The 230,686-nt window shown below is 44.7% G+C and carries 190 protein-coding genes, 12 tRNA genes, 3 pseudogenes and 1 riboswitch (1 of these 206 cut by a window edge); of the genes and pseudogenes, 166 read left to right on the forward strand and 39 right to left on the reverse strand.

Features of this window, described 5'->3' with window-relative positions; genetic code table 11:
* A protein-coding gene (locus tag K9E37_RS04290; protein ID WP_116440338.1) for a helicase crosses the window boundary here: on the forward strand, nt 1-793 show its 3' end. It extends 2,966 nt beyond the left edge of the window; 793 of the gene's 3,759 nt are visible here — the last part of the coding sequence; the start codon falls outside the window, past its left edge; it ends in the stop codon at nt 791-793.
* Entirely contained in the window at nt 790-993 is a 204-nt protein-coding gene (locus K9E37_RS04295) for a hypothetical protein (protein WP_004109746.1), read from the forward strand. The genes K9E37_RS04290 and K9E37_RS04295 overlap by 4 nt, the downstream gene beginning before the upstream one ends.
* 131 nt (nt 994-1,124) lie before the next feature.
* On the opposite strand, the gene K9E37_RS04300 is transcribed toward K9E37_RS04295, so the two are convergent.
* Nucleotides 1,125-1,904 carry a CpaB family protein gene (locus K9E37_RS04300; protein ID WP_033888631.1) on the reverse strand — a complete coding sequence of 260 codons (780 nt, stop codon included), beginning with the start codon at nt 1,902-1,904 and terminating at the stop codon, nt 1,125-1,127.
* A 112-nt stretch (nt 1,905-2,016) separates the two neighbouring features.
* The gene (locus K9E37_RS04305) at nt 2,017-2,193 is read right to left on the reverse strand and encodes an FmdB family zinc ribbon protein (RefSeq protein WP_004574103.1); all 177 of its coding nucleotides are present in this window, start codon (nt 2,191-2,193) and stop codon (nt 2,017-2,019) included.
* Between the two features lie 309 nt (nt 2,194-2,502).
* On the opposite strand from K9E37_RS04305, the gene K9E37_RS04310 reads away from it, so the two are divergent.
* From K9E37_RS04310 to fdxA, 10 genes are all read left to right on the forward strand, one after another.
* Complete coding sequence (locus K9E37_RS04310; RefSeq protein WP_004109744.1) at nt 2,503-3,585, forward strand: hypothetical protein; 1,083 nt, start codon at nt 2,503-2,505, stop codon at nt 3,583-3,585.
* 172 nt (nt 3,586-3,757) lie between these two features.
* The gene (gene groES / locus K9E37_RS04315; RefSeq protein ID WP_004114319.1) at nt 3,758-4,051 is read left to right on the forward strand and encodes a co-chaperone GroES; all 294 of its coding nucleotides are present in this window, start codon (nt 3,758-3,760) and stop codon (nt 4,049-4,051) included.
* 194 nt (nt 4,052-4,245) lie between these two features.
* Nucleotides 4,246-5,343, forward strand: a complete 1,098-nt coding sequence (gene hisC / locus K9E37_RS04320) for a histidinol-phosphate transaminase (protein WP_004109741.1) — start codon at nt 4,246-4,248, stop codon at nt 5,341-5,343.
* Between the two features lie 110 nt (nt 5,344-5,453).
* Nucleotides 5,454-5,535, forward strand: a tRNA-Tyr gene (locus K9E37_RS04325).
* A 1-nt stretch (nt 5,536) separates the two neighbouring features.
* Nucleotides 5,537-5,608, forward strand: a tRNA-Thr gene (locus tag K9E37_RS04330).
* A gap of 4 nt (nt 5,609-5,612) precedes the next feature.
* Nucleotides 5,613-5,686: transfer RNA gene (locus tag K9E37_RS04335), tRNA-Met, on the forward strand.
* Nucleotides 5,687-5,739: 53 nt separating this feature from the next.
* Nucleotides 5,740-5,910: a 50S ribosomal protein L33 gene (gene rpmG / locus K9E37_RS04340; RefSeq protein ID WP_004105548.1), complete on the forward strand. Its 171-nt coding sequence runs from the start codon at nt 5,740-5,742 to the stop codon at nt 5,908-5,910.
* Nucleotides 5,911-6,034: 124 nt separating this feature from the next.
* Entirely contained in the window at nt 6,035-7,306 is a 1,272-nt protein-coding gene (locus K9E37_RS04345; RefSeq protein ID WP_012913815.1) for an FAD-binding protein, read from the forward strand.
* A gap of 291 nt (nt 7,307-7,597) precedes the next feature.
* Nucleotides 7,598-9,229: an APC family permease gene (locus tag K9E37_RS04350; protein ID WP_064621619.1), complete on the forward strand. Its 1,632-nt coding sequence runs from the start codon at nt 7,598-7,600 to the stop codon at nt 9,227-9,229.
* 122 nt (nt 9,230-9,351) lie between these two features.
* The gene (gene fdxA / locus K9E37_RS04355) at nt 9,352-9,684 is read left to right on the forward strand and encodes a ferredoxin (protein ID WP_004109733.1); all 333 of its coding nucleotides are present in this window, start codon (nt 9,352-9,354) and stop codon (nt 9,682-9,684) included.
* A gap of 34 nt (nt 9,685-9,718) precedes the next feature.
* Here fdxA and dinB read toward each other — a convergent pair whose 3' ends face one another.
* On the reverse strand, nt 9,719-11,029 hold the full coding sequence (gene dinB, locus K9E37_RS04360; RefSeq protein ID WP_064621618.1) for a DNA polymerase IV: 1,311 nt from the start codon (nt 11,027-11,029) through the stop codon (nt 9,719-9,721).
* 109 nt (nt 11,030-11,138) lie between these two features.
* Here dinB and K9E37_RS04365 point away from each other — a divergent pair, with 109 nt between their 5' ends.
* The 42 genes from K9E37_RS04365 (at nt 11,139) to K9E37_RS04570 (ending at nt 41,405) form a co-directional block, all read left to right on the forward strand.
* Nucleotides 11,139-12,071: an EamA family transporter gene (locus tag K9E37_RS04365; RefSeq protein ID WP_004105538.1), complete on the forward strand. Its 933-nt coding sequence runs from the start codon at nt 11,139-11,141 to the stop codon at nt 12,069-12,071.
* A 112-nt stretch (nt 12,072-12,183) separates the two neighbouring features.
* A tRNA-Ser gene (locus K9E37_RS04370) sits at nt 12,184-12,270 on the forward strand.
* Between the two features lie 307 nt (nt 12,271-12,577).
* Entirely contained in the window at nt 12,578-15,430 is a 2,853-nt protein-coding gene (locus K9E37_RS04375; protein WP_248893110.1) for a peptidase, read from the forward strand.
* Nucleotides 15,431-15,613: 183 nt separating this feature from the next.
* A complete protein-coding gene (locus K9E37_RS04380; protein WP_004109707.1) occupies nt 15,614-15,907 on the forward strand; it encodes a metal-sensitive transcriptional regulator in 294 nt (97 codons plus the stop codon).
* A 16-nt stretch (nt 15,908-15,923) separates the two neighbouring features.
* The gene (locus K9E37_RS04385) at nt 15,924-16,592 is read left to right on the forward strand and encodes a YigZ family protein (RefSeq protein ID WP_102155447.1); all 669 of its coding nucleotides are present in this window, start codon (nt 15,924-15,926) and stop codon (nt 16,590-16,592) included.
* A 10-nt stretch (nt 16,593-16,602) separates the two neighbouring features.
* Nucleotides 16,603-17,229, forward strand: a complete 627-nt coding sequence (locus K9E37_RS04390) for a hypothetical protein (protein WP_004109701.1) — start codon at nt 16,603-16,605, stop codon at nt 17,227-17,229.
* Nucleotides 17,230-17,237: 8 nt separating this feature from the next.
* A complete protein-coding gene (gene malQ, locus K9E37_RS04395) occupies nt 17,238-19,412 on the forward strand; it encodes a 4-alpha-glucanotransferase (RefSeq protein WP_420842986.1) in 2,175 nt (724 codons plus the stop codon).
* Between the two features lie 260 nt (nt 19,413-19,672).
* Entirely contained in the window at nt 19,673-20,122 is a 450-nt protein-coding gene (gene rplM / locus K9E37_RS04400) for a 50S ribosomal protein L13 (protein WP_012913824.1), read from the forward strand.
* 17 nt (nt 20,123-20,139) lie between these two features.
* Nucleotides 20,140-20,628, forward strand: a complete 489-nt coding sequence (gene rpsI, locus K9E37_RS04405) for a 30S ribosomal protein S9 (RefSeq protein ID WP_116773822.1) — start codon at nt 20,140-20,142, stop codon at nt 20,626-20,628.
* 356 nt (nt 20,629-20,984) lie between these two features.
* Nucleotides 20,985-23,690 carry a bifunctional acetaldehyde-CoA/alcohol dehydrogenase gene (adhE, locus tag K9E37_RS04410; RefSeq protein ID WP_174182675.1) on the forward strand — a complete coding sequence of 902 codons (2,706 nt, stop codon included), beginning with the start codon at nt 20,985-20,987 and terminating at the stop codon, nt 23,688-23,690.
* Between the two features lie 322 nt (nt 23,691-24,012).
* The gene (rpsJ, locus tag K9E37_RS04415) at nt 24,013-24,321 is read left to right on the forward strand and encodes a 30S ribosomal protein S10 (protein WP_003808013.1); all 309 of its coding nucleotides are present in this window, start codon (nt 24,013-24,015) and stop codon (nt 24,319-24,321) included.
* Between the two features lie 16 nt (nt 24,322-24,337).
* A complete protein-coding gene (gene rplC, locus K9E37_RS04420; RefSeq protein WP_076002619.1) occupies nt 24,338-24,988 on the forward strand; it encodes a 50S ribosomal protein L3 in 651 nt (216 codons plus the stop codon).
* Between the two features lie 5 nt (nt 24,989-24,993).
* Entirely contained in the window at nt 24,994-25,659 is a 666-nt protein-coding gene (rplD, locus tag K9E37_RS04425) for a 50S ribosomal protein L4 (RefSeq protein WP_012913826.1), read from the forward strand.
* A gap of 5 nt (nt 25,660-25,664) precedes the next feature.
* The gene (gene rplW, locus K9E37_RS04430; RefSeq protein WP_004105515.1) at nt 25,665-25,961 is read left to right on the forward strand and encodes a 50S ribosomal protein L23; all 297 of its coding nucleotides are present in this window, start codon (nt 25,665-25,667) and stop codon (nt 25,959-25,961) included.
* A 34-nt stretch (nt 25,962-25,995) separates the two neighbouring features.
* On the forward strand, nt 25,996-26,826 hold the full coding sequence (rplB, locus tag K9E37_RS04435) for a 50S ribosomal protein L2 (protein WP_004574091.1): 831 nt from the start codon (nt 25,996-25,998) through the stop codon (nt 26,824-26,826).
* Nucleotides 26,827-26,841: 15 nt separating this feature from the next.
* Nucleotides 26,842-27,120, forward strand: a complete 279-nt coding sequence (gene rpsS, locus K9E37_RS04440; protein WP_004114357.1) for a 30S ribosomal protein S19 — start codon at nt 26,842-26,844, stop codon at nt 27,118-27,120.
* 16 nt (nt 27,121-27,136) lie between these two features.
* Nucleotides 27,137-27,496, forward strand: coding sequence for a 50S ribosomal protein L22 (rplV, locus tag K9E37_RS04445; protein WP_004105510.1), 360 nt, complete (start codon nt 27,137-27,139; stop codon nt 27,494-27,496).
* A gap of 2 nt (nt 27,497-27,498) precedes the next feature.
* Nucleotides 27,499-28,317 (forward strand): 30S ribosomal protein S3, encoded by an 819-nt coding sequence (rpsC, locus tag K9E37_RS04450; RefSeq protein WP_004574090.1) that lies wholly within the window; start codon nt 27,499-27,501, stop codon nt 28,315-28,317.
* A gap of 4 nt (nt 28,318-28,321) precedes the next feature.
* Nucleotides 28,322-28,741, forward strand: coding sequence for a 50S ribosomal protein L16 (gene rplP / locus K9E37_RS04455; RefSeq protein ID WP_004109684.1), 420 nt, complete (start codon nt 28,322-28,324; stop codon nt 28,739-28,741).
* Entirely contained in the window at nt 28,741-28,992 is a 252-nt protein-coding gene (gene rpmC / locus K9E37_RS04460; RefSeq protein WP_004105502.1) for a 50S ribosomal protein L29, read from the forward strand. The genes rplP and rpmC overlap by 1 nt, the downstream gene beginning before the upstream one ends.
* 2 nt (nt 28,993-28,994) lie before the next feature.
* Complete coding sequence (gene rpsQ, locus K9E37_RS04465) at nt 28,995-29,261, forward strand: 30S ribosomal protein S17 (RefSeq protein ID WP_004114365.1); 267 nt, start codon at nt 28,995-28,997, stop codon at nt 29,259-29,261.
* 90 nt (nt 29,262-29,351) lie between these two features.
* Complete coding sequence (gene rplN / locus K9E37_RS04470; RefSeq protein WP_004574089.1) at nt 29,352-29,720, forward strand: 50S ribosomal protein L14; 369 nt, start codon at nt 29,352-29,354, stop codon at nt 29,718-29,720.
* 1 nt (nt 29,721) lies between these two features.
* Nucleotides 29,722-30,057 carry a 50S ribosomal protein L24 gene (gene rplX, locus K9E37_RS04475; protein ID WP_012913827.1) on the forward strand — a complete coding sequence of 112 codons (336 nt, stop codon included), beginning with the start codon at nt 29,722-29,724 and terminating at the stop codon, nt 30,055-30,057.
* Nucleotides 30,054-30,626, forward strand: a complete 573-nt coding sequence (rplE, locus tag K9E37_RS04480) for a 50S ribosomal protein L5 (RefSeq protein ID WP_004109679.1) — start codon at nt 30,054-30,056, stop codon at nt 30,624-30,626. Before rplX ends, rplE begins: the two co-directional genes overlap by 4 nt.
* Nucleotide 30,627: 1 nt before the next feature.
* Nucleotides 30,628-30,813: a type Z 30S ribosomal protein S14 gene (locus K9E37_RS04485; protein ID WP_003808046.1), complete on the forward strand. Its 186-nt coding sequence runs from the start codon at nt 30,628-30,630 to the stop codon at nt 30,811-30,813.
* A gap of 86 nt (nt 30,814-30,899) precedes the next feature.
* The gene (gene rpsH / locus K9E37_RS04490; protein ID WP_004105495.1) at nt 30,900-31,298 is read left to right on the forward strand and encodes a 30S ribosomal protein S8; all 399 of its coding nucleotides are present in this window, start codon (nt 30,900-30,902) and stop codon (nt 31,296-31,298) included.
* Nucleotides 31,299-31,314: 16 nt separating this feature from the next.
* Nucleotides 31,315-31,854: a 50S ribosomal protein L6 gene (gene rplF, locus K9E37_RS04495; RefSeq protein ID WP_004109673.1), complete on the forward strand. Its 540-nt coding sequence runs from the start codon at nt 31,315-31,317 to the stop codon at nt 31,852-31,854.
* 1 nt (nt 31,855) lies between these two features.
* A complete protein-coding gene (rplR, locus tag K9E37_RS04500; protein WP_004109670.1) occupies nt 31,856-32,227 on the forward strand; it encodes a 50S ribosomal protein L18 in 372 nt (123 codons plus the stop codon).
* Complete coding sequence (gene rpsE / locus K9E37_RS04505) at nt 32,224-32,952, forward strand: 30S ribosomal protein S5 (RefSeq protein ID WP_004574087.1); 729 nt, start codon at nt 32,224-32,226, stop codon at nt 32,950-32,952. Before rplR ends, rpsE begins: the two co-directional genes overlap by 4 nt.
* Nucleotides 32,952-33,134, forward strand: a complete 183-nt coding sequence (gene rpmD / locus K9E37_RS04510) for a 50S ribosomal protein L30 (RefSeq protein ID WP_004105491.1) — start codon at nt 32,952-32,954, stop codon at nt 33,132-33,134. The genes rpsE and rpmD overlap by 1 nt, the downstream gene beginning before the upstream one ends.
* A 2-nt stretch (nt 33,135-33,136) precedes the next feature.
* Nucleotides 33,137-33,592 (forward strand): 50S ribosomal protein L15, encoded by a 456-nt coding sequence (gene rplO / locus K9E37_RS04515; RefSeq protein ID WP_004109667.1) that lies wholly within the window; start codon nt 33,137-33,139, stop codon nt 33,590-33,592.
* 195 nt (nt 33,593-33,787) lie between these two features.
* On the forward strand, nt 33,788-35,131 hold the full coding sequence (secY, locus tag K9E37_RS04520) for a preprotein translocase subunit SecY (RefSeq protein WP_004574086.1): 1,344 nt from the start codon (nt 33,788-33,790) through the stop codon (nt 35,129-35,131).
* Nucleotides 35,132-35,159: 28 nt separating this feature from the next.
* Nucleotides 35,160-35,720 carry an adenylate kinase gene (locus K9E37_RS04525; protein ID WP_012913828.1) on the forward strand — a complete coding sequence of 187 codons (561 nt, stop codon included), beginning with the start codon at nt 35,160-35,162 and terminating at the stop codon, nt 35,718-35,720.
* 142 nt (nt 35,721-35,862) lie between these two features.
* Entirely contained in the window at nt 35,863-36,081 is a 219-nt protein-coding gene (infA, locus tag K9E37_RS04530; RefSeq protein WP_004105485.1) for a translation initiation factor IF-1, read from the forward strand.
* 20 nt (nt 36,082-36,101) lie between these two features.
* Nucleotides 36,102-36,215, forward strand: coding sequence for a 50S ribosomal protein L36 (gene rpmJ / locus K9E37_RS04535; protein ID WP_003842636.1), 114 nt, complete (start codon nt 36,102-36,104; stop codon nt 36,213-36,215).
* A 144-nt stretch (nt 36,216-36,359) separates the two neighbouring features.
* The gene (rpsM, locus tag K9E37_RS04540; RefSeq protein WP_004105472.1) at nt 36,360-36,737 is read left to right on the forward strand and encodes a 30S ribosomal protein S13; all 378 of its coding nucleotides are present in this window, start codon (nt 36,360-36,362) and stop codon (nt 36,735-36,737) included.
* Nucleotides 36,738-36,820: 83 nt separating this feature from the next.
* Nucleotides 36,821-37,219 carry a 30S ribosomal protein S11 gene (gene rpsK, locus K9E37_RS04545; protein ID WP_004105468.1) on the forward strand — a complete coding sequence of 133 codons (399 nt, stop codon included), beginning with the start codon at nt 36,821-36,823 and terminating at the stop codon, nt 37,217-37,219.
* A gap of 79 nt (nt 37,220-37,298) precedes the next feature.
* Nucleotides 37,299-38,294 (forward strand): DNA-directed RNA polymerase subunit alpha, encoded by a 996-nt coding sequence (locus K9E37_RS04550; protein WP_004574084.1) that lies wholly within the window; start codon nt 37,299-37,301, stop codon nt 38,292-38,294.
* 77 nt (nt 38,295-38,371) lie between these two features.
* Nucleotides 38,372-38,806 carry a 50S ribosomal protein L17 gene (gene rplQ / locus K9E37_RS04555; protein ID WP_004129014.1) on the forward strand — a complete coding sequence of 145 codons (435 nt, stop codon included), beginning with the start codon at nt 38,372-38,374 and terminating at the stop codon, nt 38,804-38,806.
* 127 nt (nt 38,807-38,933) lie between these two features.
* Nucleotides 38,934-40,193: an Mbeg1-like protein gene (locus K9E37_RS04560; protein WP_004109646.1), complete on the forward strand. Its 1,260-nt coding sequence runs from the start codon at nt 38,934-38,936 to the stop codon at nt 40,191-40,193.
* Between the two features lie 118 nt (nt 40,194-40,311).
* A complete protein-coding gene (locus K9E37_RS04565; protein ID WP_103013792.1) occupies nt 40,312-41,229 on the forward strand; it encodes a tRNA pseudouridine synthase A in 918 nt (305 codons plus the stop codon).
* Nucleotides 41,230-41,319: 90 nt separating this feature from the next.
* Nucleotides 41,320-41,405, forward strand: a tRNA-Ser gene (locus K9E37_RS04570).
* 833 nt (nt 41,406-42,238) lie between these two features.
* Here the strand turns inward: K9E37_RS04570 and K9E37_RS04575 are convergent.
* The gene (locus K9E37_RS04575; protein WP_102703347.1) at nt 42,239-43,240 is read right to left on the reverse strand and encodes a hypothetical protein; all 1,002 of its coding nucleotides are present in this window, start codon (nt 43,238-43,240) and stop codon (nt 42,239-42,241) included.
* A gap of 170 nt (nt 43,241-43,410) precedes the next feature.
* Between K9E37_RS04575 and nusA the strand changes: the two genes are divergently transcribed.
* The 10 genes and pseudogenes from nusA to K9E37_RS04620 all read left to right on the forward strand — a co-directional run bounded on the left by nusA (nt 43,411) and on the right by K9E37_RS04620 (nt 55,224).
* Nucleotides 43,411-44,493: a transcription termination factor NusA gene (gene nusA / locus K9E37_RS04580; RefSeq protein ID WP_004109632.1), complete on the forward strand. Its 1,083-nt coding sequence runs from the start codon at nt 43,411-43,413 to the stop codon at nt 44,491-44,493.
* 318 nt (nt 44,494-44,811) lie between these two features.
* Nucleotides 44,812-44,959, forward strand: a pseudogene (locus K9E37_RS06475) (translation initiation factor IF-2 N-terminal domain-containing protein); the annotation flags it as partial.
* A 383-nt stretch (nt 44,960-45,342) separates the two neighbouring features.
* Nucleotides 45,343-47,676, forward strand: a pseudogene (gene infB / locus K9E37_RS04585) (translation initiation factor IF-2); the annotation flags it as partial.
* A 2-nt stretch (nt 47,677-47,678) separates the two neighbouring features.
* Nucleotides 47,679-48,233 carry a 30S ribosome-binding factor RbfA gene (gene rbfA, locus K9E37_RS04590; protein ID WP_248893114.1) on the forward strand — a complete coding sequence of 185 codons (555 nt, stop codon included), beginning with the start codon at nt 47,679-47,681 and terminating at the stop codon, nt 48,231-48,233.
* A 48-nt stretch (nt 48,234-48,281) separates the two neighbouring features.
* The gene (truB, locus tag K9E37_RS04595) at nt 48,282-49,385 is read left to right on the forward strand and encodes a tRNA pseudouridine(55) synthase TruB (RefSeq protein WP_102703349.1); all 1,104 of its coding nucleotides are present in this window, start codon (nt 48,282-48,284) and stop codon (nt 49,383-49,385) included.
* 61 nt (nt 49,386-49,446) lie between these two features.
* Nucleotides 49,447-50,691 (forward strand): bifunctional riboflavin kinase/FMN adenylyltransferase, encoded by a 1,245-nt coding sequence (ribF, locus tag K9E37_RS04600; protein ID WP_162861115.1) that lies wholly within the window; start codon nt 49,447-49,449, stop codon nt 50,689-50,691.
* 111 nt (nt 50,692-50,802) lie between these two features.
* Nucleotides 50,803-51,846 carry an ADP-ribosylglycohydrolase family protein gene (locus K9E37_RS04605; RefSeq protein ID WP_103013797.1) on the forward strand — a complete coding sequence of 348 codons (1,044 nt, stop codon included), beginning with the start codon at nt 50,803-50,805 and terminating at the stop codon, nt 51,844-51,846.
* Nucleotides 51,847-51,900: 54 nt separating this feature from the next.
* A complete protein-coding gene (locus K9E37_RS04610; RefSeq protein ID WP_103013798.1) occupies nt 51,901-53,022 on the forward strand; it encodes a PfkB family carbohydrate kinase in 1,122 nt (373 codons plus the stop codon).
* Between the two features lie 79 nt (nt 53,023-53,101).
* The gene (locus tag K9E37_RS04615) at nt 53,102-54,625 is read left to right on the forward strand and encodes a purine-cytosine permease family protein (protein WP_248893116.1); all 1,524 of its coding nucleotides are present in this window, start codon (nt 53,102-53,104) and stop codon (nt 54,623-54,625) included.
* A 41-nt stretch (nt 54,626-54,666) separates the two neighbouring features.
* Nucleotides 54,667-55,224, forward strand: a complete 558-nt coding sequence (locus K9E37_RS04620) for a cysteine hydrolase family protein (protein WP_004109612.1) — start codon at nt 54,667-54,669, stop codon at nt 55,222-55,224.
* 28 nt (nt 55,225-55,252) lie between these two features.
* Here the strand turns inward: K9E37_RS04620 and radA are convergent, their stop codons facing one another.
* The gene (radA, locus tag K9E37_RS04625) at nt 55,253-56,740 is read right to left on the reverse strand and encodes a DNA repair protein RadA (protein WP_116440351.1); all 1,488 of its coding nucleotides are present in this window, start codon (nt 56,738-56,740) and stop codon (nt 55,253-55,255) included.
* A gap of 107 nt (nt 56,741-56,847) precedes the next feature.
* On the opposite strand from radA, the gene K9E37_RS04630 reads away from it, so the two are divergent.
* Both K9E37_RS04630 and K9E37_RS04635 read left to right on the forward strand, forming a co-directional pair.
* A complete protein-coding gene (locus K9E37_RS04630; RefSeq protein ID WP_004109607.1) occupies nt 56,848-57,504 on the forward strand; it encodes a hypothetical protein in 657 nt (218 codons plus the stop codon).
* Nucleotides 57,505-57,609: 105 nt separating this feature from the next.
* Nucleotides 57,610-57,699 (forward strand): 30S ribosomal protein bS22, encoded by a 90-nt coding sequence (locus tag K9E37_RS04635; RefSeq protein WP_004268639.1) that lies wholly within the window; start codon nt 57,610-57,612, stop codon nt 57,697-57,699.
* Between the two features lie 138 nt (nt 57,700-57,837).
* Here the strand turns inward: K9E37_RS04635 and rpiA are convergent, their stop codons facing one another.
* From rpiA to K9E37_RS04655, 4 genes are all read right to left on the reverse strand, one after another.
* Entirely contained in the window at nt 57,838-58,536 is a 699-nt protein-coding gene (rpiA, locus tag K9E37_RS04640) for a ribose-5-phosphate isomerase RpiA (protein WP_004105437.1), read from the reverse strand.
* A gap of 346 nt (nt 58,537-58,882) precedes the next feature.
* Nucleotides 58,883-59,968, reverse strand: a complete 1,086-nt coding sequence (locus tag K9E37_RS04645) for a ribonuclease H family protein (protein WP_248893118.1) — start codon at nt 59,966-59,968, stop codon at nt 58,883-58,885.
* A 35-nt stretch (nt 59,969-60,003) separates the two neighbouring features.
* The gene (pgm, locus tag K9E37_RS04650) at nt 60,004-61,677 is read right to left on the reverse strand and encodes a phosphoglucomutase (alpha-D-glucose-1,6-bisphosphate-dependent) (protein WP_004134346.1); all 1,674 of its coding nucleotides are present in this window, start codon (nt 61,675-61,677) and stop codon (nt 60,004-60,006) included.
* 30 nt (nt 61,678-61,707) lie between these two features.
* Nucleotides 61,708-62,835, reverse strand: a complete 1,128-nt coding sequence (locus K9E37_RS04655) for a diacylglycerol/lipid kinase family protein (RefSeq protein ID WP_102703356.1) — start codon at nt 62,833-62,835, stop codon at nt 61,708-61,710.
* Between the two features lie 381 nt (nt 62,836-63,216).
* Here K9E37_RS04655 and K9E37_RS04660 point away from each other — a divergent pair, with 381 nt between their 5' ends.
* From K9E37_RS04660 to K9E37_RS04680, 5 genes are all read left to right on the forward strand, one after another.
* Nucleotides 63,217-65,034 (forward strand): L,D-transpeptidase, encoded by a 1,818-nt coding sequence (locus tag K9E37_RS04660; RefSeq protein WP_116773817.1) that lies wholly within the window; start codon nt 63,217-63,219, stop codon nt 65,032-65,034.
* Complete coding sequence (locus tag K9E37_RS04665; protein ID WP_102703358.1) at nt 65,031-66,515, forward strand: App1 family protein; 1,485 nt, start codon at nt 65,031-65,033, stop codon at nt 66,513-66,515. Before K9E37_RS04660 ends, K9E37_RS04665 begins: the two co-directional genes overlap by 4 nt.
* Nucleotides 66,516-66,605: 90 nt before the next feature.
* Nucleotides 66,606-69,086 (forward strand): S9 family peptidase, encoded by a 2,481-nt coding sequence (locus tag K9E37_RS04670; RefSeq protein ID WP_420842987.1) that lies wholly within the window; start codon nt 66,606-66,608, stop codon nt 69,084-69,086.
* Nucleotides 69,087-69,255: 169 nt separating this feature from the next.
* Nucleotides 69,256-69,966, forward strand: a complete 711-nt coding sequence (locus K9E37_RS04675) for a Crp/Fnr family transcriptional regulator (protein WP_004110206.1) — start codon at nt 69,256-69,258, stop codon at nt 69,964-69,966.
* 58 nt (nt 69,967-70,024) lie between these two features.
* Nucleotides 70,025-72,346, forward strand: a complete 2,322-nt coding sequence (locus K9E37_RS04680; protein WP_064621440.1) for a transglycosylase domain-containing protein — start codon at nt 70,025-70,027, stop codon at nt 72,344-72,346.
* A gap of 143 nt (nt 72,347-72,489) precedes the next feature.
* On the opposite strand, the gene K9E37_RS04685 is transcribed toward K9E37_RS04680, so the two are convergent.
* Nucleotides 72,490-73,644, reverse strand: a complete 1,155-nt coding sequence (locus tag K9E37_RS04685; protein ID WP_248893607.1) for a quinone-dependent dihydroorotate dehydrogenase — start codon at nt 73,642-73,644, stop codon at nt 72,490-72,492.
* Between the two features lie 203 nt (nt 73,645-73,847).
* Between K9E37_RS04685 and K9E37_RS04690 the strand changes: the two genes are divergently transcribed.
* The 15 genes from K9E37_RS04690 to rsmD all read left to right on the forward strand — a co-directional run bounded on the left by K9E37_RS04690 (nt 73,848) and on the right by rsmD (nt 91,056).
* Entirely contained in the window at nt 73,848-74,705 is an 858-nt protein-coding gene (locus tag K9E37_RS04690) for a DeoR/GlpR family DNA-binding transcription regulator (RefSeq protein ID WP_064621441.1), read from the forward strand.
* 530 nt (nt 74,706-75,235) lie between these two features.
* Nucleotides 75,236-75,790 carry a peptidase gene (locus K9E37_RS04695; RefSeq protein WP_248893122.1) on the forward strand — a complete coding sequence of 185 codons (555 nt, stop codon included), beginning with the start codon at nt 75,236-75,238 and terminating at the stop codon, nt 75,788-75,790.
* 412 nt (nt 75,791-76,202) lie between these two features.
* Entirely contained in the window at nt 76,203-76,499 is a 297-nt protein-coding gene (gene rpsF, locus K9E37_RS04700) for a 30S ribosomal protein S6 (RefSeq protein ID WP_004574062.1), read from the forward strand.
* Nucleotides 76,500-76,649: 150 nt separating this feature from the next.
* Nucleotides 76,650-77,231, forward strand: coding sequence for a single-stranded DNA-binding protein (locus tag K9E37_RS04705; RefSeq protein ID WP_004110230.1), 582 nt, complete (start codon nt 76,650-76,652; stop codon nt 77,229-77,231).
* A gap of 135 nt (nt 77,232-77,366) precedes the next feature.
* Complete coding sequence (gene rpsR / locus K9E37_RS04710) at nt 77,367-77,615, forward strand: 30S ribosomal protein S18 (RefSeq protein WP_004105399.1); 249 nt, start codon at nt 77,367-77,369, stop codon at nt 77,613-77,615.
* Between the two features lie 16 nt (nt 77,616-77,631).
* Nucleotides 77,632-78,078 carry a 50S ribosomal protein L9 gene (gene rplI, locus K9E37_RS04715; protein ID WP_102703364.1) on the forward strand — a complete coding sequence of 149 codons (447 nt, stop codon included), beginning with the start codon at nt 77,632-77,634 and terminating at the stop codon, nt 78,076-78,078.
* A 279-nt stretch (nt 78,079-78,357) separates the two neighbouring features.
* On the forward strand, nt 78,358-79,560 hold the full coding sequence (gene mvk / locus K9E37_RS04720; RefSeq protein ID WP_012913850.1) for a mevalonate kinase: 1,203 nt from the start codon (nt 78,358-78,360) through the stop codon (nt 79,558-79,560).
* Between the two features lie 135 nt (nt 79,561-79,695).
* Nucleotides 79,696-80,793: a diphosphomevalonate decarboxylase gene (gene mvaD / locus K9E37_RS04725; protein ID WP_103013808.1), complete on the forward strand. Its 1,098-nt coding sequence runs from the start codon at nt 79,696-79,698 to the stop codon at nt 80,791-80,793.
* Nucleotides 80,794-80,802: 9 nt separating this feature from the next.
* Nucleotides 80,803-83,142, forward strand: a complete 2,340-nt coding sequence (fni, locus tag K9E37_RS04730) for a type 2 isopentenyl-diphosphate Delta-isomerase (RefSeq protein WP_248893124.1) — start codon at nt 80,803-80,805, stop codon at nt 83,140-83,142.
* Nucleotides 83,143-83,270: 128 nt separating this feature from the next.
* Nucleotides 83,271-83,465 carry a 50S ribosomal protein L28 gene (rpmB, locus tag K9E37_RS04735; protein WP_012913853.1) on the forward strand — a complete coding sequence of 65 codons (195 nt, stop codon included), beginning with the start codon at nt 83,271-83,273 and terminating at the stop codon, nt 83,463-83,465.
* A gap of 103 nt (nt 83,466-83,568) precedes the next feature.
* Nucleotides 83,569-85,977 carry an ATP-dependent DNA helicase RecG gene (locus K9E37_RS04740; RefSeq protein ID WP_248893126.1) on the forward strand — a complete coding sequence of 803 codons (2,409 nt, stop codon included), beginning with the start codon at nt 83,569-83,571 and terminating at the stop codon, nt 85,975-85,977.
* Between the two features lie 289 nt (nt 85,978-86,266).
* The gene (locus tag K9E37_RS04745; RefSeq protein ID WP_033888575.1) at nt 86,267-87,415 is read left to right on the forward strand and encodes a PfkB family carbohydrate kinase; all 1,149 of its coding nucleotides are present in this window, start codon (nt 86,267-86,269) and stop codon (nt 87,413-87,415) included.
* A gap of 320 nt (nt 87,416-87,735) precedes the next feature.
* On the forward strand, nt 87,736-88,674 hold the full coding sequence (uriH, locus tag K9E37_RS04750; RefSeq protein ID WP_033888576.1) for a uridine-preferring nucleoside hydrolase UriH: 939 nt from the start codon (nt 87,736-87,738) through the stop codon (nt 88,672-88,674).
* A 118-nt stretch (nt 88,675-88,792) separates the two neighbouring features.
* Nucleotides 88,793-90,217 carry a uridine transporter UriT gene (gene uriT / locus K9E37_RS04755; protein WP_004110247.1) on the forward strand — a complete coding sequence of 475 codons (1,425 nt, stop codon included), beginning with the start codon at nt 88,793-88,795 and terminating at the stop codon, nt 90,215-90,217.
* A gap of 254 nt (nt 90,218-90,471) precedes the next feature.
* Nucleotides 90,472-91,056, forward strand: coding sequence for a 16S rRNA (guanine(966)-N(2))-methyltransferase RsmD (gene rsmD / locus K9E37_RS04760; RefSeq protein ID WP_103013810.1), 585 nt, complete (start codon nt 90,472-90,474; stop codon nt 91,054-91,056).
* Between the two features lie 37 nt (nt 91,057-91,093).
* Here the strand turns inward: rsmD and trmD are convergent, their stop codons facing one another.
* The 7 genes from trmD to cysS form a co-directional block, all read right to left on the reverse strand.
* Nucleotides 91,094-91,960, reverse strand: coding sequence for a tRNA (guanosine(37)-N1)-methyltransferase TrmD (gene trmD, locus K9E37_RS04765; RefSeq protein ID WP_004110250.1), 867 nt, complete (start codon nt 91,958-91,960; stop codon nt 91,094-91,096).
* 41 nt (nt 91,961-92,001) lie between these two features.
* The gene (gene rimM, locus K9E37_RS04770; RefSeq protein ID WP_033888578.1) at nt 92,002-92,601 is read right to left on the reverse strand and encodes a ribosome maturation factor RimM; all 600 of its coding nucleotides are present in this window, start codon (nt 92,599-92,601) and stop codon (nt 92,002-92,004) included.
* A gap of 1 nt (nt 92,602) precedes the next feature.
* Nucleotides 92,603-92,836, reverse strand: coding sequence for an RNA-binding protein (locus K9E37_RS04775; protein WP_004105376.1), 234 nt, complete (start codon nt 92,834-92,836; stop codon nt 92,603-92,605).
* Between the two features lie 2 nt (nt 92,837-92,838).
* Entirely contained in the window at nt 92,839-93,309 is a 471-nt protein-coding gene (gene rpsP / locus K9E37_RS04780) for a 30S ribosomal protein S16 (RefSeq protein WP_033888579.1), read from the reverse strand.
* Nucleotides 93,310-93,425: 116 nt separating this feature from the next.
* Complete coding sequence (locus tag K9E37_RS04785) at nt 93,426-94,601, reverse strand: endonuclease/exonuclease/phosphatase family protein (RefSeq protein WP_004110263.1); 1,176 nt, start codon at nt 94,599-94,601, stop codon at nt 93,426-93,428.
* On the reverse strand, nt 94,598-96,268 hold the full coding sequence (gene ffh / locus K9E37_RS04790) for a signal recognition particle protein (protein ID WP_004110266.1): 1,671 nt from the start codon (nt 96,266-96,268) through the stop codon (nt 94,598-94,600). Before ffh ends, K9E37_RS04785 begins: the two co-directional genes overlap by 4 nt.
* Nucleotides 96,269-96,374: 106 nt before the next feature.
* Nucleotides 96,375-98,012, reverse strand: a complete 1,638-nt coding sequence (gene cysS / locus K9E37_RS04795; protein WP_033888634.1) for a cysteine--tRNA ligase — start codon at nt 98,010-98,012, stop codon at nt 96,375-96,377.
* 471 nt (nt 98,013-98,483) lie between these two features.
* Between cysS and K9E37_RS04800 the strand changes: the two genes are divergently transcribed.
* The 6 genes from K9E37_RS04800 to rpmF all read left to right on the forward strand — a co-directional run bounded on the left by K9E37_RS04800 (nt 98,484) and on the right by rpmF (nt 103,064).
* A complete protein-coding gene (locus tag K9E37_RS04800; RefSeq protein ID WP_004110271.1) occupies nt 98,484-99,821 on the forward strand; it encodes a nicotinate phosphoribosyltransferase in 1,338 nt (445 codons plus the stop codon).
* A 234-nt stretch (nt 99,822-100,055) separates the two neighbouring features.
* The gene (locus K9E37_RS04805; RefSeq protein WP_004110275.1) at nt 100,056-100,385 is read left to right on the forward strand and encodes a DUF3039 domain-containing protein; all 330 of its coding nucleotides are present in this window, start codon (nt 100,056-100,058) and stop codon (nt 100,383-100,385) included.
* Between the two features lie 126 nt (nt 100,386-100,511).
* Nucleotides 100,512-101,060: a pantetheine-phosphate adenylyltransferase gene (coaD, locus tag K9E37_RS04810; RefSeq protein ID WP_012913867.1), complete on the forward strand. Its 549-nt coding sequence runs from the start codon at nt 100,512-100,514 to the stop codon at nt 101,058-101,060.
* Between the two features lie 15 nt (nt 101,061-101,075).
* Nucleotides 101,076-102,113, forward strand: a complete 1,038-nt coding sequence (locus tag K9E37_RS04815) for an SPFH domain-containing protein (protein WP_248893128.1) — start codon at nt 101,076-101,078, stop codon at nt 102,111-102,113.
* Nucleotides 102,114-102,115: 2 nt separating this feature from the next.
* Complete coding sequence (locus K9E37_RS04820) at nt 102,116-102,745, forward strand: YceD family protein (protein WP_102703371.1); 630 nt, start codon at nt 102,116-102,118, stop codon at nt 102,743-102,745.
* Between the two features lie 124 nt (nt 102,746-102,869).
* Nucleotides 102,870-103,064, forward strand: a complete 195-nt coding sequence (rpmF, locus tag K9E37_RS04825) for a 50S ribosomal protein L32 (protein WP_004574042.1) — start codon at nt 102,870-102,872, stop codon at nt 103,062-103,064.
* Nucleotides 103,065-103,768: 704 nt separating this feature from the next.
* Here rpmF and rnc read toward each other — a convergent pair.
* The gene (rnc, locus tag K9E37_RS04830; protein ID WP_004110284.1) at nt 103,769-104,599 is read right to left on the reverse strand and encodes a ribonuclease III; all 831 of its coding nucleotides are present in this window, start codon (nt 104,597-104,599) and stop codon (nt 103,769-103,771) included.
* Between the two features lie 127 nt (nt 104,600-104,726).
* Between rnc and K9E37_RS04835 the strand changes: the two genes are divergently transcribed.
* The 3 genes from K9E37_RS04835 to K9E37_RS04845 all read left to right on the forward strand — a co-directional run bounded on the left by K9E37_RS04835 (nt 104,727) and on the right by K9E37_RS04845 (nt 108,378).
* The gene (locus tag K9E37_RS04835) at nt 104,727-106,841 is read left to right on the forward strand and encodes an ABC-F family ATP-binding cassette domain-containing protein (protein WP_248893129.1); all 2,115 of its coding nucleotides are present in this window, start codon (nt 104,727-104,729) and stop codon (nt 106,839-106,841) included.
* Between the two features lie 66 nt (nt 106,842-106,907).
* Nucleotides 106,908-107,669: a ribonuclease PH gene (gene rph / locus K9E37_RS04840; RefSeq protein ID WP_012913873.1), complete on the forward strand. Its 762-nt coding sequence runs from the start codon at nt 106,908-106,910 to the stop codon at nt 107,667-107,669.
* 22 nt (nt 107,670-107,691) lie between these two features.
* The gene (locus tag K9E37_RS04845) at nt 107,692-108,378 is read left to right on the forward strand and encodes a non-canonical purine NTP pyrophosphatase (protein ID WP_012913874.1); all 687 of its coding nucleotides are present in this window, start codon (nt 107,692-107,694) and stop codon (nt 108,376-108,378) included.
* A 13-nt stretch (nt 108,379-108,391) separates the two neighbouring features.
* Here K9E37_RS04845 and K9E37_RS04850 read toward each other — a convergent pair.
* Both K9E37_RS04850 and K9E37_RS04855 read right to left on the reverse strand, forming a co-directional pair.
* Nucleotides 108,392-108,472 (reverse strand) — tRNA-Leu (locus K9E37_RS04850).
* Nucleotides 108,473-108,542: 70 nt separating this feature from the next.
* Nucleotides 108,543-108,615: transfer RNA gene (locus tag K9E37_RS04855), tRNA-Thr, on the reverse strand.
* A gap of 353 nt (nt 108,616-108,968) precedes the next feature.
* Between K9E37_RS04855 and pgi the strand changes: the two genes are divergently transcribed.
* The 10 genes from pgi (at nt 108,969) to K9E37_RS04905 (ending at nt 121,835) form a co-directional block, all read left to right on the forward strand.
* On the forward strand, nt 108,969-110,663 hold the full coding sequence (gene pgi, locus K9E37_RS04860; protein WP_248893131.1) for a glucose-6-phosphate isomerase: 1,695 nt from the start codon (nt 108,969-108,971) through the stop codon (nt 110,661-110,663).
* Nucleotides 110,664-110,834: 171 nt separating this feature from the next.
* Nucleotides 110,835-110,995, forward strand: a riboswitch (M-box (ykoK) riboswitch).
* Nucleotides 110,996-111,099: 104 nt separating this feature from the next.
* Nucleotides 111,100-111,246: a hypothetical protein gene (locus K9E37_RS04865; RefSeq protein WP_004110294.1), complete on the forward strand. Its 147-nt coding sequence runs from the start codon at nt 111,100-111,102 to the stop codon at nt 111,244-111,246.
* Between the two features lie 259 nt (nt 111,247-111,505).
* Nucleotides 111,506-113,254 carry an ABC transporter permease gene (locus K9E37_RS04870; protein ID WP_004110296.1) on the forward strand — a complete coding sequence of 583 codons (1,749 nt, stop codon included), beginning with the start codon at nt 111,506-111,508 and terminating at the stop codon, nt 113,252-113,254.
* A gap of 80 nt (nt 113,255-113,334) precedes the next feature.
* A complete protein-coding gene (locus K9E37_RS04875) occupies nt 113,335-114,849 on the forward strand; it encodes an ABC transporter ATP-binding protein (RefSeq protein ID WP_041160550.1) in 1,515 nt (504 codons plus the stop codon).
* 247 nt (nt 114,850-115,096) lie between these two features.
* Nucleotides 115,097-115,462 carry a 50S ribosomal protein L19 gene (gene rplS / locus K9E37_RS04880; protein WP_004105329.1) on the forward strand — a complete coding sequence of 122 codons (366 nt, stop codon included), beginning with the start codon at nt 115,097-115,099 and terminating at the stop codon, nt 115,460-115,462.
* A gap of 29 nt (nt 115,463-115,491) precedes the next feature.
* Complete coding sequence (gene lepB / locus K9E37_RS04885) at nt 115,492-116,280, forward strand: signal peptidase I (protein WP_004110299.1); 789 nt, start codon at nt 115,492-115,494, stop codon at nt 116,278-116,280.
* Nucleotides 116,281-116,386: 106 nt separating this feature from the next.
* Nucleotides 116,387-117,130, forward strand: a complete 744-nt coding sequence (locus K9E37_RS04890; RefSeq protein ID WP_004110301.1) for a ribonuclease HII — start codon at nt 116,387-116,389, stop codon at nt 117,128-117,130.
* A gap of 13 nt (nt 117,131-117,143) precedes the next feature.
* Nucleotides 117,144-118,247 (forward strand): LacI family DNA-binding transcriptional regulator, encoded by a 1,104-nt coding sequence (locus K9E37_RS04895; RefSeq protein WP_012913876.1) that lies wholly within the window; start codon nt 117,144-117,146, stop codon nt 118,245-118,247.
* Between the two features lie 270 nt (nt 118,248-118,517).
* The gene (locus K9E37_RS04900; protein ID WP_102155414.1) at nt 118,518-121,073 is read left to right on the forward strand and encodes an ABC transporter transmembrane domain-containing protein; all 2,556 of its coding nucleotides are present in this window, start codon (nt 118,518-118,520) and stop codon (nt 121,071-121,073) included.
* 51 nt (nt 121,074-121,124) lie between these two features.
* Nucleotides 121,125-121,835 (forward strand): HNH endonuclease family protein, encoded by a 711-nt coding sequence (locus tag K9E37_RS04905; RefSeq protein WP_033888582.1) that lies wholly within the window; start codon nt 121,125-121,127, stop codon nt 121,833-121,835.
* Between the two features lie 53 nt (nt 121,836-121,888).
* On the opposite strand, the gene K9E37_RS04910 is transcribed toward K9E37_RS04905, so the two are convergent.
* From K9E37_RS04910 to trxA, 3 genes are all read right to left on the reverse strand, one after another.
* On the reverse strand, nt 121,889-123,517 hold the full coding sequence (locus K9E37_RS04910) for an MDR family MFS transporter (RefSeq protein ID WP_248893132.1): 1,629 nt from the start codon (nt 123,515-123,517) through the stop codon (nt 121,889-121,891).
* 163 nt (nt 123,518-123,680) lie between these two features.
* On the reverse strand, nt 123,681-124,667 hold the full coding sequence (locus K9E37_RS04915) for an aggregation-promoting factor C-terminal-like domain-containing protein (RefSeq protein WP_102155412.1): 987 nt from the start codon (nt 124,665-124,667) through the stop codon (nt 123,681-123,683).
* A gap of 148 nt (nt 124,668-124,815) precedes the next feature.
* A complete protein-coding gene (gene trxA / locus K9E37_RS04920; RefSeq protein ID WP_012913881.1) occupies nt 124,816-125,157 on the reverse strand; it encodes a thioredoxin in 342 nt (113 codons plus the stop codon).
* Between the two features lie 106 nt (nt 125,158-125,263).
* Between trxA and serS the strand changes: the two genes are divergently transcribed.
* The gene (gene serS / locus K9E37_RS04925; protein ID WP_119522418.1) at nt 125,264-126,550 is read left to right on the forward strand and encodes a serine--tRNA ligase; all 1,287 of its coding nucleotides are present in this window, start codon (nt 125,264-125,266) and stop codon (nt 126,548-126,550) included.
* A gap of 196 nt (nt 126,551-126,746) precedes the next feature.
* Nucleotides 126,747-126,831 (forward strand) — tRNA-Ser (locus K9E37_RS04930).
* Nucleotides 126,832-127,201: 370 nt separating this feature from the next.
* Here the strand turns inward: K9E37_RS04930 and K9E37_RS04935 are convergent.
* The 4 genes from K9E37_RS04935 to K9E37_RS04950 all read right to left on the reverse strand — a co-directional run bounded on the left by K9E37_RS04935 (nt 127,202) and on the right by K9E37_RS04950 (nt 132,335).
* Nucleotides 127,202-128,515 carry a hydroxymethylglutaryl-CoA synthase gene (locus K9E37_RS04935; RefSeq protein ID WP_004110316.1) on the reverse strand — a complete coding sequence of 438 codons (1,314 nt, stop codon included), beginning with the start codon at nt 128,513-128,515 and terminating at the stop codon, nt 127,202-127,204.
* A gap of 23 nt (nt 128,516-128,538) precedes the next feature.
* A complete protein-coding gene (locus K9E37_RS04940; RefSeq protein WP_102703378.1) occupies nt 128,539-129,873 on the reverse strand; it encodes a hydroxymethylglutaryl-CoA reductase, degradative in 1,335 nt (444 codons plus the stop codon).
* 66 nt (nt 129,874-129,939) lie between these two features.
* Entirely contained in the window at nt 129,940-131,187 is a 1,248-nt protein-coding gene (locus K9E37_RS04945) for an acetyl-CoA C-acyltransferase (protein WP_248893134.1), read from the reverse strand.
* Nucleotides 131,188-131,753: 566 nt separating this feature from the next.
* Nucleotides 131,754-132,335, reverse strand: coding sequence for a xanthine phosphoribosyltransferase (locus K9E37_RS04950; RefSeq protein WP_004110321.1), 582 nt, complete (start codon nt 132,333-132,335; stop codon nt 131,754-131,756).
* Between the two features lie 189 nt (nt 132,336-132,524).
* Here K9E37_RS04950 and K9E37_RS04955 point away from each other — a divergent pair, with 189 nt between their 5' ends.
* From K9E37_RS04955 to K9E37_RS05065, 23 genes are all read left to right on the forward strand, one after another.
* Nucleotides 132,525-135,497 (forward strand): ATP-dependent helicase, encoded by a 2,973-nt coding sequence (locus K9E37_RS04955; protein WP_248893136.1) that lies wholly within the window; start codon nt 132,525-132,527, stop codon nt 135,495-135,497.
* Nucleotides 135,498-135,639: 142 nt separating this feature from the next.
* Nucleotides 135,640-136,053 (forward strand): DUF4418 family protein, encoded by a 414-nt coding sequence (locus K9E37_RS04960; RefSeq protein ID WP_076002647.1) that lies wholly within the window; start codon nt 135,640-135,642, stop codon nt 136,051-136,053.
* A gap of 38 nt (nt 136,054-136,091) precedes the next feature.
* On the forward strand, nt 136,092-137,303 hold the full coding sequence (locus K9E37_RS04965; protein WP_248893138.1) for an FtsX-like permease family protein: 1,212 nt from the start codon (nt 136,092-136,094) through the stop codon (nt 137,301-137,303).
* 2 nt (nt 137,304-137,305) lie between these two features.
* Nucleotides 137,306-138,088: an ABC transporter ATP-binding protein gene (locus tag K9E37_RS04970; protein WP_004110329.1), complete on the forward strand. Its 783-nt coding sequence runs from the start codon at nt 137,306-137,308 to the stop codon at nt 138,086-138,088.
* 436 nt (nt 138,089-138,524) lie between these two features.
* Nucleotides 138,525-139,151 (forward strand): 30S ribosomal protein S4, encoded by a 627-nt coding sequence (rpsD, locus tag K9E37_RS04975; RefSeq protein WP_004105277.1) that lies wholly within the window; start codon nt 138,525-138,527, stop codon nt 139,149-139,151.
* A 141-nt stretch (nt 139,152-139,292) separates the two neighbouring features.
* Nucleotides 139,293-139,967: a histidine phosphatase family protein gene (locus tag K9E37_RS04980; protein ID WP_076002649.1), complete on the forward strand. Its 675-nt coding sequence runs from the start codon at nt 139,293-139,295 to the stop codon at nt 139,965-139,967.
* A gap of 150 nt (nt 139,968-140,117) precedes the next feature.
* Nucleotides 140,118-140,564, forward strand: a complete 447-nt coding sequence (locus K9E37_RS04985; protein ID WP_248893609.1) for a DUF948 domain-containing protein — start codon at nt 140,118-140,120, stop codon at nt 140,562-140,564.
* On the forward strand, nt 140,564-140,809 hold the full coding sequence (locus tag K9E37_RS04990) for a hypothetical protein (RefSeq protein ID WP_116431894.1): 246 nt from the start codon (nt 140,564-140,566) through the stop codon (nt 140,807-140,809). The genes K9E37_RS04985 and K9E37_RS04990 overlap by 1 nt, the downstream gene beginning before the upstream one ends.
* 206 nt (nt 140,810-141,015) lie before the next feature.
* The gene (gene alaS / locus K9E37_RS04995; protein WP_102155408.1) at nt 141,016-143,700 is read left to right on the forward strand and encodes an alanine--tRNA ligase; all 2,685 of its coding nucleotides are present in this window, start codon (nt 141,016-141,018) and stop codon (nt 143,698-143,700) included.
* 54 nt (nt 143,701-143,754) lie between these two features.
* Nucleotides 143,755-144,213, forward strand: a complete 459-nt coding sequence (ruvX, locus tag K9E37_RS05000) for a Holliday junction resolvase RuvX (RefSeq protein WP_004110340.1) — start codon at nt 143,755-143,757, stop codon at nt 144,211-144,213.
* Between the two features lie 45 nt (nt 144,214-144,258).
* Complete coding sequence (gene mltG / locus K9E37_RS05005) at nt 144,259-145,449, forward strand: endolytic transglycosylase MltG (protein WP_012913894.1); 1,191 nt, start codon at nt 144,259-144,261, stop codon at nt 145,447-145,449.
* A gap of 172 nt (nt 145,450-145,621) precedes the next feature.
* Nucleotides 145,622-146,038, forward strand: coding sequence for a peptidase A24 (locus tag K9E37_RS05010; protein WP_248893140.1), 417 nt, complete (start codon nt 145,622-145,624; stop codon nt 146,036-146,038).
* Between the two features lie 49 nt (nt 146,039-146,087).
* The gene (gene aroC / locus K9E37_RS05015) at nt 146,088-147,275 is read left to right on the forward strand and encodes a chorismate synthase (RefSeq protein WP_248893142.1); all 1,188 of its coding nucleotides are present in this window, start codon (nt 146,088-146,090) and stop codon (nt 147,273-147,275) included.
* On the forward strand, nt 147,272-148,954 hold the full coding sequence (locus K9E37_RS05020; RefSeq protein ID WP_004110702.1) for a bifunctional shikimate kinase/3-dehydroquinate synthase: 1,683 nt from the start codon (nt 147,272-147,274) through the stop codon (nt 148,952-148,954). The genes aroC and K9E37_RS05020 overlap by 4 nt, the downstream gene beginning before the upstream one ends.
* 19 nt (nt 148,955-148,973) lie before the next feature.
* A complete protein-coding gene (locus K9E37_RS05025) occupies nt 148,974-149,429 on the forward strand; it encodes a type II 3-dehydroquinate dehydratase (protein ID WP_004110700.1) in 456 nt (151 codons plus the stop codon).
* A 62-nt stretch (nt 149,430-149,491) separates the two neighbouring features.
* Nucleotides 149,492-151,174 carry a CTP synthase gene (locus K9E37_RS05030; protein ID WP_012913898.1) on the forward strand — a complete coding sequence of 561 codons (1,683 nt, stop codon included), beginning with the start codon at nt 149,492-149,494 and terminating at the stop codon, nt 151,172-151,174.
* Nucleotides 151,175-151,590: 416 nt separating this feature from the next.
* A complete protein-coding gene (sufB, locus tag K9E37_RS05035) occupies nt 151,591-153,045 on the forward strand; it encodes a Fe-S cluster assembly protein SufB (protein ID WP_180955176.1) in 1,455 nt (484 codons plus the stop codon).
* Nucleotides 153,045-154,292 (forward strand): Fe-S cluster assembly protein SufD, encoded by a 1,248-nt coding sequence (gene sufD, locus K9E37_RS05040; protein WP_248893144.1) that lies wholly within the window; start codon nt 153,045-153,047, stop codon nt 154,290-154,292. Before sufB ends, sufD begins: the two co-directional genes overlap by 1 nt.
* Nucleotides 154,293-154,301: 9 nt before the next feature.
* On the forward strand, nt 154,302-155,078 hold the full coding sequence (gene sufC, locus K9E37_RS05045) for a Fe-S cluster assembly ATPase SufC (protein WP_004110671.1): 777 nt from the start codon (nt 154,302-154,304) through the stop codon (nt 155,076-155,078).
* 68 nt (nt 155,079-155,146) lie between these two features.
* Complete coding sequence (locus K9E37_RS05050; RefSeq protein WP_248893611.1) at nt 155,147-156,499, forward strand: SufS family cysteine desulfurase; 1,353 nt, start codon at nt 155,147-155,149, stop codon at nt 156,497-156,499.
* 57 nt (nt 156,500-156,556) lie between these two features.
* Nucleotides 156,557-157,246 (forward strand): Fe-S cluster assembly sulfur transfer protein SufU, encoded by a 690-nt coding sequence (gene sufU / locus K9E37_RS05055; RefSeq protein WP_102155401.1) that lies wholly within the window; start codon nt 156,557-156,559, stop codon nt 157,244-157,246.
* A 35-nt stretch (nt 157,247-157,281) separates the two neighbouring features.
* Nucleotides 157,282-157,755, forward strand: a complete 474-nt coding sequence (locus tag K9E37_RS05060; RefSeq protein ID WP_004105224.1) for a metal-sulfur cluster assembly factor — start codon at nt 157,282-157,284, stop codon at nt 157,753-157,755.
* An 84-nt stretch (nt 157,756-157,839) separates the two neighbouring features.
* Entirely contained in the window at nt 157,840-158,484 is a 645-nt protein-coding gene (locus tag K9E37_RS05065) for an HAD family hydrolase (protein WP_248893146.1), read from the forward strand.
* Here K9E37_RS05065 and K9E37_RS05070 read toward each other — a convergent pair.
* The 3 genes from K9E37_RS05070 to K9E37_RS05080 all read right to left on the reverse strand — a co-directional run bounded on the left by K9E37_RS05070 (nt 158,481) and on the right by K9E37_RS05080 (nt 161,499).
* Nucleotides 158,481-159,158 carry a DUF4125 family protein gene (locus tag K9E37_RS05070; RefSeq protein ID WP_248893613.1) on the reverse strand — a complete coding sequence of 226 codons (678 nt, stop codon included), beginning with the start codon at nt 159,156-159,158 and terminating at the stop codon, nt 158,481-158,483. The genes K9E37_RS05065 and K9E37_RS05070 overlap by 4 nt on opposite strands.
* On the reverse strand, nt 159,158-161,218 hold the full coding sequence (locus K9E37_RS05075; RefSeq protein WP_248893148.1) for a DUF4037 domain-containing protein: 2,061 nt from the start codon (nt 161,216-161,218) through the stop codon (nt 159,158-159,160). The genes K9E37_RS05070 and K9E37_RS05075 overlap by 1 nt, the downstream gene beginning before the upstream one ends.
* Nucleotides 161,219-161,425: 207 nt before the next feature.
* Nucleotides 161,426-161,499, reverse strand: a tRNA-Pro gene (locus K9E37_RS05080).
* Between the two features lie 273 nt (nt 161,500-161,772).
* Between K9E37_RS05080 and lysS the strand changes: the two genes are divergently transcribed.
* Nucleotides 161,773-163,470 carry a lysine--tRNA ligase gene (lysS, locus tag K9E37_RS05085; protein WP_248893150.1) on the forward strand — a complete coding sequence of 566 codons (1,698 nt, stop codon included), beginning with the start codon at nt 161,773-161,775 and terminating at the stop codon, nt 163,468-163,470.
* 155 nt (nt 163,471-163,625) lie between these two features.
* Complete coding sequence (locus tag K9E37_RS05090; RefSeq protein ID WP_004112459.1) at nt 163,626-164,366, forward strand: phosphoglyceromutase; 741 nt, start codon at nt 163,626-163,628, stop codon at nt 164,364-164,366.
* 155 nt (nt 164,367-164,521) lie between these two features.
* Here K9E37_RS05090 and phoU read toward each other — a convergent pair whose 3' ends face one another.
* On the reverse strand, nt 164,522-165,202 hold the full coding sequence (gene phoU, locus K9E37_RS05095) for a phosphate signaling complex protein PhoU (protein WP_248893152.1): 681 nt from the start codon (nt 165,200-165,202) through the stop codon (nt 164,522-164,524).
* A 189-nt stretch (nt 165,203-165,391) separates the two neighbouring features.
* Here phoU and K9E37_RS05100 point away from each other — a divergent pair, with 189 nt between their 5' ends.
* Nucleotides 165,392-166,660 (forward strand): sensor histidine kinase, encoded by a 1,269-nt coding sequence (locus K9E37_RS05100; protein ID WP_116440380.1) that lies wholly within the window; start codon nt 165,392-165,394, stop codon nt 166,658-166,660.
* Between the two features lie 51 nt (nt 166,661-166,711).
* Here the strand turns inward: K9E37_RS05100 and K9E37_RS05105 are convergent, their stop codons facing one another.
* Nucleotides 166,712-166,978 carry a DUF2530 domain-containing protein gene (locus K9E37_RS05105; protein WP_004110629.1) on the reverse strand — a complete coding sequence of 89 codons (267 nt, stop codon included), beginning with the start codon at nt 166,976-166,978 and terminating at the stop codon, nt 166,712-166,714.
* Between the two features lie 185 nt (nt 166,979-167,163).
* Between K9E37_RS05105 and K9E37_RS05110 the strand changes: the two genes are divergently transcribed.
* From K9E37_RS05110 to K9E37_RS05120, 3 genes are all read left to right on the forward strand, one after another.
* Entirely contained in the window at nt 167,164-168,309 is a 1,146-nt protein-coding gene (locus K9E37_RS05110) for a CHAP domain-containing protein (RefSeq protein ID WP_248893154.1), read from the forward strand.
* A 120-nt stretch (nt 168,310-168,429) separates the two neighbouring features.
* Nucleotides 168,430-169,152, forward strand: coding sequence for a C40 family peptidase (locus K9E37_RS05115; protein WP_076002665.1), 723 nt, complete (start codon nt 168,430-168,432; stop codon nt 169,150-169,152).
* A gap of 141 nt (nt 169,153-169,293) precedes the next feature.
* Nucleotides 169,294-170,319 carry a universal stress protein gene (locus tag K9E37_RS05120; protein ID WP_004105206.1) on the forward strand — a complete coding sequence of 342 codons (1,026 nt, stop codon included), beginning with the start codon at nt 169,294-169,296 and terminating at the stop codon, nt 170,317-170,319.
* 668 nt (nt 170,320-170,987) lie between these two features.
* On the opposite strand, the gene K9E37_RS05125 is transcribed toward K9E37_RS05120, so the two are convergent.
* Both K9E37_RS05125 and K9E37_RS05130 read right to left on the reverse strand, forming a co-directional pair.
* Nucleotides 170,988-172,271 carry a glycosyltransferase gene (locus K9E37_RS05125; protein WP_049762346.1) on the reverse strand — a complete coding sequence of 428 codons (1,284 nt, stop codon included), beginning with the start codon at nt 172,269-172,271 and terminating at the stop codon, nt 170,988-170,990.
* A gap of 140 nt (nt 172,272-172,411) precedes the next feature.
* The gene (locus K9E37_RS05130) at nt 172,412-172,831 is read right to left on the reverse strand and encodes an OsmC family protein (RefSeq protein ID WP_248893156.1); all 420 of its coding nucleotides are present in this window, start codon (nt 172,829-172,831) and stop codon (nt 172,412-172,414) included.
* A gap of 151 nt (nt 172,832-172,982) precedes the next feature.
* Between K9E37_RS05130 and K9E37_RS05135 the strand changes: the two genes are divergently transcribed.
* The 23 genes and pseudogenes from K9E37_RS05135 (at nt 172,983) to ileS (ending at nt 217,133) form a co-directional block, all read left to right on the forward strand.
* A complete protein-coding gene (locus tag K9E37_RS05135) occupies nt 172,983-173,855 on the forward strand; it encodes a thymidylate synthase (protein ID WP_102155384.1) in 873 nt (290 codons plus the stop codon).
* A 44-nt stretch (nt 173,856-173,899) separates the two neighbouring features.
* Entirely contained in the window at nt 173,900-174,535 is a 636-nt protein-coding gene (locus tag K9E37_RS05140; RefSeq protein WP_102703392.1) for a dihydrofolate reductase, read from the forward strand.
* A gap of 80 nt (nt 174,536-174,615) precedes the next feature.
* Nucleotides 174,616-175,170 carry a low molecular weight protein-tyrosine-phosphatase gene (locus K9E37_RS05145; protein ID WP_076002669.1) on the forward strand — a complete coding sequence of 185 codons (555 nt, stop codon included), beginning with the start codon at nt 174,616-174,618 and terminating at the stop codon, nt 175,168-175,170.
* Between the two features lie 151 nt (nt 175,171-175,321).
* Nucleotides 175,322-176,689 (forward strand): dipeptidase, encoded by a 1,368-nt coding sequence (locus K9E37_RS05150; protein ID WP_076002670.1) that lies wholly within the window; start codon nt 175,322-175,324, stop codon nt 176,687-176,689.
* Nucleotides 176,690-176,804: 115 nt separating this feature from the next.
* On the forward strand, nt 176,805-177,443 hold the full coding sequence (locus tag K9E37_RS05155; protein ID WP_076002671.1) for a DUF3043 domain-containing protein: 639 nt from the start codon (nt 176,805-176,807) through the stop codon (nt 177,441-177,443).
* A 189-nt stretch (nt 177,444-177,632) separates the two neighbouring features.
* On the forward strand, nt 177,633-178,406 hold the full coding sequence (locus K9E37_RS05160) for a DUF4191 domain-containing protein (protein ID WP_102155780.1): 774 nt from the start codon (nt 177,633-177,635) through the stop codon (nt 178,404-178,406).
* Nucleotides 178,407-178,848: 442 nt separating this feature from the next.
* A complete protein-coding gene (locus K9E37_RS05165) occupies nt 178,849-179,457 on the forward strand; it encodes an ECF transporter S component (RefSeq protein WP_076002672.1) in 609 nt (202 codons plus the stop codon).
* Nucleotides 179,458-179,511: 54 nt separating this feature from the next.
* Nucleotides 179,512-182,253, forward strand: a complete 2,742-nt coding sequence (locus tag K9E37_RS05170; RefSeq protein ID WP_248893157.1) for an ATP-binding cassette domain-containing protein — start codon at nt 179,512-179,514, stop codon at nt 182,251-182,253.
* 311 nt (nt 182,254-182,564) lie between these two features.
* Nucleotides 182,565-182,637, forward strand: a tRNA-Arg gene (locus K9E37_RS05175).
* A 173-nt stretch (nt 182,638-182,810) separates the two neighbouring features.
* Nucleotides 182,811-183,824: an Abi family protein gene (locus K9E37_RS05180; RefSeq protein ID WP_004110605.1), complete on the forward strand. Its 1,014-nt coding sequence runs from the start codon at nt 182,811-182,813 to the stop codon at nt 183,822-183,824.
* Between the two features lie 734 nt (nt 183,825-184,558).
* Nucleotides 184,559-190,606 carry a Rib/alpha-like domain-containing protein gene (locus K9E37_RS05185; RefSeq protein ID WP_248893159.1) on the forward strand — a complete coding sequence of 2,016 codons (6,048 nt, stop codon included), beginning with the start codon at nt 184,559-184,561 and terminating at the stop codon, nt 190,604-190,606.
* A gap of 259 nt (nt 190,607-190,865) precedes the next feature.
* On the forward strand, nt 190,866-192,497 hold the full coding sequence (locus tag K9E37_RS05190) for a SpaH/EbpB family LPXTG-anchored major pilin (protein ID WP_248893160.1): 1,632 nt from the start codon (nt 190,866-190,868) through the stop codon (nt 192,495-192,497).
* 668 nt (nt 192,498-193,165) lie between these two features.
* A complete protein-coding gene (locus tag K9E37_RS05195) occupies nt 193,166-194,299 on the forward strand; it encodes a class C sortase (RefSeq protein WP_248893162.1) in 1,134 nt (377 codons plus the stop codon).
* Between the two features lie 732 nt (nt 194,300-195,031).
* Nucleotides 195,032-201,067, forward strand: coding sequence for a S8 family serine peptidase (locus K9E37_RS05200; protein ID WP_248893164.1), 6,036 nt, complete (start codon nt 195,032-195,034; stop codon nt 201,065-201,067).
* Between the two features lie 449 nt (nt 201,068-201,516).
* Entirely contained in the window at nt 201,517-202,275 is a 759-nt protein-coding gene (locus tag K9E37_RS05205; RefSeq protein ID WP_102155368.1) for an Abi family protein, read from the forward strand.
* A gap of 721 nt (nt 202,276-202,996) precedes the next feature.
* Complete coding sequence (locus K9E37_RS05210; protein WP_248893166.1) at nt 202,997-208,657, forward strand: S8 family serine peptidase; 5,661 nt, start codon at nt 202,997-202,999, stop codon at nt 208,655-208,657.
* Between the two features lie 108 nt (nt 208,658-208,765).
* A pseudogene (locus K9E37_RS05220) lies at nt 208,766-209,878 on the forward strand (class C sortase).
* A gap of 88 nt (nt 209,879-209,966) precedes the next feature.
* Nucleotides 209,967-210,040, forward strand: a tRNA-Lys gene (locus K9E37_RS05225).
* A gap of 120 nt (nt 210,041-210,160) precedes the next feature.
* Nucleotides 210,161-211,576, forward strand: a complete 1,416-nt coding sequence (xseA, locus tag K9E37_RS05230) for an exodeoxyribonuclease VII large subunit (protein WP_081378954.1) — start codon at nt 210,161-210,163, stop codon at nt 211,574-211,576.
* 48 nt (nt 211,577-211,624) lie between these two features.
* Nucleotides 211,625-211,975, forward strand: a complete 351-nt coding sequence (locus K9E37_RS05235) for an exodeoxyribonuclease VII small subunit (protein ID WP_076002682.1) — start codon at nt 211,625-211,627, stop codon at nt 211,973-211,975.
* 43 nt (nt 211,976-212,018) lie between these two features.
* Nucleotides 212,019-212,091, forward strand: a tRNA-Arg gene (locus tag K9E37_RS05240).
* Nucleotides 212,092-212,251: 160 nt separating this feature from the next.
* Entirely contained in the window at nt 212,252-213,376 is a 1,125-nt protein-coding gene (locus K9E37_RS05245) for an Abi family protein (protein WP_219705410.1), read from the forward strand.
* Between the two features lie 346 nt (nt 213,377-213,722).
* Entirely contained in the window at nt 213,723-217,133 is a 3,411-nt protein-coding gene (gene ileS, locus K9E37_RS05250) for a mupirocin-resistant isoleucine--tRNA ligase (RefSeq protein WP_248893170.1), read from the forward strand.
* Between the two features lie 89 nt (nt 217,134-217,222).
* Here ileS and K9E37_RS05255 read toward each other — a convergent pair whose 3' ends face one another.
* Entirely contained in the window at nt 217,223-217,426 is a 204-nt protein-coding gene (locus K9E37_RS05255; protein ID WP_033888599.1) for a hypothetical protein, read from the reverse strand.
* A complete protein-coding gene (locus tag K9E37_RS05260) occupies nt 217,404-217,679 on the reverse strand; it encodes a BrnT family toxin (protein ID WP_004110572.1) in 276 nt (91 codons plus the stop codon). The genes K9E37_RS05255 and K9E37_RS05260 overlap by 23 nt, the downstream gene beginning before the upstream one ends.
* A 512-nt stretch (nt 217,680-218,191) precedes the next feature.
* On the opposite strand from K9E37_RS05260, the gene K9E37_RS05265 reads away from it, so the two are divergent.
* The 5 genes from K9E37_RS05265 to murI all read left to right on the forward strand — a co-directional run bounded on the left by K9E37_RS05265 (nt 218,192) and on the right by murI (nt 224,698).
* Nucleotides 218,192-219,121: an ABC transporter permease gene (locus tag K9E37_RS05265; RefSeq protein WP_004110570.1), complete on the forward strand. Its 930-nt coding sequence runs from the start codon at nt 218,192-218,194 to the stop codon at nt 219,119-219,121.
* A complete protein-coding gene (locus K9E37_RS05270) occupies nt 219,118-220,314 on the forward strand; it encodes an ABC transporter permease (RefSeq protein ID WP_012913938.1) in 1,197 nt (398 codons plus the stop codon). Before K9E37_RS05265 ends, K9E37_RS05270 begins: the two co-directional genes overlap by 4 nt.
* 173 nt (nt 220,315-220,487) lie before the next feature.
* A complete protein-coding gene (locus K9E37_RS05275) occupies nt 220,488-222,197 on the forward strand; it encodes an ABC transporter substrate-binding protein (RefSeq protein ID WP_116773794.1) in 1,710 nt (569 codons plus the stop codon).
* Between the two features lie 6 nt (nt 222,198-222,203).
* Nucleotides 222,204-223,865 (forward strand): nickel ABC transporter ATP-binding protein NikE, encoded by a 1,662-nt coding sequence (gene nikE, locus K9E37_RS05280; protein WP_004110562.1) that lies wholly within the window; start codon nt 222,204-222,206, stop codon nt 223,863-223,865.
* Between the two features lie 62 nt (nt 223,866-223,927).
* Nucleotides 223,928-224,698, forward strand: coding sequence for a glutamate racemase (gene murI, locus K9E37_RS05285; protein ID WP_004110560.1), 771 nt, complete (start codon nt 223,928-223,930; stop codon nt 224,696-224,698).
* Nucleotides 224,699-224,738: 40 nt separating this feature from the next.
* Here the strand turns inward: murI and K9E37_RS05290 are convergent, their stop codons facing one another.
* Nucleotides 224,739-225,389 (reverse strand): vitamin K epoxide reductase family protein, encoded by a 651-nt coding sequence (locus K9E37_RS05290; protein ID WP_004110557.1) that lies wholly within the window; start codon nt 225,387-225,389, stop codon nt 224,739-224,741.
* A gap of 175 nt (nt 225,390-225,564) precedes the next feature.
* Here K9E37_RS05290 and K9E37_RS05295 point away from each other — a divergent pair, with 175 nt between their 5' ends.
* Nucleotides 225,565-226,422, forward strand: coding sequence for a PHP domain-containing protein (locus K9E37_RS05295; RefSeq protein WP_102703408.1), 858 nt, complete (start codon nt 225,565-225,567; stop codon nt 226,420-226,422).
* Nucleotides 226,423-226,900: 478 nt separating this feature from the next.
* Here K9E37_RS05295 and K9E37_RS05300 read toward each other — a convergent pair whose 3' ends face one another.
* Both K9E37_RS05300 and K9E37_RS05305 read right to left on the reverse strand, forming a co-directional pair.
* Nucleotides 226,901-227,119 carry a DUF3107 domain-containing protein gene (locus K9E37_RS05300; RefSeq protein WP_004105154.1) on the reverse strand — a complete coding sequence of 73 codons (219 nt, stop codon included), beginning with the start codon at nt 227,117-227,119 and terminating at the stop codon, nt 226,901-226,903.
* Between the two features lie 63 nt (nt 227,120-227,182).
* Nucleotides 227,183-228,913 carry a phosphotransferase gene (locus tag K9E37_RS05305; protein WP_415685101.1) on the reverse strand — a complete coding sequence of 577 codons (1,731 nt, stop codon included), beginning with the start codon at nt 228,911-228,913 and terminating at the stop codon, nt 227,183-227,185.
* 155 nt (nt 228,914-229,068) lie between these two features.
* On the opposite strand from K9E37_RS05305, the gene K9E37_RS05310 reads away from it, so the two are divergent.
* Nucleotides 229,069-230,616, forward strand: coding sequence for an ATP-dependent helicase (locus K9E37_RS05310; RefSeq protein ID WP_248893174.1), 1,548 nt, complete (start codon nt 229,069-229,071; stop codon nt 230,614-230,616).
* Nucleotides 230,617-230,686: the final 70 nt, after the last annotated feature.

A 230,686-nucleotide genomic window follows, 5' to 3' on the forward strand; every position in this document is an offset into this window, starting at 1 on the left:
TGTTCCTTCAAGCTATGTGCTTGTCGTAGTTACGTTGACAAACGTGTTCCGCAGTCGTTTAGGAGCAGAGTTGAAGTCTTTGTCTATTAAAGACGAAAACATGGCTAGATTCTTGCGACATGTGAGACTTTTGGGTGTTAATGAAGCTTCTGGAGCAATAGCAACAGATGTAATTATGTCGCTTTGCTATGCAAAAACATCTCATGGCAGACTTCTTCAGCAGTTTGGATTGCTTGAAGAAGAAGGTGGAAGCAGTATGCTTCTTGACGCTTTGGCTCTAGCTCGTCGTCATCTAGATATTGTTAGTGCATTTACATCTAAAGATATGGAAGATGAGCGTTTGCACCAAGATGGTCCAAAGCTTTTGAAGAACCTTTTGCAATGGGCTGAGAAGTTAAGTGATAAGCCGCTTCGTCCAGAAGATGCCAACGATGTTGAAGCGCAAATTGCTGCAGAAGCTGCACAAAGAAATGTGCTATTTACTGATTTAGCTGAGCGTATTCGCTCGCGTGGATTAAAAGTTGCAGTCAACTATGGCTTCGATAATGGCGTTAGAATTCCTCTAGTAGTTGGACTTGCGGACAAGTCATTTGCTGTTGCTGTGCTTACGGATGATGCGCAATTTATGAGCGTGCAATCAACTCGTGAACGTCATCGCATGATTATTCAGGATTTGGAATCCTTGGGCTGGTCAGTTATGACAGTGTGGAGCGTTGGAGCTTTTGTCAATCCTGAAAAAGAGGTTGACCGTGTTGTTTCTCGTCTCGGGGAATTGTATGGTGACAACGAATGAGTAAATACGATCCCAATAGAAGATCTCCCCGCAGGTCAGTTAGGGTTGTTCGTGAAGGCTCGGAGCTTTTTGATGCAGATGGCGTTAAACTCGAGCCTTCTGACGAGCTTACTTTGCAACAGCGTAATCAAGACGACGATAATCGTATTTTAAGCGAATTGCCGCCTCACTGGGCGGTGTTTTCCGAGCGTATTAGTTGAGCTTGAAATACGCGAGAAGTAGCAGAATGATTTATTCTTGTTGCTGCTTGTTGCTGACTGGTCATTATCGCTAATTGCTAATAATTACCGCTGATTTCTACTAATCGTGTACGTATTCCATGACGGCAATCTCATTGTGACAATTTCATGGCAACAATTGCCAAAGAGGGGTTTGCAGACTGAGCTTGTAATAATCGCAACGCATCTGCAGCAGGCATAGCAAGAGTGGTAGTATTTTGCTGATTTTGTGAAACTTGGGTGCTTTGAGTTATTTGCATTACCGTAACATTATGAACTACGCTAACATAGCGTTCGTCAATTTCTGCAATATTGTTTTCTTCAATATCCTGGTTTTTGTTTTTATCGTTATTTTCTATAGTGCTGCTTTTAGATTTTTCGTTGTTGTGACTTTCTGCATTTTTAGAGTTAGAAATTTCTTCATCTTGTACCGGCTTGCTAAAAGCTAGATCAATTTTTTCGCCAGGAAGCAGTGTGTGATCTGCACTAGCTAAATGAATGGTAATAGAAGTGAATCCTTCTGGAATGCGCGGAATTTTACTCAATAGTGTTTGCAAAATTGGCATGCCTTTACGTATTTCGCATGTTGCAATAATAGAAGCATTCGCGCTTATATTATTAGATAGCGCTTGATTAAATACTTTATGTTTAGGCACTCGAACGTATGCAATATCGTTTACGCTAACGCGTGAACCTTGCTGAATATTGTGTTTAGCTACTGCTATAACTTGAGTTTCTTGTGAGTCAATAATAGTTGATACAACGAGTAAAGCCATCATTCCAGCACATAGCACAATAATGATTTTCCGCACGAAAGCGCGTTGCCTTCGCTGCAATAACGCACTATTTTTTGCGTTATTTTGAGATTTAAATAAAGAAAAATTTATGCTCATACCTGCATTTTGAAATATAAAAAATGCAAGAGCAAGAAAAATTGCGCGCTGTGGATAAAACCTATTAGCGCGCAATATTTAAACAATAATTAATATTTATAATTTTACAAAATCATTTATCGGTTCGATAAAAGCCTTTGCCTTTAAAGTTGATTGGAGGAGCAGAGTACACTTTGTGCACTGCATCTTTTCCGCACTGAGGGCAAATGGTAATAGGGTCATCTGAAAATGATTGATGTTCTGAAAAATCGTATCCGCATTGCTTGCAACGATAATGATAAGTAGGCAAAAGTCCCTCCGAAGTTACACGAGCACATAAGTAGCAGCTTACTGTTCCTTCACATATCCTAGTACATACTATGACAGTTATTATAGGTGTTAAATTTGCTTAGTGAATGATTGCGGCACAGCATATTGTGTGATGTCGCGCGCAATAATCCCACATTTTGGCGACACGCCGAAATGTTTATGTTGCTACACATCCTATGACTTCTTTATATTAATACTTATGGGTTATGAATCGGTGAGTGCGGTACTCGTATTAGTCATCCTCGTAGCCTTATGGTTCGGGTGGTTGCCTAAACGCACGGTTAACGGCATGAAGTCTATGCTTGAACATCGCGAGGATAGGTTTTCACCAACACTTCATCTTGTAGGTGAGTGGAGTACTGCGCGCATTTGCGACGGTACTAGTATGTTGGCAAAAGGGGCTTGTATGCAACCGACACAACAAAAACGAACATTAACTCCTGAATATATTGCGCGCATTCGCGCTGCTAGGCGTGCTGCAATACGCCGTCGTTGTGTGTTGGTAGTTGCGCTTGCTGCCTTGACTTTTGTCGTATTCTTAGCAGGATGCTCTGGTATATTTTCTCCAGTTTTTGCTCTTATTCCTGGAGCTATATTGGCAGTAGTGCTTTATTTTGGAGCTCGTGCTTCTAAGCATGCTCGTGCTTGGGAGGCGCGTATTGCAACAATGCGCGCTGCTTCGAAATGCAAAGCTGAGGATGAGCTGTGCGAACGCCACAATAGTGCTGTTATACGCCAGTTGAAAGATTATTCTTCTGCATCTGATTCTGATTTTAATGGAGAAATCAACAGTAGTGATGCGATTTCTCAAAACGACAGTGCTGAATATTCTGTATCTCAGACTGTAGTGCCTGTTCGAAATGATGCGTCTCGTGACAATACTGAAACTTCGGTTATGGAGCAGAGCGAAATTCGTGTTGCGTTACATCGTGCGGAGCAAGAGCGCAATGCAGCGTTGCGTGAGCGTTTGTATAAAGAAGAATCTGAATCTAAAGAGTCTAATATCGTTGAGGCGGAAAAGAAAGACGCATACGATTCTTCTAACGCTTTTGTGGCTTCGGAGCAAAACTATCAGTCTAATCAAGATTTAATTTCGTTCTCGCTTGATTCACAAACTAAGTCTGATTCAGGTAATGCTAATTTAGCATCTCGTACTCCAGAAAGTTTGGAAATTAAGTCAACTAAGCAAGTAGTTAAAGCTGTACCAGTTGCTAATGTTGATAATGCCGATGACGCTGCTAATTTTGCTGCTACAAACTCTTCTCAGTTCCACGAAAAAGAAAAAGTAAGCGAAGTGGATGCTCCAGAGAGTTCTGAAGACTCACTCGGCGTGGCAAATTTGCATGATGTTCTTGCTCGTCGAAATGCATGATTTAAGAGTTTTCTAAAAATTTTCTTAAAAGATTAGCACTCGAGTTGTTAGAGTGCTAAATTCGCGGTATTATGAGGCATAGAACGTAAGTGCGGTTGCGGACGTGATCGTCAGCCTCGTCGGATTGTTTCTTGCGTACGAAATAGTATCTCTTATGAAAGGGGTGGCAACAGTGTCGATTAAGCTCACACCGTTGGAGGATAAGATTATTGTTAAGCAAGCTCAAGCGGAAACTCAGACTGCTTCTGGCTTGTATATTCCAGATAATGCCAAGGAAAAGCCACAGCAGGGTGAAGTTCTTGCCGTAGGTCCTGGTCGTCGCGACGATAAGGGCGAGCGCATTCCTATGGATGTTAAGGTTGGAGACAAGGTTCTTTATTCCAAGTACGGCGGAACTGAAGTGCATTATGAAGGTGAGGACTACTTAATCGTGTCTTCTCGCGATGTGCTTGCAATTCTTGGCTAGTATTTAGCCGGTTGAAACAATAAAACTTACGCTGGAAATGACGGAAACGTTGTTCCCAGCGTTTTTTATTGCGGTACGTAAGAATGTGCTGTGGAATATTTGGATAGGCGGCAGAAACTTTACAAGGTTGTAAAGTTTTGGTCGGATTTTTACTATTGCACAGTTAAGGCATGTGTGGAGTATGATGGAGAAGTATGACATACAAACACCGCAATATTGTAGATACAATTCCTAGCTACAAGCAGGGTAAGCCAGCTCCTAAATTAGACGGCATTCGTGCGTATAAGATTTCTAGTAACGAAAATCCTTATGAGCCTTTGCAAAGCGTAAAAGAAGCGATCTCAAATCGCGCTCTTAATGTAATAAACCGTTATCCTAATATGCGTGGCACAGAAGTTGTTGAAGAACTTGCTAAGCGTTTTGGTGTGACTGCAGACGAAGTCGTGCTTGGTTGCGGCTCTACGGAAGTTATTACGCAGCTTGTTGATTTAGTTGCAGGTCCGGGAGATGAGGTCATATACCCTTGGAGAAGTTTTGAAGCTTATCCGATTATTGTGACTGGAGCTGGTGCTACAAGCGTTCAGATTCCTAACCGTGCTGATGGTTCCCATGATGTTGACGCTATGATTGCAGCTATTAGCGATCGCACGCGTTTGGTTATTTTGAATAATCCTAATAATCCAACTTCTGCTTCACTTAGCGAGGAGGAAGCTCGCAAGGTATTAGATGCTGTGCCAAGCGACGTTCTTGTACTTATTGACGAAGCTTATGTGCAGTTTAACACAGCAAAAGGCACTGCAAATGGTATAAAACTGTACCATGAGTATCCAAATGTAGTTGTTGCTCAAACGTTCTCCAAGGCTTATGGATTGGCAGGTTTGCGCATTGGTTATGGTATTGCTCCGGCTGAAGTCGTAGACGGTATGCGTAAAGTTGCTGTGCCATTTGGAGTGTCTCAAATAGCGCAGGTCGCAGCTTTGGCTTCTTTGGAAGATGACGCAAGCAAGGAGATGAGTACTCGTGTTGCATCTCTTGTTGCTGAGCGTGAGCGCATTCTTGAAGCTTTGCGCGAGCAAGGTTGGAATATTGAAGATGCGTATGCAAACTTCTTCTGGATGCCATTTGGGGCAGATACCGAGCGGGCAACAGAACATTTTATTGCTGCAGGATTGTCTGTTCGCGCTTTTGCTAGTGAAGGTATTCGCATTAGTATCGGCGAGCGCGAGGCTAATGACAGGGTTTTGACAGTTTGCGAAAATTTAAAAAAAGAAGGTTTTTCGCTAAATAACTAGCTTTTTGCATAAAAGTTTTGCTTTCGGCGTGTCTTAATCTTGCATTAGTCGCGATTTCGTGGCAAAATAACAAAGTTGCCGTTTGAAGTTCACTTCTTACGGAGACAGCTGGCGGGTTTCCCAAGTGGTCAAAGGGAGCTGACTGTAAATCAGCCGCTTCGTGCTTCAGTGGTTCGAATCCACTACCCGCCACGCCTCGATAGCTCAGTGGTAGAGCACTTCCTTGGTAAGGAAGAGGTCGTGAGTCCGATTCTCACTCGAGGCTCTCTGGCGGGGTAGCTCAGCTGGCTAGAGCGTACGACTCATAATCGTAAGGTCAAGAGTTCGAGTCTCTTCCTCGCTACAACGGCCAGTAGGAGACTGGCTGGCCAATAATGAATTGTAGAGGTGAACGAAATGGCAAGCAAGAGCGCCGACATCCGTCCGGGCATTACGATGGCATGCACGGAGTGCAAAGAGCGTAATTACATCACGACGAAGAATCGTCGCAATACGCCTGATCGTCTTGAGTTGAACAAGTTCTGCCCACGCTGTGGCAAGCATACGCTTCATCGCGAGACTCGCTGAATCTTCAGCTTACTGCGCTCACGATTTTGGCTTGTTTAAGCTTATTGCTAGTTGCGCAGATTTTATGCTTATTACCCCGCTTAATGCGGGGTTTTTGTTATTTATTGCTGTTAATATTTAAACCATGAGTATGCAAGCATCTTTAGTAAATAATCCATCCTTTGCAGATATAACAACTGTTGGCGTAGGTGGCAAAATTGCGCGTTTTATAGAGCCAAAAAGTCGCGTTGCTGTTATTGAAGCGGTAGAAGATGCTGATGAGCTTGGTCTGCCTTTATGCGTTATCGGTGGCGGCTCTAATATGCTTGTTAGCGATGAGAACTTCAATGGCGTTGTTGTGCGAGATGCTAGACGTGATATTCATGTGCTTGATGAAGCAGCACCTTCAGAAGATGGCATTGATTTGCAAAGTGGTGCTCATTTAGTGCATATCAATGCTGAAGCTGGTTGTAATTGGGATGATTTTGTTTCCCATACAATTTCTCTTGGCTTAGAGGGTGTAGAAGGTCTTTCTGGCATACCTGGCACTGTTGGGGCTTCTGTTGTGCAAAATATTGGCGCTTATGGTCAAGAAGTATCTCAAAGTGTTACTTCCGTAGAAGTCTGGGACCGCAAAACAAAATCAACTATGGAGTTGCAGAAGGATGCTTTAAATTTTGGGTATCGCACTTCATTGCTTAAAAAAAGCATGTACTCTTCAGTAGGAGTTCCTGCGGACTCGTATTTTCCTACTCCTCGTTACGTTGTGCTGTCTGTTACTTTTTGTTTGAAACATAATTCAACCGGCATTGTCTCTCATTCGCAATTAGCTAATGCTTTGCACGTAGAATTGGGTGAGCGCATGCAAACAGCAGCAATACGTCGTGAAGTTTTGCGCGTTCGTGCCTCTAAAGGCATGCTTGAGGATGCTTCTCGTTACGATAAGCTGTGGATGCGTGGTACAAAGTGTGCTGAAGGTGTTGAATTTGCTTTGCGATTGCAAAGTGAAGACTATGTTACTGGCGAATTTTTAGAGGGCGATAATATTTACAGTGATCGTCATAGTTGCGGTAGTTTCTTTATGAATCCAATACTTAGTACTAGTGAAGCCGATACTTTGCCAGAAGATGCTCCTAAATTTGATGCAATTATGCAAGATGGATCGCATGGTATAAAGACTTCTGCAGCTTGGCTTATTGACCATGCTGGATTCCATAAGGGTTTTAGGCTTATAGAAAATGGGAAACCTTCGCCTGCGGGGCTTTCTTCATTGCATACTTTGGCACTTACCAATCGTAATAATGCTTCTTGTGACGATATTGCAAATTTGGCAAAAACTATTATCCGTGGTGTGCAAAGTAAGTTTGGTGTAACGCTTATTCCTGAACCTGTTGTAATAAATATTTCTATAAACTGAAAATTTTACGAATATGATGCGTTTTATGCAGTAATATATAAGTTTATTATTTAAATTTTCACAAATAATAAAGGAACACACGGTAAAACTACCGTGTAAGCAATGTTTTGTGTAATATTTACCTACATTATCTATATAAATTTTTTTATTTAATTACATTTACAGGAATAAATAAAGAAAATTAAGTAGAAATTTTATATAGGTGAAGTCGCAACTGTTTCGCAAATTTGTTGATGCGCTTCTGATTGCGGCATACCTTTATACCTATACCTCAACGAAAGTGCGTTTATTATGCAAATATGGAGAAAAAAGTCTGTTGAACAGACTATCGCTGAGACTATGGATGGTGAACGCCATCTTAAACGTACATTAAATGCTTGGGATTTGGCAGTTATGGGTGTTGCTGTCGCTGTTGGTGCCGGTATTTTCTCTGTTGGTGCTCAGGCTGCAGCATTTCATGCTGGTCCTGCTGTAATTATTAGCTTTATTATTGCAGGCATTGTATGCGGTTCTGCTGCAATGTGTTACGCAGAATTTGCTTCTATGATTCCAGTTGCTGGATCTGCTTATACGTTTACATATACTACAGTTGGTGAGCTTATTGCTTGGATTATTGGCTGGGATATGATCCTAGAAATGCTGATGGCTGGCTCAGTAATTTCAAAGTATTGGGGCGTTTATCTTAACGATTTAATGAAGCTTTTCGGTTTGAATATGACCACAAGTTTTAACTTAGGTGGTTTCACTATTGATGTTGCTCCGATTATAATCGTTGCATTCTTTACAACTATGCTTGTCCTTGGAACTAAGCTTTCTGCACGCTTCGACGGCGCTTTAACAATCTTGAAGATTGGTATCGTTCTATTCGTGGTTGTTGTGGGCTTCTTCTACATTAAAGCTTCCAACTTTACGCCATTTGTGCCACCTGCAACCGACGCTGCAAGTGTAAAGGGAATAGAAGTCTCTGGGGTTATGGCACAGCCTTTGTGGCAGTGGGTAACAGGCATGCAGCCAGCTGTTTATGGCGTTCCAGGTATTCTTTCCGGCGCGGCTCTCGTGTTCTTCGCATTCATCGGTTTTGATGTTGTTGCAACAACAGCAGAAGAAACTAAGGATCCGCACAAGAACATTCCACGAGGTATTGGTCTTGGATTGTTTATTGTTACTGTTCTTTACATCCTCGTCGCAGTTGTAACAACTGGTATGGTTTCCTACAAGGATTTGGCAAAGCAAGCCGCTCCTTCGCTTTCTACAAGTTTCGAACTTGTGGGTGCTACTTGGGCTGCAAAGATTATTTCCCTCGGTATTGTTATTGGTTTAACAACCGTTGTGATGGTGCTTTTGCTCGGTCTTACGCGCATTATCTTCGCTGTGAGCCGCGATGGCTTGCTTCCACGTAGCTTCTCTAAGGTAAGCAAGCGTGGTATTCCTGCAAGACTTCAGATTGTTGCTGGTATTGTTGTGGCAGTCGTTGCTTCCACTCTCGATATTGGCATTCTTTCCGACATGGTGAACATTGGTACGCTTTCTGCATTCCTGCTTGTTTCTGCTGGTGTGCCGATTATGCGTATGCGCAGACCAGATTTGCACCGTTCATTTAGCGTTCCTGGCAATCCATGGCTTCCGCTGTTTGCAGCGCTTTCTACATTCTGGCTCATGCTTAACTTGTCTGTATTGACTTGGATTCGTTTTGCAGTGTGGCTGGCAATAGGCTTTGCGGTATACTTCGGCTACTCTTACCGCAATTCTTTGCTTGGCAGGCAGTTGCGTAAAGCTAAGCAGCTCGGTGTTCCGGTTGAAACTTTGTTTGCTCAAGATGCTGCTGCTGCAGAGAAGGTAGCTGAAGGAGAAACAGAGGAGCAGGCTCGTGCAGAAGCTCAAGCTGAGGCGACTGCTGCGGCCTCGCAAGATAGTCAAAATTAATAAATTATTTATTTAGCAAGAAGTCGGCATACGGTTATATCGCATGCCGACTTTTTGTGTCATAGACTTTTCAAAAATGTTCTATAATAGAAAAGTTGCATAAAAGCAGAAAGGAGGGCGTTATGCCATATGTAATCGCAGAGCCTTGCGTTGATGTAAAAGATAAAGCGTGTGTAGATGAATGCCCTGTAGACTGCATTTATGAAGGCGATCGAACGCTTTATATTAACCCAAACGAGTGTGTGGATTGTGGAGCTTGTGAACCGGCTTGCCCAGTAGAAGCTATTTTTTATGAAGATGATTTGCCAGAAGACTGGGAGTGGTATCGCGATGCTGCGGTTGATTATTTCGACAAGCTCGGAGATTTGGGAGGAGCTACAGATGCTGGAGCTTCCGGATGGGATGAAGCTCGCGTTGCAGCCTTGCCTCCGCGTTCAGATAAAGCAAGTAATTAATTATTTGCAAAGTATTATTTAATGTGGCGCGAGTTTACAATCCAATGTGGGCAGCGTTGTTGCCGTATTTTTTGCGAACGGCATCTAAAGCGTGTTCTGCGTGACGCAATCTAGTATTTTTATTCATTGTGGACATGATGTTTTGTGTAGGATTTTTAGATTCGCGAGTATTTTCCTCCAGAATATCGTTTAGAGAAGGCTGAAGTGAAACTTTGTTTGCTGGCACAAGATTATTCGCTGTAACACCAGCTAAACGAACTGGGCTTAAAAGCTTTGTGTTATTGCCTCCAAGAATGTAATTATGCACAGTTGGATTAGCTTTAGAAAGCAAAACAACGACATGCTCGTAAAACTCGTGTGTTGAATCAGTTGCGTTTTGCAAAGTAGAAGATCTAGTAACATAATGCAAGTCGCCAAAGCGTAGTTTTAACGTTATAGTGCGTGCCATAAGTTTTCTGTTTCGCAACTGTTGAGTTACTTCGCTGCAGCATTGCTGTAGTAATTGTTTAACAGCATTCTCGTTCGTGGTATCTGTATCAAGAGTTCGCTCAGTTCCAATGGATTTTTCAGGGGCATGTGCAGTCACAGTGCGCTCGTCTATGCCCCTAACTGATTGATATATCATTCTTGCTAAGATTTGCGAACCCGTTATGCGAGTAAGCGTTGCTTCGTCAACATTTTTAAGCGACGCAACAGTAGATAAGCCCCAATCCTCAAGCTTATGTATTAAAGATGAGCCAATTCCTGGTATTGCGCGCAATGGCATTATTGACACAAAATCTTCATTACATTTTTGCGGAATAAGAAGCATTCCGTTAGGTTTTGCGTTAGTTGAAGCCATCTTTGCAATAAGTTTATTGCTGGCAATGCCAACCGAGCATGTAATATGATACTTTTCAAATACTTCTTTTCGTACCCAAGTTCCAATATTTACAGGCGATTTCCACTGTAATAAAGCCGATTTAACATTCATATAGCATTCGTCAACAGAAACTTTTTCAACTTGATTAGTAATATGCAAAAAAATATTTTCAAAAATACTTTTGGAAACGCTTGAATAGTAAGGAATGTCAACTGGCAAGAAAACTCCTTGTGGACAAAGATTTCTAGCTTTAACAACGGGCATAGCGGAATTAACGCCGTAAGCGCGCGCTTCGTAGCTTGCTGCAGAAACAACAGCGCGATTGCCTGTGCCGATAATAAGCGGCTTTCCTTTAAGCTCCGGGTGTCTTGCAACTTCTAAAGAAGCATAAAATGCATCCATGTCGACATGAAGTATGTTACAACCTGAGGTGTCGTGCCCCCAATCACGTTTCGCTGCTTGTACTCTCGGTGCTGTACTCATAAGTTTATAATAGAACAAACGTTCGATTTTATGGAAAAAATTTGTGGATTAAACTAATGTTTTTGTAAAAAAGCGTATGTCGAATCAATATTCATGTAGGGTTGTTGCTATGAAGCAATTTGTCGTCAATCTTTTACATCGCATGCCTGTGCTGCTTATTATCGTCATTGAGGCTTCAATGGTGTATACAGCAACTTCTGTTGCAAAAGTAGCTTTTAGCCAATTGGATCCTCTGTATGCAGTGTGGTATCGCGTAGGATTTATGACATTGTTGCTTTTGGCTTGGAGAAGACCATTTTCTCGCAGCAAACGTAGTCTTTTGCCAAAAACGCTACGAGAATGGGGGATTGTTGCAGCTGTTGGCGTGTCGTTAGTTGCTATGAACACTATGTTCTATGTTGCTATTAGTTGCATGGCTGTTGGTGTTGCGGTAACTATAGAATTCATAGGTCCCTTGCTTGTAGCTGTTATTACAGGTCATGAATGGCGAGAGCGTGTGGGAATTGTGATTGCTGTTTGTGGCATTATGCTGTTAGCTAGCGCTTCTATACATAGTTCAGTAAGCCCGCATTTTCTAATTGGGTTATTCGCCATTCTTGTTGGCGGTTCAATGTGGGGCCTATATATTGTTTCAGGTCGCATGTTGGCAAAAAGTTCGCACGCTATTGATCGTGTAAGTGTTGCAGCTCTTATTGGTTGGCTGTTGCAATCTGTTGTTCTTGCTGTTCCTGCAGTGCAGCATGTTATTTCGCCTAAACCAGAAGCTACTTGGGCTGCTCGCCCTGGTGGTTCTTTTGCTTTACTTGCGTTAATGTTGGTTATTGCAATATGTGCTTCTTTCTTCCCAACTTTGCTTGATCAGGTTTTATTGAAACGTGTTACTTCTGCAAAATACTCTGTTATGCAAGCGTTGTATCCTGCAATCGCGGTTATTATTGGAATGGGATTTGGTGAAATTCCAACATTGACTGATATTGCAGGAATAATTCTTGTTATGTTTGCTGTAGTTGTAACGTTTTCTGGAGATCACAATCCTGTGTAGCACTGGATATTGTTATATTAAATGTTATCTTAAAGTGTGTCGCCAAGCTTGTTTACAGTCCTTAAGAGGTGCTATAGTGTCAATCTGTTGCTGTTATGTACAGTAAACAAGTGGAGTCATGCCTGAGTGGCCGATAGGGGCACCCTGCTAAGGTGTTAGTCGTGTAAGCGGCTCGAGAGTTCGAATCTCTCTGACTCCGCGGATTACTCCGGATTGCTTTTTGCAGTCCGGAGTTTTTGTTTTTTTAAAAATCTCCACATGAAAAAATTGGGTAAGCGGCGGGTAAACGGCAAAAATTTAGGCAAGAGATTTAAGCAAAATTGTGGATTTGTGCATAACTTTTATCCAAATACTACCTTTTAACCACAATACTAAAAAAATATTTACGCAAATCTTTTCTAAAGTCATAGTTGATGTCATGAGCGCTTACTCTAGTGTTCAATGCAAATAGAAAATTATTCTCATAATTCGCTATTGCATTAAGGGTTGGGTTAAAGGAGATTTTTATGGAAACATATTTGGGGAAGCATACTAATTTTAGTTGTGCGAATAAATTGCGAAACCTCATGAAACAAAAAAATATTCGCAAAATGTTGGCATTGTTTACTTCCGCAGTACTAGTTCCTTCGGTGCTTTGTTCGCAAATTGCTATGGGATCTGTCGATAAATTAACGGGTTATTATTACAAAAAGTCGAATACTGTTGAATGGCTAAGCGAAAAGATTGCAAGGCTAAGGCTCGGTCCTGTTACGGATAAGTGGGAGGGTAGAAAGAATTCTATTTTTTGCATGGAATCTTCCGTGTTTATAGATTACAAAGGCAATATTAAGCAGATGAATGGTGAAGATTATCGTATTGCTGCAAATATTATTAAAACGCACAACAACAATGACGATGATTTAACTCAGGCTGCTTTGGCGTTTATGATTCATAATCATTTTGATATTAATCAAGATAGATGGAAGGAGGCTGTTGAAAACGGATTTGTAGACGTTGAAACAGAAACTTTAAGGAATAAGGCAGATAAGTTGTGGCAGCAGGGTGTTAAAGAAACTCCGGTTAAGGCTGTGCTAAAAAATGATTACACTAAGGGCAAGCGCATTGGCGTAATGCATATTAGTCTGCAAAATTCTAATGGAGATTCTTTAGGAGGAGTACCTATTAAAGTAAAATCCTCAAATAATCTTATTAAATTTGCTAACGGATCTGAGTCTTTTGAAGGAAAATCTAAAAAAGAAGGTTTAGATATTACTTGGAACGCACTTGATGCTGGAAACGCTCGAATTGAAGTTTCTTTTAACGCTCCAAAAGCTGAACGTTTATTCTCTCCAGATGGTCAAGATGTGATTAGATCTTTTGAAAATACATGGTATCCGCAAGATTTTTCTTTTGGTGTAGAAAAAACTTTCCAGCCGTTACTTAAGTCGAAAATATCAAAGCATGAGCTGCGTGCAGGAGAGCAGGTAGATAGTACTGTAACTAGCAGTGTTGCAGGAAATGATTCTTGGCCAGAAAATGTTCGTCTTCGCGCGCAAGGCTACTATTTTGTAGGTTCAGCTGAAGATATTTTGCATATTCAACAGCGAAATAGTGGTGAATCTGCTAAAGAGTACTTGAATCGCATGCGTTCTATGCCTAATTTGCGCCAAGTTGCTGCGGCTAAAGCTAATTTCTCTAATTCTGGCGAAACTATAACTGCAGTAGCAAAACGCGCTAATGGCGATATTACATCATCTGATCTTGATAAAGCAGAAGCTTATAAAGTAAATGATTTAGAAGCAGGTTTGTTTGGCACATGGGTTTGGATTATTTCTCGCGATTCTCAGAATAAATCTGACCGAGAGTTTCTGAAAGATGATGTTGTGCAGCTATTTGGTTCTACAGACACTACGGCTGTTCATCAAGCAACCGTGAGCTCAGATATTGTTGCTAAGCAGCAAACTGTTGGGCTTAATACGGAAATTGTTAATGAGATTACTGTAAGAGGTCTTCCTGAAACTTACGGATCTTTTAAGGGAAATAACAGTTACGGCTTTAATGAAGATAAAAAAGCGCATATTCGCGTTTGGTGGGCTGGTGCAGGTAGCGAAAATCCTACTAAAAAAGACAACGAAAATTATATGCCGGGATCTAAAGGCGAGCCGTCTTATCAAGAGCCAAAAGAAGATAGTCATCATCGTTTGATTGCAAAGTGGGATGTTCCTGCAGTTAATGGCGTGTACAAGATTGGCAACGGAAATATTACGCTTAGACCTATTGCTGGAACTGATAGGTCTACTACTGAGCCGAAAGTTTTGGAAAATAACGTGCATATTCGCGCTAATAAAAATAGTGAGTCAGGATGGTATGTGTTTGTTTATGATTTTCCTGGTTCTTCACGCGCTTTAGCTCATAAATCCGCGTATGACGGATTGTGGAGCCGTGCCTTAGTTGAACCGGATGTTTTAACTACCCCTGTATCTGTTACAACTAGAGTAAGCGATGAAAAAGTTAAGGCTGGTGAAAAGTTTCACGATAATGCTCGTATTACTGGCACGTTGCCAAAAGGAAGTTACGTAGTGTTTAGTGCATACGAGTATGAAGATGGTAAGGGGAATAAGAGTGATTCTAGTGGAGCTAAATGTAGCGATGCTAAGAATGGTGATGCTAAGAAGGGCAGTGATTCTGAAACTAAGGAGATTAAGGAAGCTAAGGAAGCTAAGGAAACTAAAGAGACTAAGGAAACTGTAATATCTGCTGAAATTGAGAAAAAAATGCCTCAATCTCGCGTAAATATTACAAATAAACAAGCTGAAGAAAGTAAAAAGTCTTCTATTTCTGTAAGTTCTGCAGATATTACATTAGATCATGAAGGAACTGTTTATTGGAAAGCTGAAGTTTACGATGCTCAGGGTAATCCTTTAGCAACTCACGCATTGGGTGTAGAAGGAGAGACTGTGCAAGTTTCCGGCGGCGAGGATCGTTCTAAGAATGATGAAAATGAGGAGAATAATAAAGAAAACAAAGAAAATGTAGAAGAAAATCATAGTAAAACTGGCAGTGATGAAACGGCTAGCAGTGATGATTCAACTGATTCGAAAAATGATGTGAATGATAATGCTTCCAATCAACACGACAGCACAAATAGCAACGAAAATGCTAATAAGAATTATGTTAATCAAAGTAATACAATTCCAACATCGCTTGCTGTTACTGGTGCTTCTTCAATAACTGTGATACTTCTGGCTGTTATTACGTTAACCTTTGCTTCAGGTTTATCGTTAGGTCGTTTTTCATCTATAGTTCCTAAGCATGGGAGAATGTCTGGTGGAGCGCGACATGGCGGGATTCCTCCAATGAGGCGTCGGTTAGTGAAATAGCGCATTTTTAATGTAGAATATTTGGCGCGTTAGTCTATTGAGATTTTTTTGAAGTAGATTAACGCGTCATTTTGCAATAAATAATACGATGATGCATAATATAGATACAACGATTTATTGTATTAATTTATATATGATGTTATAACCTTTATGTGGTTGTGTAATTGATAAATCGGAGTAACGATGAAAAATTATGATATTGATAAAGAAAAACTGATAGTACGCATGCATCGAGTACAAGGTCAGCTTGCAGCAGTCAATACTATGATTGAAAACGATGCGAAGTGTCAAGATGTTCTTATGCAGCTTTCCGCTGCAACTGCTGCTTTACATTCTTTAGCAGTGATAGTGGCAAGGGAACATGTCAATAAAGAAATACATGAATCTGTAAAAATTGGTACCGAAGAAGGTGCCGATGCAGCAATGGAAGATATTTCTGGTATCATTGACAGGTTATTGCGTTACGAAAAAGCGTAGTATTGGGTAGTATCTAGTGACTAATTCGCATAATATTCTGCACACTGTTCGTCAATTGCAATCACAGCCTTTCGAGGCTTCTTTCGTAGAGAAAAAATCAGAGTTTATTGGATGCATTTGTCATATTGATAATCTTGACGATGCTGCGGAATTTATGCAATCAGTGCGTTTTAAGAATCCTAAAGCTCGTCATGTTGCTTATGCTGCAATTTGTGGCTCGTCGAAAGCTCAATTGTGTGAGCGCATGAGTGATGATGGTGAGCCAACTGGAACAGCAGGAAAACCAATATTAGATGTACTTAGATCGTCAAATTTAACAGATTGTGTAGTAACAGTAACACGATATTTTGGCGGTATTTTGCTTGGAGCTGGTGGCCTAACCAGAGCTTATGCGCGTGCAGCAAGTATGGCAGTAGAATCTGCGCAAATAGTTGATATTATTACGTGCACTCGTTTTACTTGCAAGTTGCAATATCAACAATTGCGAATGTTGCAGCATATTGTAAGCCAAATGGAAGGCATAATTGACAACGAAATTTATGGTGCTGAAATTTCCCTTAATATTGCTATTCCAACTTTAAAATCACAAGAATTTCTTGATATGGTTCAGAATGCTTTTTCTGGAAGTGTTGTGCCGGAAGCAGATGGTACTCTAAGTAATAAGCTGATAGATACTAAGCGTTAAAGGTGATTTCATGGAAAAGACTAATGAAAAAACAAACACTATTGACGATTCATCTTATGAACCTTTAACTGCTGTATATGAGCATTTACGACATAGCGAAGATTCAGCTGAGCTTCATGAATTTGCTAGGAGAGAATTACCGGATCGATCAGACCAAGCGGCATTTTCTAGAGCCACCTCCTTGCTTGAAGCAGTTGCAGGTAATATCAATACTCCAGAAGAAGACCGTATTTATTTAGCTACAGAAATGCCTTTCCCAAACATATTAGTGAAACTTTCTGAAGATTCTGCTGATAAAGTACGTTTGGCTGTTGCTGAAAATAAAAATGCTAAAAATTGGTTAGTTGGAAGACTTACTAAAGATTCATGTAACGCAGTTCGAAATGCTGCATTATGCAATCCAAAAGCTTCTTGGAAAATGCGTTTAGAGGGTGCGCAATCGGATGGCATAAGTGCTGAAACATTGAAATATCTCGCCTCCCTTGGTGTTAGTGCAGAAGAAAACGCTCCAATTGTATTAGCTTCCATGGTACGAAGAGCTGTTGCGCTAAATCCTGGTGTTCCACAAAATGTGCTGCAAGAACTATGCAACGATAAATCTGAAGATGTATCATCAGCGGCGCGCAGTCGTTGCTAACGCGAATAATGGAGCGTATGGATAATACAACAGATGAAGAAGTAGCAATGAAGCCATTACACCGTCTTGCTGAATTAATGGGCGTTGGCGTGAGTTTTATTGGTTCGGATAATCAAAAACACGAGATTCAAGATAACGTATTAGTTTCTGTCTTAGGCGCATTAGGCGTAGATGCTTCCACAAATGAGACAATAGAAAAATCTACAAACGACGTTTTAGCGTATCGACACGGTCGTATTGTTGCTCCAACAGTTTTGCACACTGTTGGCAAATGTGATGAAGTTACAGTTAATACGGGAATATTAGAATACCCAGTTGCAACATTGACATTGGAAAATGGTGAACAATATAAAGGCGATTTAACTATTGTTCCTAACGAAAATGATGTTGCATACCCTGTAAATGGAAAATTTGTTGCAACATCTCTTATAAAAATTCCTGAAGATGTGCCAATGGGTTATCACACATTGCGTGTGACAGTTGGTGAGAGACAAGAAGAAGCAACACTTATTAGTGCTCCAGAAAGCATTGATACGCTGAATTCCTTAGAGCCCAATGGAGAACAGCTTTGGGGATGGATGGCACAACTTTACTCAATCCGTTCTTCAAAGTCTTGGGGTGTTGGTGATTTTGCTGATTTGGCGACTCTTCTTACTGAAGCTAAGCAAAAAACTGGCGCTGACTTTGTGTTAATAAACCCAATGCATGCAGGTGAGCCTATAACTCCGCTTACTCCATCCCCATACCTGCCGGTTGCTCGAGGAATGGTAAACGTAACGTATATTAGCCCAGAAAGTATTCCTGAGTACGAAACGTTAAACGATAAAACTCGCAAAGAAATTGAAAAACTTCATGGACAGGTTGAGCCGCTTAACAATGACGCGCAAATAATAGACCGTGATTCCATGTGGCGTGTAAAAATGCGTGCATTGTGGCTGATTTTCAAGGCTGGTATGTCTGAAGATCGCGCTCGCATTTTTAATGAGTTTAAGCATGAGATGGGTGACAGGCTTGAATCTTATGCCACTTGGTGCTTGTGCTACGACAAGTGGGGTGCTCCAAAGGGTGACGATTGCTGGGAGAAAACTCTTACTAAGGATTCTGAGCAAGTTCGCGAATTAGCTAATCGTTTCCCAGATACTCTTGAGTTTTATCGTTGGCTTGAGTGGGTTGCTTTTACGCAATTGCATGATGCTCAAGTTGCTGCACGTAAAGCTGGTATGAAAATCGGCATTATGTCTGATATGGCTGTTGGCGTGCATCCTGCAGGATCTGAAGTTTGGTGGAATCCGGAGAGATTTGCTAACGGAGCTACTGTTGGCGCTCCACCTGATTACTTCAATCAGCAAGGTCAAGATTGGTCTCAGCCACCTTTGCACCCATTTGAGCTTGAGCGGACTGGTTTTAAAACATACCGAGATATGGTTCATGGAATGTTTGCTTCAGCAGGTGCTGTTCGCATTGACCATATTCTTGGACTTTTCCGCTTATGGTGGATTCCAGAAGGTTCAGCTCCAAGTGGCGGTGCTTATGTTTACTACGATGCTGATATTATGCTTGGCATTTTGGCAATTGAAGCCGCTCGTGCTCACGGTGTAGTTGTTGGCGAAGATTTGGGTGTTTTGCCCGCAAATGCTTTGGAAGTGTTGCGCAAGAAGGCTGTGCTTGGTTGCACGGTTGAATGGTTCGAAGAGCGTGACGGCGAATTCCGTACTCCAGACAAGTGGCGCGAAATGACGCTTGCATCTGTAAATACGCATGATTTGCCTCCTGCTGCCGGCTATTTGCGCTATGAGCAAGTTAATATTCGTGAGCGCTTGCACTTGCTTACTGGTTCTGTTGAAGAATTCCGCGCTGGAGCTGAGGCAGAGCATCGCGCTATGATGCGAATGTTGGTCAAAGGTGGTTATTTGGATGCTCAGTTGCTTGAGGATGAGGATGCTCATACTCAGGAGATTGTTGAAGCATTGTACCGCGCTTTGAAGGCTGCTCCTTCCAGATTGTTGGCTGCTTCTTTGGTCGATGCAGTTGGAGAGTGTCGTGTGCAAAATCAGCCTGGAACGAATGACGAGTATCCGAATTGGCGTATTCCATTAGCTGATGGTGAAGGCAATCCTGTGTCCTTGGATAATATGTTTGATTTGCCTCGAGTGCAGTCGCTTTCTGCGATTATGAATGCATAACATTTTGTGATTTATTTTGTTTGACAATTTGTTTAGCAATTTGTTTTGTATTCGTCTCAGCCTTATATAAAATAGACACTTGCAAGCAGTCGCCACTTGGCGATATACTTGCAGATTGTTGTGTTTCCCTAAGGGGTCCTTCAAAGCGCTTTTCCCACTCGCCATCGAGGACTTTCAGGGAGCCCACGGATTATGAGTAAAATATTTTCTATAAACCAAGAAGATATACGCTCGAAACACAATAGAGAAAAGGTACGATTGTGAAGACTTTCACACCGAAACCAGCAGATTTAACTCATGACTGGTACATCATCGATGCCACTGACGTGGTACTTGGTCGTTTGGCCTCTCAGGTAGCAATCTTGCTGCGTGGTAAGAATAAGCCAACGTTTGCTCCTCATGCTGATTCTGGCAATCACGTTATTATTATTAACGCTGAAAAGATTGCTTTGACTGGCAACAAGTTGAGCAAGGAACTGTATTCCCACTCTGGTCGTCCGGGCGGCCTTCGTCGTGATAGCTATGCAGAGCTTTTGGAAAGGAATCCAAAGCGTATTATCATGGCTGCCGTTAAGGGTATGCTTCCAAAGAATCGTCTTGCTAAGGTGCAGCTTGACCGTCTTCGTGTGTTCACCGGAGCTGAGCATCCGCACACTTCGCAGAAGCCACAGGTCTTCGAGATCGCTCAGGTCTCTCAGCAGGCTAAGTGAGATCAAGGAGAATAGATATGGCAGAAAATAACAACTCCGCGGTTCTTGAGAACGAAGAAGAACTGACTAGCTACACCACTGAAACCAATGCTGGTGCAGGTACTGGTACTTCCACCATCGAGCCAGGCTACGGCACTGGTCGTCGTAAGGAAGCTGTTGCCCGCGTGCGCTTGGTTCCTGGCTCCGGCAAGTGGACTATCAATGGTCGCACTTTGGAGGAGTACTTCCCATCTCGTTTGTTGCAGCGCGAAGTGAATTCACCAATCGTGTTGCTCAAGCTTGAAGGCAAGTTTGATGTTGTAGTCCTCGTTGACGGTGGTGGTACCACTGGTCAAGCTGGTGCTATTCGTTTGGGTGTTGCTCGTGCATTGAATGCTATCGATCGCGATGCAAACCGTGTTGCTTTGAAGAAGGCTGGCTTCTTGACTCGTGACGCTCGCGTTGTGGAACGCAAGAAGGCTGGTTTGCACAAGGCACGTCGTGCACCTCAGTTCTCGAAGCGTTAAGTTTCGCGAATTTATATTTACAAATGGCTCCTGGTTTTGCTGGGAGCCATTTTTGTATTTTTTATTATTTATTAAATTTGTTGAGTAAATGTTATAAATAGTGTGTAATTATCTGTCAAAATTGACATTCTAGAAAAATTTATCTATTAATCGAACATAAATCATTACAAAAAAGAACAAATAACGAACAATAGAGGATAAAGCTCGCTCATAAATAGCGCAACTCGCTTCAAAGATGCGAAAGTACAGCAAAGAGACTAAATTGTGACTTGTATCACATATTTAGCGGTGAATACTAAATTAGTTTGTTCATAAGTCTATTGATACCGCTGGTGGAACTATCGAGGAGGATACTCATGGTTGAGGCACAACACCAAGCCGAAACTGGCAAAACTGCTAGTGCTGATGACATTGCGTTAGCTGCTCAAAATGAAGTTGATAAACTTGTTGAAAAAGCAACTGTCGCTTTGAATGAGTTTGAGAAGCTTAATCAGCAGCAAATTGATCATATTGTTGCTAAAGCTTCAGTGGCAGCGTTGAATAAACATTTGGTTCTTGCAAAGATGGCTGTTGATGAAACAGGTCGTGGTTTAGTAGAAGATAAAGCTACAAAAAATATCTTTGCATGCGAACATATTACGCATTATCTAGCAGGTCAAAAAACAGTTGGTATTATTCGCGAGGACGATGTTCTCGGAATTGACGAAATAGCTGAACCGGTTGGTATTGTTGCAGGCGTCACTCCAGTTACAAACCCAACTTCTACAGCTATTTTTAAGTCGCTTATTGCACTTAAGACTCGTTGCCCAATTATTTTTGGATTCCATCCTTTCGCGCAAAAGTGCTCTTCTGAAGCAGCTCGAATTGTTCGCGATGCTGCTGTGGCTGCAGGCGCGCCAAAAGATTGCATTCAGTGGATTGAGCATCCTTCAATTGAAGCTACTGGTGCATTGATGAAACATCCAAAGATCGCAACTATTCTTGCAACAGGCGGTCCTGGAATGGTTAAGGCGGCGTATTCTTCAGGAAAACCTGCTCTTGGTGTTGGTGCTGGAAATGCTCCTGCATATGTCGATAGTGATGTTGATATTGTGCGTGCTGCAAATGATTTGATTCTTTCAAAGCATTTTGATTACGGAATGATTTGTGCAACAGAGCAAGCAATTATTGCGCATAAGGATGTATATGAGCCATTGCTTCGCGAATTGAAGCGCAGGAAAGCATATTTTGTTAACGCTGACGAAAAAGCTAAGCTTGAACAATATATGTTTGGATGCACTGCATATTCTGGAAATACGCCAAAACTTAATTCTGTTGTTCCTGGTAAGTCTCCGCAATATATTGCGCACGAAGCTGGATTTGAAATTCCAGAAGATGCTGTGATTTTGGTTGCAGAGTGCAAAGAAGTTGGCGAAATGGAGCCGCTTACTATGGAAAAGCTCGCTCCTGTACACGCAATGCTTCGCGCAGAAAATAAGGAACAAGGCTTCAAGATGTGTGAACAGATGCTTGTGCATGGAGCTGGTCACACTGCTGTAATTCACACAAATAATCAAGATCTTGTGCGCGAATATGGTGTTCGTATGCATGCTTGCAGAATTGTTTGGAATTCTCCTGGATCTCTTGGTGGCGTTGGAGACATTTACAACGCGATTGCTCCTTCGCTTACTCTTGGATGCGGATCTTATGGTGGAAATTCCGTTTCTGGCAACGTACAAGCTATAAATCTTCTTAATATTAAGCGTATTGCACGAAGGAATAATAATATGCAATGGTTCAAGATTCCGGCTAAAACTTATTTTGAGCCGAATGCTATTCGTTATTTGAGAGATATGTACGGCGTTGAGCGCGCAGTTATTGTGTGCGATAAGGTTATGGAGCAACTTGGCGTAGTCGATAAGATTGTTGATCAGCTTCGTGCTCGAGATAATCGCGTTAGCTTCCGTATTATTGATTACGTTGAGCCTGAGCCAAGCGTTGAAACAGTTGAGCGTGGCGCCGCAATGATGCGTGACGAATTCCAGCCAGACACAATTATTGCTGTTGGTGGCGGTTCTCCAATGGATGCTTCTAAGATTATGTGGCTTATGTATGAGCATCCGGAGATTTCTTTCGCTGATTTGCGAGAAAAGTTCTTCGATATTCGTAAGCGCGCATTTAAGATTCCGCCTCTTGGTAGCAAAGCTAAGCTTATTTGCATACCAACTTCTTCCGGAACTGGTTCTGAAGTTACGCCTTACGCTGTTATTACAGATCACAAGACTGGATACAAGTATCCTATTACGGATTACGCTTTGACTCCAACGGTCGCAATAGTCGATCCTGTTTTGGCTCGTACTCAGCCGCGTCGATTGGCGTGCGATTCTGGTTTTGATGCTTTAACTCATGCTATGGAAGCTTATGTTTCTGTTTACGCAAATGATTTTACGGATGCTATGGCTTTGCACGCTTCGAAACTTATTTGGGAAAATCTCAACGATTCTGTGAATTGTGAAGATTCTCAGCGCAAGATTGAAGCAAAAGAAAAAATGCATAATGCAGCTACTATGGCTGGAATGGCGTTTGGTTCTGCATTCTTAGGAATGTGCCACGCTATGGCTCATACTATTGGTGCTTTGTGCCACGTTGTACACGGTCATACGAACGCAATTTTGCTGCCTTACGTTATTCGCTATAACGGTCAAATTCCGCAAGAGCCAACTAGCTGGCCAAAGTACAACCGCTATATTGCTCTTGAGAGGTATCAGGAGATCGCTAAGAATCTTGGTGTAGATCCTGGTAAAACTCCTGAAGAAGGCGTTGAAAATCTTGCTCGTGCTGTTGAAGAGTATCGAAATGAAAAGCTTGGAATGGACGCTTCGTTTAAGGCTTGTGGCGTAGACGAAGCGTACTACTGGTCGATACTTGACAATATTGGCATGCGTGCTTACGAAGATCAGTGTGCGCCTGCAAATCCTCGTATTCCGCAAATTGAGGATATGAAGGATATTGCTATTGCTGCATATTATGGTGTTTCTCAAGAAGAAGGCCATCGCATGCGCTTGGAGCGTGAAGCGGCGTAATTATTTGCATATCTAGTTAATAATGGCAGAAGCTCAACTAATTGTAGTTTCTGCCATTTTTTGTTGGAAAATAGCCGACACGCCCGGTTTTTAATAATCGAAGGTTGATGGTTTAATTACTTAGTTGCCTGTTTTAAGGCTCGCATATTGTAATTAAAAAAAGCGAGCGCGGAAGCAAAAACTTTGAATCGAAATCTTTTTGTATGAATAGGTTTTTGATGCCGCGCACTGATGTGGAATTACCCTAGGGGTTTATTCTCGCCGGTGCCCTTGAATTCAGGTTGGTAAACAGTAAACGAATCGCTAGAAAGGGCGGACGGCAATGGCGGGACAGAAAATCCGCATCAGGCTTAAGTCCTATGACCATGAGGTCATCGACCAATCGGCGAAGAAAATCGTCGAGACGGTGACGAACGCGGGCGCCACAGTAGTGGGTCCGGTTCCTCTGCCGACCGAGAAGAACGTGTTTGTTGTTATCCGTTCTCCTCATAAATACAAGGATTCTCGCGAGCATTTCGAGATGCGCACTCATAAGCGCCTCATTGACATCGTAGATCCAACGCCAAAGGCTGTGGATTCTTTGATGCACATTGACCTGCCTGCGGATGTAAACATCGAGATCAAGCTGTAGGAAGGGGGAGAAAGTAATGTCGCAGAATAAGAATCGCACTGCATTGCTCGGCCGCAAGCTGGGTATGTCGCAGGTTTGGGATGAAAACGGCTTCTTCGTCCCCGTAACTCTGGTTGAAGTTGCTACTAACGTAGTTACCGCTGTAAAGACTGTAGAGTCTGACGGTTATTGCGCAGTACAGCTCGGTTACGGCCAGATTGATCCTACCAAGGTGACTAAGCCATTGGCTGGTCATTTTGCAAAGGCTGGTGTAACTCCTCGTCGTCACCTTGCTGAGGTGCGCACCGAGAACGCGGCAGATTATCAGCTAGGTCAGGAATTGACTGCTGAATTGTTCGCTGAGGGTTCTGAAGTAGATGTCACTGGCACTACCAAGGGTAAGGGTTTTGCTGGCACTATCAAGCGTTGGGGCTTCAAGTCCTATCGTCGTACTCACGGCTCGCACAAGAACGAACGTCGCCCAGGTTCTGTGGGCGCTTGCGCAACTCCAAGCCGCATTTTGAAGGGCAAGCGTATGGCTGGTCGCATGGGTCATGTGACTTCCACCGCGCTTAACCTCACCATCGTTTCTTCGGATGTCGAGAACGGCATTCTCGCTATTAAGGGCGCTGTTCCAGGTCCTAAGGGCGCAATCGTTCTCGTCCGTTCGGCAGTGAAGGGAGCCTGATAATTATGGCAAACGTAACTCTGAACGTCACTGATACTAAGGGCAATGCAAACGGAACCGTTGAAGCTCCTGCTGAAATTTTCGGCATCTCCAACGAAGACGTTTTAGCTCACGGTCCACTGGTTCATCAGGTCGTAATCGCTCAGCTTGCTGCTGCTCGTCAGGGCACCCATGCTGTGAAGAATCGTGCTAATGTTTCCGGCGGCGGTAAGAAGCCATGGAAGCAGAAGGGCACCGGTCGTGCTCGCCAGGGTTCCATTCGTGCTCCTCAGTGGGTACATGGTGGCGTTGTTCACGGTCCAGTTCCTCGTAAGTACGATCAGCGCACCCCGAAGAAGATGAAGGCAGCTGCTCTTCGCTACGTTCTTTCGGATCGTGCAAATGCTGGACGTATTGCTGTAGTTGACTTTGGTATTAAGGATGTTCCATCCACCAAGACAGCTGTTGCAGCACTTACTCCTGTGACCAATAACCAATTCACTACTGTTGTTCTTTCTCGTGAGAACATCAATGAGTGGATGTCTGTACGCAACATTCCAACTGTTCACGTGATCTTCGCTGATCAGCTCAACACTTACGATGTTGTTACAGCTCAGTACGTCGTCTTCTCCAAGGAAGGCTTCGAAGCCTTCGTTGCTGCTAAGACCGAGCCTGTCGTTAAGGAGGCCTGATTTAAATGGTCGCAGTCCATAACCCAGCACATGACGTAATTCTTAAGCCAGTTGTTTCTGAAAAAAGTTACGCAGCTTCTGATCGTGGTCAGTACACTTTCGTAGTGGCTCCAGATGCTAACAAGGTTCAGATCAAGCAGGCTATCGAAGAAATCTTCAAGGTCAAGGTGACAAACGTTAACACTTTGAACCGCGCTGGCAAGTTGAAGCGCTCTCGCACCGGTTTCGGCCGTCGTGTGAACCAGAAGCGTGCTATTGTCACCGTGGCTGAAGGTCAAACGATTGACATCTTTGGTAACTGAAGGCTAGCCGAGAAAAGTAAAGGAATACTATATTATGGCTATCCGCGTTTATAAGCCGACGACTGCAGGCCGTCGCAACGCTTCGGTTTCGGATTTTGCCGAGATCACGCGTTCTACGCCTGAAAAGTCGCTGGTACGCAAACTCAGCAAGACTGGTGGTCGTAACTCTTACGGCCGCATGACTTCTCGCCATCGCGGCGGTGGTCACAAGCGTCAGTATCGTCTCATCGACTTCAAGCGTTGGGACAAGGATGGCGTGCCAGCAAAGGTCGCTCATATTGAGTATGACCCTAACCGTTCCGCTCGCATCGCTTTGTTGCATTACGCAGACGGTGAGAAGCGTTACATTATCGCTCCTGAAGGCGTTGCCCAGGGTGATGTTATTGAGACCGGCGCTCAGGCTGATATTAAGCCAGGCAACAACCTGCCTCTGAAGAATATCCCAACTGGTACCGTGGTTCACGCGATTGAGCTTCGTCCACTTGGTGGTGCGAAGATTGCTCGTTCCGCTGGTGCTGCTGTTCAGCTTGTCGCTAAGGATGGTGCTTATGCGCAGTTGCGTATGCCATCTGGCGAAATTCGTAACGTGGACGCTCGTTGCCGCGCTACTGTTGGCGAAGTAGGTAACTCCGATCACGCCAATATCGAGCTTGGTAAGGCAGGTCGCGCACGTTGGCTTGGTCGTAGACCAATCACCCGAGGCGAATCCATGAACCCTGTGGACCATCCACATGGTGGTCGCACCCGTGGTGGTAAGCCACCAGTTTCTCCATGGGGCAAGGGCGAGGTTCGTACACGTCGTCCAAAGAAGGCTTCGAACAAGATGATTGTTCGTCGTCGCCCGAATGGTAAGAACCGCAAGTAAGGGAGTGTCGAATAGATGACTCGTAGCATCAAGAAGGGCCCTTTCGTCGACGCCCACTTGCAGAAGAAAGTCGACGAGCAAAACGACAAGGGTACGCACAATGTCATTAAGACTTGGTCGCGTCGTTCGATGATTACTCCTGATTTCATTGGACACACCTTTGCCGTACATGATGGCCGCAAGCATGTGCCGGTATTCGTTACCGAAGCCATGGTTGGTCATAAGCTCGGTGAGTTCGCCCCGACCAAGACCTTTAAGGGTCATGTGAAGGACGACAAAAAGGCACGCCGCTAAAGGAGAGTTAGGACACATGGAAGCTAAAGCAATCGCTCGTCACGTTCGCGTGACGCCGCGCAAGGCTCGCCGCATGGTCGACCTCATCCGAGGCAAGCGTGCAAGCGAAGCTATTACCATTTTGAAGTTTGCTCCTCAGGACGCATCATTGCCGGTGCGTAAGGTTCTTGAAAGCGCGATTGCTAACGCTCGCGTTAAGGCTGAAAAAGCCGGTGAACCATTCCGTGAGCAGGACTTGGTCATCAAGGAAACCTATGTGGACGAGGGTGTAACGCTTAAGCGTTTCCGTGCTCGTGCACAGGGTCGCGCTGCGCGCATTAACAAGCGCACAAGCCATATCACTGTTATCGTCTCGCTTAAGGAAGGAGCCCGCTAAAGATGGGTCAGAAGATCAATCCTTTCGGCTATCGCCTGGGCATCACCGAGAATCATCGCTCTAAGTGGTTCTCTGACTCCAACAAAGCTGGCGAGCGTTATCGTGACTTCGTCCTTGAGGATGACAAGATTCGCAAGGAAATGAGCCATGACCTCGAGCGTGCCGGCGTATCTCGTATCGTTATCGAGCGCACTCGTGATCGCGTTCGTGTAGATATTCACACTGCTCGTCCGGGTATTATCATCGGTCGTCGTGGCGCTGAAGCTGAGCGCGTTCGCGCAAAGCTCGAGAAGCTCACAGGCAAGCAAGTACAGCTCAACATCTTCGAAGTGAAGAACGCTGCACTTGACGCTCAGTTGGTTGCTCAGGGAATTGCGGAGCAGTTGACAAACCGTGTTACATTCCGTCGTGCTATGCGTAAGGCACAGCAAGATGCAATGCGTGCAGGTGCCAAGGGTATCCGTATCAAGCTCTCCGGTCGCCTTGGTGGTGCCGAAATGAGCCGCTCTGAGTTCTATCGCGAGGGTCGCGTTCCACTGCAGACCCTTCGTGCCTTGATTGATTACGGCTTCTTTGAAGCTAAGACCACATACGGTCGTATCGGCGTAAAGGTCTGGATCTACAAGGGTGATATGACCGAGCGTGAGTTCGAAGAGCAGCAGGCTCAGCAGGGTAAGCGTGAAGGTCGTCGTGGTGGCGATCGTCGTCCACGTCGTGGCGCACGTCCTGCTAACCAGCAGAAGGCTGCTGAAGCACAGGCTGAAAAGCCAGCTGAAGCTGCAGCTGCTGAAGCTCCTGCCGCAACGGAAACGAAGGAGTGAGCAGATGCTTATCCCAAAGAGGACTAAATATCGTAAGCAGCACCGTCCTACCCGTAGCGGCATGTCTAAGGGTGGCACCGAGATCGCTTTCGGCGATTTTGGTATTCAGGCGCTGGCTCCGGCTTACATCACTAACCGACAGATCGAGGCAGCTCGTATCGCAATGACTCGCTACATTAAGCGTGGCGGTCGTGTGTGGATTACGATCTTCCCAGATCGTCCATTAACCAAGCACCCGCTTGGTGCGCGAATGGGTTCCGGTAAGGGTGCTCCAGAATTCTGGATTGCCAACATCCACCCAGGACGCGTAATGTTCGAGATCGGTGGTGTTTCTGAGGACATCGCTCGCGAGGCTTTGCGCCGCGCTATCGATAAGCTCCCAATGAAATGCCGTGTTATTGCGCGTGAAGGCGGTGACATCTGATGCCAGTCGGAACTGCAGACTACACCATCAAGAATTTGAACGAGAAGACAAATGCTGAGATCGAAGGCTTCTTGAAGAAGTCTAAGGAAGAGCTATTTAACTTGCGCTTCCAGGCAGCAACTGGTCAACTCGAAAACAGCGCTCGCCTCAAGGCGGTCAAGCACGACATTGCCAGGATGTATACTATCCTGCGTGAGCGTGAACTCGGCATCAGCCAAGAGCCTGGCGCCACTGAGGTCAAGGAGAAGTAAGCATGGCTGAGAACCAAGAGCGCAACTTCCGCAAGGTTCGTCGCGGCTACGTCGTGTCCGAGGCCATGGACAAGACAATCGCCGTTGAGCTGGAGCAGCGTTCGACACACCCGCTTTACGGTAAAGTCGTTCGCTCCACCCGCAAGGTCAAAGCCCATGATGAACACAATGAGGCACATATTGGCGACCTCGTGAGTATTATGGAAACTCGGCCACTGAGCAAGACCAAGCGTTGGCGTCTCGACTCGATTATCGAGCGCGCCAAGTAAACAAGTTCGGCAAGGCTCCGCGCTTCACCTGTGTCTGCTAATGTGTAGACACAGGTGAGTGGGGAGAACCAGCTCGGCTAAGGAGAATCAATGATTCAGCAGGAAACGCGGCTTCATGTCGCCGACAACACGGGTGCTAAGGAGTTACTTGCCATCCGCGTGCTCGGTGGATCGAAGCGACGCTATGCCGGCATCGGCGACATCATCGTCGCCTCCGTCAAGGACGCGATCCCTGGCGGGTCGGTCAAGAAAGGCGACGTAGTTAAGGCTGTCGTCGTCCGTACTGTCAAGGAACATCGCCGTGTCGATGGTTCCTATATTAAGTTCGATGAGAACGCCGCCGTAATTCTCGGCTCCGGTCGTGAACCAAAAGGCACTCGTATCTTCGGACCAGTCGGTCGTGAATTGCGTGATCAGCGCTTCATGAAGATTGTGTCCCTTGCTCCGGAGGTGATCTGATATGGTAGCCAAGATTAAGTCCGGCGACCAGGTGAAGGTCATTCGCGGCAAGGATCGCGGTAAGGAAGGCAAAGTAGTTCGTGTACTAGCCGATGACCGTTTGATTGTAGAAGGCGTTCAGATCGTTAAGAAGCACGTTCGCGCCACCCAGCAGGGTCAGCAGGCGGGCATTGTCTCGGTTGAGGCTCCAATCCATCGCTCTAATGTGATGGTTATTGATCCAGAGACCAAGCAGCCTACACGCGTTGGCGTGATTGTTAAGCAAGAGGCTCGTGACGGCAAGGTTAAGACCGTGCGCGTGCGTGTCGCCAAGAAGTCCGGAAAGGAGCTGGCATGACCGATACTACAGTTGAGTTGCCGGCAACTCCGCGCTTAAAGCAACAATACAAGGATGAAATCGTACCAGCCTTGGAGAAAGAATTCGGCCACACTAATCCTATGCAGGTGGCTCGCGTGCAGAAGGTTGTCGTCTCTATGGGTGTCGGCGCTGCAGCTCGTGATTCTAAGCTCATTGAAGGTGCGATTAAGGATCTCACTTTGATTGCCGGCCAGAAGCCAAAGGTAACTAAGGCAAAGAAGTCTGTCGCTCAGTTCCATTTGCGCGAAGGTCAGGCTATCGGTGCTTACGTAACTCTTCGTGGCGATCGTATGTGGGAATTCTTGGATCGTTTGCTCACTCTGGCTTTGCCTCGTATCCGCGATTTCCGTGGTATCAATGGCAACCAGTTTGACGGTCAGGGTAATTACAACTTTGGTCTTACGGAACAGTCTATGTTCCATGAGATTGATCCTGACTCGATTGATCATCAGCGTGGTATGGACATCACCGTGGTGACTACCACCAAGGACGATGTGGAGGCCAAGTCTTTGCTTAAGCACCTCGGTTTCCCATTCAAGGAGAACTGAAATGGCAAAAACCGCTCTGAAAAACAAGGCGGCCGCCAAGCCGAAGTTCAAGGTACGCGCTTATACGCGTTGCCAGGTTTGTGGTCGTCCTCACTCCGTGTATCGCAAGTTCGGTCTGTGCCGCATCTGCCTTCGTGAGAAGGCTCATCGCGGTGAGTTGCCGGGTGTTACGAAGTCCAGTTGGTAAATATCGACGCTGAAGGTCCACTGCTTGAAGACAAAGTTCTCATATAGAGGCGGTGGAAACCACGGCGAGAAAGGGCGTTAGCCCACATGACAATGACAGATCCAATCGCAGACATGTTGACACGTCTGCGTAATGCGAGCGCGGCAAAGCACGATACCGTGGAAATGCCGTACTCCAAATTCAAGGCGAATATCGCCGAGATTCTGAAGCACGAAGGCTATATTAAGGACTTCGCTGCTAAGGAAGCTAAGGTTGGACAGACGTTGGAAATTACGTTGAAGTATGGCTCCAATGGCCAGCGTTCTATCCAAGGCATCAAGCGCATTTCTAAGCCAGGCTTGCGTCGTTACGCAAAGTCTGATGCTTTGCCAATGCCTCTTGGTGGTCTCGGTATTGCTATTATCTCGACCAGCTCGGGATTGTTGACTCAGAAGGAATGCCTCGATCGAGGCATTGGCGGCGAAATCGTCGCCTACGTATGGTGAGAAAGGAGAGCTGAAGATGGCATCGCATATTGGTAAGCTCCCCGTCGACATTCCTGCAGGCGTGGAAGTAAAGATTGAAGGTCAGTCCTTCAGCGTCAAAGGCGCTAAGGGTTCTGATTCTTATGAAATTCCAGAGGGAATCACCGCAGCAGTCGCTGACAATCAGATTGTTCTGACTCCAGTTGACGATTTGCGTCCAACTCGTGCAAAGCATGGTTTGGCTCGCGCAATTGTTGCTTCTATGGTGAAGGGTGTACATGAAGGCTACACCAAGACTTTGGATATTGTCGGTACCGGTTATCGTGCAGTGATGAAGGGCAAGGGCATTGAGTTCTCGCTCGGTTATTCTCACACTATTACCGTTCAACCACCGGCAGGTATTGAGTTCGAGTTGCCAAATCCTAACCAGGTAATCGTAAAGGGCACCGATAAGCAGACTGTTGGTCAGGTTGCTGCTAACATTCGTAAGCTTCGTGCTCCAGAACCTTACAAGGGTAAGGGTATTAAGTACACCGATGAACGTATCCTGCGCAAGGCTGGAAAGGCTGGTAAGTGATATGAGCGTTAAGATTTTCGGTAAGGGTACCAAAGTCGCACGTTTGCGTCGTCACGCCCGTCTTCGTAAGCACATTGCCGGCACATCTGAACGTCCTCGTTTAGTTGTTTCCCGTTCTAACCGTCATATGGTTGCTCAGATTGTGGATGATACCAAGGGAATTACTTTGGTAAGTGCTTCCACTTTGACTGCTGACTTCGCTGGTTTCACTGGCACGAAGACTGAAGCTGCAACCAAGGTTGGCGAATTAGTAGCGGCTAAGGCGAAGGAAGCGGGTATCACCGCTGTAGTCTTCGACCGTGGCGGTAACAAATATCATGGTCGCGTCGCAGCAGTGGCTGAAGGCGCCCGTCAGGGAGGTCTGGCACTGTGAGCGACAACGAAAAGGAAACCCAAGTGGCTGAAGAAACTCAGAACACTCAGGCATCCGCTGAGGAGCGTAACGATGATCGTCGTTCTCGCCGTAACAAGGGCGAGGGTAAACGCGGCGAACGTCGTAATCGTCGTGAAGAAAACCGTGGCGAAGAGCTTCTGGATCGCGTAGTTACTATTAACCGTGTTTCCAAGACCCACAAGGGTGGTCGTACCTTTAGCTTTGCAGCACTTGTTGTTGTTGGCGACGGTAAGGGCACTGTTGGTGTTGGTTACGGCAAGTCTCGCGAAGTTCCAGCTGCTATTGCTAAGGGTCAGCTTGACGCTAAGAAGCATATGTTCACTGTTCCACGCATTCGTGGCACCGTCACTCATCCAGTGCTCGGTCACGATGCTGCTGGTACTGTGTTGCTCCGTCCAGCTGCTCCAGGTACTGGTGTAATTGCTGGTGGTGCTGTACGCGCTGTTATGGAATGCGCCGGCATCACGGACATCCTCACCAAGTCCATGGGCTCTGCAACTGCTGTAAACGTAGTGCGTGCTACTGTGGACGCTTTGAAGAAGCTCGAAGAGCCAGAAGAGATTTCTGCTCGTCGTGGTCTTTCTCTTGAGGAAGTCGCTCCTGATGCTTTGCTCCGTGAGCGTGCTGCTGGCATTGCCGAAGCTCGCAAGGCTCGCGAAGAAGCTCAGGCCGCCAAGGCATCTGAAGCAAAGGATGGTGAGTGATGTCAAATTTGAAGATCACTCTGGTGCATGGTTTAGTTCATACAACTGAGCGCCAGCGCGCGAATGTTCATACGCTCGGCCTTCATAAGATTGGTCACAGCGTAGTTCGCGAGGACACCCCCGTCAATCGTGGCTTGGTTATGGCCGTTCGTCACTTGGTGAGCGTCGAGGAGGTCGACTGATTATGGCTAACGAAGAACCAATGCTGCATATGCACACGTTGCGTCCAGCTCCAGGAGCTAAGAAGGATCGCATCCGTGTAGGTCGTGGTGAAGGCTCTAAGGGTAAGACCTCAGGTCGTGGTGATAAGGGCACCAAGAAGCGTTATCAGGTTCGTCCTGGCTTCGAAGGTGGTCAGCTCCCACTGTACATGCGCTTGCCTAAGTTGCGTGGCTTCAAGAGTCCTTTCAAGAAGGAATTCCAAGTCGTCAACGTTGCAGATCTTGCTGACCTTTTCCCAAAGGGTGGCGAGGTTACTGTAGCTGACCTTATTACTAAGGGCGCTGTACGTGATGGCTATCCTGTAAAGGTTCTTGGCGATGGTGAATTGACTGTTGCTTTGACTCTTAAGGGTATGAAGGCTTCTGCTTCTGCTAAGGCAAAGGTTGAGGCTGCCGGCGGCTCCATCAGCGAAGAGTAGTTAAAGGCTACTTAAAGCTTGATGCAGTTATAAATCTGTGATAGTCCCTCTAGCATTGTCTAGAGGGACTATTTTTATCACCAAAACTCACCAATAACCTATTTCAGTAGGTACCGTGGGTTAAACTATCGTCTCAGAGTTTGTTTTTTGCACTGTTGCGCCTAGGAGTGCGCGAAAAAAGGGAGGAAGACCCAGGTGAAAACGTTAATCCAGGCCTTCAGGACGAAGGAGTTGAGGAACAAGATCCTCTTCGTCTTCGCTATGATAATTATTTATCGTATTGGTTCATTTATTCCGATTCCGGGTGTGGACTATAAAGTTGTGCACGCTTGCACTGTTAAATTAGCTTCATCGAGCGAGAACTTTATTGGGTTAGTTAACTTGTTCTCAGGTGGCTCGCTGTTGCAGCTTTCTATTTTTGCTTTGGGTGTTATGCCTTACATCACTGCTTCCATTGTGATTCAGCTTTTGCGCGTGGTCATTCCTCGCTTCGAAGCTCTTCATAAGGAAGGTCAGTCTGGAGAAACAAAGCTTACGCAGTACACGCGTTACCTAACTATTGGATTGGCAATTTTGCAATCTACTACGATTTTGGTAACAGCACGTACGGGTGCTTTGTTTAATTATCAGTGCGGAAATAATATTATTCCAGACGGAAGCATGTGGAGCCTTATTGTCATGGTTTTGATCATGACTGGCGGCACTGGTCTTATTATGTGGATGGCAGAACTCATTACCGATAAGGGTATCGGTCAAGGCATGTCTGTCTTAATCTTTATGTCTATTTGCTCTGGCTTCTTGCCAAAGCTTTGGGAGATTGGTTGGGGAACCAACGGTTCTAATGGCGATTGGAATAAGTTCGCTATTGTTGGTGGCGTTTTGATTGTTATCCTCATATTTGTTGACTTTGTTGAGCTTGCTCAGCGTCGTATTCCTGTGCAGTATACGCGTCGCATGATTGGCCGAAAAATGTATGGCGGCTCTTCGACTTATTTGCCATTAAAGGTAAATATGAGTGGTGTTATTCCACCAATCTTTGCTTCGTCAATTCTTGCTGTTCCTACCCTTATTGCTCAGTTTGGAGATAAGAGCAAGGCTTGGGTGAATTGGATTGAAGCTAATTTGGCTAATTCCACTTCTGCTTGGTATATTGCGTTTTACACAGTAATGATTGTGTTCTTCTGCTTCTTCTACACAGAGATTACTTTTAATCCTGATGAGACTGCAGATAACATGAAAGAGTATGGTGGCTTCATACCAGGCATTCGCGCTGGTAGTGCTACAAGTCATTATCTTAGCTATGTTATGAATAGGTTGAATACTGTCGGTGCTATTTATTTGCTCTTTGTTGCATTGATTCCTACCGTTTTGATTATGGCTTTGCATTTGAATACAAAATTGCCATTTGGTGGTACAACAATTTTGATTATTGCTGGCGTTGGTTTGGATACGTTGCGTCAAGCAAAGGCTCAGACTGAACAATTCCAGTATGCTGGTTTCTTGTTCAAGCATGATGAGCAAAAGCAAGTATCTAAGTAACTACAGTTAGCGAGCTAAGGAGATGAATATGCGATTACTAATTATGGGTCCACAGGGCGTTGGAAAAGGCACTCAGGCCGCTTTGTTAAGTGAGCATTATGGCATTCCAGCGATTTCTACTGGTGATATTTTCCGTTATAACCTTAAGAATCATACTGAGCTTGGAAAACAGGTTCAGGGATATCTTGACAAGGGCGAGTTGGTTCCAGATGAGCTGACTAACAGCATTGTTAAGGATCGTCTTGCTCAGGACGATGCAAAGAGCGGCTGGATTCTCGACGGTTATCCTCGCAACGCTTCTCAGGTTCAAGCTTTGGATCGTATGTTGGAAGAGCTTGGCACTCCTCTCGATCACGTTGTGGCTCTCGAGGCTGAGCGCGATGTTTTGCTCGAACGCATGCAAAAGCGTGCAGTGGAGCAAGGTCGTTCTGACGATACTCCAGAAGTAATTGCTAAGCGTTTAGAAACGTATGAGAAGGAAACAGCTCCATTGCTTGATATCTATGATAGCCGCGGTCAGTTGGTTGAAGTAGATGGCGTTGGAGATATTAAGGAAATCAATAATCGCATTGTTGAATCACTTAATTAAGTAGTGCGTTTTTAAATTTAAAAAGTAAAATGCGTTCTGTTCGACACGCCGAGTGTTGAATGGGACGCATTTACTGTATTATAAAAGATTGGCGTGTCTTCGGATGCGCAAAGTAGTATGCCCAAGGAACGGAACGAGGCTCATGGCAAAAGACGGTGTGATTGAAGTCGAAGGCACGGTAGTAGAAGCACTACCAAATGCGATGTTTCGCGTTCAGCTTGAGAATGAGCACATTGTTTTAGCTACGATTTCTGGTAAGATGCGTAAAAATTATATTCGCATTCTTCCTCAAGATCGTGTAGTGCTAGAAATGAGCCCTTACGATCTAAATCGTGGGCGTATTACGTACCGTTATAAGTAAGGTACAAGCAAAGGAAAACCATGAAGGTCAGCCCTAGCGTGAAGAGGATCTGCGAAAACTGCCGCGTGATCCGCCGTCACGGCCGCGTCATGGTGATCTGCATTAACCCACGTCATAAGCAGCGTCAGGGCTGAGCAGATTTCCATCGCGGAATACAAAGAATAAGGCGCTAAGTCACAGCCTAAGCTGAACCCTGGGTGCGCAGGCCCAGGCCGCACTTAATTTCTATTAGTGCGGAAGACTTGGTGCACGACCTGCGTAACAGTAAAGGAATTACAATGGCACGTCTTGCCGGAGTAGATATTCCCAATGAGAAGCGCATTGAGATTGCCCTCACCTACATTTTTGGTGTTGGTCGTACTCGCGCTAAGGAAACGCTTGCCGCGACCGGTGTTAATCCGGACACTCGCGTCAAGGATCTTACGGATGAACAGCTGATCACCTTGCGTGATTATCTTGAGGCCAATTACAAGATTGAAGGCGATTTGCGTCGTGAGATTGACGCTGACATCCGTCGTAAGATTCAGATCAACTGCTATCAAGGCCAGCGTCATCGCAAGGGTCTTCCTGTGCGTGGTCAGCGTACTAAGACTAATGCTCGTACTCGCAAGGGTCCGAAGCGTACTGTCGCCGGGAAGAAGAAGGCCACCCGATAGTAGTCGGTGGTCGGCTCTAGGCCACGGATATATTTCCATCGTCTAGACATACCAACTCATTCGTCATTAGGAAACGAGGGTCAATGGCAGCTGCAAAGCAAGCCTCGCGCAAGCCGCGTCGCCGGGACCGCAAGTCGGTGCCGGTTGGGCAGGCGCATATTAAATCAACATTCAATAACACGATTATCTCCATTACCGATCCATCCGGTGCAGTCCTTTCTTGGGCTTCCGGCGGTGATGTCGGCTTTAAGGGTTCCCGTAAGTCGACTCCTTACGCTGCAGGTATGGCTGCTGAGTCTGCTGCACGCAAGGCAATGGAGCATGGCCTCAAGAAGGTCGACGTGTTTGTTAAGGGTCCAGGTTCCGGTCGTGAAACCGCTATCCGTTCCCTCCAGTCCGCGGGTCTCGAAGTTGGTTCTATTACCGACGTTACCCCACAAGCGCATAACGGCGTACGCCCACCAAAGCGTCGCCGCGTCTGAGCACTCTTACGAATCCATCCATCCAACCCGCTTATGGGCGGCGAGTGCACCACCGACCAGAAGCTGAAAGGATACCAAAGTGCTTATCGCACAGCGTCCGACACTTACCGAGGAATCACTGAATCCCCAGCGTTCTCGCTTTACTATTGAGCCGCTGGAACCAGGTTTTGGCTACACTCTCGGCAATTCGCTGCGTCGTACCTTGTTAAGCTCTATTCCAGGTGCTGCCGTTACTTCGGTTCGCATCTCTGGAGCTTTGCATGAGTTTACGACTCTGCCAGGTGTTGAAGAAGATGTCACTGAAATTCTGCTGAACATCAAGGGCATCGTGCTCACGAGTGAGTACGACGAGCCTGTAGTGATGTATTTGCGCAAGAATGGTAAAGGTGAGGCCACTGCTGGAGATATTACTCCTCCAGCCGGTGTTACTATTGCTAATCCTGACTTGCATATTGCTACACTCGCAGAAGATGGTGAACTTGAAATTGAGTTTACTGTTGAACGCGGTCGCGGTTACGTGCCAGCTCAGATGAACAAGCAGGAGAACAGCGAAATCGGCCGCATTCCTGTGGATTCGATCTACTCACCAGTTTTGAAGGTGAGCTATAAGGTCGAAGCTACCCGCGTGGAACAGCGCACGGACTTCGATAAGCTCATCCTGGATGTGGAAACCAAGCCAGCTATTACACCGCGTGATGCAGTTGCATCTGCAGGCTCGACTTTAGTTGAGCTTTTCGGTCTTTGCCGTGAGCTTAACGTTGATGCTGAAGGTGTTGAAGTTGGTCCAGCGCCAACTCATGATGAAGCTGATTCTCAGTTGGCTATACCGATTGAAGATATGAATTTTACTCAGCGTAGCTATAATTGCTTGAAGCGTGAGGGTATTCATACAGTCGGCGAACTGGTAGTTCACACTGAGCAGGATTTGCTCGATATTCGTAATTTCGGCATGAAATCCATCGATGAAGTTAAAGAGAAGTTGCAGGCAATGGGTCTGTCTTTGAAGGCTTCACCGATTGGCTTCGACGCCAATAATCTCGAAGGTGGCACTTTCTTCTCGCCTGAAGACGAGTAAGTTCCGCCTGCAATCGTCGTAACGTTCGGATGTTCGGGTTGATGCCCACCTGAACGATGCGACAATAAGGAGTAATAATGCCTACACCGAAACAAGGCCCTCGTCTGGCTTCTAGCCCGGCTCATGAGCGCCTGATGCTGGCCAATATGGCGACCAGCCTCTTCCAGCACGGTCGTATCGTAACGACGTTGCCAAAGGCAAAGCGTCTTCGTCCGCTTGCTGAGCGTTTGATTTCGTTCGCTAAGCGTGGCGATTTGCATTCGCGTCGTCGTGTGTTGCGTGTAATTCGCAACAAGTCCGTGGTTCACGTGCTTTTCACTCAGATTGCTGAGCAGATGAAGCAGCGTGAAGGTGGTTACACACGTATCGTGAAGATTGCTCCACGTCGTGGTGATACCGCTCCTCAGGCAATTATTGAGCTCGTAACTGAGCCAGTAAGCCCAAAGAAGGCTGTTGTGAAGGAAGCTGAAGCAGCTACCAAGGTTGCAGCTAAAGAAGAAGCTGCCGAGTAGTTTGCATTCCAGCTTTACGCATCGGTAAAGTGAATCTTAAAGCAAGCGTTTAATCGCTTCTTGAAGAATTGCTAAAACGAGTCGAGGATTTCCTCGGCTCGTTTTTTGTTTGTATTATTATTAAGTTATGCCGAATATTTTGGATCAAGTAAGAAGCGATTTTCGTACTTTTGCTCAAAGAAGTTTTAATTCTGTTGATGCTTTGATTTTGTGTGAGCTTTCATACATAAATATGCCAAAATCTATTCCGCTATATAACAGTGAGTCAAAAGTTATTTCGACTACGCCTATTTACGATCTGCTACGTTTTGAAGATTTTTCGTCGATGTTTTCTTCTGGAGTAGCTAAGGTTGATAAGTTTCGTCAAGAGTTACTTTTTGCAGTTGCAGCTAATCCGCGCTACAGAGGTATTAAAGTAGGCGAAATTCTTGAACGATTTGATAAATCGAATGCTCATGAATCTTGTGAACAGCAGTTTGCTGGTGTTACTTTTGACCTTAGTTCTTGTGAAGGAATTGATAATCCGAATACTATTGTTGTTGCTTTTAGAGGAACTGATAATACGCTTGTTGGGTGGAAAGAAGATTTTAATATGGCCTTTCGCTGCCCAATTCCAGCTCAGGAGTCAGCAGCAGAATATTTAATTTCTGTAACACAAAGATATAGTAAATATATTGCAAAAAAAGCTAGTTTATTACAAAAAATTTCCTCGTTTTTCGCAAAATCAACTAATTCGAAGCGTGACAATTGCGATAACAATAATAAGCGCGATAATAATAACAAGCGCAATAACAGCCCGAATATTATTGTCACAGGTCATTCAAAAGGTGGGAATATGGCGTCCTATGCTACTATGCGATTGGATGCGGAAAATGAAAAACTTGGCAATCTTGTATCTAAAATTTATTCAATGGATGGGCCGGGTTTTGCAAATGATGTAGTAGATACTAGCGTTTTTTCGTGCGTGGCAAGTCGAATAGAGAAAGTTGTGCCGCAATCTTCGATTATTGGGCTTCTTATGGATAATGGATTGCCATATAAAGTAGCTAGGGCTGATTCTGTTGGTTTAATGCAACATTTTGGCATGTATTGGCATGTTGAGGATGGTGATTTTGACTATCGAGATGAAGTTACTGCTCGTGCTGCTGCAATCGCAAAAGCTATGAATTCTTGGATGTTTGATTTGCCTGTTGAGGAACGAAAACGCAGGATTGATAGTGTGTATAACGTTTTGTCGAGTTTAGGTTATCCTACTTTTGATTTATTGGGTTCTCATTGGTCTGAGCTTGTGCCAAAATTACTTGGAATGGCAACGCACTTGGATGCGAAGTCTTATGAGCTTATACGCGGAATTATTGCTGCTGTTGCTGGCGTAGGCGTGAAGTAACTGTGGTGAAGCAAGCTTTATGAGTAACTGTAGATGGAAAGTAATACTAAGCGGAAGCAACTGTAAACGGAATTTAATTGCGGAATTATTTAGTTACGACGAATGGAAGGTTTTTTAAATGCGACTTCGCTTAGATTTAGCGTATGATGGCGGCGGATTTTACGGTTGGGCTAAGCAGCCTACTTTGCGCACCGTGCAGGGTGAAATTGAGGGTGCTTTGCATACAGTATTGCGTGTTCCAGAAGGGGATGCTGCTGAGCCGCTGCGCCTTACTGTGGCTGGACGTACGGATACGGGCGTGCATGCATCGCATCAGGTTTGTCATCTTGATGTTTGTGAAGAAACTTTATTGCGATGCGTAGGTCATACTGGATTGGACGGTGTTTGCGCGCTCGAGTACAGGCTTAAGCATGTTTTGCCACAAGATATTTCGTTGCATAAGGTTAGCGTTGCGCCCATTGGTTTTGATGCACGCTTTTCTGCGTTAGAGCGCACGTATGTGTATCGTATTTGCGACGCTTCTGATTATTGTGATTATGACCCTCGTATGCGCGGTTTTGTTTTGAAACTTGATGATGTTTTGGATGTTGATGCAATGAACCAGGCTGCGAGGCTTATGATTGGCCTTCACGATTTTGGATCTTTTGCGCGCCCTAATCCTGGAGGCACTACTATTCGCGATGTAAAAAGTGTCTGTTGGGAACGCGTGGGAACGCGTGCTAATGACGTGCGCGTTAAGCTTAAAACTGGATGCGTGCCGCCTGTTGAGCAGGGTTTGCTTGAATTTACTATTGTCGCTGATGCTTTTGCGCACAATATGGTGCGTTCTCTTGTGCAAGCTTGTGTGCAAATTGGTTGTGGGAAGCGTTCTTTTGATTGGTTTGAGGAAAAGATCAATGTTCCTCTTCGTGAAGGCTCGACGGGTCCAATTGATCCTCATGGATTGACATTGGAATATGTAGCTTATCCTCCTGATGAGGAGCTTGCTTCTCGCGCTGAAAAAATTCGCGCTCGCCGTGATTCTGCTGAGTTATAGCGTTTCAACTCGCCATAAATTTATATTCGCGCCATGGTTTACAATTGAAAAGTTGCGTTTGCGCGCGATTTTGTTGCGCGAATCGTAAGTGGATGAATGTCCGAGCGGTCTAAGGAGCACGCCTCGAAAGCGTGTGAGGGTAAAATCCTCCGCGAGTTCGAATCTCGCTTCATCCGCAGAATAATAAGCTTCAAGCGTATTTCGCGCTTGAAGCTTTTTTATTCTGCCGAGCTTGCTCAGGTTGGAAGCACAGTGTGCTTCCAACGCAAGCGAGGTCTTTCTGCGTCAATAAAGACGCAGAAAGTGTGGGCTAGTGTGTTTAACGTAGTGTGTTAGGTTTGTGTTGCCGTATTTCGCGCTTGAAGCTTTTTAGGGTTATAGGCCAAAAAGTGTGTAAAGCTAAGCTGATGAGTATTCTGTGGCATAAACTAGCCTCAGCACTGTTAAAAACTCAGTCAAGTATCTTAAGAAAGTAACGGTCATATGTTACTCGCGCAGTACGTAATCTGCGTTAACAACAGATAAGCGGGGTTATATGTTACTGGTGCAGTACGTAATCTGCGTTAGTAACAGCCTTTGACGATTTATTGTTAAATACTCAGCTAATACATGCTTCGAACGCCGCTTAACATAAGAAATAACCCACATTCGATATACTGCGAGCCTTACTGCTATAAGGGTTATGAGCTTATTTTTACACACTTTTTGTCCAGGTGGAGAATGTGCAGAAAACAGATTCGATTACCGCAAAACCCTTGTATTGCAAGGTCTAAGACATGATTTCTTACACACTTTTTGGCCTATAACCCTAATCCGCGCGAACTTTCTCTCGCGTTTGGAGTGTTTGAGGTTGTGTGACGCTCCATTTGTGAGAGTGCTGCCTCTTGTTTGGAGCGTTTTGTTTTGGAAATTGCTCCAAACGTGCGCAACTTATCTCTCGTTTGTGGTTAAGTCCTATTTTGTGTGTAAAAGGGAATGCCCTATAGGCTAAAAGCCCCAAGGTTAAGTTTTACTTCAAAATAAGCTTCGTATCAGTAGGATACCCAAGTTCATAAGCTCTTAGCAGTCTAGATGTGATTAATTGCACAGTTGCATTTTTAAGAGTTTGTTGAGCGCGTATTACAGAATCGTTATCATCGCTTTTTGTAGTAACGTTATTCTCGGATGCATTATTATTTTTTGACGTAATAGTTATTATTTGATTAAAAGCAGCTAGCTCTTCTCTAGCGCAATCCATATAAGCTATAGCGGTAATCGACAGATCTTTTCCGCTTGCTGAATCATGTGTTTTTCCGCTTTCTAACGCCTCTTGAGGAATATCGTAAACTTTTTTGCGCAAGTCTGTTCCTTCTCCTGCAACTCGCATAAGAGTTTGAGCGTTTGTCGACGCCATATCGCTGTATTCCAATGTTATATTTTGCTCTTTTCTCGCTGCTAGTGTTTGTAAAATAAAAGCAAGTTTGTCTTCAGCTTCTGCAGCTTGAGCTAAGGGTTGATGTGTCCATTTGAAGTTTTTGTAATGATTTATTACTTCTATAAGATTCGCGTATGAATCGTGCTCCATTTGTTGCGCTGTTGTAGTTTTTGTATTTTCTGAGCTTTCGTTTCCGCTTTTATTGCTTACATTATTTGAATTTTCGTTACTATTTTTCTTCGAAAGCATTTCCCATTGAGCTTGCGTGCTGTATATAATGCTTTCACTTAATCTTCCTGGGCATTGCTGAGCGACAGTTTTCCAATATTTTGCTGCGGTTTCAAAATTCTTAATGGATGTGTTGTTTTGGTTCTTTTTGATTTCACGCTGCTTTTTTTGCGCAAGTCTGTATGCTTTAGCACATGCATTTTCTGGAGCTGCTGTGTGAACTGTATGCTCGACGTGAATGTTTTGTAATGTTCCACAGGCTGTTAGCAGTGGAGATATTAAAACGCATATAAGAAGCACGAGTGCTCTGGCAATACTGCGTTTTACTTGTTTGCGCATGTCATTTAACAAAACATAAAGTGTCTGCATAATCTACTAAAATAGCCACTGACTGTGACCAATATCGATTTATTAATTTGGTATTTGTTCTAAGTCTGCAACAATTAAAGCTAACTGTCGTTAGAAGAAAAAATAAGTGTGCTTTAATAGTTACAATTAATAATCATAAATTAATGCGTTATAACGAGAGGACGTGCGCGATGGAATTGGATTTGGCGGGAATGCATCAGCTTGCGGCACAGCAGGGGATTAATGCCGAGGAGCTGGACGAGGCGCTCGCCGAGGCCTTGCGTCTTGCGTATATGAAAACCGCTCATCCTGCAAAGCATGTGCGAGTTGAATTGGACGAACGTGCAGGTTCGTTCACTGTGTGGGCTAGGGATGAAATTCCTGGTAAACCTACTGAAGATAACCCGTATCCAGCTCCAACGCTGGGAGAGGAGTATGACGATACTCCTCATGATTTTGGTCGTTTAGCTGCTGCAACGGCTCGTCAAGTTATTAGTCAAATTTTCCGTAAAGCTGAAGATGATCGCGTGTTTGGTGCGTTTTCTGGTCAAAAAGGAAAGCTTATTAACGGCATTATTCAACAAGACGCAAAAGATAACACTAATATCCACGTTGCTGTTGGAGATGTTGAAGCTATTTTGCCGCGTCGCGAGCAGGTTCCAGGTGAACGTTACCGCCATGGTGAGCGTATTCGCGTATATGTTGTAAATGTTGCTCGTGGTCTGCGTGGTCCGGAAATTGTTGTTTCACGTTCACATCCTGAATTAGTTCGTCGTCTTTTTGAGCGAGAAGTGCCGGAACTTGTTTCTGGAGCAGTTTCTATTATGTCGATTGCACGTGAAGCCGGAGCTCGCACAAAGATTGCTGTTAGAGCTAATACTGAAGGTGTGAATCCAAAGGGTGCTTTAATTGGTCCTGGCGGTTCACGCGTGCGTGCTGTAATGGAAAACTTGGGTCAAGAGAAGATTGATATTGTCGATTGGTCGTCTGATCCAGCAAAGTTTGTTGCTGCTGCTCTTTCGCCTGCTACTGCTACACAAGTGCAAGTAGTGAGTGAAAAGAATCAAACTGCAGTTGCTTTTATTCATGATGCTCAGCTTTCTCTTGCTATTGGTAAAGAAGGTCAGAACGCTCGTTTGGCTGCAAAGTTGACTGGTTGGAAGATTGGTATTGAGTCTGCGGAAGAGCATGCTAAGAAGGTTGCTGCAGCTCAAGCACAAAATGCTCAGCCTGCTTCAGCTGATTTGAATAATAACGCATCTGCTGCTGAATAGATTGTTAATTGAGAAGTGCTAAATATTTTTAGATTGATATTTTCGCAATGTTTAGCACTTCTTGATTGTTTATTTTGCTAGTGGTGTGCAAATAAAGTAGTCTCTCGTGTGGCATTTAGCGACACTCGAGTCAATCCAACGTTTCGAGTATGCTAAAAGCTGGAATCTGGGCGAAAGGCAATCGCCATCGTCCGGCGGGAGACGAGGTATAAGATCATGGTCGCACGATGATATATCGCACGATAATAAATAATAAGCTCGCAATAATGTAAAGTGGTCGCGTGTACTAGCGCTGCCACAGACAGAGGAGAACACTGAGTGGTTAAAAAGCGCGTGTATGAACTGGCCAAAGAATTTGGTGTAGACAGTAAAACCGTGTTGGAGCGTTTGAAGAGCATGGGCGAATTTGTTAAGTCTGCTTCTTCAACAGTTGAGGCTCCAGTAGTTCGTCGTTTGCAAACAGCGTTAGCATCTGACGGAAATAAGTCCGAAAAGGCATCTAGTGCAAGTAAGCCTGCTGCGCCAAAAGCTAAGCCTCAAGCTAAGCCGCAGACTAAACCTCAAGCTAAAGATTCGTCACACAGTGATTCTGTAGCTGGCTCTTCTGCTAACCAGCCTGTGCACAACACAGCTTCTCATTTTGTTCCAAAGCCGGGTGCAAATCATACTCGTTCAAACAATCCTTCGCGTTCTAATGCTGCTGCCGGCGAAAATAGAAAAAATGATCGTCGCAATGATAATCGTGATAATCGCGGCGAATCGCGACAGCAAGCTCAAGGTCAATCTCACTCAGATCGTTCACAGATGCCTCCTCGCCCTCGTCCGCACCAGAATGCACAAGGTGCAGGCGCATCTGCTCCACGTCCTGGTAATAATCCGTTTAGCCGTAAGCAGGGTATGCGTGCTCCTACACCTGGAGATATTCCACGTCCTCATCCGATGTCTCGTCCTGGTGCTGAAAATGGCCGCGGTGGTCGTCCAGGTCAAGCTGGCTCTGGACCTCAAGGTTCGCGTGGTGAACGTGCAGAACGCGGTGGCCGCTCGCGTGGTGGCCGCTCTGGTCAAGGTGGCGCACGCTCATCGCAGTGGTCGGGTCAGCGTCGTGGTCAAGGTGGCGCAGGTGCTGGCTCTGGTGCATCTTCTCGCCCATCTGCAGAATCTCGTTTTGCATCTCAAGGAGCTAGCTTCCAGGCTGCTGCAGCAGGCGCACCTAATGGTGGTCCATCGCGTGGCGGCGGTCGCGGTCGTGCAGGAGCTGCAGGCGCATTCGGTCGTCAAGGTGGTAAATCTTCTAAGGCTCGTAAGAATCGTTTAGCGAAACGTCGTGAATACGAAGAGCTTAAAGCACCAGTGATTGGCGGCGTGCGTATTCCTTCTGGTAACGGCGCTACGATTCGCTTGCGTCAAGGCGCAACTCTTTCTGATTTGGCGGAAAAGATTGATGTAAATCCAGCAGCTTTGGTAACTGTGCTCTTCCACTTGGGAGAAATGGCAACATCTACACAATCTTTGGATGAATCAACATTCCAAATTTTGGGTGAAGAAATCGGCTGGAATATCAGCATTGTTTCTGCTGAAGAAGAAGATAAAGAGCTTTTGCAGCAGTTTGACATCGATTTGGACGAAGAAGAGCTGCAAGAAGATGACGATTTGCAATCTCGTCCGCCTGTTGTTACTGTTATGGGTCACGTCGATCACGGTAAAACTCGCTTGCTTGATACCATCCGTAAGTCGAATGTTATCGATCGCGAAGCAGGTGGCATTACTCAGCGTATCGGTGCTTATCAAGTAACTGTAAATCTTGAAGGAAAACCTCGTAAGATTACGTTCCTCGATACTCCAGGTCACGAAGCGTTTACTGCTATGCGTGCTCGCGGTGCTGAGCTTACAGACGTTGCAATTCTTGTTGTTGCAGCAGACGACGGCGTAATGCCTCAGACTGTTGAAGCTATTAACCACGCTCAAGCTGCTCATGTGCCAATTGTTGTGGCTGTGAACAAGATTGATGTTGAAGGTGCTAATCCTGAAAAGGTTCGCGGTCAGCTTACAGAATACGGTTTAGTTGCTGAAGAATACGGCGGCGACACCATGTTTGTGGATATTTCTGCAAAGCAGGGCACTAACGTCAATAAGCTTCTTGAAGCTGTGTTGTTGACTGCTGACGCTGAGCTTGATCCTAAGGCAAATCCAAATATGGATGCTCGCGGTGCAACTATCGAAGCTCGACTCGATAAGGGTCGTGGTGCTGTTGCTACTGTTCTTGTGCAGCAAGGTACTCTTCACATTGGTGATTCTATTGTTGCTGGCACTTCTTATGGCCGTGTGCGCGCTATGCTTGACGAGAACGGCAAGCATTTGCAGGATGCGGCTCCTTCCACTCCTGTTCAGGTGCTTGGTTTAACTTCTGTTCCAACCGCAGGCGACCTGTTCTTGGTTACTTCGGACGACCGTTCTGCTCGTCAAATTGCTGAAAAGCGTGCAGCTACAGAGCGTGCAGCTCAGCTTGCTAAGCGCCGCAAGGTTGTGTCTCTTGAAAGCCTTAAGGAACAGTTCGCTAAGTCTGAAGTTGACATGCTGAACATCGTTATTAAGGGCGATTCTTCTGGTTCTGTTGAAGCTTTGGAAGATTCCTTGATGAAGATTGAGGTCTCTGAGGAAGTTGGCATCCAGGTTATTCACCGCGGTGTTGGTGCAATTACTCAGAATGATGTGAACTTGGCAACTGTCGATAAGGCTGTGATTATTGGCTTCAACGTGCGTCCAAACCGTCAAGTTGCTGATTTGGCAGACCGTGAAGGCGTGGAAGTTAAGTACTACTCAGTTATTTACAAGGCAATCGAAGATATCGAAGCTGCTTTGAAGGGTATGCTTAAGCCAGAATTCGAAGAAGTTGTTACTTCGCATTCCGAAATTCGCGAAATCTTCCGTTCTTCCAAGTTCGGCAATATTGCTGGTGTTATGGTTCAAGATGGCGAAGTCAAGCGCGGTACGAAGTGCCGTATTTTGCGCGACGGCGTTGCTACAGTCAACGACCTGGAGATTTCCAGCTTGCGTAGGTTTAAGGATGACGTGCAATCCGTTAGCGAAGGTTACGAAGCTGGTATTAATCTCGGCAGCTTCAATGACATTGAGCTTGGCGATATAATCGAAACCTTTGAAATGAAGCAGATTGAGCGCAAGTAATTATGGCAGGAACGAATCCTAGAGCTGCACGTATTGCAGCATTAATTCAGCGCGTAATCGCTTCTAATATGGAATCGCATTTGCATGATAAGCGTTTGGCGAGTGTGACTATTACGGAAGTGCGCGTTACGAACGATTTGCAAATTGCAAAGGTTTACTGGACGCAACTTGGTCACGAAGGTAAAGAGCAGGGTGAGCGTCAGCGTGCAGCACAAGCTTTGCAGCAGGCTCACGGTCGACTGCGCTCTTTGGTCGGTGCAAAAGCTGGATTGCGTTTGACTCCCCAATTGCAATTTATTTATGACGAAGTGCCATCTGAAGCGCACGAAATTGAGGATATTCTTGTTGCAGCTCGTCATCGTGATGAAGAATTAGCTAAGTTGCGTGAAAATGCTAAGTATGCTGGCGATGTCGATCCGTATAAGAAGCCGCGCGAAGTTGAAAAATCTGACGATGACTTTGACGATGATAATTTCGACGACGATGATTTCGAAGAGGGCGATGACTTTGAAAGCGACGACTTTGAAGGCACGTCTGAATCGTCTGACAACAATTAAATCTCAAAGCAAACTCAATGTGAATCGTATAGTAGCTAGATTTAACTTATGTGCATACCAGATTCAGGGTTACTGCTTGTAGATAAGCCTCAGGGCGTTACAAGTCACGATATTGTTGCATGCGCTCGTCATTTGTTGCATACAAAGCGAGTTGGGCACGCAGGAACGCTTGATCCTATGGCAACAGGATTGCTAATCATAGGTTTTGGCAATGCAACGCGACTTTTAAATTATATGTTGGGGCACAATAAAACCTATGAAGCAGTAATCCGCTTAGGAGAAGCAACTACTACTGATGACGCAGAAGGTGAGATTCTTCCGGATAATGCATTAAATATAGGTCCGGGGGTTCATGTCGATAATGACGACACGTCTTTTGAAAAGTCACTGTCTTTTGAGCGAATTAAGCAAGTTGTTAGCGAAAATTTAGTAGGCAAAATTATGCAAGCTCCTACTGCTTTTTCTGCTATTAAAATTAATGGTCAACGAGCTTATGATTTAGCGCGCGAAGGAAAATCAGTAGAGATTGCTCCTCGAGAGATATTTGTTAGTGATTTTTCAGTAAGTAATCCTCGAATTACTAGGGGAGTGAGTGGGAAACTCGTATGCGATATATCCGCAAAAGTTTCTTGCAGTAGTGGAACATATATTCGCGCTTTAGCTCGCGATTTAGGTCGCTTACTGGGAGTTGGTGGGCATCTTACTCAGCTTCGTCGCACGAGCGTTGGTGATTTTTCAGTTACTGATTCGCGTGTTCTTAAACTCCGCGCTCAAATGCGAGAATTTACTGATCGCAATGGAGTATTGCAGCATCGCTCAAAAGCAGTTCCTGGTGACGATTTTGACGCAAATAATATGCTTCCTAAAATTTGCTTAAATATGATGGATGCAGCTTCGCATTCGCTTCCAACTTTAAGCATTGATGAAAATCAAGCTAAAGACTTGCGTTTTGGACGCTGGATTGAGCTTAAATCTGCCATAAATTACGAAAATTATCCTGCAATAGCGTACGTTCCAAACGCAAATACTGCGGAATGTGACGTTGTTGCAGTAGTTGAATTGACAAAAAATATAAAAAGTAATCAAATCAAACCAATTGTGGTATTTCCGGCAAGCGAGAAGACTGGTAAACTAGATAAGTATTTAAAATAACGAATTGCGTAATTTGCGTAGTTTGCTTGAGTAATGCTTGAACGCGGATAGTAAGGATATCATGAAGGTCATCGACATTCGACCAGATGCCAACGGCATGATTAATTGGCCAACGTTAAGTGCGGAGCGTAAAGCGGTTGTTACCATTGGCGTATTCGACGGTATGCACAAAGGGCATCGCGAGGTTATTCGTCGTACTGTGGATCTTGCGCATCGTCATGGAGCGTTTTCAGTAGTGATCATGTTTGACCCGCGTCCAAGCGTAGTGCATGCTAATCCTGATTTATACGATGATTTTGGCGACGTTAATTCTAAACTTCCGGACGATCCGGATGCTCTTACAAGCGTGCGTCAACGTTTGCGTGTGATGTCACAGTTGGATGTTGATCATGTTGTGATTGTGCGCTACAGCCTTGCTTTTGCTGCAAAATCGTACCGTTTCTTCTTAGGTCAGCTCGTTGGAAAGCTTGGTATGCGAGCATTAGTTCTTGGCTCTGATGCTGCACTTGGTGCTCGTTGTGCTGGTGATATTAAAGCAATTCGCGAGTTGTCTCAGGCAACTGGAGTTTTTGAGCTTATTGAAGTAGAGGATTTGGGTCCAGACGACGTTCGCGTGCCTGATCCTATTGTTCGTGAGGTTCCACAGGAGCCTGGAGACCCTAAAGATCCTTCTGAGGGCATGAATAAAGCTGAATATCGTGCTTGGAGTAAGAGCATGCCAAATAAGAAAGTGCGTGCTTGGAGTTCTACAAATGTGCGCTGGATGTTGGCTACTGGTCGAGTCAAAGAAGCGCGTGAAATTTTGGATCAGCCGCATCGCGTTGAAGGAACAGTAGTTCATGGAGACGAGCGTGGGCGCGAGATTGGATTCCCAACAGTAAATCTTGGCGAAAAAATTGAAGGCTATGTGCCAGTTGATGGCGTGTATGCAGGCTGGGTTGTTGATTTAGATGCTGACAATAAGAACGATGTCAGACCATCGAAAAATGCTGTTCCAGATGTGAGTGTTTTGCGTCGTGATGAGCTTCATTTAGGCGTTCATTCTCCGTGGCGTTGGCCTGCTGCGATTTCTATTGGAACTAAGCCAACATTTAATAAAGATGGCGAAGAAGATGCAGAGCGCACTGTTGAAGCTTACGGATTGTTCGACGATTGGAAAGACTTGTACGGGCATCGCGTTTGCATTGAGTTTGCTAGTTTCTTGCGTCCGCAACAGGCTTTTGACTCAGTTGACGCGCTAAAAGATATGCTCAAAGCTAATGTTGAGCAAGTGCGCGAGATTACAGATGCTGAAGCTGAAGTCTGATTTTGATATTTGCGCTTAGTGGTTTTTAGTTGCGATTATTTTTGCTAGCTGCGTTTAGCTTATAGTCCAAATGCTTTTAAAATTGTGTCTGCGAAAGCATAAAATATACTTATGATAAACGCAGCAATCAATCTTGAGCAAAGTGAAACATATAATCGCGCGTTTGGAGCTATTGTTGGTCTTGCTATAGGCGATGCGCTTGGAATGCCAACTCAAAGCATGAGTGCTCAAAGCATACGCCGTTTTTATGGCGGTCCAATTACAAAATTAATGGACGCTGTAAGTCAGCAGCCAATCGCGCCAAATATGAAAGCAGGTTCTGTAACAGACGATACGGAGCAAGCTTTTTTACTTGCTGAACGCATAATCGCAGATAATGGCAATATTGACAACAACAAGTATGCGCAAAATCTTCTAGATTGGGAAGGTGCAATGCGCGAAAAAGGTTCCTTGGATTTGCTAGGACCGTCAACTAAGTCAGCTTTAAAAGCACTTGTAAATGGAGTAATTCCTGAAGAAACAGGCAAATTTGGCACAACTAATGGTGGTGCAATGCGCGCGACACCAATTGGCATTGCTTTCAAACCAGGTGAATCGCTTGCTAAGGCAGCCAGAAAATCATGCTTAATTACTCACAATACGACTCAAGGAATTGAATCTACAACACTCGTTGCTGCGGCAGTAAGTTTAGGTATTGAAGGTTGTGAAAATCCGCTTAAAGAAGCAATAAAATTCGTAAAATTGCTTCCAAAATATGGTAATTGGAGCGCAAAAGCAAGCGTTATAAGTAGGGTCGAATTTTTCACTAAAAAAGCTGAGGAGTTGAGTTGCTTATCTGTAAGTGACGATGATTTTGCTGAAATGTTGCAAAATGATTGTGGTACAAGTGTTGAAGCTAATGAATCCGTAGCTGCAGCTTTCGCAATTGCAACTCGCTTTGCAAATGAACCAACCAAAGCTGCGTGTTTTGCAGCATCGATTGGCGGAGATACCGATACGATTGCTGCAATGTGTTCTGCGATGTTGGGCTCACAGTATGGGTTGCAAGTGTTCGATGAAAAAATACGAGAACGCGTTTTAGAGAATTTGCGAGTCGATCACTGCTACGACGTAGAAAAGATAGTGTATGCTTTGTGCTTAATGAGAAAAAATTAGAAGATTGAGAAAAGTAGAGAATATGCTGCATAGTAGCTTTCAGAGGCGATTGCAATGTACGAATCAAACATAAGCTTGAATGAAAAAGCAAGTTTGGTCGTGCCGCAAGTAATCTCACTTGGTCAAATTATTGTAGATGTAACTATGAAAGTTAGCTCTGTTCCTAAACCAGGTGAAGACATATTTGCAAACTCGTATAGTATGAGCGCTGGTGCAAGTTACAACATGCTATTTGCTGCAAGTCAAATGGGAGCTAAAGCGCAATGGGCTGGCGTTTTGGGTGAAGGATATTTTGCAAATATTATTTCTAAAGCTTTAAACGAAGCACGTATTTCGCATATTGGCACAAAAAATTCCATGCTTGATTCAGGATTTTGCATAGCTCTTACGGATAAAAGCGCAGAACGAACTTTTATATCTACTAAAGGTGCGGAAACTAGTGGTGACGAGCATGCTTTTGACTTTGTAAATCCTAATCCGGAAGATGTTGTGTACATTAGTGGATACACGTTTGTGAGTCCTATAAAACGTGCGCTTTTGCGGTTTATGCTAAGAACAAGCGGTTTGTGCGGTTTAAGTAGTAGTGCTTTAGAGAGTTCTTTTGATAAACACAAGCGCCGGTTTACAGCGATTTTTGATGCGTCGCCAATGATTGCAAATATTTTAGATGAAGATTTAAAAGCCTTGATTGACTACGCGCCAATTTGGTTGTGTAATGCTAGAGAAGCTGAGATTTTAGCAAAAAGGCTTAACGCTTGGGGAAATGACGAAATCGAAGATGATTGCAGCGAAGATGCTGACGAAAGCAAAGATGCTGATAGCAAAAACTTTAATGACGAAACAAATAATCAACTTACAAAACGAAAGATTGAGCGTTTACAGCGTGCGCTAAGAGCTCCCCTCATCGTTCATGCAGGATCTCACGGAGCTTGGGTGTGTGATTTAGGTAAAGAAGCCGAGCATATTAAAGGATTTCAAGTAAAAGCAGTAGATACGAATGGAGCTGGCGATGCGCATACTGGCGTACTTGCGGCTTGCATAGGCTACAAAATGACGCTTAAGCAGGCTGTTTTATGCGCGAATGCTGCAGCTGCTATTGCTGTCACAAAATATGGGCCTGCAACGTGTCCTACAAAAAAGGTGATAGAAGATTTTATTAAAACAAATGTTTATTAATACCAACATTTATTGGATTTTCTTAAATTATTCACAAATCTATAAAACAAAATCAATATAAAAAGAAGCTAGGTGAAAAATGAGTAAAGCTCAAGTAGGAGAATCTAAAACTCAACAAGCCACAGACTCGTCGAGTCAACATTCCTTAAGCATTGAGGAACAAGGCATAGACACAATCAGTGAAAGCGAGCGCAAAGGAACGCCATCAAGCCTATTCTGGCCGTGGTTTGCAGCGAATATTTCCGTATTTGCAATGTCGTACGGAGCGTGGGCGCTTGGTTTTGCAATATCCTTCTGGCAGGCAACGTTAATGACAATAATCGGCGTAATTGTGTCATTCCTGCTGGTTGGAGTGATTTCAATAGCCGGCAAACGTGGAAACGCTCCAACAATGGTATTGACTCGCGCAACGTTCGGCGTACGTGGAGCAAACATTCCAGCAGCACTAAGTTGGATTGCAACGCTCGGATGGGAGATTTCGCTAGCAATAACTGCCGTTCTTGCAATGGCAACAGCCGCAGAAAAGATCGGCTGGGGTAGTGGTACGAGTGTTAAAATCGTGAGCACAATCATCGTAGTTGGATTAATTGTAATTGTTGGAATTTACGGCTACGACTTAATTATGAAGTGCCAGCAAGTTATAACAATTGTAACGGGAATAATCACTCTTGGATTCTTCGTACTAGGTTGGGGACACATAAACTTTGCTGCGATTGGTCAAATTCCAAACGGATCTCTTCCTGCAATGCTCGGTTGCTGCTTCTTCGTTATGACTGGCTTCGGCATAGGCTGGGTTAATGTTGCGGCTGATTACTCTAGATACTTGCCTAGAAAATCTTCAAATAGCGGAATCGTTTTTTGGACTACTTTTGGAGCGTCAATTGCAAACGTGTTCCTAATTTTCTACGGTCTTCTACTCGCAGCTTCTAATATGGAATTAGCTCAAAACGTTGGAAACGACCCGATTGGAGCAATTGCTGCAATCTTGCCAGCGTGGTATTTGATTCCGTACACGATTGTAGCGGTTCTAGGACTTATGTCTGGAGCAATTATGGACAATTATTCAAACGGTCTTGCGTTGCTATCTTTTGGAATACGTATTCCTAGAACTGTTGCAGCAATTATTACTGCAGTTCTAACTACTCTTGGTGTTGTTTATGTCACGTTCTTCTCCGACACATTTATTGGACCATTCCAAGGCTTCTTAACGACTTTGGGAGTGCCGATGGCTGTTTGGGCTGGAATGTTTACTACGGATGTGCTTGTTCGCAAAAAAGATTATTGCACTGAGGACTTGTATAAGCCGGAAGGTCGCTACGGTGCTTGGAATGTTAAAGCTTTTGCGATTCTTTGCGTTGGAACGATTGTTGGATGGGGTTTGGTCGTAAACTTTGCAGCGAAATGGCTTACATGGCAAGGTTATTTGCTTTGGCTTGTTGGCGGAAAATCAAGTAGCTGGGCTGGTGCAAACCTGGGCGTAATAGTTGCGCTACTAATCGGCTTGATCGGCTCTTTAATTTTCCAGCGTAAAGATATTGCTGAGCAAGAAGCGGATTTGCCAACAAGCGAAGTAGGTTTGCAGACAAGCGAAATTGCAGAATAAAAATAAAAATAAAAAGGATATTCGTATGAAAGGATATTCAAATGATTAAAGAAGACGAATGGTTAGTGGTAATCGACAGACAGCGCGTTTTTTGCGAAAGTGAGTGGTCGACTTGGGCGTGTGCAGATCACACTTACGATTCAACAACAGAAGCTTTTACAAAACTTGCAAAAGCTTATGGTAATCGAGTAATTTACACGCGCTATGTAGCACCGCTTAAGCCAGAAAACGCTTGGGTTGACTATTTTAAAGATTGGCCACAATTCCTCGTAAAACCTGACGACCCAATGTATGACTTCACTCCAGAAACAGCAGAACTTGCGGAAGGTCACACTGTAGTTACTTGCGAAACTTTCGGAAAGTGGGGTACGAAACTTAAGGCTGCATTAGGCGAATGTCGCAAAATAACAATTTGCGGAGTTGCAACAGATTGTTGCGTATTAACAACTGCTTTAGCTGCAGCGGATAATGGCGTTGCTGTGCGTATTGCAGAAGATGCTTGTGCAGGAAGCACGCCGGAAAATCATAAGCTAGCTCTTAAAACTATGGAGCTTTTTACACCGCTTATAACAGTGTGCAGCACAAGCGAAATCCTTTAAAGTAGTAGCACTTGGGCATTTGCTTAGCTTATAGCCCAAGTGCTTTCAACGCTTCTCGCACTGTGCTAACTTCAATAATTTCTAATCCTGGAATATTAACGTTTTTCCGCATATGGCAAACTATTGCGCGCTTATATCCTATTCGCGCAGCCTCGCGCAATCGCGGCTCTATTCTTGGCACTGGGCGAACTTGACCAGTTAAGCTCATTTCACCAATTGCGCAAGTTTTAGGAGTTACTGCTTTCCCGGCAGCAGCGCTAGCTAAAGCTGCTACGATTGCTAAGTCGCAAGACGGCTCTTTTGCCAACGCTCCTGCAATAGTAGATACGTACAAATCTTTTGCAAGCAAATTAACGCGTCCGTGACGATACAAAACTGCTGTAAGCATTGCAAGACGGTTAGAATCAACACCAGAAACTGCGCGGCGAGGAGTAGGCAGAGCTGATTGCGTTACAAGTGCTTGTATTTCAATTGGCAGGCTTCTGTGTCCTTCAAGCGTAAAAGTAACGCAAGTTCCGTCGTTTGTGCCATCTTGCGCATTTTTACCTTGATTATCGTTTTCTGTAGAAGACAAAAACAGTCCGGAAGGATCCGGCACTTCTTCAATTCCTTCACCGCTCATGTCGAAGCATCCAACTTCGTCTGTAGGTCCAAAGCGATTCTTTACGGCTCTTAGCATGCGTAGTGCTGTTTGTGTGTCGCCCTCAAATTGACATACTGTGTCAACTAAATGCTCAAGCGTTCGCGGCCCTGCTATTGAACCATCTTTTGTAACGTGCCCAACTAAAAGTATCGGAATATTGTTAGCTTTAGCAACGTCGATAAGTGCACTCGCAACTTCTCTAACTTGTGTAGAACCGCCTGTAATACCATCTACTTCTTGTGCGGAAATCGTTTGCGCAGAATCGACAATAGCAAGCGTAGGGTGATGCGTTTCAATAAGATCCAGCACAGTGTCAAGATCGCCTGTTGTTGCAAGTAATAAATAATCGTTTACAGCGTTAATTCTAGACGCGCGCAATTTAACTTGTGCTGCTGATTCCTCGCCGGAAATATACAATACCGGGGGAGTGTTGCTTTCTTTTGATTGCTTAGATACGTAAGCTGCTGTTTTTAGAAGTAGTGTTGATTTTCCGATACCTGGCTCTCCTGCTATAAGAGTTACGGAGCCTGGCACAAGTCCTCCGCCTAATACGCGATCGAATTCGCTAAAACCAGTGTGGATGCGCATTGCGTCGTCTGCTTGAATTTCGCTAATTGGTTGCGCGGATGTTGCTGAATCGAGAGTTGAATGTGTGCTATTGCGATTAGAAGTAGTTATGCTATCTGGTGAATATGCGCGCGATGCTGTTGTTGCGCGCGGTGTACGTGTTGTACGAGATAATCCGCTAACTCGCGCTTCTCTAAACTCGTTCACTGTGCCCCATTCGCCACATTCAGGGCAGCGACCGTACCATTTTGAGCCGCTCCAACCGCATTCGGAACATAAATAGTGAAGAGTAGATTTACTAGCCATATCTCGACGCTATACGCTTTATTAGACAATCATATTTTGTATTTGTTTTTGATTGTAAAGCGCTTTTGCGTACTAAAAGCGTCATCGCGATGTGACATAATGCAAGTATGTCGAAATCGAATGCTTCAAGTATGAATGCTTCAAAGATGGGTGCGTTGAATATGAATTCCTCAAGTGTCAATAATTCATCACACAGCAAGTTATTAGTTGTGTTGACTTCAGCTGCAGTAATTGTGGTTTTGGCTCTAATTTCAGCATTTATGTGGCCAGGTTGGGCATTAAATCACGAAAACGTTGCGAGCAAAAATCATATGGTAATGCCTAAAACGCCTTCTATACCATCGAAACCTTTGCCAGCATCTTCTACGGCATTGCTTAAGGCTATGCCAGATAGCGTACTTGATTTCGCTCGTGTTGACGCTATACCTAGTGCAACTTGGACTGAATCGTCGCCTTTGGAGGAATATTCTGTTAAGTACTCAACTGGTCAGCCAGATGGGGAAGTGTCTGTAACTGTTGCTCAATGGTCGAATCGTGATTCTGCAAACAAACAGTATGAGGCGTTAGTTGATGGACTTAAGGGTTCTGATATCGCAAGTGGAAAAATTCAAGTTTCTGGCAAGACTTCCGGTAGCTATGTGTTGCGAAATGATGAAAATGATAAATCACAGGCTAGTGCATTGTGGCAGAACGATACCGCTGTTTTTGAAGTGAACGGCGCAAAGCAAGCAGTAGAGCGTTTTTATCACAGATTCCCAATGTAAATTGTTGTAAAAAAATGATGTTCTTTGTAATATCACTCCACAAAGTCGTTAAAACGGTGTAACATTAGGCAAGTTGCACACTTTACATAGGAATGGAGGCTTCAGATGGGTTCTGTCATCAAGAAGCGCCGCAAGCGGATGAGCAAGAAGAAGCACCGCAAACTGCTGCGTAAGACTCGTCACCAGCGCAAGTAATTTTCTTGCTATGCGTTGATGCGTGTCTGAACGTTTAGGCACGTGAGACTTTTTTTTGAAGCGTCGGTTTTCCGGCGCTTTTTTATATACAAAAAAATAGAGCCCGTGTTTACAGACTCTACTTTTCGCTTAGTTTCGCTACTTATTTGGGTTGGTAAGCGTGCGAGGGCCGTTAGGATCGCCGACGATCACGGTGTCAACCATGTTCAAGAACAAGCCGTGTTCCACAACGCCAACAGTTTCAATCAAATCCTTCGCCAACTCCTGTGGATGCTCAATGCGCTCCATATGCAAATCAACCACGAAGTTGTTCTCGTCGGTGCGAACTTCTTTGCCGTCTGCATCAAGACGCAAAACTGGCTTATATCCGCGCTTTTCGAACTTACGAATCACTTGCGCGGAGCCGAATGGAATCACCTCAACAGGAAGTGGGAACTTGCCAATCGTGTCGACTACCTTGCTTGCATCAACAATCCACACAATGCGGTCAGAGTTAATAGCCACAATCTTTTCCCAAAGAAGAGCTGCGCCGCCGCCTTTAATTCCGTTGAAATTCTTGTCAACTTCGTCGGAGCCGTCGATTGTAACGTCAATGTGATCCACTTCGTTAATGTCGAGAATCTTAATGCCGTAGCCTTCTGCTTGCTCTTGTGTGCGACGAGAAGTGGTAACTCCCGTAAAGCTCAAGCCTTCTTCCTTAACTCTGCGACCAAGCTCGTCAACCAAGAAGCGCACTGTAGAGCCGGTGCCAAGACCAACCATCATTCCATTCTTTACAATCTTTGCGGCTTCAATGCCTGCTGCTTTTTTAAGCGCGTCTTGTTGTGCTTTATCCATTATTCCTGCTTTCTTATGTTTTGTTATTCCCGAGTTCGTCGATGAACTTCCATCGCATTTGCGGGAGAGGCGCTTATGCTTTTATGCGTGCCTCGTTTTCGTACATTTCCATATTAGTCTGCGTGCAGATTTTTTGAACGGAGCTGGGCGCTCGCACCCTCCAAACGCGGGCGTGACGACCTGCTTTCGCGCTCAAAGTGTAACGCGCGAAAGCAACTCGGAGCGTGAGCTTGCTCAAGTTGAAAGCACGGTGTGCTTTCAACGCAAGCTCAGTAGCGAGCGCGCCTAGACCGCGCGAGCGATCTACTACGTTTGGAGCTCAACGCCGAGCAAATTCCAAAGTAACCTATGAAAGGTAGAAGGCGGTTGGAGATAAATGCAAGGTGCCGTCTGGTTCTACGTAGCCGTTTACGTTGATTGTGCCGGAAATAAAGCGCGCCTCGCCGTTAAAACTTGGGCTTGTGTTTGGTGGTGGAGTAAATTGCAGCACGCCAGAAACACTTAATCCTTGAACTGGTTTAGATGCAGTTTGCGTAACATTTTGCTTTGTTTTTGGAACTTCTTGAACAATAGTTATAGCATCTTGCTGGTGTGCATCTTGCTGGTGTGCATCTTGTTCATTTTCTATTGATAGTGCATCTTTTTCGCTATTTTCTAACGTTTCACGCTTTGTTTCACGCGCTTGTTCGCGCGCTGATTCATTTGCAGATTCAGTTAGACCACTAGTGTTTTTACTATTTTGTGCAGAAAAATCAGGATTAATATCTTCGCCAACTGTGCGTTCAAGATGGTATTTTGCATGAGAAATTTTGCCGTCTAAAAGCATTTTCGCATCACTTGGCACATTCGTACCTTTTGCATATTCAGAAGCAAGAAGCGACTTCCAGCCTTCTAAAGGCAAGTATCCGTCCTTCAAACCATTTCGGCAATCTTCCGCATATCCGCGCGCTAATGTATCAACTTTTTCGTTTCCTTCGTTTCCTGCGTGACCCTTAACCCACACGAATTTCACGGCGCCTTCGCGCTTAGTAATTTCCGCGTCGATTGCTCGAATCAGCTCGGCATTTTTAACAGGTTCATTTTTAGAGTTTTTCCAACCGTTCTTTTTCCATCCGTGAATCCACGTAGTTGCGCAGTTAATAGCGTATTGTGAATCACTTTCGATTGTGAGCGGCTCTCTTCCAGGATGTGCTCGTAAAGCTTCCAAAACCGCGCATAATTCGCCAATTTGATTTGTGCCATTAGTTGCGCCTCCAGCATCTGCATTGCCTGTGTGATGATGTTCGTTAGAGCTACCAGACTCGTCAATGTGATCTGCCCACGCCCAACCCATTGAACCATTCGGGTTTCCGAGCGCGGAACCGTCTGTTGAAACAACAATCATGACAAAACCTTTCAAAAATGCGCCGACTGCAGATTGCAACCAGCGCAATTAGTAGATTTCTTTATTTACGCAAGATTATTACGTTACGCTAAAGCCTTGTCGACTACAGCAGTAGCTTCCTCAAGCACCTTGTCAAGTGCTTCTGGAGAAACGAAGGATTCTGCGTAAACCTTGTAAATATTCTCGGTACCAGATGGGCGAGCAGCGAACCAGTTGTTCTTAGTCGTCACCTTCAAGCCACCAATCTTTGCGCCGTTTCCAGGAGCTTCCGTAAGCTTTGCGGTAATATCCTCACCAGCAAGCTTAGTTGCTTCAACGTCGTCGCCGCTCAAAGCTGCAAACTTCTGCTTTTGCTCAAGTGTTGTTGGGGTATCGACGCGCTTATACCAGCTTTCGCCAAAACGAGCTACCTGATCCTGGTGAAGCTGAGCTGGGTTCTTGCCAGTCTTTGCAGTAATTTCCGCAGCGAGCAAATCAGGAATCAAGCCATCCTTATCGGTGGTCCACACGCGACCATCTTTGCGCAAGAAGCTCATGCCGGAGCTTTCCTCGCCGCCGAAAGCAACTTCGCCGCTAAAGAGTGGGTCAACGAACCACTTGAATCCAACTGGAACTTCCACAAGCTTTGCGTTAATAGAAGCAGCCACGCGGTCGATCAAGGAAGAAGACACAAGCGTCTTGCCGATAGCAGTATTCTTTGGCCAATCCGGGCGAGCACCGCCGAACAAGTACTCCACGCACACCGCGATGTAATGGTTCGGGTTCATAACGCCCCAGTTCGGGCACACAATACCGTGACGGTCAGCATCTGGATCGGTGCCGCCAACCAAATCGTACTTATCCCAAGCGCCAGCGTTAAGCTGATCAACTAAGCCCTTCATTGCGTAAGGAGAGCTTGGATCCATACGAATCTTGCCATCGTGGTCAATAGTCATGAATCTCCAAGTTGGGTCAACTTCTGGACGCACAACGCCAATGTTCAGGCCATACTTTTCGTTCATAAGTGGCCAGTAGTTTACGCTTGCGCCGCCGAGTGGGTCAATTCCCAAACGCACGCCGCTAGAGCGAATCACATCAAAATCGATTACATTAGCCAAATCGCTAACGTAGTGTTCGCGGTAATCGAATCCTTCAACCAAATCAGACTTGATTGCTTCCTCGAAAGGTACGCGCTTTACAGACTTGTAGTTGTCGAGCAATTCATTTGCTCGAGCTGCAATTGCGTTAGTTACATCTGCAGGGGCAGGACCGCCTGTTACAGGATCGTACTTAAAACCGCCGTCGGTTGGTGGGTTGTGCGAAGGAGTGACGACAATGCCGTCAGCCAAGCCGTCGCCGCTAAAACGCTGAGTGCCGTCGGCTGCGCGATTATGCGTCAAAATAGCTTGGGATACAACAGGAGTTGGCACGAAATCGCCGCGAGAATCCACGCGAACGTGAACTCCGTTAGCAACCAAAACCTCAATAGCGGTTTTTTGAGCAGGCTCAGAAAGAGCATGCGTATCGCGACCAATATAAAGAGGGCCAGTTACGCCAGCTTTTTTGCGATATTCAGCAATAGCTTGTGTAATTGCCACAATATGAGCTTCGTTAAACGAAGTTTTTAAAGCAGAACCACGGTGACCGGACGTGCCGAAAATCACGCGCTGTTCTGGAATGTTGGAATTTGGAACTTCATCATAGTAAGCGCCAACCAAAGCGTCGACGTCGACTAGATCTTCTGGGGTGGCGGGCATTCCCGCATTTTTTGCTACCATAATTTTTTATTTTGCCACGGCGCTTGTATTTTATATTTTTTCTGAAGCAACGCTAGTTTTTACGCTTGCCGGCACGCGCACGCACAGTGCTTGTTTGTCAACAGTGAATCGCAAATGTTTTGTGTAACCCAAAATGTCGCCGTCCACCTGCACTGGCGCCGCTTTTTCTAATTGCACTTCTGCGCTAAAACCTTGCGTTTGGTCAATTCTTGAGCCTGCAGAAAGCGAATCCTGCTGGAGCGCGCGCCCTGTTAGCGTTTGGTGTATTACTCCTCGGAACAAATTAGCCCAACCAATTAAACCGCCCGAAGTGTCAATAATCTCAAAATCAAGCACACCATCGTCATATGCTGCTTCTGGCATAAGCGAAAACATAGGAATCTGACCGCAATTTCCAGCCATAAGTGTGCGGAAAGTCAATCCTTTTAGCACGCTTTCGTCGCCATTCGAACGCTGTAAGGTAACGGTTGCGCGATATTTTGGCATAAACAAATGCTTTACGCCAGAGACAAAATAAGCAAGCCAACTAATATTCTTTTTTAAGTTTGGATCAGTGTCGTCAATCATTAACGCGTCAAAACCAATGCCTGCAATAATTAAGAATGCGTGTCCATGATCTTCTTCTGGATTGTCGAGAATCGTTACGCGCCCAACGTCAACCTGCCTAGAGCCGTGAGAAGTTGCAACACGCAACGCAGCATCCACGTCGTTTACTGGAATTCCCATATTTCTAGCAAAAAGATTGCCAGTTCCAATAGGAATAATTCCCATCGCGTGACCTTTACCGCTTACTGCGCTCGCAACAGTACGAACCGTGCCATCTCCGCCTACTGCTACTACTACGTTAGCTCCGTTTGAAAGTGCTTCTAAAGCGCATTCGCGTCCATCTTTATCTAACTGTGTATCAATAATTTCGTAGGTTAAATTGCGTTCTTTGCAATAATTTTTAATACTTTCGCGATACGATTTCGCTTGTGGTTTTGAAGGATTAAGTATGAATGCGTAATGCACTGAGTCGCCATGTCGTTGAGCAAGTTTTTCTGCCAAATGATGACGTTTTAAAGCGCGCGAAACAATCATGATGACGAATGGAGCGAGTACAAGCGCGAATACAATCATCATAAGAGCAATAGTCGCTTGAATAGGCATAGTTGGCATACCTCCTATTCTTGCACATTATTTTTTCTACAATACTAAATTTTGCGGCATATTGCGAATATTTACGTTTTTTACACATTTGTATAGTATGTATTGTTTTTATAAATATCGTTTATTGCTTGTATTAGATGTTTATTAGTTACTCATCAGGTGTCGGCTAGTTGCTAGTTAATTGTGCATTTTGCTGCTTTTGCTTGTTCTTTGCTCGTTTTTCACGTGTATTATTCGCATTAATTCTGTACTAAATATTTAGTTAGTTATATAGCTAGTTATGTAACCAGTTATGCTCTCCTGCTTCGCTAATACTAATTTCGTGCGTCGCTAGTGGTAAACTATGCAAGCGTGTCTGTCGCATATAATTATTAAGCAGAGGTTTTGAATATGGCTGAATTACAGCAAAATTTTGAGGGAGATGAATCCCTCAATATTACACCTAGTAATATGCCTGATGATGCTAGTGACGATACTGTTGCTTTTATGCAGGTTCCTCAAAGTCATGTAGAAGATCAAATAGCTGATAATTCTGTTAATTATGAGGGAACTCTTGCTGATAATTTAGGCGAAGTCGCCGATGAAGAAGATACTTCTGGAGACATTGTTGACGATATCGTTGAAGATATTGCGGGTAATAAGAAGAATGTGTTTGGTAATAATGCTGCATCTTATGGCATGTATGCAAATGCAACTCCTGCCGATTCAACTGCAACCGATTCATTTAGAGTAGTAGAGCCGAAAGCAAAGAAACATCGTACGAATCGTTCCGCACTGGCGTTGATGTATTCGCTTCTTATCTTTGTTATTTTGTTAGCAGCAGCATTTTTTGCACTTCATTTGTATTTCAACAATCGAGTTGCTCCAGGTGTTGATTTTGGTGATGCTTCTATTACGCGCAATCTCACTGGCTATCAGGAAGATTCTGTAATCAAGACTGTTCAGAATGCTGTGGATCATAGCGAATTAGAAATTAGTGACGATCAAGGAAATAGTATTGATGCAGATTTGAGTCAGCTTGGTGTCAAGATTGATAAGAACGCAACTGTAAAAGCTATTATGAATGCTAAGCGAGATAATTTATTTACTCGTATTATGCCTTGGGTTCATCAAACTGTGAGCTTGAAAGCTGTACGTGATGATTCTGCTTTGGATTCGTACTTATTGCATAAGTTTATTCGTGAGAAGGATCGTGCTGTACCTTATAGTGCAGTTTTCGACAAGGATTCTGAATCTTACAAGGTAGAGGATGGCATACCTGGTCGCACTATAGAAACTATGTCTGTTCGTGAAGCAGTAAAAAAGTTAATTGCTTACCCTGGTAAAACAGTAAAAGTTTCTGTTACATCTCGACGCACTGACGCTCCTATTAAGCTTGATGCAGCGCAGAAACTTGTAAATGATTTAAATAAACTTCTTGAGAAAAAAATCACGTTTAATAACGGTGACGGTAAAGATTTTACGGTTCCAAAAGAAGCGATTGCGTCTTGGATCAATATAAAAGCAGATACGACTCGCCGTAAGCTTTCTTACACAATTGATGCAGATAAAGCAGATTATTATTTGTCTCAAGTTCTTCCAAAAGAACTTAATCAGCAAAAAATTAATCAAGAAGATGCAATTGATAAAGAAGGTAGGTTTATTTTCACAACGCTTAAAGGTTCTAATGGTGTTGAAATTAACTATTCCAATAGTGTTGCGAAAAAGGCTGTAGAATCTTTGCGCAATGGCAATGATTTCAAGATGGCTGTTCCTGCGAAAATCACTAAGTTTACCGTTGAAAAGAAGCTTGTTGAAATGCGCATTGTTGTTGACAAAACAACCCAAACGGCTTCTGTTTATAAGAATGATGAACTTGTAAAAACATTCCCTGTTTGCACAGGTAAGCGCGGTGCTGATGATTCAGCTTCCGGCACATTCTTTATTTACTTGCGTTATGCTTCACAGGATATGCGCGGTAGGAACGGCGATGGCTCTCCTTACTTCTCTCCTGGAGTGCGTTGGGTTAGCTATTACCATGGTGGAGAAGGCTTCCACACTGCTTCTTGGAATTATAAGGGTATTGCAACTGGCGATGCTGCAAATCACGGCTCTCATGGTTGTATAAACATGTATGAGCAGGATGCTCGCTGGATTTTTGAAAATTGCCCACGTGGCACTATTGTGCAAATTGTTGGCACGACTCCAGATGGTCCGGTACGCGAATGAGCGAATCTGTGGGTAACTCACTTAACAAAGATGAACGCGCCGAAGAACTTTTGCTTTCTGCGCGTTCTAATCTTGAGTATGTGCAAAGCCCACAATCTACTCCGAAGTTAGCTGCGTCTAGACGAATTAGCAGCGCGCCAATTCCTGTGCATGTTACTGCAACATTGTTTGATACTCCGTCTAAAGCTGAGTGTATTGACAATAAGCCATTGCTTGTGCGTTTTGGTCGCAGGCTCGTTACGTCTATTGTCGGCATGTGGATGCGTCTTGCTGGTCGTGTTGCTCGTCGTCTTGGCTGGTTTCCAAGTGTTGAGCCGTATATTGGATACGGAACGCATAGATATGCTCGCTTGATTTGCAGAACTGTGTATGCTCCAAAGCTTGGTCATCATTCTGCTCTAAAACGCGGAATTTACGCGATGCTTGTTGTTCCTGCTGTGCGTGTGCGCGTGGCTTTGTCTATTGACGGTATTCCTGTAGAAACAGCTCAAATTGGCGATTCTGAAATATACGATAAGCCTGAAGGTTCGCGCGATGGTAGTGCAGAGTATTGTATTTCTGACCGTGCAGGGTATTTAGATTTAATTACTGAGCGCGCTTTAGAGCCTGGTCGTCACGTTGTTTCGTATTCTGTTAGTGATCGTGAGCCTGTAAAAGCGAGCTTGTTTGCTATTGACGCAAATGTTCCTGTTGGTGTTATTTCGGACGTTGACGACACTATTATGGTAACTCAAGCGCCTTCGCCAATTCGTGCTGCTTATAATTTGCTTATTATGAATCCTGCTCATCGTTCGCCAGTTACTGGAATGTCTGAGTTTTTCCAGTCTTTAGAGCGTTTACGTGACGATATTCCATTTTTCTATCTTTCTACTTCTCCGTGGAATGTTGAGGCTTCAATTCGTCACTTTATTGATCGCGAAAAGTTTCCTGAGGGTCCTCTTCTTCTTCGTGATTTGGATCCACGTCCTAAAACTTTTATCCCAAACGGACCGCAGCATAAATTAGAATTTGCAACTCAGCTTATGGATGATTTTCCGGGTATGCGTTTTGTGCTTATTGGCGATGATGGTCAAAAGGATCCTTTAACGTATGCGAATATTATTCGTAAGCATCCAGGTCGTGTGCTTGCAGTAGGTATTAGGCAATTGCGTAAGCATGCTACTGTTGAGGATTTTCGTCGTAAATTATCTCGTGATTTTGCGGTTGCTTTAAGTGCGTCTAAGCGTGCATATGTTTTTTCGGATGCTCTTGATACTACGTGTGAAGATGCACAAGAAATTCCTACTATGGCGATCGAAAAATTACATAATGCTAACGAGTTTTCTGGTGATATTGATGATTTTGATGATGCTCAAATGCGCATAATTGAAGCAGAAGGTGCTGTTGGTACTTTGCAAGGCGTGCCATTTTTTGCAGCTCCTCAAGGCAAAGATTTAGCTAAAGTAATGCTTCCGTTTATAGAGGAAGCAATCGCGAAATAGTATAAAAATAATTGTAAAATAATTTTGTAATATTAAAGAATTGCAGAAAATATTTCGTTACTAATATATAAAAGCTGAAGAAAATACTTAATGAAAATTAAAAGAGGTGTAGCTATGAGTAATCAAGATTTCGCAAAGCCAAAAGCAGCAGAACGCATACCGTCGGCACGTGAATTCCATGGCGACACTTATATAGACGAATATGCTTGGATGAAAGATCGCAATAATCCTAAGCTTATGGAATACGTCAATAGTCAAAACGCTTATACTGAACAGCGTGTAAAGCACTTAGAAAACTTGCGTTCTACATTGTTTGACGAGTTGCGTTCAAGAGTTCAAGAAACAGACATGTCTGTTCCTGTGCGCATGAATAATTATTGGTATTACGTGCGTACTGAAAAAGGCAAACAATACGCTGTGCAATGCCGTATGAAAGTCAAAAATAGTGACGATTGGAATCCGCCAATTATCGACAATTCTGCAAAACCTGGCACAACTGATGGTGAAGAGATTTTATTTGATGCAAACTTTGAGTCTGAGCACTCTGGTGGCAAGTTCTTTAGAGTCGGTGGAATGGATTTGAGCACCGATGGTTTGAGAATGCTGTACGGTGTCGACACTCAAGGCGATGAACGCTTTAACTATTTTATTCGTGACTTTTCTACAAAAACATGTTCTTGGTTGCAGTTAGAAGAATCGTGGGAAAATCTTGCTTCTGCTTCACTTTCTCCAGATGGAAAATGGGTGTTTTATGTAAAGCTTGATGATGCTTGGCGTCCTTATCAAGTTTGGAGGCATAAGGTTGGCACTAGCGTTTCTAATGATGTAAAAGTTTTTGAAGAAACTGACGAGCGATTTTTTGTTGACGTGTATGAAAGTTTTGACGAACGATACATGATGATCAGCAGTAGTTCAAAGACTACGTCGCGCGTGCTTATGCTTCCTTTGAGCAATCCTGAAGGCGAATTCCGTATGGTTATTGAGCCGGTTGAGGGGGTGGAATACGATATTTCTTTCGCTTGCTTTGAGAATGCTGGCGAAAATGGTGAAGATATTCCAATTGCGATTGTGTGCCATAACGCTAAAAATCCTAATTTTGAAATTGACATTATTGATATGAGAGGAAATTCCGGCAAGTTTGATGAGCATATAACGTATAAGCTTTCGGATGGAGTATGTGTTGCGTCGGGTTCTCCTTATGGTTGCGAGCAGGGAGATGCTTGGCAACAAGGTGCTGGAAGTGAGCCTATTACAAAGCCTTATAATTCGCCTCAAAATCCTGAAATATTGCAAAATGCAGTTGGATTGAGCATAAGCGGATTGTCAATGTACAAAAATTATGTGGCACTAGCTTATCGTTCTCAAGGTTTGCCGCATTTGGCTGTAATGAGCAAGAAGCGCGCTGTTGAAGATTTTTTGCAAGCAAAACCGTGGCGTTTTTGCGAAGTGCGACCGCTTTCTTCCCAGCTTGCGAATCAATTTACGGATCAACTTTCTTCTCAACTTGTGGATCAAGCGCAAGCCGAATCACGTGCTGCGCTCGCAAATATTTCACAAGAAGAAATCAACAATAATCGCCTATTGAATATTTCTATGACTGGAAATCCTTCGTACGAAGCTCCGCGTATGCGTTACGCTTTTGGTAGTTATGCGACTTTAGGTCAACTTCGCGAGTTGGATCCTTTAACAGGCGAAGATGTGTTGCTCAAGCAAGGTAAAATTTTAGGTGAATTTAATGAGCGCAATTATGCTGAAAAGCGCGTTTGGATTACTGCTCGAGATGGTGAGCGTGTGCCAGTGTCTCTTGTGTGGCGTCCGGATAAAATTTCTCAAACTGACTCAATGTTTATTACTGGTTATGGAGCGTATGAAGTTAGTTCAGACCCTACTTTTTCTGTCGGTCGCTTGAGTTTGCTGGATCGCGGCGTGTTATATGCGCAAGTGCATGTGCGAGGCGGCGGCGAAATGGGTCGTGCGTGGTATGAACAGGGTAGGCGCGTCAATAAAAAGCATACTTTTGAAGATTTTGCTGATGCCACGCGTGCTTTGCAAAATGCTGGTTTTGCTTCCGCTTGTCATACTGTTGCAAACGGTGGTTCAGCAGGAGGCTTGCTTATGGGTGCTATAGCAAATATGGCTCCGGAATGTTATGCAGGAATTGAAGCAGACGTGCCTTTTGTAGATGCCCTTACGTCTATGCTCGACTCTTCTTTGCCGCTTACTGTAACAGAGTGGGATGAGTGGGGCAATCCACTCGATGATCCTGAAGCTTATGCTTATATGAAATCGTATACTCCTTACGAAAATGTGCCTTGCGTAAAAATGGAAGATGGTCGCAAAAAGTTAGCTGATTTTCCGAAAATCTTAATCACGTCCTCTATTCACGACACGCGCGTGCTTGTTACGGAACCTTTAAAATGGCTCGCTAAATTGCAAGCTTCTGGAGTTGACGCAATTGCTCGTATTGAAACTGACGGTGGTCACGGTGGCACTTCTGGCAGGTACAGGCAATGGCAGGAGTTAGCTTATGAAAACGCATGGTGCCTGCATGTTATGGGTATAAACAGTTAGTTGGAAGCGGCAGAAACTTTACTGCGTTGTAAAGTAAATGTCGTTTCCACGCCTTTCGTGATATCATGGGTCAAGTGATGTGCGTTTTTCGCTTGCGTTTGCGCTCATTTACATACAGGTAGTTCAATGGAGATATCTACTTATTGCTTAATGAAGGGGTAGAGCAGCAATGGCAACACTCAACGTTGACAGCGATGAATTTTCACTGCAACATACCGCATTGTTTAAGCAAGTTCCAGCTGATCAAGTAAAAGAATTGATGCAGTATTTACAAGAATCAACATTTAAAAAAGGTTCTGCAATTTTTAATGAAGGCGATACTGACCATCGAATGTACTTGCTTGAGCGTGGAAGAGTAAAATTAGTTCGTCATTCAAACGACAATCGTGTGCAATTGTTAAGTATTCACACTCCTGGCGAAATTCTAGGCGAAATTCCCGTTTTTGACCCTAGCGGCGGTCCTCGTACAGCTTCAGCAATATCTATTACCAACAATACTAGAGTTTTATGGCTAGAAAATGACGTGTTATTCCATTGGTTAAACAATCACCCTAGTGTTGCAGTAGATATGCTTCAAGTGCTTGCAGCGCGCATGCGAGCAAATAATGAGCGAATTTCCGATTTAGTTTTTATGGATGTTCCTGCTCGTTTAGCAAAGACTTTGCTGAATTTAGCTTCAAGATTTGGTGAGCCTATGAGCGATGGCTTGCTTGTGCCGCATGATTTAACGCAAGAAGAGCTTGCGCAACTTGTTGGCTCGTCACGCGAAACAGTTAACAAAGCGCTTATGGATTTTGCAAACAGGGGTTGGATTATGCGCCAAGGCAGGTCAATTATTATCTATAAGCCTGGCATGCTTATTCGTCGAGCTGAACGTTAAAATGCGAATGTTTATGATGCTAGTTTTCAAGTAGAGGCAAACCTTTAAAATAGTACGCATGCCGAAAAAGAATTCACTGACTGTTCGCCGTGTGTTAGCGCTGTTCCTTACCTACATCACTTTGTGTGTTGCAGGAGGTATTGCAGCAAGTATTATGTTTGTTCCTGGCGTAATGAGCGTGAATAGTGTAGTGAAAACAGTAGTGCCTTCACTTCGCGTTGACGGCATCGATTTTGATGTTACCGCGTTGCCGCAAAAATCGCGACTTTACGCTTCTGATGGCAAAACTATTATTGCAACTTTTTATGCTCAAAATCGCACTGTAGTGCCGCTTCGACGCATATCGCAATATATGCAGCGAGCAATGGTTGCTCGTGAAGACCGTCGATTCTTTGAGCATTCCGGCGTAGATATGCAAGGTGTTATTCGCGCATTCGTGCAAACATTCGTTAAAAAGGGAGATATGCAAGGTGGCTCTTCCCTAACTCAGCAATATGTAAAAAATGTGCTTATGATTAAGGCTCGCGAAAATAACGATTCTTTAGCTGAGTATCACGCTTCTGAAGGCACTATTGCACGTAAATTACGCGAAATGCTTATTGCAATTCAAATGGAGAAAAAATACTCTAAACTTGAGATTTTGCAGGGATATTTAAATATTGCGCAGTTCGGTAGCAATAATATTTACGGCGTAGAAACTGCAGCTCATCGCTACTTCAATACGAGCGCTGCAAAACTTAATCTTGTGCAATCAGCAACTATTGCTGCAATTACAAAGAATCCTTCGCGTTATGATCCTTCTATTGAAACAAATCAGCCTGAAGCGCAAAAGCAGCGCAATATTGTACTTGATTTAATGCTTCGTCAAGGTTTTATTACTAAGAGCGAGCATGATTCCGCTGTTGCTATTCCTCTTAAAAGCACTCTTAACATACAGAGGGAAGTTTCTAAAATTGGATGTCAAGCTGCAGGCGACGCAGCATTCTTCTGCGATTATGTGACGAAGAAAATTTTGCACTCTCGCGAGTTTGGTAAAACTGCTGCCATGCGAGAAAAGTTGCTTACTGAGGGTGGTCTTGATATTTACACAACTATGGATTTGCGTGCTAGCAAGGCTGCTATGAAAGCTGCTAGAGATACGATTCCTGTGAACGATAAGAGCGGTTTTGAGGTTTCAATTGCGGCAATTAAGCCTGGAACTGGTGAAGTTTTGGCGTTCGGCAGTAATCGTATTTATGATGCTACGGATGCTGCAAAATCAGATCCTACGCATACTGCTTTGAACTACGCTGTAGATGAGCGCGATGGTGGCGGTCTTGGTTGGCAAATTGGTTCTACTTGGAAGCCAATTAATATGGTTGCGTGGATGCTTGCTGGAAAGTCAATTAATCAGCCTCTTCGCACTTCTATGCTTTATAATAATGCTGATTTTAATTGCAGCAAATTCCGCGGAGTTGGTAGTTGGTCAGTTCAAAACTCTGGTGGTGGCACAACTAATCCGGAAACTCCTTTGCAAGGTCTTGTGCGCTCGCATAACACTACTCAGGCTTCTATGGCTCAGCAAATTAAGCTGTGTTCAATCGCGGATGCTGCTCGCATACTTGGCTACCACAATTCGCCTCTTGGTCAGGAAAGCGTGTATTCTGCTAACTCGCTTAATCCGCCTATGACGATTGGTTCTGTGCAAGCTTCGCCTTTAACTGTGGCGAATGTGTATGCAACTATTGGTGCTGATGGCGTGGCATGTGATCCTATTGCTATTAAGCGAGTTGTTGACAAAAACGGTAAGCGTTTGAAAGTTCCTAGTGCGCATTGCCATCAAGCAATTCCAAAGGGAATCGCTCAAACTGCTGCTTATGCGCTGAATCAGGGTGTTGTGCAACCTGGCGGCGAGGCTTCAACTACACAACTTGATGGCGGTCGCAAGACTTTCGCAAAAACTGGTACTAACGAGCAGTACTACATGACTACAGCTGGTTTTGTGCCGTATCAAGTTGCTTCGTTTGTGGCAGTTGGTAACGCTGAATCACAGAAAAGCTTTAATGGCATGACTATTAACGGTCGCACAAGGGCAGCCTGGTATGGTATGTATATTGCAACCCCAGCGTGGAAACAGTTTATGAACGACTATTTGAAAGCTGCTAACATTCCTGTTGACAACGATTATGGCAAGCCTGATCCAAAGTACACTGCCGGTGGAACTCTGCCTGGCACGCCTAAAAATACTGTTAAAACTGATCAGCAGAAGCGAGATGAAGACGCCAGAAAGCAGGCAGCACAAGAACAGCAGGAAGAAGCTAAGACGCAAAAGAACACGCAAGATCAGTACGGCACTGCTCGCCGCGACGACTATGGTGATTCAGAAACTGATAATTACTAAATGGTATTTGTTAACTCGTAATTGCTAGTTAACTTACTAAATACTAAGTTGTTTTGTGCTGTTCCTTATACAAATAAACCCTTACTTATGCTACTTGATTGTGAGCAAAGTAAGGGTCATTTTTAGCGCAAATACGCACTGTGCTAGTTCAAATCCGCACCAACTGCGTCTGCAACATGCTCAAAGCCGTCGCGTTTCAAAAGATCCGCAAGTCCGCGTTTCAGCGTCGTGATTTGCTGTGGTCCTCTGTACATAAGTGACGTAATAAACATAACCAAGTCAGCACCTGAGCGAATCTTCTCATATGCTTGCTCTGGCGTAAATACTCCGCCAATGCCTGCAATAGCAAAACGTTCACCAAAAGCTTTGCGCGTGCGTCGAATAAGATCGTTGCTTGCGCTATAGGTAGGACCTCCAGAAAGTGCTCCTTGCCAATCTTCCGGAACATCAAGTCCTGCGCGATTCTTTTGCAAGTTTGCAATACTTACTCCGTCAACTTTATGTTCGGCAAGTACGTCAAGCAGAGATTTGAACTGTTCCCAACCGCCGTGTAAATTAAGCGGCATCTTAACTAACGTTGGCTGAGGTCGCTTAATAGTGTCAAGATCGGTGAATAATTTGTCAAGTGCTTCCGGCTGACTAAATGGTTCACCCACACGCGTGTTCGGGCATGAAATATTTACTTCAATTATTGAGCTTTTTCCGGCTGCACGTTCCATAGAAATATGGTAGTCTTCAATTCCTTCTTCCAAGTCGCCAACTAAGTCGTCGTTTGTGCGCGCAATAGAAATAGACATATTCATAGATTTTGCGTGCGTCCAAGCTTTCTCGGCTCGTGCAACAACGGCTTCGCTGCCATCGTTTGCTAGTCCTGCGTGTACAAGAATAGAGTCATATTCTGGAAGGCGATGATACCAAGGTTTTTGATTTCCTTCGCATGGTCGGCTTGTGGTAGAGCCAACTGTTTCAAATCCAAAGCCGGCGTTGTCTAGCACGGTTGCCATTTGGCAATTTTTATCTAGTCCTGCACTTAAGCCAAACGGGTTTGCAAAATTCACACCCATAACGTTAGTTTCTAGCACCGGGTCTGTGTAGTTAAGCATTTCGCGAAGAAGCCACATTAACCCAGGAGTGCGCTCGCTAAATTTGCAAAAATTAATCATGCGATCATGCGCTTCGTCTGGAGGAATGTTAAAAACGAAATGCGGTTTAATAATGTGTTTGTATGAGAATGTAAAAAGGTCTGTCGTTGTTTTATTGACGACATTGTGTAATGAGTGTTCAGAAACGTAATACATATTTATATAGTAGGGCATTATTGTTATATACGCCATTCCTTAGTGTATTTTGTGCGTTTTCTTCCTTAGTACGCGTTCGTTTTTGTGCGATTTTTCACAAAACCTGCTTTACTTGACAACAAAATGTGCGTTCTTTTCGTTTTAATGCCCTGAAACGCTCAATTACGTTTGTTTTTTGCGTTTACGTGTGCGATAATGTTCGTATGATTTCTTCACAGCGTCAACATTTGATTTTAAGTCGTCTCCGTACGCGCGGTGCTGTTCGCATTACTGCGCTTTCTAAAGAACTGAACGTTTCTGCTATGACGGTTCGCAGGGATATCGCAGAGCTTTCGGATCGTGGGCTTTTAAAGCGCGTTCACGGCGGTGCTGTAACGACTAATACTCTGCTTTCGGAGCCGCTGTTTTCTGTAAAGTCGCAAATGGACATTGGTTTGAAGGATGCGATTGCGCGTTTGGCTGTGGACTATGTTTCTCCTGGGGATGTGATTGCTATTGGCGGCGGTACCACTGCTTATGTGTTTGCGCAGCATTTGCTCGAGTCTCGCAGGGCTTCTGGCATTACGATTTTGACTAATTCGATTCCTGTTGCGGAGCTTGTGCAAGCTTTAGAGTCGAAGGATGTCGAGGTTATTGTTACCGGCGGCGTGATTACGCGTTCCAATTCGCTTGTTGGGCCTATTGCAGATAAAGTTGTTGCTTCTCTTCGTGTGAATACCGTTTTTCTTGGCACGCATTCTGTGTCTCTTCCTCGCGGATTCCTTATGCCAAATTCTTTGGAAGCTGCTACTGATATGGCGTTAATGGATATTGCGGATCGCACGATTATTTTGACGGATCATACTAAATGGAGTTGTACGTCGCTTTCGCTATTTGCTCGTTTTGATCAGGTTGATACTGTTATTACCGACGATGGTTTGGATGCTGATTCTCAGCTTCGCACGCGTGAGCTTGTAAAGGATTTGGTTTTGGCACCTGTTATTGACGAGCGAGATGTTCTTGATGCATCTAATGGTGACGATTTAGCGAATTCTGAAGATTCTGACGATTTGCTTGATTAGTATTTTGCAAGTATTTTTGCAAAGTTTGATTTTGCGCGCTGATGATTTTAATGCCCGAGTGAGTTATTTACTCGGGCATTTTGTTCTTGCTGTTTGGTTTGGTTTCAAGTGTGCCGATGTTTAAACAAATTTTGCTATGTTTAAATAAAGCGTGCCGATGGTTAAATATTGCGTTTTTTGTTGTTTTATAAGGCTGTTAGAGAAATCACAAAACTCAAACCTTAAAGAAAGCTGAAAAAATGTTAAAAAAATCCAGTATATGGCGTGTCGTGTAATTTTTATCAAAAAATACAGAAAAATGCCGTAAATATTTCTGCTTTTTAATGAATATAACGAATATTTATCAAGATTTTTTGTATTTTTGATGCTGAGAAACCTGAATTTTAGTGTTGAGTTTTCTGAGAGCTTGCGGTAAGTTTTAACTCAGTTACCGGTTGAATCCCTAGTTCACTGGTACGAGCGGGAAACCGCAAATGGCAAATTTTTCTTCGCATACCCTAGTGCGAAGGAGAAGAAGAAAGGAAAATATTATGTTGAATAAGAAGGCTATCGCCGCATTCGCTGCTGGCGCCACCCTCCTCTCTGGTTTCGCTTTTGCTGTCCCAGCAATGGCTGAGGCTCCTGCAGCTCCTGCAGCTCCTGCAGCTCCTGCTGCTCCTGCTGCTCCTGCTGCTCCTGCAGCTCCTGCTGAACCTACTTATAATAAGTCATTCTATAAGACTGAAGACGCTGGAGAGCTTGATGCTCGTTTGGCTAAGGAGAAGGCTGATAAGGAAGCTAAGGCTAAGGCTGAAGACGAGAATGATAAGTCTGAGCATTCTCCATTTGGCAATAAGGACATGGATTACGCGAAGTGTGTGAAGCTTTACGGTAAGGATTCTCTCGAGTGCAAGGCTGTCGCTGACTACCTCAAGCGTCATGGTCAGAAGGTTGATGACAAGGCTAACGACAAGAAGTCTGATAAGAAGTCTGAAGCTAAGAAGGCTGCTCCATTGGCTAAGACCGGTGCTGCTGTAGCTTTGGCTGCTGTTGCTGCTTCTGTGCTTGCTGGCATGGGTGCTGCTCTTCGCAAGATCCGTCACTAAGCTGAAATCTGATTCAGTGATGAATCATTTGGGCTTTAGCTTATTGGTTGATCGTTGAGTCGGTTTTTCTGTGAATTACTTAGTCTAGTGTGCTGAAAGGTGCGCTAGACTAAGTTTTTTTATGACAATTTTGTGCTCTGCACGCTCGTGTTCACGTCTTCGTCCTCTTTTTACGCAACTGTAAAGTTTCTGTCGTTATTTGCTGGTTTCGCGGCTTTTTCTTTACGCTGCTGTAAAGTTTCTGCCGCCTGACACCATCGTTTAAGCGCGTAACTCTCGTCGTCATGAGCGTGCTGTAAAATAGCAAAGTTGTGTGCGGTTTTGGTGCTTATCATCAAACATATCGCGCATATTTTGCAAACACACTCCTGCTGTGGAAGGTCCACAGCCGATAGTCCGAAGGAGGTGGGTGATGTCTGCACATAAGTATGAACTGATGTTCATTGCAAATCCTGAGCTGGATGAGCACGGTCTTAAGAAGTTGACCGAGCAGTATCTTGAGCTTGTCACCAACGAGGGCGGTTCCGTTGACGGCACCGATTACTGGGGTCGCCGCAAGTTTGCCTACGAAATTGAAGGCAAAACCGAAGGTAACTACGTTGTGGTGAACTACACTGCCGAGCCATCTGTAAGTGACGAACTTGACCGTGTTTTGAACCTTAATGAATCTGTAATCCGCACGAAGATTCTTCGCAAGGACGCTAAGTAAAAACTAGCAAAACTAAGTAAGCTCTAGTGAATTAAATAAAAACTAGTTAAGCTAAATAAATACGTAAACAACCGCGCATAAGTTGCGCACAAAATTGCCAGTAATCACTGATATGTGATTACGAGTAAAGCGAGAAAGAAAAGGCACGATATGGCAGGTGAAACGATTATTACCGTCGTGGGAAATCTCACTTCGGATCCTGAATTAAGGGCACTTTCCAACGGTGCTTCTGTTGCGAGCTTTACCATTGCATCCACACCTAGAACGTTTAATCGTAATACGAATCAGTTCGAGGATGGGCCTGCGTTATTTATGCGTTGCTCAGCGTGGAGAGACTTGGCAGAACATTGTGCAAACAGCCTTTCTAAAGGCACGCGCGTGATTGCTCAAGGCAGGTTGTCGCAGCGTTCGTATCAAGCGCAAGACGGCTCGAATCGCACAGTTGTTGAACTTACGGTTGACGAAATTGGTCCATCTTTGCGTTATGCAACTGCGCAAGTTAACCGCCAAAGCTCTTCAACAGGTTTTGCTGGTGGCTCGCGCGCATCAAATGCTGCTGGCGCAGGTTATGCTGGCGGAGCAAATTATGCTGCTAGCCAGGCTGCTTCTCAGCATGCCGCAAATTCTTCAGCGGCTGATCCGTGGAGTGCTGCTGCGCCAACAAACGATAGTTTTTCAACTTTCGGTGCCAATTCTGATTTTGGCGGCGATTCTGAAGAACCTGAGTTCTAGCGTTTTAGTTGAGCTATAGATAGCGTATTTATTTGTTTATTTATGCACTTATTTACGCGCTTACTTAATCCTTATAAATACATCATCAGTTACATGTTATGCAAAAAGCATAACGGATTTGAGAGAGGACATCTTATGTCACGCAAAAGGCCGCAACCACCGGTCAAGCCTTTCAAGAAGAAGCCAAATCCTTTGAAGGCTGCCAAGATTACTGAAATTGATTATAAAGACGTTGCTTTGCTGCGCAAGTTCGTTTCTGACCGCGGCAAGATTCGTTCCCGTCGTATCACCGGCGTAACCGTGCAGGAACAGCGCAAGATCGCGAAGGCAGTGAAGAATGCTCGCGAAATGGCTTTGCTTCCTTACGCCACTACCGGTCGCTGATTGAGAGGATAGGAATATGGCTGAAACCAAGGTTATTCTTACCAAGACTGTTGCCAACCTCGGTCACTCTGGTGACGTTGTTGAAGTTAAGGCTGGCTATGCACGCAACTACCTGATTCCTCAGGGTCTTGCTTTTGCATGGAACAAGGGTGCTGCTTCCCAGATTGAAGCAATGCGTCGCGCTCGTCTTGCCAAGGCTGTCGCCACTCGTGAAGAGGCAGTTGCAGCTAAGGCTCAGATTGAAGGTACCGTTGTGGAGCTTTCTGCTAAGGTTTCCGAATCCGGCAAGCTTTTCGGTGGCGTTTCTGCCGAGAAGATTGCTGCCGCTTTGGCTTCCAAGGCTCAAGTTGAGGCTCGCGCAATTAAGGTTGCTACTATTAAGACCACTGGTGAGTTCCCAGCAACCGTAACGTTGCATCCGGAAATCACCGCTTCCTTTACTGTTAAGGTTGTGGCTGAGTAAGTAGCTTTGTGAATTTTACAAAACATGTTGTAGCAAGCAGATTCTTGCTTTTAGTGGTTTTCTGCTTGTAATACATGTGGATTGAACTTAAGCATTAGCTCTGCGTTTGCGTTGTATTGAGTTTTCTCATTGCGATGCTGCGCAGAGTTTTTTTATGCTGCAATATTTTGAAAATGTGAATGTGTTGTAAGTGTCACGTGCGTAACGTAGTTTTTTAAGTTCTACTCGACTAAATTAGAACAGTTGGAAAATTACGAAATTATCAAGGAGATGCAAACTGTGCTGGAAAGCAAATATGAACTGGCCGACGAGTTTAGTATGAACGCAAAAGCGCAAGATGCCAGCATATCTGCTATTCGCAATGACGAAGAGTATGCTTGTAAAAATTCCGCAATTACACCTTCCGCAATTACGAATCTCGAAAACGCAATAAAATACAGCAATCACAAAGGATACGGCGAAACTTGCGCGAAGGTTATTCTTTTTGGCGAACATTCCGTGGTTTATGGTCATTCTGCAATAGCTTTGCCGCTTAAAAACTTGCGTATGCGCGCTGTCGTAACTAATTGCAATGAATCTTTAGTACCTGTATCGTGTAAATCTTTATCTTCTGCTTCGTGTGAATCTTTAGCATCTGCATCACGCGAATCTTTAGCATCTACGACGAATCTCGATTCACATATAACTCTTTCGTGCCTTGACTTTACTGGCAAACTTTCCGAAATTCCTACGCGCTTTAATAGCATACGAACAGCAATTCGCGCGTCGCTAGAGTTTGCAGGGTGGAGCGGTGAGAATTTGCACATTTTTACCGAGTCTGATTTTCCAGCAGAACGAGGTCTTGGCTCGTCTGCGGCTGCTGCTGGTGCTATAATTCGTGCGATTCTTGACTATTATGGCGTTTCAGCTAGCGATGATGAGATTTTTAAGTTGACGCAGACTGCTGAGTGCGTGGCTCACGGACGTTCTTCAGGCTTGGATGCCACTGCAACCGCTGCTTCCTGGCCTGTGCGTTTTAGTCGTGGCTGTTTTGATCGCATGGAAATTAACATGCGTGCGTGGCTTGTTTTGGCGGATTCTGGATGCAAAGGAATGACTCGCGAAACAGTTGAAGCTTTGCATTCTCGTTTAGAATCGAATCCTGTTGAAGTTGGAGCGCAGCTCAATAAATTGGGGGAGATTGCGGCTGTTGCAGAAGATGATTTGGTGTTTGGTCGTATTGAAAATATGGGTAAGCAAATGACTTTCGCACACCGTATTTTGGCGGATTTGGGCGTAAGTACTGCGAAACTTGACACTTTGGTAGATGCTGCTTGCAAACATGGCGCGTTGGGTGCAAAACTTACTGGCGGAGGTGGTGGAGGATGTGTCATTGCGCTGGCTGATAGTGAGGATGCTGCTAAGCGAGTGAGTGAAGCTTTTAAAAATGCAGGAGCTTGCGATACGTGGATTGTGAATATAGGTGATTCTGCAATAAATTGAATCTTATTTTTACTTGAAATGTAGCATAAACTTTACAGTTATTTAAAGAAAAGAAGCTTGTGCGCACTGTTTTGCTAAAACATTGACTAGCACATTAACAAACGAGAATTACGTATCTGCCGCAAAAGGAACAGTATGCAAAATGTTGAAATTCAGCCAAAAATAACGTTTGACGCTAGTCTTTCACCCAACTCAGCTTTTGCTAAAGCAAACGCGAATATTGCGCTGATTAAGTATTGGGGTAAGCGCGATGAAAAGCTGATTTTGCCTTATACTTCCTCGCTTTCGCTCACCCTTTCGGATTTGTTTACAACTACAAGCGTAAGTTTTGCGAATAATCTTGAACAAGATACTTTTACTTTAGATAATGAAAAGATTTCGCCGTCTGCAAAACCTTTTCGTCGCGTAGTCGCTATGCTCGATTTGGTGCGTGAAATTGCAGGAATTTCAACGAAAGCAAGCGTTATTTCGCATAATATTGTGCCAACTGCTGCCGGTCTTGCATCGAGCGCGTCTGGTTTTGCAGCTCTTGCGTCTGCTGCCTCGTACGCTGCTGGATTAAACCTAACTCCACGAGAACTTTCTAGACTTGCAAGATGTGGTTCTGGTTCAGCTTGTCGTTCGATTTTTGGAGGACTTTCAATTTGGCATGCAGGTTGCGACGACGAAACATCTTACGCAGAGCCTATTGAAAACGCACAAGTTGCGCTTAAAAATTTAAACCTTGCTATGATTGTTGTTACTTTGGACGATAGCAAAAAGCCGATTTCTAGCCGGGAAGCGATGCGCAGAACGGTTGAAACTTCGCCAACGTATATGCAATGGGTTGAGCAGTCGAAAGACGATCTTGAAATTGCTAAAAACGCAATTAAGCGAGCAGATATTGAGCAATTGGGTGAGGTTGTTGAACGCAATGCTTTTGGAATGCACGAAACTATGCATAATGCTGTTCCGTCGGTGAATTATTTAACTAGCAGCACGCATATTGTGCTTGAAGCGGTTAAAAATATGCGAAAAGATGGTTGGCTGGTGTGGTCTACGATGGATGCTGGTCCAAATGTGAAGGTGCTTACTTCTGGAGATGATGCTTATCGTGCGATGTGTCAGTTGCGCTCGCGAGTTGAGGATGGTTTACGTAATTCTAGCGTTTTTTGTAATACAGAATATTGCGAGCCGAAATTTGCGATTGCGCTGCCAGGTGACGCTGTGACGGTGAGTACGAGTTTAAAATAGGCGGATAATATGACTCAAGTGCGCTCTAGTGCCCCAGGAAAGCTTTATATTGCTGGCGAGTATGCTGTTGTTGACGGCTGTGCTGCAATTGTTGCTGCTGTTAATCGTTATGTAACAGTTAGCATAAGTGATGAAACCTTAAACGAAGAGTTACGCGAAAATTTGCAGAAAAATGCGCCTAGTAGCAGAAATTATTGTGGTGTGATTACGTCAGATGCTGAAAAATATAAACCGCTTCTTTGGGCTCGCACATCTGACGGAAGTATTGAAATACAAAACGACGGAAAATATGCTTATGTGCTTGCTGCAATGTGCGTAGTTGACGCTTATGCTAGTGAGGAATGTGCGCCAAATATTAACCGGAAAAGTTACAATGTGCATATTTTTAGCGAACTTGATGATGTAAAAACTGGTAGAAAATACGGTCTTGGATCTTCTGCTGCAGTAACTGTTGCAGTTATTCGCGCGTTGTGCAAATGGTATGGTTTGAATCTTTCGACTCCAGAAATTTGCAAGCTAGCGTTGATTGCGTCGTCGAGTGTTAAAAAATCCGGAAGCGGTGGAGATGTTGCTGCCAGCTCTTATGGCGGTTGGATTATGTATCGCGCGTATAGCCGAGAGTGGCTTGAAGCTGAGCTGACGCTAGTAAAATCCGGATGCTCTGATTTCGGTGAGTTGTTGTACAAAAAGTGGCCACGACTGGAAGTTAAGCGTTTAAATGTAGATAAGTCGCTAAAACTTTTAGTCGGGTGGACTGGTTCTCCTGCGTCTAGCGCAAAGCTAGTAAGTAGCGTAGAAAGTAGCGTTAAAACTAGTGCTGAAGGTAGTACGGAAAGTAGCGTCGAAACTAGTGCTTTTGACAATAAAAATCAACTTTTTACTTACGAAGATTTTTGCAAACAAAGTGAGATTTGCGTGCAAAAACTTGCGCGCGCAATTGAAAAGTTTGAAATAAGCGAAATTTCTAGCGGTTTTGCTCAAAATCGTGCGTTGTTACAAAAATTAAGTGCTCTTACTGGAACTGTTATCGAAACGCATGAACTTACAAAATTTATTGAAATTGCGACTTGTGCCGGTGTTCCTGCAAAAACTAGCGGCGCAGGCGGGGGAGATTGTGCAATTGCGCTGTCGACAATTTATGACAATAATGTAATTGAAACTATGAAATCTACTTGGGAAGCCAATGGAATAAAGCCATTGAATATTGATGTTACGGAAATTTTTGGAACTGGTAAGCCTTCTGAAAATATTGTATTAGACGCGTTTGTTAAGAGTCGCGAACCTAATGCACAATCTGCTCAATCTTGCACAATACAAAACCGCAAAGACGCGCATATTGCGCTTGCGGACAAGCAGTATAAAACTCGTGCAGATTCAGATTTTGACAAAGTGCGTTTTGTGCCGAATGCTTTGCCGCAAGTTGCGCTTGAAGAAATTGACGATAGCGTGAGCGTGCTAGGAAGTGAAGTATGTGATTCTGTGCATTGGTGCTCGCCGATATATATTAACGCAATGACCGGCGGAAGTGATGCTGCTAAAAAAGTGAATGCAAGTCTTGCTAGAGTTGCTGCAAAAAATTCTGTTGCTATGGCGAGTGGATCTTTGAGTGCTGCTCTTCGAGACGAAACTTTACTCAGCACTTTCAGTGTCATAAGAAGCGAAAATCCACATGGATTTGTGATGGCAAATGTTAGCGCTGGAACTAGTGCGTCTGATGCATTGCGTGCTGTAAACATGATTCATGCGAATGCGTTACAAGTGCATTTAAATGCTGCACAAGAGTTGGTTATGCAAGAAGGAGATCGCGATTTTCGAAATTGGTTGTGCAATATTGAGTCTATTGTCAGTGCGTGCGAAGCACTAAGCGTGCCTGTGATTGTGAAGGAAACTGGATGCGGAATTTCTGCTAAAGATGTTCATCGTCTTAAAGATGTTGGAGTGCGCACTGTAGATGTGTCTGGTCGTGGCGGAACTAATTTTGTAACAATAGAGAATGCTCGCAGGAACTTAGGCGACTGTGATTATTTGGCTGATTGGGGTCTTACTACTGTTGAGTCGCTGGTTGACATACGCAAGTGTGATTCGTTAAAAAATATGGAAGTTTTCGCAAGTGGAGGAGTTCGCACGCCTTTGGATGTTGTGCGTGCGTTGGCTTTGGGTGCTTCTGCAGTTGGTGTCGCTGGCGAGTTTTTGCATACGCTTATGCATGAAGGTGAGGATGCGCTTTCTTTGCAAATTGATAACTGGAAGAAGCAAATTAGGGTGATTATGGCTCTTCTTGGATGCAAGACAGTCAAGGATTTACAAGAAAAGACTGAGTTTGTGCGCGCGGATTGTCTTGGTAAGTGATATACTTGTGTAGTTGTGCGTTCAAGCGTGCTTATTTGTTTATGCAATGTGCGTAAGTAATTTGCGTAAGTAGTTCGTGTGTTTGAATGACGCAAGACTTGCAAGTCAAAGAAAATAGGAGTCCAATTATGGCAGCTCGTTGCGCAGTATGTGGCAAGGGACCTCAGACTGGTTTCACTGTTTCACATTCGCATATCCGCAATAAGCGCACCTTCCGCCCGAACCTTCAGCCGGTTCGCACCACCATTGATGGCGAGAACGTTCGCCTTCGTGTGTGCGTGAAATGCATTAAGGCTGGCAAGGTTCAGCGCGTTGAGGCGTGATTCGCGCATTGTATTGCGTTTAAATTGTAAGGCCCTGAGTGTTGCTCGGGGCTTTTTTGTATTTGCGTATTTTTTCGTGCGCACGTTATATTCCTGATTGCGAATGATTTATAATCGAAATATGCTAAATACGCCCACGAACTCAGCCAAAATGCATACTTCGCTTTGTGCAATAATCAGCAATAAGCGACGCGTTTCTGCATTAAAATCTTTGGGCATAGTCACAGTCGAAGACGCATTGACTTACTACCCGTTTAGAGTCACAAGTCCATTGAGAATTGCGAACTTAAAAGATATAAAAATTGGCGAAGAAGTGGCTTTCTATGCGCAAGTTCAGTCAATTAACGTTGTGCCTATGAACGCTCGTCGCGGTTTTAGAATCGAAATTAACGTTTTGCAAGATATGCAAGCGGTAGCTCAACTTATTTATTTTTCTAAAAATCGTCAATACGCTCAGTGGCTTTCCGCAAAGATGCATGTTGGTGAAATGGTTGTTGTTGGCGGTACGTCTAGCGCTTTTAATGGTAAATTGCAATTTACGCATCCTCAAATTCTTACTGTATCTGCTGTAGAAGAAAGTGATAGCTTGCATCAATCTCGCGATACTGTAAGAAGTGTGGAAGATGGTTTGGCGCGTATGAGCGCGCCTATGCCCGTGTATCATGCAAATTCTAGGATTTCCAGCGAGCATATTCACGAAACTATACTTTCTATACTTTCTGCACTTTCTAAAGATTCTGAAGATTCCGCAGCTTCTAAAAATTCCGCAGCTTGCACTAGTGAATTCCTGCAAATCCCAGATATTACGCCTGAATCAGTGCTAAAAAAACGTAACCTCATGACTAGAGCGTCAGCAATATACTCAATTCATAATCCGCAATCAGTTGACGAATTTTATAAAGCTGTTGACTCGTTGCGCTATGAAGAAGCTTTTATTTCCCAAGTAGCTGTATTGCGATCTCGTGAAGATTCTAAAGATAATCAAGCAAAATCTTGTAATAATTCTCTTATAAGAAATGAATTTGTGGAAAGTTTGCCGTTTGAGCTTACTGCAGGTCAAAAAGATGTAATTGATGAGATTGTACGTGACATGCGTGAGCACCATCCGATGCGTCGCTTGCTTCAAGGTGAAGTTGGTTCCGGAAAAACAGTTGTTGCGCTCGCTGCAATGCTCGAGGCAGTTGGATCAGGCTATCAGGCTGTGCTTGTGGCTCCTACTCAAGTTCTGGCGTCTCAACATGCCGAAAATTTGCGCCAAATGATTGCGCGCGCGAATCTAAAGGTGCCTGTAATCGTCGTAACTGGAGGCATGAGACTTGCGGATCGCAGACGTGCGCTAGCGAGTGTGGCAAGTGGAGAGCCTTCGCTTATTGTTGCAACTCATGCAGCGTTCTCGTCGACTTTTAAGCCGACTAATTTAGCTTTGGTAATTATTGACGAGCAACATCGTTTTGGTGTTGAGCAGCGCGATGTTTTGTTGCGCAAAATGAGCGTAGATTCGCATAATAGTGCTGAAAAGTCTTTTACACCGCATCTTTTAGTAATGACTGCAACGCCTATTCCGCGCTCTGCTGCTATGACGTGGTTCGGTGATTTGGATGCTTCGTATTTAACTGAACTGCCTGGAGGTAGAAAACCTATTCGCACTTTTGTTGTGCAAGAATCGGATGCGAATACTATGGCGAGAATGTTTGCGCATATTCGTGCTCGCATTGATGCAGGTGAGCGTGCGTATGTTGTTTGCGCGCATATTGATGATGATTTTAATGAGGATTCTGGTAGGGATTCTGGTAGTAATTTTGGTAGGGATTTTGATAGCGATGAATCTGAAGGTTTTGAAGATGTTTCGCAATCTGTGCAATCTAATCAATCTGAAGAAAATAACGCAGATTCTTTGCGCAAACTTCATACAGTTAACGGCATTTTGAAGCGGCTTTCAGCTTTGCCGCAATTTAAAGGCGTTACTTTTGCTAAGCTTACTGGTCGCGACGATGATGCTACGAAACGCGAAACGATGGAACGTTTTGCGCGCGGAGATGTGCAAGTTCTTGTAGCTACAACGGTTATTGAGGTCGGTGTTGATGTGCCTCAAGCGAGTTGCATTGTGATTTTTGACGCGGATCGTTTTGGTCTTGCGCAATTGCATCAGTTGCGTGGACGTGTTGGGCGTGGTGGCACGAATTCTTGGGCATTTTTGGTTGCGCAAACTGAGGATGGAAGTCTTGCTCAAGAACGTTTGCAAGTTGTTGAAAATTCGCTAGATGGTGCCGTAATTGCTAAGAAAGATTTGGAATTGCGCAATGTTGGCGATGTTCTTGGCGATAAGCAGTCGGGTGGTCGCTCGAGTTTGAAGATCTTGCGAGTTGTTAAGGATGCAAAGATTATCGCTATGGCTCGTGAAGATGCGTTGGAGACTTTGCAAAAAGACACTCATCTTGTTTCGTTGCCGTATCTTGCAGGTGCAGTGCTTGATTTTACGAGAGGTGGAAGTGCGCAAATCGTAAGCAATTAAAATTCTAAAGTTCTGAATTTGCGCGCAAAATATCTTATAAAGATTACAATATTGTATGAATAAATTATCCTATAAAAAAAGTATAAAGAAAAAATTATTGCATATTTATGCACTTAATTTAGTAAAAAATACGGTAAGAAACTATTTTTAATTGATAATTAATATCAACTTTTGTTGGATATAATATAAAAAAACAACAAAATTACATAAATTTACGTGCATATTATGAGAATTGTGAATATCCTAGATAGTAGGCATCATTTGTAATCACAATAGAGATGAGGCGACAATGACCGAACGCGAACAACAAATCTTGACTTGGATTCAACAAAACCCGATGATTAGCCAACAGGAACTTGCAAATCTCGCAGGAATTACTCGTTCAGGTGTGGCTGCTCATATTTCCAATTTAATTCGCAAAGGATATTTACGAGGTAAGGGATATATTGTTACTCCTCCAAGTTATGTGACTGTTGTTGGCGGAATTAGCATGGATGTTCTTGGCATTGCTTGCGGAGATTTGATGGATTACACGTCTAATGCTTCCCGTGTGCGCTATATGCTAGGCGGTGTTGGAAGGAATATTGCAGTCGCGTTGGAACGTCTTAATATTCGCACAAGCATGGTTTCTGTCTACGGTGGCGATCACAACGGAGAGCTTTTCCGCATTGATGCTGCTGCAAACGGCTTAGATATTGGTTATGCGAAGCAACTTCCTGAGTCGATGACTGCTTCGTACATGTATGTTGGTGACGCTTCTGGTCAGCGTTTGCTTGCTTTAGACGATATGAGTATTTACGACCATATGACTCCTGATTTTTTGCGTGAGCGCATGTCCATTATTGAAAATGCTGATATTTTGGTGTTGGATACTAATATTCCGCAAAAGTCAATTGAGTGGCTATGTGACCGTTATCGCCGTCCTATTGTTGTTCGTGCAATTACGGATGCAAAAGCTCCTCGAGTGCTTTCTAGATTGTCTCGTATTGACACTCTTATTTTAGATACTGCTGAATCGCAGGCTTTAACTGGCGTTAATGCTGTTGACGAGCGTTCTGCAATTCGCTGTGCGAATGTGCTTCTCAAGCGTGGAGTAAAACGTGTATTTGTAAATGCCGGTCGCGCAGGAGTTGCTTATGGTGTTGCAGATGAGGGAGTGTCGTTCTATCCTGTCCCAGTTAAGCGCGTCCAGAGAATGATGCTAACTCGCGGAAATAGCAATGTTGGTGTTGAAGCAGTCGGCAACGACAACGGTTCTAGCGATGCTGCTACTGCGGCGCTTATTTACGCGCGATATAACGAATTTGATTCTTCAAAAACTGGCAGATTTGCGGTTGCTGCTGCAGCTTTGAATACTGAATCTATGCAGCCTGTACATGAGTTGTTTAATCCAGAACTTATTTCTCAACGCATGACGAATATTCATGAGCGCATTTAATTAGTGCTTTTTGCGCTGATTTTATTTCTTTTATTTAATTTACGAATTAATCTTGTAAATTTTTCTTGCATACAATAGTAGGTCTGCTATACTTGTTATTAGTCATTTGTTTAGTTATATAAACAAATGTTAGGTAATTAGTGTTGTATGATGCAATGGAGCGTATGTGCAGCGAAATGCGTAGTGGCGTACGAGCATGGATCATAGAGCAATTTACGCATAAATTAACAGCAGTTAGTAGCAAACGTAATAGCAAAAATAACTGAAAACTATTTACGTAAGTTATTAACAAGAAGTTAGTTATCTACGAAGGAGTAATGATGACTTCAATCATCCTAGATTGCGATCCTGGCCATGATGACGCCATGGCTATTCTGTTGGCACTTGGTAACCCAAATATTGAGTTGCTCGGCGTAACTACAGTTGGCGGCAACCAAAGCCTTGAAAAAGTCACGTATAATGCGCGTGCAACTCTCGAAATGGCTCGTGCAACTCACATTCCAGTTCACGCAGGCTGCGACCGACCAATGGTCCGCCCTCTGGAAGTTGCGGCTTCCGTGCACGGCGAAAGCGGCTTAGACGGCGTAACGCTTCCAGAACCAACGCGACCATTGGACGAAGGCCACGCTGTAAATTGGATTATTGATACGATTATGAGCAACGAACCTGGCACGATTACGCTTGTACCAACTGGTCCGCTCACCAATATTGCTATGGCAGTGCGCCTTGAGCCACGAATCGTAAGACGTGTGAAGGAAGTTGTGCTCATGGGCGGCGGATATCACGTTGGTAATTGGAGCGCGGTTGCTGAGTTTAATATTAAGGTTGATCCAGAATCTGCGCATGTTGTGTTTAATGAGGATTGGCCTATTACTATGGTCGGTCTTGATTTGACACATCAGGCACTTTGCACTCCTGAAGTGCAAGCAAAGATTAATGCTATTGGCACGCCTCTTTCTGCGTTTGCTAGCGGTTTGATGGACTTCTTCCGTAAAGCGTATAAGGATAATCAAGACTTTATTGATCCGCCAGTTCATGATCCTTGCACGATTGCTTATTTGATTGACCACAGTGTGGTGGCTACTCGTCGCTGCCCTGTAGACGTTGAAATTAAGGGCGAATTAACAGTTGGTATGACCGTTGCAGATTTGCGCGGACCAGAACCATCCGCAGAAGAATGCCATACGCAAGTTGCAACCAAACTTGATTTCGATAAATTCTGGGATTTGATTATTGACGCGCTGAAGCGTATCGGCTGATTTGTACTAGAATTATTCACGATATTTTGCGCAACAATACTGCAAATTTACCGAAAGAAAATAAAGCGGCAAAGTTGCGCGAAAATAAAATTTATACGAAATTTGATATGAGGCTATTATGACTGAAGTTTCATCTCCAACGCCTTCCATGCTAGACAAGGGTGGGCGATCAATTGTTGCGTTAATGACGGCGCTACTCGTTGCTATTTTTGCTTTCCAGCTCAACGCTTCAATGCTTTCTCCAGCATTAGCAACAATGACAAAAGAGCTTCACGCAACCGATACGCAAATCGGCTTAACTCAAACAGTGTTCTTTACTGCTGCTGCTTTATTCTCACTGTTTTTGCCGCGCTTATCTGATTTAGTCGGTCGTAAGAAGGTGCTTATTGGCATTTTGATTTCAACGATTGCGGGCTGCGTAGTGTCTGCGCTTGCTCCAGATGTGAATATTTTGATGCTTGGACGTATTTTGCAGGGTGCTTCTGGTCCTGTAGTGCCGATGTGCTTGATTATGCTTCGCGTGCGCGTAACTGAAGAAAAGCGTTACGCAAAGCTAATGGCAATTTTGACATCTGTAAACGGTGGTATTGCTGGCGTTGATGCGTTGCTTGGCGGTTGGCTTGCTGGAAAGTTTGGTTTCCGTTCGGTGTTCTGGACTATGGCAGGTATTGCTGTAGCGGCAGTGATTATGGTGATTGTTGCTGCTGAAGAATCTTATGCGGAGGAAACTTCAAAGATGGATTGGTTGGGCGTTGTGACGCTTGGTATTGCGTTCCTTGCAGCATATCTTGCTATTAATGAAATTGATAAGCTTGCAAATGCTAACTTGACTATGGTTGCAGGCCTTGTGGTAGTGGCTGTAATCTTCTTCGCGATTTTCTGGAGAATTGAAGGAAAGATTGCTGCTCCTTTGGTTTCGACGCATTACATGAAGCAGCGTCGCACGTGGGGCTTGCTTTCTTGCACGCTGCTTACCATGACTGGCGTTTTTGCTTTGATGAATGGTGTAGTGCCGCAGCTTGCTCAGGATGCTAAGTTTGGTGCTGGCTTGGGTGCTGACGTGGTGAGCTTTGCAACGTTGACGCCTTACGCAATTATTGGCTTCTTGTTTGGGCCTGTGGCTGGTATGCTGGCTGCCAAGTTTGGTTACCGTTTGGTACTTCGTGCTGGCATTATTGTCAGTGTGATTGGCGTTGTGTTTGGTATGTATGTTGCTAATAATCCATCGGTGTGGTCTTTGGTTGCGCTTTCGCTGGCTTTGGGCGTAAGCTACGCAGGTGTTGCAAACATTATGCTTAACGGACTTGGTATTGTGCTTTCTCCAAAGGATAATCCAGGATACTTGCCAGGCATGAACGCTGGTGCTTTTAACTTGGGTGCTGGCTTAAGCTTTGCAATTCTTTACGCTGTGATGACGAATGTTGCAGGAACTAATGGTGCAACAGGCGGATACATGGCTTCGATGGTTGCGGGCATTGTGTTACTTGCGCTTGCGTTTGCTTGCTCCTTCTTAATCCCGAATCCTGAAGAAGTAAATAAGTAAGATTGACGCGTGAGTTTGCGTAATCTTAAGTGAATAAAATTAAGCGGTAAAGCTAGGATTTCCTATGCTTTGCCGCTTTTTGCTTTCTGCGCGCGACACTTCCTTTACACAGCTGTAAAGCGAGTATCGAAACCGAAAACAAATGCCAGTAAATTCTCCAACAAATGTGTTTAAAACTCATAGACAATACTAAATAATCACAAAATCGCATTGAGTAACAATGACTGTCGGGAGGGGGAGGATAAGCTAGAAGAATGCACATTATTGCTGGACGTTTTAAATCTTTGCCGCTTACTTCAGCGCAGTCGTGTACAAGACCTACTACAGATCGCACGAAAGAAGCGATATTTTCTAGGCTCGATTCGTGGGATGTTATGCACAATGCTCGCGTTCTTGATTTATTCGCCGGCACAGGTGCGTTAGGAGTTGAGGCGCTATCTCGTGGCGCGCGTGAGCTTGTTTCTGTTGAAGCAAATTCGCAAGCGGCTGCGCTGATACTTCGTACGTCGAAAGCGTTGCAGAGTTCAAAGGCTTGGGATTCTGCGCTTTCTATGAGGGTTCTTCGAAAGCGCGCGGAGCAGTTCGTTGCGGATTATAGTGGGGAAGCGTTTGACTTGGTTTTTATTGATCCGCCTTATGCTTACGAAACTGCGGATTGCGAAAGTTTATTGGCTTCGATGATTGCGAGCGGAGTTGCGAGCGTTTCTGCGGATACGTTGATTGTGTTGGAGCGTAGCGCGCGAAGTGTTTTGCCGACTATGCCTGAGGGCTGGGAGCTGTTTGATACGCGTAATTACGGAGAAACTTCCGTGCTGTTCATTCAGCCTAAGCGCGATTGATTTGATTTTCTGCGTTTGTTTCTAAAATGATTCGAAACTATTGACAGTTTTTGCGCGGATGTTCGCCGGAAACTTCCCATCCGAGCGACATAAGCGTTTTTCGATCCGATTTATCTAGCTTGTGGCAGTCCAATTTTTTAATCAAGTCAGGTCGAATTTCGCTTGTACGAGATATAGCTTCATCTCGACGAAAACGATCAACTTTGGCGTGATTTCCGGAAGTGAGTATTTCCGGAACGCTTATACCGCGCCAAGTAGTTGGACGCGTGTATTGATGGTGTTCCAAAAGTGCGTCCGAGCCTGTGTACGACTCTTCAACAATCGACTCAGGATTTCCCATAAACCCCGGGATTAAGCGTGTAATTGCCTCAAGCATAACGCTTACTGCAACTTCTCCGCCATTTAGCACGTAATCGCCAATTGAATACTCGCGTACGTCAATTCCTTGCGCTCGGTAATATTCTGGAATCCTAGCGTCGTAGCCTTCGTATCTGCCGCATCCAAATACTAAATGATTTGCGTTGCTTAATTCTGTTGCGTCTTTTTGCGTAAATAGTGGGGCAGAAGGGTTCGGGAATATAAGAATTGGTTTAGTTGAGTCTATTTTATTAGTCGCGATTTTTGCTTCTTCGCAACTATCGCACGTATCGCACGTATTTTTTACTTCAGATTTTGGCAAGCTAAGCAGCTCGTCTAAGCATTCCGCCCAAACCTCAGGTTTCATAACCATGCCAGCACCACCGCCAACCGGCGTGTCATCAACAGATTGATGCACATCGTGAGTCCATTTGCGTAAATTGTATGCGCGAATTTGCAATAAACCATTATTTTGCGCTTTGCCTAACAAACTTAGGTCTAGCATGCGAAAATATTCTGGGAATACGGAAATAATATCGATGTCCATCATAAGGCACTCTACTACGAAAACTGATAAAACTATGAAAACTACGAAAGCCCCGGAATTAAACCGCCAGGAGGATTAATAGTCAAATACCCGTTTGCAACGTCAACTTCCGGCACAATAGCTTCAACAAATGGCACGAGCGCTGTTTTATGTTCTTCGTCAACCGGATGATCTAAACGGATTTTCAGTAACGATTGCGCGCCGTCGAGCACATCCACGACTTTTCCAATAATTTTAGGAGTAAGCCCAAGCTGATTTTCTTCGCACAAACGCGCTTGCAAACCGACCAAATCCTTAATATACCAAGCATTTTCGGCAGCAAGTTCTTGCGCATCTTCCGCATGCACATACAATTCAGTGCCATTAAGTGCTTCCGCATCGTTGCGATTTTGTGATTCTTCGAATAGTAAAATCCAACGATTTTTGAATGTTCTTGCGTTCTCAATAACGAACTCGCGCTCGCCGTCTGCAGTGCACAATACATTTCCTGGCTCAAAACGTTCGTAAGGCTCATCTGTAAAAATTTGTACAGTAACTTCGCCTTTTAAACCTTGGGCTTTACCGATACGACAAACCCTCAGCAGGTCATTACGACTTTGCTGAGGGTTGTCAAAAGATTGTTGGTCTAATGCCACGTTCATCTCACTTACGTACGTCCATAATGTCAACGCGCACATTGTGGTTGCTCAAAGCTTGCACAACAATGCGAATTGCATTAGCGGTACGACCATTGCGTCCAATAACGCGACCAATATCTTCAGGATTCACGCGTACTCGAAGCAATTCGCCGCGAGCATTTTCGTGAGAACGTACCGACACGTCATCTGGAAAATCCACGATGTTCTTAATGAGATGTTCAACAGCTTGAGCCAGCATGATTACTCAGCCTTTTCCTCGGCTTCGGCAGCTTCCGCAGCTTCAGCTGGGGCTTCTTCGGCTTCGTTTGCAGCGGCTTCAGCTGCAGCCTGAGCCTTAGCAGCGGCTTCAGACTTAGCGGCCTTCAGCTTCTGAGCTTCAGCTTCAACAGCTTCAACGCGAGCCTGTGCGTCTGGACCAGCTTCAGAAGTCTTCAACGTGCCTTCGGCACCGTCGAGACCCTTGAACTTCTGCCAGTCACCAGTGATCTTCAAGAGTTTCAACACTGGTTCGGTTGGCTGTGCGCCAACGCCAAGCCAGTACTGTGCGCGCTCAGAATCAATCTGAATCATAGATGGCTGCTTGTTTGGATCGTAAACGCCGATCTCTTCGATGGACTGACCGTTGCGCTTGTTGCGTGAATCAGAAATGACTACACGGTAGAAGGCATAGAACTTCTTGCCCAATCGCTTAAGACGAATCTTGGTTGCCAAAATGGCTCTCCTTATAACTAGAGTCGTGGAATTTCGTTCGGGTGTGGGGCACTCCTTGCGAGCTTCCACATGTTCCTCACGTGGTCGGGAAGAGGGCGCCGATTCACGCGAATAACTTATCTATTATGCCTGCGCGCTTGGACGTTTTTATCTAGTGATTGTAGGCCGATTGCTGCGATGTATGCTAAGTGATCAGTGCCGTCGACAACTACATTCTTTTGCCATAGTGCGTTAGATTTACAGTTTTTTGCGCAAAATAGCACATGGTCAAGTGTAAGATTTGGCCACTTAAGCCATGTAGGCCATGTGCGTAGACGCTTTCCAAGCGAAAGCGCAACGTCTGTAAATCCGTATTTCAAAAGCGAGCGAAAGCTTGGGTGGTCGACTGTGGAATTAAGATCGCCAGTAACAATAGTAAGAGTTGCTAAATCGCAAGTTTTCGAAGTAGATTCGTCAGCGCATTCGTTAGTGCAATCGGCGAAAGAATCAGTAGTAGAATCAATAGTCGCAAGTGCGCGAATTCCATTACTCCAAGCAGCACACCCACGCATCGGTGACTTTGGATGTGCAGAAGCAAATTTCACCAAAACTTTTTCATTTGCACCAAAATCTAAGCAAGTTGTAACGCTTGGTACGCTTGCAGCTTCAATTTTTACGGAATTATTGCAAGTAGAAATCGCGGAATATTGCGTAAAAATAGCGTTGAATCCGCCGTTATTATGCTCACTTTGCGCACCTACGCACGAAGTTGGAAAAATTTCGTATATTCCAAGTTTTTCAAGATTTTTTACTAAAGACTCGCTTAATTCTTGTAAAAGTAACGTATTTACGTGATATTTTTTCGTTATTTCTATTATTTCGGATGCACTCGCTTTTCCGTATCTGCAGTTAAGAGTCATCACGCGTATTTCTTGATGCCGTTCCTTGCAGCTTTTGCGCGACGATTTGCTTTCGTGCAACCTACGCAATCTTTCAAACCAGTACGGCGTATGCGACTTAAGCGAAATCAAAAATAGCGCAGCGTAAGCAACGCATAAATATCCGTAAGATTTCGCGTAAGATTGTGCTAAATTAAGCGATTTCGTTACTTTCTCTGCGCAGCATGTATACAGCAAAAAAGCGCCAAAATTACACAAAAACAGTGCTCCCACAACGTAAGTTGCAAGTGGAAGCAACGCAATAACATACGGAAGTGGGTTATATTTATCCGCACCTGCTGGCAGCCAACGCATCAGCTGCCACAAAAGAAGCGGCACAAATATAACCCACAAAAACGCCAATACTAAAATCATCGACCGAATAAGCCAGCTAATCCGCCGCCAAAGTTAGGTGGCAGTTGATTATCTTGATTTGCGTCTTCGGAATTCATAAGTTCCTTAAGTCCTTCAGGAAGATTCTGAAGATTTGGTTGCTGTGGCTTTGCAAAAGCAGAACCTGCAACATCGTCGCTAGTAGATTCGCCAGAAAGACGCTCACGCAACGCGCGCTCTTCAGCTTCCCTGCGCATTGGATTTCCGGACTTTCCGACCTTCTTCTTGCCTTTCTTGTCTTTGCGCTTCGACTTACTGCCGGCTCCACCGAATCCAGGAATGCCGCCCATGCCAGGCATTCCAGCTCCACCGCTCATTCGCTTCATCATTTTTGCAGCCTGTTCGAAACGTTGCAAAAGTGCATTAACTTGCGAAACGCTCACACCTGATCCGGCAGCAATTCTCGCGCGGCGAGATCCGTCAATAATCTTTGTATTTCTACGCTCTTGAGGAGTCATAGAGCGAATAATCGCCTCAGTGCGGTCAATTTCCTTATCGTCAAACTGCTCAAGCTCTTGACGGTGGGCAGCCATTCCAGGCATCATACCCAAAAGCTTCTTCATTGAGCCAAGCTTACGAACTTGCTGAAGCTGCTCCAAAAAATCATCCAAACCAAAGCTGCCTTCAGCTATTTTTGCAGCAGCCTTGCGTGATTCTTCTTCGTCGAACTGCTTCTGTGCGTGCTCAATAAGCGTCAAAATATCGCCCATATCGAGTATGCGTGAAGCCATTCGATCAGGATGGAAGATTTCAAAATCCTTCAAACCTTCACCTGTAGAGGCAAACAAAATCGGTTTTCCAGTAACGCTTGCAACCGAAAGTGCAGCACCGCCTCGAGCGTCGCCATCAAGCTTAGAAAGCACAACGCCGGTAAAGTTTACGCCATCGTTAAAAGCTTGAGCAGTGCGAACAGCATCTTGACCAATCATTGCGTCAATAACAAACAGCACTTCTTGCGGTTGCACGGCATCGCGAATATTGCGTGCCTGCTTCATGAGCTCTTCGTCAACACCCAAACGACCTGCGGTATCAATAATCACAGTGTCATACATTTTTTCGCGCGCATAATTAATAGAATCGCGCGCAACCTTAACCGGGTCGCCTTTAGTGAACCATGGCAAAGAAATCGCACTTCCGCCTGTTTGTACGCCCTTTTCTGGAGCAAATACAGGAACTCCTGCGCGCTCGCCAACAACTTGCAGCTGCGTGACTGCATTAGGTCGTTGCAAATCTGCTGCTACAAGCAAAGGAGTATGGCCTGCATCCTTCAGCCAGTAGCCTAGCTTTCCAGCAAGCGTAGTTTTACCCGCACCTTGCAAACCTGCAAGCATAATTACAGTTGGAGGATACTTTGCAAAATTAAGCTGCCTATCTACACCTGCGCCCAATACTTGCGTAAGCTCGTCGTTTACAATTTTCACAACTTGCTGAGCTGGGTTTAAAGCGTGCGAAACTTCCTCACCAAGAGCGCGCTCGCGAATTCGAGCAGTGAATGAGCGGACTACTTCCAACGCAACGTCTGCGTCGAGAAGTGCGCGGCGAATCTCGCGAATTGTGCCGTCAATATCGGATTCTGATAGCTTGCCTTTGCTGCGCAAATGCTTAAAAGCATTGGAAAGGCGGTCTGTTAACGAACTAAATGCTGCCATAGTTTTCCATTCTACCTGTTGTTGCTAACGTAACTTTAGTGCAATTGCTAACTTGATTTGCTAATTAATACTTTCGCGTTTTCTTTTGCTTTTGCGTTACTTTCGTTTATTGCAAATGCCAAGATGATTCTTGCGAAGTATCGACAATTACAATTCCTGCGTTATTTAACGCGTCGCGAATAGCATCTGCAGTAGCAAAATCCTTTGCTTTTCTAGCATCTGCTCTAGCTTTAAGTTGCAAAGTAATTAAAGAGTCCAAAGCTGAGTGTTCTTTGTTTTCCTTGCCGTTTGAGCCTTCTGCAGGCGATTGATTATCGTTCGAAGCCCACGTTTGTGCGTAAGGATCCAAGCCCAAAGTATCTAACATAGCTCGCACTTGCAAAACAGCGAGATATATGAGCTTTTGTACGCTTTCGCTTTGTGCTTGTGAAGAATCTTTGCTGCAGTCGTCAATAAGAGTATTTCCTTGACGAATTGTAGTAAATATTTCTGCGATTGCGCCAGAAACGTTAATGTCATCGTTCATAGCGCGAGTGAAATCTTCCGGAAGCTCGTCTGCGTTAACAGAGCGCACTTCTTCGCAAGTTGGCTTCTTGTCAAGCAATCTGTCAGCTCTCTCGAGGAAGTTCATAATGCGATCATAAGCCGATTTTGACTCCACCAAAGCTTGGTCAGACCACTCCAACATTGCGCGATATTGCACTGCTCCCAAAGCATATCGCACAACCCAAGCCGAATTATTTGCCAAAACTACTGGTACGGAAAGACCATTTCCCAACGATTTTGACATTTTTTCACCTTTGGCGGTAACCCATGCTGAATGCATCCACACATTGGCGCTTTCCCATCCAGCAGCACGCGTTTGTGCCATTTCGTTTTCGTGGTGAGGGAAACGCAAATCCAGGCCGCCTCCGTGAATATCGAAATCATTTCCAAGATAACGATGGCTCATAGCAGAGCATTCAATATGCCAACCAGGGCGTCCCTCGCCAAAAGGAGTTTTCCAGCGCGCATCCGGCTGATCGAAATCGCAAGGTGCTTTCCAAAGTGCGAAATCCCTAGGATCGTGTTTGTCTGGTGAAGCATCTGCAGGATCTGTTGGATTGTAAATATCGTTTTCGGCAGCGTCTACGCTTGGACCTTTCGCGTCTGCGATAGCTGCGGCTTCATCTGCGCAAGTTTCATTTTGGTTCTGATTTTGGTGCGTTAATTCGCCGTAATGCTCCCAACTTGGCACGTCAAAATAGACATTTCCAGTAGGATTTCCGTCATTGTCTTTAATAACATATGCGTGACCGCGTTCGATTAAGCGTTCAATCAGCTCAACCATGTCTGTAATATGACCTGTTGCGCGTGGCTCAACTGTTGGCGCAAGCACTCCTAAAGTATTGTAGGATTTTGTAAATTCGCGCTCGTAAATATATGCTCGTTCCCACCAATTTTGCCCTGATTCGTTGGCTTTTTTCATAATTTTGTCGTCAATATCTGTGACGTTTCTAACAAACGTGACTTTGTATCCTAAACGCAGCATCCAGCGACGGATTATATCGAATGCGATCGCTGCGCGAATATGACCAATATGCGGAGAACTTTGCACTGTTGCGCCGCACACGTACATGCCTACTTGACCATGCTTTTTAGGTACGAAAGTGTTCGTTGAATGTGAAGCCGTGTTGTATAAGTGCAGGTTTTCTGCGGCTTTAGTAACTTTTGCAGTCTCTTCGTTCAAACTCTTATTAAGCATAATTGCTATTATAAATGCTTCTTTATACTGCGATTTGGCATTGCTTTGTCTATTACTCCAAACGTGCGCAACTTTTCTCGCGTTGGCGCGACGGCCTGCTTGAGCGTAGCACAGCGCGCGCGAAAGCAACTCGGAGCGGAAACTCGCTTAGGTTGGAAGTCCAGTGGACTTCCAACGCGAGTTTCGTAAGCGAGCGCTTATAGTGCGAGCTTGTGGTTTGGCACTCCAAATGTGGGGAACTTATCTCGCATTTGGAGCGTTATCCGTTGCGCAGTGCTCAGGTATATCGTCGCGCTCGCTGTTTCCCACACAGCCCAAGTATCAGCCAAGTAACAAGCTCAGTAGATAGAGCTAATATGATTCCAGTGTTACGTTGCGAATACTTATTAACTACTCGCGCGAATACGCCACTCCCAAAGAATTGGTAATTAGTAACTAGTTTTTATTTTGTTCGTTACTGAAAGGAATATCATGGCTGAGATTTCATCTGCTCTTATGACGGACATGTATGAATACACTATGCTCGACGCTGCTCTTAAAGACGGCACTGCAAATCGCAAGTGCGTTTTTGAAATTTTTACGCGCCACTTGCCTCAAGGTCGTCGTTACGGAGTCGTTGCCGGCATGGGTCGCATTTTGGAAGAGCTGCAAAAATTCCATCTTTCGGAAGATGATTTGCGTTTCTTAAGTGATCGTAAAATTGTTAGCGCAGAAACCATTGAATGGCTGGAAAATTTCCGATTCCACGGTAAAATTTCCGGTTATCGCGAAGGTGAGATGTTCTTCCCTAACTCGCCAATTTTGCAAGTAGAAGGCACTTTTGGTGAGTGCACTTTGCTTGAAACTGTGCTTCTTTCTGTGCTTAATTATGATTGCGCGGTTGCGTCTGCCGCAGCACGTATGGTTTCTGCCTCCGCAGGTCGTCCTTGCATGGATATGGGCGGCCGTCGCACAAACGAATATTCTGCAGTTGCTGCATCTCGCGCAGCGGTTATTGGCGGTTTTAAGGGAACCGCAAACTTGCTTGCTGCAAAACTTTACGGATTGAAGGCAATCGGAACCGCAGCTCACTGCTTTACTCTTGTTCACGACACTGAGCGTGACGCTTTCACTTCTCAAATTGCCGCTCTTGGCAAAGGCACTACGCTTCTTGTTGACACTTATAATATTGAGGAAGCTGTAAAGACAGCTGTGGAAGTTGCAGGCCCTGATCTTGGTGGAATTCGTATTGATTCTGGAGATTTGTGCGCTTTGGCTCGTCGCGTAAGAAATCAGCTCGACGAGTTGGGTGCTAAAAACACAAAGATTACAGTTACTAATGATTTGGACGAGTATGCTCTTGCTTCCTTACAAAATGCGCCTGTGGATTCTTACGGCATCGGCACAATGCTTGTAACCGGCTCCGGTGCTCCAACTTGCGCAATGGTTTATAAGCTTACTGAGCGCGAGGGAGCAGATGGTGTAATGCAACCTGTTGCTAAGCGTTCTAAGAATAAAGCGACTGTGCCTGGACGTAAGTTGGCGTATCGTTCATACGATTACAGCAACGATTCTTGCGGTGTAGCTGATTGCGAACGCGTGATTTCTGGTTCGGAAGTTGCGCTCGCTCAGTTTAAGCCTAAGGATTCGTGGGAAAATCTGCTAGTTGATTACATGGTCGACGGTGAAGCTGACGAACAGTTTATGGGTCACGATGCGATTATGCGCGCACAGGATTATTGCGCTTCTGCTTTGAAGCGACTGCCTTTGGCTGCGCAAAGTTTGATGCGCGGAGACCCTGCAATACCAACAGAAATTCAAGTACTGTAAAAGTACTATAAATTAATCTTTTTAAAACTAAACTTTACTAAATAACTAAATAAGATTCGCAAATAATTTTCGCGAATAATTCGTAAATAATTCATGCGTAAAGACTAACGTTTCTGACAGCTTTTTTGAGCGTTTGTTGCGATAATGCTTTATGCTTGATTTTGCTAATAAAATTCAATTAAATTTTAGTGCGCTACGAAATTCGTTACACAATGCGTTACGAAAGGATGCGATATGTTTTCATCTTTAGAAGCAGATAATGCGTTAGATGCTGTTATGGAATCTGGTTCGCAATCCGCAGATCCAGATTCTGGTTCCGGCACAAGCACTTCTGTTCTAGAACGTCCAGAAGTTGACGAAGATGCTCGTCTAGATGATGGTGGTAATGCAGATCGTTTTGCGCACTATGTGTCAAAAGACAGAATTGAAGAGTCGCGCTTAACTGGTCGACCAGTGGTAGCTTTATGCGGTAAAGTGTGGATTCCTCGACACGAAGCAAATGACTACCCAGTTTGCCCTGAATGCAAGCGCATATACGAGGAATTAGGAAAGTTTAATTTTTAAGTAATTATGCTGCGTATTTAAGTAGTTTATATTGCGTATTAGCGTTACTTCTATCTTTAACGATAAAAGTAACGCTATTTTTTAATATATTTTTGTTCTGAGCGCAATGGGTGATAATCTAAAAGCATGACTATAGCTGTGTGCCCCGGCTCGTATGATCCAGTCACTGCCGGCCATTTAGACGTAATACAACGTTGTACGCATCTATTTGATGAAGTACATGTGCTAGTTGCGGTAAATGCCGCAAAGACTCCGTTATTTTCTGAATCTGAGCGCGTAAAAATTATTCAAGAAGCAATAAATAATTTGCCGCAATCTCAAAATAGCTTCAATCGCGATTGCAAAATAGTAGTAACTTCAACAGCTGGTTTGATTACTGACTACTGTACAAAAGTTGGTGCTACAGTAATCGTAAAAGGCTTACGTCAAAACGGTGATTATGAGGCAGAACTTGGAATGGCACTAGTGAACCGCAAATTAGCAGGTATCGAAACGCTTTTCCTACCTGCTGATCCTGTGCTTGAGCATGTTTCAAGCTCTGTGGTTAAAGATGTTGCTCGTCATGGGGGAAATGTTACTGGCATGGTTCCAGATAACGTAATACCCTTATTAAAAAAGCTTTTTAGTGAGCAATCATTAGGCGTAGATAATAATTCATCTATGCTGAACAATTGAACAGGAGAGTAGAAGATGACAAATAAAAATGAACTTATTGACGTGACTTCTGGATTATCTAGTGAAGGAGACGACACGATGGAGCGTGAAGTGCAAGTTGATCGCAATCAAAAGCTTCCATTACATCCGGTTCTCGCAGATGAAGAAGATGCTCAAGACGGCGTTGTAAATACAACACATTCCGACGTGCGAAGTGCGCGTGAAGGCGACCTATTAGTTGATGCAGATGCTGACAATACAGAAACGTCATCTGTTGCGGCAGTTGGAAGTGTTTCTGCTGCGGAAGATGTGCGAGATAATGGCGTTGATAGTGCAAATCAGAACAAGAAAAATAGCAAAGCAGCTTCTTTGCCAGCATCATTTTCTCCTTTCCCTCTTCCAGATTTACGAGAGCGAGAAGATGGTGGCGTTATCGACTTTGAAGAAAATGAATCTGAAACTTCAAAAGTAGCTGCAGAAACAATAAGCGATGAAGCGCGTTCAAAGAGCCGCGCTGAATTTACTACAGTTTACGACATTATTGACGCAATGGAAGCAACTCTTTCGGAAGCCAAGAATGTTTTGTTTGCTGCAGGAATGGTAAAAATTGATCGCGATGAGTTCGTTGACCAGTTAGCGCGTTTGAAAGATATGCTTCCTGTGCAATTGGAGCGAGCTTCTGCGTTAATGCGAGAAGCAGAGCGACGTTTGCGTACAGCGCAAGCACAAGCAAGCTCTATTGTTTCTTCAGCGCAATCTCAATCTGCAGAAATAATTGAAGAAGCGCAAGAGCGTGCTCAATTTTTAGCAGGTCAAGAAAACGTAACGGCTTTAGCAAAACAGAAAGCTCGCGATATTCTCGCTACTGCGCAAGCAAAATCAGACAAGCTTACGCAAGGTGCGGATCAGTATTGCGCGACTGTTATGGAAGGCTTAAAGCAGCAGCTAGATAAATTAGAACAAGATGTGCAAGCGGGTCAGCGAGTGTTGGAAGATCGTCGTCGAGCTGCAGCGCACGTACAAAATGACATTAGCTCATCATTGTATGACGATGATGAAGAGGAAAGGAATTAGTAATGGCTTCGCATCCATCCCAATCACCATGGGCGGTTCCAGTAGCGCAAATGGCTGCGCGCGCTGGTAGTAGCATGTCGTTGCATCGCGTATTTCCGGCGCCGGAAGGTATTGGAGATTACGTTATTGGCGTAAAGCCAGGCAGTGATGTTATGGTTGATGGCGATTTTGATGCTGTGGTTGACGGCTTAATGTTTCAGGGCAGTATTACTGCCCCGGTGCATGCAGAATGTACTCGATGCTTGATGCCGCTTCGTCGCGATTGGAAAGTGGATGTGTGCGTATTCTTTCCATATGCTGACTCGCGTTCTAATCGTTCGGATAATCGCAATACTCGTGGCGATGCGGATGAAGCTGAATCGCAAATTTGGGATGAAAATGACGAGTCGGGCAATGTGTATCCGCTAGTTGCGGGTGGTGATTTTGCGGATATTGAGGCTCTTATTCGCGACACGATGGTAAGTGAGCTGCCGTTGCAACCGTTGTGCGAGCCGGATTGTCGCGGACTTTGCTCTCAGTGTGGCGAAAACTTAAACGAGCATCCAGATCATCATCATGACGTTACGGATATTCGTTTTGCTGCTTTAGAGGATTTGAAAGCTCAGCTTGAGCAGAATGAAAAGCGGCATTAATTTTAGCGAGTTGTAAAGTTTCTGTCGCACTAAAGAGAAATTAGGTTGCGCAATTTGTACGGCGCTTGCTGTAATATACAGAACGCTTAAGCTCAATCGATTGAACGAAATAGAGGAAAGAATTATGGCACTGCCTAAGTACAAGACCTCGCGTGCTAATACGCATTCGCGTCGCGCTAATTGGAAGGCGTCTGCCGTGCAGACTGTGACTTGCCCGAACTGCGGTTCTCAGGCATTCCCACACATGGCTTGCCCATCTTGCGGAACCTTCCGTGGTCGTGTTTATCGTGAAGCTATTCGCTCCGAGCACACCAAGTAGGTTTTATTAATAGAAACCCTGCCATCGACGGGTGGCAGGGTTTTTCTTTTTCTTGCGTATTGTGGCTGTGAGGGGTGGGTGTTGCTTGCGCGACGACCTGCTTTCGCGCAGCATTGTGCTCGCGAAAGCAGGTCGGAGCGTGAGCTTGCTCAGGTGGAAAGTCCAGTGGACTTTCCACCTGAGCTCAGCCGAGCGGCAATTAGCCGTGAGGACAGCGCTCCGCTCTTGCTTGTTGTGGCGCGAGTTTTGGGGGATTTATTTCCTCGCGCGTCCCGTCCTTCGTCGCTCTAGCTGTTAAAGACTTTACTGTCTGCTTTGTTTTTAAAAGAACGTTGCTTCCTCAGTCCTCTTTTAGCGCTCGTAAAGAAATCCCCCAAACTCTGCGTGTTTAATCGTTAATAACCGTGCCTTATCGCAGAGATTTTTCGATTTTTCTTCTTCGCTTGGCGAATCAGCAGCCTGCGGCTCTGACGTTCGCCGCGCTCAGTGCGAAAAATCTCAAATCTCTACCACACTAATATTCGTACCTCTTAAGCAACACCCACCCCTCACTACTCAGAAAATAGTTAGTGTTTTTTTGTGGTGCGGTAGTTATTTTTGCTGTAGTGATGGCAGAGCAATACTGCTAGCGTTCTTTGATTGATAGTCGCTTATCGTATTCGAAGTATCGATGACAAAGTTCGCAAATCAGGTAAAGTTCGTAGTTACTTACGCGCGTCGAGTGCGTGCCAAGCGATTTCGGCGGCTGCGAGTTGCGCTTTTCGTTTGCTAGAGCCACTTCCGACTCCCAACACTTCGTCGCCATCCTTACGTGCCAAAACCGCGCGAGCCTCAAATACTGGAGCGTATTCTGGTCCAGAAACAGCCATTCGATACTCTGGATCTTCCAAACCCATATCGTGAGCTTTGACTGTAAGCGAAGTCTTCCAATCAAGAGCTGGTCCTTCAGTTAGCACTTCCGCCAAAGTGTCGTCAATCAAACGATGCACAACTCTGCGAGCTTCATCAATTCCATGTTCAACAAAAGTTGCACCAATAAGCGCTTCAACAATATCGCACAAAATTGAATCTTTATTATTTCCGCCCTGCTCCATTTCTCCGCGACCGAGAAGAATATACGCGCCAACATGCAGCTTTTCGCGCGCAACAGCAGAAAGCGCCCATTCAGACACAGCTTTCGCTCGCATCTTCGCAAGCTGACCTTCAGTCATGTCTGGATGTGCAGAAAACAGCGTTTCTGTGGAAACTAACTCAAGCACAGCATCGCCCAAAAACTCAAGTCGCTCATAATTTCGTGTGCCAGGATGCTCGTGCGAGAACGAGCGGTGGGTGAGTGCTTCTACCAAAAGATCCGGCGAAATAGTTGTGCCTAAAGCGTTTAAAAGTTCCTGTGTTGGGTCTCCAGGACGTGTTTCACCGCCATCTAATCTCAAAACTCCATCTTCGTTGTGTTGCACATGCGAGTTGTTTTGATTATTTTGATTGTGTTTGCTCTGCATATTCTGCATATTCTGTTGATTGTTCTGAGTTTTCATAGCACGTATTATTATAGTCCTACTACCAACACAAGCGCTTTTAAGCTTCGCGTTCGCATTTGCGATCGCATTTTTCCATATTCCTTCTATATCCTTTCGTATAAGTGTTCAGCTATATTTGTGGATTATGCCTACGTATGATTTGGGATTAGAACGAGTTTCGCTAGAATTTGCTACAAAAACGATTTTTACAGACGTAACTCAAGGTGTTTTTGAAGGCGACAGAATCGGTATTGTTGGAAAAAATGGCGACGGTAAATCAACGTTACTTCGACTACTTGCCGGTAAAATGCAACCTGATTCTGGTCGCGTTACGAAGCGTGGTGGGCTTACTTTTGGCATGTTGGATCAGCGCGATCCATTGGACGATAACGCAACTGTGCGCGAGGCTGCTCTTGAAAATCGCGAAGATTACGAGTGGGCTGCAGATCAGCGTTCACGCGAAATTGTAGAAGCGCTTCTAGGTGGCATAAATTTGGAAGCAAAAGTAGGCACGCTTTCTGGAGGTCAGCGCAGACGTGCAGATTTAGCAAGATTATTGTTGCACGACTGGGATATTTTGGCTTTGGATGAGCCTACGAATCATTTGGACGTTGTGACGATTCATTGGCTTGCAGAGCATCTTCTTCACCGTTGGCAGGACGGTCAAGGTGCGCTTTTGATTGTGACGCACGACCGCTGGTTCTTGGACGAGGTTTGCACTTCGATGTGGGAAGTGCACGACGGCGTAATTGATCCTTTCGAGGGTGGTTACAGTGCTTATATGATGCAACGCGTGGAGCGCGAACGCCAAGCGGATGTGCGCGAAGAGCGTCGCAGGAATTTGGCGAGAAAAGAGTTAGCTTGGCTTTCCAGGGGTGCTCGTGCGCGTTCTACTAAGCAAAAGTTCCACGTAAAGCAAGCGCGTGAGCTTATTGCAGATGTGCCGCCGCTAAGAGACACTCTTGAATTGAAGAAAATGGCAACTTCGCGTCTTGGTAAGCAAGTTGTTGATTTAATTGACGTTACGCAAATTTTCGACAACGCTCAGCAGCTAAAAAATATCGATCCGGATATTGCAGAAAGCGCATCTTCGTCTGAATCGAATGCAGAAAAATCAAATAAAGTCGATATTGTAGAATCTGCTTTTGCGCAACCAACTCACGTAGGAAGCGTTACTATTGCCGTTGACGAAAATCAAGAAAATTCTCTTGAAAATTCTGCGGAAAATACTTCGGAAAGTACTGCTACGAGCGCAGAAAACATTGCAGAAACTTCAGCTGCATCGCGCAAAACTATTACTGGACGCATGATTTTAGACGATGCAACTTGGCTTATAGGTCCAGGCGATCGTTTTGGAATTGTGGGTGCGAATGGAGCAGGAAAATCAACATTATTAAGCATTATTGACGGATCTCTAAAGCCTACGCTTGGACACGTAAATATTGGCAAGACTGTAAAATTTGCCGTGCTTTCGCAGCGGCTAGAAGAGCTTGAAAAGCTTGGAAAATATAAAGTAAAAGAAGTTTTAAGTCGCTATAAGCCTAGCTATATTATCGACGGCAAAGAAGTGACCCCAGGTCAGCTTATGGAAAGGCTTGGTTTTAAGCCCGAGCAGCTTATGACACCAATTGCGGATCTTTCGGGCGGTCAAAAGCGACGTATGCAGCTGCTGCTGATTTTGCTAAACGAACCAAACGTGCTGATTATGGATGAGCCTGGAAACGATCTCGATACTGACATGCTTGCAGTTATGGAAGATTTGCTCGATACTTGGCCTGGCACTTTGATTGTTGTTTCGCACGATCGCTACTTGCTTGAGCGCGTAACAGACCAGCAATTTGCGCTTATTGACGGCAAAATTCGTCACCTTCCAGGCGGTGTAGATGAGTATTTGCAAATTGTAGAAAAGCTGCAACGCGATCACGAAAATAGTAGTGGTACTACTGGTACTGTTGGCGCTTCAAGTACTGCGAATGCTTCGAGTGCTGCAAATTCTACAACTAAAGAAAGTTCAGAAAGTACAGTAATTGAGCCCAAACTTACCGGCAAAGCCTATCACGATGCTGCAAGGCGAGTTTCAGCAATCGAGCGAAAACTTACAAAGCTTGAAGAAGAAAAGTCGCAAATTGAAGCGCAAATGGCTGCGCATAACCCAAGTGACTTTGTTGGACTTCAATCTCTTAACGAAGATCTCCAAAAAAACGAGCAAGAAGCAAGTGCTCTTGAGGATGAGTGGATGGAGCTTTCTGAGCAGCTTTAGTACAAAATTGCTGCGTGCTAAGAAGATGAAATAGAAGATAACAGCCACGTGCTAAATTTGTGAGGTATGACTCAAATCAAGGATATGTTGGAATCTGTAAAACCAATTCGCGTTGACGGTCGTGATGTTGACGAGCTCCGACCTGTGCACATAACACGTAAATTTACTGATGTTCCTGAAGGCTCTGTGCTTATTGAGTGTGGCAATACGCGCGTAATGTGTACCGCAACTTTTACGGTTGGTGTGCCTCGTTGGCGTAGAGATTCCGGTTTGGGTTGGGTAACTGCCGAATATTCTATGCTTCCTAGAGCAACAGCTGAGCGAACTGATCGCGAATCTGTGCGTGGAAAAATTGGTGGTCGCACTCACGAAATTAGTCGTCTTATTGGTCGCTGCTTGCGCGGTGTAGTCGATATGAAAGCGATGGGTGAGTGCCAGATTCAAATTGATTGCGACGTGTTGCAAGCGGATGGTGGAACTCGTACTGCTTCCGTAACTGGAGCTTATGTAGCTTTGGTAGATGCGCTTCATTGGGCAGAAAAGAATGGTCATATTCGCTCTGCTGCAAATGTTATTAAGGATTCTATTTCCGCTGTTTCTGTAGGCGTTATTAACGGCACTCCTATGCTGGATTTGCCTTATGTTGAGGACAGTCAAGCTATGACAGATATGAATGTAGCTATGACAGGTTCCGGTACTTTCATTGAAATTCAGGGCACTGCAGAACATCGTCCATTTAATCGCGACGAATTAAATACGTTACTTGATTTGGCAACTAAAGGTAATCGCGAATTGCAAGCTGCTCAAAAAGCCGCTTTAGCAAAATAGAAGAGATTGAAGGAGAACGGGCGTGAAGCTTATTGTGGCAACACATAATGAGGGAAAACTCGTTGAAATCAAGCAAATTTTAGAGGAGCAATTGTCGAAACTTGCAGACAGTTTCGAGTTAGTAACTGCAGGTTCTCTTGGCTTGCCTGATCCTGTGGAAACTGGCGTGACTTTTGAACAGAATGCTTTGCTCAAAGCGCGTGATGTTGCTGCAAGAACAGGTTATCCCGCTATTGCAGACGATTCGGGTCTTATCGTTGATGTGCTTGGTGCTGCCCCTGGTATTCTTTCTGCTAGGTGGAGTGGTGTGCATGGAGATGATAAAGCTAATAATGAGCTTCTTTTGCGCCAACTTTCTGATATCCCAGATCAATGTCGTACTGCTCGTTTTCGTTGTGCTGCAGCTCTTGCTATTCCGGATGGGTGCAGTGAGGTTCCTGAAGGCAGTGTTATGTCGCATTCTCACGGCTTTGAGACTGTTCGAGTCGGAGAAATGGTTGGTCACTTGTTGCGCGAGGCGCACGGAATTAATGGTTTCGGCTATGATCCGCTATTTGTGCCAGATTTTCAGCCTATTCGCGATGGTGTGCAAATGAAAGGTTTGACTAGTGCAGAGCTGACTCAAGAAGAAAAGAATGCTATTTCGCACAGAGGTAATGCTTTGCGCGCACTTTTGCCGGAGTTGCAGGCATTATTTATTACTGAATAAGCGAAAAATTTCGTGCGCGAGATGGGACTTGAACCCACACGTCGTAAGACACAGGAACCTAAATCCTGCGCGTCTACCATTCCGCCACTCGCGCATAGACTCATATAAACAATCGAGCGAATAAAAACAAATCAAAAGTATTAATACACTCGAGTGAGTCAGAGAGCCACTTGACAGAATCGAACTGTCGACCTTCTCATTACGAGGGAGACGCTCTACCGACTGAGCTAAAGTGGCATGTTGCCCGAGACGCATTCGCGACTCGCGCACAAATCAAACACTATATATCATATTTTTGAATTTGTCCAATTTGGCGCGTCGTGCAATAGATAATGTTCCAAATGTGAGATAATTTCCTCGCGTTTGGAGTGATAAACCACAGATAACCCTCCAAATGCAGGGTAGGTTGCGCGCGTTTGGGGCACTGCACATCCTCAAACTACAAATTTTTATGTGTAAATTATCAGTGTGATTGTGTTCATTTTTGTGTTAAGCTTCGCGTGTTTCTGTCTGCTTTTGTGAGTATCTTGTGAATTGGACTATAGTGACGGTTGCTGTCACGTCAGTTGAAGAAATGAAAGGACCTTACAATGGCCATCAATCCGCCAGTTGACGCCGTAAAAACCCCAGAGTGGGCTGCATTGCAGAAGCATTACGACGAGTTGCAATCAGAAGGCGTTTGCCTGAAGAAGTGGTTTGCCGAGGACGCAAATCGCGTGGATAAGTTGAGCTTCGAAGCTGGAGATCTCCACTTCGATCTTTCTAAGAATTTAATTAAGCCTGAAACTCTTAAGCTTTTCGCAAACCTTGCAAAGGCAGTCAAGCTTGACGAGCGCACTAAGGCAATGTACACCGGCGTGCACATTAACAATACTGAAGATCGTGCAGTTTTGCACACTGCTTTGCGTCGTCCTGCAGAGGATGCTGGCAAGTTCATTGTTGACGGTCAAGATACCGTTGCAGACGTGCGTGAAGTGTTGGGTCGCATTTACGATTTTGCTAACGAAGTTCGTTCTGGCGCTTGGAAGGGCGTTACCGGCAAGAACATCAAGACTGTTGTAAACATTGGTATTGGCGGTTCCGATTTGGGTCCAGTCATGGTTTACGAAGCCTTGAAGCCATACGCTGACGCCGGCATCAGCGCTCGCTACGTTTCTAACATTGATCCAAACGATATGGCAGAAAAGACCAAGGATTTGGATCCAGAAACCACTTTGTTCATCATTGTTTCCAAGACCTTCACCACTTTGGAGACTTTGACCAATGCTCGTACCGCTCGCACTTGGTTGCTGAACAAGCTTCAGGAGTGCGGTGCTATTGACGGAAGCGACGCAAAGAAGGCTGAAGCTGTTGCTAAGCACTTCGTGGCTGTTTCCACCAACCTTGAGAAGGTTGAAGAGTTCGGCATCAACCCAACCAACGCTTTTGGCTTCTGGAGCTGGGTTGGCGGCCGCTACTCTGTGGATTCCGCTGTCGGCACTTCTTTGGCTGTTGTCCTCGGTCCAGAGCGTTTCGAAGAGTTCTTGAAGGGCTTCCACGCAATCGATACCTACTTCGCTGAGACTCCATTCGAGAAGAACGTTGTTGTGCTTCTTGGTATGCTCAACGTTTGGTACCGCAATTTCTACAAGGTTGCTTCTCACGCTGTGCTTCCATACGATCAGTACTTGCACCGCTTCCCAGCTTATTTGCAGCAGCTCACCATGGAATCTAACGGTAAGTCTGTGCGCTGGGACGGCACTCCTGTAACAAGCGAAACCGGCGAAATCTTCTGGGGCGAGCCAGGCACCAACGGTCAGCACGCTTTCTACCAGTTGATTCACCAGGGCACTCAGCTTATTCCAGCTGATTTCATTGCTTTCGTGAACACGCCAAATCCTACTAAGGATGGCGATCAGGATGTGCACGAGCTCTTCTTGGGCAACTATCTTGCACAGACTAAGGCTCTTGCTTTCGGCAAGACTGCTGATGAAGTTCGCGCTGAAGGCACTCCAGAGGAGATTGTGCCAGCTCGCGTGTTCAAGGGCAACCGTCCAACCACGTCCATTTTCGGCGATGCTTTGACTCCATTTAGCTTGGGTGAGTTGATTGCTCTCTACGAGCACATCACCTTCGTTGAAGGTACCGTGTGGGGCTTGGATTCCTACGATCAGTGGGGTGTGGAGCTTGGAAAGCAGCTTGCAAAGCAGATTACTCCTGCAATTTCTCAGGATGATGAAGCTTTGGCAGCTCAGGATGCTTCTACGCAGAGCTTGATTCGCTTCTATCGCGCTCATCGCAAGTAAGATAGTAGTCATATAGGCAATCGTTTTTAGTGATTGTTGGTTTATAAGTCTCTTGGCGTTAATTCGTCAAGAGACTTTTTGTTTAGCATCTGTCGCTGAGTTTTATAGGTCTCAAGTGCATTGCAATGTGTTTTGCTGCATATTGACACAACTGCAACAATAATTTATAATGAGCACGGTCGGTAGGTAAGGCTACCACGGGGATAAGGGTTGCTGCCGCAACACAGTGGAGACACTGCACGCTGGTTAACAGTCGTTGTCGAATTTAAGGCTTCGACTAATGCAACGCCACCGCCCTGCGAAGCTGAAGCTTGAACGACGTGGCACGCTTAACATGCATTTGTGTGTTTTGGTGCGTCTCTGTTCTCTTGTAAACCTCCGATTCAATGATGAAGATTTGCGCCGGCAGCGCACTAACTTAAGGAGGTGATTTGCCGTGAAACATGACAGTAAAAGCCATAATTCTAGTACTCGTACTGATGAAGGCTCCGACACTATTGGCAGTAGTAGTTCGGATGTTCCTCCTGAATATATGAAGCCGGCAATCATCGAATTTAGGTTGCAAAACTTGCGAAATATATAACTTACGAATACAACTTGCGAAATATAATTTACGAAGTTAAAACGTGAGTTCTAGTTATTTGCGCCTGTAACGTAATCAATGGTGATACGGCTACGCAAGAATTTACACAAGAAAAGTTACGCAGATCTTTACGCAAGAATTTACGAAAATCTAAATAGAAATCCGCATAGAAATCTCAATAGATATCTGCGTAATAAATGAATAGAAATAAAAAATACACGAAGGTGAACCCACTTATTGCCTATTCGAGGACTTTATTATGACCGTATTTACAACTTCGCGCAAAGAAAGCGCAGGTGTGCAAGTCGACGAGAACACTCGTTTCTGGTCGGATATTATTGTGTGCGTTGGCATTATTGCCGTTTTTGGCGTAACTGCCTTCCTTATTCAGCGCATAAATCAGCCGATTGGTCCAAGTGGCATACCATCTAAGGTATCCACGGACTTAATCAATCTGCCTTACTACACTTTGCGCTCAGTATTTCGCATGCTGATCGCATTAGTTGCATCTCTTATATTTACTATTGTTTATGGCTCTCTTGCAGCTCGCAGTCGTAGGCTTGGCAAGGTGCTTATTCCTCTTCTAGATATTTTGCAATCAGTTCCAATTCTTGGCTTCCTTTCGGCAACTGTCACTATTTGGTTGGTAATTTTTCCTGGATCAATGCTTGGTGTTGAAGCCGCTTCGATTTTTGCTATTTTTACGAGTCAAGCATGGAATATGACTTTTTCGTTCCACCGTTCGCTGCTCAGCGAGCCAAAGGAACTGGATGAGGCAGTTCGTAGTTTGCAACTCACGCATTGGCAACGTTTCTGGGTGCTAGACATGCCTAACGCAATGATTCCGCTGCTTTGGAATTGCATGATGTCTGTTGGAGGCGGATGGTTCTTCCTTACAGCTTCGGAAATGATTTCCGTAAATAATCACACTTACGCTCTTCCTGGCATCGGTAGTTTTGTGGCACAAGCTGCTGCCGAAAATAAGCTTGGTCTTATTTGGTGGGCTATTGTGTCGATGGTGATTGTTGTTTTGGCACTTGACTTCTTCTTGTGGAAACCGCTTACAGCTTGGGCTGAGCGTTTCCGCATTACGCAAAGCGCATCTGATAATGAGCGTCACAGTGCTATTTTGACTCTTATTCGTCACTCTCATGCAGATGAAGTTATTAGTAAGCTGTTTTTGCCAATTCGCGAGTGGCTTGAAAAAGTAACGCGCCCATTCGGTCGCACAGGCTCCAAGTGGCCTCATAAGGCTGCTCAGCATAAGCTTGGTGATTGGGTATTCAACGTTATTATGCTAATTATTGTGGCTGCTGGCGCCGCCCATATGCTTTACTTTGTGTATACAACTGCAGGTTTGCATGAGTTCATTACTGCAGGCATGCTTGGTGGCATCACTTTTATGCGCGTTGCTGCGTTGATTTTAATAAGCTCGCTTATTTGGGTTCCTGTTGGTGTTGTAATCGGCATGAATCCTAAGATTTCGCGTATTATGCAGCCTATAGTGCAAATTCTTGCTAGCTTCCCAGCAAACTTCATCTTCCCGTTTGCTATGGCTTGGTTTATGTCTTGGCATATTGATCTTGGTTGGGGAAGTATTATTTTGATGGCTCTTGGTACGCAATGGTACATTCTGTTCAATGTTATTGCAGGTGCTAGTGCTATTCCGGATGATTTGCGTGAAATGACGCGCAGCTTCCGCTTGGATCGTACTTTGCGATGGAAGACGCTTATTTTGCCGTCTATTTTCGGTTCATGGTGCACTGGCGGTATTACAGCTGCAGGCGGTGCTTGGAATGCTTCGATTGTGTCTGAGATTGTGGAATATGGAAAGAACCACATGGAAACTCAGGGTTTGGGTGCATATATTACTAATGCAACTACTTTAGGAGATTCTGCGCGCACTTTAGTTGGCGTAACTGTTATGAGCTTGATTGTTGTTTTAAGCAACCGATTATTCTGGTCGCCAATGCAACGTATTTCCGAAAAACGTTACGTATTGAATTAGATCGACTAACAAATCGACTAATAAATTTACTAATAAATCGCTTAAAATAACAAAATTTTATGGAAAAGATTGGCAAAATTATGAATACTTTAAAGAGCAATGCAAAAAAAGTGCAATCCTCAATTACAAGCGATATTATCGACGCAAAGCACATCAGTCAAAGCTTCACTTCTGACAGTGGCACTACTCAGCACGTTTTGCACGATATTTCTTTCACTCTTCGCGAGGGTGAAATCGTGGCAATATTGGGACGTTCTGGTGCTGGAAAATCAACTTTTCTACGCACAATGGCTGGTCTTGTGCAGCCAACAGAAGGCACAGTAACATATCGCGGACGCGAGCTGACAGGCCCAAACCCAGGAGTTGCAATCGTATTTCAAACCTTCGCTCTTATGCCGTGGCTTACAGTACAAGACAATGTGGAACTTGGCTTGCGTGCTAGAGGTGTTAGTAAAGAAAAGCGTACTGAGCTTGCTTTAGCTGCAATTGATGCAATCGGTTTGGATGGCTTTGAAACAGCGTATCCTAAGGAACTTTCCGGCGGTATGCGTCAGCGAGTTGGTATTGCGCGCGCGTTGGTGCTGAGACCAGATGCATTGTTTATGGACGAGCCGTTCTCTGCTCTCGATGTGCTTACTGCTGAAAACTTGCGTCAGGAAGTTCTTAAGTTGTGGTCTAGCGAGGAGCGAGATATTAAGTCTGTGCTTATTGTGACGCACAATATTGAAGAAGCTGTGCAAATGGCTGATCGCGTTGTGGTTCTTGGATCTCATCCAGGTCACTTAATTGCTGATGTGAATGTTGATTTGCCTCGTCCTCGAGATAAGCACAGTGCTGAATTTGAAGCGATGGTTGATAATTTGTATGCTATTTTGACTGGTTCTGCTCCAGAAAGCACTGCAGAGCAAGACGCTTCCGAAGATGCTGATTCTCAAGATCAAGCAAATAATGCAACTAATGAAGATGCTGAAGATAACGAAGCTGCAGCAATTGCAGATATGCTTATTCAGCGCCACCATGACGATGAAGATGAAGATAAGCAAAGTGAGGATGAAGCTGAAGCAGGTGAGACAAAGGCAGAGCCTGTGGCTGTTCGTTTGCTTCCAAACGCTACACCAGGTGGTATGGCTGGTTTGCTTGACGTGATTTCTGAAAGCCCAGATGGTATTGATTTGGCTGATTTGGCAGCTGATTTGTCGTTTGAGATTGATGATTTGTTCCCACTTGTTGATGCTGGCACGATGCTTAATTTGCTTACTGCAGAAAATGGTCATATTACTATCACTTCTGAGGGTGAAGAGTGGCATAATGCCGATATTTTGCACAGTAAGCAAGTTTTTGCTCGTCTTGCGATTGAACATGCGTCTCTTGTGCACGCAATTGATCAAGCTTTGAGTAGGAATCGTAACGGAAAGCTTCGTGGCGAGCTGATTTTGGATTTGTTGCGCAGTAAGCACACGGATGCTTTGGCGCGTCAACAGTTTGATATTGCAATTAGCTGGGGTCGTTACGGCGAGTTGTTTGATTATGACGCTGATGATGACGAGTTGACTCGTACAGTTGAAACTGCTCCTCTCGATGGAGTTGTGCGCTGAAATAGTGCGGAATAGTGCGGAATTATGCTCAATAATGTCCATTATTGAGCATAAATTTGGTACTTGTATGCTTTCGATAAAGGGATGCCGCATAGTTCTTTTATCTTTTAGGTCTAGTCGCTTCTTATTTAAGATTGCGCGGATCGGAAGCCCCCTAAAAAGCGAACTTTTTGGGGAAAGATTTGCGTAGCACATTTGTTGCTAACGCTTACTATGCGTCGATATGCGGCGGCGATGGAGGAATATTATGGTAAATGCTGTAGAAGCATTTGATGCTAAGCATCTTAAGGCTGCTGAAGAAATTCCAGCTTTCCGTCCTGGCGATACCGTTGACGTCAACGTTAAGATTCAGGAAGGCAACAACACTCGTATTCAGACTTTCACCGGCGTTGTGATTGCTCGTAAGGGTGCTGGCGTGCGTGAAACTTTCGTTGTTCGTAAGGTGAGCTTCGGCACTGGTGTTGAGCGTCGTTTCCCACTTCATTCTCCAGCTATCGATTCGATTAAGCTGGTTCGTAGCGGTCGCGTTCGTCGCGCTAAGCTGTACTACTTGCGCGCTTTGCGTGGTAAGGCTGCTCGTATTGCTGAGCGTCGCGATAACTCTGCTAAGTAAAATTAGAACTTATGTGAAGGGTATTTGTTATGACTGATGACACGCAAATTAGCGATACTCATATCGTTTCAGTAGCGGGTCATGGTATAGATCCTTCACCGGTTCCGCCAGAGCCGGAAGGAGATTTACCTTCCGGCTCTCGCATGTTTAAGCGCAAAAATAGAAAAGGTAAGCATTTTGCACATTCTAAGCGTGCTAAAAATGACCGCCTAACTTTGCGCGATGCTATAACATGGTTCGGTATTCCAGTATTAGTAGTGATACTTATTCGTGTGTTCCTATTTGGAGCTTACACAATTCCTTCTGGCTCTATGCTAGATACTATTCATATTGGCGATTATGTTATTACGACTAAGCTAACTCCGCGCTTATTCCCATTAAAGCGTGGAGATATTGTTGTTTTTGAGGATCCTGCACATTGGTTGAGTGGTGAAAATTCTTCCGGTGTTGTTGGCAAGGATTTAATTAAGCGTCTTATTGGTTTGCCTGGGGATACTGTTGAGTGTAAAGGCGCTGGGCAGCCTATTGTTGTAAACGGTGTTCCAATACGAGAATCTTCCTATATTCGTCCTGGTGTTGACCCGAGTGCTTTTCCGTTTAAAGTAAAAGTTAAAGCTGGTCACGTGTTTGTTTTGGGCGATAATCGTTCTAATTCTGCGGATTCACGATATCATCGCAATGATGGCGATGATGGCTTAGTTCCGATTTCCAAAATCGAGGGCGTTGCTGTGTTTAGATCGTGGCCGCTTGATCGAATTGGTCTTTTAGACGAACACCATGATGATTTTAAAGATGTGCCTGATCGTCCTGCAAAATAAAAGTATTAACGCAATGTTGTTAACGCAATGTTGTTAACGCAATGTTATTAACACAATCGTATTAGAGCAATTGTATTAGCAAAACTTATACAAACTAATTTTAATTATGTCAAATAAATCATCCAATATACCGCTTGTTCCATCATTTAAATATGAGCAAGATCTGCTTTGCGAAGGCTATGATTGGGTTATTGGTCTTGATGAAGTAGGAAGAGGCTCTCTTGCAGGTCCTGTGATGGTAGGAGCTGCAGTTATTGGAATTAAACAAGTAAAAGAAAACTATATGCCTGAAGGCTTAGCTGATTCTAAATTGCTGAGTGAAAAGCGTCGAGAAGAGCTTTATGAACCGTTGCAAAAATGGTGTACAACTTGGGCAGTCGGGTCTTGCACTAACACAGAAATTGATGAGTGGGGTATTAGCTATGCTCTTGGTGTTGCTGCATTAAAAGCAATTTCTAAAGTTGAGGAAGATATTAAAAAGCTAAGTTTTAGCGTAAATGCGAATACGCGTGAGAATACGCGTGAGAATTCAAACTTTCGTATTGCAGCAATATTGGATGGACCTTGCGATTATATTGACAAAGTCGCAAATACTTTTGACGCTCCTTACATTCCTGAGCCTGTAAAAGTCCATACTTTAGTAAAAGCAGACAGACAGTGTGCGAGCGTAGCTGCAGCTGCAGTTTTGGCAAAAGTTACTAGGGATAATCTTATGGTATCTCTTGCTAAAAATCCGAAATATGCAGCCTACGATTGGGCAAGTAATAAGGGTTACGGCTCTTTAGCTCATCGCAATGCCATTAAAAAAGTAGGACCTAGCGATTTGCATAGATTGTCTTGGCATTTATAAGCGAGGGGTATATATGGCAGAAAATGAAGCAAAACGCGTGTCAATGATCGATGTTGCGCATGCTGCTGGCGTAAGTCATCAAACTGTTTCTCGCGTTATTAATAATTCTCCTGATGTTTCTGCTAACACGCGAATTAAAGTTCTGCGAGTTATTGAGCAACTTGGGTATTATCCAAGTAATTCAGCGCGCGCATTAGCGACTAAGAGGTCGCGTACTTTAGGGCTTATCGTTGGTGCAGAAAATAGAACATCTCGAAACATCATTGCTCCTATAGAAGCGCAAGCAAAATCTCGTGGTCTTTTTCTTTCTATTAGCATGGTCAACGAAACGTTATGTGAACAAAGTGATATTCAAGATTTATGCGAGAGTTTTGAAGAGCAAAATGTCGACGGATTAATAATTGACGCTCCAACAGACGCAATATTTACGTCACTGTGTCGTACGCGTATTCTTAAGCCGTGCGTATGTGTTACTGCTACTCATGGTGCGATAAGCGCGCATGAAGGCATGAATATGTTGCGTTCTCATAGCAACGTTGAGTATTCAATGATTGGGATTAATCAATCTCGCGCAATGAACGATATTGTGTCACTTATTGCGCATTATGGACATCGAAATGCCATTTATATAGCAGGTCCTTCACAATGGAGAGGTGCTGCAACGCGACTCATTGCATGGCGTTCACTTTCAACTGCTCAAGGTATTCATTCGCATATTGTGCAATGTACTTCGTGGAAGTCTTCTGAAAGTTACGCGCGAATGAATCATATGATTGAGAAATTTGGTATAGATGGCATTGCATTGCCGACTGTTATTGTTGCTTCAAGCGATGAGCAGGCAGTAGGAGTTGTGCGTTCCTTGTATGAGCACGGTTTGAAAATTCCGAGTGATATTAGTGTTGTTGGTTTCGGCGATATTCCGGCAATAAGTGATTTTTTCCCACCTCTTACAACTGTGAGTCTCGATATGCAGCAATTAGGGTCGTTGGCAGTGCGTGAAGCTTTGAGATTAATGAATCATGGGCCTGAACCAGCATTCCCAGATATGTCTCATGGAGTTGGACAAATACCTGCTAGCTTAAAATTGCGTTCTTCTATTGGTGCAGTATTGAGATAATTTTGCGATCGTCAAAAATTGTATTAAAAAATTATTGAGAATAGAATTAAAAATGGTATTTTTAATTATTTTTTTGATTATTTAAATATTGCGTGAAACAGTTGTGAAACAACTTTATTTTCTTAATGCTAATATCTGGCAAAATGGCTTAAAATCAGCATAATTACGCGGCTGTCGGCGTGTTGATGGTGTGTGTGAAGCGTAATCTTAACATCTGTTGGGAGTGTGTGGTTTTTGAATAAATATGGAATAAAGAAAAAGGATCAGGAGATGATAAATCGCTGCTTTGCGTTCGTGCCAGGAATTAAGCATCTAGTTGTTTTAAGGTCGGCGTGTCTTGCGATTTCTTATCTTGTAAACATAGCTTTTGTCTACGTTTGCGTTGGGATGTTGTCTCCAGTATTAAGACCTGTTCGTTCTACTGGAACTTCTTTAATGAGTTCTGTTGAATTTACGTCTTACATTATTGTTTTAGCTGCTATTATTTTGCTGAAATATGCAGTTTTTTACTGGTCGTGTACTGTTTGTGCAGAAATTGAGTCGCGAATAGCTATGCGTTTGCGCCCTAAAATGTTGCGCGCAATATTATCTCTACGCTCTGTGGATGTTGAAGATTCTCATGACATTACTTCTTTGCGCGTAAATGAAGATATTTTTGCAATACAAAGTTTTGTTGCTTCTTTAGTTCCACAAATTATTGCATCTATTCCTGTTCCTGTAGTCGTTTCTGCAGCACTATTTACAGTTAACCCTGCTATAGCTGGGATTTGCACATTAGCTGCATTGTTTAATGTTGCTTCTCTTATATTCTCGTTGGCACTAAGCCCAGTATCGTGGCGTTGTGTAAGTGCATTATTTGCCTATGTTATTGCTGGACTCGCAATTGTTGCAACTGTTTGGTTATCTTCCGTTAAAGGTGTAGGTCTTGCTGCAGCTCTGTTAACAATGCCTTTGTTAATGTTAAGCGTCCAGCCACTGAGAATTGTTGGTAAGAATATGCATGTAGTTAAACATGCTGTTCATGGTTTGAATCATGTTGAAGCATTGTTGCAAATGGTTACTGATTCTCCTGCTCCAATAGCATTTAGTGACGATGGTTCAACATTATCTTTGCCTGATGGCTCAACCAATATTGCTTTGCGTATGCGATGCAATATTTCGGAAAATAATGCGAATACTAATGAAGCTCAGCGTTTATCGATAATTGCAAAATCTGGTGAATTGCAAGTTATTCCAAGTAAATATCATCATGTTATGCGTGAGAAAATACTTTCTGGAACAGGTTTTAATAAATCTGCTGACATATTGCTTTCTTATAGCGACCGTTATGATATTCATGAAGACGACGTTTCTCCATTTGTAGTTTCTGAAGTATTTGACGCAAACGATAGTGCATCTTACTTGTCGTTGAACGATGCAAGTTCTGCAGCTTTAGCAGATATTGTTACTATAGTTAGCGAGCGAAGTCATCTATTTTCCACAACATTGCGAGAAAACTTACTTTTGGCTGCTCCAACAGCTACGACTACTGCGATGTGGGATGCATTGCGAGCTGTGCGAATAGATGGTGTTGTTTATGCCGATTACGACGGTCTAGATATGCCAATAGATAGACTTTTTAATAATCCTGAAGCATCCTATAATTCTGAAGATTTAAAGCGTCGCGTTATTCTTGCTAGAGCGATTTTAAGACACACTAAAGTGTACGTTTTTGATTATTCCCAATGTGATATTAGCAATCATGAGGCTGAAGAAATTGTTAAAATATTGCGTCGCATAGCGCGTTATGCAAATGTAATAGTATTAATGCCAAATGATGATGGCATTAGCTCAACGGACGAAATAGCAACTGTAGAATCGTATCGTCATGTTGCTAATGATAGTTCTAAAAATATTACGCAACTAAATCAATTAAACGAATCTCAAAACTCGCAAAACTCGCATAATGTTGAGCAAGCTCAGCAAGATTCTAATAAAAACAAGCATATTTCTTCTATTGCAAGTATTGCTTACACTTATGAAGTGAGAACAATCTCAAAGTTCAAACGTGCTATTTTTGCTTTTATATCAATGTTTAGTACTGCTCTCAATCTTGTTTCTGCAGTATGTATTCCTGTTGCTATTGTTTCAGCAATGTTTGCTGTTGCAGGACGTCCAATATTTGGTTTTGTAATGCAACAGTGCGTGCTTGTTGCTGTTGCTTGTATGGCAGTTCGTGCATTAACTCTTGTTACAACATTTGCAGGTGTAGATATGCATCACGAACATTGGCATAAAGCTCATATCAGCATGAATGTTGGAATGATATTTGCAGTTGTACCTCTTATGGTTGTTTTGTACTATTTCGATGCGAATTTGTCTTATGTAGCTATTGTTTCGTGCGTGTTTATTATGTTTATTGTTCCTCGATACTTACTTATACGCTCCAAGCATATTGCAAATAAAGTGCGCATTGAACAGCATGAAGTTGAGAATGAAGTAAGTGATATTGAGCTTGGTATCGATGAAGTACTTGCATTTAGGCAAGGTGAGCATTGCGTTAATCGAATGGTTACTTCAATGCATAAAGTTTCTCAACAAAGAATGCGTCTGGCTCGTAAAAGTGGAGGCATGTCGGCACTTGTTCTTGCTATATCGTTAATTAGCATTTCTGTAGCCGCACTAGTAGTTTCTCACACCATTCATCCGGTGCCAGCTAATATTCCAGCATGGAGTACGGTTTATGCTGTTATGGCAATGGTTTTGCTGGTAATTATGATTCAGCAAGTTGTAGATGTTGTTTTACAAAGAATACCGTCTGTTATGAGAGTTAAGAGCAGTAGCTAACTTTAATTTAAAAAATATTGAATATGCATAAGTTGAGTTGGGGGACTGAGCATGCGTAATCGTTGTAACAAGAGGCAGTTTCTTGCGCTGTTCTGGATGCTGCTGTTTGCTGTTTTATGTGGGATTGTTATTGGCTTGTTGCTTCCTAAAATAAACAGTAGCGTTGGGAAAATTACAGGAGAATATGAAGCAAGCGGAGAAGCTGCGCAAGCATTGGAAAAATTGCGTATATCTAAGCCTTATCGTTACGGGTACGAGCGTCAAGTATTCGGATATCGTACTACCGACGATGACGGTAATGGATGTGACGTTAGGGAAGACGTTTTAGCGCGTGATTTACAAAATGTGAAATACAAGTACGCAGGATCCTGCCAAGTGCGTTTCGGCTTGTTGCATGATCCGTATACTGGCAAAGATATTCACTTCGTGCGTGGGCGAAAAACCAGTGCATTAGTTCAAATAGATCATGTTGTTGCATTACAAAATGCGTGGGAATCTGGAGCGTGGAAATGGAATCGTGCAAAACGATTAAAATTTGGCAACGATATGATGAACCTACTCGCGGTTGAAGGAGCTGCTAATCAAGAAAAAGGTTCCGCGTCCGCAGCTTACTGGCTTCCTTCAAACAAAACCTTCAGGTGCGAATATGTTGCTAGGCAAATAGCTGTTAAGTATAAATATGGTTTAACTGTAACTCGCGAAGAAAAGCAGAGTATGGAAAGCGTATTGCATAACTGTTCTGCACAAAAATTACCAAAGTAAGGATTTCTCAGTTTGGTATTCGTAAAGTGACTTAGTAAGCGTTTAATAAGCGTTTAGTAATGATTATGAGTGTGATCGTGCATTACGTCGTGATGCTCTGCTGAATGAGGAATATGCAACACGCGCATGCGATCAATAGCTCTACGCGCAAGATTGTGAGCAGAACCCGTGCCTTCGCCCTTGACTCCAAAAATAACGATAAGAGCCATAATTCCTGTAATAATAGCACTAATGCGCAAAGTCCATTGAACTCCGAAAATACTAGCAGCAACATCGGCAGCGTGACCTGTGCCAGAATGGTGAAGAGTTGTCAATACTGTCATTGTAACTACTAAAACAGGTGCTCCAATAGCTCCCCAAAGCTGACGCATAGTATTAGTTACAGCCGAACCATCGCCAAGTTCTTCCTTACGCAAACAATTAAGCGACCACGTAGTTATTGGCATAAGCAAGAATCCCATGCCAATTTGGCGAGTAAACTGCCAAATGGAAATCCACCAAATCCACGTATCCATGTCAATAAGACTCATCATTACAGTGCCAAAAAACAGAATAATAGAGCCTGCCATAGCAACTGGGCGCACTCCAAAGCGATCTAGCATACGACCGCCAAAATACTGCGAAATAGCCATGCCGAACGCTCCAGGAAGCAGAATTAAGCCGCTCATAGTTGCTGAAAAACCACGATCAGACTGAATATAAAGCGGAATAAGCACCATAATTGAGCTGAAAGCAAAAAATGTAAGGCAAGCGCAAATAGTACCTACCATAAAGTAGCGGTTTTTAAGCACATTAAGACCAAGAAGAGGAGTGTGACCGCGTTTTTGCGCTCGCAACTGCCTTGTAATAAACCAAGCAATTCCAAAAGCGCCAATAATCATAGGAGCCCAAGATAATGGGTGTGAAATTCCGCATCCTTCAATATTAGTGAATCCAAACATGAGCCCGCCGAAGCCAATAACCGAAAGGCCAACCGAGAAGAAATCAGCATGCGCGTTAAGATCGTGTTCTCCAAAATTATGCAAGAAAAATACTGCCAAAACGACGGATATTGCTCCGATAATAGTAAGAGAGCAGAAAATAGAACGCCATCCATTAATATCAGTTTGCAAACCGCCAATAGTAGGACCGATTGCTGGAGCAATACTCATAGCCATGCCAACGCTTCCCATTGCCATACCTCTGCGAGTAACAGGGTAGACGGAGAATACGGTAATTTGTAAAACAGGCCACATTACGCCAGTGCCAATAGCTTCAAGAGTTCGACCAACAAGTGCCATCATAAAGTCGTTACTAAGCCATGCAAGTACGGATCCAAAAGTAAAAAGCGACATGGAAGTAATAACAATTTGGCGAGTAGAAAAGCGTCTTGTTAAAAATGCTGTAAGTGGAACCATAATTGCCATAATCAGCTGGAAAATAGAAGTAAGCCACTGACCAGTTGTGACGCTTATACCAAATTCTTGAACTATTGTTGGCAATGCTGCAGTAAGTTGTAATTGTGCGAAATTGCCGATAAATGTAATAAACGTAAGAATAGCGAGAGAAATTAAAGCAGGACGTGTAAGACGATTGTTATTGTATGCTTCTTCGCCTGTTAGTGCATGACTGAGATCTTGGCTTTTATTAGACAGCCATGTTGAGTGCGTCAAAATAAAACATCCTTTTTTGTTCTTAAACATAGTTTTTCTTAAGCGTATTTTTAAGCATAGGTGGCAAAAGTCAATCGACTTAAGTCTATTCTCTTATCTATTACAACAAAAATTGCAAAACTTAATTTACGCAAAACAAAAGTTATTTAAAAATTTATTTTGCGCAAAACAATGATATTTAGACTGATTCTAATCAGTAGCTGTGGTAGGAAAGCCAATGATTGTAAGCGCCTTGAATGGAGCCATAACGACCATTGCAATAATTCCAGAACCAGCGGAGCTGCGTTTGATAGTTAGTTGCCCAATCAGCGCCAGCAGAAGCCATTTTTCCGCCTGGCAAAGCTTGAGGTAAACCGTAGGCCCCAGAAGGATTCATTGCGTTTACGCGCCAACCGGACTCATGAGAAATAATAAATACTGTTGCAGTAAAATCAGCTTCACTATAACCGTTAGAGATAAGCCAGTCGTGAGCCCATTGTTGCATCTCGCCAGCAGGAACAGTCGTACCGATAGAAGCAGCTAAGCCAATTGCGGCAGAAGAGCCGCCAGTTCCAACAAGAATAACCTTATCTTTTGGAGCTTTTTTAACATAAGAAGCAAAAATATTAGAGGAAACTATTTTTCCCTTAGCTCGAGTAACTATTTTTGCTGTTTCCATTACGCCGTTAGCGCCTTCACTTTGCACCTTCTCAGTACCTTTTGGAAGTGCAGCAGTTTCCTTTTTAACGACGTTAAACGCGATTGGGTCGTCGGAATTCTCTAATTTTGCGCCTGCGCGATTAATCGTAATAACAGTTGATTCGCTAACTTTAGTTGTAAGAGATGGAGTAACAACATCGTGTGGCTCAAGAGTGATATCTCCAGCATCAAGAACGGATTTTACATCAGTGAAATCAGTGCCCAAAATAGTACGATGATGACCATTTATAACAACGTTAATATATGAAGTCGCACCATTATGCAACATACCACGGCTAGCACTACGAGAAACTTGCGAAGAATCGGTTGCCGAATAAGAAGTAACCTGAACAGCGTGACCTTTAGACGAAGCGTAAAAATCTCGCGAGGCAAAACCAAGTATCACCAAAGCAACGAAGCCCAAAATAACCGCGCTAACTCTAGCCCACTGTCGTAAACTGAGTGAACCAAGCGTAACAGTATGCTTACGGTGACTGGCCATAACCCTCCTTATTTCTGCAATTACTCTATTGATACTTGCAAACGCTCGCAACGTAGACTAATAAAACATGAGAAACATGCGTTAAAATGTATGTGCAAAACGTATATGCAAAACCTCACGTATTATATCTCATGGCATAGTCTATAAATCAGGATTCAGAATCATCAGATTCGTAAGATTTAGCTTGTTCAACCAAATCTTCCAAATCAGAAGCTAGTAATGCTCCAGCTTGTCTATAAATAACTTCGCCGCGCTTAATAACCATTACTGTTGGAACAGCTTGGATTTGAGCAGCTGCAGCAATCTCGTTGCTTTTGTCAATATCAACTTTTACGAAAGGAATTTCGGGATATTTTTCGCTGACCTTCTCAAAAATAGGACCAAAAGATCTGCATGGACCGCACCATGTTGCCCAAAAATCAACAACAACTATTTCATTTGTCGAAGCAATCTTCTCAAAATTTTCTGTAGTAGCATGTATTGCTGCCATATTACCCCCTCGATATTTTGCGTATTTGCTTTATTGTACGTGCCGCCTTGCATAAAGTTGCCGATAGTGCGCTTATCTGTCGTCTTGCGGCACTAGGCTAGGAGTCATGCTTGATATCCAATTTATTCGTGAACATGCCGACGTAGTTAAGGAATCGCAGCGCAAGCGCGGTGAATCCGTTGGGCTCGTCGATGAAGTATTGCGCAGCGATGATTTGCGCCGAACCGCTCTTAAGGCTTTTGAAGAAGCTCGCGCCGAGCAAAAAGCTATTGGTAAGAAGGTTGCAACAGCTAGCGCGGAGGAAAAGACTGCGCTTATTGCCGAAACTAAAGAATTAGCTTCGAAAGTTGCGGAATACAAAGCTGAATCCGAAAAAGCTACTGCCGACTACACTACGGCAATGTGGAAGCTTTCTAACATCGTTGAAGATGAAGCTCCAGAAGGCGGAGAAGACGACTATGTTGTAGTTAAGAAGGTTGGTACGCCTCGCGATTTTGCAGCTGAAGGTTTTGAGCCAAAGGATCATTTGACTCTTGGAACTGGCGTTGCTGGAATTGATATGCGTCGCGGCGTGAAGGTTGCAGGATCTCGCTTCTACTTCTTGCGCGGTGCTGTGGCTCGCTTGCAAATCGCAATGCTTACTATGGCTGTTGATCAAGCCGAAGAGCACGGTTTTACGCTTGCGATTACGCCAACGCTTGTTCGTCCAGAAGTAATGCGCGGAACTGGCTTCTTGAATTCTCACGCGGACGAGATTTACCGTTTGCGCGAACCAGATGATCAGTATTTGGTCGGTACTTCCGAGGTTGCTTTGGCTGGCATGCACGAGGATGAGATTCTTGACTTAAGCAATGGTGCTTTGCGTTATTGCGGTTGGTCGAGCTGCTACCGTCGTGAGGCTGGTGCTGCTGGAAAGGATACTTCCGGTATTATTCGTGTGCATCAGTTCGATAAGGTTGAGATGTTCGTTTATTGCAAGCAGGAAGATTCTCGCGCTGAGCATCAAAAGTTGCTCGGTATGGAGCAGGAAATGCTTGCTAAGGTGGAAGTGCCTTACCGCATTATTGATACTGCTGCAGGTGACCTTGGTTCTTCTGCCGCTCGTAAGTTTGATTGTGAAGCTTGGGTTCCAACGCAAGGACGTTACCGTGAGCTTACTTCTACTTCTAACTGCACTGAGTATCAGGCTCGCCGATTGAATGTGCGCGAACGTATGGAAGATGGCGGAACTCGCCCAGTTAGTACGCTTAACGGCACTTTGGCTACTACTCGCTGGCTTGTGGCTATTTTGGAAAATCATCAGCATGAAGATGGTTCGATTGATATTCCAAAGGCAATGCAGGCTTATATGGGTGGCAAGGAAGTGATTGAGCCGACGAAGTGGGAAGCATGAGTTTACTCGTGCACAAACACGGCGTTTGTTTCAAAAAACCGTTTAATTAGCTACAAAGCCCGGGAAATTGCCTGGGCTTTATTTTTTAGTTGATAAGCTTTTTGAATCTGGGTGTTGTGTGTTGTGTTCTATACGTGATGATATGCTTACCACTTGTGCGTTGAAAGCGGCAATTTGATTGCTTTCGTGCGCAAATGGATGGGTGTCCGAGCGGTCTAAGGAGACGGTCTTGAAAACCGTTGTAGGGAAACCTACCGCGAGTTCGAATCTCGCCTCATCCGCGAATTAACTAAGCCTAAAGCATGTGAAATTGCTTTAGGCTTTTTTAATTCGCTGAGCTTGCTCAGGTTGGAAGCACAGTGTGCTTCCAACGCAAGCGAGGTCTTTCTGCGTCAATAAAGACGCAGAAAGTGTGGGCTAGTGTGTTTAACGTAGTGTGTTAGGTTTGTGTTGCTGCATTTCGCGCTTGAAGCTTTTTTATTCTGCCGAGCTTTCTCAGGACTGAAAGTGCACTGTACTTTCAGTGAAAGCTCGGTCTGTCTTCGTCTCGATTGACGGGAAAGGGCGTGAAGGTGGCGGAAAGTTTGCAGTCGTGTAAAGGAAGGGTCGTTTGCGAGCGAGAATCCGATCGAAACGTGCGCTCGCTCGATTTTAGCGCGCGGAGTAGTGACGCTCTTGTGATGTGATGTCGTCCAGGAAGAAGCTTGCACCTTCGCGGCAAGACGTGCTGCTTTCGAAATCTTCCGGAGCGTAAGGCGCAACGCTTTCAAACATCTCCTCGTAATCAGCAACGCTTAAATGCACGCGCGAATCAAGCATATCCGCATGCTCGCGCGCAAACAGCGCATCTCTAAATCCTGGCGCAATCGTGCCGCTGAAAAATTCACCAACAGCGCCGGAACCATAAGAAAATAGTCCAATCTTATCGCCGCTTTTAAGTGCAGTAAGATCACTATTTTCGCAAGTAAATTCGTCTAACTCAAGTAAAGACAGCAATCCCAAATACAGGGAACCCGTATAGATGTTGCCTACACGACGGCTGTACTTCGTGCTGGTTTCGTAGCGCGAAAGTAAGCGATTGCGCGACGACTCGCTTAGGTTGCTATTATCGCAAGAATCAGAGCAAGAATTTGCGCAAGAATCCATCGCAGCCTTAAGTGCTTTCAAACCCATTTTCGTATATGGCAAATGGAAGCACAATCCGGCGAAATCGCTGAAATTGCAATCGTTTTGCGCGCAATACTTTTGCCAAACTTCGCAGAAAAATTGTATGTATTGCTCGGTTGAAAACTTGCCGCGAGCAAGAGCGGTGTCTTGGTAAACAGGTCGCCAAAAGTCCTGAATATCCGCGGATTTTACAACGCTGTCGTCGTTAATTTTAAGCACGTGCGGATTCGCGCTCACAAGCATTGCCACAGCCCCAGCGCCTTGCGTAACTTCGCCAGGGGTAGCAAGCCCGTAGCGCGCAATATCGGCTGCAATAACAAGCACTTGCGGATTTTTTTCTGCGTGCGCGCGCACGTAATCGCATGCCATCATCAAAGCTGCCGTTCCGCCGTAGCAAGCCTCTTTTACTTCAATAGAGCGCACCCACGGCGTGAGTTTTAGCAGATTTTGAACGTATAGCGCGCTGGATTTACTTGCGTCGACTCCGCTTTCTGTGCCGACGATGAGCATTTTGAGGCGATTGCTATCGATGTATGGTAGTAGTGGGAATGCGGCTTGCGCGGCGAGAGTGACGATGTCTTGGTGATTTGGTGGCACGGATTGTTCGCTTTGACCGATTCCGATTGTGAATTTGTTAGGGTCGATTCCGCGGTGTTCCGCCAATTCTTCGAGGTTTAGGTAATAGTGCGGCGTTGCGAAGGAGATGCGGTCAATGCCGACGGTAAGGGGAGTGGTTGCGGAGGTTGTGGTTGTGTTGGCTGCTGCGGTTGCTGATATTTTGATATTTTGTGTGCTCATTTGTCCTAAACCCTTAAATTTTCTTAATTTTTACTTGATTCTCGTAACTTTTGAAGTAATTGCGTAACTTTTTCTGTAGTTCTTTCTGCAGGGCTAAGTTGCAAAATATTATGCGTGATTTCTGCGATTTCCGCACCTTTGGCACCTGCTGCAATTGCCAGGTTTGAAGACTGCAATGCCATGTGACCTGCTTGAATTCCAGGGCCTGCTAGTGCGCGAAGAGCCGCAAGATTTTGCACCAAACCGAGCGCGGCAAGCGTATTTCTAAAGTCGTTTGCGTTTTTGTATTTGCCGATTTTGATCGCGAGTTTTGCCATTGGAAGCGATGAGATTGAGCCGCCGACAATGCCGATCTGTAGCGGAATTTCAATCCTGCCGTGGAGTATGGTTTTTCCGTTTAAAGTTTCGGTGTTCCACTTTGACAGTGGTAGGTAGCGACCGGAGCGCGCCGCCCACGCGTGTGCTGCCGATTCTAGTGCTCGCGTATCATTCCCGGACGCGAGCGCGGCTCCTGCGATTCCGTTTAGGATTCCTTTGTTGTGCGTGGCGGCGCGTGCAGGGTCGCTGGCGGCAAGCGCGCTCAATGCCGCGATTCGGCGCGCAAGGCACTTTCCCTCGCGCTCTCGTTCAGAGTCTTCCAGCCGCCTGGATGCTAGTGCTTCAACCGGTATATGCACTTCTGCTGTGCTGGCAACGCGGCTGGTGTTCGTGAGTATTGCAACTAGCGCCTGCACGCCGAGCCAGCTTTCCAGCTGGGCTTTGACGGCTTCGCCCATAGTGTTCACTGTGTTTGCGCCCATTGCGTCGCATGTGTCTACGTCAATCTCGAGCTTTGCGAAGCCGTGCAAAGCTGAAGCGCGGCATTTTCGCGCGCCGCCACCCCTTTTACTTATTGATGGGTGTGACGCGTTTGCAATGCGCAACAGTTCTGCAACCTTTTCTTTATCTTCAACGATTCTGCTCAAGCGCGCCGCCACGCTTCCGTCTGCGTCCTCAAAAGCTATTTGTGCTGTAGTCACGTATTGTGGGGAGCGCGCAATAATTCCGTATCCAACGTCAGTCGCTGCAGCAATTCGCGCCCCATTGCACGCAGCTGCAATCACGGATGGCTCCTCAGTTGCAACCAGCACGTCACACACTTCGCCGTTCACAATCAGCCCACGCACAACGCCAACCGGCAGCGTATACTTTCCAATTTGATGCTCAATCATATGATTTGCAACGTCTGCAGAAATTGTAGTATCGGAACTTTCCGCAAACTGTTTAAGCAAAAATGCTGCCTCAGTATCGTTAATTGCGCCCTCATTTTGCAAGGTTTTTATGCGATTTTCCACGCTTAATTCACGAAAAGCAGCCATCGAAATAACCTCATGATTTGTAGACTACGAATGCTTCTGATCGCTTTGCATTCTGACTTTATTGTTTTACATTCTGACTTGATTGTTTCGCATTCTAATTTGCATAGAAACGCCGATTCCGCCGCCGACGCACAGCGCAGCAACTCCATTTAACTTATTGCTATCTCGCAAAGCGTATATAAGCGTCGTCAAAATCCTCGCTCCGCTAGCGCCAAGCGGATGTCCGAGTGCAATTGCTCCACCGCGTACGTTGAGTTTTGACTCGTCAATATGAAGTTGCTCCGCAACGGCAATGCTTTGCGCTGCAAACGCTTCGTTTATTTCGAATAAATCAATGTTGTCAACGTTGCTACCGGTCGCATTTAGCATGCGTTCCATCACATGTTTTGGAGCGTATCCCATTAAATCTGGGTCGATTCCGCCTTCTGCGAATCCCACAATTTGCGCAAGATATTCAATTCCGTACGCTTGCGCGTAATCTTTGCTCATAAGCACTAGAGCTGCAGCTCCGTCGTTAATTCCGCTTGCGTTTCCTGCAGTTACAGTCGATTCGTGCTTGCAAACTTCGTTCTCGCCAACTTCGCAAGTTGCGTCCGCAGTTTCTTCCGACGCTTTAAAAAGCGTGCGCAATTTCGACAACTGCTCTAAAGACGTATCTTCGCGAGGATGCTCGTCTTGAGTTATAACAGTTCCGTTTGCAAGCGTTACTGGCACAATTTCAGAAGCAAGATCGCCTCTTTTAATAGCGGCAACAGCTTTTTGGTGAGATTTAAGTGCAAAAATATCTTGTGCTTCGCGAGTGATACCAAATTTTGCTGCAACATTTTCTGCAGTAACGCCCATTGCGTCGCCAGTAAAAGCGTCGTTTAAGCCGTCTCGTTGCAAACCGTCAATAAGCGCAAAATTCCCGTATTTGTGTCCGCTAAATCGCGAATTAGTTGCGTAAAACGGTACGTTGCTCATGCTTTCAGTGCCGCCTGCAACAACAACTTGCGCATCTCCCATAACGATTGCGGATTGTGCTAAGCGCACTGCTTTTAAGCCGGATCCGCATACTTCGTTAATTGTCATTGCGCAGCTAGAAGTATCTAATCCTGCTTTTAACGCAATTTGGCGAGCAACGTTTTGTCCGCTGCCTGCTTGTAATACGTTTCCAAAAATAGCTTGATCCACGTCGTGTGAGCTAATTCTAGCGCGTTCTATTGCTGCTTTTGCTGCGATTGTTCCTAAATCAACTGAGGAAAGCGAAGATAAGCTGCCGCCGAATTTGCCAATAGGCGTACGTACAGCGCTTGCAATCACCACTTCAGTCATATGTTTAGCCACCTAATCAATTGTTTGTTGCAATACGTGTTGAAGTATACCAACCGGACTACTTTATCGTATTTTTCGACAAAATTACCATTTGCGAAAAATTTTTCTCGTTTCCTTCACAATTAGACTTACTTCAGTGAGTTTATGTTTTTGTGAAAAGTGATTACTTGTTGATTAGCGAACGCTATCATTAATGCTGCTGCACACACCACACCGGGCATACATATCACACACCAAACCGCAGCTTAATTTCGTGACTTTAGTTGCACGAATACCAGTGTGGTAGAGATTTGAGATTTTTCGCACTGAGCGAAGGACGCTCGCGCAGCGCTTTGACCGAGCTTGAAATCATTGGGATTTCAAGCTCCTTCAAAGCGTGATTTGGCTCAATTGTGAAGCACGGTGTGCTTCACATGCCAAATCAGCCGAACGGCTACCAATAGCCGTGAGGAATAAGCTCGCTACGAAACTCGCGTTGGAAGTCCACTGGACTTCCAACTTTAGCGAGTTTCCGCTCCGAGTTACTTTCGCGCGCTACGCTCTAAGCGCGAAAGCAGGTCGGAGCGCTACTTACGGAACGAAATCGACCCATCAACAGGATCCATCGCGTCAACAATCGCCAGCGAATCCAAGTCATATCCAGCTTCACGAAGCGCATCTCCACCACCTTGGAAGCCCTTTTCGATAGCGATTCCAATGCCGGCAACGCTAGCTCCAGCATGATTGCAAATGTCGATTAATCCTTGCAAAGCTTTGCCGTTCGCCAAAAAATCATCCAAAATAAGCACGCGATCTTCCGCACTTAAATACTTACGTGACACAATCACCGGAAACTCGCGCTGCTTTGTAAAAGAAAATACCGTAGATACGTATTGGTCGCCATCGAGATTAATCGACTGAGCTTTCTTTGCAAAAACCACAGGAACTCCACCAAAATGGCGTGCTGCAACACATGCGATTCCAATACCAGAAGCCTCAATCGTAAGAATCTTAGTAATATTTGCGTCGCGGAAATGCTCAGCCCAAGCGGCTCCCATATGATCAAATAAATTCACATCGCACTGGTGGTTCAAAAAAGCGTCTACTTTTAATACATTGCCTGGTTTTACGATACCATCTTGGAGAATGCGTTCTTCCAGTTCTTGCACGATGCGCCCCTTCTTACGAACAATTACATTGCAGTACGCTCAAGCATACCCAAGTTCGTGACACAATACGAGTAAAAACGACTGCAGCATGTGGTAAACCTGATTAAATACGTGCGCAATTAAAACGTGGGGGCGTTTTATTGCTGAAGCTAAAACGTAGGTAATTGGCGGCATTAATGGAGTACAAGTATGAGCGTAAGTATGGGCGCAAGTATGAATGCAAATATGAGTGCAAAAGATAGCGATTACGGATATGTAAGTGATTTGTTGGGGAATCCAGTTGATTCGTTCGATTCTGACGATAGTTTTTACGAGAATGTTGCGGATGTGAATGATTATGCCAACTACAGTTACGACGAGTATGCTGACGCTTATGCTAAAGAGCCTGATTTTACGCAGCAAGAATATGCGTCTGATCAAGAATCAGTGCCTCCTCAAGAATCAGTGCCTTCCCAACAAGAAGCTCTTGCCCAACAAGAACTGCTTCCTCAAGAATCTCAAGAATATTCTCAAAATTCCGCACATTCTAGAGTTGCAGTTGACGCGCAAAAACTACTCGACGGCTTAAATCCGCAACAATCTCAAGCAGTCCAATACGACGGACCGGCACTGCTTATTGGAGCAGGAGCTGGAAGCGGCAAAACGCGAGTTCTTACGCGAAGAATAGCTTGGATATTAAGCCAAAAAGATGCCTGGCCAAGCCAAATTCTTGCCATCACTTTTACAAACAAAGCAGCTGCCGAAATGCGTGAACGTTTAAGCAAACTTATTGGTAGCGAAGCAAATACTATGTGGGTTTCGACGTTCCACTCTGCATGTGTGAAAATACTTCGCAGATCAGGACAGTATATTGGCTTAAAATCAGGCTTTTCTATTTACGATACTTCCGATTGCGAGCGATTAGTAAAAATTATTGCAACAGAGCTTAACGTTGATATTAAGCGTTTTACGCCACGCAGCATTTTGGGCAAGATTTCGGATTGCAAAAATAGTTTAATCACTTGGCGTGAGCAACTAGACATGTATGCTAACGATTACAAGCCTGGTGTTGCAGGTCAACAAATTGCGCACGCTGGCAATTCTGAAGCTGTCTACGCAACTATTTATGCGGAATATCAGCATCGTTTATCTCAAGCAAATGCGGTTGATTTTGACGATTTAATTATGCGAACTGTGCAACTCATGCGCGAAGTACCAGAAGCTGCGCAATATTACCGACGTAAGTTCCGCTATATTCTTGTAGACGAGTATCAGGATACGAATCACGCTCAATACGAGCTTATTCGCGAGCTTGCTGGAGTGGATGTAAAGCAAAATAGTGCAAATCCATCTCAGCAAAATAACACTCCTGCATCAATCACAGTTGTAGGCGACTCCGACCAGTCGATTTACGCTTTCCGCGGAGCAGATATTCGCAATATTCAAGACTTTGAAAAAGATTTCCCAAACGCTACAACTATTATGCTTGAGCAAAATTATCGCTCTACGCAAACTATTTTGGATGCTGCAAATGCAGTTATTTCGCATAATCAAGGACGAAAGCCTAAAAAATTGTGGACGGCATTAGGTAAGGGCACTCCAATTACTGGTTATGCAGCAGACAGTGCTCAACAGGAAGCAGCTTGGGTTGCGCAAGAAATAGCGCGATTAGCAGGTGAAGAGGGCGTTGCTTATTCGGATATGGCGATTATGTATCGCGCTAATGCACAGTCTCGTTCGCTGGAAGATGCGCTCGTTAAAGCAGGTCTTCCGTATCAACTTGTTGGCGGCACGAAGTTTTACGAGCGTCGCGAAGTAAAAGATGCGCTCGCATACTTGCAATCTATGGCAAACCCAGATGACGATGTGAATATGCGCCGAATTTTGAATGTGCCTAAGCGTGGGCTTGGAGCGCGTGCGGAGGCTTTGCTGACGCTTTACGCTCAAACACAAGGAGTTAGCTTCTGGCAAGCTTTGGAGCATTTGGAGTCAATCGAAGGCATGCCAACTCGCACTGCAACCAAGCTTAAAGAGTTCCGCGAGCTTATGCACAATTTAATTACTTGTATGCAAAACGATGACTCGAAACCTTCTAAAGTTATTGACAGCATACTGAACGACAGTGGTTTGCTGGAGGATTTGCAACGTTCTGAAGATCCTCAAGATGCCGCTCGCGTGGATAATTTGTCGCAATTGCAGTCGGTTGCAGCTGAGTATGAGCAGAATACGCCGGATGCTAGTGTTGCTGGATTCCTTGAAACGACAGCGCTTGTGGCTGATTCGGATCAATTGCCGGATGAAAATGAGGACACTGGTAAAGTTACGTTGATGACGCTTCACACGGCTAAGGGCTTGGAGTATCCGGTTGTGTTCCTAACTGGCATGGAGCAGGGAACTTTTCCGCATTCTCGCGCTTTGGAAGACGATGGCGAGCTTTGCGAGGAGCGTCGTCTTGCTTATGTTGGTATTACTCGAGCTAAGCAGCGTTTGTATGTTACTCGTGCTGCTGTTCGTGCGCAATGGGGGCAGGCTCAAGATATGCTTCCAAGCCAGTTTTTGGATGAGATTCCAGATAATTTGATTGATTGGAAGCGCAGAGAGTCTGATGTTGAGCGTTGGGGCGCTTCGTCTAGGCGTGGCGATGATTTCGATAGCGATTTTGATAGTGATTTTGGCGGCTGGGATGACGATTATAGCGATGCGTTTAGTGAAAAAACAACTTATGGTGGAAGCATTTACGGTTCTGAAAAATCGCATGGCTCTAAGTCTTACGGAAGAAATAAATCGTATGGCTCGAGTTCTTACAGCTCCTCTTACGAAAAGTCTTATAGCAAGTCTTACGGCTCGTCTTACGGCTCGTCTTACGGTTCTTCTTACGGCTCGTCTTATTCTAAATCGAATTGGTCTAAGTCAAGTGCAGTAAAAACGCGCAAAGTTACTGCAAAAACTGCGACTTCAACAAGCGCAACAAAAGTTGGTTCAACTTCTGCAGTTATGAATAAAGACAATCATCTAAATATTCAAGACTTCCAAGTTGGCGACAAAATTACTCACGATACTTACGGCTTAGGAACCGTGTTAGCAACGCAAGATAAGGGCAGAAACTCAATTATTACAGTCGATTTCGGCTCCGATGGAGTAAAGCGACTAATGCTTAGAGTTGCACCAATCGAAAAATTGTAAAATCTTTTATTTATGCACTTTAATGTAAGATAAATTTTTAACAAGGACGTGGCGTTTGCTGGTGTGAGCGCTGAAAAGCGTGTTGCATTAACGAAAATGTGACACTAAAAAATAAAAACATACATTTCATGAGGTATAAATTATGAAAAACAAATTATTCGCATCAATTCCTGCAATTATTTTCGGCTTGCTTATTGTCGTTGCGCCATTGACGTTTGCAAAGCCATGCTCAACCGGAGGCATGCAAAAAATGCATATGATGATGCAACCTATGGCATGCTACTACACAGGTCGTGCAGCCGTTGGAATTGGCTTAGTTATTGCAGTACTTGGAATTATTGCGCTATTCGTTAAAGAAAATGTTCGCATTGGTTTAAATATTGCTGTAGTTGTGAACGCTTTACTTATGCTTGCTGTTACAACATTCCTTATTGGCGTGTGCAAGAGCCCAATGATGCATTGTGCATCAGTTATGCGCCCAACGCTGATTGTTCTGTCTGTGCTCGCATTGGTATTCGCAGCTGTTTCCGTGTATTTGGATAATAAAGAAGATTAATAGTTCAAATAGTTCGAAAAGCTTACTAAAGCAAAATTATGCGCACTATTACGCTAAAGCGATTGCCGCTGGAAAATCTTAAACGCAAGCCATTGCGCACTGCTGCACTTATTGTTGTATCTGCGTGCTTGTCTGCAATATTTTTCGGCGGCTCGCTGATTTCTATGAATCTTGAACGCGGCTTGAACAGTATGCGAGAACGCATGGGAGCCGATATTATGGTTATCCCTCAAGGTACGCACACTAAGGCAGAAGCGTTGCTTACAAACAGTGGTTCAAGCACTTTTTATTTCACTAACGATATTGAGAATTTAGTAAGACGCTCTCCGGGTGTGCAAAAGGCGAGTGTACAAACGTATATTTCTTCGCTTTCTGCAGGATGTTGCGCTGAAAAATTGCAAATTATTGGTTTTGATCCCGATTCTGATTTTGTTATAGGTCCTTGGATTTATTCTCAACATAAGCAGAAGTTACAAAAAGGTGAGATGATTGCTGGCGCAAATGTAATCGTGTCTTATATGAATACTGTTCGTCTTTTTGGACACCAATGGCCTATAGCTGCACAGCTTGCAAAAACCGGCACAAGCATTGATAATTCAGTGTTTGTGCGACGCGAAAGTGTGCCGCAAGTAGTTGAGTATTCAACGAAAGTAGGGCACACTGCTATTCCAAAGGAATATGCTAAAAAAGCAGTTTCTGCAGTACTTGTAAAAGTACAAAAGGGTTACAGCGCGCAAGAAGTTGCAAAAAATATTCGCAAAACAACTGGTCTTTCAAGCATTGGCATAGTTTTTCCGGGCGGAATTACAGCAACTACGCAAGCTAATCTTGGTGTTTTTACTCGCACGTTGACTTTTATAATTGCTGCGTGCTGGCTAGTTGGATTGCTAGTTTTAGTTGCAGTGTTTTCAACATCTGTAAACGAGCGCAAAAAAGAGTTTGCTTCTCTTCGCATACTTGGCACAACAAGAAATATGCTTTTAGGCGTTGTCGTTAGGGAATCTGCGATACTTGGCTTAGTTGGTGGAGTATTGGGTGTTGCGTCTGCAAGTCTTATATTGTTCCCTTACAGTTCTCTTATTTCTGAACAATTGCAGCTTCCGTATTTGGAAGTGACTGCGCTACCAGTAGCAGTGCTTATGTTAGCGTCTGTGCTACTTGCGCTTGTTGCAGTTGTTGTAGCTTCAGCACTTACCACATTGCGCATTGCTATGCGCGAAACGTATTTGACACTTAGATCAGGTGAGTAAGTATGGAAGATAAGAGTCAAAAACTGCCAAGTAATGAGTTTGATATTTTACCTGTTGTTGAGCTTACTCGTGTAACTCGCGAATTTATGCGCAGAAAACACAAATTTTTTGCAGTAAATAACGTGAGTTTTGCGCTAAATAGCGGCGATTTTGTGGCAATCGTTGGAAAGTCAGGTAACGGAAAATCTACTTTACTAAATTTGATTGCTGGGTTATTGAAGCCAACGCATGGAAGTGTAAAAGTTTGCGGCGAAGAGATTTCTGAACGCACTTTTAGTGATGCAAAAATGTCTCGTTTGCGCGCATGTGATATAGGTTTTGTGACGCAATCGCAGACGCTTTTACAAAATCTTACTGTGCATGACAACATACTTTTACCTGTGCAAATTGCAGCTAGTGCTTGTGAAGTAAGTAAGTCTGGAATAAGTAAGGCTGAAGTAAGTAAGTCTGAAGTAAGCGAAGATTTAAACGAGACTCGCGCGTTAGAACTTTGCAAGCAATTGCATATTGAAGATTTACTGTGGTGCTACCCAAATGAGCTTTCGGGTGGTGAAATGCGTCGCGTAATGATTGTGCGCGCGCTAATAAACAATCCAAAGCTTCTTATTCTTGACGAGCCTACTGGCGATTTGGATGTAGAGCATACTCGCATAGTTGTGAAAATGTTGCGCGAGGCTGCAAAAAATGGTGTGGCAGTGCTCATGGTAACTCACGATGTTGAGGCTGCTCGCTGTGCGGATCGCACATACACAATGGATTGCGGATTGACTTGCCGGAGCGCTTGAAGCGTAGCGCGCGAAGGCACTTCAATCCGGAAACTCGCTAAAGTTGGAAGTCCAGTGGACTTCCAACGCGAGTTTCGCAAGCGAGCGCGTTACTCGCGCGAGCGTTTTGGCTGGTTTGTGGAACATTTGCCGAGGAACTTACAACGTGAGTTTCGCGCTCAGTACGAAAAATATCAACAATTATTCTTAGTGGTGTGTAGAATCAGAAACGATGCCTATTTTGTGTAAGCATCATCTGGAGCCTTAGCCCATCAGTGGGTCGGCGCGCGGTAGTTATGGCGTTATTTCAACGTTTTAATACTTGCGCGTTCGTGTGTTAGCACGAAGAAGCACTGGAGAGGCCGGCTCAGCGTGAATAATTTTTAGGCGATTTTGCGATTGACTAAAAACTTGGTTCACGTTCCGTTCAGATAACGACAGAATTAAAGGATTAGTTATGACTAATATTCAGCGTTCTCGCCGTCAGGTGCGTCTTTCTCGCGCCCTCGGCATCGCTTTAACCCCAAAGGCTCAGCGTATCTTCGAGAAGCGTCCATATGCTCCAGGTGAGCACGGTCGCACTCGTCGTCGCACCGAGTCCGATTACGCAGTACGTCTTCGCGAGAAGCAGCGTCTTCGCGCTCAGTATGGCATCTCCGAGAAGCAGCTTCGTGCTGCTTACGAGAAGGGTACGCACACTGCAGGCCAGACCGGTGACGCAATGCTCACCGATTTGGAAACTCGTCTTGATGCTTTGGTTTTGCGTGCAGGCTTTGCTCGCACCACCGCCCAGGCTCGTCAGTTTGTTGTGCATCGTCATATTTTGGTTGATGGCAATCTTGTCGATCGCCCATCTTACCGTGTGAAGCCAGGTCAGACCATTCAGGTTCGTGCCAAGAGCCAGACCATGGTTCCATTCCAGATGGCTGCAGAAGGCGTTCATCGCGACGTTTTGCCAGCAGTTCCTGGTTACCTCGATGTGAATCTTGCCTCTTTGAAGGCTACTTTGACTCGTAAGCCGGAAGTCGATCAGATTCCAGTTGAAGTCAACATTCAGTACGTCGTCGAATACTACGCTCGTTAATTCGCCGATTTAATTCTTAAGGACATACCGCTTGACCCCTGTTGCGCATTCGCGTGGCAGGGGTCAATGCGTTTTTGTCGATTTCATCGGTTTGTTTGGTGTTTTCGACAGTTATGTACCGCTTAGTGCAATAATGGAGCTATGTTGCTGCATCTTTATTTAGTGCGTCACGGACAGACGCTATTTAATCGCTATAATCGACTGCAAGGCTGGTCAAATTCTCCGCTTACTGAAAAAGGTTTGAAAGATGCGGATACTGCCGCAAAAAAGCTGCAAAATATTACTTTTGCTGCAGCTTACTGCTCGGATACTACGCGTGCGCAAATCACGGCTCAGTGTATTCTCGACGTAAATGAAGCTGCCGGTAACGCGCGTCCAAAGCTTGTAAGCGATATGCATTTTCGTGAGCAATGCTACGGCTATTTTGAAGGTCAAGATATGCAAATGGCTTGGTGGGCTGCAGGAGCGCCTCACGGAGCGCACACTTATAACGAAATTGTTGAAAAATTTGGGCTTGCAGCCACTCGTGACATGCTTAAAGAAGCGGATCCTTTCCACGATGCCGAGTCAGATATCGAATATTGGACTCGCGTAGAAGAAGGTTTTGCGTTAATCGCTTCAAATTCTTTGCTTAACGATGGAGATAATGTTTTGCAAATTTCGCATGGCAACACTTTGCTAAGTCTTATGCACCGTTTTGCGCCTGCAGGCTACGATTTAAGCGAACGCCCTCAAAACGGAAGCGTAACTAGGCTCGATTTTGACACTACTAAACCTATTGATAACGCTATTACTATTCAAGGCTACAACGAGTAGCTTTTTGCTACAGCTTTCTTAACGTATGCGTCGTTACCGTTCGTTAGTCTTAAGTCATTGCGAATGGTTTTAACTGTAGTCTGATTTGCTGTTGTATTAGCTTTCAGCGCGGTGAAGTCTTAAGCAAAAATGGTACAGAAAGAGGTTACGATGAGCGTTGGAGACATAGCTGCTCTTATTGCCGCGATTGCGTTTACTGTGCTTTCGGGTTTTTTGATTTATCCGCTAATTAGATTGGGCAAGTTGTTCGATCAGATTGCGAAAACTGTCAAAGAGTCGGGTGAGCATGCGATGCCTGCAATTGACGAGTCTGTGACGACGATTAAGCAAGTTAATAAGACTCTTGACGATGTAAACGCTGTTTCAGGAGCTACGCGCACAACTGTTACGAATATTGGTGCTCTTACTGATTTGTATGGTGCTTTCCTTGGAAAACCGCTCGTAAAAATTGCAGCTGCTGGTTACGCTCTAAAAGATACTGTTTCTTCTTTCTTCAATAAGCCGACTGTGCCAACAGACAAGAATAGTGCCAATCGTAACGTTTCAAAAGAATCCTCTGACAAGAATGCAACTAAGAATGCGGGCAGGGGAGAGTAATGTTCAAGCGTTTATTTTGGATGTTTATTGGCATTGTAATTGGTGTTCTTACAGTTACGAAGGCTCGTGCATATGTTAAAGCAAAAATGCCGTCTTCTGCTAGTCGTTTTATTTTTGATGAGGAACCGAAAAATATCACATTGCGCACAGTAATGGGATTGTTTAAAGATTTCAATACTAGCCGTAAAGAGCATGAAGCTGAGCTTAATTCTCGTTATGCTAATCGTAGAAATAGGGAATTTTAAATAAAAAACAAGTTTTTCATAATTTCGTTACTTTGCTAAGTTTAGTTAAGTTAAGTATTGAAGTACTATATTGAATGTTTGCATGATTGCGTCGTGCGTCATGCGGCACGATTTCGTGTGGGCGTTGCATGTGGCTTTTGTTTGTGACGGTTATTTGTGACGGTTTGCGTGGGTCTTGCTAAAAATTACACAAGGAGTTCGTACGTATGCGCACAGCAGAAATTGCAAAGCGTTATCTTGACTATTTTGCTAAGAATGGTCATATGGTTGTTCCTTCGGCTTCTCTTATTTCGCCGAACCCAACTACGTTATTTACTATCGCAGGCATGGTGCCGTTTATTCCTTACTTGCTCGGAGAGCAGACGCCTCCTTCGCGTCGTATGGCTTCGAATCAGAAGTGCGTTCGCACTCTAGATATTGACGAAGTTGGTAAGACTACTCGTCACGGCACCTTCTTCCAGATGGTTGGTAACTTCTCGTTCGGCGATTATTTTAAAGAGGAAGCTATTCACTACGCTTGGGAGCTTTTAACTAGTCCTCAAGATAAGGGCGGCTACGGTTTTGACCCAGAAAAGCTTTGGGTAACCACTTACACGGACGACGACGAGGCTCGCGCAATTTGGAAGAACGAGGGCTTTGATCCAGAACACATGCAAGTTTTCGGCATGGAAGATAACTTCTGGACTACCGGCGGCCCTGGTCCTGGCGGCCCATGCTCTGAAATCTACGTGGATCGCGGTCCTAAGTATGGTCGCGACGGAGGTCCGGCTGCTGACGAATCTCGCTTTATTGAGATTTGGGATTTGGTTTTCGAAAATTACCAGGTAGATAACGTCAAATCTAAGACTGATTTGCATATTGCTGGCGAACTCGATCAAAAGAATATTGATACAGGCGCTGGTTTGGAGCGTTTGGCTTACCTTATGCAAGGCAAGGAAAACATTTACGAAACCGATGAAGTTTACCCAGTTATTGAAGCGGCAGAAAAGCTTAGTGGCGTAAAGTATGGCAGCAACGCTGATGCGGATGTTCGTTTCCGCGTTGTAGCAGATCACGTGCGTTCCGCTTTGATGATTATGAGCGACGGAGTGCGTCCAAGCAATGTTGGCCGCGGATACGTGCTTCGCCGTCTTCTTCGCAGAACTGTTCGCGCAATGCGTATGCTTGGCGTGCAAGACCCAGTTTTGCCAACGCTTTTCCCAGTTTCTAAGTCTGCAATGGAGCCAAGCTACCCGGAGCTTAACGATACTTTCCACGAGGTTAGCGAAGCTGCTTACGGTGAAGAGGATGCTTTCCGTCGCACTCTTGAAAAGGGCACGACTATTCTCGATTTTGCTGTTGAAAAAGCCAAGAAAGAGCATAAGGATGACCCTATAGTTGGCGGCGCAGACGCGTTTACTTTGCACGATACTTACGGCTTCCCAATTGAGCTTACTCTTGAGATGGCAGCCGAGCAGGGTGTTAAGGTCGACGAAGCTAAGTTCCGCGAGCTTATGAGCGAGCAGAAAGGTCGCGCTCGCGCGGATGCTTTGAAGAAGCGCCACAATGTGGATGTTAGCGTTTATGACGACATTAAGAAGGCTCTCGAAAAGCCAATTGACTTCCTCGGTTACACTGACTTCTCCAGCCGTTCTAACGTTTTGGCAATTGTTGAAGCAGGTAAAGGCTCTGTTAAAAGCGTTACTGCTCCTGCAAACGTTGAGATTATTCTCGACCGCACGCCATTCTACGCTGAGCGCGGCGGCCAGATTGCTGACCAGGGCGAGATTATTTCCGATGACGGCGCGATTTTGGAAGTTGACGATGTTCAGCGACCAATCAAGGATTTGATTGTTCACAGCTGCCGACTTACCGAAGGAACTCTTAGCGTTGGTGCTCCTGTAAACACCAATATTGACCAGGTTCGTAGAGCTGCTTTGGCTCGAAGCCACACTGCTACGCATACCCTTCACAAGGCTTTGCGAGAAGAGCTTGGTCCACAGGCAACTCAGCGCGGTTCCGTGGTTGATCCAGACCGCTTGCGCTTCGACTTCCAGTGGCCAAAGGCTGTTGATAAGGATGCGCTTTCTCGCGTTGAAGCTCGCGTAAACGAGCGTATTCGCGACGATTTGCAGGTTGTTCCTAAGGAAATGCCAATCGACGACGCTTTTAAGCTTGGAGCAATGCACTTGTTCGGCGAAAAGTACGGCGATGTTGTGCGCGTTGTTGAAATCGGCGACGGTTGGAGCCGCGAGCTTTGCGGTGGCACTCACGCTAAGAGCACCGGAAAGATTGGTATGGTTACAATCCTTTCCGAGTCTTCTATTGGCTCTGGTGTGCGCAGAATCGACGCTCTTTGCGGCGAGGCAGCGTACGAGTATGGCGCCCGCGAGCACACTTTGGTTGCGCAATTAGCAGACATGGTTAATGCTCGCCCAGACGAGTTGGTTGAACGTTTGGAATCTTTGCTTAACAAGATGAAGGATTCTGATCGTAAGCTTGCTTCTGTTTACGAAGCTCAATTAAATGAAGCTGTACCAACATTAGTTGATGAAGTAAAGAATAGTAACGAAAAAGTTAAGTTGGCTCTTAAGAATGTTGGCAACTTTGGCTCATTCGATGCTTTGCGCAAGACAGTCCTAGATATTCGTGCTCGTTTAGGTGAAGATGCTCCAGTGGTTGTTGCACTTGCTGGTGTTAATGAAGACGATCGACCAATGATTGCAGTAGCTACAAACGAAGCTGCTCGCGGTCTTGGTGCTAAGGCTGGCGACTTGGTTCGTACTGCTTCCAAGGTGCTTGGTGGCGGCGGTGGCGGCAAGCCAGACTTCGCTCAGGGCGGTGGTACAGATGCTTCTAAGCTTGATGAAGCTCTCGAAGCTGCGAAATCAGAAGTAGCTAAGCTCGCCTAGTGCGTGTTTTACAGCTTAAAAATTTACGAATCTATACCAAAAGCAACACGAAATATGGTGTGGTTAGGTATTGATTTAGGTGACGCAAGGGTCGGACTTGCACTTTCCGACCCTGGTCTCACCTTTGCACATCCTATTGGTAATGTGCAAGTGTTTGGAGATTCCTTCCATGCTATAGATGAAGTGCTTGAAGTTATTGAAGATAACAATGTAGAAAAAGTTGTTATAGGCTTGCCTTTGCAACTTGATGGCACTGAAGGAAAATCTGCTAAAAAAGCTCTGCGCTGGGGGAAGAATCTAATAAAACGCATGCAAATATTGCATGACGAAAAAGATTGGGCGTTGGATTATATGCCAGAAGTAGTTTGGAAAGATGAGCGTTTGACAACAGTAAGTGCTCATCGTCAGCTTTTGCAAGCGGATCTTTCTACTAAAAAGCATCGTCCAATGGTAGATCAGCAGTCGGCAGTGTTGATTTTGCAGTCTGCGCTTGACGCAAATAATGCAGAGTAGTTTTGAAAATCGAATAAAAGCAGAAATAGCGAAGAGGAGAATAGCGTGTCTGACAATTTTGATGAATTTTTTGACAAACATGCAAAGTGGACTGAGCATGATGGCGAGCCGTCGTCAGAATCATCTAATTCTTCTAAATACAAGTCTTCGACTGTTAGCTCCAGAAAACGTGCTAAAGCTCGTCTTGAAGCAAAAAAACGCAGGCGTAGAGCAAAAGTCGTTTTATCTATTCTGCTCGTATTCGTATTAGCTGTTGTTGGATATTTTGGATACAGTGCGGTTCGCGCGTGGAAATTATCTCAAAATAGCGAGTCTGTTGCAGATTGGCCAGGCCCAGGCTTTGGAACGGTTGAGTTTACTATTGACACCGGCGAGGGTGCTATTAGCGTTGCCAACAAATTAGTTAAGGCAAATGTTGTTAAATCTCAATCAGCTTTTACTTCAGCTGTTTCTGCAAATAATAAAATTTTGTATCCTGGCGTTTACTCACTGAAAAAACATATGGCTGCTATTGATGTAGTTGATATTCTTTCAGATCAAACAAAAGCAGGCGGATTCCTTGAAGTTCGTGCAGGGGATCACGCAGCAGACGTTTTGCAAAAAGCTTCAACATTATCTGGAATAAGTTTAGATAAATTCAAGGCTGCGTTAGCTGATGGTGCTGCAGGAATTCTGCCTGCTGAAGCAAACGGTAGTGTTGAAGGCTGGCTAGAGCCTGGAGTTTATAACGTAAAAGCTATGAAAAGTGCGGATGCTATTCTTTCCGCAATGGTAAAAAAGCGTATTGAAAAACTTGATTCTCTTGGAATTCCTAAAGGTAAAGATAGAGAAAAAGCCTTAATTATGGCATCTATTGCCGAAGCTGAAGTGAATAATCGCGAATATTATGGCAAAGTTATTCGCGTAATACTGAACCGTTTGGCAAAAGATATGTCGTTAGGAATGGATTCTACTGTTGGTTACGGCGCGGGAGTAAAACCTATTAAACTCACGCAAGCAATGCTTGACGATGCAAATAATCCGTATAATACACGTATTCATAAGGGTTTGACTCCTACGCCTATTGGCATTGCTGGAGACAACGCTCTTCTTGCTACTATTAAGCCTCAAGACGGTCCGTGGCTTTACTTCGTCACCACGAATTTGAAAACTGGCGAAACGAAGTTTGCGGATAACAAAGACGACTTTTTGAAGTTCCGCGACGAGTACAAGCGCAACAATCCCGAAGGTAACTAAACTGTTAAATAAAAATATAGCTTTTAACCACATAGATGTGTTGAGGTTGTAACAGTTTCGCAAGTTTTCGTAATCTGCTTTAATGAAGCAATTAATTATTACGATACTATCGGTGCTGCCAACGCTCACATGTTTAATTTCAGTTTGCGCAACTGACATAAAAAGTCGCGTAGTGCCAAGACTTTGGGTTGTTATTGCAGGAATTTTTCAATCTTTTGCGAATCTCATATATTCGATTATTTTATTTAGAAATATTAGCGTGCTTATTTTCGGCTGGATTTCTTGCGTAATTATTTTTGCAATTTACTGGAGTATACGAAAAATTTCCGCAAAAAATGCTATTGGTTTCGGAGATGTTACGAGCGCGTCAATGATTGCGCAAGCCTTGATATTATTCGGCTTTGACTGCTTAATTTATTGGTTCGCTTTAGTTGGAGCAGTTGGCTTACTTTGGCTTTTGCTGTGGAAAATTTACTGCAAAATCTGTTCGCCAACTGACGTATCAATACCATTCGTACCAGTAGAAGCAATATCTGCAATACTCGCAGCATTGCTGTCAATAACAACCCAATCAATACTTGGTAGTTAGTAGAGTAGAGTACTTAGACGCGTAAATTGCTTGAGAATGGAGAAATGGCATGCTTAGATGGCAAACGGCAGGGGAGTCGCACGGTGAAGCATTAGTAGCCATGATTGAAGGTTTGCCGGCAGGCGTGCACATTACTAGCAATGATGTAGTTTCGGCACTTGCTCGCCGTCGCCTTGGTTATGGTCGTGGCGCGCGTATGAAGTTTGAGCAAGACAAAGTGCGTCTTTTAACTGGAGTTCGCCACGGAGTAACGCTTGGTTCTCCGATTGCTGTAGAAATCGCGAATACAGAGTGGCCAAAGTGGACCGAAGTAATGAGTGCAGATCCTTTGGATCACGAGGTTGAGCAAGTTGGCAGAAATGCTCCTTTGAGCCGCCCTCGTCCAGGGCATGCGGATTTAACTGGCATGCGCAAGTACGGTTTTAATGATGCTCGCGAAGTTTTAGAGCGTTCGAGCGCTAGGGAAACAGCTTCGCGCGTTGCTTTGGGTGCTATTGCTGATGCGTTTTTACAGCAAGCTTTAGGCGTGCGCACAGTTGCGCATGTTATCGGCATCGGCGGCGAATACACTAACAAAAGTTTAGCTTTACCAACACCAGATGATGTTGCTGCTTTGGATGCTTCTCCAGTTCGCACTCTTGACAAAGATGCGCAAGCGCGAATGATGGCTCGCATCGACGAAGCAAAAGCAAATGCAGATACGCTCGGTGGAGTAGTGGAAGTGCTTGCTTACGGCATGCCTGCAGGAGTTGGCACATACGTTGAGTCGGATCGTCGCTTGGATGCGGCTCTCGCGAGCGCGCTTATGGGAATTCAGGCTATTAAAGGCGTGGAAATTGGTGACGGTTTTGCAGAAGCAGATCGCCCCGGATCGGCCGCGCACGACGAAATGGTAACAGACGAAAATGGGAAAATTAAGCGTCTTACTAATCGAGCTGGAGGAATTGAAGGCGGAATGTCGAACGGCGAAATTATTCGCGTGCGCGCTGCAATGAAGCCAATTCCGTCTATTCCACGCGCTTTGCGCACAGTGGATGTGCTTACTGGCGAAGCTGCTCAAGCTATTAATCAGCGCTCCGATTTCACTGCTGTGCCAGCTGCTTCTGTAGTTGCAGAAGCGATGGTAAGGCTTACTTTAGCTAAGTATGCTTTGGAAAAATTCGGCGGAGATTCTTTGCAAGAAACGCGCCGAAATGTGGAGTCTTACGTAGCTTCCTGGCCGGAGAATATGAAATGAGCAACACTAAACTTCCGCTAGCTGTTATTATTGGCATGCCTGCTGCTGGAAAAACGCGTGTTGGCCGCGAAGTTGCGCATCTTATGAATCTGCCTTTTTATGATACAGATGACATGATCGAGTGCGATATTGATATGTCAATACCGCAATATTTCGAGGAATATGGCCAGGATGCTTTTCGTAAAATAGAAGCTCGCATAGTGCGAGAGGCAATTTTGGGAGATACACCTATAGAAGATTCTACAAAGGGAATAGTTTCGCTTGGTGGCGGTGCGCCTATGCGTGAAGAAACTCAAAAAGTTTTGCGTGAGTATATGCGCTGTGGCGGTCGCGTTGTGTATTTGCAAGTCAATGCTAAAGAGGCTATTGAGCGCGCAAGCTGGAATAATAATCGTCCTATGTTTTCTGGAGAAGATGCGCAAAAGCGTTGGATGGAATTATTTGAGCAGAGAGACCCTGTTTTTAGAGCGGTATCGAATATCCACATGCAAACAAAAGGTTCGACTCCGTATATGGCTGCAGAAAAATTAAGGAGCATGATTATGCAACGTATTGTGCACGTAACAGGTGAAGGAATTGAACCATACGATGTGCGAATTGGTGACGGTGCAATGCAACTTCTGCCGCAAATGCTTGGAACTAAGCCAGTTAAAGTGGCGTTAGTTCACACGCAACCTGTTCAGCGTCATAGCGACAAAGCTCGAACTATTTTGCGCCAATCTGGTTACGAAGTTTTCGACATGTTAATTCCGGATGCAGAAGCTGGAAAAACTATTAAAGTTGCAAGTGGATTGTGGGCTAACCTGGCAGAAGCTGGTTTTACTCGTTCGGATGCAATTGTTGGTTTAGGCGGAGGAGCAGCAACGGATGTCGCTGGATTTGTTGCTGCAACTTGGATGCGTGGAATTCGCTATGTAAACTGCCCTACTTCGCTTCTTGCGATGGTTGACGCGTCTACGGGCGGTAAAACTGGTATTAATACGGATGCTGGAAAGAATCTAGTCGGCAGCTTTTACACTCCAGCTGGCGTTTTAGCAGATACTTCTACGCTTGCAACTCTTCCAAACGATATTCTTATTGAAGGCTTGGGCGAGGTTGCAAAATCTGGTTTTATTCGCGACGGCGAAATTTTGAAGATTCTTAGCGATGCCAATAACGCAAGGCTTTTGCGTGAATTTAATGGGGATGATTTAGAAAATAATAACGAACTTCATGAACTGCTCGTGGAGCTTATTGAACGCACAGTTAAAGTAAAGGCGTATCACGTATCGAGCGATTTAAAAGAGCAGGGTTTGCGCGAGTTTTTGAACTACGGGCATACGCTTGGTCACGCTATTGAGCAGATTGAGCACTTCCGTTGGCGTCATGGAAACGCTGTAGCTGTTGGCATGGTTTTTGCGGCGGAGCTTGCGCAAATTTTAGGATATTTGGATGCGGGAGACGTTGCGTATCATCGTTCGCTTTTGGATTCGCTTGGATTGCCAACTTCGTGGCAGTGTGCCAAAGATGCGGATGCTGCTTTTGAGTGTGTGCTTAACCTTATGCATCGCGACAAGAAAGCGCGCGGCAACATGCTACGTTTCGTAATTTTGGATGGTATTTCTAATCCTATGCATTTAGACAATCCGCCTATTGAAGCTGTTCGTGAAGCTTTTGAGCGCGTTTATAAGCAAAAATAATTAATCTTGCGAGGTAAAAATGGAAAATCAGCATACAAAAAAAGTGCTTGTTGTAAGCGGACCGAATTTAGGTCGTTTAGGCGTGCGTCAGCCGGACGTGTACGGTAGCGAGAACTTTGAAACTTTGCGCGAGAAATGCGAAAAGTGGGGTGCGGAACTTGGGTTTGAAGTAGAAGTGCGCCAAAGTGACGACGAAGCGCAAATGGTTCACTGGATGCACGAAGCTGCCGATACTCATACGCCTGTTGTTATGAATCCTGCCGCTTTTACACACTACAGTTACGCGCTCGCGGACGCTGCTCACATGGTTTTGGATGCTGGAGTTCCGCTCATGGAAGTGCATATTTCTAATCCTGCTGCGCGCGATGCTTTTCGTAAAATTAGTGTAATTAGTCCTGTTGCAACCGGCACTATTACAGGCATGGGATTATACGGCTATAAGCTCGCTTTGGAAGCTGTTGCGCATCTTGTTTGATTTTGTTCGATTTTTTGCGAATCAACACCCAGCGTCGAGGCTCGAAGATACCATGGAGTTCCATGGTTAGAAGACAACATGGTAACTCTCAGGAGCATATTACAAAGCATATTTTTGTCACAGGTGGCGTAGTTTCGTCCCTCGGAAAAGGCCTTACAGCATCATCTTTAGGTCGACTTTTACGCAGTCGCGGATTGCATGTATTACAACAAAAACTTGACCCTTATATCAATGTTGACCCGGGTACAATGAACCCATTCCAGCATGGCGAAGTCTATGTTACGGAAGATGGTGCAGAAACAGATCTCGATATTGGTCATTACGAGCGATTCCTCGATGTTTTCTTAAGCCAGAAAGCGAATGTAACTACAGGTCAGATTTATCAATCTGTGCTTCGTAAGGAGCGCGCTGGCGAATATTTGGGTCAGTGCGTGCAAGTTATTCCGCATATTACTGGCGAGATTAAGTCGCGTATGCGCGCGCAAGCTTCCGACGATGTAGACGTGATTATTACGGAAATCGGCGGCACAGTTGGCGATATTGAATCCCAGCCATTCTTGGAGGCTGCTCGCGAAGTTCGTCGCGATTTAGGTCCTGAAAACTGCATGTTTGTGCACGTTTCTTTGGTACCTTATATTGCTGCAGCGCACGAGTTGAAGACTAAGCCAACTCAGCATTCTGTGATGATGCTGCGTCAGCTTGGTATTTCTCCAGACGCGCTTGTTTTGCGCTCCGATCGTCCGCTTAATCAGGCTATTAAAGACAAGATTTCGCTTATGTGCGATGTCGATGCTGAAGGCGTTGTGAACTGCGTCGACGCTCCAAGCATTTACGATGTGCCGAAGATTTTGTTCAACGAGGGCTTGGACGCTTACGTTGTTCGCGAGCTTGAGCTTCCATTCCACGATGTTGATTGGAACGAGTGGGAAGATTTGCTTGAGCGCGTGCATCATCCAAAGCATGAGCTAAACATTGCAATCGTTGGAAAGTATATTGATTTGCCGGATGCTTACCTTTCTGTTACCGAGGCTATTAAAGCTGGCGGTTTTGCAAACTGGGCTAAGGTGAATGTGCGCTGGGTTGCTGCCGACAAGTGCGAAACTCAAGAAGGTGCAGCTGCGGCTCTTGACCAAATGGACGGCATGGTTATTCCAGGCGGCTTCGGCATTCGCGGTATTGAAGGTAAGATTGGCGCACTTCGTTACGCTCGCGAGCATGGTTTGCCAACGCTTGGTCTTTGCCTTGGCTTGCAATCTATGGTTATTGAGTACGCTCGTCACGTGCTTGGGCTTGAGGATGCTAATTCCACTGAGTTCGAGAAGGATTGTGGCGATCCAGTAATTGCGACTATGGAAGAGCAGAAGGATATCGTGGCTGGTAAGGGAGATATGGGTCACACAATGCGACTTGGCTCTTACCCTGCAATGCTTGAAGAAGGTTCTATTGTTGCTGAGCTTTACGGCACTACGCATGTTACTGAGCGTCATCGTCACCGTTACGAAGTGAACGTGGCATATAAGGATCGTTTGCGCGAAGCTGGCTTGCGTATTAGCGGCCAAAGCCCAGATGGTAATTTGACTGAGTTTGTGGAGCTTCCAAAGGAAGCTCACCCATTCTACGTAGCAACTCAAGCTCATCCAGAGTTTAAGTCTCGTCCAACTAAGCCTCATCCACTGTTTGCTGGATTGGTTGCGGCAGCACTGGAACATCAGGAAGCTGCTGCTAGTAGTAAGGCTGATAAGTAAGGCTTAAGTAAGAATTAAGTAAATAGAAATAAGCGGTAAGACTGGGTTTTCCTAAGTTTTGCCGCTTTTTCATTCGCAACCGATCTTTTCTTTACACGCGCGTAAAGTTTCTGCCGTTTTTGTTTTATTAGATTGTGATAAACATTACGTTTTGCGCGTAACACGGCTATACCAAGAAATCGCATTACGAGGTAACCTTAGATAGGTGATAATTGAGTGGGGAGAGTGCAAAAGTAGCGCTTGGGGAGCAGCTTTTGCCAATTGATACGTACCGCGCGCAGGTGTGCGTTAAGTATGGAGGTGTTACAGGCTTTATGAGCGATACTGGCAATATGAATGATACTGGCGTTACTGGCGATACAAGCGTTGCAGCAAGCGATGGTAATCTAGCAAAAAATAAAGCTGCAGACGTTGAAATGAGCCAGTATGTGGCAGATCGCGCTCGCGTAAACGAAGAGAAAATCCGCCAAGATGAGCAAATTGTTGCTGAATTTGGTGATTACAATTACGGCTGGCACGATTCGGACGCTGCAGGCGAGGCTGCAAAAAAAGGTATTGACGAGTCGGTTGTTCGCGCAATTTCTGCCGATAAAAACGAGCCGGAGTGGATGCTAGATCTTCGCTTGCAAGGCTACCGCGCGTTTTTGCAAAAGCCAATGCCGGATTGGGGCGTGGATTTAAGCGGTTTTGACGCTGACGATTTTAAATACTACGTGCGCCCGGTTCACGATCAAGCAAAAACTTGGGACGATTTGCCGGAAGATATTCGCAAAACTTACGATCGCTTAGGCATTCCGGAAGCGGAGAAAAAGCGCTTAGTTTCAGGCGTTGCAGCACAGTACGAGTCGGAAGTTATTTACAATTCGATTCGCGAAGACTTGGCAGCTCAAGGCGTGATTTTTGTTGACACGGATACGGCAGTGCAAAAGTATCCGGAGCTTGTAAAAAAGTATTTCGCAACCGTGATCCCTGTTGACGACAACAAGTTTGCAGCTCTTAACACCGCGGCTTGGAGTGGCGGCTCGTTCGTGTATGTTCCAAAAGGCGTGCACGTGGATATTCCGCTTCAAGCTTACTTTAGAATTAATACGCCGAACATGGGTCAGTTTGAGCGAACGCTTATTATTGCGGACGAAGGCTCTTATGTGCATTACGTTGAAGGTTGCACGGCTCCAATTTATTCCACGGATTCGCTTCACGCTGCAAACGTTGAAATTGTTGTGGAAAAGCATGCGCGTGTGCGTTACACAACAGTGCAAAACTGGTCAAATAACGTGTATAACTTGGTAACTCAGCGAGCTTACGTGCGCGAGGGCGGCACAATGGAGTGGGTTGACGGAAACATCGGCTCCAAAGCTACTATGAAGTATCCTGCTTGTATTCTTGCCGAGCCTTACGCAAAAGCGGAGACTATGTCTTTGAGTTTTGCTGGCCGCGGACAATATCAAGATACTGGTGCGAAGATGATTCATTTAGCTCCTCACACGAGTTCTACGATTGTTGCTAAGTCGATTTCGCGCGGCGGCGGACGTTCAGCTTACCGCGGTCTTGTGAAGATTATTAAGGGTGCGAAGGGCTCTAGTTCGTCTGTTGTGTGCGATGCTTTGCTTGTTGACGATTTTTCCAGGTCCGATACTTATCCGCATGTTGACGTGCGCGAAGATGACGTTTCGATGGCTCACGAGGCCACTGTTTCCAAGGTTTCGGAGGATCAGCTTTTCTATTTGATGAGTCGAGGGCTTGAAGAAAAAGAGGCTATGGGCATGATTGTTCGCGGCTTCGTGGAGCCGATTAGCCGCGAGCTGCCAATGGAGTACGCGCTTGAGTTGAATCGCTTAGTTGAGTTGCAAATGGAAGGATCCGTGGGCTGATGAGCGAAGATTTAAAAGAGAATTTAGGCAATAAAATGACGGAAAAAGAAATTAATATTCCTATAGCAGACCCTAATGATCCGTATGCGGTTCCTGCAGCAATGCCTTCTAGCGCAGATAAATCCGTGCGCTCGTTTAATGTGGAAGATTTTGCGATTCCAACTAGAAAGCAGGAAGATTGGCGATATACTCCAGTTGAGCGAATTTCCGAGTTTTTCGAGCGTTTTGAACCATCTAATAGTATTCAAGTAACTCTTGAAGGTGTTGGTGGAGCTGCATTGGATGATTCTTACGTTGGTAGCGACGGTTCCGTAAGTTTGCAAGTAAAGCCGAAAAACGAGGCTCCTCATACCGATATGAAGCCGTCTGATCGTGTAGCTGCAGTCGCGTGGAATACAGCGAAATCTGCATACGTGCTTCACGTATCTGGCGAAATCAAAAAGCCAATCGTACTGAAAATTCAGGGTGATAATGTTAATACGCTTGACGCATTGCACTTAGTAATCGAAGCGGATTCTCGCTCGAATGCTGACATTATTATCGAACATACCGGCTGCGCAAAACTTGCTGAAGGTGTGGAAATCATCCTCGGAAAGCACGCGCACGTTTCTACTACCTTTATTCAAGAGTGGGATTCGGGCAGTAAACACGTTGGAAATCAGCGTATTCACGTTGGTGAGGGAGCTTCGCTTCGCCACACGATGGTCACTCTTGGCGGAAATGTTGTGCGCATTCGCATGGATCAGGATTTTGGCGGCGAACAGGGTGATTTGAACATGCTCGGCATGTATTTTGTGGATCCAGGCGAGCATGTTGAGCACCGCACGATGGTTGTGCACAACTATCCAGAATGCAAGTCGCGAGTAGTGTATAAAGGTGCCTTGGAAGGAAAGGGCGCGCATTCGACTTGGGTTGGAAACGCGCTTATTAAGCCGGAAGCTCCTGGCACGGATTCGTACGAGTTGAACCGTAATTTAGTGCTCACTCCTGGAGCAATCGCCGATTCTGAGCCGAATTTGGAAATTGAAAACGGAAATATTATTGGTGCCGGTCACGCAAGTTCAGTCGGCAGATTTGACGACGAAGAGCTTTTCTACTTGCAGTCGCGCGGAGTTAGTGAGATTGAAGCCAGAAAGCTTGTTGTGCGTGGATTCTTTAACGAGCTTATTGAAGAAATTGGCGTTCCGGAAATTGTTGATCACTTAATGAAGGCGATTGAGCGCCGTCTTGCAAGAACGGAAGAATAGGAGAAAAACATGTCAACTTTGGAAATTAAGGATTTGTACGCTTCTGTAGAAACAAAAGAAGGTCGCAAGCAAATCTTAAAAGGCGTAAATCTTACAGTTAATTCTGGCGAAACTCACGCAATCATGGGTCCTAACGGATCTGGAAAGTCTACTCTTGCCTACACTTTGGCAGGGCACCCAAAGTATGAAGTAGATTCGGGTCAAGTTCTTCTCGACGGCGAAGATATTTTGAAAATGACTCCTGACGAACGCGCGAAAGCCGGATTATTCCTCGCAATGCAATACCCGGTAGAGGTACCTGGTGTATCTATGACGAACTTCCTTCGCACTGCAAAAACTGAAGTCGAAGGCAAAGCTCCATCTTTAAGAAGCTGGGTGAAAGAACTTAGCGAGGCTATGAAAAAGCTTCGAATGGATCCAAAATTTGCGTCGCGTTCTGTAAACGAAGGCTTTTCTGGCGGCGAAAAGAAGCGCGCGGAAGTTTTGCAACTAGAGCTTTTGAAACCAAAGTTTGCGATTTTGGACGAAACTGATTCCGGACTAGACGTTGACGCGCTTCGAATCGTGTCGGAAGGCGTGAATCGCGCCAAAGAGAACACTGGTTTGGGCATTATGATGGTTACACATTACACGCGAATCCTCAAGTATATTAAGCCGGATATTGTGCACGTTTTTGCGCAAGGTCACTTTGTGAAGACTGCAGGGCCGGAGCTTGCGGATGAGCTGGAAGAAGAAGGCTACGACAAGTACTTGCCGGAAGGTGCAACAGAGTCGGCGCTGGCTTAAGCGCGGTTTATAAATAATAGTTTTAAATAACGGCTTAGAATATGACTACAGTGATTGAAGAAAATATTATGCGAGAATTTAGCGATTTGCGCTCGCAGTTTCCGATTTTAAGTCGCACAGTTCATGGCACTTCGCTTCACGATACTGTGCACGGAAAACCCTTGATTTACTTGGATTCTGCAGCTACTTCGCAAAAGCCGCAAGTTGTAATCGATGCCGAAAAAGAATTTTACGAAACAATTAACGCTGGTGTGCACAGGGGAGCGCATGAGTTGGCGGCGCTTTCCACGGTTGCGTTCGAAGAAGCGCGTGCGAAAGTTGCGCGGCTTGTTGGAGCATGCGCGGACGCTGGCAGCGAGGAAATTATTGTTACTCCGGGCGCGACCGGCGCACTTAATCTTCTCGCAACTGCTATTGGTAACGCTAGTGCGAAGGCGAGAATTTGCAAAAAATGCAGCGATGATTATGCCGATTCTGCTGATTTTAAGCGTGATTTCCGCCAAAATTTTGCTCTTCGAGAAGGCGACTCAATAGTCGTATCTCGCGCAGATCACCATTCTGTTTTGCTACCATTTCAAGAGCTGGCTCTTCGCACTGGAGCGGAGCTTCGCTGGATTGATGTAACAGAAGACGGTCGTGTGCGTACGGATGCAGATTATTTGCGAACAATTATTGACGAGCACACGAAAATTGTTGCAGTTACGCATATTAGCAACGTTACTGGTGCTATTACAGACGTTTCGTCGATTTGCAAGCGCGCTCACGAAGTTGGTGCGATTTTTGTGCTTGACGCATGCCAGTCAGTGCCTCATATTCCGGTTGATTTTCACGCGTTAGACGTTGATTTTGCAGCATTTAGTGCGCATAAAATGTATGGTCCTACGGGAGTTGGATTCTTGTATGGTCGTCGCGAGCTTTTGGACGCGCTTCCGCCGGCGAATTTCGGCGGTTCAATGGTGGAGCTTGCGTGGCTTAACAAGCCGGCGCAATACATGGATGTGCCTTACCGTTTTGAAGCTGGAACTCAGCCGGTTGCGCAAATGGTTGCGGCCGGAGTTGCAGCGGATTGGTTGCGTGCGTTGGACATGAACCGAGTTGCAGAGCATGAGCAGGAAATTGCTGCAGAATTGCTAAAATTGCAAGATGTTCCAGGCGTGCGCATTTTGGGTCCGACTGATTTAGAGAATCGAATTGGCACAGTTGCTTTTGAAGTTGAGGGCGTGCATCCGCACGATGTTGGACAGTTTTTGGATGCTCAAGGCATTGCGATTCGCGTCGGGCATCATTGTGCTCAGCCGATTCACCGTCATTTTGGTGTATACGCTTCGAATCGCGCTTCTGTTGGTGTTTACAACACAGTTGACGAGGCTCGCGCGTTTGTTGAAGCAGTCTCACACGTTCGCGCCTACTTTGGCGCATAATATTGTTAGCGAGCGAGTTGGATAGTTAGCGAGTTAGGAAGTAGGTAAGGAGTGCGTATGTTTGATATGGGTTTTGGTGCGGGCGCTGGTTTTGGTGCGGGCGCTGGTTTTTCAGATGCGGCTGGTGACGGCTTAGAAAGCATGTACCAAGAAGTAATTTTGGATGCTGCGCGAAATCCGCATGGCAAAACTCATTTCGAAAGTACGGATGAGCTCGCACAAGCGGAATTGCAGGAAGAATCTCAAGAATCTGCAGAAAATACAAAATCTGCCGAAATCACCCTAAATAATACTCACGAAAGTTGTGCTGTTACATCTGACGAAAACTCTGCTTTAGGTCAATCGCACCAATTCAATCCAACTTGCGGCGACGAAGTTACCATGCGCGTGGAGCTTTCGCGCAGCGCAAATAATGACGAAACACCAATAGTATCAAGTATTAAGTGGGATGGTCATGGCTGCTCGATTTCGCAGGCAAGCCTTTCAATGATGGTTGATTTAGTCGAAGGAAAGTCGGTTGACGAAGCTTTGCGATTAGACGCGCTTTTCCACAAACTTATGGAATCTCGCGGAGAAGGTTTTGAAAACGAAGAGGACGAAGATGCGCTGGAAGATGCAATGGTTTTGCAAGGCGTATCGCGCTACCCAATGCGAATTAAGTGCGCGCTTTTGGCGTGGGAAGGCTTAAAAGACAGCATTGCAAAAGCCTCGCAAAACTTAAATCCGCAAATTCTTGGCAACTTGTAAAATCGAAATTTGGTACAAGCAAAGCAAGGAATATTATGGCAGAAAATCAATTGGCATCTGAGGTGACGCATGAAACGCATCCTGCGAATTTAAGCGCAAATGACATTGGCCGAGTTACAGAAGATGATATTTTAGACGCTTTACACGATGTTGTGGATCCTGAGCTTGGCATTGATGTGGTTGATTTAGGCTTGGTTTATGGCATTGAAATTGATGAGCTTGGGCGCGCAATTATTACTATGACGCTTACCACTCCTGCATGTCCGTTAACTGAATTGATTGAGGATGAGTGTGCGAATGCGCTCGCAGGCTTGGTCGAAGAGTTCCGCATTGACTGGACGTGGAAGCCGCGTTGGAGCGTTGAAAACATTAATGAGGACGGTCGCGCGCAGCTTGAGGCGCTTGGCTACAATCTCAACAGTTTGCAAGCGAATTTTGCTGCAGGAATGTACGGTTCTGGCGTAGTTGGCGATGCGTCGATGAGTGCCGGTATTCCGCCAACTGTGTGAGTATTTGGTTGGCGTGCTGTTTCGTTTTGTTGTTTCTGTTTTGCTGTTTTGTTTTGAAAGCAACGTATTGCACAAGTGGGAATTATGGGCGCTGAAATAAAGGCAGTTAGTGCAAGCGGTATCTGTGATATTCGCGAAATAAGTGATGTGCGCAAAAATAGTATCCGCGAGTATGCTTCGCACGGAATGACTGACGTTGTTTTCGACTTGCAATTGCTTGTAGATTGGGATGTGCGCCGCACTCTGGATGCAGATTATCCGGATTTTATTGGGGAAGTGCTCTTTAGTTTCGAGCCGGAATGGGGTTTTGAGTTTCACGAGTCATTGCGCGAGGCTGGGTGGAGCAGCAAGCAAGCGATGGATTCGTTTGATGAGCATCACGGGCCGGCAGTTACGTGGCTATATCGCTTGTATTTTGAGCGTTTCGAGCTCGGTTTTGCTGGCGAGCGCGCGGATGCTTCGGCTGTGGCGCGTGAGTTGATTGCGAGCGGAGTGCGCGTGTGGGCACTTGGTAACGCTTCTTGCGATTGGTTAAACTGCGCGCGCAAAACTTGCCCAATACTCGGTGAGTTAAACGGTGTTTGTGCATCTTACGAATCGCATTTGCGCAAACCCGACGTAATGCTTTATCGCGCATTTTTGCAACACGCCGGTCTTTCCGCTGCTTCCACGCTTTTTCTCGAAAGTGACTCTCGCGCAGCTTCTGCAGCGTCGCTGCTTTATTCTTAAGCTGCATTTCTAATCTGCGCGCGCTCGGCCGCTTCGAGCGAATCGTAGCCATACATGTGCACGGTATTCGCGATTATCATTTGCGTAAGATTTAGGTTTTCCGCGCGCAAGTTATGTACAAAACGCTGGTATTTTGCGAAAGTTGCGTCAGAATACGTGCTTAATTCGCCTCGCAAATAGGTTTCAAAAGACGTATTCTCTGCCGTATCTTCGCTAGTTTTAAGCACGCGCATCGCAAGACCTAAATGCGGGTAGCAATTGCGAAAATCTGCAGCCCACTCAACTTGAGTTAAAATAATCTGCTCCTGCGCGCTTTTTCTAGGCTCCAAAATCGGCTTAATATAAGGCTTAATCGTGCGCTCAAAAATTTCCGGCGCAGTCGACTCCATCATTCGCGCATACTTTTCCGTAATCAAATTGCCGCCGTCGCTATTCGCGAGCTCAAGATCCTGTTTATAAGACTCCTGCAAATCAAGCGGCCACGCCAAAAACTGACTTATGCGCATAATGCGAAAAGTTGGCCAGTTTCCTTGGCAATTCGCGCGTCCGCCTTCGTTTTCTGTAAGCTGGAACTGATTCCACTCGAGTTTAGTGATTTCTTCCGCAAGCTTTTCTGCTTTCGGATTTTGCGCTTTCGGCTTTTCTTCTTTCGGATTTGTTGATAAATTGCACATCATAAGCTCCTCAAACATGCTGCGCGCGAGTGAATATGTGCTTCAACGTACGGCCGCTGCCATTCCAAAAAAGTTTCGCTGCAATCGCTTAAGCCCTCGTATTGCAATTCTCGCACAATATCCTCGCAAATGCTGTCAATTATTTGCGTAACTTGCTTTTGCGCAAGTCCAGCGCCCTTGCCGCCTTCGCCAAAACCGTCGCCGCCGGAGCCGTCGCCGCCAAAGCAAGCAGCAGAAGAAAGTCGCATTATCGACTCAAGTTTGCTGCATACTTCCGGAAGCCTAGAAGCCATGCGATTGCTGAGCTTGCGCAACGCTGCAAATTGCCACTTGTAGTAGGGCAAGTAGCCTGCGGTTACAGGATTGTTGAGCAAAAACACGATTGAAGCGGTCGCGCGCACGAATTCGTTGATAGAAAGCCACGCGGCGGATGCGTCTTTGCGCGCGATCATGCGTGGGAAATTGTACTGGCCAGCTTGTGAAATCATGCCAAGTCTGCGCGAGATTAGTGAGATTCGCACGTCGTCCGGCATGAGTTTGAAGCTTTGGTGCGCCTTTGAGAACTCTCCAAGAGGGTCCGCGAAAATTTTGCCATTCGTCGCTGCTGCAAGCGTTAACTCGCTTAGCGATAGCCATAAGTGCGGCTCGTTTTGGCTTGGAGCAGTGGGGAAGCCGGTTAGATTTTCGAAAAATTCGCTTATGCTGAACACTCCGACTCGCTTGCTGCTTTCGCATGATTTTGCTCGCGGTGTTTCGTTGCGAGAACCAAAACCGGCGTATTTTCGCGGAAGTGCGTCGTAAGCAGTCTGCAAATCCGCGCCGATTTCCGCGTAATCTTTGTCGGTAAGCCATAAGCAGAATCCTGGTCCAAAATCGTGGTCTCGCGAAATCTCGTCGTCAAAACCGTAAGATTCCGATCCGTGACCAACTAATCCGGCTGCAATTCGATTTTTGTATTTTGCAAATTTTGGATTGGCTAGTAGGGCTTTTCCGTAAGTTTGCCAATATGATTGCGCTAATTGCATGCCGGTTTTTATGTTATGGTTTGCTTCGTTCTGGGTTGCTGCGTGTTGGTTTTCTGTTTGTTGGTTCGCTGATTCTTGAATTTTTGTAGATACTTCTGCAGATAGTTCTGCATTTTCTTCTGTGTTTATTTCTGCATTTTCTTCTGTATTTTTTCCTACAGACACTTTTTCGTATATTTTCGTAACTTTTTCTGCCAACTCGCGCGTCTGCCGCAAATTTTCTGCCGTAATCGCGTAAGATTCGCTATCTTTTCCGTAGCATCTCGCAATCAAATCAAGTGCCTTACTGTAACTTTCCTCAGCCTGAGCGTACTCTCCGCGCGCGCACTGTACTTGCGCAAAACCTGCCAATGCAGAAGCGTAGTGCGGCTGATTTTCGTTATTCCCCGCAATATACATGCGAACGCTGGCCGAAGCGTGTTCAAAAGCGGATTCAAGAGTTGCGGATTTGCTGTTTGTGCTGGTGTTGGGATGCGAGCACTCCTTCGTACACTCCTGCAGCATCGCAAGCGCAAGATTCGTGTGCGTGGCGGCAATATCGATGTCGCGCTCAGGATCTGTGCTCGTATTTTGCAAAATTTCAAGCGCCTGATTAAGCTCCTCAATTGCATCATGCGTGCGACCGGTTTCGCTGTAAAGCATCGAAAGATTGTTGTGAAGCGCGGCAAGCTTGCGGTTTTTAGTGCCGAGCGTTTCGGTGGATTCGTTAAGAGCTTGAGTGTAAATTTTTTCGGCGCGATCGTAGCTGCCTGCCGCGCGGAGGCTTGTGGCGGCGTTAATTAGTGTGGTTGTGCCAGCTTCGGTGCCAGCTAGCTGCATTTTGTTTGCAAGATTTAGAGCGCGATTGATGATTGGCTGATTTTTTGTGTGCTCTCCGCGCGAACGGTAAAAGCCCATGAGTTCGTTGAGAATAGACAGTTGCAGGGGATTGGCTTCGGTAAGTTTTCGCAAAAGATACGTTTCAATCGCGTCTGCGCTCGCGTGATTCGCGAACATTTCGTCAAGCTCGTTATAAAATTGCGCAGCGTCCTCCATCAAAGCCCCCTTGCTATTGCGCTTGTTCACAATCAATCGACTTCAACTTTACAGCCATGTAAAGAAACTGCCGTTTTACGGCAAATTGCGGCAGAAACTTTACGCACGTGTAAAGGAAATATCGCCTACGCGCCTTAATTCGGCAGAAATTTTACAGCCTTGTATAGGAAACATCGGATTGCGGGGGGTAATGTCAAAAATCAAAAGTCGGGCTGGCGGGATTTGAACCCGCGGCCTCTTCGTCCCGAACGAAGCGCGCTACCAAACTGCGCTACAGCCCGATGCTGAAACTAGCGAAAGCATATGCGCATAAAAGTTCCAACAACGTCCGTAATGTTACAGGTTGGCTAATACAAATTATTGTAAAGCGTGTGCAAGTCGCGCAAAGCAAGTCACGCAAAGTAAGTCCCGCGTAAGCATATTGCTACAGGCTGCGGAATTTCTTTGTAAATATATCGCAAATTATCGCTACAGCTTCTGTGCAAACATATTACAAATTATCGCTGCAAGTCGCGTATAAAACCTGTATTACCTACTGGCTACAATTAGCGTTTATGACTGACACCAATACTGCAATGTCTGCCGCGCAAAGTGCCGCAGAATCTGCCGCTAAAAATGCAGCAGAAAACGAAGCAACAGATACCGTCAATGAAATTGACACTGTTGAACATGCCGAAATGTTACTCGCTCAAGACGAGGCAATCTCCAAGCGCGTAAACGAAGGCGCAACCCTGGATGAAGCAATCGACCCAAGCAATAAAGAATTTGGGCCACAAGCTCATCCTGAGCAGGTACAGATGCGCGTTGCTAAGCGCGCAATGATGCTTAAGGAGGGTGTGCAGCCTTATCCTGTGCATCTTAACGTTACTGACACAATCGAAAAGGTGCGTGCTGATTTCGATGGCAAGCTTGAAGCAGGCGAAGAAACCGATACCGAGGTTGGTATTGCAGGTCGCGTGCTTTTCTTGCGTAACGCTGGCGGCTTGTGCTTTGTTAAGCTTTCTGCCGGTGACGGTACTACGATTCAGGCGATGGTTTCCAAGAAGGAAATTGGTGAGGAGTCCATTAAAAGTTTTAAGCAGATGGTGGATTTGGGTGACCACTTGTACGTTCGTGGTCGCGTGATTTCTTCTAAGACTGGCGAGCTTTCTGTATTTGCAACCGAGTGGGCGATTGCGGCTAAGGCTTTGCAGCCGCTTCCGGCTTTGCATAAGGAATTAAGCGACGACACTCGTACGCGCAAGCCTTATATTGGCATGATCGCGGACGAGAAGATTCGCGATATGGTTCGCAGGCGTTCGCGCGCTGTGGCTTCGCTTCGCCGCACTTTCGACAGTCATGACTTCTTGGAAGTCGAAACTCCAATGTTGCAAACGGTTCATGGCGGTGCTGCTGCTCGTCCATTTACAACTCACATGAACGCTTTCGACATTGATCTTTATTTGCGCATTGCTCCGGAGCTTTTCTTGAAGCGCTGCTTGGTTGGTGGCATTGAGCGCGTGTTTGAAATCAACCGCGATTTCCGCAACGAAGGCGTGGATGCAACTCACGCTCCAGAGTTTACAATGCTTGAGGCTTACCAAGCTTACGGCACTTACGATACGATTGCTGCTCTTACCAAGGAGCTGATTCAGAAGGCTGCACTAGACGCATTCGGATCTACTAAGGTGACTTTGCTCAACGGCGAAGAATACGATTTTGGTGGCGAATGGAAGCAGATTACCATGTACGGCTCGCTTTCTGAGGCTTTGGGCGAGGAGATTACTCCGGAAACTTCTGTTGAGCATTTGGGTGCGATTGCAGACAAGCTTGGCGTTGAGCGCGATGACGTGGAAAATCACGGCAAGTTGGTTGAGCACTTGTGGGAGCACTTCTACGAGGATAAGCTTTACGAGCCAACGTTTGTGCGCGACTTCCCAGTTGAGACTAGCCCTCTTGTTAAAGGTCATCGTACGAAGCCTGGAATGGTCGAAAAGTGGGATTTGTACGTGCGTGGCTTTGAGCTTGCAACCGGCTACTCCGAGCTTAACGATCCTGTTGTGCAGCGCGAGCGCTTTGTTGCTCAAGCTAAGGATGCTTTGGCTGGCGATGTTGAGGCAATGGATATTGACGAGGACTTCATTGAGGCTCTCGGCGTCGGTATGCCTCCTGCTGGCGGCATGGGAATGGGTATTGATCGCTTGCTGATCGCTCTTACTGGCGCAACTATTCGCGAGACAATTACGTTCCCACTCGTGAAGCCACTTCGTTAGTTGTGATTATCGCTAGTTGTATTAGTTATAATCAGTTGAATTAATCTTAAAAGTCGTTGAATGCTATTTTAGTGTTCGGCGACTTTTTTGATTAAATTTTTCATGTTTGTTTACTTTTTGTAAGTAGTCGTACGAAACGAATAGACTAGGTAACTATGACATACAAATTAGTATTGCTCCGACATGGTCAGAGCGCATGGAATAAGACCAATCAGTTCACTGGTTGGGTTGATGTACCGCTGACTGAGCAGGGTGTTGAGGAAGCTAAGCATGGTGGCGAGCTTCTTAAAGAGAAGAACGTTCTTCCAGACATCGTGTTCACTTCTTTGCTTCGCCGCGCTATCAATACCGCGAATTACGCGCTTGATGCAGCCGACCGCTTGTGGATTCCAGTTCGTCGCAGCTGGCGTTTGAACGAGCGTCATTATGGTGCTTTGCAAGGTAAGAACAAATCTGAGATTCGTCAGGAATATGGCGATGAGAAGTTCATGATTTGGCGTCGTTCTTACGCAACTCCACCTCCTGAGATTGATCCAAACGATGAGTATTCTCAGACGAATGATCCTCGTTACGCAGGCGATCCAGTTCCAGAAACTGAAGCTTTGGCAAACGTTGTGACTCGCGTAACTCCTTATTGGGAGTCGGATATTATTCCAGAGCTTAAGTCCGGCAAGACTGTAATGATTGCTGCTCACGGCAACAGCTTGCGCGCAATCGTTAAGATGCTCGATAACTTGAGCGAGGAAGAGATTTCCAAGGTGAACATTCCAACCGCTATTCCTCTGCTTTACGAGTTGGATGAGAACTTCAAGCCAATCAAGCCTCGCGGTGAGTATTTGGATCCAGAAGCTGCTGCTGCCGGCGCTGCTGCCGTGGCTGCTCAGGGTCAGAAGTGAGACTCTGATTAAGCTGGATTTGGTTTGCTTAAGTTAGCTTTTACAATAAAAGTAGGTTTGCAATTAATTTGCAGACCTACTTTTTTATTCACGTTTTATTTTCGTGCGCACTTTGAGTAACTTGAAAGTGCGTAGCGCGTTTCGCTGTAACCGCTTTACGCTACAACCGTGTCTTTATCTGGCTCCGGCTTCTTGGACGGATCGAATCCGGAAACAATAAACACAATTTGCCTTGCGACGGCAACGCAATGGTCTCCAATTCGCTCAATAAAGCGGCTAAGCAGAACGACATCAATTAACTGCCTGCGTGTACCCTTCCAATTTTCGCCTTCTACCAGCTCAAAAATCTTTTCGTGCAATTTGTCGAGCGCATCGTCGCCAGCAATAATAGTTTCCGCCATTTGCACATCGCGATTTGCAACCATGGTCGTTAAGCGGCCTGACAGTTCGTGCAAGAAATCAACCATTGCAACAATAGTTTCGCGTCCTTCTTGCGCAATAGCAGATTCAGGCCAGGTTCGTCTAGTAATTTGAGCGATATGACTTGTTAAATCTCCCATGCGTTCAAACGTTGCAGCTAACCGCATTGTAGCTACAACTTCGCGCAAGTCCGTTGCCACAGGGTTTTGGCGAGCAAGCAAAGTCAAGCATTGGTCAATAGTGCTTGCTTCTAAAGCGTCTAAGTCTGCGTCTTTATCGATAACAGTTTGAGCAGCTTCCAAATCCGCGTTTAAAAGCGCGCTTCCAGCATCGTTCATAGCTTTTGCTACAAGTTCTGCCATGCGCTCGATGTTTGAAGCAATTGCCTTCATTTCTTCGTTGAAAATTACTCGCATGGTGCGTCCTTTCTCAGTGCTGTGAGTTTATTTGAACGCCTAGTTTGCACGTTGCTATAAGTCAGGCATCCTATGTAATTATAGACGACGCTGGTAACGAAGCGACCGAAACTTTACAGCCGTGTAAAGTTTCTGCCGCTTTTTAGTTGCATAGTTACAAAAGCGCGCAAAATATGAGATTATAGGAGTATGCCTCAAGGTTCTTCTGCGGTTGTGATCGTTGTATTTGTTGCTTTCGGCGTGCTTGCGTTGTGCGTTGTGCTTTCGTTGTGTGTGTTGATGTCGGATTGGTTTTCTACAGTTTTGCGTCTTTTTAAGCGAGCGTTTAATTATATTCGTGGCGCAAGGTATGGCGCAAAGTATGACGAAAGCGACGACATAACCGACGACATCAGCGACAACGCAAGTGACGACATCAGCGACGACGCGTCCCAAGTTTTGGCAATGCTCGACATGCCAACTGTTGTAATTGATGCCAACAATGACGTAATTCGCGCAAGTTCTGAAGCTTATTTGCTGGGTGTTGTTAGCGATGATTCTCTATGTCAGCCTCGCGTTCTTCAAGCTGTTAATTCCGTACGCGCTTCTGGCGGATTCGAGCGCTTCTCTTTGGTTACTTCGACCCCTGAGCGTTATGTGTCAATAACTGCAAATCCTCAAGAGTCAACCACTGTTTCGCGCCCTAATTGGCTTACTGTTACGGCTGGAAGCATTGGAGGCGGTATTGTAGTTGTAATTATTGAGGATACGAGTGCAGCTCACCGTTTTGCGCAAACTCGCGACGACTTTATTTCCAACGTTTCTGAGCAGTTAATGCGATCTACTCGCAACTTAACTCAGCTTACGAAAGTTTTGCAAAACGAACAGGTATCTGCGCAAAAAATTAAAGATATTGCGCAAATTGCCGGTAAATCTTCCAAGAAACTTGAGCACATGCTTGAAGATTTGTTATGGCTGGTTCGCGCTCAAAATCCTATTGATTTAGATTCTGCGCAAGTATTTTCTTTGAATGATGTTTTGTCGTATGTGCAAAATCAAGTTGCTGCGTTTGCTAAGGATTGTTGCGTACGCGTCGTGTCAAAAGTCGATTCGCACTTATGCGTGCGCGGTGAAATTTCGCAAATTCAAGCTGCAGTGCGGAAATTAGTTGAGAATGCAATTACGTATTCTCCAAAAAATTCTACAGTTTCGCTATCTGCGTCACTTTCAACAGATGGTCAATACGCTGTGATTCGTGTTGTAGATCGCGGAGTTGGCATTGATTTGCAAGATCAGTCGCGAATTTTTGAACGATTCTATCGTGCGAATAATCAAAATAGTCAAAGCCAGGATGGTGTAGGTTTAGGGCTTGCAATTGCTAAGCATGTGGCACTTACGCACCACGGAAATATTACGCTTTGGAGTATGCCGGGGCAGGGTACTACCGTAAGTTTTGCGCTACCAATTGCAAATAAATAAGCAGCAAGTTAGCAAGTTAGCAAATCAGCAAGTTAGCAAATCAGCAATAAACTATTTTCCTAAGCGCCTGTAGTCCCAGCGGTCAAAATGTTCCCAGATTAATAGCAGAACGCCAATAATTGTTCCCGATACGCAAAACAGCACAGGAAACCAAGTTGTAATATGCAATAACGCAACGATAAGCGCAATCATTGTTGCGACTAGCCACGCGATCGTTCCTATAGCAAAAACCTTTCGCAAATCAACGCGCAGCGGTTTTGGTGCTGCTTTTCGTGCATCAGGATTAACTATAGGTGCAAATTTCATACTTCCAACCATACAACTTACCGAAGTCTAAGTGTGACAAGTGCAGCTTAAGCGCGAAAATTGGCGGATTTAGGTTGTGTGCGTTTCTTACATCCTAACCACGTTGTAACCTTTCACATAGAAGATTGGAAGAAAATCAGTTGGGGGTGTAGCGTTTGTGCGCTGCGTTCCACGTTTAACATAAGAAAGTGATTAGTATGAGACATGCTGCACATGGTGCCACAAAAGCAAAGAGGCGTGGTGATTCGCCGCTTTCGCTGTTTGTAGCTCAGCATGGCGCGCATGGTGCGCATAGTGTGCGCGGTATGCGTTCTGTTCAGGCTAATCGTGTTAGTGAGCGTTTGGCTGCGGTTGCTACTAGCAATGGTGCTGTTGTAGAGCTTCCAGAAGCTGTTTCTGAGCGTTTGCAGGAGCTTGTTCCTCAAAGCAGGCGCGCGCTTAGGTTGTCTAAGCTTGCTAATGAGCGTCGTCACAATGTAATACTTTCGGCTTCTCTTGTTGCAATGGTTGGTACTGTTGCAGCTACTATGGCTTTAACTAAGGTTAATAGTTTTGATGCTCGCGCTTCCGAATTTGAGCCGTCTATGACTGCAGTTGGCGACGCATCTTCAACAGTTTCGCGTTCTAGCCAGCGCGAGTCTCTTGATCCTATGGCGACTATTAATAATGCTGTTGACTCTATTGAGAATGCTGCTAAAAAATCGCATAATGCGGGCTCTGCTGATGCTGCAAATAGCGCGAATGAAGATAGTTCTGCTCGCTCGGATTCGAAGCATGGAAACTTAGCCAATAAGGTTGCTAATTCAGTACAACCTGGCACTTTTTCTACTATATCTTCGAAGTTTGATTCGTGGAATTTAGGTTCTGATTCAGGCTTTAATATTGCGGAAATGTCGCGTTCTGCTGCGAATAATCCTAAGGTTGCTTTGTTGATAGATAAAGACTTTGACGTTTTGCCGAAGGGCTTTAATCCAAATCACGCAACTGGGGATACCGGTAACGCGTATGAGTTCAGCCAGTGCACGTGGTGGGTGTATATTCGCCGCCATCAGTTAGGTTTGCCTGTTGGCTCGCATTTTGGTAACGGAAATATGTGGGCTGATTCTGCGCGCAGTCTTGGCTATTGGGTAGATAATTCCGCTCGTCATGTTGGCGATATCATGGTGTTCCGCTCGGGTCAGGCTGGTTCTGATCCATTCTATGGGCACGTTGCAGTTGTTGAAAAAATTAATTCAGACGGTTCTATTGAAACTTCTGAATGTGGCGCTTCTTACCAAGGACGAACTTTCTCGCGCAAGTTTGACGCTAAGAAAGTTTCTCAATATCAGTTTATTCATTACTAAAGCTGCATTACTGAAGCTTCGTTACTAGAGCTGCTTTGTTTGTTACTAAAATTAGTTTGTTTATTACTGGCGTTGCTATTTTTCTCGTATGTAATACCCAGATGATACACTACGGAAAGTATGCTAAAACAAAGTAGAATTTTCTCAGTTTTTGTATCAGCTGCCGCTGCAGCTTCAATGCTTACTGTTATGGTGCCATTCGCCATGGCAGAATCTTCGCATGAGCTTTCCGACTCAGCTGTCACTTCTACGCGCGCATTTCCAAAGGTGACGAATGTGCGTCGCGATATTTTAACTGAATCTACTTCTACTGATGTCGACGCAAATTCCCATTGGGGTGGTATAGAAAGCTTGAATGTACCTCAAACTAAGACTCCTAGCGAACAAGCTGCTGAAACGGCACGCCGTGCTTTTGCTGGAAATGCCGCTGCAAGCCGTTCTGGTTTCCGCAGTGGTGCTGAGCAGGTTCCTCTTGCTTCTGTAGTTCCTCCTGACGGTAAGTCTGTTGCCTCTCTTTTGAATTTTGCTACTCAATTCTTAGGCAAAGTTCCGTATCGTAGTGGTGGCAATACTCCTGCTGGATGGGATTGCTCCGGTTTTGTGCAGTATGTTTTTGCTAGTGTTGGTATTTCTTTGCCTCGTACTTCTGGAGCGCAGGCAACTGTTGGAACCCCAATCCCAAGTTTGGCTCAAGCGCAGCCTGGAGATATTATCGCGAATGCGCAGCATGCTTCTATTTATGTTGGTAACGGCATGGTAATTAATTCGCAGCTTGCTGGCACTAAGTATGATCCTATCCGCTGCGTGTTCCCAGGCGGATACTCTATTCGTCGCGTTCTGTAGTTTCTATAGCTTCTGTAGAGTTTCTGTAGTCATATATCGCAAAACTGGCCAACACTCAATCTAAAATTACGCTACAATAGTATTTACAAGTTGTGCGCGAGTGACGCTGCTGTCGCAAGTGCAAGTATGAGGAGGTTGGCAATGATCCCAGAAAAAGCTGTATTGGTTGGAGTTGACGGCTCACACGCGAGCTATAAAGCGGTTTGGTGGGCTGCAAATTATGCAAAGCATGCTGGGTTGCAATTGCAAATTGTTTGCGCTTATTCGTTGCCAAGTTATGCTGCTGTTTCTTTTGATGCCACTTACACTGCGATTGGTGACGATAATGCAGCTCATCACGATGCACAAGAAATTCTATCTAAAGCAAAAGCTGTTGCTCTTGAGCAGGGTGTTGACGCGACTACGCTAATTGTTACGGGTGATCCTTCCTCGGTTTTCGTGGAGCTTTCTCGTAACTATCAGCTTATTGTGATTGGCAATCGCGGCAAAGGTGGCTTAGCAGAGCGTTTGCTCGGCACAACTAGTTCTTCGCTTCCAGCTTATGCGTATTGCCCAATTGTGGTTGTGCCTTACACTGACGATGACGGTCAGCGTATTCATTTGAATAATACGATTACGCGTGTGGCTGTTGGTTCTGACGAGTCAAAGTGGGGGCTTAAAGCTCTTGAAATTGCGGCTGATTTGGCGGATAGCTGGCATGCTGAGCTTGATGTTATTTCCGCAGTGCCAAGAGTGCAAGGTGCTGAGGGCGACACCGCTGTTATGGGCTCGTACATGGAGGATCTTGAGGAGCGCGTGAAGCCAATTTTGCAGCGTTTGCCGGATTTGCAAATTCATCGAACTGTTGTGCCTGGTTCTGCTGTTGAAGCTTTGACTCAAGCTAGTTTGAATCATGATCTTGTGGTTGTTGGTTCTCGCGGTCGCGGTGGCTTTACCGGTTTGCTGCTTGGCTCGATTAGCCAGGGATTGTTGCAGCATTCTTCGAGGCCTGTGTACGTTGTGCCGCGCAAGTATGTGGAATTTAGTGCAGCTCAGGTTGCGGCAGCGCAAAAGCAGCATTCTGAAGCGTCTATTGACGATATTTCCGGAGTGCATGAGGTTGATGTGCCGAAGGCTGGTAAAGAAGCTGCTAAGGAGATTGAACAAACAATCGATCCGCTGCGATAATGCAACGACTGCTTGGGATAACGCTCGCGTTGCTGCGACGACCTGCTTGAGCGCAGCACAGCGCGCGCGAAAGCAACTCGGAGCGCCGAGCTTGCTTAGGGTTGAAAGCACGGTGTGCTTTCAACGCAAGCGAGGTCTGCCTTCGTCTCGATTGACGAAGGCAGGACAGATTTGTGTGGTTATGCTTTAGAAACTAGGTTGTGTTTTGTGTGCGCTGACGACCTGCTTGAGCACTGAATTACTAGCGTTGACTTGCTTTCTGCGCGCGTGTCTCATTTTGCCCATTTTGAGACACTGGTGCAGATGAGTTACTGCGTTATTGTCTCTGTTTGGTTGTTTTCGGACATTAGTGCAGATTGCGTACTGCGTTAGGGTCTCATTTTGCTTGTTTTGAGACATTCGTGCAGATTGCGCTCGCGCTGATTACGCTCGCGCGCGAAACTCGCGTTGGAAGTCCACTGGACTTCCAACTTAAGCGAGTTTCCGCTCCGAATTGCCTTCGCGCGCTAAAATCGCAGCGCGAAAGCAGGTCGTCGCGCTGCGCGCGTGTCTGAAGACCGGCGTAGTGAAACATTTGCCGGAGTTTTTACTGGCGTTTGTTGTTGGTTTTGCCGAAGCTGACCACATTTGCCGGGGATTTTATCCCACATTTGGAGCGCGCAGGTCATCTAGTCTTGCGGCTTTTGCGGCTCTTGCGACTCCGCTTCAGTATTCTCGCGCTTTTTCAGCATAAAACGCGCGCGTCTGGCATCTCGCTTAGCTTTCTTTTCAGCGAGCTTCTCTTTGTTCATCTCGATTGCGCGCTTGTAAATCTTAAGCAGCTCAAGTGCTTGGCTCTTAAAATCGTTATTTTTCGAATACTCGAGCACGTTCGCCTTAAGCTGAGCCTGCTCAGTCTCGCTCATATTCAAAACTTTACTAAAAACAGTTTTAAAATCTTCCTTAGTATCCCACTGATACCCGTTTTGACCGCTGATAATCTGCTTCTCATTCGGTACATCATGCTTTACAAGCGCAAACAGACCGGAAGCCATTGCTTCTAACATCGAAAGTGAGTGCATTTCGGAAAGTGATGCGGTTGTGTAGTAGTCCATTGCGTGCAAATACTTTGGAATTTCCGTGTGAGCAATAGGCCCAAGCAAGCAAATTCTGTCGTCAAAACCATTATCTGCCACGCGCTTGCGCAACGATTCCAAATCAGGACCGCCGCCAATAACAAATAAGCGCGCTTTTTCGCGAGGAAAATCGCAATACATAAAGTTGTCAATTAATTCTGAAATATTTTTTTCAGCACCGATTCTACCAACGAAAACAAACAGCTTAGTAGAGTCAGAAACGCCATATTTTTCGCGGAAAGCTTTGCGGAATGCAAGTCGTTCAGGTGTTGGTAGGAACTTTTTATATTCCACAGCGTTATTCAGCACAATCACTTTTTTATCAACCTTCTGACGGTCAATATATGCCTGTGCTTTAGGAGACATGCTCGTAATAATTGTGGCATTTTTCGAGAATCGCATAAAATATTTCGCCGAAATATTGCGAGAGAACTCAGTAAAATGCTTTAAGCCAATGTAAAACAGGAATTTATCGTATTCCGTGTGAAGCGTATAAATAACGGGAATATGCTCTTTTTTTGCTACTTCCAAGCCGATTTCGCCAATACCAAATTCGTTTTGAATATGAATAACGTCCGGCTTAAATTTAAGCGGCAGCTGCTTTCGCATGTGACCAATCGGAAGGGCAACGCGGTATTTGTAAAGCTTTTTAAGCAATATGCCTGGAACGTAAACAACTCCATCTTCAAGCTTGGTTTTGCGCTGTTTTTCGGAGCCGACCGTGACTACTAGCACTTCATGCCCGAGCTCTTCATACATCTTTTTGAGCATGTAAGACTGTGTTGCGACGCCATTTATGTACGGTGGATACGTTTCTGTAAAAATAGCGATTTTCAAAGTTTCCTCCGGTTGCATACATGCATGCGTAGCGTCATTATTGCGCAAATATCTTGTGTACTCAATTGTGCCACACGTGGTGAATTTTAGTGCAAGTTTAGTGCAAGTTTAGTGTGATTTTTCGCGACTTTTGGCTTATCCTAGCGTCGAACCGTAACGTTTACGCTTACTTTCGCCCCATTTTCGAGCGTATGCTTAACCGTGCAACCCCTGGAAATATGACGTTCCATGCGCTCTTTAAGCGCGGCCGCATCTTCCTGGCTGAGTGCAGGTTTTGCGCAAGTTGCGTCAAGAGTGACGTCTTCTTGAAAACGCAAGTACGTGCCTTCTTCCGCGTCGTACGTGCCGTTTACCACAACTCGCGCGCCGGCACCTTCGCCAACCGCCTGCTCAGCCGCGTACTGGCTGCTAAGCGCGGTGCAGCCGGCTAAAGCAATCTGCATCAGCTCAACCGGATTAAACATGCCTTCGCCGCGGCCAAACTTAAGGCTTGCACCGTCGTCGCTGTGTGCTTCCCAAGTGCCGTCTTCTGCGCGCTCAACCCATAATCTTCTAGACATTTTTGCTCCTTTGCTGTAGTCGTATTTGTTCATGTTATCGTAAGGATTGTAACTTTGCGTTCAATTGCAGAAGTTAGCGTTTTGCGCGGTAGGCATATGGTTTTACGAGCGCGATTCTTTAAATTTATTAGCACTTTGTTAACATGGCAGCATGGCTTTAACAGAAGAAGAACTTGCCGCAATTCGCGCGCGCGTACCACAAAAACCGCTTTCCAGCATCCCAACTCCTTACGAGGATTTAGTGCGAAAAATCCTTACGGAAGGCACTTTAAAATCAGATCGCACCGGCACTGGCACAATCTCACTTTTTGGTCAGCAAATTCGCTTCGATATTAGCAAATACTTCCCGCTGATTACCACGAAAACCGTGTTTTTCAAAGGACTTGCGTACGAGCTGCTTTGGTTCCTTAAAGGCTCGAGTAATGTGCGTTGGTTGCAAGAAAACGGCGTTCATATTTGGGACGAGTGGGCGGACGAAAACGGCGATTTGGGCCCTGTTTACGGCGTGCAGTGGAGGAGTTGGCCGGCTCCGACAGCGGAAAATCCAAACCGCACAATCGACCAAATCGCAAACGTTCTGGATCTTATGAAGAATCACCCAGATTCTCGCCGCATGATTGTTAGCGCTTGGAATCCTGCGGAAGTTGAGCATATGGCGTTGCCACCATGCCACTCGCTTTTCCAGTTCTACGTTGCCGACGGCAAGCTTTCGTGCCAGCTTTACCAGCGTTCTTGCGATATGTTCCTCGGCGTGCCGTTTAACATTGCGTCCTACTCGCTTTTGACGATGATGATGGCTCAGCAGGCAGGTTTGGAGCCGGGTGAGTTCGTGTGGACGGGCGGCGACTGCCATATTTACGACAATCACGTTGAGCAGGTGCTTGAGCAGCTTTCGCGCGAGCCATACCCGTATCCGCAGCTTGAAATTCGTAAGGCGGATTCGATTTTTGACTACGATTACAGCGATTTTAAGGTGATTGATTACAAGCATCATCCGACGATTAAAGCGCCGGTTGCTGTGTGATAATTGCGAATTATTTTGCTTGATTTAGCGTGTGAGGTGCGTATATGGCAAACAGCGTGTCACATAATTTCCCTGTGCGACTGATTTGGGGCGAGGCTTTTGGTTTGGACGGCAGGCCCGGCGCGATGGGCGTAAACGGAGGCATGCCGTGGCGACTTTCGCCGGATTTGCGCTATTTTAAGGCGATGACTATCGGTTGCCCTGTGATTATGGGTCGCGGTACATGGGATGCGATGCCGCCGAAATTCCGTCCGCTTCCGGGGCGCGAAAATATTGTTGTTACGCATAATCCTGATTTTGTGGCGGATAGAGCGCGTAGTTTTACTAGCATTGATGCGGCTTTAGATTATGCGCGCGAATGGCTGGAAAATAGGGAAGTGCTGGAAAGTCAGGAAAGCGTATCTCAAGACTCGCCTTTAGACGGACGAGCAATCTGGGTTATTGGCGGAGCTGCGATTTTGCGCGAAATGCTTGCGAATTATCACGCAGACGCAGCTTACGTAACGCAAATTGAAGCGAAAGTTGCAGCGGACACATTTGCTCCGAATATTCATGCATTAGTTGATGCAGGAAAATGGCATGTTGCGCGCGAAGGCGAGTTTGAGGAAGCGCCGCTGAAAGTTGGTAGCGAAAGCAATCCTGCACGATACCGGTTTATGGTATATGAGCCTGCTCAGTAAACGAGAAATCGCAAAGTAGACGAGACAGCAAAATAAACGAGACAGCAAAATAAACGAGACAGCAAAATAAACGAGGAAGCATGACTGAAGAATCAAGCAAAATCAAGGTAGACGCGCGTCACCCATATACCGTTATGACGGTTTGCACAGGCAATATTTGTCGCTCGCCAATGGCGGAAATTGTGTTGCGCAACGAGTTTCAATTGAGGGGATTGGGTGACGTTGTTGCCGTGCGTTCCAGCGGTGTAAGCGACGAAGAGTACGGAAATCCGATTGACCGTCGCGCGCAAAGGGAATTAACTAAGCGCGGATACAGGATTCCTGCGTCGCATTTTGCGCATCGAATTGAAGCGGATGAAATTGCGGAAACGAACCTGTTTTTGCCTATGACGGCTTCGCATATGCACTCGCTTTTGCGTTTGTTGCCGCCGCAAAAGCGCGAACTTGTGCACATGTACCGCGCGTTTGATCCATCGATTCCTAAGCCGCAGCCTGGTCGCGAGATGTTGCTTGACTTGGCTGATCCGTGGTACGGAGGTCCTCGCGAGTTCGAAGTTGCGATGGATCAGGTTGAGCAGTGCGCACCTTATATCGTCGATTGGGTTGCCGCGCGCATTGAGAGGGCTGACCGCTAATCTAAGCGCTCCAAATGTGAGGTAACGTTCGCGCTATAAGCGAGCACTTATAGTGCGAGCGTTTCCTCGTGTTTGCGGACATAGTTTAAATTTGTAGGTATAGTTTTACAGGTATCAATTACCGCTCTGTTACTTTTAGTTGGGAGGATTTATGGCAGGTTTGGCTGTCGAAGACGTGCGCGCTCGCGTGCAAAACGCCTGGAATGATGTAGTTTCCGTGTTGAATAAGAAGATTTCGCTGGCTGCGGTTTCTGCTAAGGGTATTGCCGGCGAGCATATGCAAAAGTCCGCGCAATACGTGGCTGGGGTATTGCGTGAGGTTGGTATTGACGCGCGCGTTGAGCAGTCCACGAATCCGGACGGCACTCCGGGGGCTTTTGAAGTGGTCGGCTCTCGTATCGTAAACCCAAGTGCGCCAACGGTTTTGCTGTACGCGCATCACGATGTGCAGCCTGTTCCGGACCCATCCGAGTGGAACACAAACCCATTTGAAGGCACAGAGCGCGACGGTCGCCTCTACGGACGCGGCTCAGCTGACGACGGCGGCGGAATCGCAATTCACTACGGAGCTTTGCGCGCACTAAGCGACGATTTGCGCGTAAATATTAAGGTTTTCATCGAAGGCGAAGAAGAAATGGGCTCGCCAAGCTTCATCCCGTTCATTGAATCGCATAAAGACGAGTTCGAATCCGACGTAATTATCGTTGCCGACTCCGGCAATTGGTCCGCCGAAATCCCAAGTCTTACAACGAGTTTGCGTGGAAATACCGACGTGGATGTAAGGGTTAAAGTACTTGGTCATCAAGTGCATTCTGGACAGTTTGGCGGTCCGATTTTGGACGCTTACACGCTCGCTTCCATGCTTATTGCCTCGCTTTACAACGAAGCTGGCGACTTGGCAGTTCCTGGAATTGAAGCACAGGAACCGGTTGGCGGTTTGCAGCGCGATTTGGACGAAGCACAAGTGCGCGCCGACGCTTCCGTGGTCGATTCTTATAAGCTTGCAGGCACCGGTTCTCTCGCCGCGCGCATGTGGACTAAGCCAAGCCTGACGGTAATCGGCATGGACGCACATCCTGTTGAGGGCAGTTTTAATGTGATTGCGCACGAAACTAAGTTGCGTCTTTCGCTTCGTACCGCGCCTTCGCAGCGTCCGGAAGAAGCGCAAAAAGCGTTGTGTGACTTCTTGGTATCTCACGCGCCTTTTGGTGCGGAAGTTACTGCAGAGCCGATTGATAACGGCATGGGTTGGGCAATGGATCCGGATGCTGTTGCAACGAAGGATGCGCTCGCTTCTATGCGCGATGCTTTCGGCGTGGAGCCGGTAAACAAGGGCGAGGGCGGCTCGATTCCGTTTATTCCTGAGCTTCAGCGCATCTTCCCGAAGGCGCAGGTGCTGGTGACGGGTCCGGAAGACCCTAAGTCTAATGCACACAGCCCGAACGAGTCGATTTCGCTTTCTGGTTTGCGCGGAAATATTGTGACGGAAGCGCTGCTTTTGGATCGATTGGGCGAGTAATTCTGGCTAATTTTGCGCGAAGGCGGCAGAAACTTTGCAACGCTGTAAAGTTTCTGCCGCTTCTGCCGTTTCCGCCGCGTCTGCATGCGTCTAGTCTGTTGAGTAATCTGCAAACATGACATGGAATCCATTTGCAAAGAAAACTGCCAATAATGAGGGCGCGTCTACTCCTTCGTCGCAAAAGAAAGTAGCGGATGCAGAATCGTCCGTAGCGACGAAATCTCGCGAAAAAAACGCGCCGACTCCTAAGCGCAACGCTGCTCAGGCGCAAAAGCTTCGTCCACTAGTGCCGGCAGATCGCAAGGAAAGTGCAAAACGCGCGCGCGCTCGTCTTCGCGAATCTGAGAATTTGCAATACAACGCAATGCGCACTGGCGATTTGGCGCATATGCCAAAAATTGAGCAGCTTCCGTGGCGTGTGTATATTCGCGATTACGTGGATGCTCGAATTAATATTGGCGAGTTTTTCATACCAGTTGCAGTGTTGATTATGATTTGCTTGTTTGCGCTATCTAAATTTGTGATTGTTTATTTTGTTTTTGCAGTGTTCTTGTACGCGTATTTGTTTGCATCTGTAATTGACATGTTTGTTATGTGGCGTAAGTTGCGTAAGGAGCTGATTCGTCGTTTTGGCGATGTGGCTGTGTCGCGCAAATCGCGTTCCGGCATGTATGCATTCAGCCGCGCTATGCAGCTTCGTCGCTGGCGTTTGCCTAAGCCGAGTAGCGCAAAGCGTGGTAACTGGCCGAAGTAAGTGTAAAAGTAAGTGTAAAAGTAAGTGCACAAGTAAGTGCACAAGTAAGTGCAAATTTATTAATATTTGCACAAGCTACTATTATTATTTGAGATACTCAAAATAACGCGAATATCATGGGGTAAACGCATGGCACAAGATAAAGCACAAAGCAAATCGCAAGGCGCGTCTCAGAGCGCGACGCAAGGTATGAAGAAGCCTAAGAAAAAGCAGGGCATGTTCTCGCAGATTATACGTATTTATAAGTACACGCATTCTGACGATAAGCAGCTGCCTTTGTGGTTGTCTTGCGCGTTTGCTGCACCGATTTTGGTTGCTGTAATTCTTGGAATTGTATCTCGTTGGTCCATTTTGATGTGGATTATGATGTTTATTACAGCGGTGATGCTTGGCTTGCTGCTGTTTACTGTTGTGCTTACGAAGCGTGCAGATAAAGTTGGTTACGCAAAGTTGGAAGGTCGCCCGGGTGCGGCTGCTGGCATTATTTCTGCGATTAATAAGGGCGGTTTTACTTTTCCGCAGCAGCCTGTGTGGGTGGACGCGCGCACGAAGGATGCGCTTTGGCGAGGCACTGGTTTTAACGGAATTTTCCTCGTTGGTGAGGGTAATTACGAGCGTTTAATGCATGCTATGGATCGACAGGAGCACGCTATTAAAAGCGTTACTGCCGGATCTAATATACCTGTATACCGTATTGCTGTTGGTAATGGCGAAAATCAGGTGAAGCTTAAAGAATTGCGCGGAAAGGTGTTGCGCTCGAAGACGCTACAGCCTGTGAAGCACAAGTTTGCGTTGTTCGATAAAATTCATCCGAACCGCCGATTCTTCCTTACTAAGACAGAGCTTGCGATTTTGAATGAGCGTTTGCGCACGTTGCAAAGCAAGAGTGGATTTGGCATTCCGAAGGGCATCGATCCAACGCGTCCTCAGCGCATCAGCCGTCGTGCAATGCGCGGTAAGTAAATTAAGTAAATTTTAGTGTTTTAGCCTTATTGTTGCGTGCGTAAGTGGCGTTTGTTCGTCGCTTGCGCACATTTTTATTGATGCGACGACCTGCTTGAGCGCAGCACAGCGCGCGCGTTTGGAGGGTTGGCGTCGACGCAGTGCCGTACAATCGTCAATCGACACGGGTGCTCTGTGTTATCTCGCTTATGCAAGCGTGAACATTCAGAGCTGAGAGAAAACCGCTTGAACGTGAATCCGGGTAATACCGGCGCACGGAGGTCTGTTTTTCCCGTGCCTGGAGAGGTGTTGCAAGGTTTCTTTGTAACGCAAAGTATTGCATGTAACGCATCACGATGTAACGCGTTTGACGCACAACATCGTAATGTACACATGTAACGCAAAATATTGCATTGCGCACAATGTAACGCATTGCAACACGTAACAAGAAAGGCACATTTTTATGTCAGAAGAAAATTATCAGTCCAACATGCAGTGGCGTGTTGCAGACATCGCAGTTGCTTCCGTAATTGGCGTTGTTTCTGCTTTTATTTATTGGGTTGTTGCCATTTTTAGTGAGGTTCCATGGACTGCGCTAAACAGCATTCTTCCAGGTTTTGCAGGTCTTATTAACGGTCTTTGGCTCTTCGCTGCTCCTTTGGCCGCAGTAATCGTGCGTAAGCCGGGTGCTGCTATTTACGCTGAAGTCGTAGCTGGCGTGCTCGAAGCTTTGATGGGCAATCAGTGGGGTGGTGCTGAAACCTTCGCTATTGCAGTGGTTCAGGGTTTGTTTGCTGAAATTGCGTTCATTATTTTCGCTTACAAGAAGTGGAATTTGAACACAATGATTCTTTCCGGCGCATTGACTGGTATTGGTTGCTGGGGTTACACCTTCCTCGGTAAGTTGCAGGCTGTTAGCGTATTCGGCAAGTATGGTCTTCCATACTTCGCCAGCACAGTGGTTTCCGGAATTGTGTTTGCTGGTGTTTTAATGTGGTTCTTGTATGTGGGAATCGCTAAGACCGGCGCGTTGGATCAGTTTGTGTCCGGTCGCGAAATACGCGAAAAATAGCGAATAACGTATTAAGAAATAACTAAAATCTATCATTGCCATAAAGGATTTACTATGCCTGATGCTACTCAATCGCAAGAATCTGAAACTTTCCTTCCAACAGATTTAAGTGATCGCAAGAGTATCAGCAACGCTAGTGACGCAAGTAGAGCTAGTGATAACGCTTCTAACGCAAGTAACGCTGAACTTCGTTTTGAGAATTGGGGTTATCGTCATGCTTCCCGTCGCGCTTTTGCTGTGCGCGGGTTGGACCTCACGATTAAGGCGGGGCAGCGCGTGTTGCTGCTTGGTGCATCAGGCATCGGTAAATCCACGATTTTAAGCGGCGCGGCAGGTCTTATTGGCAATGATTTTGTGGCGAAAAATAGCGCAAAATCCCAGCAAACCACTCTCGTCGAAGATGCCGATGGTGGCGTGAGTGAGGGTTGCGTTTTGGTTGACGGCGTGCCGGTTCGACGTGCGCGCGGTCGAGTTGGTTTGGTTTTGCAAGATCCGGATGCACAGGCGATTTTCCAGCGTTTGGGGGATAACGTTGCGTTTGGTCCGGAAAATATGAACGTTCCGCGCAACGAGATTTGGGATCGCGTGCGCAAAAGTCTTAAAGAAGTTGGGTTGGATGGCTTGCAATTGCATCGCTCAACTTCGCATTTAAGTGGCGGTCAGATGCAGCGTTTGGCGCTTGCTGGCGCGCTCGCTATGCAGCCGAGCGTGCTGCTTTTGGACGAGCCGACTGCGAATTTGGATCCGGATGGCACGCATCAGATTGTGGGTGCTGTGCGCGCGGTTTTGGATTCGACGCATGCCACGATGGTGCTTGTGGAGCATCACGCGGAGCCGTGGATTGACATGATTGACCGCGTGGTTGTGCTTGGGCTTGAGAATGATGAAGCTGCGAACGGAAAAGCTGCGAACAACGAAACCGTTCACGATGACGATATTGCGCGCGTGGCTTCTTCGCGCACAGTGATTGTGGCGGACGGCACGCCAGACGAGGTGTTTAATCGCACCGATTTGGACTTTGAGGATCTGGGTATTTGGCTTCCGGAACGCTACAAGAAAAACGTAAAATCTTCTGCAAATGAATCTTCCGTAAGTAATTCTTCCGCAAATGCAGAATCTTCTGAAAAATATTACGAAAACTGCGATCCAGCAGAAGGCTACGGAGAAGTGCTACTTTTCACGAAGGACCTCGCAATCAGCCATAATAGCGAGCCGATTGCGCGTCACATCAATCTTGAGTTTAAAGCCGGACAGATTACGGCTTTGGTCGGCGCGAACGGTGCTGGAAAATCAACGCTTTCGCTCACTTTGGCTGGTCTTTTGCCGGCAGTAAGCGGCGAGGTTGTGGCGAGTGATGCTCTTGCTCAAGGCGCGAATGGTACGGATCCAATGAAGTGGAAGTCGCCTGATTTGGCGAAGCGCATTTCGTACGTTTTTCAGAATCCGGAGCATCAGTTTGCGTGTGGTTCGGTGTTGGATGAGGTTATGTTGGGGCCGCTTCGCACGGGTGTTTCGGCGGATGAGGCGCGCGCGAAGGCTCAGGAGTTGCTGAAGCGATTCCGTCTGGCTCGTTACGCGAAGGCGAATCCGTACACGCTTTCGGGAGGTGAAAAGCGTCGTCTGACTGTGGCGGCGTCGCTTGCTGCGGCTCCGCGTGTGCTGATTTTGGACGAGCCGACTTTTGGGCAGGATCGCAAAACTTGGTTGCAAATTATTCGCTTGATTGCAAGCCTTCGTAGCGAGGGTGTGAGCATTATTGTGGTGACGCATGACCGTGAGCTGGTTGAGGCGTTGGGTGCGCGTTTGGTTGAGCTTGTGCCAGATGTGAAAGCTGAAGATGCTGAAGTGAGTGCTGCTGAAGCTGCTGGTTCTGGAGCGAGTGCTGCTGAAGTGGGTACTGCTGAAGATGTTGAAACAAAATCTTCCGAAGCAAAATCTTCCGAAGCGCTTTCCGCAACTACCGGCGCAACAGACATTTCGCGTATCAAAGTGAGCGCTGTAAACAATCGCGACGAGGAAGCGAAACTTTCAAGCAAATCGCCACTTCTTGCGTCAATTAATCCAGTATTTCGCATTTTTGGAGCGTTCGCGGCTTCGATTCCGCTGCTTTTTACGCTTGATTGCGTTTCTGCTTCGGTCGCGTTGCTGTTGGAATTTGTGATTTTTGCGTGCATTAAGCTTCCGCCATGGCGTGTGATTCGCCTTTCGTGGCCTGTGTGGGTGGGCGCGCCGACTTCCGCGCTCACTGTGTTGCTATACGGCAAAAGTGGCGGAAATACTTGGTTCCAGTGGTGGCTGATGCATGCTACGGATCGTTCGGCTATGCTGGCTGTTGCGACTTCGCTTAGGATTTTGGCGATTGGCGTGCCGTCGATTGTGATGGTGATTGGGCTTGATGCTACGGATTTGGCGGATGCTTTCAGTCAGGTGCTACATTTGCCGGATCGATTCGTGTACGGCGGTTTGGCTGGAATTAGGCTGTTTGGCGTGCTGCAGGATGATTGGGCGGCGCTAACTGCGTCGAGGCGTTCGCGCGGTTTGGGTGATGAGCATCGTGTGAGGGCGTTCTTCCCGCAGTCGTTCGCGCTGCTTGTGCTTTCGATTCGACGTTCGACGACGCTCGCTACTGCTATGGAAGCGCGCGGTTTTGGGGGAGTTGGTGCGCGTTCGCACGCTCGTGTGAGTCGTGTGCGTGCGCGCGACTGGTGGATTTTTGCTGTGTGTGCGATTGTGCCGTCGGTTGCTGTTGTGGCTGCGCTTTACTTCGGCACCTTCGCCTTCCTTGGCGGCGCGTGATGACTGTGCGCGCGATGGCTGCTTTTGATAGCGGCTTTTGCTAGCGGCGCGTTATTTCCTTTACACGGCTGTACAGTTTCTGCCGCTTTTTGCTTCGCGTCCCCAGTCACAATCTAGTTTCTAAAGCACAACCACACTAACCTGCCCTGCCTGCGTCAATAAAGCCGCAGGCAGACCTCGCTTGCGTTGAAAGCACACTGTGCTTTCAACCCTAAGCAAGCTCGGCGCTCCGAGTTGCTTTCGCGCGCCCTGTGCTGCGCTCAAGCAGGTCGTCGCGCATCCTCACTAGCGTGTATACTTTCTCGAGTTGCGGGCCTGTAGCTCAGTGGATAGAGCGTCTGCCTCCGGAGCAGAAGGTCGTGGGTTCGAATCCCATTAGGCCCACTTTTGATTTTCTACTTTTGGTCGTGCCTGTCTATTCGTTGCTTTTCGTGTAGTGTTTTGTAGAATATTTGCATATGCGCTGGTGCATTTAAAGAGTCATCGAATGCTATTGGGGTAGTATTCGCAAAAATAAAAGATATTTATCCATAGTTTGGAAAAGGGGAATACATAGTATGGACAATCAATGCGATTCGGATATAAAGAAAACATGTGCAATTAGTAAATTGCCTGTGAAGCTTTCGTCAATAGATCAGATAAAACATCTTAAGAAGCAAGGTATAACTTTTAACAAACAATCTGAAGATTCTGCAATTTCCTACCTTTCAATCTTCTCATATTATTTTGAGACTTGTTCATATAAAAAATTGTTTAGCAAGAGAGTTGGTGGATCTAGGGATGGCCAGTATATTGACTTGGATTTTGATCAATTATGCAAAATAGAGCAGCTTAATAGGATGTTTCAAATACTTTTGCTTCTAATAACTTTAGCTATAGAGCATGAGGCAAAAGTTAAGTTAATGAAAATGTTTACTGAAAATCCTGAAGAAGATGGATACTCCATTGTTGAAGATTACATGTCTAGTCTTTATAACGATGACCGCAAAATACTAATTGCTGAATTAGAACGACTTAAAGATGGGAAATATAGCAGAGAATCGGCGGCAAAGTATACAGGTGGAATGCCAATTTGGGTATTTGTTGAAGGTATTACATTTGGAACATTGTTAAGATTTTATCGTTTTTGCGCAAAAAGATGGGGTAGTAGAGAGATGCAGAAGGAGCATCACTTATTGTGCAGGGTAAAATCCGTGCGTAATGCTTGTGCTCATTCTAATTCAATATTGGATGGAATTACTGAAAAGAGTTTTGACAACGTGCTTTTGCTTGAAGAAGTAAGTAAAGCTATTGAAGCTGTAGGGTTCAATAAGCGTGCGAGGCGATCGAATATGTGTAATGCGAAGATGAAAGAAATAGTGATAACTGCATATATGTATAAGAGATTTTTGTCTAGGAATTATCAATGTGATGAATGCGTGAATGATCAAAAAAGCATTATTAGATACATTGCAGGAGGATTTATAAAAAAGGCATCTGAGTACACAAAAGAGTATGATAAAGCGAGTAAATTTAACTCATTGCTTGCTTTTATCTGTACTGTTATTGACAGTTGGATATGTGAAAGATAGAATTGAAAATGCTTGAAAACCTTAGGGTTTTGGGGGGCGGAAGTGCGAGAGTGCATCTGCCCCGATTTTTTTTTGCGCGCAAACGACTTTTTCTGTACACGGCTGCACAGTTTCTGTCGGATTTTCTTGCTGACGCGACGACCTGCTTTCGCGTTGCACAGTATATATAGCATGGCATATAGTGACGAATCTCACACAGTATATAGCGACGAAGCACACAGAATACAGCAGCGCAGCACACAACACACACAGCATATACCAGCACAGCATATAGTGGTGCGATGCGTGCGTTATAACAACATGTAGTACTTTGTGTGGGGAAGTGGTCGGTTTTTAGACACGCCGAAGACGCAATTTCGTCGTTTTGGCGTCGGAAATTATTCATTATAATTGCGTTTTACAGTAGATTTTTTAGCGATATTCGCGAATTATAGAAATTTTTTATATGCACAATTATAATACGTGTTTTGCTTGAAATCCTTCATGGGGGGGGGGGTATAAATATTAGAGGCTTTTGGCAACCATGCTTGCATATAGGGCATAAGGGTATGTTATACTGACTACCTGTGGTTGGCTCTGTCTATGGTATTTGCAGTAGTGAGTGCACAAGATTTTAGTGCACTGAGCATTGGCATCGCATGCAGGTTGAGTGCGTGAAGTCTTAAAGATTAGAGAGTTGGAATTTGAGATATACTGCGGCTTGTGCAGCAGTGGAGGACTAGGAAGGCGAGAAAATGTTACCAGCAAAGTTCCGTGGATTCGCATCACGCGTGGGTCGTCTTGCGTCGCGCGCTTTGGTCTGGCGTAAGACCAGTGCTGATGGCGCTGTTCGTACTTCCAGCACCGCAGTTATTTCTTCCAGCAATGCCAATACTTTCGCCACCGCCAACACTTCTTTCGACAATGCAGTCACTTCCAGCAGCGCAGCTACTTCCGGCAGCGTCACCATCGCTCGCGCAGCACGCCCATCTCACACTCTTCGCCGCGTGCTCTTTGCAATGCTCGTAGTTGCCGCCACCATAGTAACCATGCTCATAGTGCCGCCGATGAAAGAAGCAAAAGCGGCTAATGTTAGTTGGGATTACATTGGTAATGGATATATTTCTCCTAACTCTGTTGCGAGTTATGATGTATATAGAGATTTCGATGTTCAGCCACCAGATATAAATACGGTAACCGTTAATGGAAAGAAAAAAACAACCATCACTTGGAATGTTCTTTTTAACGCAAATGGATGCAGAATTAAAAAAATAGAAAACCCAAATGTAGATTGTGATGAAAATACTGCTCTACATGCGTATGATGGTAGACCTGATTTTTATCTTATTCTTCCAAAAAACATCAAGGATAATAGCATAAGAATTACAAGGTATCGTACAAAATTTGCTGGCTACAGTGGTAGAAGCAAAAAGTTTGTTTGGGAAGAACGAGGCAAAGATCAAATACCAAGCGATTTTAATGGTTATACTAATGCTACGCGCTTACCAGGTGATAGTGATTATGAGAATTTCTGGAAAGCATCTATTGAAAAATGTGGTTTAGGTACAGATGCAACATGTGAAGTAGATACATGGCGTCGAGCTGGTAATTTTGGTAGGTTATTTAAATCTTGGGAACAAGATAACGCTGTAGATTCTATTCGCTGGATTGTTACTGCAGAAGTTGAAGAAGGCAGTGACCCTTATAAGTTACCTTTTATGGCAGGTTGGATTTCCTACTATGGAGATAAGCATAAGTTTACAGTTTTTGGTCCGTATGATCATGATGGCGACGGCATACCAGACTTGGAAGAGTTTAAGTATGGTTTAAATCCTAAAAATGATGATGACATCCAATTCCCAAAGAGGTCTAAAGAGGACGCTGTTTACGGTGAAGTTACTTCCGTGAAACCGTATATAAATACTGGTGAGTGGGTTGGTGATTCTTATAACGGCGATTTTAAATATTATAAGGACATGCCAAATCATGGGGGCAGAACTACGTCTGAGATGATTCCAACTGATGCTGGAATAGAATTTACGTTTAAAAAGAATGAAATTGGAAATCATGAGATACTTCCGGATGGTGTTACTAAGACTAATAATCCTAATAATATGCAGCCTGGTCAAGCATATATTAACCCAAAAACAGGCGAAGTTAAGTATAGTCCTAAGGCTTCTGATAGAAACAAAACTATACATTTTGAAGTTCAAATAAACTATCCTGACCCTAAGCCAAACAATTGTAAAATGAACAATTCAATTGTGAAGGTAAAAGGCGTTGATATACACGTTGTTTCGCAGGCGTCCCGGTATAACCCTTACTATGACGATACTACAGTAAAAGCTGGTGAAGAAAAGAATTCTCCAAATCCAAAAGACAGGGGAGGGAAACAATTCCCATCTGGCACTAAATTTAAGTCTGAAACTTATAATAAGTATCAAAATCCACCAACTTGGGCAAAGATTAATAACGAGTCCACTGGTGTTGTCACTTTCCACCCAAATAAGTGGGTTTCTGCTTCTAAAACTGGTCAGCCTGAGAAGAGACCTGTAGTTGTGCATTATCCTGATGGTTCAACTTCGAAGGATAAAGATTCTGGTAATCATGGTGATCCAGTTAATGCTCCAGTGTATGTAACAAGAGATAACCCTGGCACTGGTGACTTGCAGCTCCATATTCATAAGAACCAAAATGGTCAAGAGATTGACTACAACGATGGATTCGTATTCCGCAAGAATCGTGAAGTTAAGCCACAACCATGGATAGATTCTTGGTCAGTGCAGGAACCTGGCGATATTACTATTCGCTCTGTGTGTGCTGATACTACAAATCCTCTGAATCTTAAGTTTTATCTTAACGGTATTAATGGAATAACAATAAATGGTGAAAAACCGTGGCCTCATGCTACTGATGAGGAACAAGAAAAGTGCCGAAATGGTCAGGGCTGTGCAGCAAACAAATTATTTGATAGCACAGGCAGAACCATGGAGCGTACGCGTGGTAGCATCACAGGAAAGCCACTAAAGGTTGGCAATTACCAGTGCACTGTGTATGCTTTGAAGCCTAAAGCTTTGAAGAAATTTGAGGATGCTGCTAAAAAGAACAAAGATATTGAAAAGCAAACCGGTTCTCCTACCAATATCATTAATCCGGATACCTTCAAGGGTTTAAGAGAAGATATTGATTATACATCTAGGACTGTGCCAATTAAGGTTCACTCCGACGCGCATTATTATAACCCTCAATACGATAAGGTATATGTGCAGGCTGGTGGTAAGTCTAAAGAATCGGCTGCTCCAGTAAGCCATTCTGGTGCTAACGGCGTGAAAGGTAATGACAAGAGTCAACAGGAGCTTGTGCAGAATGGTACTAGGTTGCCAAAAGGCACTTGGTTTGAGCTAAGAACCTATCCTAAAGATAATGAACATGTTCTTACATGGTATAAATTTGTCAATAAGCAAAGTAACAAGAAATCAGGCAAGGATGAGCCTGAAGATAGTACTACTGACGCTAGATATGGCAAAGTTACTTTTTCTCCAGAAAAAACTGTAATGCTTGGTGAATATTTTGCTCCTGTAATTGTGCATTATCCAGATGGTTCCACTTCTGAAGATCCGGATTCTGGTAATCTTGGCAAGCCTGTATATGCGCCTGTAGAGGTAACTAGTCAACCGATCCAAAAAAATGATTTAAAGCTCAATGTTTATTCGCAATATGGCGGAAGACGAATTGAAAACAATGATAAAAATGGTATGCGTTTCCGTAAAGATGAAGTGTTAGGCGACGCTACTGGTAACACTAAGCCAATGTTCTTTGACTCATGGTCAAGTGCTAAGCAAGGAAAAATTTATCAGCGCATGCTTTGCTATAAAAAGAATCCACAAACTGGTAAACCTGAAAGCTATGAGATTGATGGTATTAATGGTCTGACACTTGCCGGTCGAAAAGGTAATACTACAAGCGGTGAATTTATTGATAAACAACCATCACAATGGACAAGAGCTACTGAAAAGAATAAGTATGAATGTACGGTTCATGGTAAAAACTGCAACCGTAACCTTTACTTATACGGTGATGAGCATGATACCGTAGAGCGCACTTGGGGTTGGTTACATGGCAAGGTTAAGGAAAATGGCGACTTTGTGTGCACTGTGTACGCTATTAAAGACCTTGAAAATAAAGATGGTAAGCATGGTGATTTACAAAATAAGTTTGATAAAGCTGTAAATGACTTTGTAAAGAAACCTGCTGATCGCAAGTTTGAAGAGGTTATTAAATCAGTCTTAACAGATAAGCCGGGTAGTGAAGATAGTCCTCAAGAAGCCACTCAAAGGCATATCGATTGGGATTCGGTAACCTTCCCAATTCATGTGCATAGTGATGCTCACTACTACAACCCAGAGTATAAGACTATTAGCATGGAGGCTGGTACCAAACAAGCCACTGAGGTGCCTAAGAGCAAGAAGAATGCCAACGATGCTAATACGTTGCAAGACGATGTGCGCGAAGGTGATCTACCGGACGGAACTTGGTTTAAGTTTAAGAAATCTTTAAGCTACACATTCTTTGAGGATGATCAAGATAATAAAGCTGACTCTGGTGATTCAGCTAAGAATGGCACGGGTCAGTTTGGCAAGGTGACGTTCCGACCGCACAAGTGGTTCCCTGTTGGTTCTGACAAAGTGCAGGTTATTGTGCACTATCCGGACGGTTCCACTTCTGAAGATAAGGACTCTGGTAATCTTGGTAAACCTATTTATGCGAAGGTAGACATTACGCGATCGCATGATGAGGATGCTGGTAATTTACGGCTGAATGTTGGCGATCGTGAAGGTAGCGGCGACTGGAATGATACTACCATCAAACTCACTAAGGGCGAGGAACTTAGTACTTCTAAAAAGACGACCCGTTGGCTTGATTCATGGTCCAAGTATAAGCCTGGAAAAATCAATTTGCGCACAATTTGCAATAAGATCAATTCAGACGGCACTAAGTCTCACTACCAGTCGGGCGGTATTGCTGGTATTAAGATGCAAGATGTAAAGATTTGGGATCATACTGAAGATGCGTCAGCGCAGAAAGCTTGCGAGAAGGATGCAAGTCAGTGCCACCCTGATAGGCAGCTGTACGACGATTACATTGCAAATGGTAACTCAAAAGATACCACTGAGCGTACTCGTGGGTGGATTAAAGGCAAGGCTAACGAATCCGGCGACTACGAGTGCGTAGTTTACGCGATTAAAGCAAAACAGTTTAGTAAAGACAATAACGATTTGCTTACTAGATTCGATGCAGCTGTTGGCGCACTTAACAAAGATGCAAGTAAGAATAACACTGATCCTTTGAAAGATTTCAAGTGGAAGCTTGATGGTAATAACGGCAACAAAAACGCGGTTAAAGGTGTTGACTACGCGTATCGCGCAATACCAATCCACATTCACAACGACAACCACTTCTACAACCCGAAGTATGTTGATGTGAGCGTTACGGCTGGTCAAAAGGTTGAGAATGCTGTGCCGCAAAGCGTTAAGAGTGCTAACGGTGCGGATAAATACCAGGATGCTGTGAAGGCTGGTGCGCTTCCGGACGGAACTTGGTTTGAGTTTAAGGATGCTACTCACGGATTTGAAGTAAATAATGACGGTACTGCTGGAAACAAGGTGTCTTTAGACTGGTCGTATTGGGCTTCTGGCAATGCCGCCGATAAAACTGGTGAGCAAAGCAATAAGCCTGACAATCCTTCCAAGCAAAAGAAGGGCAAGCACAGTTCCAAGGATGACGGCACTCGCTACGGCAAAGTGACCTTCCACCCAGATCAATCTGTTGCTCCTAAAGCGTACTTGAAAGAGATTGTCATCCATTACCCGGATGGCTCCACTTCGGACGACTCGGATTCTGGTAACAACGGCAAGCCTGTGTATGCGAAAGTTACAGTTGGAGACCTCAGTGGAGCTGAGAAGGATCTTAAGATGACATTGCTCAGATCTCAAGACGCTGATCCTGTTCATGACACGCTTGGTAGTGGTAATTCTCTTACCGTTATGAGCGGCACGAGCCTTGCTAAGAATCCGTATGTGCTCGCGTGGAGCTTGAAGGATCGTAGCAATATTTCATTGCGTATGATGTGTGCTAAGCAAGGCGAGCAAAAGTGGAGTCGCGGGCTTGACGATACGCTCAATATGCACCTGAACCAGAATTATGGCGAAAGTGTAAAGCCGTGGGCTTTTGCAAATGCTGATCAGCGAAAGTCTTGCAGTCAAGACAGTAAGAATTGCATGGCTAACTTGCTGTATGGCTTTACGAAGGATAAAGATCCGAACAGCATAGAAAGTGCTGTGTCTCGCAGTGAAGACGATATTGCTGGCGTACCTCAAAAGGCTGGAAATTACACGTGCGCTGTGTTTGCGTTGAAGCCGAATGCGCTGACGGTGTTTAATAACACTGTTAATGGAAGTCTTATTGAAGGTAACAAGTATTCGTCTACAAATATGCAAACAACTCAGCTTGCCGGCGTAACCGTTGGAAAAGACTGGAACAGAATTGCTGTTAATGTGACCGTGATCGATCCGCCTAAATTCGCTCTGCCAAAGACCGGCGGAATGAACTGGAATGTGCTGCTTGGTGCGTTTGCTGTGATTGGCACGGGCGTGATGGCGGCTGGGTTCTTCCTTGAACAAACCAAGTGGGGGCGCGCGATGCTCGAGGCGTTGCTGCGTAAGACACTGCTTAAAGATTTTATTTGCAAAACTGCCAAAAAGCTTCGCGCTTTAAGGCGACGTAGCGAAAGGTGGCGATGCTGATGAAAATTTTCTGCAGCTTAAAAACTGCAGTATCAACGTTCCATGTGCTGGCAATGGCATTACGCGTTACGTAGTGATGGTACTTATTTCGGAGCATGGTTCGGATTTAATCTTGCTGCGCGCGGCGCAAATCGTAGCCGCCGACAGAGTTCATGCGGCTTTGCGATGACTCCGCCGACCGTGCGCAACACAAAATAAAACAATAAACGTATTTTCCTCAAAACCTGCCCACAAGGGCACTGATATAAAGGAGAAGAAAGTGAATAAATTCACTAAACAATGCGTGGCAGCATTCGCCTCGCTCGCAATGGCTGGCACGCTGTGCGTCGCCGGCGCCGTGGTGGCAAACAGCTCTGCTTGGGCTGCGGATACGTGCAATTCTGGCGCGCCTTGGTCTGATGCTTGCAAGGCGCAAAAGGGTTCCATCACCATCATGAAATATGAGGATAAGGGTAAAGATGACACATCCACTCCTCTTGCTAATGCTAAATTCAAGGTACAAAGAGTTACGAAGTTCTCTTCGAATGATGCAGCAGAGCTAGATCTTACAAAATACAAGGATTGGGAAACTCTTGCTGCTAAGGTAAAAGAACTTAACACTAATCCTAAAGTTGACGGAATGCAATTTGATTCAAAGAATACACAGGAAGCTTCAACAGGTATTGATGGTTCGCATAAATTCGATGGACTTGCCGTCGGTCTTTATAAGGTAGAAGAAACACAGCCAGCACCTAATCACTCTAATGATGTGGCACCGTTCTACATGACTATTCCAGAAATCACTCATGAGAATGGTAAAAACATTGAGTATAACTACAATGTAACTGCAAAACCGAAGAACCAGAGCCTTGCTGGTAAGATTAAGAAGACTCTTGTTCATGGAGACAATGAAACATCATTCGTGGGTAATGGCGATACCATGACCTACAAGATTTCTGCTGCTGTGACTAGTAATACCGATACAGAACGTTCGAAGTGGACTAAGGATGATTTGAAGGGATACACTGTATTCGATCAGGCTCCTAAGAATGTATTCACTAGCTATGAACCTTCGACAGTTGTTAAGTCTGTAAAAGTGATTTACAAAGTTGTTGAGCAGAATAAATCTGATGATTTGCTTGCTAACTCCGTTAAAGAAGTTGATGCAAAGGACCAACAGCGTATTAAGGTTTCTTTCAATGAACCTGGATTAACAACAATCGCAAATGCAGCTAAAGCTGATCCTGATGCAAAAGTAGAAATTGAATTTGCGTTCACTATTAAGGATCCTACGAAAGTCGATGAAACGAGTTTCACCAATAAGTCTGGTTTTATTCCGGGACAGGGCAAGAATAAGCCAGTTCCAACTCCAGAAGTTCCAGACGATCCAGGCTCTAAAGTTGATTCTAAATATGGATTCTTACAAGTAAACAAGTACGATGGTACTGATTCCAGTAAGAATACGAAGGTTAAAGACGCCAAGTTCAAGCTTTTCGCTAAGAAGAATGATGCTGATAAGTGTGCTGCCGATACTAAAGCAACAGAATGTGCGAATGCTTCAAAGGTTGGTGAACTCACTACTATTGAAGGTGGTAAGTTTGCCAATCCTGTAAAAGTTGTTATCGATGATTCAACTCATCCATTCTACCTCGTGGAAACTGAAGCACCAGCTAATTATGAGCGTGACCGTCAAGTTCACATAGTCAAAGTTTCCGAATCATCTACAAGTACTGCCCCTACAACTATTGATGTTGCTAACGTCCCGACTAAGGATCACAACTGGTTCAACCTTCCAAAGACCGGTGCTGCAGGCGTGATCATCTTCGCGTTGGCTGGCATGTGCTTGGTTGCTGTTGGTATGTTCATCTTCTTGCGCAATCGCAAGAAGGATGAAGAGCAGCAGGCTGCCTGATTTGGGTTTTGATGCTCGCTGTTAGGTGAGTGTCTTGTGGGGTGCAGGGATTTATACTTCCTGCGCCCCACCCAATTAATAGCTAAAAATAACTAAATAATAAACTAATTCATTAGAGTTCTGCCGACGTTGTTTCTGTAGCTTTGCAGTATTGCTTTGCAAACGGCGATTACTTATTGCTTAGTGAACTTTAGCAGTATTGCTCTGCAGACGTTGAGTATTTATTGCTTAAAGAACACTAGCGTCATTGCTGCTGCACACACTACACCAGAAACCTCAACCTACGAACCCACCCGCAGCTTAATTTCGATACTCTAGTTGCACTTAGTAAACCACGCACTTTACGTAACAAACTTAACGAGTCTATGAGTTTTGTGTTGTGGTCTAATGTGGTAGAGTCTCAAAAGTTTTCGGGCAGAGCAATAAAAGAGGACTGAGGAAGCAACATTCTTTTAAGAACAAAGCAGACAGTAAAACCTTTAACAGTTAAAGCGACGAAGGACGGGAGTTGCGATGCTGAAAACTTTCGAGGCTCATTAGTCCGTTTGCAGAAAACACCAGTCAAAACTCATAGACGATACGTAAGAATATCGCAAACAAAATCGCAAATAAACTAAACCACATAACTTAACCAATTTAAGCCTATTAAACTCACGAAACGAGGAAGCATGAAATTAAACGACGCTGTTGCTAAAGTATATGCTTTCCTCAACAAAATCGCCCTGAATACACCCATCGTAAGCAAGCTTTTCAAGAATCGCACTTCCGAAACTAGCGCTGCTGAAACTACCGCAATCGAAACTGTTACATCCGAAACTAATCCTGCAGACCCAAACTCTTCCGCGCAGCCTACCGCAAGTGCGCAAACTACCACAATCGCCCAAAAATCGCAGCAAAAATCTAAGCTCCGCCGCATCGTCGAGCCAATCGCATTCGTGTTGGCAGGCATTTTGTGCTTCAGTTACCCTGTTGTTTCAACGCTTTGGAACAATCGCGTGTCGAAGGAAATTTCTAACGCGTACGACAAGTATAACCACGATCAGGCTGGTGACGTGCGCCGCGCTCACATTCGCGCAGCGAAGCTTTACAATAAAACTCGCAAGAATATGCTTACCACGGATCCGTATAGTCCGGATGGGCAAAAAGACGTAACTAACACGCCTGAATACAAGCGTTATCTTAGGGCACTTGAGGAGCCTATGGGCATTATCGGCATCGTAAAAATTCCGAAAATTGGTGTAAAACTTCCTATTTATCACGGCAGTTCGCAGGAAGTTTTAGCGCACGGCGCTGGTCATTTGTACGGCACAGATTTGCCGGTTGGTGGCAAGAACCGCCACACAGTTATTACCGCGCACACGGGTCTTGCTGACGCCACCATGTTTGATGATTTGGTGAATTTAAAGAAGGGCGACTACTTCTACCTCGACGTGCAAGGCGAAACTTTACGATACAAAGTGTTCCGCATCAGCGTTGTTGAGCCACACGATATTAGTTTGTTGCAGCGCGAAAAGGGGCGCGACTTGGCGACGCTGCTAACGTGTACCCCGTATGGTGTGAACTCGCATAGGCTTTTGGTGACAGGGTATCGTGTGCTGCCGGACCCCGTGAAGCCGCCGAATGACCACATGCAATGGCCGCTTTGGATGACGCTATTCGTGATTGCAATGGCGTTCTCATTGATTATTTTGTCCATGATGATTGCCGCGGCAACGTCTAAGCGATGGCGACAGCTCGACATTCGCGGCAAGCATTTGCTGGTACTTTCGCGCAAAATGCTGCGTAAGTTGCGTCGCGAGTAGCGCAAGAGTAGGCGAGTTTCGTAAGCGAGCGCGTGATGTGTTACTCGTGCGATCGCTAGCATTTTAGTGTTACTCGCGTAGCGCGACGACTATATGCAGTGAGCGCGTTACTGCGCGCGTTTGGAGCGTCGCACAACGCTAATCCCTCCAAACGTGAGATAACTCTCGCGCGAGCGTAAAATTTAAGTCAGTTGCGCATATCGTCGGTTGGCTGAAAAATTTACGGTTTATATTGCGCAACGCACTAACATTAGTTGGTAAACCAGCAATATTTTTTTAAAAAAACATTGTCAAAATGCAAGGTTGTTGAAAAATTCTGTAAATTATATGTTAACTACAGATTTTTTACATGTTACTTGTGGAAAAGTGTTTGCGAGAAAATGGCGTAATTTAGCCATTTTTTCTATCCTAAATATAATTTTTCAAATTTTATTTGCTAAATTAACAAGTTAAAAAAATTTTTTCTCTTTAAACAAGTGCTAGAGTATATGAAAAATATTTTGTTGCACTTGCAAAAAATGCACCATTGCTTGCTGTTTGCATGGGGGGGGGTATATCTCTTATGCGATATTTAGCGGAAATGATTCAAACCAGCGTAACAAAAATATTTACACCCGTATGAAAAATTTTGGCAGCCAGTATGAAAGATTTTGGCAGTTGGTATGAGTTTGTGATAGCTAGAACCGAAATTTTTCCGGGATAACAACCACCATTTTGAAGGAGAGTATGTTTATGAAGTTCAAACGAACGTCATATCTGACTCGTTTAGCAGCATTAAGTGTGGCCGCGGCGACGCTTATGGTGCCGCTTGGTACAGTTCCTGCGGCATTTGCAAAAAATGATAATGAAACTAAAAAAGATGGAAATGCACTTGTCTCTAAGATACTTGATTCATCTTTAAAAGCTAATAGTGAGATTAAGTCTATAGAAGATTTACGCCATGTTAATCCAACTCTTGCTAAAGCTTTTGAGCATTACAGTAAAAAAGATCAATTTAATAAAAATTCAAATGCTCAAGTAACTGTTGTTGTTACGTTGAAAAATAATCATCCGAAACTCACGAATTATGACGAAAAAGCCAACATTCATGAGCAGAATGTTTTAATTAACCGCGTAAAGTCAAAATACAATATGACGGTTCGTCGCCAAGTTGGTTATTTAATGAGTGCTTTTGAAGCTACTCTCCCTGAAAAACACGTTCAAGATTTGAAACGTGAGCCAGGTGTAGTTTCTGTCGCAAAAGAACGTTTATATCATCCAATGGAAAATACTGCACGTAATTTGCAAGGTGTGCAAGCTGCGTTTAAAAAATATCATCTTGATGGCACTGGTATGTTGGTTTCCATCATCGATACGGGCATAGATCCAACTCACCAAGATATGAAGCTTGATGCTTCAGCTAAGACGCATCTTCGATTACAACCAACAGGTAAAGGCAACACTACTGACAAAGTGCCTGCAGGTTTCAATTACGCTGATGAAAATACTAATTTCACAGACTCGGGTGCGGAACAGCACGGTATGCACGTTGCCGGTATTGTGGCTGCTAACGGCGATGAGACTGGTGCTCCTGCATCTGAACATAATCGTGTTGATGGCATAGCTCCAAACGCTCAACTGCTTGCTATGAAAGTATTCTCAAACGTGCCGGGTTCGCATGGTGCTCGTGATGTTGATATTGTTGCTGCAATCGAGGATTCTGTAAAGCTTGGTGCTGATGTTATTAACATGTCTCTCGGATCAGATAACGGTTTTGGTGGAACTTCTAATGCTACATCTCTCGCTTTAAAGAAGGCTCACGAAGCTGGTGTGCTTCCAGTTATTTCTGCAGGAAACTCCGGCTTGAACTTCTCTGAAAGTGGTGGCATAGACGATGTTCTAGGTAAGTGGGATGATGCAACTCTTGGTTCACCATCTTCTTATCCTTCTGCTTTCAGCGTTGCTTCTGTAGAAAATTCAAATATTACTCAGCAGTCTGCAAATTGGGTTGGAAAAGATGGCAAGTCACATACTTTGCCGTACAGCTATTCTATTGGTTCTTTAACGGATGCACTATCTCAGCATGAACTTGTGGATGCTAAAAAAGCCACTAAAGCTGATGTTAAAGATCTTGATCTTACAGGTAAATATGCTCTCGTAGAACGTGGCGATATCAGTTTTACTGAAAAGTTTAATAATGCGATTTCTAAAGGTGCTAAAGGTGTGATTGTTTACAATCACGACAAAGATTCATCCTTATTCATAGGAATGGGTGGATTGGACAAAATCAAAGGTTGCTTTGGTGCGTCTATTCCTCGTTCTTATGCATTAGAAATTAAAAAAGCATTAGATAATGGTGAGAAAGTAAAGATTGCTTTCACTGAACAATTCGTTACTATCGCCAATCCGGATGATGGGAAGCCTTCTAGCTTTACTTCTTGGGGTCCAACTCCAGAATTTGATTTTAAACCTCAAATTGCTGGTATCGGTGGTAATGTTTGGTCTACGCAGAATGGAAATAAGTACACCAGCATGTCTGGTACTTCCATGGCTGCTCCAAACGTTTCCGGTCTTTCAGCGTTGGTGATGGAAAGCTATAAGAAGCGTTTCCCTGATCTTAAAAAGTCTGAAATGGCTACTCGTGTAAGCCAAGCATTAATGAATACAGCAAGTATTATTGGACATAAAGATTCTGCAGATAGTAAGCAGATTCCGTATGCTCCTCGTCAGGTTGGCGCAGGTTTAGCGCAGGTTAATAAAGCTGTTGCTACTAACGTGATTGCAACAGTCAACGGCAATTCGTACGTTGCTCTTAAAAACGTGAATGCTGATCGCAACTTTACAGTTACTTTGCATAATTATGGTAAGAATCCAGTAAAATTTGCTGTCCCAGATCAGGATGTTGTAAATGAGTCTAATGAGACAAATAAAGATACAGTAACCTCTATTAGTAATACTGAAACCTTGCAATCAAAAACGCGTGAAGTTACGGTAAAGCCTGGCAAAACCGCTGATGTTAAGTTTACGTTAAGCCTAAATCGTTCTAAAGGCAATCATTATATTGAAGGTTGGGCGCGATTTGAATCGCTTACTGATACTCAGCCAGATGTTTCTGTGCCATATCTTGGCTTTGTTGGCGATTGGAACGATGAACCTATAATGGTAAAACCGGGAGAAAGCTATAGTGCAAGCCATAGTGATCTTACGACATCATTGCTTTCTGTAGCTGGTTTTATGGGTAAACTTCCGGTTAATAATGAAACGAAGCCTTATGTACTTGGCGAATTTTCACCTGCAAATAGAGATGGCTGGATGGATTATGTTGTTCCATCTATGGCTATATTCCGCGGTGCATCTGAAGTAAAATATTCTGTGTTGGATTCACATAATAAAACTAAGATTGTTCTTGGAACAGAACACAACGTGAATCGTTCTACTATTTCTAATGTTGGAGCAACCGATGGCTTAGCCGGAAATTTTGACGGGTCTGTGTGGAATCCAAAAACAAGTAGATTTGAAATTCTTCCTGACGGATGGTACACGTATCGTATTCAAGCTCGCTTAGGAGATAAGTTTGATTGGCAAACTTATGACATGAAGGTAGCAATCGATAATCATGGACCTAAAGTCACAGTATCTGATCGTGATGCTAACGGCAATGTGAAGATTGTTATTAGTGATGAGTTAAGCCCTGATCCTGGCGTACCAACTATTCATCTTCCTGGTGTAAAGGATGCCTTGAACTATGGTGATGAAGACACTCAATGCCCGTTGAATGAAGCAACTCGTACGCGAGTGTGCAAGACTATTCACATTGGTAATGAAGCTCAATACATAGATGTGCTTGTTCGAGACAATGCTATGAATTCAACTGAGGTTAAAAAGGTATTCGACACATATGCTGTGAAGAAACCGGATGGTTCAGAAGAATCTAAGAAGAACAAGAAGTTTATTATTCCAAATGAACAAAAACTTACTTCTCAACAAATTAAAGCTAATGCTCTAGAAGAAAGTAAGACCGACCCAGATATTAATGGTAAGTTCTATCTTGAGGGATATCTCACTAAAGATGTTGCTTCTATAAAAGCTTATGTGACTCCTGAAGGCGGTAAAAAGCAGGAAGTCAAATTAGCTAAAAAGCGCAAGGGTGAGAATACTTTCTATGCGTTTGTGCCACTGAAAAATGGTGAAAATACTGTGATGCTTAAAGCTTTTGATAGTAAGGGTGACCGTATTGGCAATAAGAAACTTGTTTTAAAGTTTAATGCACAAACACCTAAGATTACTGTTGATGGTCTTGACAACAAGGGTAATTTGCCTGTAAGTGCAGATGGTAAAGTAACAATTGCTGGTAAAGTAACTGATACTCCTGGAGATACTGTAAAGCTAACGCTTAATTATCAAAAGGCTGCTGACAACACTACTGCAGCTAATGCAGTTGCTGGTTCTGTGAACAATCATGCTTCTGGTTCTGCCTCTGAATCTACTACTAAAGCTGTTTCTGGTGCTAATACAACTTCAGCAGCGAATATTAATGCAAATGTGAAGCAAGCAGATACAGCTGCAGCTAGTAAAGAAACTGAAGAAGTAGTAACTGTTGGCAAAGACGGTAGCTTCAAAACAGTTATTACTCCTGCCGCTAAAGCTGTTATGGTAACTCTTGTAGCTACTGATTCTGCTGAAAACACTACAACTATAGGTTTGGCTCTCGCTGGTCGTTCAACTCCTACGCCTAAACCTACAGCTGCAACAAAAGATTTCATGCTTACTAACGCTGGACCTATGGGTTCTTATACTTGGTTAATTCATAAGAAGAATTATGGTCCAGACGTTATTGGCTCTGATTACTTTGTTGCTCAAGGTGATGTGAGTTCCAAGGTGACTAGTGTGGTGTTTACTCCAGCTTCGCGTTTTGATGCTACAACTAAAAATCTTGTAACTCCAAACCCATTGCGTGCTGAAATTAAGAACGGAAAGTTTAGTGTGAAGCTTCCAATGCATCCGGGTATAAATGATTTCCGCTTGCAGGTGAACACTAAACCAACTGACGAAGATGCTGATGAAGACGATGAAACGAATGTAATCGATACTCCTGCAGCATTCTACTTCGACATTACGTCTCCAACAGCACATTTCGATACTCCAAAACTGTATGGTCACACGTTGTTCACCAATCGTGACACAGTGACTTTCAGTGGAAATGTATCAGATGATGCTTTCGGCCAAACTTTGCGAATTAATAATGATTCTGTAGGTGATTTCTACACTTTGGACACGAATGGTAAAGAAACAACTCGTCGCCAATTCTCAACTGACATTCAAGTAGACAATGGTGATAAGTTGCTGCTGCACTTAAGTGATCAGGTTGAATCTCATTTACTTGGTGTGATTCCAGTTGTTCTTGACGAAGTTGATCCTACTGTTAAAGCAGGTTTGGTCGAAGGTGAAGAAATTACTGATGGTCACGAAATTACTGTTAAAGCAACAGATGATAATTTGAAGTCTTTGCGCGTTATGGTTGATGGTCATCCAGTAGCATATACAGAAAATTATCTTCCAACTACAGCAGTAGAGGACACATTAGTGGATGTTTCTAAGGTTAACGATAATCCAACTCCAGATAAGCCAGGTTCTACAACATTAACGTTGAAGATTCCTACTAAGAAGTTGACTGATGGTTCTCACACTATCACTATTGAGGCGACCGATTTTGCCGGTAATACAGCAAGCGACGCAAGTAATAATGTAGATGGAGCTACTGCATATACATTCACGGTGAAAAATGGGGTGAAGCCTAGTGAGAATCCGTCTAAGCCAAGTAATCCAGGAACCAAGGATGAGTCAACTCAAACTGATTCTGCACCAATTCCTCCTGCTTCTACAAAAAAGATCCAAAAGTCTCTTGCTGGATTAGAAACCAAGAATGTCACGGCTGGAAAGGAAGTAAAGATTTATGTTTCTGGACAGCCTGAAGCTGTGAAGAAAGCCAAATCCAGTGATCGCATGTATGCGTTCATTTACTCTGATCCTAAGGATCTTAAGGGTGAAGATGGTCATGAATATGTGACAGTGCATACTGATGAAAACGGTAAGTACTATTTCAAGGCTTTGATTCCTAGCGGATATTCAGGTAAGCACACAATCTTACTTATGGATGCAAATGGTAACCAGATTGCTTCTGGAGAGGTATCTGTATCTTCCTCTGCTTCTTCTGATAGTGGCAGCCAAACTGGTTCTGATAATAAGAATAATCAGAACCAGAATGGTAGCGGTAATGCTGGTAATACTAGTAACTCTGGTAATACTGGTAATAGCGAAGGTGGAAGCACAGGTTACGGTAACGGTAGTGGCAACAACGGTGGCAGCACTAGCGGTAATGCAAGCGGTGATACCAACAATAATAGCCGTGGTGGTAATCACGGCGGCAGCCACAGCTCTAACCACGGCGGTAATCATGGTGGAAAATCCTTCACTACTGTAGGTAATTCCAGTAATAATTCGGAGTCGTCCTCAAAGGATGATTCTGATAAGGAATTGAATGAAGATGCGGATTCTGCTAATGCAGATGCTTCTGCCAACGCAGGTGCTGCATCCGGCAACGCTGCTGCAAAGCAGAAGGCTGCTGAAAAGGAGCAGGCTGCCGCTAAGTCTGCCGCCAAGAAGATGACTTCTGATTTGGCGATGACTGGTAGCAGTGTGATTGGCATGGTTGTGACGTTTATGGTGTTGCTTGCAAGCGGTGCTGTAACGTTTAAAACTCGCCGCCATCATACGCACACAAGCAAGTAAATAAACAAAATAAGTAAATAAATAAACAAAAGTAAATAAACAAAGAGCACTTTCATCTTCTAGTAAGGTGGGAGTGCTCTTTTTGTATGTAATATATTTTGGAGAATAATCCATAGTTTGTTTTACATATTAATTTGCTTCATCATTCATTCACGTGGATACTCGTTCGCTCTCCAAATGCGAGACAAGTTCCCCGTGTTTGGAGCAAAACACAACCTAAAACCCTCCAAATGTGAGAAACTTTCCTCGCTTTTGGAGTACCACACAAACCTACGTTTAGTAAACCCACCATCCAAAAACAACTGAGCTCTTGTTCTAAACAAACAAGAGCTCAATGAAATCACGTGTAGGAGCAACCTACACAGGTAAATTAGAGTCTACCACATCCCCTTAGAATTTGCGTTTGTCATGTTATATTTCGTGGCGAATGTCAAACTAAATGTGCAATAATGTACAATATTTTCATGTCTGCTAATACATTTTTTACTTTGCAAGAAGCGCAACAATTTTGTGGCGTGGCTAGATTTAATCGTTATATGCGCGATGCAAATAATGATTTAGGTACAGCTATGCTTATATGCAAATCGAATCATGAATTAGCAGGAATATTGCATGAGCAGATTGGATACGTAGAAATATGCGTGCGTAATTCAATTGATTTAGAACTTCGTAAACTTGCGTTGAAAGAAAAGCAAAATGAGGAATGGACCAATCCTCTGTATACGCCAGATTTGGTTAAAGATTTGATTGAAAATCAAATCAAGCAAGCGAGAGAAATTGCAGTTCACTCGCATGATGGTAGAAGCGTAAATCATGATGACATTTTATCTAAACTCATGTGGGGAACATGGGTAAAGCTTGTTGGATCTTCGGAAACAAAAAATAGCAATCGCATTCAACAAAAACTTTGGAAAGATGCTGTAGGCAATGCGTTTCCATTTGTGAACTGTTCAAAAATGAATAAAGAGTACGATGAGGATAGAAGAATAATAGCAAAAAATCTTATTTATATTAAAGAGATTAGGAATAAAGCAGCTCATTTTGATAATTTATATAACATAGCTAGGGGAAAGAGGAATCTTACGAACGCACTGTTTACGCTACTTCATGCGGTTAATAAGTCGTTTACAACTGGATGGATTGATCCCTCAAAAATACGTAAAGCTGCTAATAAATATTTGGAACTGATGATTGGTGTTGATGATTAATACTGATGATTGGTGTTGGTGAAGTAAACGGTATGAAAGCAAATGTGTAAGTTGCGCGAACTGCCTGCCTGAGCGCGCGCAATGCTGCGCTCAAGCAAGTCGTCGCGCCCGTGTTTGGAGGGCTTTGGTGGGTTTTTGCTCAAATCGAGGTAACGCTCTCACCGTGTAAAGTTTCGGTCAGTTGCGCATATCGTCGGTTGGCTGAAAAATTTACGGTTTATATTGCGCAACGCACTAACATTAGTTGGTAAACCAGCAATATTTTTTTAAAAAACATTGTCAAAATGCAAGGTTGTTGAAAAATTCTGTAAATTATATGTTAACTACAGATTTTTTACATGTTACTTGTGGAAAAGTGTTTGCGAGAAAATGGCGTAATTTAGCCATTTTTTCTATCCTAAATATAATTTTTCAAATTTTATTTGCTAAATTAACAAGTTAAAAAAATTTTTTCTCTTTAAACAAGTGCTAGAGTATATGAAAAATATTTTGTTGCACTTGCAAAAATACACCATTATTTGCTGTTTGCATGGGGGGGGGGTATGTCTCTTATGCGATATTTAGCGGAAATGATTCAAACCAGCGTAACAAAAATATTTACACCCGTATGAAAAATTTTGGCAGCCAGTATGAAAGATTTTGGCAGCTGGTATGAGTTTGTGATAGCTAGAACCGAAATTTTTCCGGGATAACAACCACCATTTTGAAGGAGAGTATGTTTATGAAGTTCAAACGAACGTCATATCTGACTCGTTTAGCAGCATTAGGCGTGGCTGCGGCGACGCTTATGGTACCGCTTGGTACAGCAAATGCTAAAGATGCGACACAGAATAACGGTGTTTTTACAAAAAGCCAGTTATTAAAATTAAGTAAAGAATCTCATAAAAGTTATATTGATAGCTACAATCTTTACAAAAAATTCGGTTCAAAAACAGTTATTAATTCTAAAAAACCTGTAACTGTTATCGTTACTTTGAAGAAACAGCCAAAACTTCCTTCGAAACAAGCTGAAGACAGTAATAAAGTTGACCAGAATCGTCTTATTGGAAAGTGGTCTTCAAAATATGGCATGACAGTACGTCGCCAATTTGGTTACCTTGTGAATGGTTTTGAAGCAACATTGCCAATTGATAAGATGTCTTCTTTGCAAGCTGAACCAGAAGTAGCTTCTGTTGCAAAAGAACGTTTGTATTATCCTCTTGAAAATTACGCTCGCGGCTTGCAGGGTGTGAATGAAGAATTTAAAAGGCGTGGGCTTGACGGAACAGGTATGCTTGTTTCTATTATCGATACGGGCATCGATCCAACTCATCAAGATATGAAGCTTGATAATTCAGCTAAGAGTCATCTGAAAGTACAGCCAAGAAAAGGTTTCACTGATAAAGTTCCGGATGGCTACAATTATGCTGATGAAAATTACACTATTATAGATAGTGGTGCAGAGCAGCATGGTATGCACGTTGCTGGTATTGTTGCTGCTAATGGTGATGAACCTGGTAAGCCAGCAGACAAGAATTGGCGTGTAGATGGAATTGCTCCAAATGCACAGTTGCTTGCAATGAAAGTTTTCTCAAATATGCCAGGTTCGCATGGTGCTCGTGATGCTGATATAGTTGCTGCAATCGAGGATTCTGTAAGGCTTGGTGCCGATGTTATTAATATGTCGCTTGGTTCAGATAACGGTTTTAGTGGAACGTCAAGTGCTACTAGTGTAGCGTTAAAAAAGGCGTATGAAGCTGGCGTGCTTCCAGTTATTTCTGCAGGAAACTCTGGTTTGAACTTCTCTCCATCTGGTGGTGAAGATGACGCTCTTGGAAAATGGGATGATGCTACTTTAGGTTCACCTGCTGCGTTCCCTGAAGCATTTAGCGTAGCTTCTGTTGAAAACTCGCATCTTACTCAGCTTAAATCTGAGTGGGTTGACAAAACTAATAAAAAAACGTCAATTCCTTATTCGCCTGCTTCAGGAAAAGCTGACGGTAAAGAACATGAGATTGTGAACATCGGTCTTGGCAAAGAAGATGAAGTTAAGAATTTGGATCTTCACGGAAAGTACGCTTTAGTTGAACGTGGCGCAATAGCATTTAGTGAAAAATTCCAGAATGCTATTGATAAGGGTGCTGATGGTGTAATTGTTTATAACAAAGCTGGCGATTCAGCACAGTTCCTTGGCATGGCCGGAGTTGAAAAGTTCACATGCTTTGGAGCATCAATTCGTCGTGATGATGCTTTACAAATCGTTAAAGCTCTCAAAGATGGAAAAGTAAAAATTTCATTCAATGATGCTTTCATGGTTAATAATAATCCAGAAAATTTGAAGCCTTCAACATTTACCTCTTGGGGTCCAACTCCAGAACTTGATTTTAAGCCTCAGATTGCTGGTATCGGTGGTAACGTGTGGTCCACGCAGAATGGAAATAAGTACACCAGCATGTCTGGTACTTCTATGGCTGCTCCAAACGTTTCCGGTCTTTCAACTTTGGTGATGGAAAGCTATAAGAAGCGCTTCCCTAATCTTCCTCCAAAGGATCGTGCGATTCGTGTACGTCAAGCTTTAATGAATACCGCAATGATTCTTAAGAATAAAGACGGTGTTCCTTACGCTCCTCGTCAGATCGGCGCTGGTTTAGCTCAGGTCGATAAAGCTGTTGCTGCTAACGTGATTGCAACAGTCGATGGCAATTCATATGCTGCTCTACGAGAAGTTAAAGATTCTGGACGTAATATTACTGTCAATTTACATAATTACAGCAATAAAGACGTAACTTATAATATTCCTCAGCAAGATGTTATTAATGAATCAAACGATAAAGATAAGAATACGCATACGTATATTAGTGATGATGAATCGTTAAATTCTCTTAGTCAGACTGTGACTGTTCCAGCTAATAAAACTGCATCTGTCACATTTAAGCTTGATGTTAACTCTTCGCACGATCATTATGTTGAAGGATGGATTCGTTTTACTTCAAAAACTAGCGGAGAACAAGATTTGGCTGTTCCATATCTTGGCTTTGCTGGAAATTGGAATCATGAGCCTATAATCCTTGGTCCTAAAGACGCATATGGCAAATCTGAAACTAAACTACTTGCAGGACCTTACTTCATGATGCCTGCAGTGCAAGTAAATAAGGAATCGGACAGTGCTTACGAATTCTCTCCTAATGGAGATGGTGTATTAGATTCATTAGTTCCAGCTATGGTTTTGTTGCGCAATGCTGCTGATTTGCGTTATTCAATACTAAATGATAGGGGTAAAGAATTACGAGTACTAGGTGAGGAACATAATGTTTCAAGAATGAGCTTAGGTAATTTTGGCTCTCTTGATAAAGCTGAAGCTACTTACGTTTCTCCTGTAAGTAAGTTTGATGGTAAAGTATATAATCCTCAAAAGGGAAGCTTTGAAACTCTTCCTGATGGTTATTATAAGTACCGTATCTCTGCTCGATTAGGTGATAAATTCAGTTGGCAGAATTGCGATATGCGTTTCAAGATTGATATGCATAAGCCAGAAATGATACTTTCTGATCCTGTTAATGTGAAAGTCGATGATGAAGATGATAATGGTCATCCAATAAAGAAAGATGCACAAAAAATCACCATTCGTGTCAAAGATGCTATGAAGAGCGAACTTAGTGATTTGATGGTTTCAAGCCAATCAGTTGATAAAACTATCAAAATGTATGATGACGATTATGAAAAAACACCATGCAAGACAGATAGTGAAGGTTATCACGTATGCGACGTTATCTTAGATAAAGATGACACTTATATTAGTGCAAGCATAAAAGATATGGGTGGCAACTGGAATGATCAAAGTAAGGTCTTTAAGGATAAATCTTTGTATCTTACAGGTAAAAGCGTGCTTGATGGCGAGAAGCTTGGTTTGAAGGATTTGAAAAATGGTAAGGTTGATCTCATAGGTTATGTAAGTAAAGATATAAATCATGTGAAGATTAGCGTTACTAACGGTAGTGATACTGTTCAAACCCTTGATTTGAAGCCTGAAAACATGAAGTTTGACGCAGGATTATCGTTAAAAGACGGTAAAAATGATGTTAAAGTTGAAGCTTCTGATTCTAATGGAGCAGTAGTTGCTTCGGATAGGCTTACAATTTACTTTAATTCGCATATGCCAACTGTTAGTGTCACGAATGCCAACAGTGATGGAATGTTGCCTGTTAAAAGTGATGGTTCGGTAGAAATCAAGGGTAAAGTTACGAACACAAATAAGCTTCAAGTTCGTTATAAGCGTGCAAAAACAGCTTCAGATCCTGATGAAGGTGATTGGTTGACTGGTGAGAAGAAAACTACTGTTGACGCTCGTGATAAAGTCACAGTCAAATCTGATGGAACTTTTGATATTACTGTAAAACCTCTTGCAAGCGAAAAAAGTATCACGTTAGTTGCTGTGAATGATGGCAATAGTATTAGGCAAGATATTGGATTAGCTGGTCGTGCTACTGTATCAAAGGCTAATACTGGTGATGAAGATGACTCTTTGAATTTGATTGTCGCTGATAATTTGGATGTAATAGACAAGAAGTATATGTGGATACACAGTGACAAGACTGATCCAAAGGACATTACTAATAATTCTCTCGTATTTAGAGGTCATGTAGATAAGAGCAAGAATATTACGTCCATATCATTTACTGAGGCAAATCGCGTAAAAGATAATGGTGAATATGAGGATCCAAAGCCTGTTGAGACTAAGCCTGATGATCAAGGTAATTTCTCTATAAAGTTGCCTATGCATCCTGGTGTTAATGATTTCCATCTTCTTGTGAAGTCTGGAGATAAGAAACTCTTTGATGGTCCGGCTGCTATCTTCTTTGATAATGAGCCTCCAAAGATTACGTTATCTAAGCCAGAACTTCACGGCGATACTTTGTTTGTCAACAAAGACACTGTAGATTTCGAAGGCACTTTGAGTGATGACGCATTCGGATATGATTTCTATATCAACGGTTCTGTGGTATCCAACTTCATGTCGTTTGACGGTGGTGGAGCTGCTGTAAATCGTAAGAGCTTCACAACTAAGATTCATGTTGCAGACAAAGATCACATTCTCATGCAATTTGGTGACAAGAATAAGTATCAATTTGCTGGAATGATTCCTGTAGTCTTTGACAATGAAATTCCAACAGTCAATATGACATTACTGAATGATCAGAAAGTCAGTGATTCATATGTTATCAAGGTGAGCGCAAAAGATAAGAATATTAAGTCACTTCATGTGTCTATCGACGGTAAGGATGTGTCTTCTGCAGAGAATAATTTGCAAAAGACGTTAGCTGCTAATATCCTTTCAGAAAATGAACTGGATGCTGCTAAGAATAAGCCAGCTGTTCCAAATAAGAGTGAATTGACTGTTAATGTTCCAGTTAAGGAGCTTTCTGCCGGAAAGCACTTAATCACAGTTAAAGCTGTTGATTATGCTGGTAACGTTGCAACGAAGAATACTTCCGCAGAATTCGTCGTTGAAAAGAAGTCGAATGATGGTCATGGGAACGATCATGGTTCCTCCTCTGTAACTGTCAATCCTCCTTCCGTCTCAACTCCAGCACCTAAAGCTCCTGAATCTATCGCAAAGCTAGATCAGTCGCTTAAGGGAATCCTTGTTGCTGGTGAACATATGAATGATGTTGTTCGTGCTGGTAAGAGCAATCCTGTGAAGTTGTATTTCGCTGGCATGGATGCTCCTGCTAAGGGTGATGCTGGCTCTAAGTCTCACAAGACTAAGGTCTCTTCTGCCACGAGCAAGTTCATCAAGGAACTTAAGAAAAACAAGGTTGCTTACGCTTATGCTTACATGTATTCTTCGCCTGTGTTATTGAAGGGCGCAGATGGATCTAAGTATGTGAAAGTAACTTTGGATAAGAATGGTCAACCTCAGTTTAATGTTGTGATTCCAGCTGGCTACTTCGGTAAGCATACGATTGTTTTGCTTAACGATAAAGGTGAGCAGCTTGCTTGGGCTAACGTGTGGGTTGTTGCTGAGAATGCTACAGCGTCCGATGAAACAGATGCAGAGATTAACCTGAAGTATTCGGAGCTTCATTCTGGTACTGGATTCGGCAACGGATTAGGTGCTGGTTCTGGATTTGGCACATTTACTGGCACTACTTACGTTGGTACAGACGGAAATGCCTCCAGCGAAAGTGGCAACGCAGGTGCTGCGAATGCTAACGCTGCTGCAAAGCAGAAGGCTGCTGAAAAGGAGCAGGCTGCCGCTAAGTCTGCCGCCAAGAAGATGACTTCTGACTTGGCGATGACTGGCAGCAGTGTGATTGGCATGATTGTGACGTTTATGGTGCTGCTTGCAAGCGGTGCTGTAACGTTTAAAACTCGCCGCCATCATGCGCATGTAAGCAAGTAAATAAACAAAATAAGTAAATAAATAAACAAAAATAAATAAACAAAGAGCACTTTCATCTTCTAGTAAGGTGGGAGTGCTCTTTGCTCCTTTCTTATTAGTGGAGGAATCATGAAGCTAGCTGATTTTGCAGAGTCTGCTCGCGCGCTATTTAAGCGGCTGACTCGTATGCGCGCTAATAAGTCCTCCAAAAGTGCGGAATCTTCCGCAAGCTCTGGAATCGCTGCATCTTCCGAAAATACTGAATCTGCGCAGTCTGCGCAGTCTACGCAGTCTTCGTAATCTTCATCATCACAAGAGCAATCTTCCCCAAAACCAATGTCCACACTTCGCAAGCTGGCTGAGCCGATTGCGCTTGTTACTATTGGCATTTTGTGTTTCAGCTATCCTGTGGTTTCTACTTTGGTCAACAACCATGCTGCCAAAGAACTCTCAATCGAGTACGATAAATTAAATAAGGAAAAGCCTAAAGAAAATCGCGCGGAAATTTTGTGAAAAGCGCGTGAATACAACGCTCGCCACAAGGCGATTATTAGCGCGGACCCGTATAACGGCAATAACGACTACATGGACACTCCCGAATATAAAGAGTACGAAAAAGTGCTTAGTGAGCCGATGGGGATTATGGGCATTGTGAAAATACCGAAAATTGGCGTGAGGCTGCCGATTTACCATGGAACTACTCAAGATACTCTCGCGATGGGAGCGGGGCATTTGTACGGCACGGATTTGCCGGTGGGCGGCAAAAGCAGGCACACGGTTGTGACGGCGCATACGGGTATGCCGGATGCCACAATGTTCGACGATTTAAACACGCTGAAAAAAGGCGATTACTTCTATTTTGATGTGCAAGGCAAGACTCTTCGGTACAAAGTGTTTCGCATAAATGTGGTAGAGCCGAACGATATTCGTTTGCTGCGGCGTGAGAAGGGGCGCGACTTGGCGACGCTGATTACGTGTACCCCGTATGGAGTTAACACGCACAGGCTGCTCGTGACGGGGTATCGTGTGTTGCCGGATCCTGCTAACGTGCCGGGCGACCATATGCAGTGGTCGTTGTGGATGACGTTGTTTGTGATATCGATGGTGATGTCTGCGGTGTTGATGGCGATGATGCTGATTGCGTCGTTGCGAAAGAAGAATGGTGTGAGTAGTGTGCAAGGCAGGCATTTGCTGTCGGTTTCGCGCAAAATGTTGCGTAAGTTGCGCAAACGACCTGCCTGAGCGCAGCAATGCGACACGCCGGCTTGCGCGCAAGCTCATTCTGAGTATAGTAGTTACTCGGTTCGCGAAACGAGCCAAGATAACCAACGCCCCTTTAGCTCAGTTGGTTAGAGCAGCTGACTCTTAATCAGCGTGTCCAGGGTTCGAATCCCTGAGGGGGCACAAGCGAAACCCAAGCTTCACTGCTTGGGTTTTTTCGTATCTAATCTCTCCGTCACGCATATGCAGCAGCGCGCGTTTGTCCTTCTTTGCGGTCAAGCTGGAAACATGACCTCGTCAAATATGATGCCGCAATTATTCCAGGATGATGCCCAGCTTGAACAGCCGCAACCGTCGCAACAACCGCTGCTAAATTTAGCACAGTCGCAGTCGCAACAAGTTCAGTCGTCGCCGCAACTACTTACGCCGCAGCAAGCTCAGCCGCGACAGCTCCCTCTAAAAGCCGCCGACACGACTGCCGAAAATCCATGGCCTGTTGCCGTTTTAAGTCAAAAGTTCCACAGCGCCGTAGAACGATGGCCAGCAGCGTGGATTGAGGGTCAAATCGTCGAAATTAACATGCGCCGCGCTTCTTCCGGTTACATCACCCTTCGCGACAGTAATGAAGAAGTGTCGATTTCAGTAATGGGCTTCAGCAATTTCGTGCAGCAGGCGCGCGAACTTCGCCAGGGCGACCGCGTAGTCGTTCACGGCAAGGCGGATATTTGGGTAAAAGCCACGCGTTTGAGCTTCGTTGCAGACGAAATCCGCCGCGTCGGTGCCGGTGACTTAAAAGCGCAAATTGACGAGTTGCGAAAAAAGCTTAAGGGCGAGGGCTTATTTGACGCTGAAAATAAGGTTCCGCTGCCGGAATTTCCTAAGTGCATCGGACTTGTGTGCGCTCCTCAAGCGCGCGCTGAAGGCGATGTTATTACGAACGTGAATTTGCGCTGGCCTGTTACGCGTTTCAAAGTTGTTCACGCGCACGTGCAGGGCGTGCAGTGCCCGTCGGATATTATTGCCGCAATCGAGCAGCTCGACGCGGACCCGGAGGTTGACGTTATTATCGTTGCTCGCGGCGGCGGTAGCTTTGAAGATTTGATTGGTTTTTCAGACGAAGGCGTGGTTCGCGCTACGGCTGCGTGCGCGACGCCGATTGTATCTGCAATAGGCCACGAGGACGATTGGACGCTTATCGATTTGGCTGCAGACATGCGCGCTTCAACTCCTACAGATGCTGCAAAGCGCGTGGTTCCGGACGTGCGCGAGCAGTGGCAGCTTATTGATAACGCTTTGCAAACTATGCGCATGCGAATTTCTGCGCGCGTAGACAATGAGATTCGTCTCGTTGAAGGTTATGCGAATCGCCCGAGTCTTACGCGCCCGAGCACTATGCTTGAGCCGCACGAGCGTTTGGTTGAGCAGGCTGTTGAGCGAATGCGTCACGGTTTGGTGCGACTTCTTGACGACGCGAGTTTGACTGTTGAGAAGGCTCACGCAAGCTTGACTGCGTTAAGTCCGCAATCGACTTTGAATCGCGGGTACGCTGTTGTGCAGCTTGGCGGTGGGCGAGTGCTTGACGACGCGGCTTTAGCGCAAGTTGGCGACGATATGACGGTTACGCTTAAGAGCGGCGTGGTTCTTGGCAAGGTGACTGGAACAAAGTCGGCTGTTACTAAGTCTGCTTTCATAAAGCCAAGTAAAAAGTCAAGTAAATAATTTTTTAGATATTTTAGATATTTATTTAGATACAACGAAAGGTTAGATATGAGTGAGAAAGTAACGAAAAAAGCGGAAGAAGTAGCGGCAGAAAGTAATGAAAGTGTAGAAACTGCAGAAAACACAGAATTTGCAAGCACACTTACGAAAGAAGAGCGCGCTGCGATTGAGGCGATGCCGTACGAAGAAGCTCGCGAAAAGCTGGTTCAGGCGGTTCAAGCGTTGGAAGCTGGTGGTTTGACGCTCGATCAGTCCATGCGTCAGTGGGAGATTGGCGAGGCGTTGGCAAAGCGCGCGCAGGGTTTGCTTGCCACGGTTCGCGCTAAGTTGGACGCGGCGCAGGCGGAGCAGTCGGCGACGGCGGCTACGGCTGGCACGCAGTCTAATCTTGAGGATTAAGCGCGCCGCAGTGACACGCCATAGTGTATAATTGCCATTTGTTGCCTCGGTAGCTCAGTGGATAGAGCACCACTCTCCTAAAGTGGGTGTCGTCAGTTCGATTCTGATCCGGGGCACTTTTATGTGTGGACGTTGTGCAGTTTATATTTGTGCAATGGTGTTGTGTGCTGTATAATTCGCCTATTTTTTGTTGACAAATATTAGTTTCTTTCGTATAATTGAGTAGTGGTGAAGCCAGGCAGTGTCTGGTTCGCGAAGAGCCAATCAAGCGATTGATTGGCTCTTCGTGCATCTAATAGCGGGGGATTGGTGGGGATGATGGTGATTTATAAACCTTTTACTACTATCAGACAACAAATAGAATTACTTAAGTCTAGAGGAGTAGTGTTTCCTGATGAGATTAAAGCTATGGAAATACTTGAAAGAGAAGGTTACTATAGCGTTGTAAATGGATATAAAAATCCATTTCTTGAGTCAAAAAATTCGAATAAATATGTTCAAGGAACAAAGTTTGAACACATTTATTATCTTTTTAAATTTGATCGTGAACTTCGCAGTGTTATCTTTGCAGCTACAACTAGAGCAGAAGCATTGTTAAGGTCATCATGTTCATATTGCTTTAGCCAAATGCACGGTAATGAAGTTAATGCTTACCTTAATGAAACTAACTATGAAGATCCAAAGGAATCAGGTGGTTTAATTAAAGCATTTAATCGAATTATAGAAAATAATAAGTCAAATAATCAAAAATTAAATATAGGAAAAGAGTACATACGACATTGTATCAATAATCACGATGGGCAAGTTCCATTATGGGTTTTATCTAATGATTTGACTTTCGGACAGATGTTCTGGTTTTACAAAGCGCAAACTAAATGCGTTAGAGGTTTGGTTGCTAAAAAATATACTGAACTTTATAATTCTTCACACTGTTCTCAAAAGGATATTACGTCAATAAAAATTGATTCTATTTATAGAAGAATTAAAGAGTTCAGAAATATTTGTGCGCATGATGAACGTTTGTATTGTGCTAGACCGCATAGTGATAATGCAACAGTCTTTCAGCTTATTAAAGATTTCGACATATTATTAGAAACTAGCTATTATCTAGAGTTTTTAGAGAAGATTGAAAAATTACTTGTTGCGCTTTGCGATAAAGTTCCAAATTGCTCTAAAAATGTTATTGAATGCATTGGAATGTCTAGTATTGATGAATTTTATGATTGGAAAAATAAAATTAAAGAAAATATTATCTTGAATAGTAACTTGTCTGTTCCAAACGAGGCAACGCTTAAGGCTATGAATCACGCTAATCAAATTATGAATGGCAAAATTTCTGACGATGGCATTGCTTTTAGCAATGCTAATGAAGCTAAGGCATTTTTGGATAATATGTCATGAAAATGTCATGAAAATTATTCGCGAGTCGCGAAATTATTCCTAATGTTAGGGGATAGTGTTAGATTGTTTCTAACTTAAGCGATGATCCGTTATCGGCGGGGAGTTTTCGGAAGAACGGCGAGGAATCGTAAGATTCTAGCTTATTAGAACCGACGGGGTTGGCCCGCACAGCCAAACACGAGAGGCTATGGGAATAGTTCGATTGCGTTGCATATTTGTGTTACGCACTTGCGTTATGCATTGCGATACACGTTACGTAATCATCTTATAGCAAGCGAGGTGGTACCGCGGCAGTAACTGTCGTCCTCGCAGGGAAATATTCACCCTGTTGAGCGAGGAGAGCACAGTGAGCGAATCCACTAATCCAGCAGCAAACGCGTCCGAAAATACGTCCGCAAATCACGTATACCCAAAGGTAAGTGTTTCAGCATCAACGCAAGAAAACTCCGGCGCGCAAGTTGCACCAAATCCTTCCTTCCCAAAGCTTGAAGAATCAGTTCTCCAATACTGGGATGCAAACAACACTTTCCGCAAGTCAATCGAATACCGCCCGTCCGGCAAGGGTAGCCAAAACGAGTTCGTGTTCTTCGACGGCCCTCCATTCGCAAACGGTCTTCCTCACTACGGCCACCTGCTCACAGGCTACGCAAAAGACGTCGTTCCGCGCTATCAGACTATGCGCGGTCGCAAAGTAAACCGCGTTTTTGGTTGGGATACTCACGGTCTTCCTGCAGAGTTGGAAGCGCAGAAGGAACTCGGCATTGAATCGGTTGAACAAATCGAAAAAATGGGCATCGCAAAGTTCAACGATGCTTGCCGTGCCAGCGTTTTGAAGTACACGAACGAGTGGCAAAACTACGTGCATCGTCAGGCTCGCTGGGTTGATTTCGAGCGCGGTTACAAAACGCTGAACATTCCATACATGGAATCCGTTATGTGGGCATTTAAGCAGCTTTACGATAAGGGCTTGGCTTACAAGGGTTACCGCGTGCTTCCGTACTGCCCGAAGGACCAAACTCCACTTTCAGCCCACGAGCTTCGCATGGACGCGGATGTGTACCAGAATCGTCAGGATACTACCGTTTCCGTTGCCGTTAAGCTTCGCGACGAAGCCGACGCTTACGCAGTATTCTGGACCACTACTCCTTGGACTGTGCCAACCAATTTCGCAATCGTAGTTGGCGCAGACATCGACTACGTGGAAGTTCGCCCAACTGAAGGCAAGTTCGCAGGTAAAAAGTTCTACATCGGTAAGCCTTTGCTTGGCTCCTACACTAAGGAACTTGGCGAAAATTACGAAGTTGTGCGCGAACTTAAGGGCGCTGAGATGGCTGGTTGGCGCTACTACCCAGTGTTCCCATACTTTGCAAGCGATTCCGCGCTTTCCGAGGGTGGCACTCCTGGTCCTAACGCTTTTACGATTTTCACTGCAGATTATGTTGACACCGCTGAAGGTACTGGTCTCGTTCACCAGGCTCCTTACGGCGAGGACGATATGAACACGCTTAACGCGCACGAAATTCGCAGCGTTGACGTGCTCGACGCAGGCTGCAAGTTTACAAGCGACTGCCCAGATTACGAAGGCTTGTACGTTTTCGACGCGAACTTGCCAATTTTGCGTAACTTGCGTGCAGGAGACGGTCCGCTTGCTCAAATGCCGGAAGATCAGCGCGCGTTGCTATTCCAAGAAAAAAGCTACGTGCACAGCTATCCTCATTGCTGGCGTTGCGCAACTCCGCTTATTTATAAGCCTGTTTCTAGCTGGTTTGTGTCTGTTACGAAGATTAAGAAGCGCTTGCTTGAGCTTAATCAGGAGATTAATTGGATTCCTGGAAACGTTAAGGACGGCCAGTTTGGTAAGTGGCTTTCTAACGCGCGTGACTGGTCGATTAGCCGTAACCGCTTCTGGGGTTCGCCAATTCCAGTGTGGGTGAGTGACGATCCAAAGTATCCTCGTGTAGACGTGTACGGTTCGTTGGAAGAGCTTAAGGCTGATTTTGGCGACTATCCGCGCGATGACGACGGCAATGTGAATATGCACCGCCCGTATATCGATCGCCTTACTCGTCCAAATCCAGACGATCCTACTGGAAAGTCGCAAATGCATCGTATTACGGATGTTCTCGACTGTTGGTTTGAGTCTGGTTCCATGCCTTTCGCGCAGTTCCATTATCCGTTTGAAAATAAGGAATTCTTCGAAGAGCACTTCCCATGCGACTACATCGTTGAATATATTGGTCAGACTCGTGGCTGGTTCTACACGCTTCACATTATGGCTACGGCTCTATTCGACCGCCCAGCTTATAAGAACGTGATTTGCCACGGCATCGTGCTTGGTTCCGATGGCCAGAAGATGAGTAAGCATTTGCGCAATTACCCGGATGTGAACGGCGTTTTCAACGAGTACGGTTCGGACGCAATGCGCTGGTTCCTCATGTCTTCGCCAATTTTGCGCGGTGGCAATTTGATTGTGACTGCAGACGGCATTAGGGATACGGTTCGTCAGGTTATGCTTCCAGTTTGGAGCTCGTACTACTTCTTCACTTTGTATGCGAATGCTGCAAACGGTGGTAAGGGTTATGACGCTCGTCGCCTTCGCGCGGATGAGGTTGCAGGACTTTGCAACATGGATCGTTATTTGCTTGCTCGCACGCGTTTGCTTGTTGAGCGCGTAGAAAAGTGCTTGAACGAGTTTGCGATTAGCGATGCTTGCGCAGCAGTTGGCGATTTTATTGACGTGCTTACGAATTGGTATATTCGCGGCAGTCGTGACCGCTTCTGGAATGAAGACGAGACTGCTTTCAACACGCTTTACACTGTGTTGGAAGTGTTCATGCGCACGATTGCTCCTCTTGCTCCTATGGAAGCTGAGGCTGTGTGGCGCGGTCTTACCGGCGGCGAATCCGTGCATTTGGCTGATTGGCCTTATTTGGTGGAGCCTGAAACTCTTTCAGACGGTGAGAAGAACCCTAAGGCTGGAACAGTCACTGAGCTTGGTGCTGTTCTTGCTCATGACGATGCTTTGGTTGCTGCTATGGATAAGGTTCGCGAGGTTGTTTCTTCTGCGCTTTCGTTGCGTAAGGCGGAACAGTTGCGCGTACGCCAGCCATTGGCAAACTTGACGGTTGTTGCAGAAAATACTGCTGCTGTTGAGCCTTACGAGCAGGTTCTTGAGCGCGAGCTTAACGTGAAGAATGTTACATTCTGCACTTTGGAAGACGCAAGCAACCACGGTTTGAAGATTGTTCACGAGCTTAAGGTGAATGCGCGCGCGGCTGGTCCTCGTTTGGGTAAGCAGGTGCAGTTTGCTATTAAGTCTTCTAAGAGTGGCGATTGGCGAGTTGACGAGTCTGGCGCTCCTGTTGTTCAGACTCCAAACGGCGAAGTTGCGCTTGTTGAGGGCGAGTATGAGCTTGTAAATCGCGTTGAGTCTTCGGATGCTCAAGCGGCTGCGAATACTGCTTCTGCTGCAATGCCAACTGGCGGTTTCGTTATGCTCGACACTGCTTTGACTAGCGATTTGCTTGCTGAAGGTTACGCTCGCGACGCTATTCGCGCTGTTCAGGATGCCCGTAAGGAGAACGGTTTGGATATTAGTGACCGAATCTCTTTGACTTTGAGCGTGCCAGCTTCGGACGTTGTTAAAGTTGAGCAGTTCCGCGATTTGATTGCGGAGGAGACTTTGGCTACGAGCTTCGAGGTTGTTGAGGCTGATTCTAGCGCAACTGAGCTTAGCGTAACTCTTAAGCGTGCGTAAAACACAACTAACAGCTAATTAACTAAACAAAACGTGCCGGTGTATTTCAATACGTCGGCACGTTTTGTTTTACTTCTAGTTTTATTTGACTACCGTGTTGTAGCTACTCTAAAGAATTTCATTATTCTCAATATCCATCCAGGCATAATAAAAGTGACGTGCTTTTGTTCGTTCGAGTGGTTCTCTATAATTGGATGCTCCAAATCAAAGTACTCAAGTACGTCTTCGCCGTTATCGAATTTTCTATCAATTTCTTTTCCGCTTATCTCTTTACTTTTTGTGGTGTTTTTCATAATATTGTTCCTCCTTCTTTCGTGATCTTCTTACAGAAATAATACGAATTCGATTATTTCTTTTTGTTATTACTGCAGTCCAATGTTTGCTGTCTATCTTTCCAAAAACTAAGTAGCGAGAGTCATCATTGCCTGAATTTTTGGATTTGATTTCAGTTATTTCATTATTCCAAAGTATTTGAGCTTTTTTGAAACTGATACCATGTTTAGCTAAATTTTTTAAGCTCTTTGCAGGATCGTACTCAAAATTCATACTCACCTTCTATCGTCTATTTTAACGTAAAATAGCATCAATTGAAACTATTTTTAATGATTGTTGTTTTGTATTAAGTATCGTAAATGCTTTAAGTCGGCTTTCCTAGATTTTTTTACGCATTGTGGTTAAAGGCTATTTATAGAAGCAAGCGCTACCGCATTGAGCTTGCTTGAAGCGCACAATGCAGCTTCAAGCAAGAGCAGTTAATTAACATTTTTTGGATTGTTGGTCGTCAGATTACGCTTTCTTAAGAGAATAAAGAAAGCGTAATCGAGTGCGCGCCGACGCTGAAAGCACACTGTGCTTTCAGCATTGAGTCGGTGCTACCGCATTGGGTCTCTTTTCGCGCTACGCTTAAGCGAAAAGCGAGTCAATGTGACACCCCGTTTTCTATGGGTTCCTATAGTGTCGATAAGACAACAATACAAATTTTTACTCGATTTGTGTTTTGCGTTAATTTATATTGCATGATATTCAAAAAGAAAGTGCAGGTGACGAAATGAGTAAAGATGAGAAGGGTCGGTGTATTTCGTTCACGCTATAAGCGTGATTCATCTAGCGTCACCGTTCCTACTGGAAATAATTCTGGCATTATTATCGGAAGTATAATTATTGCAATTTTTGTGATTTTGGCAATTTTTGCCGATGCTTTTACTGCAATCACTGGCAATAATCCTTATGATGAGCATCCAGAATATTTAGATTTTAATTCTGTTCCAACAGGTTTTGGTGGCATTAATTTCCAGCATTGGTTTGGTCTTACGCCACTTCGTGGTCTTGATATTTTTGCAATTGTGGCTCATGGCGCGCGCGTATCTCTTGGAATTGGCGTCGCTTCTACCATAATATCGCTATTTCTTGGCATCGTAATCGGCATGATTGCAGGGTATTTCAGTGGTTTTGCAGATGCTTTGCTTTCGCGCACAATGGACGTGTTCTTCGGTTTCCCGTTCCTGATTTTTGCGATTGCTTTGTCTGCTGTTGTGCCGCAAGATTTTCCGCGTCCGCTTCTACTAATACTTGTTTTAGGATTTTTTGGTTGGCCAAGTATTGCGCGTTTAGTTCGCGCTCAAACTCTTACGCTTAAATCTCGCAATTTTGCAGTTGCATCTCGCGTAATGGGAGCCGGTACGTGGCATGTTCTTCGTGAACAAATAATGCCAAATATGATGCCGTTGTTGCTTGTGAATGTAACGTTCCTTATTCCTGGACGAATTGGAGCTGAAGCTGCGTTGTCTTTCCTTGGCGTTGGTATGAATCCGCCTTCGCCTTCGTGGGGTCGCGCTATTGCGGAAGCTGTGCAGTGGGTTTTAGTTGACCCATGGTATTTACTTTTCCCTGGAACTGCACTGTTCTTGCTAACTTTCGGTTTTAATCTTGTTGGTGACGGTTTGGCCAGTGCTCTTCAGCCTCGCGCTAAAAAGGCGGCGACGGCATGAGATATAAGGAAAATATTAGTAATAGCGATACAAAAAATAGTAATAGCAGTACGAAAAATATCAGCAATAAGCAGAATGTAAATAATACGCAGAAGAAAAATATGCAACAAAATATTAGTAATAACAGCAATAATGAATCCGCAAAAAACTCGCGAATTATTAGCAAAACCGTAGATTTTCTTACGTTTTTAATAAAGCGTTCAGCAAGCGCGGTACTTGTTTTAACACTGATTGCAGTTGTATTATTCCTTATTTTCTTTATGCTCCCAGCGAATCCTGCGCAACTAGCTTGCGGAAAGCCGTGCACTCCTGAGCGTTTGGCTCGAGTTTCCGCATTTATGGGCACGGACGCGCCGTGGTATGAGCAGCTTGGAAACTATATTCGTGGGATATTTTTTGGACGAGAATTTGGAACTAATTCTGCATCCTCAGGAATTTCAGCCGCTGGTGCCGCAATTATCTGCTCGTCTCCATGCTTAGGCTGGTCCTTCACGCTTAACGAACCAGTCACAGATCTTATTATGAGCCGTTTTGCTGTGACAGCTTCTTTGGCGATTGGCGCTGCATTACTTTGGGTAATTATTGGTGTAGTAACCGGAGTGATTTCTGCTTCTAAAGAAGGATCGCTTTTTGATCGTGCATTTAGAGCGCTTTCTTCAGTGGGGATTTCGTCTCCTGCTTACCTGATTGGTATGCTTGCAATACTTGCTTTTGCAGTGTATCTGCCAATTTTCCCTACAGGCGGTTATGTGAATTTTTCGGATGATCCTTTAGGTTGGCTGCAGCATTTGCTACTTCCGTGGATTGTTTTGGCACTTCTTAACGCTGCTTATTATACGCGACTTACTCGTGCTCATATGCTTGACGAGTTGCAACAGGATTATATGCGCACTGCCTTGGCTAAGGGTATGCCGCGAACGAAAGTTATAACTCGTCACGCTCTGCCTAACGTAATGCTTCCTGTGCTAACAATGTTTGGCTTGGATCTAGGCGGTTTGCTTGGCGGTGCTGTGATTACTGAGAGAGTTTTCTCTATGCAAGGTTTGGGTTCGCTACTTCTTGATTCTGTTAAAAATCTTGATTTGCAAGTGCTGGTTGGTGTGACGCTTTTTGCGGCTGCGCTTGTGATTGTTGCGAATCTTATTGTTGACATCTGTTATCGTTTCATCGATCCTCGTGCCGCAGTCTGTTAGTGCCTTTCGAGTGAAATTGTTAGTGGGCGAGGACTAAGCGCTTGCGTTTGCTTGATGCTGCTCGTGTCAGCTCGCTCACTTTTTCTCAAGTTCAAAAATGTTAAATAGCTTATGCGCGAGTTTTAAAGAATTAAATTTTAAATAGAAAAGATTAAAGAAATAAGGGGATTATTATGTTCATTTTCAAAAATAATACGGCTTCAAAGAAAATTCTTGCTTCAACAGCAGCTTTTTCACTACTTACAATTTCACTACTTTCGCTTTCAGCTTGCACAAATTACAACTCTGGGAAAACCAGTATTACGAACACTTCCGTGCTAAATTCTAATCCTAAAAAAGGCGGAACTTTTACAATATTTACGTCAAATACGAATATGAATTTCGATCCAGCGCGCAGTCAGGGTTTGCCAATTACGTCAAATAATTTCATCTTCCGCGCCCTTACTACGTGGAAAGTAAGTCCGGATTCAAGCGAGCAAACGCGCGTAGTTCCAGATTTGGCAACGGATACTGGCACAACAAGTGACGGCGGAAAAACTTGGAAATACACTCTTAAAAAGGGTGTTAAGTATGAAGATGGAACCGAAATCACTTCGCACGATATTAAATTTGGTATTGAGCGCTCGTTTGCAGATTCGTTAAGCGGTGGTTTTGGATATCACAAAACTCTTCTTGTTGGAGCTGAAAACTATAGAGGACCATTCGACGGAAAGTCGCTTGATTCGATTGAAACTCCAGATAATCAAACGATTATTTTCCATTTGAAAGCACCTTTTGCAGATTGGCCGTGGGTGACATCTTTGGCTGCATTTGTGCCAGTTCCAACTAGTTCAGGCGATGCTCAGACATATAGTAAAAGGCCGAAATCTTCAGGACCATACAGGATTGTGCAGAACGAAGTTGGAAAGCAAGTTGTAATGCAACGCAATAAGTATTGGGATTCCAAGCTTGACAGTACTCGCACAGCTTCTGCAGATGAAATTGTGTGGAAACTTGGTTCAGACACTACTGTTTCAGCTCAGTCTATGATTCAAGGAAATACGGATACAAAAGCCGCATTTTTGGCTGATTTTGTGCCGCCTGCTCAGCTTGCACAAGCTCAAGCGCATCCTCAATCTCGCAAGTTGCTAACTACTAGTAGTGATGGTGCTCTTGAATATTTGGCTATGAATACGCGCAGAATAACGGATATCAATGTTCGAAAAGCGATTCAGTATGCTGTTGATAAGCAGTCGTATCGAACTGCGAAGGGCGGCGAAATTGCTGGAGGTTTTGCTACTACGCTTATTACGCCTGGTATTTCTGGTCGAAAGCAGTTTAATTTGTATTCTGAAGATCCTCGAGGGAACGTTGAGAAAGCTAAACAACTGTTGAAAAAATCAGGTAAAACCGATATTAAGTTGATTCTGATTGCTCGTCCGGATCAAACGCAAGTGGCATCTTCTGTGCAATCAAGTTTAAAGCGAGCTGGTATTAAAGTGACGATTAAAACTGTTGACGCAGTAAACTTTACGGATGCAATTACGTCAAATTCCGGAGATTACGATTTGGCTTTGGCTTCGTGGCAGCCTGATTTTCCTTCTGCTTTTGCGAATTTGGGACCGCTTTTTGATTCTTCGCAAATTGGCGGCGGTAACTGGAATATTTCTCGTTATTCGAATCCTAAAGTAGATGCTTTAATTCGCGAAGCTGTGCAAACTGTTGACGAGAATTCGGCTCATAAACTGTGGCAAAAGGCGGATCACGCTATTATGGAAGATTCTCCTGTTGTTCCGCTTATTTACTCGCATAATACGTTTATTCATGGAAGCGGTGTTGAGAATTTCTACATCGGAAGTTTTCCTGCTTACCCTAATTATGCAGCTGTGTCTTTGAATAGGTGATTGAAGATGACGAATTTGGATGCGCAAGCTTTGGATAATAAAGATTTGGATGCGCGTAAAAGAATTGTTATAAGCGTTGAAGATTTGTCAGTTTCGATTGACGGTAGGCAAATTACACGCAATGTTTCTATGCGATTGCGTGATGGAATGGTTTCTGCGTTAGTAGGCGAGTCCGGTTCTGGAAAGTCACTTACTGCGTTGGCTCTTATGGGATTGCTCGATAATAATGCGCGTGTTGAAGGGAATGCGGCGCTTCTTAACGCTTCAGATGCTAACGAATCTTTTATAAATTTGCTTAGCGAAGATGTCTCTTATGAGCATATTCGCGGTGGCATGATTGGCATGATTTTTCAGGAGCCGTCCAGTGCGTTTAATCCTGTGAAAACAATTGGCAAGCAAATAGAAGAAGCGCTAATATATCATCCTGAAAAAGCAGGAAAGCTTAGCCAAAGAGAGCGTAAGAAGCGTGTGATTTCGCAGCTTCTCGAGGTTGAGTTGAGTGATGCTGAGCGCGTGTATCGTTCTTATCCGCATGAGCTTTCTGGCGGCCAACTCCAGCGTGCGATGATTGCTATGGCTTTAATAAATCGTCCACAAGTTTTGATTGCAGACGAGCCTACAACAGCACTCGACATCACCACGCAACGAGATATTTTACGTCTTATACGTAATTTGTCGGAGAAATTACAGCTTGCTGTATTAATTATTACGCACGATATGAGTGTTGTGCGCGCGCTCGCAGATGAAATGTATGTAATGCAAGGCGGGAATATTGTGGAATCTGGCGAAGTTCAGCATATTTTTGCGAATCCTAAGCACGAATATACGCGCACTTTGCTAGATTCTGTTCCTAAATTTGATATGCAATATGCTTCAAGTGGTGATTCTTATGAAAGTATAGAAGAAGTAGCAAAAGCAATTGCTAAGAATATTGCTAAGAATATTTCTGAATCTCCAGGATCTGAATCTCCAGTAGTTGAAGTTCAAGGCGTAAGTGTGAAGTATTCGCATGCTCGTTTTAGCAAAAATTCAAATAAGCTTGCTCTCGCTAATGCAAACTTGCGCATTAACTCTGGCTCTACACTAGCTTTAGTCGGGGAGTCTGGAGCTGGGAAAACCACTATTGCAAAGCTTATTTCTGGGCAAATCAAACCAAATTCAGGATTAGTGCTACTTAATGGAGAAAACTTAAACAGATTAAACAATAAAGCTCGCCGCCAAGCATTATCGCGAATTGGATACGTTTTTCAAGATTCAGGTTCCGCACTAAATCCGCGTAAAACCATTGGCTGGAGTATTGCAGAACCATTACTTTTACACACGAATCTTGATGCCAATGAGCGTTTAGAGCGCGTTGAAGAAATGCTTAATCAAGTACAACTGCCAGTTGAATTCGCAAGCCGTTTTCCTCACGAGCTTTCCGGAGGTCAAAGACAGCGCGTAGGTATTGCGCGAGCGTTGATTTTGCAGCCTTCTCTGCTTATTGTGGATGAGCCAACTTCTGCGCTTGACGTAACAGTGCAACGTTGTGTACTTAACTTATTGCATGATTTGCAACAAAAATACCGTTACGCATGCTTGTTTATTACTCATGATGTTGGCGTTGTGCAAGAAGTTGCTAGCGAAGTTGCCATAATTAGAAATGGCAGCGTTCAATATATTTCGTAGTATGTTTTCCTAGTATGTTGACACTCGCCATTACGATAGTAAGCGTTTTTAGGAGGTAGTTTATGGCATCGTCGGCAGCAATTGGCGTTTTTGATTCTGGGCTTGGAGGCATTTCCGTAGCTCGTCAGTTGCATGCTGCTCTGCCGCATGAGCGAATTATTTATTTCGGCGACTCTGCAAACGCGCCATACGGCATTAAAACGCCTGAAGAAGTTAAAAAGTTAAGCTTTGCAATCGTCGAGCATTTTGTTCGTTTAAATGTAAAAGCTGTTGTAATTGCTTGTAATACTGCCACTTCCGCAGCTGTGAACGATTTGCGCGCGCATTACAATATACCTATCATAGGTATGGAGCCGGCGCTTAAATTAGCTTGTGATTTAGGTAAAGGTGAGCCTCAGCGCGTAATCGTAGCTGCAACTCCGCTTACTCTTCGCGAGCGCAAGTTTGCGGATTTGCTGCAACGTTTTTCGCAAAATAACACGATTTTTTCGCAGCCTTGTCCTGATTTAGTGCGTATTGTTGAGCGTGGGGAGCTTAGTAATCGTGATGTAGTTTTTGCTGCTCTTCACAAGTATTTCGACGAGTATGATTTAGACAGTATCGATTCGGTTGTGCTGGGCTGCACTCATTTTGTGTTTTATAGGGATTATTTCCGCGAGTTTTTGCCTGCGCGCACGAATATTGTTGACGGCAACGAAGGAACTATTAATCATTTGCGCAAAATATTGGAACTTAATAATGAGCTTGCAAGCGATTCTCAAGAAGGCAGCATAACTCTTACTAATTCGGATACAAGCTTGCGCATGCAGCAACTTGCGAAGAGCTTGTGCTGAAAGACTTGCGTTAAGATTTTGCGTTAAAAATCGCTCTTATTCAGCCAAAAAATACTTTAGAATATTGGCACAAAATCAAAGTAAGCAATGCCGCAACCCAAAGCACATCTATTAGCAAGTCGTATCGCAAACGGTAATAGCTTTCAACCAAGCTAAAACGCTTAACAAGCAACTTTTGCGAACTTACGCTTGCGTGAGTCAAAGATATAAATTGCATTGTTGTGGAGAACATAAGCACAATGCACCACGGGCACAACGCGTGAATTACGAACATAGATTGCGAAAACAGCCAGTAAGCATAGACAAGAGCGCATAACCCACCAAGCCAAGTGCAGATTGCGAACCATCGCGGCACGCGTACGCGAATCATTCCAATAACTGCGAGCGTTACGAATACGCTTTCTGCAGCAATTCCAAAGAATGCGTTTGGGAAGCTTAATTCGCCAAATTTCACAATTTCTGCCTGCCAAGTTTGTGCAACTCTAGAGCAGGACACAACGCTGTTAAAATCGCAGCTGAGCAGTTTTTTAGGTGCGCGCGCTAAAGCAAGGGTTTCAGCAGAAAGTATAAGCGAAGTTACGAGTGCTACTGCAGAGAAAAATAGCATAATGCCATACGTCCATGCTGCAGAGTGCCTCCATCCGCTAAGTGTTGTTTCATAGTTTTCTTTAGCGGCGTCAGTTTGCTTCATTGCTGCTCCTAAAAGTTACTAATTGCGAATGATGTGAATAATAATAAATAATAGCAAATAATTATGTGTGCATATTCATTTCTCGTTACATGGCACAGTTTACGATGATTATATGACCGCAATAAGCAACAACCAACGTGAAGCATCAAATCATGCTAGCGATAGCAACTCCAGCATGATGAGTTTTGCGCGCGAACGCTGGGATTTGCACTGTCATACTGTTTATTCAGACGGTACTGCAACTCCAGAAGATTTAATTACGCAAGCTAAAATCGTTGGTTTGCAAGGTGTTGCTATTACTGATCACGACACAACTGCAGGATGGCATGATTTTCAAGAGGCTGCTAAAGCTTCGAATATGCCAGTATTATTTGGTTCGGAGATTACTGCGCAAGACTCAGGCGTGTTTGTGCACATGCTCGCATACCAGTACAATCCGAAAAATAGCATGATTGTGAGCATGTTTGAGCTTACTAGGAAGCGTCGTTTTGATCGCACAAAGCGTATGGTTGAATGTATGTCGCGCGATTTTCCAATTACTTGGAATGACGTTTTGGCTCAAGCGAAGCTCGGTGACTTAACTACGATCGGGCGGCCGCATATCGCTGATGCTTTAGTAAAAGCTGGCGTGTATAAAACGCGTTCTGAAGCTTTTGCTGGGCCTATTTCTCCGTGCAGCCCGTACTATATACCAACTCCTTCTCCAAATGTTCGTGAAGTTATTGAGGCTGTTAAAGATGCTGGAGGGGTTGTTGTTATTGCGCATCCTGCCGACCCTACGCGTAACCGCGTGCTTCTTTCGGATAATCAAATTATATCGTTTGCTAAAGCTGGTCTTGACGGTTTAGAAGTGTATCATCGCGGAAATTCTAAAGCACAGCGTGAAAGACTGCTTTCTTTAGCGAGTAAGTGCGATTTGCTTGTGACGGGCGGCTCGGATTGGCATGGCTACGGTAAGCCAAATCGTTTGGGCGAAGAAACAACAAGCCGCGAAGTAGTATCGGAAATACTCTTGCGCGGCTATAAGCTCTAAATTCCTTATTTACTATTTGTTTAATGTGGCGCGAGTTTTGGGGGATTTCTTTCCTCGCGCGTCCCGTCCTTCGTGCGCTCTGGCTGCTAAAAGTGCTTATTGTGTTCGCCTTTCTTTAAAGAATGTAGCTTCTCAGTCCTCTTTTAGCGCTCGTAAAGAAATCCCCCAAACTCTGCGTGTTTAATCGTTAATAACCGTGTCTATCGCAGAGATTTTTCGATTTTTCTTCTTCGCTTGGCGAATCAGCAGCCTGAGGCTCTGACGTTCGCCGCGCTCAGTGCGAAAAATCTCAAATCTCTACCCACGCGAACATCCCATGCAACTAGAGCCGCGCAATAGGCTATGTTGTGTGCGTTGTAGGTACATCCGGAGTAGCGTATGCGGTAGCACAGATGCTAGTGCTCACTAAGCAATAAGTAATTAGCTTCTGCAGAGCAATACTGCAAAGCTTCAGAAGGTTTGGCTAGAGTTCGTTATTTTAGTTGAGTGCTCCGAAGCCCACTGAATGCTTTGGCGTATCGCCGATGAGCGCGTAAGACAGCGACGAAGCTGAGACCATAATAGTGCGCCCATTTACGTCCGTAAACTCAAGCATATCCTTGGAATCGTTAATCACTTTGCGCACTTCTTCTGCACTTTGGTTGGTTTCAAAATCGATGGAATCAGAAACGTTTTTTACTCCTAAAACAACTCGCATACATGCTCCTTTTGCTTTTTACGCTATTTATCGTTTTAATTAGTATTTAGTATTTTATTTATCTTAGTCTAAGTCTGCTTGTGCGTCGCGCATTGCTCGTTCTTCACGCTCTAGCAGAGGGATGATTACGGTTTCTGGTTTATCGTCATTTTTTTGCGTATTTCTTTCTGTATCTTCAGAAAGTTTTGAGTCCGAAGAAGTCTCGTTTGCGCTATCAACCTTACTGTCACGCTCAACTATAACTTCATCCTTAACCTCAGAATCATTGTTGTTCTTGGCGTCCTTAGCTTCCTCATTGCTACCAGCGTTACTAACGTTTTCATGCTCAGCACTAGCATTGCTATCGGCAGATTTACTCATTGCAGTTTGCACAATAGTTTCTGCGGTTTCGTGTACTGTTTGAGTTTTTACATGAGTAATTACTTGAGTTGCTGTGTCGTCAGCGAGTTGTGCTGCTTTTTCAGCCTCCTCAGCGTTAGCTGCGTGTGTGCCAGCATATTGAACTTTGCACTCATGAGTATCGTCGCTTATAGTTTTGTTGCTATCGTAAGTCTCGTCTTGAGTGTTATTTAATTCAGTATTTCTTTCTGAAGTAATGTCTCGCTCATGAGTTTCGTCGCTATTTCCAGTGTTTAGTTGGTTTTCAGTAGAATTATTCTTAGAAATTTGGCGACTTTGCGTATTGTCATTTTCAAGAAGCGTTCCAACTGTAATAGTCGAGACGGGATTTCCTGCAGCACGACCAGTTTTAGCAGTTTGTGCATTGCTAATACGACTAAGCTCGTGCGCTAAACGCTCAACTTGAGCCTTAAAACGCATAATACTAGTGTTATCTGCACGTTGCAAAGCTTGAACAAAATCGCCAACTTGTTCCATTTGCAGCCACAAGTTTGCGCGAAGCATAATCAAACTATCTAAACGAGAACCCATAATTCTACCGTATGCAGAAAGCACTGCGTTTCGGCGCTGCTCGTTAAGTTTTGCAAAAATCCAAGCCAAATCGCGCGCAGGATCGTTAATTTGCATTCTTTGCCAATTTGTCACAGCAGTAATTGTTGAGCCAGCAAACAAAATGTCGCCATCCATAAAACCGCCGTGTACTGGGCAAGTTTCAAATGACCACAATCCTTCAGTTTCCAACACTCTTGACCAACTGTCAGTAATTTCGGTTGGAATATGACCGGCTTGACGAAGTCTTTTAATCCAACCGGTTAACTGTGCGCGGATTTGACCAGTAGTAAAAGCAGAGTATTTTCCGCGCGTTACGAAAGTAGGGCGCAGGCGATGAATAGCGCCGATTGCAGTTCCAACATTTGCGCAATCGTCAGTAGTAAGAAGACGCAAGTCGCGAGCGCTACCTTCAAGATGTTCGCAAATAAGCACAGTGTCTTCATCGTTGTTGTTGGCAATAATGCTTGACATTCGTATAGATTGCTGTTGTGTAGATTGCTGTTGTACGTATTGCTGAGTGCCAGCAACTGTAGAATTTTCATCGGTTACATTATTTGCAACATTTCCAGCGTTATTATTAGCATCTTCGCGTTTTCCTGGCATAAACGTGAGCATAGTGTCGTAAGCGAATCCCAAAGCTGCCAAATCTTTACTGTGCTCAAGAGTCCATGCTGCACGAGCCCGGTCATGCAAACGCTTGCGACCTTTACTATCCGCACTGATAAAAACGTCGTAAAGCTTACCGGAAATATCTTGCACAACGGCGTGAGAAATTCCAGCCGCGGTATCAGTGGCATTAACTTGCTCACTTTGGCGTGTTCCTGCAAACTGTACTTCGGGCATGGCTGCAGATGCCAGTGCTGCCAACTTGAATCTACTGAGTTGTGTCACACTCCCACAGTAATACAAAGCACCGAAATTTTGCCAATTTTTTGTAAGTTATACACATATTTTTATTCTTGTTGCGTAAGCGTTGTTATTGCTGCAACAATAGAATTATGAATTCTTCACCAGAACCTTCGCAAGTGACTTCTAAAACTTCTCAAGTGACTTCTCCAGAAGCACTTTTAGACGGGTTGGATAATTCGCAACGCGAAGCTGCTACCGCACTAGAAGGGCCAGTGCGCATTATAGCTTGTGCAGGAGCTGGTAAAACGCGCACTATTACGCGCAGAATTGCGTATGCTTGCGCTACTGGTAAGTGGGATCCTGAAAGAGTTTTGGCAGTTACTTTTTCTGTAAAAGCAGCTGCGGAAATGAGATCGCGTATTGAGGCTCTTGGTGTAAGTAATGTTGGATGCGTCTCAACATTTCATTCTGCGGCTTTGCAACAAATTCGCAGCGTGTGGAACGACGTCTGTTCAGCACAATTTCCATCAATTATGAATGATTCTCAGCAAATCATAGCTTCTGTGCTTAAGCGTTATCCGGATTTTGCGGATATGACTTTGTTGCAAACTCGCGATATTTTGGCAGAAATTAATTGGGCGAAAGTTTCGCTTATTGCGCCTGACGATTACTTGCGTGTGTGCGCTTCTACGCACCGTTTGCCTCCTGCAGGTTTAGAGCCGCAGCAATTTGTCGATATATATGAAGCTTACGAAACCGAAAAAAATGCGCATAATTGCATCGATTTTAACGATATTCTTCTACTTTGCTGCCATATTTTACGAAATTTTCCGGAAGCTGCAAACCGTATTAAGCAATCAATCGGATGGATCACAGTTGACGAATATCAGGATGTGTCTCCTTTACAGCACGAATTGTTGCGATTATGGATGGGGCAGAACCGCGATATTTGCGTAGTGGGCGATCCTGCGCAAACAATCTACTCGTTTGCAGGTGCGAATAGTTACTATTTGCTTTCATTTCCGCAAGAATTTGCTCCTCTTGGAGCAGATATTAGTTTGAATACCGACTACCGCTCCACAGAACGCATAGTAGGTCTTGCTAATAGAGTGCTTGCGGCTTCTGCGCATAAAAAGGATTACGTAAAAGTTAAGGCGGCAACAAAAGGCGGCGTTCGTGTTAGCCAGCAAGTTTTTGCAACCGATGTTGAAGAAGCTTTGGGCGTAGTTGAGCAAATTGCAAAACTTGTAAAAAGCGGCGTTGCACATCTTGGGGAGTGCGCAATACTAACGAGAACCAATGCTCAACAGCAAGTAGTTTGTAAAGCGTTAAAAGCAGCAAAACTTCCGTATCGCGTGAGAAAAGACGTGGGGTGGCAGCGAAATGTTTTAGAGGATGCGCAAAGCTACGGTTCTCAAGGTATTTCTGACATTTTTGCATCTTCTAATATTTCAACTGTTACTGTTTCAACTATTCATGCTGTTAAAGGTTTAGAGTTTGCGCATGTTTACGTAATTGGCTGCTCTGAAGGGCTTATTCCTTTTGGCTCTACGGCTGATGACAGTGCTTTGGAAGAAGAGCGCAGACTTATGTACGTTGCAATAACTCGCGCAGAAAAGACTTTGCATCTTTCTTACGCTTCTAGAAAAGACAGTGGAACTGGCATGAATCGCGTGCCTAGCCGCTTTCTGGCTTAATCTCGCGGCATAAATTTTACGCTCGTGTAAAGTTTTGGTCGTTTTTGGTTGAGACCGACCTTTTCTTTAC

It is taken from the genome of Gardnerella swidsinskii (genome assembly GCF_023277705.1).
Lineage (GTDB): Bacteria > Actinomycetota > Actinomycetes > Actinomycetales > Bifidobacteriaceae > Bifidobacterium > Bifidobacterium swidsinskii.

Bases quoted from the DNA above. Each gene is read 5' to 3' on its own strand.
- K9E37_RS04870 (WP_004110296.1), top strand. From the start codon at position 111,506: ATGACCGTATTTACAACTTCGCGCAAAGAAAGCGCAGGTGTGCAAGTC.
- K9E37_RS05255 (WP_033888599.1), bottom strand. From the start codon at position 217,426: ATGAAAAACACCACAAAAAGTAAAGAGATAAGCGGAAAAGAAATTGAT.
- K9E37_RS04655 (WP_102703356.1), bottom strand. From the start codon at position 62,835: ATGCCAACTATGCCTATTCAAGCGACTATTGCTCTTATGATGATTGTA.
- sufD (WP_248893144.1), top strand. From the start codon at position 153,045: ATGAGCGAAGATTTAAAAGAGAATTTAGGCAATAAAATGACGGAAAAA.
- K9E37_RS04815 (WP_248893128.1), top strand. From the start codon at position 101,076: ATGACAAATAAAAATGAACTTATTGACGTGACTTCTGGATTATCTAGT.
- serS (WP_119522418.1), top strand. From the start codon at position 125,264: ATGCTTGATATCCAATTTATTCGTGAACATGCCGACGTAGTTAAGGAA.
- alaS (WP_102155408.1), top strand. From the start codon at position 141,016: ATGCGCACAGCAGAAATTGCAAAGCGTTATCTTGACTATTTTGCTAAG.
- K9E37_RS04785 (WP_004110263.1), bottom strand. From the start codon at position 94,601: ATGATTTTAGTATTGGCGTTTTTGTGGGTTATATTTGTGCCGCTTCTT.
- rpmJ (WP_003842636.1), top strand. From the start codon at position 36,102: ATGAAGGTCAGCCCTAGCGTGAAGAGGATCTGCGAAAACTGCCGCGTG.
- K9E37_RS05180 (WP_004110605.1), top strand. From the start codon at position 182,811: ATGGACAATCAATGCGATTCGGATATAAAGAAAACATGTGCAATTAGT.
- K9E37_RS04980 (WP_076002649.1), top strand. From the start codon at position 139,293: ATGTTGCTGCATCTTTATTTAGTGCGTCACGGACAGACGCTATTTAAT.
- K9E37_RS05135 (WP_102155384.1), top strand. From the start codon at position 172,983: ATGGCTTTAACAGAAGAAGAACTTGCCGCAATTCGCGCGCGCGTACCA.
- K9E37_RS04630 (WP_004109607.1), top strand. From the start codon at position 56,848: ATGTCGAAATCGAATGCTTCAAGTATGAATGCTTCAAAGATGGGTGCG.
- K9E37_RS04675 (WP_004110206.1), top strand. From the start codon at position 69,256: ATGGCAACACTCAACGTTGACAGCGATGAATTTTCACTGCAACATACC.
- K9E37_RS04905 (WP_033888582.1), top strand. From the start codon at position 121,125: ATGCGTAATCGTTGTAACAAGAGGCAGTTTCTTGCGCTGTTCTGGATG.
- K9E37_RS05235 (WP_076002682.1), top strand. From the start codon at position 211,625: ATGAGTGAGAAAGTAACGAAAAAAGCGGAAGAAGTAGCGGCAGAAAGT.
- rpsQ (WP_004114365.1), top strand. From the start codon at position 28,995: ATGGCTGAGAACCAAGAGCGCAACTTCCGCAAGGTTCGTCGCGGCTAC.
- K9E37_RS04565 (WP_103013792.1), top strand. From the start codon at position 40,312: ATGCGACTTCGCTTAGATTTAGCGTATGATGGCGGCGGATTTTACGGT.
- rpsR (WP_004105399.1), top strand. From the start codon at position 77,367: ATGTCACGCAAAAGGCCGCAACCACCGGTCAAGCCTTTCAAGAAGAAG.
- K9E37_RS05160 (WP_102155780.1), top strand. From the start codon at position 177,633: ATGAAGAAGCCTAAGAAAAAGCAGGGCATGTTCTCGCAGATTATACGT.
- rpsM (WP_004105472.1), top strand. From the start codon at position 36,360: ATGGCACGTCTTGCCGGAGTAGATATTCCCAATGAGAAGCGCATTGAG.
- K9E37_RS04945 (WP_248893134.1), bottom strand. From the start codon at position 131,187: ATGACTGAAGTGGTGATTGCAAGCGCTGTACGTACGCCTATTGGCAAA.
- K9E37_RS05100 (WP_116440380.1), top strand. From the start codon at position 165,392: ATGCCTCAAGGTTCTTCTGCGGTTGTGATCGTTGTATTTGTTGCTTTC.
- K9E37_RS05020 (WP_004110702.1), top strand. From the start codon at position 147,272: ATGAGCAACACTAAACTTCCGCTAGCTGTTATTATTGGCATGCCTGCT.
- rpiA (WP_004105437.1), bottom strand. From the start codon at position 58,536: ATGGATAAAGCACAACAAGACGCGCTTAAAAAAGCAGCAGGCATTGAA.
- rimM (WP_033888578.1), bottom strand. From the start codon at position 92,601: ATGAACGTGGCATTAGACCAACAATCTTTTGACAACCCTCAGCAAAGT.
- radA (WP_116440351.1), bottom strand. From the start codon at position 56,740: ATGGCTAGTAAATCTACTCTTCACTATTTATGTTCCGAATGCGGTTGG.
- K9E37_RS04660 (WP_116773817.1), top strand. From the start codon at position 63,217: ATGGCTGAATTACAGCAAAATTTTGAGGGAGATGAATCCCTCAATATT.
- rplO (WP_004109667.1), top strand. From the start codon at position 33,137: ATGGCTAACGAAGAACCAATGCTGCATATGCACACGTTGCGTCCAGCT.
- ribF (WP_162861115.1), top strand. From the start codon at position 49,447: ATGAAGGTCATCGACATTCGACCAGATGCCAACGGCATGATTAATTGG.
- K9E37_RS04350 (WP_064621619.1), top strand. From the start codon at position 7,598: ATGCAAATATGGAGAAAAAAGTCTGTTGAACAGACTATCGCTGAGACT.
- K9E37_RS04575 (WP_102703347.1), bottom strand. From the start codon at position 43,240: ATGCAGACACTTTATGTTTTGTTAAATGACATGCGCAAACAAGTAAAA.
- murI (WP_004110560.1), top strand. From the start codon at position 223,928: ATGGCATCGTCGGCAGCAATTGGCGTTTTTGATTCTGGGCTTGGAGGC.
- K9E37_RS05155 (WP_076002671.1), top strand. From the start codon at position 176,805: ATGACATGGAATCCATTTGCAAAGAAAACTGCCAATAATGAGGGCGCG.
- sufU (WP_102155401.1), top strand. From the start codon at position 156,557: ATGTTTGATATGGGTTTTGGTGCGGGCGCTGGTTTTGGTGCGGGCGCT.
- K9E37_RS05305 (WP_415685101.1), bottom strand. From the start codon at position 228,913: ATGCCCGAAGTACAGTTTGCAGGAACACGCCAAAGTGAGCAAGTTAAT.
- rplB (WP_004574091.1), top strand. From the start codon at position 25,996: ATGGCTATCCGCGTTTATAAGCCGACGACTGCAGGCCGTCGCAACGCT.
- rplD (WP_012913826.1), top strand. From the start codon at position 24,994: ATGGCAAACGTAACTCTGAACGTCACTGATACTAAGGGCAATGCAAAC.
- K9E37_RS04365 (WP_004105538.1), top strand. From the start codon at position 11,139: ATGAAGCAATTTGTCGTCAATCTTTTACATCGCATGCCTGTGCTGCTT.
- trxA (WP_012913881.1), bottom strand. From the start codon at position 125,157: ATGGCAGCAATACATGCTACTACAGAAAATTTTGAGAAGATTGCTTCG.
- K9E37_RS04375 (WP_248893110.1), top strand. From the start codon at position 12,578: ATGGAAACATATTTGGGGAAGCATACTAATTTTAGTTGTGCGAATAAA.
- K9E37_RS05290 (WP_004110557.1), bottom strand. From the start codon at position 225,389: ATGAAGCAAACTGACGCCGCTAAAGAAAACTATGAAACAACACTTAGC.
- K9E37_RS04890 (WP_004110301.1), top strand. From the start codon at position 116,387: ATGTCAAATAAATCATCCAATATACCGCTTGTTCCATCATTTAAATAT.
- K9E37_RS05070 (WP_248893613.1), bottom strand. From the start codon at position 159,158: ATGTGCAATTTATCAACAAATCCGAAAGAAGAAAAGCCGAAAGCGCAA.
- uriH (WP_033888576.1), top strand. From the start codon at position 87,736: ATGACTTCAATCATCCTAGATTGCGATCCTGGCCATGATGACGCCATG.
- trmD (WP_004110250.1), bottom strand. From the start codon at position 91,960: ATGGACATCGATATTATTTCCGTATTCCCAGAATATTTTCGCATGCTA.
- rpsD (WP_004105277.1), top strand. From the start codon at position 138,525: ATGACTAATATTCAGCGTTCTCGCCGTCAGGTGCGTCTTTCTCGCGCC.
- xseA (WP_081378954.1), top strand. From the start codon at position 210,161: ATGATGCCGCAATTATTCCAGGATGATGCCCAGCTTGAACAGCCGCAA.
- rpsJ (WP_003808013.1), top strand. From the start codon at position 24,013: ATGGCGGGACAGAAAATCCGCATCAGGCTTAAGTCCTATGACCATGAG.
- K9E37_RS05130 (WP_248893156.1), bottom strand. From the start codon at position 172,831: ATGTCTAGAAGATTATGGGTTGAGCGCGCAGAAGACGGCACTTGGGAA.
- aroC (WP_248893142.1), top strand. From the start codon at position 146,088: ATGCTTAGATGGCAAACGGCAGGGGAGTCGCACGGTGAAGCATTAGTA.
- ruvX (WP_004110340.1), top strand. From the start codon at position 143,755: ATGGTGTGGTTAGGTATTGATTTAGGTGACGCAAGGGTCGGACTTGCA.
- K9E37_RS04635 (WP_004268639.1), top strand. From the start codon at position 57,610: ATGGGTTCTGTCATCAAGAAGCGCCGCAAGCGGATGAGCAAGAAGAAG.
- K9E37_RS04805 (WP_004110275.1), top strand. From the start codon at position 100,056: ATGTTTTCATCTTTAGAAGCAGATAATGCGTTAGATGCTGTTATGGAA.
- rpsF (WP_004574062.1), top strand. From the start codon at position 76,203: ATGTCTGCACATAAGTATGAACTGATGTTCATTGCAAATCCTGAGCTG.
- K9E37_RS05195 (WP_248893162.1), top strand. From the start codon at position 193,166: ATGAAATTAAACGACGCTGTTGCTAAAGTATATGCTTTCCTCAACAAA.
- K9E37_RS05110 (WP_248893154.1), top strand. From the start codon at position 167,164: ATGAGACATGCTGCACATGGTGCCACAAAAGCAAAGAGGCGTGGTGAT.
- K9E37_RS04940 (WP_102703378.1), bottom strand. From the start codon at position 129,873: ATGGCTGCTTTTCGTGAATTAAGCGTGGAAAATCGCATAAAAACCTTG.
- rplR (WP_004109670.1), top strand. From the start codon at position 31,856: ATGAGCGTTAAGATTTTCGGTAAGGGTACCAAAGTCGCACGTTTGCGT.
- coaD (WP_012913867.1), top strand. From the start codon at position 100,512: ATGACTATAGCTGTGTGCCCCGGCTCGTATGATCCAGTCACTGCCGGC.
- K9E37_RS05210 (WP_248893166.1), top strand. From the start codon at position 202,997: ATGAAGTTCAAACGAACGTCATATCTGACTCGTTTAGCAGCATTAGGC.
- rnc (WP_004110284.1), bottom strand. From the start codon at position 104,599: ATGAAAACTCAGAACAATCAACAGAATATGCAGAATATGCAGAGCAAA.
- nusA (WP_004109632.1), top strand. From the start codon at position 43,411: ATGGAATTGGATTTGGCGGGAATGCATCAGCTTGCGGCACAGCAGGGG.
- K9E37_RS05275 (WP_116773794.1), top strand. From the start codon at position 220,488: ATGTTCATTTTCAAAAATAATACGGCTTCAAAGAAAATTCTTGCTTCA.
- rplQ (WP_004129014.1), top strand. From the start codon at position 38,372: ATGCCTACACCGAAACAAGGCCCTCGTCTGGCTTCTAGCCCGGCTCAT.
- K9E37_RS04680 (WP_064621440.1), top strand. From the start codon at position 70,025: ATGCCGAAAAAGAATTCACTGACTGTTCGCCGTGTGTTAGCGCTGTTC.
- K9E37_RS05065 (WP_248893146.1), top strand. From the start codon at position 157,840: ATGGGCGCTGAAATAAAGGCAGTTAGTGCAAGCGGTATCTGTGATATT.
- fdxA (WP_004109733.1), top strand. From the start codon at position 9,352: ATGCCATATGTAATCGCAGAGCCTTGCGTTGATGTAAAAGATAAAGCG.
- pgi (WP_248893131.1), top strand. From the start codon at position 108,969: ATGGCCATCAATCCGCCAGTTGACGCCGTAAAAACCCCAGAGTGGGCT.
- K9E37_RS05265 (WP_004110570.1), top strand. From the start codon at position 218,192: ATGAGAAGGGTCGGTGTATTTCGTTCACGCTATAAGCGTGATTCATCT.
- nikE (WP_004110562.1), top strand. From the start codon at position 222,204: ATGACGAATTTGGATGCGCAAGCTTTGGATAATAAAGATTTGGATGCG.
- rpmG (WP_004105548.1), top strand. From the start codon at position 5,740: ATGGCAAGCAAGAGCGCCGACATCCGTCCGGGCATTACGATGGCATGC.
- rbfA (WP_248893114.1), top strand. From the start codon at position 47,679: ATGGCAGGAACGAATCCTAGAGCTGCACGTATTGCAGCATTAATTCAG.
- K9E37_RS04705 (WP_004110230.1), top strand. From the start codon at position 76,650: ATGGCAGGTGAAACGATTATTACCGTCGTGGGAAATCTCACTTCGGAT.
- K9E37_RS05075 (WP_248893148.1), bottom strand. From the start codon at position 161,218: ATGGAGGACGCTGCGCAATTTTATAACGAGCTTGACGAAATGTTCGCG.
- sufB (WP_180955176.1), top strand. From the start codon at position 151,591: ATGAGCCAGTATGTGGCAGATCGCGCTCGCGTAAACGAAGAGAAAATC.
- K9E37_RS05165 (WP_076002672.1), top strand. From the start codon at position 178,849: ATGTCAGAAGAAAATTATCAGTCCAACATGCAGTGGCGTGTTGCAGAC.
- K9E37_RS04300 (WP_033888631.1), bottom strand. From the start codon at position 1,904: ATGAGCATAAATTTTTCTTTATTTAAATCTCAAAATAACGCAAAAAAT.
- pgm (WP_004134346.1), bottom strand. From the start codon at position 61,677: ATGGTAGCAAAAAATGCGGGAATGCCCGCCACCCCAGAAGATCTAGTC.
- rpmC (WP_004105502.1), top strand. From the start codon at position 28,741: ATGCCAGTCGGAACTGCAGACTACACCATCAAGAATTTGAACGAGAAG.
- K9E37_RS04620 (WP_004109612.1), top strand. From the start codon at position 54,667: ATGATTAAAGAAGACGAATGGTTAGTGGTAATCGACAGACAGCGCGTT.
- K9E37_RS04915 (WP_102155412.1), bottom strand. From the start codon at position 124,667: ATGGCCAGTCACCGTAAGCATACTGTTACGCTTGGTTCACTCAGTTTA.
- K9E37_RS05205 (WP_102155368.1), top strand. From the start codon at position 201,517: ATGTACAATATTTTCATGTCTGCTAATACATTTTTTACTTTGCAAGAA.
- K9E37_RS04970 (WP_004110329.1), top strand. From the start codon at position 137,306: ATGGAAGATAAGAGTCAAAAACTGCCAAGTAATGAGTTTGATATTTTA.
- uriT (WP_004110247.1), top strand. From the start codon at position 88,793: ATGACTGAAGTTTCATCTCCAACGCCTTCCATGCTAGACAAGGGTGGG.
- rpsI (WP_116773822.1), top strand. From the start codon at position 20,140: ATGGCAGAAAATAACAACTCCGCGGTTCTTGAGAACGAAGAAGAACTG.
- rplC (WP_076002619.1), top strand. From the start codon at position 24,338: ATGTCGCAGAATAAGAATCGCACTGCATTGCTCGGCCGCAAGCTGGGT.
- K9E37_RS04310 (WP_004109744.1), top strand. From the start codon at position 2,503: ATGAAGTCTATGCTTGAACATCGCGAGGATAGGTTTTCACCAACACTT.
- K9E37_RS05185 (WP_248893159.1), top strand. From the start codon at position 184,559: ATGTTACCAGCAAAGTTCCGTGGATTCGCATCACGCGTGGGTCGTCTT.
- K9E37_RS04960 (WP_076002647.1), top strand. From the start codon at position 135,640: ATGAAAAACAAATTATTCGCATCAATTCCTGCAATTATTTTCGGCTTG.
- K9E37_RS05090 (WP_004112459.1), top strand. From the start codon at position 163,626: ATGACATACAAATTAGTATTGCTCCGACATGGTCAGAGCGCATGGAAT.
- rplF (WP_004109673.1), top strand. From the start codon at position 31,315: ATGGCATCGCATATTGGTAAGCTCCCCGTCGACATTCCTGCAGGCGTG.
- K9E37_RS05105 (WP_004110629.1), bottom strand. From the start codon at position 166,978: ATGGTTGGAAGTATGAAATTTGCACCTATAGTTAATCCTGATGCACGA.
- rsmD (WP_103013810.1), top strand. From the start codon at position 90,472: ATGCACATTATTGCTGGACGTTTTAAATCTTTGCCGCTTACTTCAGCG.
- K9E37_RS04690 (WP_064621441.1), top strand. From the start codon at position 73,848: ATGATTTCTTCACAGCGTCAACATTTGATTTTAAGTCGTCTCCGTACG.
- K9E37_RS04910 (WP_248893132.1), bottom strand. From the start codon at position 123,517: ATGTTTAAGAACAAAAAAGGATGTTTTATTTTGACGCACTCAACATGG.
- K9E37_RS04955 (WP_248893136.1), top strand. From the start codon at position 132,525: ATGAGCGTAAGTATGGGCGCAAGTATGAATGCAAATATGAGTGCAAAA.
- rpmF (WP_004574042.1), top strand. From the start codon at position 102,870: ATGGCACTGCCTAAGTACAAGACCTCGCGTGCTAATACGCATTCGCGT.
- infA (WP_004105485.1), top strand. From the start codon at position 35,863: ATGGCAAAAGACGGTGTGATTGAAGTCGAAGGCACGGTAGTAGAAGCA.
- rplP (WP_004109684.1), top strand. From the start codon at position 28,322: ATGCTTATCCCAAAGAGGACTAAATATCGTAAGCAGCACCGTCCTACC.
- K9E37_RS04900 (WP_102155414.1), top strand. From the start codon at position 118,518: ATGATAAATCGCTGCTTTGCGTTCGTGCCAGGAATTAAGCATCTAGTT.
- K9E37_RS04895 (WP_012913876.1), top strand. From the start codon at position 117,144: ATGGCAGAAAATGAAGCAAAACGCGTGTCAATGATCGATGTTGCGCAT.
- rpsS (WP_004114357.1), top strand. From the start codon at position 26,842: ATGACTCGTAGCATCAAGAAGGGCCCTTTCGTCGACGCCCACTTGCAG.
- adhE (WP_174182675.1), top strand. From the start codon at position 20,985: ATGGTTGAGGCACAACACCAAGCCGAAACTGGCAAAACTGCTAGTGCT.
- K9E37_RS04670 (WP_420842987.1), top strand. From the start codon at position 66,606: ATGAAAATTAAAAGAGGTGTAGCTATGAGTAATCAAGATTTCGCAAAG.
- K9E37_RS05030 (WP_012913898.1), top strand. From the start codon at position 149,492: ATGGTTAGAAGACAACATGGTAACTCTCAGGAGCATATTACAAAGCAT.
- rpsK (WP_004105468.1), top strand. From the start codon at position 36,821: ATGGCAGCTGCAAAGCAAGCCTCGCGCAAGCCGCGTCGCCGGGACCGC.
- K9E37_RS04345 (WP_012913815.1), top strand. From the start codon at position 6,035: ATGAGTATGCAAGCATCTTTAGTAAATAATCCATCCTTTGCAGATATA.
- rpsC (WP_004574090.1), top strand. From the start codon at position 27,499: ATGGGTCAGAAGATCAATCCTTTCGGCTATCGCCTGGGCATCACCGAG.
- K9E37_RS04990 (WP_116431894.1), top strand. From the start codon at position 140,564: ATGTTCAAGCGTTTATTTTGGATGTTTATTGGCATTGTAATTGGTGTT.
- K9E37_RS04835 (WP_248893129.1), top strand. From the start codon at position 104,727: ATGCCTACGTATGATTTGGGATTAGAACGAGTTTCGCTAGAATTTGCT.
- K9E37_RS05140 (WP_102703392.1), top strand. From the start codon at position 173,900: ATGGCAAACAGCGTGTCACATAATTTCCCTGTGCGACTGATTTGGGGC.
- phoU (WP_248893152.1), bottom strand. From the start codon at position 165,202: ATGCGAGTAATTTTCAACGAAGAAATGAAGGCAATTGCTTCAAACATC.
- malQ (WP_420842986.1), top strand. From the start codon at position 17,238: ATGGAGCGTATGGATAATACAACAGATGAAGAAGTAGCAATGAAGCCA.
- K9E37_RS04665 (WP_102703358.1), top strand. From the start codon at position 65,031: ATGAGCGAATCTGTGGGTAACTCACTTAACAAAGATGAACGCGCCGAA.
- K9E37_RS04965 (WP_248893138.1), top strand. From the start codon at position 136,092: ATGCGCACTATTACGCTAAAGCGATTGCCGCTGGAAAATCTTAAACGC.
- K9E37_RS04775 (WP_004105376.1), bottom strand. From the start codon at position 92,836: ATGCTGGCTCAAGCTGTTGAACATCTCATTAAGAACATCGTGGATTTT.
- K9E37_RS04800 (WP_004110271.1), top strand. From the start codon at position 98,484: ATGGCTGAGATTTCATCTGCTCTTATGACGGACATGTATGAATACACT.
- hisC (WP_004109741.1), top strand. From the start codon at position 4,246: ATGACATACAAACACCGCAATATTGTAGATACAATTCCTAGCTACAAG.
- fni (WP_248893124.1), top strand. From the start codon at position 80,803: ATGACTCAAGTGCGCTCTAGTGCCCCAGGAAAGCTTTATATTGCTGGC.
- K9E37_RS05150 (WP_076002670.1), top strand. From the start codon at position 175,322: ATGGCAGGTTTGGCTGTCGAAGACGTGCGCGCTCGCGTGCAAAACGCC.
- K9E37_RS04525 (WP_012913828.1), top strand. From the start codon at position 35,160: ATGCGATTACTAATTATGGGTCCACAGGGCGTTGGAAAAGGCACTCAG.
- ffh (WP_004110266.1), bottom strand. From the start codon at position 96,268: ATGGCAGCATTTAGTTCGTTAACAGACCGCCTTTCCAATGCTTTTAAG.
- K9E37_RS05270 (WP_012913938.1), top strand. From the start codon at position 219,118: ATGAGATATAAGGAAAATATTAGTAATAGCGATACAAAAAATAGTAAT.
- K9E37_RS04935 (WP_004110316.1), bottom strand. From the start codon at position 128,515: ATGAGCACACAAAATATCAAAATATCAGCAACCGCAGCAGCCAACACA.
- rpsH (WP_004105495.1), top strand. From the start codon at position 30,900: ATGACAATGACAGATCCAATCGCAGACATGTTGACACGTCTGCGTAAT.
- K9E37_RS05145 (WP_076002669.1), top strand. From the start codon at position 174,616: ATGACTGAAGAATCAAGCAAAATCAAGGTAGACGCGCGTCACCCATAT.
- K9E37_RS04985 (WP_248893609.1), top strand. From the start codon at position 140,118: ATGAGCGTTGGAGACATAGCTGCTCTTATTGCCGCGATTGCGTTTACT.
- rplW (WP_004105515.1), top strand. From the start codon at position 25,665: ATGGTCGCAGTCCATAACCCAGCACATGACGTAATTCTTAAGCCAGTT.
- K9E37_RS04380 (WP_004109707.1), top strand. From the start codon at position 15,614: ATGAAAAATTATGATATTGATAAAGAAAAACTGATAGTACGCATGCAT.
- K9E37_RS05310 (WP_248893174.1), top strand. From the start codon at position 229,069: ATGAATTCTTCACCAGAACCTTCGCAAGTGACTTCTAAAACTTCTCAA.
- truB (WP_102703349.1), top strand. From the start codon at position 48,282: ATGTGCATACCAGATTCAGGGTTACTGCTTGTAGATAAGCCTCAGGGC.
- K9E37_RS04605 (WP_103013797.1), top strand. From the start codon at position 50,803: ATGATAAACGCAGCAATCAATCTTGAGCAAAGTGAAACATATAATCGC.
- K9E37_RS04685 (WP_248893607.1), bottom strand. From the start codon at position 73,644: ATGTATTACGTTTCTGAACACTCATTACACAATGTCGTCAATAAAACA.
- rplX (WP_012913827.1), top strand. From the start codon at position 29,722: ATGGTAGCCAAGATTAAGTCCGGCGACCAGGTGAAGGTCATTCGCGGC.
- lepB (WP_004110299.1), top strand. From the start codon at position 115,492: ATGACTGATGACACGCAAATTAGCGATACTCATATCGTTTCAGTAGCG.
- K9E37_RS04295 (WP_004109746.1), top strand. From the start codon at position 790: ATGAGTAAATACGATCCCAATAGAAGATCTCCCCGCAGGTCAGTTAGG.
- K9E37_RS05295 (WP_102703408.1), top strand. From the start codon at position 225,565: ATGATGAGTTTTGCGCGCGAACGCTGGGATTTGCACTGTCATACTGTT.
- K9E37_RS04695 (WP_248893122.1), top strand. From the start codon at position 75,236: ATGTTGAATAAGAAGGCTATCGCCGCATTCGCTGCTGGCGCCACCCTC.
- K9E37_RS05115 (WP_076002665.1), top strand. From the start codon at position 168,430: ATGCTAAAACAAAGTAGAATTTTCTCAGTTTTTGTATCAGCTGCCGCT.
- K9E37_RS04740 (WP_248893126.1), top strand. From the start codon at position 83,569: ATGATTTATAATCGAAATATGCTAAATACGCCCACGAACTCAGCCAAA.
- K9E37_RS04560 (WP_004109646.1), top strand. From the start codon at position 38,934: ATGCCGAATATTTTGGATCAAGTAAGAAGCGATTTTCGTACTTTTGCT.
- K9E37_RS05050 (WP_248893611.1), top strand. From the start codon at position 155,147: ATGCGAGAATTTAGCGATTTGCGCTCGCAGTTTCCGATTTTAAGTCGC.
- rplV (WP_004105510.1), top strand. From the start codon at position 27,137: ATGGAAGCTAAAGCAATCGCTCGTCACGTTCGCGTGACGCCGCGCAAG.
- K9E37_RS04615 (WP_248893116.1), top strand. From the start codon at position 53,102: ATGAGTAAAGCTCAAGTAGGAGAATCTAAAACTCAACAAGCCACAGAC.
- K9E37_RS04745 (WP_033888575.1), top strand. From the start codon at position 86,267: ATGACCGAACGCGAACAACAAATCTTGACTTGGATTCAACAAAACCCG.
- K9E37_RS05060 (WP_004105224.1), top strand. From the start codon at position 157,282: ATGGCAGAAAATCAATTGGCATCTGAGGTGACGCATGAAACGCATCCT.
- K9E37_RS04610 (WP_103013798.1), top strand. From the start codon at position 51,901: ATGTACGAATCAAACATAAGCTTGAATGAAAAAGCAAGTTTGGTCGTG.
- K9E37_RS04875 (WP_041160550.1), top strand. From the start codon at position 113,335: ATGAATACTTTAAAGAGCAATGCAAAAAAAGTGCAATCCTCAATTACA.
- rplN (WP_004574089.1), top strand. From the start codon at position 29,352: ATGATTCAGCAGGAAACGCGGCTTCATGTCGCCGACAACACGGGTGCT.
- dinB (WP_064621618.1), bottom strand. From the start codon at position 11,029: ATGAGTACAGCACCGAGAGTACAAGCAGCGAAACGTGATTGGGGGCAC.
- rpmB (WP_012913853.1), top strand. From the start codon at position 83,271: ATGGCAGCTCGTTGCGCAGTATGTGGCAAGGGACCTCAGACTGGTTTC.
- K9E37_RS05300 (WP_004105154.1), bottom strand. From the start codon at position 227,119: ATGCGAGTTGTTTTAGGAGTAAAAAACGTTTCTGATTCCATCGATTTT.
- rph (WP_012913873.1), top strand. From the start codon at position 106,908: ATGACTCAAATCAAGGATATGTTGGAATCTGTAAAACCAATTCGCGTT.
- K9E37_RS05260 (WP_004110572.1), bottom strand. From the start codon at position 217,679: ATGAATTTTGAGTACGATCCTGCAAAGAGCTTAAAAAATTTAGCTAAA.
- K9E37_RS05170 (WP_248893157.1), top strand. From the start codon at position 179,512: ATGCCTGATGCTACTCAATCGCAAGAATCTGAAACTTTCCTTCCAACA.
- sufC (WP_004110671.1), top strand. From the start codon at position 154,302: ATGTCAACTTTGGAAATTAAGGATTTGTACGCTTCTGTAGAAACAAAA.
- rplE (WP_004109679.1), top strand. From the start codon at position 30,054: ATGACCGATACTACAGTTGAGTTGCCGGCAACTCCGCGCTTAAAGCAA.
- K9E37_RS04820 (WP_102703371.1), top strand. From the start codon at position 102,116: ATGGCTTCGCATCCATCCCAATCACCATGGGCGGTTCCAGTAGCGCAA.
- mvaD (WP_103013808.1), top strand. From the start codon at position 79,696: ATGCAAAATGTTGAAATTCAGCCAAAAATAACGTTTGACGCTAGTCTT.
- K9E37_RS04485 (WP_003808046.1), top strand. From the start codon at position 30,628: ATGGCAAAAACCGCTCTGAAAAACAAGGCGGCCGCCAAGCCGAAGTTC.
- rplI (WP_102703364.1), top strand. From the start codon at position 77,632: ATGGCTGAAACCAAGGTTATTCTTACCAAGACTGTTGCCAACCTCGGT.
- K9E37_RS05200 (WP_248893164.1), top strand. From the start codon at position 195,032: ATGAAGTTCAAACGAACGTCATATCTGACTCGTTTAGCAGCATTAAGT.
- rpmD (WP_004105491.1), top strand. From the start codon at position 32,952: ATGTCAAATTTGAAGATCACTCTGGTGCATGGTTTAGTTCATACAACT.
- K9E37_RS05120 (WP_004105206.1), top strand. From the start codon at position 169,294: ATGATCCCAGAAAAAGCTGTATTGGTTGGAGTTGACGGCTCACACGCG.
- K9E37_RS04390 (WP_004109701.1), top strand. From the start codon at position 16,603: ATGGAAAAGACTAATGAAAAAACAAACACTATTGACGATTCATCTTAT.
- cysS (WP_033888634.1), bottom strand. From the start codon at position 98,012: ATGCTTAATAAGAGTTTGAACGAAGAGACTGCAAAAGTTACTAAAGCC.
- lysS (WP_248893150.1), top strand. From the start codon at position 161,773: ATGACTGACACCAATACTGCAATGTCTGCCGCGCAAAGTGCCGCAGAA.
- K9E37_RS05025 (WP_004110700.1), top strand. From the start codon at position 148,974: ATGGAAAATCAGCATACAAAAAAAGTGCTTGTTGTAAGCGGACCGAAT.
- rplS (WP_004105329.1), top strand. From the start codon at position 115,097: ATGGTAAATGCTGTAGAAGCATTTGATGCTAAGCATCTTAAGGCTGCT.